General features: G+C 70.9%; 150 protein-coding genes, 1 tRNA gene, 2 rRNA genes, 2 pseudogenes and 1 riboswitch. Of the genes and pseudogenes, 48 read left to right on the forward strand and 107 right to left on the reverse strand.

Translation table 11 applies throughout. The annotated features are described in order from the left end of the window. Positions 1–218: 218 nt before the first annotated feature. From ACFYYF_RS19680 to ACFYYF_RS19710, 7 genes and pseudogenes are all read right to left on the reverse strand, one after another. Positions 219–1,565 (reverse strand): hypothetical protein, encoded by a 1,347-nt coding sequence (locus ACFYYF_RS19680; RefSeq protein WP_361681799.1) that lies wholly within the window; start codon positions 1,563–1,565, stop codon positions 219–221. A gap of 115 nt (positions 1,566–1,680) precedes the next feature. Next, positions 1,681–2,214 carry a hypothetical protein gene (locus ACFYYF_RS19685; RefSeq protein ID WP_388777329.1) on the reverse strand — a complete coding sequence of 178 codons (534 nt, stop codon included), beginning with the start codon at positions 2,212–2,214 and terminating at the stop codon, positions 1,681–1,683. A 188-nt stretch (positions 2,215–2,402) separates the two neighbouring features. Further along, positions 2,403–3,524, reverse strand: a complete 1,122-nt coding sequence (locus tag ACFYYF_RS19690; protein WP_388777587.1) for an LLM class flavin-dependent oxidoreductase — start codon at positions 3,522–3,524, stop codon at positions 2,403–2,405. Further along, positions 3,524–4,048, reverse strand: coding sequence for an SRPBCC family protein (locus tag ACFYYF_RS19695; RefSeq protein WP_388777331.1), 525 nt, complete (start codon positions 4,046–4,048; stop codon positions 3,524–3,526). Before ACFYYF_RS19695 ends, ACFYYF_RS19690 begins: the two co-directional genes overlap by 1 nt. Positions 4,049–4,221: 173 nt before the next feature. Continuing rightward, a complete protein-coding gene (locus tag ACFYYF_RS19700; protein WP_361681793.1) occupies positions 4,222–4,719 on the reverse strand; it encodes a helix-turn-helix domain-containing protein in 498 nt (165 codons plus the stop codon). Positions 4,720–4,977: 258 nt separating this feature from the next. Continuing rightward, positions 4,978–5,217 (reverse strand): annotated as a pseudogene (locus tag ACFYYF_RS19705) (DUF5994 family protein); the annotation flags it as partial. A gap of 436 nt (positions 5,218–5,653) precedes the next feature. Further along, on the reverse strand, positions 5,654–6,052 hold the full coding sequence (locus ACFYYF_RS19710; protein ID WP_388777333.1) for a DUF5994 family protein: 399 nt from the start codon (positions 6,050–6,052) through the stop codon (positions 5,654–5,656). 878 nt (positions 6,053–6,930) lie between these two features. Between ACFYYF_RS19710 and ACFYYF_RS19715 the strand changes: the two genes are divergently transcribed. After that, positions 6,931–8,676, forward strand: coding sequence for a SpoIIE family protein phosphatase (locus ACFYYF_RS19715; protein WP_388777336.1), 1,746 nt, complete (start codon positions 6,931–6,933; stop codon positions 8,674–8,676). Between the two features lie 277 nt (positions 8,677–8,953). On the opposite strand, the gene ACFYYF_RS19720 is transcribed toward ACFYYF_RS19715, so the two are convergent. Further along, entirely contained in the window at positions 8,954–10,282 is a 1,329-nt protein-coding gene (locus ACFYYF_RS19720) for a class I SAM-dependent RNA methyltransferase (protein ID WP_388777339.1), read from the reverse strand. A 129-nt stretch (positions 10,283–10,411) separates the two neighbouring features. Then, positions 10,412–12,460 (reverse strand): APC family permease, encoded by a 2,049-nt coding sequence (locus ACFYYF_RS19725; RefSeq protein ID WP_388777341.1) that lies wholly within the window; start codon positions 12,458–12,460, stop codon positions 10,412–10,414. Positions 12,461–12,893: 433 nt separating this feature from the next. On the opposite strand from ACFYYF_RS19725, the gene ACFYYF_RS19730 reads away from it, so the two are divergent. Both ACFYYF_RS19730 and ACFYYF_RS19735 read left to right on the forward strand, forming a co-directional pair. Continuing rightward, positions 12,894–13,565 carry a TrkA family potassium uptake protein gene (locus tag ACFYYF_RS19730; RefSeq protein WP_326785032.1) on the forward strand — a complete coding sequence of 224 codons (672 nt, stop codon included), beginning with the start codon at positions 12,894–12,896 and terminating at the stop codon, positions 13,563–13,565. Beyond that, on the forward strand, positions 13,565–14,245 hold the full coding sequence (locus tag ACFYYF_RS19735; protein WP_326785033.1) for a TrkA family potassium uptake protein: 681 nt from the start codon (positions 13,565–13,567) through the stop codon (positions 14,243–14,245). Before ACFYYF_RS19730 ends, ACFYYF_RS19735 begins: the two co-directional genes overlap by 1 nt. Positions 14,246–14,416: 171 nt before the next feature. Here the strand turns inward: ACFYYF_RS19735 and ACFYYF_RS19740 are convergent, their stop codons facing one another. The 8 genes from ACFYYF_RS19740 to ACFYYF_RS19775 all read right to left on the reverse strand — a co-directional run bounded on the left by ACFYYF_RS19740 (position 14,417) and on the right by ACFYYF_RS19775 (position 22,713). Beyond that, a complete protein-coding gene (locus ACFYYF_RS19740) occupies positions 14,417–15,184 on the reverse strand; it encodes a DUF3159 domain-containing protein (protein ID WP_388777344.1) in 768 nt (255 codons plus the stop codon). A 3-nt stretch (positions 15,185–15,187) separates the two neighbouring features. Beyond that, positions 15,188–15,586, reverse strand: a complete 399-nt coding sequence (locus ACFYYF_RS19745; protein ID WP_078943188.1) for an OB-fold nucleic acid binding domain-containing protein — start codon at positions 15,584–15,586, stop codon at positions 15,188–15,190. A 127-nt stretch (positions 15,587–15,713) separates the two neighbouring features. Continuing rightward, positions 15,714–16,397 carry a response regulator gene (locus tag ACFYYF_RS19750; RefSeq protein WP_361693153.1) on the reverse strand — a complete coding sequence of 228 codons (684 nt, stop codon included), beginning with the start codon at positions 16,395–16,397 and terminating at the stop codon, positions 15,714–15,716. After that, positions 16,394–18,937: an ATP-binding protein gene (locus tag ACFYYF_RS19755; protein ID WP_388777347.1), complete on the reverse strand. Its 2,544-nt coding sequence runs from the start codon at positions 18,935–18,937 to the stop codon at positions 16,394–16,396. The genes ACFYYF_RS19750 and ACFYYF_RS19755 overlap by 4 nt, the downstream gene beginning before the upstream one ends. Positions 18,938–19,216: 279 nt before the next feature. Then, positions 19,217–20,437, reverse strand: coding sequence for an alginate lyase family protein (locus tag ACFYYF_RS19760; RefSeq protein WP_388777350.1), 1,221 nt, complete (start codon positions 20,435–20,437; stop codon positions 19,217–19,219). A gap of 389 nt (positions 20,438–20,826) precedes the next feature. Beyond that, positions 20,827–21,591, reverse strand: coding sequence for a DUF3710 domain-containing protein (locus ACFYYF_RS19765; protein WP_361693147.1), 765 nt, complete (start codon positions 21,589–21,591; stop codon positions 20,827–20,829). 1 nt (position 21,592) lies between these two features. Beyond that, positions 21,593–22,084, reverse strand: coding sequence for a dUTP diphosphatase (dut, locus tag ACFYYF_RS19770; protein ID WP_361693159.1), 492 nt, complete (start codon positions 22,082–22,084; stop codon positions 21,593–21,595). Between the two features lie 44 nt (positions 22,085–22,128). Further along, the gene (locus ACFYYF_RS19775) at positions 22,129–22,713 is read right to left on the reverse strand and encodes a PaaI family thioesterase (protein WP_361693145.1); all 585 of its coding nucleotides are present in this window, start codon (positions 22,711–22,713) and stop codon (positions 22,129–22,131) included. A gap of 58 nt (positions 22,714–22,771) precedes the next feature. Here ACFYYF_RS19775 and ACFYYF_RS19780 point away from each other — a divergent pair, with 58 nt between their 5' ends. Beyond that, complete coding sequence (locus tag ACFYYF_RS19780) at positions 22,772–23,248, forward strand: DUF3093 domain-containing protein (RefSeq protein WP_388777353.1); 477 nt, start codon at positions 22,772–22,774, stop codon at positions 23,246–23,248. Between the two features lie 186 nt (positions 23,249–23,434). On the opposite strand, the gene ACFYYF_RS19785 is transcribed toward ACFYYF_RS19780, so the two are convergent. From ACFYYF_RS19785 to ACFYYF_RS19800, 4 genes are all read right to left on the reverse strand, one after another. Continuing rightward, the gene (locus ACFYYF_RS19785) at positions 23,435–24,346 is read right to left on the reverse strand and encodes a hypothetical protein (RefSeq protein ID WP_388777356.1); all 912 of its coding nucleotides are present in this window, start codon (positions 24,344–24,346) and stop codon (positions 23,435–23,437) included. 13 nt (positions 24,347–24,359) lie between these two features. After that, positions 24,360–24,656: a DUF4193 domain-containing protein gene (locus ACFYYF_RS19790; protein ID WP_003997302.1), complete on the reverse strand. Its 297-nt coding sequence runs from the start codon at positions 24,654–24,656 to the stop codon at positions 24,360–24,362. Between the two features lie 394 nt (positions 24,657–25,050). Then, positions 25,051–26,283, reverse strand: a complete 1,233-nt coding sequence (locus ACFYYF_RS19795) for a sensor histidine kinase (protein WP_388777358.1) — start codon at positions 26,281–26,283, stop codon at positions 25,051–25,053. Positions 26,284–26,289: 6 nt separating this feature from the next. Next, positions 26,290–26,943: a response regulator transcription factor gene (locus ACFYYF_RS19800; RefSeq protein WP_361693137.1), complete on the reverse strand. Its 654-nt coding sequence runs from the start codon at positions 26,941–26,943 to the stop codon at positions 26,290–26,292. Between the two features lie 415 nt (positions 26,944–27,358). Here ACFYYF_RS19800 and ACFYYF_RS19805 point away from each other — a divergent pair, with 415 nt between their 5' ends. Then, positions 27,359–27,532 (forward strand): hypothetical protein, encoded by a 174-nt coding sequence (locus tag ACFYYF_RS19805; RefSeq protein WP_361693135.1) that lies wholly within the window; start codon positions 27,359–27,361, stop codon positions 27,530–27,532. 121 nt (positions 27,533–27,653) lie between these two features. Here the strand turns inward: ACFYYF_RS19805 and ACFYYF_RS19810 are convergent, their stop codons facing one another. Both ACFYYF_RS19810 and ACFYYF_RS19815 read right to left on the reverse strand, forming a co-directional pair. Further along, positions 27,654–28,472, reverse strand: a complete 819-nt coding sequence (locus tag ACFYYF_RS19810) for an inositol monophosphatase family protein (protein ID WP_388777361.1) — start codon at positions 28,470–28,472, stop codon at positions 27,654–27,656. 8 nt (positions 28,473–28,480) lie between these two features. Then, entirely contained in the window at positions 28,481–29,608 is a 1,128-nt protein-coding gene (locus tag ACFYYF_RS19815; RefSeq protein ID WP_388777363.1) for a ferrochelatase, read from the reverse strand. Positions 29,609–29,969: 361 nt separating this feature from the next. Here ACFYYF_RS19815 and ACFYYF_RS19820 point away from each other — a divergent pair, with 361 nt between their 5' ends. After that, positions 29,970–31,208, forward strand: a complete 1,239-nt coding sequence (locus ACFYYF_RS19820; RefSeq protein WP_388777365.1) for an MFS transporter — start codon at positions 29,970–29,972, stop codon at positions 31,206–31,208. Continuing rightward, positions 31,168–32,487: a D-arabinono-1,4-lactone oxidase gene (locus ACFYYF_RS19825; RefSeq protein WP_388777368.1), complete on the forward strand. Its 1,320-nt coding sequence runs from the start codon at positions 31,168–31,170 to the stop codon at positions 32,485–32,487. The genes ACFYYF_RS19820 and ACFYYF_RS19825 overlap by 41 nt, the downstream gene beginning before the upstream one ends. Here ACFYYF_RS19825 and ACFYYF_RS19830 read toward each other — a convergent pair. Next, the gene (locus tag ACFYYF_RS19830; RefSeq protein ID WP_388777371.1) at positions 32,411–33,205 is read right to left on the reverse strand and encodes a hypothetical protein; all 795 of its coding nucleotides are present in this window, start codon (positions 33,203–33,205) and stop codon (positions 32,411–32,413) included. The two genes, ACFYYF_RS19825 and ACFYYF_RS19830, sit on opposite strands and share 77 nt — an antisense overlap. A gap of 473 nt (positions 33,206–33,678) precedes the next feature. On the opposite strand from ACFYYF_RS19830, the gene sepH reads away from it, so the two are divergent. After that, a complete protein-coding gene (gene sepH, locus ACFYYF_RS19835; RefSeq protein WP_361693123.1) occupies positions 33,679–34,731 on the forward strand; it encodes a septation protein SepH in 1,053 nt (350 codons plus the stop codon). Positions 34,732–34,971: 240 nt separating this feature from the next. Here sepH and ACFYYF_RS19840 read toward each other — a convergent pair whose 3' ends face one another. Continuing rightward, on the reverse strand, positions 34,972–35,799 hold the full coding sequence (locus ACFYYF_RS19840) for a sulfurtransferase (protein WP_361693121.1): 828 nt from the start codon (positions 35,797–35,799) through the stop codon (positions 34,972–34,974). Between the two features lie 311 nt (positions 35,800–36,110). Here ACFYYF_RS19840 and ACFYYF_RS19845 point away from each other — a divergent pair, with 311 nt between their 5' ends. After that, complete coding sequence (locus ACFYYF_RS19845) at positions 36,111–36,914, forward strand: VOC family protein (RefSeq protein ID WP_388777374.1); 804 nt, start codon at positions 36,111–36,113, stop codon at positions 36,912–36,914. A gap of 109 nt (positions 36,915–37,023) precedes the next feature. Here ACFYYF_RS19845 and ACFYYF_RS19850 read toward each other — a convergent pair whose 3' ends face one another. The 4 genes from ACFYYF_RS19850 to ACFYYF_RS19865 form a co-directional block, all read right to left on the reverse strand. Beyond that, complete coding sequence (locus tag ACFYYF_RS19850; protein WP_361693117.1) at positions 37,024–37,671, reverse strand: thymidine kinase; 648 nt, start codon at positions 37,669–37,671, stop codon at positions 37,024–37,026. A gap of 43 nt (positions 37,672–37,714) precedes the next feature. Continuing rightward, positions 37,715–38,902 carry an alkaline phosphatase family protein gene (locus tag ACFYYF_RS19855; protein ID WP_388777377.1) on the reverse strand — a complete coding sequence of 396 codons (1,188 nt, stop codon included), beginning with the start codon at positions 38,900–38,902 and terminating at the stop codon, positions 37,715–37,717. Then, complete coding sequence (locus ACFYYF_RS19860) at positions 38,902–39,489, reverse strand: DUF5998 family protein (RefSeq protein WP_192582336.1); 588 nt, start codon at positions 39,487–39,489, stop codon at positions 38,902–38,904. Before ACFYYF_RS19860 ends, ACFYYF_RS19855 begins: the two co-directional genes overlap by 1 nt. 198 nt (positions 39,490–39,687) lie before the next feature. Then, complete coding sequence (locus tag ACFYYF_RS19865; RefSeq protein ID WP_388777380.1) at positions 39,688–42,516, reverse strand: GNAT family N-acetyltransferase; 2,829 nt, start codon at positions 42,514–42,516, stop codon at positions 39,688–39,690. A 175-nt stretch (positions 42,517–42,691) separates the two neighbouring features. On the opposite strand from ACFYYF_RS19865, the gene ACFYYF_RS19870 reads away from it, so the two are divergent. Further along, positions 42,692–42,973: an HPr family phosphocarrier protein gene (locus ACFYYF_RS19870; protein ID WP_361693111.1), complete on the forward strand. Its 282-nt coding sequence runs from the start codon at positions 42,692–42,694 to the stop codon at positions 42,971–42,973. Between the two features lie 227 nt (positions 42,974–43,200). On the opposite strand, the gene ACFYYF_RS19875 is transcribed toward ACFYYF_RS19870, so the two are convergent. From ACFYYF_RS19875 to ACFYYF_RS19890, 4 genes are all read right to left on the reverse strand, one after another. After that, on the reverse strand, positions 43,201–43,893 hold the full coding sequence (locus tag ACFYYF_RS19875) for a GntR family transcriptional regulator (RefSeq protein ID WP_361693109.1): 693 nt from the start codon (positions 43,891–43,893) through the stop codon (positions 43,201–43,203). 195 nt (positions 43,894–44,088) lie between these two features. Next, positions 44,089–44,856 carry a M23 family metallopeptidase gene (locus ACFYYF_RS19880; RefSeq protein ID WP_361693107.1) on the reverse strand — a complete coding sequence of 256 codons (768 nt, stop codon included), beginning with the start codon at positions 44,854–44,856 and terminating at the stop codon, positions 44,089–44,091. A gap of 12 nt (positions 44,857–44,868) precedes the next feature. Next, positions 44,869–45,025, reverse strand: a riboswitch (cyclic di-AMP (ydaO/yuaA leader). A gap of 214 nt (positions 45,026–45,239) precedes the next feature. Beyond that, positions 45,240–46,628: a pitrilysin family protein gene (locus ACFYYF_RS19885; RefSeq protein ID WP_361693105.1), complete on the reverse strand. Its 1,389-nt coding sequence runs from the start codon at positions 46,626–46,628 to the stop codon at positions 45,240–45,242. Beyond that, a complete protein-coding gene (locus tag ACFYYF_RS19890; protein ID WP_388777590.1) occupies positions 46,625–47,989 on the reverse strand; it encodes a M16 family metallopeptidase in 1,365 nt (454 codons plus the stop codon). The genes ACFYYF_RS19885 and ACFYYF_RS19890 overlap by 4 nt, the downstream gene beginning before the upstream one ends. A gap of 388 nt (positions 47,990–48,377) precedes the next feature. Here ACFYYF_RS19890 and ACFYYF_RS19895 point away from each other — a divergent pair, with 388 nt between their 5' ends. Next, positions 48,378–50,837 carry a DNA topoisomerase IV subunit A gene (locus ACFYYF_RS19895; RefSeq protein ID WP_361693101.1) on the forward strand — a complete coding sequence of 820 codons (2,460 nt, stop codon included), beginning with the start codon at positions 48,378–48,380 and terminating at the stop codon, positions 50,835–50,837. A 73-nt stretch (positions 50,838–50,910) separates the two neighbouring features. Here ACFYYF_RS19895 and ACFYYF_RS19900 read toward each other — a convergent pair whose 3' ends face one another. Continuing rightward, a complete protein-coding gene (locus ACFYYF_RS19900) occupies positions 50,911–52,041 on the reverse strand; it encodes a CobW family GTP-binding protein (protein WP_388777383.1) in 1,131 nt (376 codons plus the stop codon). Between the two features lie 322 nt (positions 52,042–52,363). Between ACFYYF_RS19900 and ACFYYF_RS19905 the strand changes: the two genes are divergently transcribed. Both ACFYYF_RS19905 and ACFYYF_RS19910 read left to right on the forward strand, forming a co-directional pair. Beyond that, positions 52,364–52,864, forward strand: coding sequence for a DUF6082 family protein (locus tag ACFYYF_RS19905; protein ID WP_388777386.1), 501 nt, complete (start codon positions 52,364–52,366; stop codon positions 52,862–52,864). Positions 52,865–53,212: 348 nt separating this feature from the next. Continuing rightward, complete coding sequence (locus ACFYYF_RS19910; RefSeq protein ID WP_388777388.1) at positions 53,213–53,449, forward strand: hypothetical protein; 237 nt, start codon at positions 53,213–53,215, stop codon at positions 53,447–53,449. 222 nt (positions 53,450–53,671) lie between these two features. Here ACFYYF_RS19910 and ACFYYF_RS19915 read toward each other — a convergent pair whose 3' ends face one another. Further along, complete coding sequence (locus tag ACFYYF_RS19915; protein ID WP_388777391.1) at positions 53,672–54,871, reverse strand: citrate synthase; 1,200 nt, start codon at positions 54,869–54,871, stop codon at positions 53,672–53,674. A gap of 97 nt (positions 54,872–54,968) precedes the next feature. Between ACFYYF_RS19915 and ACFYYF_RS19920 the strand changes: the two genes are divergently transcribed. The 4 genes from ACFYYF_RS19920 to ACFYYF_RS19935 all read left to right on the forward strand — a co-directional run bounded on the left by ACFYYF_RS19920 (position 54,969) and on the right by ACFYYF_RS19935 (position 59,924). Beyond that, positions 54,969–56,228, forward strand: a complete 1,260-nt coding sequence (locus ACFYYF_RS19920; RefSeq protein ID WP_388777393.1) for a citrate synthase — start codon at positions 54,969–54,971, stop codon at positions 56,226–56,228. 164 nt (positions 56,229–56,392) lie between these two features. Further along, positions 56,393–57,337, forward strand: coding sequence for a sucrase ferredoxin (locus tag ACFYYF_RS19925; protein ID WP_388777396.1), 945 nt, complete (start codon positions 56,393–56,395; stop codon positions 57,335–57,337). Between the two features lie 167 nt (positions 57,338–57,504). After that, positions 57,505–59,247: an ATP-binding protein gene (locus ACFYYF_RS19930; protein ID WP_388777399.1), complete on the forward strand. Its 1,743-nt coding sequence runs from the start codon at positions 57,505–57,507 to the stop codon at positions 59,245–59,247. Beyond that, on the forward strand, positions 59,244–59,924 hold the full coding sequence (locus ACFYYF_RS19935; RefSeq protein ID WP_388777401.1) for a response regulator: 681 nt from the start codon (positions 59,244–59,246) through the stop codon (positions 59,922–59,924). The genes ACFYYF_RS19930 and ACFYYF_RS19935 overlap by 4 nt, the downstream gene beginning before the upstream one ends. A gap of 105 nt (positions 59,925–60,029) precedes the next feature. On the opposite strand, the gene ACFYYF_RS19940 is transcribed toward ACFYYF_RS19935, so the two are convergent. The 3 genes from ACFYYF_RS19940 to ACFYYF_RS19950 all read right to left on the reverse strand — a co-directional run bounded on the left by ACFYYF_RS19940 (position 60,030) and on the right by ACFYYF_RS19950 (position 62,896). After that, on the reverse strand, positions 60,030–61,091 hold the full coding sequence (locus ACFYYF_RS19940; RefSeq protein WP_361693085.1) for an ABC transporter substrate-binding protein: 1,062 nt from the start codon (positions 61,089–61,091) through the stop codon (positions 60,030–60,032). Between the two features lie 136 nt (positions 61,092–61,227). Continuing rightward, positions 61,228–62,091, reverse strand: coding sequence for an ABC transporter permease (locus ACFYYF_RS19945; RefSeq protein ID WP_361693083.1), 864 nt, complete (start codon positions 62,089–62,091; stop codon positions 61,228–61,230). Further along, complete coding sequence (locus tag ACFYYF_RS19950) at positions 62,081–62,896, reverse strand: ABC transporter ATP-binding protein (protein ID WP_361693081.1); 816 nt, start codon at positions 62,894–62,896, stop codon at positions 62,081–62,083. Before ACFYYF_RS19950 ends, ACFYYF_RS19945 begins: the two co-directional genes overlap by 11 nt. Positions 62,897–63,057: 161 nt before the next feature. Between ACFYYF_RS19950 and ACFYYF_RS19955 the strand changes: the two genes are divergently transcribed. Beyond that, positions 63,058–63,750 carry a response regulator gene (locus ACFYYF_RS19955; RefSeq protein ID WP_388777405.1) on the forward strand — a complete coding sequence of 231 codons (693 nt, stop codon included), beginning with the start codon at positions 63,058–63,060 and terminating at the stop codon, positions 63,748–63,750. A gap of 76 nt (positions 63,751–63,826) precedes the next feature. Here the strand turns inward: ACFYYF_RS19955 and ACFYYF_RS19960 are convergent, their stop codons facing one another. From ACFYYF_RS19960 to ACFYYF_RS19985, 6 genes are all read right to left on the reverse strand, one after another. After that, the gene (locus ACFYYF_RS19960) at positions 63,827–65,419 is read right to left on the reverse strand and encodes a cation acetate symporter (protein WP_388777408.1); all 1,593 of its coding nucleotides are present in this window, start codon (positions 65,417–65,419) and stop codon (positions 63,827–63,829) included. Further along, the gene (locus ACFYYF_RS19965; RefSeq protein ID WP_388777410.1) at positions 65,416–65,904 is read right to left on the reverse strand and encodes a DUF485 domain-containing protein; all 489 of its coding nucleotides are present in this window, start codon (positions 65,902–65,904) and stop codon (positions 65,416–65,418) included. Before ACFYYF_RS19965 ends, ACFYYF_RS19960 begins: the two co-directional genes overlap by 4 nt. A 105-nt stretch (positions 65,905–66,009) precedes the next feature. Next, positions 66,010–66,696 (reverse strand): response regulator, encoded by a 687-nt coding sequence (locus ACFYYF_RS19970; protein WP_388777411.1) that lies wholly within the window; start codon positions 66,694–66,696, stop codon positions 66,010–66,012. Further along, positions 66,693–67,844, reverse strand: coding sequence for a sensor histidine kinase (locus ACFYYF_RS19975; protein WP_388777414.1), 1,152 nt, complete (start codon positions 67,842–67,844; stop codon positions 66,693–66,695). Before ACFYYF_RS19975 ends, ACFYYF_RS19970 begins: the two co-directional genes overlap by 4 nt. Next, complete coding sequence (locus ACFYYF_RS19980; protein ID WP_388777416.1) at positions 67,841–68,368, reverse strand: DUF1453 domain-containing protein; 528 nt, start codon at positions 68,366–68,368, stop codon at positions 67,841–67,843. Before ACFYYF_RS19980 ends, ACFYYF_RS19975 begins: the two co-directional genes overlap by 4 nt. A 502-nt stretch (positions 68,369–68,870) precedes the next feature. Continuing rightward, positions 68,871–70,994 carry a DNA topoisomerase IV subunit B gene (locus tag ACFYYF_RS19985; protein ID WP_365489248.1) on the reverse strand — a complete coding sequence of 708 codons (2,124 nt, stop codon included), beginning with the start codon at positions 70,992–70,994 and terminating at the stop codon, positions 68,871–68,873. Between the two features lie 441 nt (positions 70,995–71,435). Between ACFYYF_RS19985 and ACFYYF_RS19990 the strand changes: the two genes are divergently transcribed. Beyond that, on the forward strand, positions 71,436–71,666 hold the full coding sequence (locus tag ACFYYF_RS19990) for a hypothetical protein (protein ID WP_103549626.1): 231 nt from the start codon (positions 71,436–71,438) through the stop codon (positions 71,664–71,666). 111 nt (positions 71,667–71,777) lie between these two features. Here the strand turns inward: ACFYYF_RS19990 and ACFYYF_RS19995 are convergent, their stop codons facing one another. Further along, positions 71,778–72,596 carry a S1 family peptidase gene (locus tag ACFYYF_RS19995; RefSeq protein ID WP_388777418.1) on the reverse strand — a complete coding sequence of 273 codons (819 nt, stop codon included), beginning with the start codon at positions 72,594–72,596 and terminating at the stop codon, positions 71,778–71,780. Positions 72,597–73,053: 457 nt separating this feature from the next. Here ACFYYF_RS19995 and ACFYYF_RS20000 point away from each other — a divergent pair, with 457 nt between their 5' ends. Continuing rightward, positions 73,054–73,209 carry a hypothetical protein gene (locus ACFYYF_RS20000; protein ID WP_388777419.1) on the forward strand — a complete coding sequence of 52 codons (156 nt, stop codon included), beginning with the start codon at positions 73,054–73,056 and terminating at the stop codon, positions 73,207–73,209. On the opposite strand, the gene ACFYYF_RS20005 is transcribed toward ACFYYF_RS20000, so the two are convergent. The 3 genes from ACFYYF_RS20005 to ACFYYF_RS20015 are packed head-to-tail and all read right to left on the reverse strand — an operon-like array spanning position 73,196 to position 74,508. Further along, the gene (locus ACFYYF_RS20005; RefSeq protein WP_381436271.1) at positions 73,196–74,020 is read right to left on the reverse strand and encodes a hypothetical protein; all 825 of its coding nucleotides are present in this window, start codon (positions 74,018–74,020) and stop codon (positions 73,196–73,198) included. The genes ACFYYF_RS20000 and ACFYYF_RS20005 overlap by 14 nt on opposite strands. Before the next feature lie 51 nt (positions 74,021–74,071). Further along, on the reverse strand, positions 74,072–74,296 hold the full coding sequence (locus ACFYYF_RS20010) for a hypothetical protein (RefSeq protein WP_388777421.1): 225 nt from the start codon (positions 74,294–74,296) through the stop codon (positions 74,072–74,074). 5 nt (positions 74,297–74,301) lie between these two features. Next, entirely contained in the window at positions 74,302–74,508 is a 207-nt protein-coding gene (locus ACFYYF_RS20015) for a hypothetical protein (protein ID WP_388777423.1), read from the reverse strand. A gap of 179 nt (positions 74,509–74,687) precedes the next feature. Here ACFYYF_RS20015 and ACFYYF_RS20020 point away from each other — a divergent pair, with 179 nt between their 5' ends. The 4 genes from ACFYYF_RS20020 to ACFYYF_RS20035 are packed head-to-tail and all read left to right on the forward strand — an operon-like array spanning position 74,688 to position 76,579. Continuing rightward, positions 74,688–74,921 (forward strand): hypothetical protein, encoded by a 234-nt coding sequence (locus ACFYYF_RS20020; protein WP_388777425.1) that lies wholly within the window; start codon positions 74,688–74,690, stop codon positions 74,919–74,921. Beyond that, complete coding sequence (locus ACFYYF_RS20025) at positions 74,902–75,426, forward strand: DUF6879 family protein (protein ID WP_359721422.1); 525 nt, start codon at positions 74,902–74,904, stop codon at positions 75,424–75,426. The genes ACFYYF_RS20020 and ACFYYF_RS20025 overlap by 20 nt, the downstream gene beginning before the upstream one ends. 11 nt (positions 75,427–75,437) lie before the next feature. Next, a complete protein-coding gene (locus tag ACFYYF_RS20030; protein WP_381436257.1) occupies positions 75,438–76,283 on the forward strand; it encodes a helix-turn-helix domain-containing protein in 846 nt (281 codons plus the stop codon). A 47-nt stretch (positions 76,284–76,330) separates the two neighbouring features. After that, on the forward strand, positions 76,331–76,579 hold the full coding sequence (locus ACFYYF_RS20035; protein WP_381436252.1) for a hypothetical protein: 249 nt from the start codon (positions 76,331–76,333) through the stop codon (positions 76,577–76,579). Between the two features lie 1,266 nt (positions 76,580–77,845). On the opposite strand, the gene ACFYYF_RS20040 is transcribed toward ACFYYF_RS20035, so the two are convergent. The 12 genes from ACFYYF_RS20040 to ACFYYF_RS20095 all read right to left on the reverse strand — a co-directional run bounded on the left by ACFYYF_RS20040 (position 77,846) and on the right by ACFYYF_RS20095 (position 93,749). Then, positions 77,846–79,015 (reverse strand): phage major capsid protein, encoded by a 1,170-nt coding sequence (locus tag ACFYYF_RS20040; RefSeq protein WP_359721416.1) that lies wholly within the window; start codon positions 79,013–79,015, stop codon positions 77,846–77,848. Between the two features lie 301 nt (positions 79,016–79,316). Next, on the reverse strand, positions 79,317–79,628 hold the full coding sequence (locus ACFYYF_RS20045) for a hypothetical protein (RefSeq protein ID WP_388777429.1): 312 nt from the start codon (positions 79,626–79,628) through the stop codon (positions 79,317–79,319). 296 nt (positions 79,629–79,924) lie between these two features. Continuing rightward, positions 79,925–80,923 carry a hypothetical protein gene (locus ACFYYF_RS20050; protein WP_388777431.1) on the reverse strand — a complete coding sequence of 333 codons (999 nt, stop codon included), beginning with the start codon at positions 80,921–80,923 and terminating at the stop codon, positions 79,925–79,927. Between the two features lie 616 nt (positions 80,924–81,539). Then, the gene (locus ACFYYF_RS20055) at positions 81,540–81,728 is read right to left on the reverse strand and encodes a hypothetical protein (protein WP_388777434.1); all 189 of its coding nucleotides are present in this window, start codon (positions 81,726–81,728) and stop codon (positions 81,540–81,542) included. Positions 81,729–81,773: 45 nt separating this feature from the next. Beyond that, positions 81,774–81,968, reverse strand: coding sequence for a helix-turn-helix domain-containing protein (locus tag ACFYYF_RS20060; protein ID WP_359721404.1), 195 nt, complete (start codon positions 81,966–81,968; stop codon positions 81,774–81,776). Between the two features lie 592 nt (positions 81,969–82,560). Beyond that, complete coding sequence (locus tag ACFYYF_RS20065; RefSeq protein WP_388777437.1) at positions 82,561–83,454, reverse strand: tyrosine-type recombinase/integrase; 894 nt, start codon at positions 83,452–83,454, stop codon at positions 82,561–82,563. 115 nt (positions 83,455–83,569) lie between these two features. Continuing rightward, on the reverse strand, positions 83,570–85,105 hold the full coding sequence (locus ACFYYF_RS20070; RefSeq protein WP_361687831.1) for an RNA polymerase sigma factor: 1,536 nt from the start codon (positions 85,103–85,105) through the stop codon (positions 83,570–83,572). A 408-nt stretch (positions 85,106–85,513) separates the two neighbouring features. Continuing rightward, complete coding sequence (locus tag ACFYYF_RS20075; protein WP_361687828.1) at positions 85,514–86,401, reverse strand: FCD domain-containing protein; 888 nt, start codon at positions 86,399–86,401, stop codon at positions 85,514–85,516. A 162-nt stretch (positions 86,402–86,563) separates the two neighbouring features. Next, the gene (locus tag ACFYYF_RS20080) at positions 86,564–88,327 is read right to left on the reverse strand and encodes an ATP-binding cassette domain-containing protein (RefSeq protein ID WP_388777440.1); all 1,764 of its coding nucleotides are present in this window, start codon (positions 88,325–88,327) and stop codon (positions 86,564–86,566) included. A 123-nt stretch (positions 88,328–88,450) separates the two neighbouring features. Beyond that, entirely contained in the window at positions 88,451–89,209 is a 759-nt protein-coding gene (locus ACFYYF_RS20085) for an NUDIX hydrolase (protein ID WP_351121542.1), read from the reverse strand. Positions 89,210–89,334: 125 nt separating this feature from the next. Further along, positions 89,335–91,296, reverse strand: a complete 1,962-nt coding sequence (locus ACFYYF_RS20090; RefSeq protein WP_388777443.1) for a glycogen debranching N-terminal domain-containing protein — start codon at positions 91,294–91,296, stop codon at positions 89,335–89,337. Between the two features lie 524 nt (positions 91,297–91,820). Continuing rightward, the gene (locus tag ACFYYF_RS20095; protein WP_388777446.1) at positions 91,821–93,749 is read right to left on the reverse strand and encodes a DUF4192 domain-containing protein; all 1,929 of its coding nucleotides are present in this window, start codon (positions 93,747–93,749) and stop codon (positions 91,821–91,823) included. Between the two features lie 132 nt (positions 93,750–93,881). Between ACFYYF_RS20095 and ACFYYF_RS20100 the strand changes: the two genes are divergently transcribed. Further along, positions 93,882–96,086: a RecQ family ATP-dependent DNA helicase gene (locus ACFYYF_RS20100; protein WP_388777448.1), complete on the forward strand. Its 2,205-nt coding sequence runs from the start codon at positions 93,882–93,884 to the stop codon at positions 96,084–96,086. Positions 96,087–96,311: 225 nt separating this feature from the next. After that, a complete protein-coding gene (locus tag ACFYYF_RS20105; RefSeq protein WP_365489265.1) occupies positions 96,312–96,938 on the forward strand; it encodes a hypothetical protein in 627 nt (208 codons plus the stop codon). Positions 96,939–97,439: 501 nt separating this feature from the next. Here the strand turns inward: ACFYYF_RS20105 and ACFYYF_RS20110 are convergent. The 3 genes from ACFYYF_RS20110 to ACFYYF_RS20120 form a co-directional block, all read right to left on the reverse strand. Next, on the reverse strand, positions 97,440–98,066 hold the full coding sequence (locus ACFYYF_RS20110; RefSeq protein ID WP_365489268.1) for a hypothetical protein: 627 nt from the start codon (positions 98,064–98,066) through the stop codon (positions 97,440–97,442). A gap of 68 nt (positions 98,067–98,134) precedes the next feature. Next, a complete protein-coding gene (locus tag ACFYYF_RS20115) occupies positions 98,135–98,836 on the reverse strand; it encodes a ribonuclease HII (RefSeq protein WP_388777452.1) in 702 nt (233 codons plus the stop codon). Between the two features lie 343 nt (positions 98,837–99,179). Next, positions 99,180–99,803: a TetR/AcrR family transcriptional regulator gene (locus ACFYYF_RS20120; RefSeq protein ID WP_361687807.1), complete on the reverse strand. Its 624-nt coding sequence runs from the start codon at positions 99,801–99,803 to the stop codon at positions 99,180–99,182. Positions 99,804–99,987: 184 nt separating this feature from the next. On the opposite strand from ACFYYF_RS20120, the gene ACFYYF_RS20125 reads away from it, so the two are divergent. Continuing rightward, positions 99,988–101,535, forward strand: coding sequence for an MFS transporter (locus tag ACFYYF_RS20125; RefSeq protein WP_388777455.1), 1,548 nt, complete (start codon positions 99,988–99,990; stop codon positions 101,533–101,535). A gap of 391 nt (positions 101,536–101,926) precedes the next feature. Here the strand turns inward: ACFYYF_RS20125 and ACFYYF_RS20130 are convergent, their stop codons facing one another. From ACFYYF_RS20130 to ACFYYF_RS20145, 4 genes are all read right to left on the reverse strand, one after another. Continuing rightward, a complete protein-coding gene (locus ACFYYF_RS20130; protein WP_388777458.1) occupies positions 101,927–103,543 on the reverse strand; it encodes a DUF4153 domain-containing protein in 1,617 nt (538 codons plus the stop codon). Between the two features lie 708 nt (positions 103,544–104,251). Continuing rightward, positions 104,252–105,166 (reverse strand): ADP-ribosylglycohydrolase family protein, encoded by a 915-nt coding sequence (locus tag ACFYYF_RS20135; protein WP_388777461.1) that lies wholly within the window; start codon positions 105,164–105,166, stop codon positions 104,252–104,254. Beyond that, entirely contained in the window at positions 105,156–105,839 is a 684-nt protein-coding gene (locus ACFYYF_RS20140) for a histidine phosphatase family protein (RefSeq protein WP_361687798.1), read from the reverse strand. Before ACFYYF_RS20140 ends, ACFYYF_RS20135 begins: the two co-directional genes overlap by 11 nt. A 127-nt stretch (positions 105,840–105,966) precedes the next feature. After that, entirely contained in the window at positions 105,967–106,572 is a 606-nt protein-coding gene (locus ACFYYF_RS20145; protein WP_361687795.1) for a YdbC family protein, read from the reverse strand. A gap of 154 nt (positions 106,573–106,726) precedes the next feature. Here ACFYYF_RS20145 and ACFYYF_RS20150 point away from each other — a divergent pair, with 154 nt between their 5' ends. After that, complete coding sequence (locus ACFYYF_RS20150) at positions 106,727–107,260, forward strand: TerD family protein (RefSeq protein WP_388777464.1); 534 nt, start codon at positions 106,727–106,729, stop codon at positions 107,258–107,260. Positions 107,261–107,282: 22 nt separating this feature from the next. Here the strand turns inward: ACFYYF_RS20150 and ACFYYF_RS20155 are convergent, their stop codons facing one another. The 3 genes from ACFYYF_RS20155 to nrdR form a co-directional block, all read right to left on the reverse strand. After that, entirely contained in the window at positions 107,283–107,960 is a 678-nt protein-coding gene (locus ACFYYF_RS20155; protein WP_388777467.1) for a DUF6215 domain-containing protein, read from the reverse strand. Between the two features lie 313 nt (positions 107,961–108,273). After that, entirely contained in the window at positions 108,274–111,180 is a 2,907-nt protein-coding gene (locus ACFYYF_RS20160) for a vitamin B12-dependent ribonucleotide reductase (protein ID WP_388777470.1), read from the reverse strand. Between the two features lie 163 nt (positions 111,181–111,343). After that, positions 111,344–111,895, reverse strand: a complete 552-nt coding sequence (gene nrdR, locus ACFYYF_RS20165; protein ID WP_361687783.1) for a transcriptional regulator NrdR — start codon at positions 111,893–111,895, stop codon at positions 111,344–111,346. 518 nt (positions 111,896–112,413) lie between these two features. On the opposite strand from nrdR, the gene lexA reads away from it, so the two are divergent. Further along, the gene (lexA, locus tag ACFYYF_RS20170; RefSeq protein WP_103549644.1) at positions 112,414–113,190 is read left to right on the forward strand and encodes a transcriptional repressor LexA; all 777 of its coding nucleotides are present in this window, start codon (positions 112,414–112,416) and stop codon (positions 113,188–113,190) included. A 471-nt stretch (positions 113,191–113,661) separates the two neighbouring features. Here the strand turns inward: lexA and ACFYYF_RS20175 are convergent, their stop codons facing one another. The 4 genes from ACFYYF_RS20175 to ACFYYF_RS20190 form a co-directional block, all read right to left on the reverse strand. After that, positions 113,662–115,680 (reverse strand): ATP-dependent DNA helicase, encoded by a 2,019-nt coding sequence (locus tag ACFYYF_RS20175; RefSeq protein WP_388777475.1) that lies wholly within the window; start codon positions 115,678–115,680, stop codon positions 113,662–113,664. A gap of 145 nt (positions 115,681–115,825) precedes the next feature. Next, positions 115,826–116,617, reverse strand: a complete 792-nt coding sequence (locus ACFYYF_RS20180; protein ID WP_388777477.1) for a GNAT family N-acetyltransferase — start codon at positions 116,615–116,617, stop codon at positions 115,826–115,828. 62 nt (positions 116,618–116,679) lie between these two features. After that, positions 116,680–118,593, reverse strand: coding sequence for an IucA/IucC family protein (locus ACFYYF_RS20185; RefSeq protein ID WP_388777593.1), 1,914 nt, complete (start codon positions 118,591–118,593; stop codon positions 116,680–116,682). Between the two features lie 361 nt (positions 118,594–118,954). Continuing rightward, entirely contained in the window at positions 118,955–120,436 is a 1,482-nt protein-coding gene (locus ACFYYF_RS20190) for a diaminobutyrate--2-oxoglutarate transaminase family protein (protein WP_388777480.1), read from the reverse strand. A 349-nt stretch (positions 120,437–120,785) separates the two neighbouring features. On the opposite strand from ACFYYF_RS20190, the gene ACFYYF_RS20195 reads away from it, so the two are divergent. Both ACFYYF_RS20195 and ACFYYF_RS20200 read left to right on the forward strand, forming a co-directional pair. After that, a complete protein-coding gene (locus tag ACFYYF_RS20195) occupies positions 120,786–122,015 on the forward strand; it encodes a trypsin-like serine peptidase (RefSeq protein ID WP_388777482.1) in 1,230 nt (409 codons plus the stop codon). A gap of 112 nt (positions 122,016–122,127) precedes the next feature. Next, a complete protein-coding gene (locus ACFYYF_RS20200; RefSeq protein ID WP_388777485.1) occupies positions 122,128–122,280 on the forward strand; it encodes a hypothetical protein in 153 nt (50 codons plus the stop codon). A gap of 215 nt (positions 122,281–122,495) precedes the next feature. On the opposite strand, the gene hflX is transcribed toward ACFYYF_RS20200, so the two are convergent. The 6 genes from hflX to miaA all read right to left on the reverse strand — a co-directional run bounded on the left by hflX (position 122,496) and on the right by miaA (position 131,153). After that, the gene (hflX, locus tag ACFYYF_RS20205) at positions 122,496–123,992 is read right to left on the reverse strand and encodes a GTPase HflX (RefSeq protein ID WP_361687768.1); all 1,497 of its coding nucleotides are present in this window, start codon (positions 123,990–123,992) and stop codon (positions 122,496–122,498) included. A 242-nt stretch (positions 123,993–124,234) separates the two neighbouring features. Next, positions 124,235–125,737 carry a M1 family metallopeptidase gene (locus tag ACFYYF_RS20210; protein ID WP_388777488.1) on the reverse strand — a complete coding sequence of 501 codons (1,503 nt, stop codon included), beginning with the start codon at positions 125,735–125,737 and terminating at the stop codon, positions 124,235–124,237. Between the two features lie 395 nt (positions 125,738–126,132). Then, entirely contained in the window at positions 126,133–128,346 is a 2,214-nt protein-coding gene (locus tag ACFYYF_RS20215; RefSeq protein WP_388777491.1) for a RelA/SpoT family protein, read from the reverse strand. Between the two features lie 268 nt (positions 128,347–128,614). Continuing rightward, positions 128,615–129,484, reverse strand: a complete 870-nt coding sequence (gene dapF / locus ACFYYF_RS20220; protein ID WP_388777494.1) for a diaminopimelate epimerase — start codon at positions 129,482–129,484, stop codon at positions 128,615–128,617. A gap of 83 nt (positions 129,485–129,567) precedes the next feature. Next, a complete protein-coding gene (locus tag ACFYYF_RS20225; RefSeq protein WP_361687846.1) occupies positions 129,568–130,107 on the reverse strand; it encodes a hypothetical protein in 540 nt (179 codons plus the stop codon). Between the two features lie 107 nt (positions 130,108–130,214). Next, positions 130,215–131,153, reverse strand: coding sequence for a tRNA (adenosine(37)-N6)-dimethylallyltransferase MiaA (gene miaA / locus ACFYYF_RS20230; protein ID WP_361687757.1), 939 nt, complete (start codon positions 131,151–131,153; stop codon positions 130,215–130,217). Positions 131,154–131,335: 182 nt separating this feature from the next. Between miaA and ACFYYF_RS20235 the strand changes: the two genes are divergently transcribed. Both ACFYYF_RS20235 and ACFYYF_RS20240 read left to right on the forward strand, forming a co-directional pair. Next, positions 131,336–131,557, forward strand: a complete 222-nt coding sequence (locus ACFYYF_RS20235; RefSeq protein ID WP_388777497.1) for a hypothetical protein — start codon at positions 131,336–131,338, stop codon at positions 131,555–131,557. Between the two features lie 23 nt (positions 131,558–131,580). After that, a complete protein-coding gene (locus ACFYYF_RS20240) occupies positions 131,581–131,844 on the forward strand; it encodes an antitoxin (protein ID WP_361687751.1) in 264 nt (87 codons plus the stop codon). Positions 131,845–132,353: 509 nt separating this feature from the next. Here the strand turns inward: ACFYYF_RS20240 and ACFYYF_RS20245 are convergent. The 4 genes from ACFYYF_RS20245 to ACFYYF_RS20260 all read right to left on the reverse strand — a co-directional run bounded on the left by ACFYYF_RS20245 (position 132,354) and on the right by ACFYYF_RS20260 (position 136,517). Further along, positions 132,354–133,103 (reverse strand): class III extradiol dioxygenase subunit B-like domain-containing protein, encoded by a 750-nt coding sequence (locus ACFYYF_RS20245; protein ID WP_388777500.1) that lies wholly within the window; start codon positions 133,101–133,103, stop codon positions 132,354–132,356. A 200-nt stretch (positions 133,104–133,303) separates the two neighbouring features. Continuing rightward, positions 133,304–134,830: a tRNA (N6-isopentenyl adenosine(37)-C2)-methylthiotransferase MiaB gene (miaB, locus tag ACFYYF_RS20250; protein WP_361687745.1), complete on the reverse strand. Its 1,527-nt coding sequence runs from the start codon at positions 134,828–134,830 to the stop codon at positions 133,304–133,306. 300 nt (positions 134,831–135,130) lie between these two features. Continuing rightward, positions 135,131–136,009, reverse strand: a complete 879-nt coding sequence (locus ACFYYF_RS20255; protein ID WP_388777503.1) for an alpha/beta fold hydrolase — start codon at positions 136,007–136,009, stop codon at positions 135,131–135,133. A 100-nt stretch (positions 136,010–136,109) separates the two neighbouring features. Beyond that, a complete protein-coding gene (locus ACFYYF_RS20260; protein WP_388777506.1) occupies positions 136,110–136,517 on the reverse strand; it encodes a MazG nucleotide pyrophosphohydrolase domain-containing protein in 408 nt (135 codons plus the stop codon). Positions 136,518–136,746: 229 nt separating this feature from the next. Between ACFYYF_RS20260 and ACFYYF_RS20265 the strand changes: the two genes are divergently transcribed. Continuing rightward, on the forward strand, positions 136,747–137,745 hold the full coding sequence (locus ACFYYF_RS20265; protein ID WP_388777509.1) for a TAXI family TRAP transporter solute-binding subunit: 999 nt from the start codon (positions 136,747–136,749) through the stop codon (positions 137,743–137,745). A gap of 37 nt (positions 137,746–137,782) precedes the next feature. On the opposite strand, the gene ACFYYF_RS20270 is transcribed toward ACFYYF_RS20265, so the two are convergent. Continuing rightward, positions 137,783–139,189 (reverse strand): sensor histidine kinase, encoded by a 1,407-nt coding sequence (locus ACFYYF_RS20270; RefSeq protein ID WP_388777511.1) that lies wholly within the window; start codon positions 139,187–139,189, stop codon positions 137,783–137,785. A gap of 9 nt (positions 139,190–139,198) precedes the next feature. Then, the gene (locus ACFYYF_RS20275; protein WP_361687730.1) at positions 139,199–139,885 is read right to left on the reverse strand and encodes a response regulator transcription factor; all 687 of its coding nucleotides are present in this window, start codon (positions 139,883–139,885) and stop codon (positions 139,199–139,201) included. A gap of 363 nt (positions 139,886–140,248) precedes the next feature. Between ACFYYF_RS20275 and ACFYYF_RS20280 the strand changes: the two genes are divergently transcribed. The 8 genes from ACFYYF_RS20280 to ACFYYF_RS20315 all read left to right on the forward strand — a co-directional run bounded on the left by ACFYYF_RS20280 (position 140,249) and on the right by ACFYYF_RS20315 (position 147,065). Continuing rightward, entirely contained in the window at positions 140,249–141,025 is a 777-nt protein-coding gene (locus ACFYYF_RS20280) for an amino acid ABC transporter ATP-binding protein (protein WP_361687727.1), read from the forward strand. 146 nt (positions 141,026–141,171) lie between these two features. Then, a complete protein-coding gene (locus tag ACFYYF_RS20285; RefSeq protein WP_388777514.1) occupies positions 141,172–142,014 on the forward strand; it encodes a glutamate ABC transporter substrate-binding protein in 843 nt (280 codons plus the stop codon). A gap of 180 nt (positions 142,015–142,194) precedes the next feature. Further along, positions 142,195–142,863 carry an amino acid ABC transporter permease gene (locus ACFYYF_RS20290; protein WP_388777596.1) on the forward strand — a complete coding sequence of 223 codons (669 nt, stop codon included), beginning with the start codon at positions 142,195–142,197 and terminating at the stop codon, positions 142,861–142,863. Then, positions 142,860–143,753, forward strand: coding sequence for an amino acid ABC transporter permease (locus ACFYYF_RS20295; protein ID WP_388777517.1), 894 nt, complete (start codon positions 142,860–142,862; stop codon positions 143,751–143,753). Before ACFYYF_RS20290 ends, ACFYYF_RS20295 begins: the two co-directional genes overlap by 4 nt. Positions 143,754–143,974: 221 nt before the next feature. Beyond that, a complete protein-coding gene (locus ACFYYF_RS20300; RefSeq protein WP_388777520.1) occupies positions 143,975–145,756 on the forward strand; it encodes an FAD-dependent monooxygenase in 1,782 nt (593 codons plus the stop codon). 121 nt (positions 145,757–145,877) lie between these two features. Further along, entirely contained in the window at positions 145,878–145,949 is a 72-nt protein-coding gene (locus ACFYYF_RS20305) for a putative leader peptide (RefSeq protein WP_318658241.1), read from the forward strand. Between the two features lie 130 nt (positions 145,950–146,079). Next, a complete protein-coding gene (locus ACFYYF_RS20310; protein WP_388777523.1) occupies positions 146,080–146,601 on the forward strand; it encodes a cysteine dioxygenase in 522 nt (173 codons plus the stop codon). Further along, entirely contained in the window at positions 146,592–147,065 is a 474-nt protein-coding gene (locus tag ACFYYF_RS20315; protein ID WP_388777599.1) for a rhodanese-like domain-containing protein, read from the forward strand. The genes ACFYYF_RS20310 and ACFYYF_RS20315 overlap by 10 nt, the downstream gene beginning before the upstream one ends. A 138-nt stretch (positions 147,066–147,203) precedes the next feature. On the opposite strand, the gene recX is transcribed toward ACFYYF_RS20315, so the two are convergent. Continuing rightward, on the reverse strand, positions 147,204–148,196 hold the full coding sequence (gene recX / locus ACFYYF_RS20320; protein ID WP_388777526.1) for a recombination regulator RecX: 993 nt from the start codon (positions 148,194–148,196) through the stop codon (positions 147,204–147,206). Between the two features lie 3 nt (positions 148,197–148,199). Next, positions 148,200–149,324 carry a recombinase RecA gene (recA, locus tag ACFYYF_RS20325; protein ID WP_388777528.1) on the reverse strand — a complete coding sequence of 375 codons (1,125 nt, stop codon included), beginning with the start codon at positions 149,322–149,324 and terminating at the stop codon, positions 148,200–148,202. A gap of 387 nt (positions 149,325–149,711) precedes the next feature. Here recA and ACFYYF_RS20330 point away from each other — a divergent pair, with 387 nt between their 5' ends. Beyond that, complete coding sequence (locus ACFYYF_RS20330) at positions 149,712–150,509, forward strand: hypothetical protein (protein ID WP_388777531.1); 798 nt, start codon at positions 149,712–149,714, stop codon at positions 150,507–150,509. Positions 150,510–150,512: 3 nt separating this feature from the next. On the opposite strand, the gene ACFYYF_RS20335 is transcribed toward ACFYYF_RS20330, so the two are convergent. Together ACFYYF_RS20335 and ACFYYF_RS20340 are read right to left on the reverse strand one after the other, a co-directional pair. Next, on the reverse strand, positions 150,513–151,724 hold the full coding sequence (locus tag ACFYYF_RS20335; RefSeq protein ID WP_388777533.1) for an AI-2E family transporter: 1,212 nt from the start codon (positions 151,722–151,724) through the stop codon (positions 150,513–150,515). 71 nt (positions 151,725–151,795) lie between these two features. Beyond that, positions 151,796–151,990: a DUF3046 domain-containing protein gene (locus tag ACFYYF_RS20340; RefSeq protein WP_361687695.1), complete on the reverse strand. Its 195-nt coding sequence runs from the start codon at positions 151,988–151,990 to the stop codon at positions 151,796–151,798. Between the two features lie 80 nt (positions 151,991–152,070). Here ACFYYF_RS20340 and ACFYYF_RS20345 point away from each other — a divergent pair, with 80 nt between their 5' ends. Beyond that, the gene (locus ACFYYF_RS20345; RefSeq protein WP_388777535.1) at positions 152,071–153,015 is read left to right on the forward strand and encodes a hypothetical protein; all 945 of its coding nucleotides are present in this window, start codon (positions 152,071–152,073) and stop codon (positions 153,013–153,015) included. Between the two features lie 24 nt (positions 153,016–153,039). Here ACFYYF_RS20345 and ACFYYF_RS20350 read toward each other — a convergent pair whose 3' ends face one another. The 3 genes and pseudogenes from ACFYYF_RS20350 to ACFYYF_RS20360 form a co-directional block, all read right to left on the reverse strand. Continuing rightward, positions 153,040–153,348: an AzlD domain-containing protein gene (locus ACFYYF_RS20350; protein ID WP_326785127.1), complete on the reverse strand. Its 309-nt coding sequence runs from the start codon at positions 153,346–153,348 to the stop codon at positions 153,040–153,042. 245 nt (positions 153,349–153,593) lie between these two features. Next, a pseudogene (locus ACFYYF_RS20355) lies at positions 153,594–154,316 on the reverse strand (AzlC family ABC transporter permease); the annotation flags it as partial. Further along, entirely contained in the window at positions 154,279–155,181 is a 903-nt protein-coding gene (locus tag ACFYYF_RS20360) for an AraC family transcriptional regulator (RefSeq protein ID WP_388777538.1), read from the reverse strand. The pseudogene ACFYYF_RS20355 and the gene ACFYYF_RS20360, both read right to left, overlap by 38 nt. Positions 155,182–155,546: 365 nt before the next feature. Between ACFYYF_RS20360 and ACFYYF_RS20365 the strand changes: the two genes are divergently transcribed. The 3 genes from ACFYYF_RS20365 to ACFYYF_RS20375 are packed head-to-tail and all read left to right on the forward strand — an operon-like array spanning position 155,547 to position 162,259. After that, positions 155,547–160,601 (forward strand): ATP-dependent helicase, encoded by a 5,055-nt coding sequence (locus tag ACFYYF_RS20365; protein ID WP_388777541.1) that lies wholly within the window; start codon positions 155,547–155,549, stop codon positions 160,599–160,601. Positions 160,602–160,631: 30 nt separating this feature from the next. Beyond that, positions 160,632–161,465, forward strand: a complete 834-nt coding sequence (locus ACFYYF_RS20370) for an Fpg/Nei family DNA glycosylase (protein ID WP_388777544.1) — start codon at positions 160,632–160,634, stop codon at positions 161,463–161,465. 32 nt (positions 161,466–161,497) lie between these two features. Then, positions 161,498–162,259, forward strand: coding sequence for an SDR family NAD(P)-dependent oxidoreductase (locus ACFYYF_RS20375; RefSeq protein WP_388777547.1), 762 nt, complete (start codon positions 161,498–161,500; stop codon positions 162,257–162,259). Here ACFYYF_RS20375 and ACFYYF_RS20380 read toward each other — a convergent pair. The 10 genes from ACFYYF_RS20380 to ACFYYF_RS20425 form a co-directional block, all read right to left on the reverse strand. After that, positions 162,207–162,500 (reverse strand): hypothetical protein, encoded by a 294-nt coding sequence (locus tag ACFYYF_RS20380; protein WP_388777549.1) that lies wholly within the window; start codon positions 162,498–162,500, stop codon positions 162,207–162,209. The genes ACFYYF_RS20375 and ACFYYF_RS20380 overlap by 53 nt on opposite strands. 100 nt (positions 162,501–162,600) lie before the next feature. Continuing rightward, positions 162,601–163,071 carry a DNA starvation/stationary phase protection protein gene (locus ACFYYF_RS20385; RefSeq protein ID WP_361687673.1) on the reverse strand — a complete coding sequence of 157 codons (471 nt, stop codon included), beginning with the start codon at positions 163,069–163,071 and terminating at the stop codon, positions 162,601–162,603. 298 nt (positions 163,072–163,369) lie between these two features. Then, positions 163,370–163,747, reverse strand: a complete 378-nt coding sequence (locus tag ACFYYF_RS20390) for a helix-turn-helix domain-containing protein (protein ID WP_037620346.1) — start codon at positions 163,745–163,747, stop codon at positions 163,370–163,372. A 109-nt stretch (positions 163,748–163,856) separates the two neighbouring features. Beyond that, the gene (locus tag ACFYYF_RS20395) at positions 163,857–164,402 is read right to left on the reverse strand and encodes a CinA family protein (protein ID WP_361687670.1); all 546 of its coding nucleotides are present in this window, start codon (positions 164,400–164,402) and stop codon (positions 163,857–163,859) included. Continuing rightward, positions 164,399–165,229, reverse strand: a complete 831-nt coding sequence (gene pgsA, locus ACFYYF_RS20400; protein ID WP_388777552.1) for a CDP-diacylglycerol--glycerol-3-phosphate 3-phosphatidyltransferase — start codon at positions 165,227–165,229, stop codon at positions 164,399–164,401. Before pgsA ends, ACFYYF_RS20395 begins: the two co-directional genes overlap by 4 nt. Further along, complete coding sequence (gene rimO / locus ACFYYF_RS20405) at positions 165,226–166,701, reverse strand: 30S ribosomal protein S12 methylthiotransferase RimO (protein WP_361687664.1); 1,476 nt, start codon at positions 166,699–166,701, stop codon at positions 165,226–165,228. Before rimO ends, pgsA begins: the two co-directional genes overlap by 4 nt. Before the next feature lie 92 nt (positions 166,702–166,793). After that, positions 166,794–167,648, reverse strand: coding sequence for a RodZ domain-containing protein (locus tag ACFYYF_RS20410; RefSeq protein WP_365489399.1), 855 nt, complete (start codon positions 167,646–167,648; stop codon positions 166,794–166,796). Between the two features lie 357 nt (positions 167,649–168,005). Beyond that, positions 168,006–170,756 (reverse strand): DNA translocase FtsK, encoded by a 2,751-nt coding sequence (locus ACFYYF_RS20415; protein ID WP_388777556.1) that lies wholly within the window; start codon positions 170,754–170,756, stop codon positions 168,006–168,008. Positions 170,757–170,960: 204 nt separating this feature from the next. Then, positions 170,961–171,644 (reverse strand): response regulator, encoded by a 684-nt coding sequence (locus tag ACFYYF_RS20420; RefSeq protein WP_361687655.1) that lies wholly within the window; start codon positions 171,642–171,644, stop codon positions 170,961–170,963. Positions 171,645–171,977: 333 nt separating this feature from the next. After that, a complete protein-coding gene (locus ACFYYF_RS20425) occupies positions 171,978–177,473 on the reverse strand; it encodes a HAMP domain-containing protein (protein WP_388777559.1) in 5,496 nt (1,831 codons plus the stop codon). Between the two features lie 387 nt (positions 177,474–177,860). On the opposite strand from ACFYYF_RS20425, the gene ACFYYF_RS20430 reads away from it, so the two are divergent. Next, the gene (locus tag ACFYYF_RS20430; protein WP_388777562.1) at positions 177,861–180,611 is read left to right on the forward strand and encodes a SpoIIE family protein phosphatase; all 2,751 of its coding nucleotides are present in this window, start codon (positions 177,861–177,863) and stop codon (positions 180,609–180,611) included. A 115-nt stretch (positions 180,612–180,726) separates the two neighbouring features. Here the strand turns inward: ACFYYF_RS20430 and ACFYYF_RS20435 are convergent. From ACFYYF_RS20435 to ACFYYF_RS20450, 4 genes are all read right to left on the reverse strand, one after another. Further along, positions 180,727–180,799, reverse strand: a tRNA-Thr gene (locus ACFYYF_RS20435). A gap of 83 nt (positions 180,800–180,882) precedes the next feature. Next, on the reverse strand, positions 180,883–181,545 hold the full coding sequence (locus ACFYYF_RS20440) for a DegT/DnrJ/EryC1/StrS family aminotransferase (protein WP_388777602.1): 663 nt from the start codon (positions 181,543–181,545) through the stop codon (positions 180,883–180,885). 113 nt (positions 181,546–181,658) lie between these two features. Further along, a 5S ribosomal RNA gene (gene rrf / locus ACFYYF_RS20445) occupies positions 181,659–181,775 on the reverse strand. Positions 181,776–181,864: 89 nt separating this feature from the next. Continuing rightward, positions 181,865–182,062 (reverse strand): 23S ribosomal RNA (locus tag ACFYYF_RS20450); the annotation flags it as partial.

The following is a 182,062-nucleotide window of genomic DNA, read 5'->3' on the forward strand; positions in this document are numbered from 1 at the left end:
GCCGGCGCGTCCCCACATTATGTTGGGGATCTTATCACTCCCCGCCGCCTCCACAACCCCCCCCCCCACGCGCCCCCGGCCCCCGCCCCCCCCCGCCGGCCCCCCCCCCCCGGCCCCGCCCCCCCCCGACGGAGGTCGACGGACGCCAGGTGATGCCGGGTGATGCGAGGTGACGCGGGGAGCGTCCGGAGAACGCGGCGGACGTGGACGCGGACGGATCAGGCGGGGCTCCGGGCTTCCGGCGCCCCCGTCACCGGCCCGTCGCCGGACCCGGTCAGGTGCGGGGTGCCGTCGTCGTCCAGGAACTCGACGATCGCCAGGGCCAGCAGGGCCAGGACGGCGATCCACACGGTGACGGCGGCCGTGGGGTAGTTCCAGACGAGCAGGATGGCGGCGGCGACCGCGACGACGGTCCAGTTCAGCCAGGTCTTGGCCCGGTGCACCCACGCCCCGACCGCGCCCAGTTCGACTCCGGTCGACGTGCGCACGGCACCGATACCGCCCTTCCAGGCGGCGAGGACCCGCGAGGCCGCCCGGCCGCTGCCGGTCAGCCAGGCCGCCAGCGCCACGATGATGCCGAGGGTGATCACCAACCGTACGGACGTCCGCAGGTAGCGCACCAGGGTGTCGTAGACCGACTCGGCGGCGGGCTGGGAGACGTCCGACGGCAGACCGTCGAGATAGATCTCCCGGAAGATCCACAGGGCGATGCCGAGGACGGCGGCCCCGGCCGCCACCAGGAGCGCCGCCGTGACGAGGGCACGGCGTCTGCGTACGGCGAGCAGCACACCGCCCGCCGCCAGCACCAGGGTCAGGACCGGGAGCCAGAACCCGACCAGCTGGAGCAGCCGGTAGATCTTCTTGGCCTTGCCGATGGACTCGGAGGTCATCACGGTGAAGTTCGTGTGCACCTGGGGGATCTTCGCCGCGATGGTGAGCCCCTGGTCGACGAGGGCCTGCTTGACCTGGTCGATGACGGGGGCGAGGTCGATGACGACCGCGTCGTTGGTGAGCTTGACCGCTCCGCCGCCCTTGCCGGTCAGCGCCTTGTCGACGGCGGCATGGGCTCTCCGGTTCAGCTGGGTCCACAGGGTGGCGAAGGCGTCGCTGCTGACGAACTTCAGGGCCACGGAGTGCACGAAGTCGGTGAGGCCGCTGGTGATCGGACCGCTGAGCGGTCCGATCGCCTTGCTCAGTTCGGGCCGGTCGGCCGGGGCGACGGACTCGAGGAGCGCCTTGACGTCGACGTGCTGCATCACCGCGTCGGTCACCCGGTTGGCGACGGCGTCCTGGATGTCCTTGTCGGAGGCGAGTGGCTCCATGGTGGCCACGTACCGGTCGGTGTTGCCGATCAGATCGCTCGACCAGGCCGCCACCGCGCTCAGCGGGGTGAGCAGGGCCGCGAGGAGGATCAGTACGACCGCGAAGGTCGACCGGACGCGGTGGTGCTCGGCTCTCGGCGGACGCTTCTCCAGCTCGGCGACCCGGGCCCGCAGTTCGGCGAGCTCGCGCGCGTCCGCGCCGGCGCCGTTCGCCCCGGCACCGCCCACGTCTCCGGTGCTCACGTCGTCTCCGGATCGTCGACGGGGCCCGCAGGGCCCCGGGCGAGCAGACCTGCTCGCGTCCGGTCTCTTACGTCATCCATGGCGTGTCTCGCTCCACTCGGCGGAGAGTTCCGCGTCAGCGCGGCTGTCGGTGGCCGGGCCGGTACGTGGCCAGCGCCCAGATGACGAAGACGTCGATGGCCAGGAGGATGACCGACCAGATCGGCGCGTACGGCAGGAACATGAACTGGAACAGCATGCTCAGCGACGCCAGCACGATGCCGGTGACCCGGGCCCAGGCCGCGTCCTTGAGGATCCCCCAGCCGGTGACGGCGGCGATCGCGCCGAGGATCAGCAGGATCCAGCCCCAGCCGGTGAGGTTGATCCGGTACACGTAGTCGTTCACGCGCGTGTAGACGTCGTCCTTCGCGATCGCGGAGATCCCCTGGAGGATGTTGAGGCCGCCGTTCACCAGCATGAGGACACCGGCGAAGGTGACTCCGCCCGCCGCCCAGCCGCTGCTGCCCGAGGGCGGCGGCCCCATGCCTCCCGCGGCGGGAGCGGCACCGGACCACTGGTCTCCCCACAGCGGCATGTCTCCGCCGCTGGGCTGGGATCCCGTGCCGCCACCGGGCGGGGGGCCCGGAGGCCTCGAAGAGTCCTGGCTCATGCTCGACCACCTCGCTGCGCTGTCGGAAGCATCGGGGAGTTCGAGCGTCCGCCCGCCATGCCTCCCCCGCCACGGGGGTTCCACCGACCGGGTGACTATCTCGACGAACACGAGGTGGACCGCCGACACACCGACGCACGAACCGGGCTCACACGACCCGGCCCCGCGCCCCCCGGTCCCCCGCCGAACTATCCGGCGATCACCGGCTCCTCCCCCGCCGTTTGTTCCAGCTCCACCCCCGCCTTCCGGTCCGGCTCCTCTTCCCCGTTCTGTTCCGCCACGAGGTCCAGCGCGCGTCCCAGTGTCGTGAGCCGTTCGTCCAGGGTCGCGCCGGCGGGGTAGAAGCGGACGGTGTCGACTCCCGCCGCGCGCCAGACACGAAGCCGCTCGCGGACCATGTCCTCGGTGCCGATCAGGGTGGTGCCGAGGACCATCTCGTCGGTCACCAGCCCCGCGGCGCCGTCCCGGTCACCGGCCTGCCAGCGCTCATGGACCTCGGCGGCGACGTCCGCCCAACCCTGCCTGCTGTAGGCGGCGTTGTAGAAGTTGGTGGTGGCGGAGCCCATTCCGCCCAGGCTGAAGGCGAGTTCCTTCTTGCGGCCCGCGACCATGGCACGCAGCGCGTCCTCGTCCTCCGCGAAGGCCACTTCGGCGCCCTGGCAGATGTCGAGGCCGGCACGGGTTCGGCCGGCCGCGGCGAGACCCGCGTCCAGGTGGTCGAAGTACGCCTCCTTGGCGCCCTCGGGCACGAAACTGGTGCCCAGCCAGCCGTCGGCGATCTCACCCGTCAGGTGCAGCATCTTCGGCGAGAGCGTGGCGAGATAAACGGGCAGGTCGTGCTCGGCCCGTATGGACATCCGCATGGGCCGCGCCTCGCCGCCCGGCAACGGGATCGTGAACTCCCGTCCCTCGTAAGAGAGTTTCTCCCCGGCGACGGCCTGTCGGACGATCTCCACGGTTTCCCGCATCCGGGACAGCGGGCGCGCGAACGGCACTCCGTGCAGCCCCTCGATCACCTGGGGCCCGGAGGGACCGAGGCCGAGGAGGAAGCGCCCCTCGGAGAGGTTGGAAAGGGTGATCGCGGCACGGGCGATGGCTGCCGGGGTGCGGGTCCCGAGCTGGATGATCCCGGAGCCGAGCAGCAGCCGGTCGGTCCGGGCCGCCAAGTAGCCCAGCGGGGACGGCGCTTCGGCGCCCCACGCCTCCGCGACCCAGCAGATGTCCATCCCCAGCTTCTCGGCCTCGACCACGAACTCGACGGTCTCCCGCCAGTCGCCAGCCGATGCCTCGATCGTCGTGGAGGTCCGCATCACGCACCCGCCCCTTCCGGGCTCTCGGCCAGCTTCCTGATCGCCGCGACGGTCTCCGTCATGCTCCGCTCGAACTCCCGCATCCGCACGAACACGATCTTCTCTTCCTTCTCCGGCATCCGGTCGATCGCGAAGGACAGCCCCGAACGGCCCGGCCCCATCCGCATCCACTGGGTCAGCTCCGTACCGCCTTCGGCCTCCTCCAGTCCGAACCGCCATACGGCACTGGGGTGTTCGAGGTCCGACACGGCCCAGGCGAAGGCGCGGCACGGGTCGCACTCCACCACGTACGAGGTGGTCTCCCACTCCCCCAGCGACTCGTGCCTGCTGCGCCCCACGAATCGGGCGCCGAGGCGCGGCGCCGTCACACCGTCGAGCCATTCGACCGACTGGAGTTCGGCGCTCAGGTCCGGCATCAGCCGGATGTCGGAGACGAGGTCCCACACCCGTCGCGGTGGAGCGTCGATCCGTGTCCGCACATCGACGGTCGGCTGGTCCGCGTAGCGGGCGCCCGTCCACTCCATGAGTCTCCGGCCTTCCTCTCGTCCCCCAGGATTCCACCTGTCCCAGGGCCCTGAGCTTGAGAGTTGCGTAGATAGACTTACCTGTCAAGGAAAACCGCCCCCGGCACACGGGCCGGGAGCGGGATCGGGAACGGGAACGGGATCGGGAACGGAACCGGACGTCGAGTCCGCGCTCAGTCGGTGAAGCGCCGCTGGATGTCCGGCCGTTCGGCGAGGTGGGGCGGATAGCCGGGGCCGAGCCGCGGGCGGGTGTCCTCGGCCGTCATCGGCTCGCCGCAGTCGGCGCACACGACGGCGGCCTCGGCCTGGTGTCCGCAGCGGTCGTGGTGGAAGACGACCGGCGGCCCCTGCTCACCGCTGAGCCAGCGGTTGCCCCAGCTGTTCATGGCGGCCAGCACCCCGAAGAAGTCCCGGCCCATCTCGGTGAGGACGTAGTCGTAGCGCACCGGGTCCGTCTGATAGGCCCGCTTCTCCATGAGCCCCTCGTCGACGAGCCGGCGGAGCCGGTCGGTCAGCGTGTTGCGGGCGATGCCGAGTTCCTGCTGGAACGCGTCGAACCGCTTGATCCCGTAGAACGCCTCCCGCAGCACCAGGGGCGTCCACCAGTCGCCGAGCAGATCCATCGTGCGCGCGATGGAACAGGGCCAGTTCGCAAAAGAAGTCCGCCTCACAGGCCCAGCATACGAAGGTCCCGGAACGCGGCTCGCCCTCCGAGGAGGGTCTGCGCCCGCTCGCGTCGAGGGCACGACCCGGGAAGCCTCGGCCCGCAGCCCGCAGGAGACGTGATCACACCGCCGTGAAGGCCGCGTCAGCCCCGCCGACCGGCCTGCAAGTCGAAGTCCCGTAGCTGTTGCCGGAGGGGTTGACCGTGACGGCGGGCGCGACGATCTCGTCGACGGCGTACGTCTTCCTCGCTGCCGCGGACCAGGCGCGGTCGAGGTGCCCAGCGGGTCCCTCGCGGCGGACATCAGCCAGGCGGCCGAGGCGGGAGTCGTCTGCGGCGGGATTATTAAGAGGTTCCAGTGACCCATGCGGTACGAGCACAGCAGCAGTTCGTGCGGGTGCTGCTCGGCCAGGAACCAGCCCACCTTCACCACGTGCCCGGCGACGGGCACGTTGCCCGGAACGACCGGCCAGTGGGTGGGGTTCACTCTCCTCGGACAGATCCGACAGACCGTACGGTCGACGGAGAAGCGGCCTCAGGAGTCCCCGCACAGGGCCTGCGCCCCCAGAGGAAACAGTCCGGGCAGGAGGGCTGATCGGCATGCCCGCGAACGGCGTCCGCCCGAGATCGGTGTGGGGTCGCGGACTCCCTCGTCCTGCTCACGCGCCGCCGGGACCTCCTGGTGATCCCCTCTCGGAGCCGGGCGCCGCCTGGGCCGCCCGGCTCATGGCCGCCGCGAGCGCGGACACCGGTCCGCCGGGGACCGCGACTGCGCTCATGACGGCGGAACGGGCCCGTCACGGACGCAGGGCGCGGAGCGGGGAGGACGGGAACGGCGGTGCCTCTCGTCACACGGCCGGAACCGGCAACGCACGGCCGGGATGTGACTGCACGCAGAACGCGCTTCCCGCCGCGGCCGGGCAGCGCCGGGGCGGGTCCCGTCACCCGTGATCGCCGGCGGCGGCTGCCATGAGAGGTTCCGCAGCCTCCTCGGTCGTGTCCGGAGGCACGACCAGCAGGTCCCAGCGTCCCTGACCGGGAGCGAGCAGGACGATCGTGTGCGGGGCGGATACCGCCACGGTCCTGCACAGTCGTACGACCTGGTTGAAGACGAGCATGCGGCCCGGCACCGCGGGCCACATCGCCCCGTGGACGGTGACGCTGGTGATGTGACCCCACGCGCTGGGCAGACCAGCGAGCAGCTGGGGGAGTTCGGCGAGCAGATCGGACGAACGGGGCCACCACGCTCCGTCGATGGGCCGGGGCATGCTGCTGCGGGATGCGAGACGCAGCCGGAGGAGGGGTCGGGAAGGAGGCGGGGACTGCAATGCGGTGGTCATGAATGGCTCCTGCCAACTGCCTTGAGAAATTGGGTGGTCGGCGTCGAACACGGCGGGCCGCGCCCCGCTCCGCAGTCGGCCGGCGCATGTCGTGCACCCGGCCGAGGCGTTCGAGGAAGCGGATGACGGCGGCGGAGGGGTCGAGCCGACCGCCGTCGACGCCGTGGCGGGCACTGGTGCGGTCGGCGTGGCGGAGGTCGTGCAGCCGGCCGGCGAGCCCGATCGACACCAGCGGCAGGACGACGATCACCGTCGCCACCGTGACGTACAGCCGCTCACCGCCGTCACGCGCGGGCGCCGGAAAGGGGGACGTCCCGTCGTGGCACTCGGGCGGTGGGGCGGGGCCCGGCGGTGTGACCGCCGCGGACGCGCTGGGACCGAATGGCATACCTGGCTCCTCGGCCTGGATGCGGATGGCGCGGCCGGGGTCACGGGCTGCCCATGTGAGGACGGTTGCGTGCGGTGGAAGGCACATGGTCCGGAAAACTGCGGAACACGAGACGGCGGTCCGGGACCGGCCGGATTTCCGGCATCGGATTTCCGGCATACGGAAAGCCTTCGTGGTGTCCACCGTACTCCCCTTTGTTCGAAACAACGGCTGCTTCGGAAGCGGCGTCGCGTTTACGGGGACAGGCCCCCGGAGGAATCCCCTGGCCGTGGGCAGGCACTCGCCCGGGACGGGTGGTGCCGCCCCTTCGGGACCCGAACGCCAGAGGGCCTGCGCGGAAGCCCCCGTTCATCGGACCGAAGGTGGGCGAGCGGGATCTCGCGTCGGCCGTGCGAGCTGGTTCCAGTCGGGGGATCATCGGTACCGATATGTCCGTTTCCCTGACGCGCCCACAGTCCTCGGTGGGAGGCTGTCGTGGCTGGAGGGCGGCGTGGTGGAGGATGCGGCACCCGGTGGGGGAGGTGAGGGGCGGCCGTGGCCGGCGGCCGAACCGGACTTCTGGCGGCAGGTCGTCGAGCAGCTGAGCACAGCCCTGATGGTGGTGGATCCGGTCGGCCGGATCCTCGACGCCAACTCGGCCGCCGAACGGCTGCTGGGCCGAGCCACCCGCGCGATACGCGGGAAGGACGCGCACGATCTGCTGCACCGGGACGCGGACGGCGGCACGCTCCTGCGCGAACGGTGCCCGCTGCTCCGGGCGCTGGCCGAGGGGGCCGCCGCGCGTGGGGAGGGCGACAGCTACATGCGCGGTGACGGTCGCCTGGTCACGATCTCGTGGTCCGCCTCTCCCCTGACGGACGGCGGCTCGTTCAAGGGCATGGCCGTGCTGTTCACCGACATCACGAACGACCGCAGCGGGCGCCGGGAGCGTGCGGCCTATACGAGTGCCCTGGAGGACCTCAACGAACGGCTGACGCTGGTCGCGGAGATCACCGACGTCCTGGGTCAGACCCTGGAGACCGACGAGGCACTCGCCCGGCTGGGCCGCCTGCTGGTTCCTCGCCTCGCCGACTGGGTGGCGGTTGACCTCCGGACCGGCTCCGGACAGGTCCACCGAGTTGCGGTGACCGGCCCCGCGGGCCGGGATGCCTCCCTGGAGGGCAGGCGCGAGCGCCTGCCCTCCAGGGAGGCGGACCGCTCGGTTCTCGTCCAGGTGCTGCGCGGAGGTGATCCCGTACTGCAGAACGAGCCGGACGAGCAGAACGCGGCGGAGACGACCACAGCGCCCGGCCCTCCCCTGGCCGTCGCCCACCGCGACTTCCTGCGGACGGTGGACGCGACGTCCGCCATCACGGTCCCGCTGGGCTCATACCAGCGGATCACCGGCGCTCTCACGGTGGTGCGCACCGATCCGGCGCATCCCTTCGACGCCGCCGACCTGGCGGTGGTGAGCGACATCGGCCGCCGGGTCGGTCTGGTCATCGACAACGCACGGCGGTTCGGCCGCCAGCGCGCCGTCGCCGAGGCCATGCAGCACAACCTGCTCGCCCCGCTGCCCCAGCCCGGCCGCCTGCGCCTGGCTGCCCGCTACCAGCCCGCCCCCGCCGGCTCCCAGGTCGGCGGCGACTGGTACGACGCGTTCGAGCTGAAGGACGGCACGCTCGCGCTGGTCATCGGCGACGTCGTCGGCCACGACCTGACCGCGGCCGCCGGAATGGCCCAACTGCACGGCATCCTGCGGTCCCTGGCCTGGGACCGCACCGGATCGCCCGGCGCTGTCGTCGACCGCCTCGACGACTCCATGCCCGCCATCACCACCGTCCCCATGGCCACCCTCGTCCTCGCACAGGTCGAGGGCCACCCGCACACCGGCCCATGGACCCTGCGGTGGACCAACGCCGGACACCCGCCGCCTCTCCTCCTGTCCCCCGGCGGACACGCGCAGTACCTCGAAGCCGGACAGGGAATCATCCTCGGCGCCCCCCTGGACACCCGCGTGGGCCGGCCGGACGCCACGCACCCCTTGCCGCCGGGTTCGACCTTGCTGCTCTACACCGACGGCCTGGTCGAGGTCCCCGGCAGCGACCTCGGCACCGGCCTGGAGCGGCTGCGCCGCCACGCCCTCGCGCTCGCCCACGCGCCGCTGGACACGCTGTGCGACCATCTGCTGGCCCGTATGCCGCCTGGCAGCACCGACGACGTGGCCCTGCTCGCCCTGCGTCTGCCGACTCTGTGACAGGGGACGCGATCAGTGAGCGGTGAGCGCCCTGGGCGTGCCCGTGGCGGATCGCCGCCGGCTCAGCGCGGCAGCCGCACCGAACCATGGGAGCACCGTCCTGTTCACCGGGGCCAGGACCCGCGCCCACCGAACCCCGGAGAACGGCCGCCGACCGCGCGTCGTCCCGACGGCCACGACCAGGCGGTGTCCAGGGACGGCGGATGCTTCCCGGATCGACGTGCCGTGTGCAGGGGAACACGTCAAGGGAAGCCGTCCGGGCCGACGAACCCGCGGGTCAGGCCCCCTTGGTCGCCGGCTCCAGGATCGCGACACACTCCACGTGGTGCGTCATCGGGAACAGGTCGAACGCCCGGAGCGTCCGCACCTTGTACCCGCCGTCGCGGAAGTACGCCAGGTCGCGGGCCAGGGCCGCCGGGTCGCAGGCCACGTAGGCGATGCGGCGGGCGCCGAGGGACGCCAGGTGCTCGACCGTCTTCTTGCCGGCGCCCGCGCGGGGCGGGTCCAGGACGATGATGTCGACCTCGGTGATGCCGGTGCGCGGCAGGACCGCCTCGACCTTGCCCTGTTCGATGCGGACGCGGTCGAAGCCGGCGAGGTTGTGCCGGGCGTCCTCCACCGCGCGCTTGCCGGACTCGATGCCGAGGACCGCGCCCTGGTCGCCCAGGCGGTCCGCGAGGGCACCCGCGAAGAGGCCGACACCGCAGTAGAGGTCCAGGGCCATCTCGCCCTTGCGGGGCAGCAGGCCCTGCATGACGGCCTTGACGAGGGTGTCGGCGGCCATCGGGTGGACCTGCCAGAAGCCGCCGCTGCCGACCCGGTGGGTGCGGCCGTCGGCGCGCTCGCGCACGAAGGCGCGGCCGTGGACGCGGTGGATGCCGCCGTCCTGTTCGGCGACCCGCATCACCGAGACCGGCTTGTCGAGTTCGACCAGGGGGAGCCTGGCGCCGGGGCGGGGCTCCAGGATCACCATGCGGTCCTGGGAACCGGTCGCGGCGATCGCCTCGACGGCCTCCATGCCGGACCAGTCGCGCTCCTCGATGCCGAGTTCGGTGACACCCGGCGCGGCGATCATGCAGCGCTCGATGGGCTCGACCTCGTGCGAGCGGTGGCGGCGCAGTCCGGCGTTGCCGTCCGGGTCGACGGCGTACTGGACGCGCGTGCGCCACTGCGGGACTTCGCCGGCGGGCAGCTTGTCGCCCTCGGCGGGCATCACCGTGCCGTCCCAGCCGGCCTCCTCGGGGGTGAGACCCGCGAGGCGCTGCAGCTGCTCGGCGATGACCTCGCCCTTGAGGCGGCGCTGCGCGCCGGGCTTGGCGTGCTGCCAGTCGCAGCCGCCGCAGCGGCCGGGTCCCGCGTACGGGCAGGGCGCCTCGACGCGGTCCTTGGAGGCGTCGATGATGCGTACGGCGTCGGCGCGCAGGAACCGCGCGCCCTCCTCGCCCTCGGTCACCCGGGCGACGACCCGCTCACCGGGCAGCGCGTGCCGGACGAAGAGGACCTGGCCCTCGTCCGTCCGGGCGATGCAGTGCCCGCCGTGCGCCACGGGGCCGATCTCGACCTCGTACTCGTCCCCCACCAGCGACTTCTTCGGTTCTGCCTGCATGGTGGGGTGACTCCAGATGAGAGGGGGAAACGGCCGGGGAACACGGCCGGACAACAGCCGTCCAGTCTACGTGCTCACGGCACCGCTTCCCGCCTCGTCCGCGAGCACTCGGCGCGCTTCCCGCCCCCGTCAGCTCTTCTGGGTGGGCTCCTTGGGCCGTACCTGGGCCGGTCCCCGGCGCACCGCGCCCGGGGCGTTCCAGTCCTGGCGCTTGCGGGCGCGCAGCTTGGCGGCCTCGGACGACTCCAGCTGGTAGGGCACGGAGGTGACCATGACGCCCGGGGTGAACAGCAGGCGGCCCTTGAGCCGCAGGGCGCTCTGGTTGTGCAGCAGGTGCTCGTACCAGTGACCGACGACGTACTCGGGGATGATCACGGAGACCGCGTCACGCGGCGACTCCTTGCGCAGGCCCTTCACGTACTCGACGACCGGACGGGTGATCTCGCGGTAGGGCGAGTCGAGGACCTTCAGCGGTACGTCGATGCCGCGCCGCTCCCACTCGTCGCGCAGGGTCTTGGTCTCGGCCGGGTCCACGTTGACGCTGAGCGCTTCCAGGGTGTCGGAGCGCAGCAGCTTGGCGTAGGCGAGGGCGCGCAGGGCCGGGCGGTGGATCTTGGAGACCAGGACGACGGAGTGGACGCGGGAGGGGCGGACGCTGTCGTCGGAGGGTCCCTCGGGTGCGGCCAGTTCCTCGGCGACGCGGTCGTAGTGCTTACGGATCGCGGTCATCGTCGCGTAGAAGATCACCATGCCGAGCAGGGCGACCCAGGCGCCGTGCGTGAACTTGGTGACGAGGACGACGACGAGAACCAGCCCGGTGAAGAAGGCGCCGAAGGCGTTGATCGCGCGGGAGCGGATCATGTGGCTGCGCTTGGCCGGGTCGGTCTCACTGGCCAGGTGGCGGTTCCAGTGGCGGACCATACCGGTCTGGCTGAGAGTGAACGAGACGAACACACCGACGATGTAGAGCTGGATCAGGCGCGTCGAGTCGGCCCCGTAGATGATGACGAGCATGCTCGCGGCGCCGGCCAGGAGCACGATGCCGTTCGAGAAGGCCAGGCGGTCGCCGCGGGTGTGGAGCTGGCGCGGCAGGTAGCGGTCCTGGGCGAGGATCGAACCGAGGAGCGGGAAGCCGTTGTACGCGGTGTTCGCGGCCAGGAACAGGACGAGGGCGGTGGCGGCGGCCAGCAGGATGAACAGGAAGCTGCCCTTGCCGAACACGGCCTCGGCGACCTGGGAGATCACCGGGTTCTGGACGTAGTCGGCGCCGACCGCCACGCCGTTGTGGATCAGGTCCGTGGCGGGGTTCTCGGCCATGCGCACGTTGGTGGCCATGGCCAGGGCGATGATGCCGCAGAACATGGTGACGGCGAGCAGGCCCATCGCCGCGAGCGTGGTCGCGGCGTTCTTCGACTTCGGCTTGCGGAAGGCGGGGACGCCGTTGGAGATCGCCTCGACGCCGGTGAGCGCCGCACAGCCGGACGAGAAGGCGCGCAGCAGCAGGAAGACGAGGGCGAAGCCCGCGAGTCCCTGGTGCTCGGCCTTGATGTGGTACTCGGCGGTCGGCGCGTGCATGGTGTCGCCGAGCACGAGCCCGCGGAAGGCACCCCAGGCGATCATGATGAAGACGCCGGCGACGAAGACGTAGGTCGGGATCGCGAAGAGCTTTCCGGACTCCTTGACCCCGCGCAGGTTCATCAGCGTGAGCAGCACGATGACGGCGACCGCGCAGAAGACCTTGTGCTCCACCACGAACGGCACCGCCGAGCCGAGGTTCTCGATGCCGGAGGCGATGGAGACGGCGACGGTGAGGACGTAGTCGACGAGCAGCGCGCTGGCGACGGTGAGGCCGGCCCGCGGACCGAGGTTGGTGGTCGCGACCTCGTAGTCGCCGCCGCCGCTCGGGTAGGCGTGCACGTTCTGGCGGTAGGAGGCGACCACCGTGAACATCAGCACGACGACCGCGACCGCGATCCAGGGGCTGAAGTGGTAGGCCGACACGCCCGCGATGGAGAGGACCAGCAGGACTTCTCCGGGCGCGTACGCCACGGAGGAGAGCGGGTCGGATGCGAAGACGGGGAGGGCGATGCGCTTCGGCAGAAGCGTTTCCCCCAGCCGGTCGCTGCGCAGTGCACGCCCGATGAGGATCCGCTTGGGCACGTCGGTCAGTTTGGACACAACAGGGAATCGTAAGGGTTCGAACTGGCAGTCGCCCACCCGCCTTCCCCGTTCTGCACGTGATCTGCTCTCCGGGTGAAAACGGGGTGGCTCCGGCTGCGGATTCCGCAGCACCGGAGATCCACGTGTCTATATGACAAAACCCCGGCCCCGACCGCCCTGGAGGACCCATGCATCTGACCGCTGAGCTCATCGGCGCGGCCGTGGCGCTGGCCGGCCTCGGAATCCTCACCCTGGCGAGTGTTCGCAGCATCACACGGCGCTGAACCCCGCGCGTTCGCCGCCGTTCACCCCCGTCCCCCGAACGCTCCGCGAAAAAGGCACAGGCGAACCTGCGCAACGAAGCCCCTGGTGGACCGTGCGTGTGTAGCTTGGGCGGCGGTCTGAGACCCTGTTTAGCCTGAGCCGTAACCATTCATGCGGAAGGACGGTCGTGCACATCGTCATCATGGGCTGCGGAAGAGTAGGTTCCGCTCTTGCCCAGAACCTGGAGCAACAGGGGCACACGGTCGCCGTGATCGACCAGGACCCCACCGCTTTTAGGCGGCTGGGCTCCGGGTTCGGCGGCCGTCGCGTCACCGGGGTCGGCTTCGACCAGGACACCCTGCGCGAGGCGGGCATCGAGGAGGCCGGGGCCTTCGCCGCGGTCTCCAGCGGTGACAACTCGAACATCATCGCCGCCCGCGTGGCCCGCGAGATGTTCGGCATCGAGAACGTCGCCGCCCGTATCTACGACCCCCGCCGCGCCGAGGTCTACCAGCGCCTGGGCATCCCGACGGTCGCCACCGTCCGCTGGACGGCGGACCAGATGCTCCGCCGGCTGCTGCCCTCGGGTGCCGAACCGCTGTGGCGGGACCCCACGGGCGGCGTGCAGCTCGCCGAGGTGCACACCTCCGTCGCCTGGGTGGGCCACAAGATCAGCCGCCTCCAGGACGAGACGGGCGTGCGCGTCGCCTTCCTCACCCGGCTGGGCGAGGCGGTCCTGCCCAGCTCGCAGACGGTGCTGCAGGAGGGCGACCTGGTGCACGTGATGATGCGGACCGACGAGGTGGACAAGGTCGAGGCGGCGTTCGCCAAGGGCCCTGAGGAAGAGGCGGGGCACTGATGAGAGTCGCCATTGCCGGTGCCGGTGCCGTGGGCCGCTCGATCGCGGGCGAACTCCTGGAGAACGGCCACGAGATCCTGCTGATCGACAAGGCGCCGACCGCCATCTCGGTCGAGCGCGTCCCGCAGGCGGAGTGGCTGCTCGCCGACGCCTGCGAGATCACCTCGCTGGACGAGGCGGCGCTGCAGCGCTGCAACGTGGTCATCGCGGCCACCGGGGACGACAAGGTCAACCTCGTGGTCTCGCTGCTCGCGAAGACCGAGTACGGCGTCCCGCGCGTCGTCGCCCGCGTGAACAATCCCAAGAACGAGTGGCTGTTCAACGAGTCCTGGGGCGTGGACGTCGCCGTCTCCACCCCGCGCCTGATGTCGGCGCTCGTGGAGGAGGCGGTGAGCGTCGGCGACCTCGTGCGGCTGCTCCGCTTCAGCCACGGCGACGCCAACCTCGTCGAGCTGACCCTGCCGCCCGAGTCCGCCCTCGCCGGCACGACCGTCGGTGACGTGGCGTGGCCGGAGGACACCTCGCTGGTGACCATCATCCGCGGCACCCGCGTCCTGACCCCCTCCCGGGAGGACTCCCTGGAGGCGGGCGACGAACTCCTCTTCGTGGCCGCCCAGGCCCGTGAGGAACAGCTCGAGGACCTGCTGTCGGTGCGCCGCGACACGAGCACGACGAAGTAGCCGTTCCGTCCCGCCGGCGGTACGACGTCCGCCGGCGGGACGCGTCTCGCGTCTCGCGCAGAGGTACGACGAAGGGGGCGCCCGGAATTCCGGGCGCCCCCTTCGTCGTACCTCTGCCTCGTACCCCGGTTCGTGCTCAGCCGGCCGGAGGCGTCCTCGGACCTGCCGGGCTCACGCCTCCCGGCGGTGCCTGGCCGGAGCCGGGGCGTCCCCGCGCTCCTGCGCGAGAGCGGCCTTGCGCTCCTTCTCCGCCTGCTCCTCGGCCTCCATCTCCGCGAACACGTCGATGGGCGGCGGCGCCTTGGCCAGGAAGACCCAGGTGAGCCAGACGGCGAGCAGGAACGGCGGGATCTTCAGGGCGATCAGGACCCAGCCGAACTGGGCCGTGTCGGCCCACCAGTAGAGCGGGAACAGCACCGCGCACTTGGCGAGCAGGATCAGGCCCCAGGCCCAACTGGCCTTCGCGTACGCCTTCTTGCGGCCGGGGTTGCGGGTGCGCCAGGAGAGGTTCTCCTTGAAGACCGGGCCGAGGATCAGACCGATCAGCGGGACGCCCGCCAGGGTGGTCACGATGTAGGCGACGGCGAGACCGAGCGTGTAGAGCATGCCCGGCAGGTAGAAGTCCTTCGCGTTGCCGGTCATCATCGCGAAGACCACGCCGAAGGCGACACCGAAGACACCGCTGAAGGCGTGCTTCACCGTGTCGCGCCGCACCAGGCGGACCACGACGAGCAGCAGGGACACCGCGAGGGCGGCGATCGCCGCCCAGTGCAGGTCCTTGTTGATCGTGAAGGTGGTGACGAAGAGCAGGCCCGGCACCACGGTCTCGACCATGCCGCGCAAGCCGCCGAACGCCTCGAAGAGTGCGGCCTCGGTCACCGCCCGTGCATCCTGCTGGGCGTCCTGGGCGTCTTCGGTCGGCTTGTCGAGCGACGTCACCGGCTACTCCCGTCCGAGGGGTCTGAGTTCGTACTTCGGATTGAACAACACCCTACGGCCCCGGCTCATCGAGATACGGCCGGAAGCGATCAGCTTGCGTCCGGGCTCGATGCCGACGATGGAACGGCGGCCGAGCCAGACCACGTCCAGAGCGGCCGAGCCGTCGAACAGCTCGGCCTCCAGGGCCGGGACACCGGCCCTCGGCCGCAGAGTGACCGTGCGCAAGGTACCAGTAACCGTGACTATCTGCCGGTCGTGGCAGTCACCGATCCGGGTGCAGCCGGCGGTCGCCGTGTCCTCCCGCAGCTCCTCCGACTCCAGGTCCTCCTGGGACGAGGAGAGCCGGTCCATCATGCGCCGGAACCGGCCCGCCGGCTTTTCGGAACGAGGAACAGCACTCATACCGAAAGCGTACCGGGGGGCACCGACAGCTTCGTACCCGCGGCACCGCCGGCCGAACCGCCCGCGGTCCGCGCCCGGTCGGGCGACCGTCGCGGCCCGCACAGACGATCGAAGGGGCATGATCGCGTCACCGTTCGAACCTGTACCCCATCCCCGGTTCGGTGATGAAGTGCTTCGGGTGCGAGGGGTCCACCTCCAGCTTGCGGCGGAGCTGCGCCATGTAGACCCGCAGATAGTTGGTCTCCGTGCCGTAGGACGGGCCCCAGACCTCCTGGAGCAGTTGCTTCTGGCTGACGAGGCGGCCGGAGTTGCGGACGAGCACGTCCAGCAGATGCCACTCCGTGGGGGTGAGCCGGACGTCCCGCCCGTCGCGGTGCACCTTCTTCGCCGCCAGGTCGACGGTGAACCCGGCGGTCTCCACGATCACGTCGTCCTCGCCGCCGCCCGTGGGCTCCGCGCGACGGACGGCGGCACGCAGCCGGGCGAGCAGTTCGTCCATGCCGAACGGCTTGGTGACGTAGTCGTCGGCGCCCGCGTCGAGGGCCTCGACCTTCTCGTCCGAGGAGTGCCGGGCCGACAGCACCAGGATCGGCACCCGCGTCCAGCCGCGCAGCCCCTTGATCACCTCGACGCCGTCCATGTCGGGCAGGCCGAGGTCGAGCACGACGACGTCGGGGTGACGGGCGGCGGCGAGCTGGAGCGCGGTGGCTCCGTCGGGGGCCGCGTCGACCTCGTACTTGCGTGCCTTGAGGTTGATCACGAGGGCTCGGGTGATCTGCGGCTCGTCGTCGACCACGAGGACCCGGGTCATGAAGCCTGCCTTTCTGCGGCTGCTGATCGGGCTGCCAGGTCGGGACGGCGGTCCACCGCCCGCACCGTCAGCACCATGGTGAGTCCGCCGCCGGGGGTGTCCTCGGCGTTGAGGGTGCCGCCCATCGCCTCGGCGAAGCCGCGCGCGACCGCGAGGCCGAGGCCCACTCCCGTGCCGCGCGGGGCGTCGCCGTAGCGCTGGAAGGGCGCGAAGATCCGGTCCTTGGCGTCGTCCGGGACACCGGGGCCGCGGTCCACCACGCGGACCTCCACGCGGTCGGCCATGGCACTCGCGGCCACCAGGACCCGTTCGCCGAAGGGGCTGTACTTGACGGCGTTCTCGACGAGGTTGGCGACGGCGCGTTCCAGGAGCCCGGCGTCGACGGCGACCATCGGCAGGCTCTCCGGTATCTCCAGGACCACGCTGTCCTCGGGGACGCCGCCGAGCGCCATCGGGACGACCTCGTCCAGGTCGATCTCCCGGATCAGCGGAGCGACCGTGCCGGTCTGGAGCCGGGACATGTCCAGCAGGTTGCCCACGAGGTGGTCGAGGCGGTCGGCACCGTCCTCGATGCCCGCGAGGAGCTCGGCCTGGTCCTCGTCCGACCAGGCCACGTCGTCGGAGCGCAGGGAGGAGACCGCCGCCTTGATGCCGGCGAGCGGGGTGCGCAGGTCGTGGCTCACCGCGGCCAGCAGGGCGGTGCGGATGCGGTTCCCCTCCGCCAGTTCCTTGGCCTGGTCCGCCTCGTGCTGCAGGCGCTGGCGGTCCAGGACCACCACGGCCTGCGCGGCGAACGCGGCCAGCACCCGGCGGTCGGAGGCGGGCAGGACCCGTCCGGACAGGGCGAGCGCCATGTGGTCTCCGACCGGCATGTCGACGTCGGCGTCCTCGGGGCGGGTCGCGGGCTTCGGTCCCGCGCTGCCCGCGCACGTCCACGGGTCGACGTCGCCCGCGCGCTCCAGCAGGGCGACGGATTCCATTCCGAAGGTCTCCCGGACGCGCTCCAGCAGCGCCTCCAGGCTGGTCTCGCCGCGCAGCACACTGCCCGCCAGGAAGGACAGGATCTCCGACTCGGCCCGGAGCCGCGCCGCCTGGTGCGTACGCCGGGCGGCCAGGTCCACCACCGACGCCACGGAGACGGCGACGCCCACGAAGATCACGATGGCGACGATGTTCTTCGGGTCGGCGACGGTCAGCCGGTGCAGGGGCGGTGTGTAGAAGTAGTTCAGCAGCAGCGAGCCGAAGGCGGCCGAGGCGAGGGCCGGGAGCAGTCCGCCGAGCAGGGCGGCCGCGACCGTGACCGCCAGGAACAGCAGCATGTCGTTGGCGAGGCCGAGGTCGATCGTGTTGAGCAGCAGGGCCATGGCCACGGGGCCGCCGATGCCGACCGCCCAGCCCCAGATGATCCGGGAGCGCCCGAGCCGTGCTCCGCGCGCCACCGGCAGACCGCGCCCCTTGGCGACCTCCTCGTGGGTGACGATGTGGACGTCCAGGTCGGGTCCCGACTCCCGGGCGACCGTGGTGCCGACGCCGGGACCGAAGACGTACTGCCAGGTCTTGCGGCGGGAGGAGCCGAGGACGATCTGGGTGGCGTTGACGCCGCGCGCGAAGTCCAGCAGGGAGGCGGGGATGTCGTCGCCGACCACGTGGTGGAAGGTGCCGCCCAGGTCCTCGACCAGGGTGCGCTGCACCGCCAGCTCCTTGGGCGAGGCGGAGGTCAGTCCGTCGCTGCGGGCGATGTACACGGCCATGACCTCTCCGCCCGCCCCCTTCTCGGCCAGTCGCGCGGCACGCCGGATCAGCGTCCGCCCCTCCGGACCGCCCGTCAGCCCGACGACGATCCGCTCCCGGGACCCCCAGATCTTGGAGACCCGGTGCTCGCTGCGGTACTCGGTCAGGTATTCGTCGACCCGGTCGGCGACCCACAGCAGCGCGAGCTCGCGCAGGGCCGTGAGATTGCCCGGACGGAAGTAGTTGGACAGCGCCGCGTCGACCTTGTCGGGCTTGTAGATGTTGCCGTGGGCCATGCGGCGGCGCAGGGCCGGCGGCGACATGTCGACCAGCTCGATCTGGTCGGCCCGTCGCACCACCTCGTCCGGAACGGTCTCGCGCTGGCGCACACCCGTTATCGACTCGACGACGTCGCCGAGTGACTCCAGGTGCTGGATGTTGACGGTGGAGACGACGTCGATGCCGGCGGCGAGCAGTTCCTCCACGTCCTGCCAGCGCTTGGCGTTGCGGGAGCCGGGCACGTTCGTGTGCGCCAGTTCGTCCACCAGGGCGACGGCGGGGGCGCGGAGCAGCACGGCGTCGACGTCCATCTCGGAGAAGACACCGCCCCGGTACTCCAGTTCCCTGCGCGGCACCTGCTCCAGGCCGTGCAGCATCACCTCGGTGCGGGGCCGGTGATGGTGCTCGACGAACGCCACCACGCAGTCCGTCCCGCGTTCGATGCGGCGATGGGCCTCGGAGAGCATCGCGTAGGTCTTGCCCACGCCCGGAGCCGCACCGAGGTAGATCCGAAGCTTGCCGCGTCCCATGAGCCCATTGTCTTCCTGTCACCACTGTGTACGCAGCGTCGACCTTACGGCCAGGAATCCCGGCGAAGGGGACGAGCGGCCCGCCGGGGAGCGTCCTTGACGCAACCCTGATGCCCCGCGGGCCGCGGTGGTGGTGACGGCGGTGATGCTGGTGACGGCCTTGCTCATGTTCTCTCCCCGTGATCCTCGTGACCGGCGGTGGACCGGGCGCCGGTGTCCCGGCCGGACGCCCGGTCCCTCATCCCTCATCCACTCATCGCACGGGACCCCCGGTTCGGTTCACGCGGGATTGTCACCGTGCGTCAGCGTCTCCCACGCCACGAACAGGTTGTTGCTGCCGGCCGGCCGGTTCTGCTGGGTGAGCGTCTGGGTGTTGGTCATCGCGATGCCCAGGCGGTTGTGCAGGGCGTTGTAGCCGACCTCGGTGACCGGGCCGAGCCCGAGGTTGAGCGAGCCGCCGCACAGCCAGCTCGGCACGGCCGTACCGAGCTGGTACTTGGACTGGAAGCCGAGCGCCTGGCGCAGCCGCTCACCCACGTCGGTGCCGTACAGGTCCTGCCCCTGGATGCGGCTGGTCTCGGCGACGTGCGAGATGGCCGAGATGCCGTATCCGGTGTGGGTGAGGTCGCGGCAGGTCTCCTGGGTGAGTCCGGTGACGAAGGTGGACTGCCCCTGCCAGTAGCCGACGATCTTCGCGGTGGTGTCGAGGTTCTGGCTCGGCACGGTCTTCGGCACGGCGCCGTCGGTGGAGAGGTAGACGTACGCCGCGGTGCGCGTCCGGAACTTCGCCATGGCCTTGTCGTACGACGTCTTGTCCTCCAGGAAGACGGAGATGCCGACCGCGGCCTCCATCATCGACAGCTCCCAGTTCCCGTTGGAGTTGGAGCCGTTGATGATCTGGGGCAGGTAGACGTCGCGCAGCATGCTCGCGAAGCGGCCGGAGTTGGCCCAGGATCCGGTGTACGTGTACTTGATGATCTCGGCGGCCTTCGGCCAGGAGGAGCCCGCCCAGCCGGTCTGCAGGGGCGCGTTGCTGTTGGTGTGGGACTTGATCACCGCGGACCAGGCGTCCATCAGCTCGATGGCCTTCCTGGCGTACCGGTCGTCGCGTGTGACGTACCAGGCGAGCGCGTCGGTGTAGGCGGCGATCGCGTCCTCGCGCTCGTCCGTGCAGCCGTAGTTGGGGTTGGAGTACGAGCCGCACTCGACGGTCGCGCGGGGCGTGGGGGTGCGCGTGAGCGAGGCGTACTTGCTCGCCATCATCTGGTCGTAGGCGCCCTTCCAGGGCTGGGCGCCGGCCAGGACCTGGGTGCGGGCGAAGTCGAGCTGCCCCCGGGAGACGGTGACTCCGGGGTGGACGAAGGCAGCGGGCGCCGCCTCGGCCCGGTGTGCGCCGGGCCAGGACAGGAGGGTGCCGACCAGTGCGGCGGTCGCGGCGGCGACGGTGACGAGGAAGGCCGGACGCCGTCGGCGGCGATGCCGAGTGGGGGTGTCGGACATGCAGAGTCATCCATTCTTGTATGTGAACTACACACGGGATGCTGAACATGGTGCGCTGGCCGGTGACCATAGGTATGGACCAGGCTTCCGTCAAGACCTGAAGAAAGAGCCGCTGCTCAACCACTGTTCACATACGAGAATGAGTGAGGCCGGGGCGTACGCCGATGCCGCCGGAGATCCGCACACGGGAGCCGGGCGAGCCCCCTGCACCCGGGTCGGGCGGGCCTGCGCACCAGGTCTGGACGGGCCCGCGCACCGCGGTCGGGCGACCCGGCGCACGGAAGCCCCGGGTGAACCCGCGCACGGGAAAGGGCCGCATCCCCGGGGGATGCGGCCCTTCTGTCTGCCCGATTTTTCGTACGGTGTACGGCCCTCGCGGGCCCTTGTCCCTAGCGGACCTCGGTGATCTCCGGTCCGCGCTGGAGCTGCCCCATGCCGCCGGAGAAGCGGGAGCCGCCCTGGTCCTCCTGCTGGACACCCTCGGGGACCATCTGCGCGTCGTTCGGCAGCTTCAGGACGATCGGGTCGCGGGGGGCCATCGGACCCTCACCGCGGACGACGACCGTGTCCCGGAAGATCTGCTCCAGCAGACCCGCGGCCTGCGGCTGCACCGCGCCCTGCCCGGAGATCACTCCGCGCAGGAACCAGCGGGGACCGTCCACACCGACGAACCGCACGACCTGGAAACCACCCGTGCCGTCCGGGAGCTGGACCGGAACCTGCGCCCGCAGCTCCCAGCCGAGCGGGCCCTCGACCTCGTCGATGACACCGCCCTGCTGGGTGATCCCGGAGGCGATCTCCTCGCGCACCTCGCCCCAGATTCCCTCGCGCTTGGGAGCGGCGAAGGCCTGGAGCTGTACGGCGCTGTCGTTGACGACGACGGTCGCCGCGACGATCGCGTCGCCCGCGACCTCGACCCGCAGCTCCATGCCGTCGACTCCGGGCACGAAGAGGCCACCGAGATCCACCCGGCCCTCGGCCGGGTCACGGACCTCCGCACTGTCCCAGGGCCCGTCGGGGCGCGGCTCGGGTTCGAGCCTCACACGCTCGCGCTCCACGTCCTCGTCCGCCTCAGTGTCGACGCTGTCGACGACCTGCTCGGCCTCGCCCGCCGCGTCCTCGGCGGCACTGCCCTTCTTGCGACGTCCGAACACGTCACTGTCCTTCCCGGTCGGATACGACCGAAGCGTATCGATTCCCACCCGTTGTGCTGTCCACAGCGGCATGGCCGCCGGTGGACCCGAAGCCCCCTGCGGCCCGCGCCGAGCCGGGAAGTTCCGCGACCTCCTGGAAGCGAACCTTCTCGACCTGCTGGACGACCAGTTGAGCAATCCGGTCGAAGCGCTCGAACCGCACCGACTCGCGCGGATCGAGATTCACCACGATCACCTTGATCTCCCCACGGTACCCGGCATCAACCGTCCCCGGGGCATTCACGAGAGCGACGCCGCAGCGGGCGGCCAGGCCCGAGCGCGGGTGCACGAAGGCCGCGTACCCCTCGGGCAGCGCGATGGCCACTCCCGTCGGCAGCACGGCCCGTTCACCGGGCTGCAGCTCGCGGCTCTCGGTGGTGCGCAGATCGGCTCCGGCGTCACCGGGGTGCGCGTACTCGGGAAGGGGAACTTCCGGATCGACGCGCGTGATCATCACGGGGACTTCCGGGCGGGGCTCGTCGGCCCCGGGGCTACGGGTCACGGGTTCACCTCGAAGGCACGGGCTCGCCGGATCTGGTCCGGGTCGTTCATCGCCGCGCGGATCTCCTCCGGGCGGCCGTTGTCGATGAAGTGGTCGACCTTCACCTCGACGAAGAGGGCGTCCGCGCGGACGGCGACGGGTCCGTCGGGGCCGCCGATCCGCCCGGTGGCGGTGCAGTAGATCTTCCGGCCGGCCACCGCGGTGACCTCGGCCTCCAGATGCAGCACGGTGTCGACGGGGACGGGGCGGAGGAAGTCGGTCTCCAGACGTCCCGTCACGGCGATCGTCCGCAGCAGCCAGTTCAGCGAGCCGAGCGTCTCGTCGAGCGCGGTGGCGAGGACACCACCGTGCGCGAGGCCCGGGGCGCCCTGGTGGACGGGGCGCACGGTGAACTCCGCCGTGATCGTGACGCCCTCCCCCGCGCGGGCCTCCAGATGGAGTCCGTGGGGCTGCGCACCACCGCACCCGAAACAGTGTTCGTAGTGTGCTCCGAGGAGCTCTCCGGGGGCGGGCGCGTCAGGGTGCCGCACCGGCGCGACGGCGTCGGCGGGAGGCGTCAGAGCTGCGGAAGTACCACTCACAGGCGCAGACCTTACCCGCGCGTCCACCAAGTCTTCGCACCGTGCCAAGCTTGGCGTCATGCAGCTCTCCGCCTCCCCGTACGAAGAACGCCTCACCGCACCCCGGTCGTGGTGGGTGATCAGCTTCCTGGTCGGGCTCGCGCTGGCCTTGATCTTCCTCCCGTTCGGCACCCTGCCGACCCTCGGGGCGCTCGTCGGCGGCACCGCCGTCGCGGCGGTCGCGGCCAGTGCGTACGGCTCGATCCGCATCCGTGTGGTGGGGGACGCGCTGATCGCCGGGGACGCCCGGATCCCCGTCTCCGCCCTCGGCGACGCGGAGATCATGGACCCGGAGGAGGCGCGCGCCTGGCGCACCCACAAGGCCGACACCCGTGCCTTCATGCTCCTGCGCTCGTACATCCCCACGGCGCTGCGCGTCCAGGTCACGGACCCGGCGGACCCGACGCCGTACCTGTACCTGTCGACCCGGGAGCCGGAGCGTCTGGCGGCCGCCCTGGAGACGGCACGCGCGTCGGTCCGTCCCGCGGAGAGCTGAGACGGCCGACGGCCGATCCCTTGAGGCGATCCACCGGCGAAGGGAGCGGGGCACCGGTGACGGGACGCGGGGACGGGACGGTCCATCCGCGCGCGTGGGCGTCCGCCTGAAGCGCGCGAACGGCCGCGGGCACGGACCCGCGCACGCAGGGACCCGCCCGCGGGCGGGCGGCGCCCGCGAAGGCGTTCAGTCCCCGAGGTCCGTGGGAATCTCTCCGATCCGCACCGGATCCAGCGGCTTCTCCAGCGGCGGCAGCTGCGGGAGCGCGTCCCAGGGCACCTGCATCTTGCGCAGGTCCTTGCGGATGTGGCCGGCCACGCGCTTGGTGTCGCGGCGGTTCATCACGGCGCCCACGGCCGCTCCGACCATGAACGGCATGAGGTTGGGCAGGTCCCGGACCGTGCGCTTCATGATCTGCTGGCGCAGTTCGCGCTTCATCTGGCCGCCCAGCGCGGCGTTGATCGTCATGGGTTTGGCCACGTCGATGCCGCGCTCGCCCGACCAGGAGTGCAGATAGGCCGTGCTGCGCTGCTTGAGGTTGCCCTGCGGACGCAGGCCGTAGACCTCGTGGAGTTCGGCGATCAGCTTCAGCTCGATCGCGGCGACGGCGGTGATCTCGGCGGCCAGCTCCGTGGGCATGGCCGGCGGCACCGGCAGCATCGCGGCGGCGCCGATGCCGGCGCCGACGGTGGACGTCGCGGCGGCGGCGCCCGCGACGAGTTTGTCCGCGAGCTCCTCGGGGCCGAGGCCCGGGAACTGTCTGCGGAGGGTGGCCAGGTCCCGTACGGGAACCCGGGGGGCGATCTCGATGATGCGGTCGGTGACATACGCGAGGCCCGCCCTGGCGCGGACGCCGCTCCTCGTGACGCCCCGCCTGACCCCGTTCCTGACAGCCTCCACGCGACGCCGCGCGACGGGCGAGGCAGTGTCCGCGGGGGCCGTCAGGCCGTCTGTGGCGGCCGCTCGGTCGAGCGAGGCTGATCCCTGTTCGGAAGAGCCCCGCTCGTCGTCACGCACGCCTTCAGGGCCCTTGGCGGGCCCTTCGTCCGCCGCCCTGGAGGGGAGGCGGCGCTTCCAAGGTGGGGTCGAGCCGTTCACGGCCGACCCTGCCTCAGTCGCAGTCGCGGCAGATCGGCTGACCGTTCTTCTCGCGGGCCAGCTGGCTGCGGTGGTGCACCAGGAAGCAGCTCATGCAGGTGAACTCGTCCTGCTGCTTCGGCAGCACCCGGACGGCCAGCTCCTCGTTCGAGAGGTCCGCACCGGGCAGCTCCAGGCCTTCCGCGGCCTCGAACTCATCTACGTCGACGGACGAGGTCGACTTGTCGTTCCGGCGAGCCTTCAGTTCTTCAAGGCTGTCCGAGTCGACGTCGTCGTCGGTCTTGCGCGGGGTGTCGTAATCCGTTGCCATTGTCGCTCTCCCCCTCTGGGTGTCTGCGGTGTCTCCAGCGCACGTAACGCGTGAGAGGCCGGACTTGTGCCCGACCTGAGGCGGAGATTTTGCCTCACATCAAGGTCTGTTACTCAATCGACACCCAACCGGACTCATCAAGAGTGATCGGCTTGGATGGCGATGCGGACCGTACACGGTCCCGAGGCCGCACTTCAAAGGCGCCCCACCGTGTACTTCCCGTGATGAGGACCCCAGAAAACCCGGATTTTCCCGGCTTTCCGGCAGTCCACATGATCACGGAGAGTGGATGGACGGAAAATCGCCCTTGTGATCGATCACACACGGGTCACTCGGGCGGGTGGCCCGAAAATTCCGCGCAAAGCGAACATCGCCGCGTGTGCGCGACATGCTCTCAGATGGGAAGGGTGACGCGCATCACGAGCCCACCCCCTTCTCGGGGCCGGGCGGCGATGTGACCCCCGTGCGCCCGGGCAACCGACCGGACGATCGACAGGCCAAGGCCCACGCCCTTGTCGCTGCCCGTGCGCTCCGTGCGCAGCCGCCGGAAGGGTTCGAAAAGATTGTCGACCTCGTACGCGGGAACGACCGGTCCCGTGTTCGACACCTCCAGGACCGCCCTGCCGTGCTCCGTGGCGGTCGTGACCTCGACCCAGCCGTCCTGCGGCACGTTGTACCGGACGGCGTTCTGGACGAGGTTCAGGGCGATCCGCTCCAGGAGGACGCCATTGCCCTGGACGACCACCGGGGCGCGCACCCCGCGGATCTCCACGCCCTTGGCCTCCGCCTCGGCGTGCACCTGGTCGACGGCCTGCGAGGCGACCTCGGCGAGGTCCACCGGCTTGCGCTCGACGATCTGGTTGTCGCTGCGGGCGAGCAGCAGCAGGCCCTCGACGAGCTGTTCGCTGCGCTCGTTCGTGGCGAGGAGCGTCTTGCCGAGCTGCTGCATCTCCGTCGGCACCCCGGGTCCCGAGAGGTGCACCTCCAGGAGCGTGCGGTTGATCGCGAGGGGGGTGCGCAGTTCGTGGGAGGCGTTCCCGACGAACCGCTGCTGGGCGGTGAAGGCCCGCTGCAGCCGCTCCAGCATGTCGTCGAAGGTGTCCGCGAGCTCCTTCAGCTCGTCGTCCGGGCCGTCCAGCTCGATGCGCCGGGACAGGTCGGAGCCGGCCACCGCGCGCGCGGTACGGGTGATGTGGCCGAGCGGTGACAGGACGCGGCCCGCCATCGCGTAGCCGAAGGCGAACGCGATGACCGCGAGGCCGAGCAGGGCCAGGAGCGACCGGCTGAGCAGGTCGTCGAGGGCGTGCTGGCGCTGCTGGTTCACGCAGCCGGCCATCGCGCGGTTGAGCTCGTCCGCCGAGGGCGCCGCCGGGAGGTTGCAGGTGCTGCTGCCGACCTGACCGGAAATGATCTTGAAGGGGAGTTCGCTGCCGACGTTCAGCGCCTGGGCCGCGAGCAGGTAGATGATCGACAGCAGCATGATGCCGGCGATCAGGAACATGCCGCCGTACAGCAGCGTGAGACGTATGCGGATCGTGGGGCGCAGCCAGGGGAAGGGCGGTTCCGTCCTTCTGGGGTCCCAGGTGGGCTTCGGAGGCGCCGCGGGCGGCGCGGGTGTGGTGGCCACGGTGGATCAGATCCTGTACCCGGAGCCGGGCACGGTGACGATCACGGCGGGCTCGCCGAGCTTGCGCCGCAGCGTCATGACGGTCACGCGCACGACGTTGGTGAACGGGTCCGTGTTCTCGTCCCAGGCCTTCTCCAGGAGCTGCTCCGCGGAGACGACGGCGCCCTCGCTGCGCAGCAGCACCTCCAGGACGGCGAACTCCTTGGGGGCGAGCTGGACCTCCCTGCCGTCGCGGAAGACCTCGCGGCGGTTGGGGTCGAGCTTGATCCCGGCACGCTCCAGGACGGGCGGCAGCGGCACGCTCGTACGGCGGCCGAGGGCACGCACGCGTGCGGTCAGCTCGCTGAACGCGAACGGCTTGGGGAGGTAGTCGTCGGCTCCGATCTCCAGGCCCTCGACACGGTCGCTGACATCGCCGGACGCGGTCAGCATCAGCACCCGGGTGGGGATGCCGAGCTCGACGATCTTCCGGCAGACGTCGTCCCCGTGCACCAGCGGGAGGTCGCGGTCCAGCACGACCACGTCGTAGTCGTTGACCCCGATGCGCTCCAGCGCGGCCGCGCCGTCGTACACGACGTCGACGGCCATGGCCTCCCGGCGCAGTCCGGTGGCCACCGCATCGGCGAGCAGCTGCTCGTCCTCGACGACGAGTACACGCACGTCGCTAGTCCTTCCTCTGTCCACCGGCGGGGCACGTTCCAGCGCACCACGCGGGCAGGTCCGTCACGGGATGAGAGCTCCATCCTGCCCGTTTCGGCCATAAACCGGCTGTAAGACGGGGGAGGCACCGGAGAAGCGCGCCCGGCGGACCGGGAATGCGGGATTTTCTCGCCGGGTTGAGGTTTCCGTGGAAGAGAGCGGGGGGAGGACGGCTTTACACCCCGCGATCACGCTCTGCATGTGGCAAGCCACATTGTGGTACGTCCAACCGCTTCCGCAGAGCGGGCGTGGGTGTCCGGCACCGTCGCCGCCCAGAGCGGGCAGCGCTGGGCACCCCATTCGGAGACGTGATCGCCCCTTCCCACCGGCACACCCCCGTGCCACCGACCCACGACCCAGGACGAGGGGGCGCAGCATGGACGCATTCACCACAGGACTTCTGCAGCGCATAAGGACGACCGAGTCCGACCTGACCCGCGCTCGCGAGACGGGCGACGACTTCCTCGCGGAGGTCGAGCAGGCCGAGCTGGACGACCTTCACCGCCTTGCCGCCGAGCACGGCGTGGAGGTCGGCGCCGCACGCGTCTGATCAGCACGTACGAGAGCGGGGCCCCGGTATCGATCCAGTACCGGGGCCCCGCTCTCGTTCCCGTGCCCGGCCGCTGCCTGCCGCGGCCGGGCCTCCGTCGGTCGCCCGGTCGGGCGCGCGGTCAGTCGTGCCAGGCCCCGAAGTCCTCCAGGAGCCGCTGGAGGGGCTCGAAGACGCCCGGGGAGGCCGCGACCGCGAGATCGCCCGTGGGGCCCTCTCCGGGGCGTCCACCGGTCACCGCGCCCGCTTCCCGGGCGATCAGGTCCCCCGCCGCGAGATCCCAGGGGTGCAGACCGCGTTCGTAGTAGCCGTCGAGGCGGCCGGCCGCGACGTCGCACAGGTCGACCGCCGCCGAGCCCGAGCGGCGGATGTCGCGCACCAGCGGGATCAGCCGCTGGGCCACGTCGGCCTGGTGGGTCTTGACCTCGGTCACGTAGTTGAAGCCCGTCGAGACGAGGGCCTGGTCGAGCGGCGGGGACGGGCGGCAGGCCAGCCGCCGTTCGCCCACCCAGGCACCGGAGGAGGCCCGGGCGCCCCGGCCGCGGACCGCGTGGTAGGTCTCGCCGCGCATGGGCGCGGCCACGACGCCGACGACGGTCTCGCCGTCCTGCTCGGCCGCGACGGACACCGCCCAGGTCGGCAGTCCGTACAGGTAGTTGACCGTGCCGTCGAGCGGGTCGACGATCCAGCGGATGCCGCTGGTGCCCTCGGTGGCGGCGCCCTCCTCGCCGAGGAAGCCGTCCTGCGGGCGGTGCTCGGCGATCAGCGCGGTGATCAGCTTCTCGGCGGCGATGTCCATCTCGGTGACGACGTCGATCGGGCTGGACTTCGTGGCGGCGACCGCCAGGTCCGCCGGGCGGCCGTCGCGCAGCAGCTCACCCGCGCGGCGGGCGGCCTCGTGCGCGAGCTGGAGGAGTTCGGCGTGCAGGGGGTCGGTCACGTGGCTCCTCATGCGTAAGGGCTGTCGGCGCCCGCGGCGGCGGGCTTGGGCGTGCGGGCCGGACAGCAGCCCACCGGGCACAGGTCGTGACTCGCGCCCAGCGCGCCCAGGGCACACCGTGTCACCTGGCGGCCGCTCTCGGCCGCGGCGCGCTCCAGCACCAGTTCACGGACGGCCGCGGCGAACCGGGGGTCGGAGCCCACCGTGGGCGAACGGCGCACCGGCAGCCCCAGCTCCCCAGCCTTCGCCCGTGCCTCGGTGTCCAGGTCGTACAGGACCTCCATGTGGTCCGAGACGAATCCGATCGGCACCATCACCGCCGCCTCGGCTCCCGCTCCGTGCAGCTCCTCCAGGTGGTCGCAGATGTCCGGCTCCAGCCACGGGATGTGCGGGGCCCCGGAGCGCGACTGGTACACGAGCTTCCACGGGTGGTCGGTCCCGGTCTGCTCGCGCACCGCCTCCGCGATCAGCCGGGCGACGTCCAGGTGCTGCCGGACGTAGGCGCCGCCGTCCCCGTGCCCCTCGGCCGGGCCGGAGGTGTCCGCCGCGGCGACCGGGATCGAATGCGTGGTGAACACCAGGTGCGCGCCCGCCCGGACGTCCTCGGGCAGCTCGGCGAGCGACCTGAGGACACCCTCGGTCATCGGCTCCACGAACCCGGGATGGTTGAAGTAGTGCCGCAGCTTGTCGACCTTCGGCGGCTTAAGACCCTCCCCTTCCAGGACGGCCAGCGCGCCCGCCAGATCCTCGCGGTACTGCCGGCAGCCCGAGTACGAGGCGTACGCGCTGGTGGCCAGCACCAGGATCCGGCGCCGCCCGTCCGCGGCCATCTCGCGCAGCGTGTCGGTCAGGTACGGCGCCCAGTTGCGGTTGCCCCAGTAGACCGGCAGGTCCAGACCGTGCTCCGCGAAGTCCTTGCGCAGCGTGTCGAGCAGCGCGCGGTTCTGGTCGTTGATGGGGCTGATCCCGTCGAACAGGAAGTAGTGCTGCCCGACCTCCTTGAGGCGTTCCTTCGGGATGCCTCTGCCCCGCGTCACGTTCTCCAGGAACGGGACCACGTCGTCCGGGCCCTCCGGACCGCCGAACGAGAGCAGGAGGAGGGCGTCGTAGGGGGTGGCATCGAGCACGTCTGGCATGCGTCCGATCCTGCCACCCGTCACTGACAGGCGATAACCGGCGGGGTGGCGTGAGGGGAACGGCGACGGGGCGGGCGGATGCGGTACCGGGCGAGCAGCCGACCGGCGGGCCGGGCGCCGGGCCCGGCGGCGGGCCCCGCGACGGCAGCGGGGCGAACCGTCGGACGGCGAGCTGGCGGCAACGCTCCCGGCAGCGGGGCGCGCGCCCGGCCGGGCGGCGCTCGGACAAACGGTCGAACGGGTAGGCGAGGCTGCGTTAGGGTTGCCTAACCAGTAAGCTGTATCGGCCATCTTCACGCCTTACCGAGTTCGGTCCGCCCGTGGTGACCGGGAGAGCCGAGCCGAGCCGACGGAGACCTTCGTGCCCAGCCCGTACCGTGCCCTGTTCGCCGCCCCCGGCTCCAAGAGCTTCTCCGCCGCGGGCCTGCTCGGCCGGATGCCGCTGTCCATGATGGGCATCGGCGTCGTCACGATGATCTCCCAGCTCACCGGGCGCTACGGTCTCGCGGGCGCCCTCTCGGCGACCATCGCGCTGGCGGCCGCGGCGATGGGTCCGCAGGTCTCGCGCATGGTGGACCTGCACGGCCAGCGGCGGGTCCTGCGCCCGGTGACGCTCGTCGCGCTGGCGGCGGCCGGGGGGCTGCTGGTCGCCGCGCACTACGGGTGGCCCGACTGGGTCCTGTTCGTGTGCGCGGCCGGCATCGGCTGCGTCCCGAGCATCGGCGCGATGATCCGGGCCCGCTGGGCGGCGCTGTACGGAGGCACCCCGCAACTGCACACCGCGTACTCCCTGGAGTCCGTGGTGGACGAGATCTGCTTCATCTTCGGGCCGATCATCTCCATCGGCCTGTCCACGGTGTGGTTCCCGGAGGCCGGACCGCTGCTCGCCGCCTGTTTCCTTTCGGCCGGGGTCTTCTGGCTGACCTCCCAGCGCGCCACCGAGCCCCAGCCGCATCCGCGCGGACAGCACAGCGGCGGCTCGGCGCTCCGCTCGGCCGGACTCCAGGTCCTCGTGGCCACGTTCGTGGCGACCGGGACGATCTTCGGAGCGGTCGACGTGGTCACCGTCGCCTTCGCCGAGGAGCAGGGTCACAAGGGCGCCGCGAGCATCGTCCTTGCCCTCTACGCGGCGGGCTCCTGCCTCGCGGGAGCCGTCTTCGGACTGCTGCACTTCAAGGGGGCGGCGGAAGGCAGGTGGCTGCTGGGCATATGCGCGATGGCCGTGAGTATGATCCCCCTCCTACTGGTCGGAAACTTGCCGTTCCTGGCCGTGGCGCTGTTCGTTGCGGGCCTGTCCATCGCTCCCACGATGATCACGACGATGTCCCTCATCGAGCAGCACGTACCTCGCGCGAAACTGACCGAAGGCATGACCTGGGTGAGTACCGGGCTCGCCGTCGGGGTCGCGCTCGGTTCCTCCGTGGCCGGCTGGGTGATCGACTCCGCCGGCGCGAAAGCCGGGTACGGGGTTCCGGCGGTGTCCGGGGCCGTCGCGGTCGCGGTCGGTTTCCTCGGGTACCGCCGGCTCAGCAGGCCGGTTCCGGAGCGGGGAGGGCACCATGAGCACCGCAGTGAGCGAGAAGAGCGGCACGTGGCGTAACTGGGCGGGGAACGTCACCGCCCTTCCCGTGCGGGAGGTAACCCCCGCCTCGGTGGAGGAACTCTCCGCCGCCGTGCGGAAGGCGGCCGAGGACGGTCTCACGGTGAAGGCCGTCGGGACCGGGCACTCCTTCACGGCCGCCGCCGCGACCGACGGCGTATTGATCCGCCCTCAACTGTTGACCGGGATCCGCAAGATCGACCGCACGGCCATGACGGTCACGGTCGAGGCGGGCACCCCGCTCAAGAGACTCAACATGGCGCTGGCGCGCGAGGGTCTGTCGCTCACCAACATGGGCGACATCATGGAGCAGACGGTGTCGGGGGCGACCAGCACCGGCACGCACGGCACCGGGCGCGACTCGGCCTCGATCGCCGCCCAGATCACGGGCCTGGAGCTGGTGACGGCGGACGGCTCGGTGCTGACCTGCTCCGCGAGCGAGAACCCGGAGATCTTCGCGTCGGCCCGCATCGGCATCGGCGCCCTGGGAATCGTCACCGCGATCACCTTCGCCGTGGAGCCCGTCTTCCTGCTCACGGCCCGCGAGGAGCCGATGACCTTCGACAAGGTCACCGCGGACTTCGACGAACTCTTCGCCGAGAACGAGCACTTCGAGTTCTACTGGTTCCCGCACACCGGCAACTGCAACACCAAGCGCAACAACCGCAGCGCGGGTCCCGAGAACCCCGTCGGCCCCGTCCGCGGCTGGATCGAGGACGAGTTCCTCTCCAACGGCGCCTTCCAGGTGGCGAACCTGCTCGGCCGGGCCGTACCCGCGGCGATACCGTCGATCGCCGGATTCTCCAGCCGCGCGCTGTCCGCGCGGACCTACACCGACATCCCGTACAAGGTCTTCACCTCTCCGCGCCGCGTGCGGTTCGTGGAGATGGAGTACGCGGTGCCCCGCGAGGCGCTGGTCGAGACACTGCGCGAACTGAAGGCGATGGTCGACGGATCGGACCTGCGGGTGAGCTTCCCCGTGGAGGTGCGCACCGCTCCCGCCGACGACATCACGCTCTCCACGGCGTCCGGCCGGGACAGCGCGTACATCGCCGTCCACATGTTCAGGGGCACCCCATACCAGGCTTACTTCACCGCGGCCGAGCGGATCTTCACCGCCCACGAGGGCCGGCCCCACTGGGGCAAGGTGCACACCCGCGACGCCGAGTACTTCTCCCGGGCCTACCCGCGCTTCGGCGAGTTCACCGCGCTGCGGGACCGTCTCGATCCGGACCGGCGCTTTGCGAACGACTACTTGCGGAGGGTTCTGGGGTCGTAGCGGTCGCGCTGGGCCCGGGAGTCGGGGTGCCGTCCCCGGTCTCCGGTTCCGCCGACGCGCCGTCACCCGGGGTCGGCGCCGCGGACGTGTCACCGCCGTCGCCGCCCGTGTCACCCGATCCGGCACTGTTCCCGGACGGCGCCGGCGCCTCCTGGGAGGCCGCCGGGGAGGACTGCGGGGACGTCGAGGACCCGGTCGAAGGTGCCGTGTCCGGCGCGCCGTTCCCCGAGCCGGACGTGTGCCCCTTGAAGGCGTCGCCGACCGTCGTACTGGTGCCCGCGCCGCTGAAGCTCCGCCCCGAGACCATCTCGTACGAGGTGATTCCGGCCATCGTGACGCCGAAGACGAGAGCGGTCGCGACGAGCGGCCTCTTCCAGCTCGTGACCCGCGCGCGGTAGACGGTCCCCTCGGTGAACTCGCCGGAGGGACCGGGCAGCGGCCGGGGCCTCGGTTTCGGCTGCACCTTCGCGTCGCGGATCTGTTCGCCGGTGCGCTTGAAGAAGTGCTGGAAGACCGTTCCTCCGCAGGTGGCGACGACACTGACGAGTCCGGCGCCCAGGATCGTCCCGTAGACACCGAAGTACGACGCGAGCTTCGCGGCCACCACCGCGGCGACCGCGCTCCCCGCCACCTGGGGGACGCTCAGGTCCAGCCGCCTCTTCCTCGGTTCCCCGTCGGCACCCGGCTGCTCGCCGCCGACTTCCGGCTTCTCACGCATTCCCGGACCTTGCCTGCCTTTCCCGTACTTGATCGACCGACCGCACGAGAAAGGGACGTACGGGCGAAACGATAAGTTCCGTTTCTGCCGATTACGTGAAGTGCGCCACGTCCGCCGGCCGCCGGACGGGCGCCGGGATCGGCCAACTAGCACCCCCCGCTCGAAGTTGGGCGGCGTGCCGATCCACGCAAGTGGCCCGAATGGAGTACTGTTGCGAGCCCTGGGTCCGGACTCCCGCCAGGGTGTCCGGGGCCTTGCAGGACCACCGGGAGGGGGCTCGTTGCACAGGGTGATGGAGTTCGTCACTTAGCGTTGCAAAACAGGTAACCGTGCCATAACGGCGACCCCGGGCCCGTGCCCGACACGCCGGGCAACTCGGCAAGGTTGTGGCAGGCTGCACCCGGGCAGGCCACACTCGACTAGCGGAAGCAGCGACGCACGTGACGTCGGCAGGCACCACCCGGGAGGTCCCCATGCCCGAACTGCGTGTCGTGGCCGTCTCTAACGACGGCACACGGCTGGTGCTGAAGGCTGCGGACAGTACGGAATACACGCTTCCGATTGACGAGCGGCTGCGTGCCGCCGTACGCGGCGACCGTCCCCGCCTCGGCCAGATCGAGATCGAGGTGGAGAGCCATCTCCGCCCCCGCGACATCCAGGCGCGTATACGCGCCGGCGCCTCCGCGGAGGAAGTCGCCCAGCTCGCCGGCATCCCCGTCGATCGCGTACGCCGCTTCGAGGGTCCCGTGCTGGCCGAGCGCGCCTTCATGGCCGAGCGCGCCCGGAAGACCCCCGTCCGCCGCCCCGGCGAGAACGCCGGTCCCCAGCTCGGCGAGGCCGTCCAGGAGCGGCTGCTGATCCGGGGTGCCGAGAAGGACTCCGTCCAGTGGGACTCCTGGCGCCGCGACGACGGCACCTGGGAAGTCATGCTCGTGTACCGCGTCGCGGGCGAACCACACGCCGCTTCCTGGACCTACGACCCGCCCCGGCGGCTCGTCCAAGCCGTCGACGACGAGGCGCGCTCGCTGATCGGCGAGTCGGACGACCTCGCGGCGCCCGAGCCGAGCTTCCCGTTCGTGCCGCGGATCGCCCGGCTGCCGCGGGACCGTCCGCTGGACCGTGCCCTGGAACGGCAGACGGAGCGCCCGAGCCTGCCCCCGGCCTCCCCGGAACCCGCCGAGGAGACCGAGGACCGGGACTCGCTGACCAGCCTTCTGGAAGCGGTGCCCAGCTTCCGGGGCGACATGGTCGTGCCCGAGCGGCCCGCCCCCGCCGAGCGCCCCGCCGCCGAGGAGCCCGCCCCCGAGCCCGAGGAGGAGGAGCCCCCGGCTCCCGCCGCCTCGGCCGGTGCCGGTTCCGCGTACGCGGACGTCCTCATGCCGCGCTCGGTGGGCAGCCACCGTGACCGGCTCGTCGGCGCGACGGACCGTCAGGCCGAGGCGGACGGCGTCCGCCCCGGCCGCAGAGCGGCAGTCCCGAGCTGGGACGAGATCGTCTTCGGCACGCGCCGCAAGAAGCAGGAGTAGCCGGCCACGTCCGGACCACGACGGCGGGGCCCGCACCGATCCGGTGCGGGCCCCGCCGTCGTCGTGCGGGCCCCGCCCTCCACGTGCGGGAGCGGCCGGGCCGGACGTGCGCGCCCGCGGCACGGGAGCGGCGCGACCGACGGGCCACGCCTCGCGCGACGGGCGGCCCCGCACGTCTGCGAGGAGAGCACCCGCCTCGCCGGGGTGGTACCGCGAGCGCCGGACCCGGCGACGCGGGTGTCACTGGGGGTCGGGGCCCACCGCGACGGGGCGGTTCACGTCCTGGGACCACTCCGACCACGAACCCACGTACAGCGCCGCCGGAACGCCGGCCACGGCGAGGGCCAGCACCTCGTGGGCGCCCGAGACCCCGGAGCCGCAGTAGACGCCGACCTCGGACTCCGGCGTCACGCCGAACGACTTGAAACGGTCCGCGAGTTCGGCCGCCGGCAGGAACCGTCCGTCCTCCGTCACGTTCTCGGAGGTGGGCGCGGAGACGGCACCCGGGATGTGGCCGCCGACCCGGTCGATCGGCTCGACCTCGCCCCGGTACCGCTCCCCCGCGCGCGCGTCCAGCAGCAGCCCGGTGCGGGCGAGCGCGGCCGCACCGTCCGCGTCGAGCGCCGCCCGGGCGCCGGCCTTCGGCAGGAACGTTCCGGGCGCCGGCGAGGGGACGTCCGAGGACACCGGTCCGCTCCAGGCGGCGAACCCTCCGTCAAGCACGCGTACCGACGGGTGACCCGAATAGCCCAGCAGCCACCAGGCGCGCGCGGCGGCCCAGCCCTGCCCGCCGTCGTACACGACGACATCGCGGTCCTCGGACACTCCCGCAGCCCGCATCGCCGCGCCGAAGGCCTCGGGGTCGGGGAGCGGATGCCGGCCCGCCGCACCGGCCGGACCAGCGAGTTCGGAATCCAGGTCGACGAAGACCGCACCGGGGATGTGTGCGCTCTCGTACTCCGGGCGCTGATGGGGACCGCCCAACTGCCAGCGGACGTCCAGGAGGACCGGCGGGTTCGGCCCCGCCAGGTCACTCGCGAGTTCGGGTGCCGTGATGATGGCGTTCATGGTCCCCATCCTTGCGCACGGGGTGGCCGCTTCGTCCATGTGCCGCTACTCTGCTCCGCCGGGCAGGTCCGATCACCGGGCGTACGGGATCGGGCACATGCTGTACAACCGATGGGCACCACACGGCATGGCGCGGCGGCGGACGGATCGGGTGTCCCCCGCTCCCGCGCGGCCCGGCGGCGGCGCGGGAGGACGTCCGGCGCGACCGGTGGTGCGAACATCGGCACGGGGCGTGCACGCACGCGACTGGGTACGCGTGTTCGCAAGCGGAAGGTGACCGGCCACCGCGAGGGGCCGAGAAGAGAGTGACGATGACCGAGGCACGGGAATCGGCCGGCGCGAACGGCACCACGCACGCTCGGAACGCGTCCGGGACGCCCTGCTGGGTAAGCCTGATGGCGCACGAGACGGCCGCGACCCAGGACTTCTACGGAGCGCTGTTCGGCTGGGAGTTCCAGCCCGGCCCCCCGCAGCTCGGCCCCTACGCGCGGGCACTGCTCGACGGCCAGGAGGTGGCCGGGATCGGCCAGTTGCCGCCCGACCGGCACCTGCCGGTCGCCTGGACGCCCTATTTCGCCTCGGTCGACGTGGACCACACCGCCGAGACCGTGCGGCTCAGTGGCGGAACCGTGGGCGTGGGCCCGCTGGACGCCGCCGAGGCCGGCCGGCTGGCGATCGCCTCCGACCCGTCGGGCGCCGTCTTCGGGATCTGGCAGAGGGTCGCCCACCTCGGTACGGAGATCACCGGAGTGCCGGGCACTCCGGCGTGGAACGAACTCGTGACGCGCGACACCGAGAGCGTCGTGAAGTTCTACAAGGGGGTCTTCGGCTACGAGCTGCGGCCGGGCGGCTCGGCCGACTTCGACTACGTGACCCTGCACATCGACGGACGGCCGGTGGCCGGCATCCACGGCGTCGGGAACGCCCTGCCGCGCGACCGGGGCCCGCACTGGCTGACGTACTTCGAGGCCGCCGAACTGGACGACACCGTCAACCTCGTCACGGAACTCGGCGGGCGCCTCCTGGAGGAGGCCCACGACTCCCCGTACGGCCGCGTGGCGACGGTGGCGGATCCGGAGGGAGCGGTCTTCTCCCTGATCCACGCCGTCACCTGACCCGGCGGGTCCCCGGAAGGAAGACCTGCGAAGACGGATCTACCGAGGCGGATCGACGGATGCGCATCGGCGGAGCCGGCTTTCCGGTGACCGATCTCCGGAGCGGGCCTCAGACCGGTGCGATCGGCAGGACGTCGGGGGACAGGGCGCTCGCGCGGGCCGTCGCGGCGGTCATACGACGTCGGTGGTGCCGGCGGCACAGGACCTCGTAGCCGATGCTCTCGTGCTGGTTGACGTCGCCGACGACGACCTGGGCGCCCTCGACGACCATCTCGCCGCCCACGGTGCGGGCGTTGTGCGTGGCGCGGGCGCCGCACCAGCACAGGGCCTCGACCTGGAGGACCTCGACCCGGTCGGCCAGTTCGACGAGCCGCTGGGAGCCGGGGAAGAGCTTGGAGCGGAAGTCGGTGGTGATCCCGAAGGCGAAGACGTCGACGTCCAGGTCGTCCACCACGCGGGCCAGTTGATCGATCTGCGCGGGTGCCAGGAACTGGGCCTCGTCCGCGATCACGTAGTCGGCCCGGCCGCCCTGCGAGAGGTGGTCCACCAGATACGCGTACAGGTCCTGGTCGTCGGCCACCTCGACGGCGTCGGTGACCAGCCCGAGGCGCGAGGAGAGCTTGCCCTCGCCCGCGCGGTCGTCACGGGTGAAGATCATGCCCTGCAGACCCCGCGTCGAGCGGTTGTGCTCGATCTGGAGAGCCAGCGTGGACTTCCCGCAGTCCATCGTTCCGGAGAAGAACACCAGCTCGGGCATGGGGAGTTGAGCACCTTTCGGCAACAGGGAAGAGGGAAGGACGTCAGGAGCGTACTTGGAGGAGGGGTACCAGCTGCTCGGCCGGGGTCATCGAGCCGTGGTTGCCGACCATCAGCGACTCCTTCGGCTCCCGTTCGGACGCGGTGATCAGGACGTCGTCCCTGGCGGCGGCGACGACGTCACCGAGCCGGGCGTAGACGCGCTCGTCGACCCGGGGGCCGAACCAGCCGGCCTCGATCGCCTCGTCACGGGATGCCACCCAGAACTGCTCGCCCAGGACCTCTCGCCAGCAGGTCAGCACGTCCGCCTCGGCGCCCGGAACCGCGTACACGTGGCGGGCGCGGCCCTCGCCGCCCAGCAGGGCGACCCCGGCGCGCAGCTCCCAGTCCTCGTCGAAGTCGATGCGGTGCTGCTCGTCGAACGGGATGTCGATCATGCCGTGGTCGGCGGTGACGTACAGCGCCGAGCGCGGCGGCAGCTGCTCCGCGAGACGCTGGACCAGCCGGTCGACGTACATGAGCTGACCGCGCCAGGGGTCGGAGTCGACGCCGAAGCGGTGACCCTTGCCGTCCACCTCCGCGTAGTACGTGTAGACCAGGGAGCGGTCACCGGCGGACAGTTGCTCGGCGGCGAAGTCCATGCGTTCCTCGCCGGACAGCCGGCCGTGGAACGTCCCCCCGCTGAGCGCGATCTTCGTCAGGGGCGTGTTCTGGAAGGTCGGCGAGGAGACCTGGGCGGTGTGCACGCCGGCCGCGTCGGCCTGCTGGAAGATCGTGGGGTAGGGCTGCCAGGCGCGCGGCTCGGTCCACGGGTTCCAGCGGAGCTGGTTCATCAGCTCGCCGGTGGCCGGGTTGCGCGCGGTGTAGCCGGGCAGACCGTGCGCGCCCGGGGGCAGGCCGGTGCCCACGGAGGCGAGGGAGGTCGCGGTGGTGGCCGGGTATCCGGCGGTGATCGGACGTCCGGTGCCGCCGCGCGAGGACGCCAGCAGCGACGTCATGAACGGTGCCTCGTCCGGGTGGGCCTTGAGCTGCTCCCAGCCCAGACCGTCGATCAGGAACACGCAGTTCCGGTCGGCCGGGGCCAGCTCGGGTATGGCGGCGGTCACGCCGGGCACGGCCATGCCGGCGGCCAGCGTGGGGAGCAGATCGGCCAGCGAACCCGCGCCGTACTCGGGGACGGGCGCGGAGGCGACGGCGAGCGGCTCCGGGTGGTCCCAGGTGGGCAGGGCCATCAGCGGGCGACGTCCGCGGTCGCCTCGGACAGGGACTGTGCGAAGGCGAGGGCCTGGCGGACGGTCTCCGGACCGTCCCCCGCCTCGCTGACCCGCAGGCTCAGGTCGTCCGCCGTCGAGTTGCCGGTGTAGCCGTGATCGGCCTCGCAGTTGGGGTCACCGCAGGCGGCCGGCTCCAGGTCGATGCGGGAGACGGCGCCCCAGCCGATGGTGAGGACCACTTCGCGGGGCAGCGTGCCGGGCGTGTACGACTCGGGGTTCGCGACGACGCGGCTGACGACGACCGAGGAGATCCGGCCGAGCTTGACCGATTCCGTCGAGGTCGTGGCGTACGGCGTCGGGGAGGTGGTGTCCGCGTTCTGCTCGTCGGTGTGGCTCACGATGAAACGGTTGCCGGTGAGGACCAGCACGGTCACGTGCCGGCGCACCTCGTTCGCGTCGAACGTCGTCTCCTGGTGGACCAGGTACGACCGGATGGTCTCGCCGCCGATCGCGGCCTCCACCGCCTCGGCCACGAGGGCCGGGTAGTAGCCGCTGCGCTCGATCGCCGCTCGCAGCCCCTGGGTCGTCGTACTGGTCTTGGCCATGCCGTCCATCCTACGGGGGCCCGCTGACTGCGAGGCACCGCTCGCGTGGGTCTGTCGTGGACCGATCAGACCGAATCGCGCAGGGTGACCGGTGGGACGCGGGCACGGCAGGTATCCCGGCGGGGTGCCCCTCGTCACAGAGGCATCCCCTCCCGGCGCCCCGGAGGACCTGGCCGGGGCGGGCACGGCCCGGGCGGCTCAGACGACGGGCAGTGTGCGGGGGCCGAGGTCGTCCCGGAGCGGGGCGCGGGCCAGCCGTACCGTCGCGCCGAGGACGCTCAGACCGGCCGGGGCGACCACCACCGGCTCCAGCGAGACCGCGACGACCTCCGGGTGGTCGTCGACCAGCCGGGAGACCCGCAGCATGAGCTCTTCGAGGGCGGCCGTGTCGACCGGCGCGGAGCCCCGCCAGCCGAACAGGAGCGGTGCCGTCCGGATCGACCGGACCAGCGAGGCCGCGTCCCGGTCGGTGACCGGAACCAGCCGGTGCGCGGTGTCGCCGAGCAGTTCGGAGGCGGCTCCGGCGAGCCCGAAGGAGAGCACCGCACCGGCCGCCGGGTCGATCACCGCGCGGACGACCGCGTCGACACCGCGCGGCGCCATCCCCTGCACGACCGGGCGCAGCACCGTCGGCGGCCCGAACACCTCGGTCAGCTCCGCGTACGCCCGGCGCAGCTGCTCCTCGTCGGCCACGTCCAGGCGTACGCCGCCGAGGTCCGCGCGATGCCTCAGGTGCGGGGCGGTGGTCTTGAGGGCCACGGGGTAGCCGATGGCGCGCGCGGCCTCCGCGGCCTCGTCCGGGGTGGGGGCGGGCAGGGCCCGGTGCACGTCGATGCCGTAGAGCCCGAGCAGCGCCGCCGTCCGTTCGCCTCCCAGGGTCAGGCCCTCCCCGCGCGCGAGGAGGTCGTCGATCAGCCGGGCGGCCCCCTTCTCGTCGATGTCCTCGTACTCGGGCACCTTGCCGGGCTCATGGGCGTCCGTGCGCCACTGGGCGTACTTGACGGCTTCGGCGAGGGCGCGGACGGCCCGTTCGGCGGCGGGGTAGGCGGGGATGAGCCGGGAGTCCGGCGCGGCCTCGGCGCGCGGCGCCGCGGGCGACCGGTCCGAGGGGTGGAAGCGGGCGCCGGACGCCGCGCCGGGTGCTCCCTCCGGGGCCTGCGGGGCGGTGCTCGCGGCGGCGGACAGGGCTTCGGCGAGTCCGCCCAGTTCGACGTGGACCACGAGCACGGGTTTCGCCGGGGCCTCCAGGGCGGAGGACCGCAGCGCCTCGGCGAGCGCCGCGTCGGCGGCCTGGGTCTCCCCCACGGCCGGTATGGCGGTCACGACGACGGCGTCGCAGCCGTCGTCGGCGAGTGCCTGCGACAGGGCCTTGTGGAAGTCCTCCGCCGAGGCCGCCGTGGTCAGGTCCCGGGGCGGCAGCGGCCTGAGCCCTTCGGCGAGACAGGCGTCGTACGTCAGCAGTCCCAGGGACTCGGAGTTCCCGAGGATCGCCACGCGGGGTCCCCGGGGAAGCGGCTGGCGGGCCAGCAGCAGGCCGGCGTCGACGAGTTCGGTGATCGTGTCCACCCGGATGACCCCGGCCTGGCGGAGCAGCGCGGACACGGTGGCGTGCGGCAGTCGCGTGGCCCGGACGGCGTGCCCCTGGGGAGCGGCCCCGCCGTGCCGTGCTCCCTGGACGACGACCAGGGGTTTCGCGGCCGCCGTCCGCCGCGCGAGGCGGGTGAACTTGCGCGGGTTGCCGATGGATTCGAGGTACATCAGGGCGACGTCGGTGTCCGGGTCCTCGTACCAGTACTGCAGGACGTCGTTGCCGGAGACGTCCGCGCGGTTCCCCGAGGAGACGAAGGTCGACACCCCGGTCACGCCGGTGACGCCGCCGCCGCGCCGGTGCAGCCGGGACAGCAGGGCGATGCCGATGGCGCCGGACTGCGCGAACAGGCCGATGCGTCCGGGGCGGGGCATCTGGGGGGCGAGCGAGGCGTTCAGCCGCACGTCCGGCGCCGTGTTGATGACGCCGAAGGCGTTGGGTCCGATGATGCGCATCCCGTACGTGCGCGCGTGCCGTACGAGTTCGCGCTGGCGTTCGCGTCCCTCGGGGCCGCTCTCGGCGTACCCGGCGGAGACCACCACGAGTCCCTGCACGCCGTGTTCGCCGCATTCGGTCACGACCTCGGGGACGTGGGCGGCGGGCACGGCGACGACGGCGAGGTCGACTGGGTCGGCGATGTCCCTGATGGAGCGGTGGGCGGGGACTCCGTCGAGTTCCTTGTCCTGGAGTGCCGCGTTCACCGCGTACAGGCGTCCGGTGAACCCGGCCTGGCGGAGGTTGTCGAGGACGCTGCGGCCGACCCCGCCGGGCGTGCGCCCGGCGCCGATGACGGCGACCGAGCCGGGGGCGAGCAGCCGCTGGACGGAGCGGGCCTCGGCGCGCTGTTCCCGGGCGCGCTGCACGGCGAGCGACCGGTCGGTGGGTTCGAGGTCGAACTCCAGGCGTACGACACCGTCCTCGAAGCTGCGCTTCTGGGTGTAACCGGCGTCCGTGAAGACCTTGATCATCTTGTTGTTGGCGGGCAGCACCTCGGCGGCGAAGCGGCGGATGTCACGCTCGCGGGCCACCGCTCCGATGTGTTCGAGCAGCGCGGAGGCGACGCCCCGGCCCTGGTGGGCGTCCTGCACGAGGAAGGCGACCTCGGCCTCGTCGGCGGGCGCGGAGGCGGGCATGCCGTCCGCGTTGATCCGGTCGTAGCGCACGGTGGCGATGAACTCGCCGCCCACCGTGGCCGCGAGGCCGACCCGGTCCACGAAGTCGTGGTGGGTGAAGCGGCGGACGTCCTTGGCGGACAGGCGCGGGTAGGGCGCGAAGAAGCGGTAGTACTTCGACTCGTCCGACACCTGCTCGTAGAAGCTGACCAGGCGTTCGGCGTCGTCGACGGTGATGGGCCTGATGCGCGCGGTGCCGCCGTCGCGCAGCACCACGTCGGCCTCCCAGTGGGCTGGGTACTCGTGCCGGTCCGACGAGGTCTGCATGGGGCCCAGAGTACGGCTCGCGTACGACAACGGCGCGAGGCAGTCTGAGGGTGACGGGCGTCGGAGCGGGTCTTCGACCGACACCGCGGCGGGTGATGCCCGGGACCGTCCGGGCACTCCTCGCGATATGGAACAATGGTCTAGACAACCCTGAACACCCGAAGGGCAGCATCTCATGGCTGAGCGCCGCGTCAACGTCGGCTGGACCGAGGGCCTCCACGCCCGCCCCGCCTCCATCTTCGTCCGGGCCGCCACGGCGTCCGGCATCCCCGTGACGATCGCCAAGACCGACGGCACCCCCGTCAACGCGGCCTCCATGCTCGCGGTCCTCGGCCTGGGCGCCCAGGGTGGCGAGGAGATCGTTCTCGCCTCGGACGCCGACGGCGCGGACGTCGCCCTCGACCGTCTGGCGAAGCTGGTCGCCGAGGGGCTCGACGAGCTCCCCGAGACCGTCTGAGCCTGCCCGCGAGGCAGTCGGACCCACACGGCCGAGCCGCGGCACCCTTTCTCCGGGTGGCGCGGCTCGGCCGTTTTCCGTGGACCCGTCCGCGAATTCCCCACGTGTCACGCAGGCCTCGGGCCGCGGTCGCGGTAATGCCGCTCACCGGAATTCCGGACAAACGAATAAAAGGGCATCAGAAATGAGCCCCCGCAGAATATCCCTCTTTGTATACGGTGCCTGTGTTAAAGACGCGGGCCCGTCATGTTTACGGGATGTTGCGAACTTCTCACACGGTCCGGCCGGTCGCCGCCGGGAAATCGGAGCCGGTGCGCGGCCGTGGCGCGCTCGGTGTGCAGGGCCGTGATCGCGCGGGCCCGCTCGCTGTCCCCGCGGGCCACCGCGTCCACGATGCCGCCGTGCTCCGCCCAGGACTCCGCGGGGTCGGCCGGCGCCTCGACCGAGTACATCCAGGCGATCTTGTGACGAAGCTGGGCGAGCGTCGAGGTCAGCGCCGGGCTGCCGGACGCCTGGGCCAGCGTCTCGTGGAACCAGCCGCCCAGCGAGCGCAGATCCTCGCTGTGGCCTCGCCTGGAGCGCTCCTGCCCCAGCCTGACCAGTCCCCGCAGCACCTTGAGGTGGGCCTCCGTGCGCCGCTGCGCCGCCCTCGCGGCCCCCAGCGGCTCCAGCAGCATGCGCATCTCCAGGAGGTCCGCCGCCTCCAGCTCGGTGGGCTCGGCGACACAGGCGCCCGCGTGCCGGCGGGTGACCACGAAGCCCTCGGCCTCCAGCGTGCGCAGGGCCTCGCGCACGGGGACGCGAGAGACGCCGTAGCGGCGCGCGAGCAGTTCCTCGGTGAGCCGGCCGCCGCGCTCGTAGACACCCGCGACGATGTCGTCACGGATCGCCGTGCACACCGAGTGCGCCGGAATACGCATGACCGACCTCCGCTTTAATCCCCGTGAAACGCCGTCGATTGACGCTTGTTCAGTGACTCTATTGCAGGAAGCCTGAATTTCCGATGGCGGGCCTGAATCCATGGATATTTTTTGGACAGACGGCGTCCGGAAACGACGATGCCCCGGCTCGGTGAGCCGGGGCATCAAAAGCGGTGGGAAGCCGCGAAGCGGTCGTCAGACGTTGACGCCGTGCGAGCGCAGGTACGCGACCGGGTCGATGTCCGAGCCGTACTCCGCGGTCGTGCGGGCCTCGAAGTGGAGGTGCGGTCCCGTGGTGTTGCCGGTGTCGCCGGAGAGGCCGATCTGCTGGCCCGGGGTGACGGTCTGCCCCACGGACACCCCGATGGACGACAGGTGGCCGTACATGGTGTACGTGCCGTCGTGCATCTTGATCACGACTTGATTGCCGTAGGCGCCGCCCCAGCCGGCCGTGACGACCGTGCCCGAGCCGACGGCGTGGACCGAGGTGCCGGTGCCCGCGTGGAAGTCGACACCGGTGTGGCTGCCGGAGGACCACAGGGCGCTGCTGGCCTGGTAGCCGGTGGAGACGTACGAGCCGGTGATCGGCATGACGAACGTGTTCAGCCGCTTGCGCTCGGCCTCGCGGGCGGCGCGCTCCTTGGCCGCGCGGAGCTTCGAGGCCTGCTCGGCGGCCTCCTTGCGCGCGGTCTGCTCGGCCTGCTTGCGCGCGGCGGCCTCGTCGGCGGCGCGCTGCTGGGCGAAGGCCTGGGCGTCGATCTGGTCGGCGACCGTGTCGTTGAGGGTGACGGTCTGGGTGAGCCCGGTCTGCTCGACGGAGGCTTCCGCGGCGAACGCGGGGGCGGCCAGGGTTCCGATCACACCGGTGGTGGTGAGCGCCGCGACCCCGACGGCGGTCGTGGTGGTGCTGTGCACCCGGCTGCTCGTACGACGATGCTTGCCGGTGCCACAGGTGAACGCCATGTAGGGGCTGATCCTTTCCTTCCCTCTCGCCTACCGGGTTAGCTGACGGGTTCGGAGCAGGAAGGTCTCCTACGGGCCCCCTCCGAGGAGGGCGTCCGATTCACCCCAGGGACTGAGTGGGTCCCCGGCTCCCCTGACTCGCGTCTCGGGGACTCGGCGATGACTGTCCGGTGCCGCGGGCGCGGCGCACTGCGTGACGAACAGCCGGACCGACGCTAAACGGGGTGACTTTCGAACAACAAACGGATCACGATTTTTGTTACGCATGCCACAGGGCAGAAGGGCAACCGCCGTACGAATGCGGACATCTTGGGAACGGCACCTGTAAAGGAAAGGCCCTGACGGCTCTTCAGCCGTCAGGGCCCTCTCGTGTCGCACGGGTTCTACTCGGCGGCCACCACGGTGACTTCACCGATTCCGAGGGCCCTCACCGGGTCCGCGATCTGCGCCGCGTCGCCGACCAGGACGGTCACCAGACGGTCCGTCGGGAAGGCGCTCACGGCCGCCGCGGTGGCCTCCACGGTGCCGGTGGCGGCCAGTTGCCGGTAGAGCGTCGCCTGGTAGTCGTCCGGCAGGTACTGCTCGACCTGGTCCGCGAGCGTGCTCGCGACGGCCGCGGCCGTCTCGAACTTGAGGGGCGCGACGCCCACCAGGTTCTGCACGGCCACGTCCCGCTCGGTGTCGGTCAGGCCCTCGGCCGCGAGGGTGCGCAGCACCGTCCACAGGTCGTCGAGCGCCGGCCCGGTGTTGGGGGTGTCGACGGAGCCGCTGATGGCGAGCATCGCGGCGCCCGTGCCGTCCGGCGCGGAGCGCAGGACCTGCCCGAACGCCCGCACGCCGTAGGTGTAGCCCTTCTCCTCGCGCAGGACGCGGTCCAGGCGCGAGGTGAGGGTGCCGCCGAGGCAGTAGGTGCCGAGGACCTGTGCGGGCCACACACGGTCGTGCCGGTCGGCTCCGACGCGGCCGATGAGGAGCTGTGTCTGGACGGCTCCGGGGCGGTCGACGATGATCACGCGGCCGGTGTCGTCGGCGCTCACCGGCGGCACGGGACGCGGCTCGGCGGACGAGCCGGTCCAGGAGCCGAGCGTGTCGGCGAGCAGCTCGTCGAGATCGACACCCGTCAGGTCGCCGACGACGACCGCGGTGGCCGTGGCGGGGCGCACGTGCTTCTCGTAGAAGGCGCGCACACCCGACGCGTCGATGCTCCGGACCGTCTCCTCGGTGCCCTGACGGGGGCGCGACATGCGCGCGCTCGCCGGGAACAGCTCCTTGGAGAGCTCCTTGGCCGCACGACGGGCCGGGTTCGCCGTCTCGTGCGGGATCTCGTCCAGCCGGTTGGTCACCAGCCGCTCGACCTCGCTGTCCGCGAACGCGGGGGCCCGCAGCGCGTCCCCGAGCAGGCCGAGCGCCTTGGCCAGGCGCGAGACGGGCACTTCGAGCGACAGCCGTACGCCGGGGTGGTCGGCGTGCGCGTCGAGCGTGGCGCCGCAGCGTTCCAGCTCGGCGGCGAAGTCCTCGGCCGAGTGCTTGTCGGTGCCCTCGGAGAAGGCGCGCGCCATGATCGTGGCGATGCCGTCCAGGCCCGCCGGCTCGGCGTCCAGCGGCGCGTCGAGGATCACCTCGACGGCGACGACCTGCTGGCCGGGGCGGTGGCAGCGCAGCACGGTCAGACCGTTGTCCAGGGTGCCGCGCTCGGGAGCGGGGAACGCCCACGGCTTCGGCTGGCCGGCCTGGGGCTGCGGGTGGAAGTCCATGGTGGCGAGCTCGGTCACTTCGCCGCCTCCTCGTCGGTCTCGTCTGTCTCGTCGGCGGAGCCGGCCGCGTCCGCGGCCTCGGCGGTGGTCGGTTCGTAGACGAGCACCGCGCGGTTGTCGGGGCGCAGGCGGGCCTTGGCGGCCTCCTGGACCTCCTCCGCCGTGACGTCGAGGACGCGCTGCACGGCGGTCAGGGCGAGCTGCGGGTCGCCGAACAGGACGGCGTAGCGGCACAGTTCGTCGGCGCGGCCGGCGACGGTGCCGAGCCGGTCGAGCCATTCGCGCTCCAACTGGGCCTGCGCGCGCTCCATTTCTTCGGCCGTGGGGCCCTCCTCGGCGAACCGGGCGAGCTCCTCGTCGACCGCGGCCTCGATGACCGGGACCTCGACGTCGCCGGACGTCTTCACGTCCAGCCAGCCCAGGGAGGGCGCTCCGGCGAGGCGCAGCAGGCCGAACCCGGCCGCGACGGCGGTGCGGTCACGGCGGACGAGCCGGTTGTAGAGCCGGGAGGACTCGCCGCCGCCGAGGACGGTGAGCGCGAGGTCGGCCGCGTCGCACGCGCGCGTGCCGTCCTCCGGGAGGCGGTAGGCGGCCATCAGGGCGCGCGCCGGGACGTCCTCCTCGACGACCTCGCGGATCTGCTCACCGATGATCTCGGGCAGCGAGCCGTCCCGCGGGGCCGGCTTGCCGTCGTGCCCGGGGATGGAGCCGAAGTACTTCTCGACCCAGGCGAGCGTCTGCTCCGGATCGATGTCGCCGACGACCGACAGGACCGCGTTGTTGGGCGCGTAGTTGGTGCGGAAGAACGCGCGGGCGTCCTCCAGGGTGGCCGCGTCCAGGTCCGCCATCGACCCGATCGGGGTGTGGTGGTACGGGTGCCCCTCGGGGTACGAGAGCGCGGTGAGCTTCTCGAAGGCGGTGCCGTACGGGACGTTGTCGTACCGCTGGCGGCGCTCGTTCTTCACGACGTCGCGCTGGTTCTCCATGGACTCGTCGTCCAGCGCCGCGAGCAGCGATCCCATGCGGTCGGCCTCCAGCCAGAGGGCGAGCTCCAGCTGGTGGGCGGGCATGGTCTCGAAGTAGTTGGTGCGCTCGAAACTCGTCGTGCCGTTGAGCGAGCCGCCGGCGCCCTGGACGAGTTCGAAGTGGCCGTTGCCGTGGACCTGCTTGGACCCCTGGAACATCAGGTGCTCGAAGAGGTGGGCGAGTCCGGTCCGGCCCTTGACCTCGTGGCGCGAGCCGACGTCGTACCAGAGGCACACCGCCGCGACCGGGGTCAGATGGTCCTCGGAGAGCACCACGCGCAGGCCGTTGGCCAGGCGGTGCTCGGTCGCTGTCAGGCCGCCGGAGCCTGCCTCAGCTGTGGCCGTGTGACCCATGGGCATGTACGTCCCTTCGATCGCGGAACTACGTCATTCCTGTCGGTCCTGCCACTGTATGCAAGCGCGCGGACGCCTGGCGAAGTTCCCGCACCTCGTACGCCGAGAGCGAGACTCGTGCGTGTACCCGGCGCGCCCGGGGAAGCCCTCCGGGTACCGCCGCGAACCCCCCTCGGGGGCCGCCGGGCACCGGCCGGACCCGCTCGGGGACCGCCCGCGCGTCCGGCCCGGACGGCCGCCCGGAAGCCGCTGCGCAGACGCCCGCGGAGCCTGCCGCGGGGGCGCAATGGACGGGTCGCGGTCGGGGTTGTCAGTGGGGCGGTCCACAATGGTGCGCGTCAGCACCCGTTCATGCCCCGGCAGAGACTGTGAAGGAGCCGCAGCAGCGATGGCCCGCCGCAGCACGAAGACCCCGCCGCCCGACGACTCGTACGAGGAGAAGATCCTCGACATCGACGTCGTGGACGAGATGCAGGGCTCCTTCCTCGAATACGCGTACTCGGTCATCTACTCGCGAGCCCTGCCGGACGCCCGGGACGGCCTGAAGCCGGTCCACCGCCGCATCGTGTACCAGATGAACGAGATGGGCCTGCGCCCCGAGCGCGGCTATGTGAAGTGCGCCCGTGTCGTCGGCGAGGTCATGGGTAAGCTGCACCCGCACGGCGACGCATCGATCTACGACGCCCTGGTGCGTCTGGCGCAGCCCTTCTCCATGCGTCTGCCCCTGGTCGACGGCCACGGGAACTTCGGCTCCCTCGGCAACGACGACCCGCCGGCCGCCATGCGGTACACCGAAGCCCGCATGGCCGACGCGACGTCGCTGATGACGGAGTCGATCGACGAGGACACCGTCGACTTCACGCCCAACTACGACGGCCAGGAGCAGGAGCCGGTGGCCCTCCCGGCCGCCTTCCCGAACCTCCTGGTCAACGGCTCGTCGGGCATCGCCGTCGGCATGGCCACGAACATGCCGCCGCACAACCTCGGCGAGGTCATCGCCGCCGCCCGGCACCTCATCCGCTACCCGGGCGCCGACCTCGAGACGCTGATGAAGCACGTCCCGGGACCCGACCTGCCCACCGGCGGCCGGATCGTCGGCCTCTCCGGGATCAGGGACGCCTACGAGTCGGGCCGCGGCACGTTCAAGATCCGCGCCACGGTCTCGGTGGAGGACGTCACCGCGCGCCGCAAGGGCCTCGTCGTCACCGAACTGCCCTTCACCGTCGGTCCGGAGAAGGTGATCTCCAAGATCAAGGACCTGGTCGGCTCGAAGAAGCTCCAGGGCATCGCCGACGTCAAGGACCTCACCGACCGCGCGCACGGCCTGCGTCTGGTCATCGAGATCAAGAACGGCTTCGTGCCGGAGGCGGTCCTCGAACAGCTCTACAAGCTGACGCCGATGGAGGAGTCCTTCGGCATCAACAACGTGGCCCTGGTGGACGGCCAGCCGCTCACCCTGGGCCTCAAGGAGCTGCTGGAGGTCTATCTCGACCACCGCTTCGACGTCGTGCGCCGCCGCAGCGAGTTCCGCCGCGGCAAGAAGCGCGACCGGCTGCACCTGGTCGAGGGTCTCCTCGTCGCCCTCCTGGACATCGACGAGGTCATCCGCCTCATCCGCTCCAGCGACAACTCGGCGCAGGCCAAGGAGCGGCTGATCGAGCGCTTCTCCCTCTCCGAGATCCAGACCCAGTACATCCTCGACACGCCGCTGCGCCGCCTGACCCGGTTCGACCGGATCGAGCTGGAGTCGGAGCGCGACCGCCTCAACGGCGAGATCGACGAGCTGACCGGCATCCTGGAGTCGGACGCCGAGCTGCGCAAGCTGGTCTCCGGCGAACTGGCCGCGGTGGCCAAGAAGTTCGGCACGGACCGGCGCACGGTGCTCCTGGAGTCCGCGGGCGCCCCCGCCGCGACCGTCTCGCTCCAGGTCGCCGACGACCCGTGCCGCGTCCTGCTGTCCTCCACGGGGCTGCTGGCGCGCACGGTGACCGCCGAGGCCTTCGGGCAGGACCCGGACGCCAAGCGCACCAAGCACGACGTGATCGTCTCCGCGGTGCCGGCGACGGCGCGCGGCGAGATCGGCGCGGTCACGTCCCTGGGCCGCCTCCTGCGCCTGAACGTGATCGACCTCCCGCAGCTCCCCGAGACGGCGTCCGCGCCGAACCTCTCGGGGGGTGCCCCGGTCTCGGAGTTCCTGTCCTCCCTCGAACCGGACGAGACCGTGGTCTGCCTGACGACGCTCGACGAGACGTCGCCCGGCCTGGCCATCGGCACGGAGCAGGGTGTCGTCAAGCGTGTGGTGCCCGACTACCCCTCGAACAAGGAGGAGTTGGAGGTCATCACACTCAAGGACGGCGACCGGATCGTCGGCGCCGTCGAGCTGCGCACCGGCGAGGAGGACCTGGTCTTCATCACGGACGACGCCCAGCTCCTGCGCTACCAGGCGTCCCAGGTGCGCCCGCAGGGCCGCGCCGCGGGCGGCATGGCGGGCATCAAGCTGACCGACGGCGCGAAGGTGATCTCGTTCACCGCGGTCGACCCGGCGGTCGACGCGGTGGTCTTCACGGTCGCGGGTTCACGCGGGACGCTGGACGACTCCGTCCAGACCACGGCCAAGCTCACGCCGTTCGACCAGTATCCGCGCAAGGGCCGGGCCACGGGCGGTGTGCGCTGCCAGCGGTTCCTGAAGGGCGAGGACTGCCTGTCGCTGGCCTGGGCCGGTCCGGTTCCGGGGCGGGCGGCACAGAAGACCGGCATGCCGGTCGACCTGCCGGAGATCGACCCGCGCCGTGACGGCTCGGGCGTGTCGCTGGGCAAGCCGGTGTCGGTGGTGGCCGGACCGGTGTAGCCCGCGGTCAGCCCTCCGGGCCGGGTGCGGGCTGCAGGCCGGGTGCGGGCTGCGGGCCGGGTGCGGCCCGCGGTCAGCCCTCCGGGCTGGGCTCCGGCTCCTGTACGTAGCGGAGGACGCCCCACATGCTGTGTTCGTCGGCGTGCGGGGCGTCCTCTTTGCATGCCTCCAGCTCCTTGGCCAGCGCCACCGTGTCGATGCCGGAGCCGATGAGGACGAGCTGGGTGAGCCTGTCGTCCGCGTCGGGCCAGGGCTCCGGATAGAAGCGCAGGAACCGGCCGACGGCATGCACCGCGTACCGGTTGCGGAGGTCCTGGACGCCGAAGTCGACGTATCCCTTGATCCGGTAGAGCCCTTCGGGCCTGCTGTCGAGGAAGGCCATCAACTGCCGTGGCCCGAGGGGCACTTCGGAGGTGAAGGAGAGGGAGTCGTAGGCGGAGTGCAGGTGGCCGAGGTGGTCGTGATCCGTGCGGCCCCGCTCTTGGTCGCCCTCTCCCGGATACCCGTCACCGCTGTGGCCGCCGTTGCCTCCATCCCCGTCGCCATCGCCGTCGTACCGATGGAGATCGTCGAAGGACAGTTGCCCGATGCGTTCCTCGCTGGGCCGGCAGTCGAAGAGGAACTCCGGATCGACACGGCCGTAGGTGGCGGGGACGACCGCGGCCGCGTCGGCGAGGTCCCGGACGACACTCAGGACGCATCCGGCGTCCTCGGCCCGGTCGATCTTGTTGACGACCACGAGATCGGCGAGGGCGAGGTGCCGGTCGATCTCGGGATGCTTCTCGCGCGTGCCGGCGAACTCGGCCGCGTCGACGACCTCGACGAGGCCTCCGTACACGATGCCCGGGTGCTCACTGGCGAGCACCATGCGCACGAGTTCCTGGGGTTCGGCGAGCCCGCTCGCCTCGATGACGATGACATCGATCCTGGCGGAGGGTTGAGCGAGCCGGTCCAGATATTGATCAAGTTCACTGACGTCGACCACACAGCACAGGCATCCGTTGCCCAGCGAGACCGTGGAGTCGCCGAGTGCTCCGGCCACCGCCATGGCGTCGATCTCGATCGCGCCGAAGTCGTTGACGACGGCTCCGATGCGGCTGCCACCACTGCGGTGCAGGAGGTGGTTGAGCAGTGTGGTCTTGCCGGAGCCGAGGAAGCCGGCGAGAACGATGACCGGGATCTGGCGGCTACTCGACCGACTCACCACGCGCCCTCTCTGAACCAGTGCGCACACCGGCTCACGGGACCGGCGCTCACGCGGAGACTGAATGCCAACACAGCATACGAGGGGGGAAACACCCCCGAAGTGAACGATTGTTAGCGGCGCTCGCGGGGCACACGTTGGACATGGCGCCGGTGAATGTGACCCGCACATCCCTCCGTGCGCCTCCTCTCCGCCTCCCTGCCGATCAGAGCCGCTCGGCAACACTGGGAGACGGCAAGCGCGCCGCCCACCGCTCGCCGGTCCGCTCCCTGTCGCCCCACAACCGACGACCGGCGGACGGTCGCCTGATTCGGGGGTTGACATGGCCACACAGATTTCCGCGATACGGAGGCTCGGCTCAGCCGCGCGGGCAGGGCTCGGGGCCGCGGCGACCGCCATCGCGGAACGAAGCACACGTCAGCGCCGACGCGCCGTGCTGACCGAGCAGCACCGCCTCCATTTCGATCTTCTGTGCAAGGCCATGGACGATCCCGCCCTCGCCGCGGTCCTCAACACCTACGAAACCGAGATCGGCCCCGAGAAGCAGCGCCAGTACCTCTTCGCGAACGCCCTTTACATCAACGCCCTGTACTTCCATCGGATCGGGGCACTTACGCGCGCGGAGCTCCACGGGCACTTCCGGATCATGTGCCAGAACCCGGTTTTCCGTGAGTACTGGGAGGCGACGGAGCACCACCGCAAGAGCCTGCCCGAATCCTCCGATGAGGCCCAACTAGGCCGAATGATGGACACTCTGATTCAGGATCAGGCGGATGCCGACGCCGATGAGTGGTGGGTCGTGGGGGAGCCGGACGAGGGATAGCCCTGACACGCCTGGATCGCACCGGTAGCCTCGCACGCGGGGGCCGAGCCTCGCACGCCCCTCCCACACTCTTGTACGCCAAATACCACGTACCACCCACATACCACCCCTGGTCCAGCAAGCCTGTCCAGATTCACTCGACCGCTTGCCTAGCTTCACACCCAGGAGACAGCAGAAACCGCTAGCGTTAACGCCTGCTCAGACCTCTGAGCGCTCCGGTCGATCACCCCTGCCCGGAGTTCTGCCTCCGACATTCACCAGTGCTCGGAGTGCCTCACTCCGAGGGAACCGGCGCTCGGAATATGGTCATTTTTCTACGATTTCCGAGCCATAGATTGGTACAACTCCGTGAAGATCGTGCGACGTGTCGGGGCTACTCCACGCGAGCGCGGCAGCGCTACGGGCCAGTCCTGCCCCGACATCTTCGAGCTCAGTGACGGCAGCTTCGCCGTCATCGGGCGCGAGGCCACCAAGGAGCTCGACCCCGAGCTCCCGCCCGACGCCGCACGGGCAGACTACGAGCGAATCGTCGTCATCACGCGCGAAACCCTATTGCGCGCCAAGAAGGACATCCCGGACGCCTGACGCCCGGAGCACGGCTCATTCACGGAGCGGCGAGAATCTGACGGCCCGACAGTGAACCGACCGATACACGCTTTCAGCCCTCTTTGATTGCCTTCATACTCTTCGTTTTCACCTCGACACTATCCTTCCGACCACGGGGCCGAGCCCGGCATCATCGCGGTGCCGGGCCCTTGACGTGCGGCCCAGCGACCTGGTCGCCCGCACAGTCACCGTCGGCCGGCGTCAGGCAGCGGACGGCACCGCCACCGGTGCAGACGGGCCCACATAGCGAGCCGCCGGGCGGATGATTTTCGAGTCCTGGGACTGTTCCATGATGTTCGCGCTCCAGCCGACCACGCGGGCGGCGGCGAACGTGGGGGTGAACATCTCCCGGGGCAGTCCGCAGAGTTCCATGACCACGCCGGCGTAGAACTCCACGTTGGTGTGCAGCTCCCGGCCCGGCTTGAGTTCGGCCAGGATCGCCTCCACCTGTCGTTCCACTTCGACCGCGAACTCCACGAGCGGGCCGCCGAACCCCTGAGCCATCTCGCGGAGCATCCGCGAGCGCGGGTCCTCGGTGCGGTAGACGGGGTGCCCGAAACCCATGATGCGTTCCCCTGCGAGGACGCGTTCGCGGATCCAGGGGTCGATGCGGTCGGGGGTCCCGATGGCGTCGAGGGTGTCCAGGGCACGGCTGGGAGCGCCTCCGTGGAGCGGCCCGGAGAGAGCCCCGACCGCCCCCACGAGGCAGGCCGCCACATCCGCACCGGTGGAAGCGATCACCCGCGCCGTGAACGTTGATGCATTGAACCCGTGGTCAATGGTTGAGATGAGGTATTGCTCGACTGCACGGGCGCGGGCGGCGCCCGGCTCCGAACCCGTCAACATGTACAGGTAGTTGGCGGCGTACCCCAGGTCCTCACGCGGCTCGACAGGATCCAGCCCCTGCCCGATCCGGTACAGCGCGGTGAGCAGGGTCGGCACCGCCGCCGTCGCCGCAAGGCCGTCGTCACGGCGGCGCCCGGCGTCGATGTCGTACACCGGACGGAACCCCAGCGAGGCTCCGAGCAGCGACAAGGCGGTGCGCAGTCCGGCCAGGGGTCCTGACGCCCCGGTCGCCGCCGCGATGGCGGGCAGTGCGGCTCGTACGTCGTCCGGCAGCCGGCGCAGCCGCGCGGTCCGCTCGGTGAAGGCGGCGCGGCGGGCCTCGTCGGGCAGCTCGCCGTGGGCCAGCAGATGCCAGACCTCCTCGAAGCCGCAGGACCGCGCGAGGTCGACGGCCGAGTACTGGCGGTAGTGGTAGAAGCCCTCCAGCCCCCTGACGTCACCCAGCTCGGTGTCGGTGACGACGACGCCGGCGAGACCGCGCGGGACATCGGCAGGCACTTGTGCAGCCGCATGGGCAGCACTGGACGCAGTGGACGCGGCTTGGTTGATCGGCATGTTTCCTCCCTGGACTTGATTCGACTGTCCATGCTTGACTCTAAGACTGTCAATATTGATTCGATCAATATGCTGATCCATAGATACGGTGGCGCTCATGAGGGATCGAGAAGCGGCAGGACCTGCACACGAGGGCCGACGGCTCAGCACCAAGGAGACCGCCGAACTGCTCGGCGTGAAGCCCGAGACCGTGTACGCGTATGTGAGCCGCGGTCAGCTCAGCAGCAGGCGGGAGCCGGGAGGGCGTGGCAGCACGTTCGACCCGAAGGAGGTCGAGGCCCTCGCCCGGCGCAACCGGCGTGAGGGCGGCGGCAGTTCGGGCGGTGGCGGCGAGCTCTCCGTCCGCACCAGCATCACGTTGATCGACAAGGACCGGTACTACTTCCGTGGCGTCGACGCGACGGAACTGGCCGCGCGGTACTCCTTCGAGGAGATCGCCGAATGGCTGTGGACCGGCGAACTGCGCCCCGGCGTCACGTTCACCGCCCCCGAGGCAGCCGTGGCGGCCGCCCGGCGCAGTGTCGACGCGCTGCCCGAGCACAGCGGCCCGACCGACCGGCTGCGCGTCGCGGCGATCGCCGCGGCGGCCTCCGACCCGCTGCGCTTCGACCTCTCCGAGAGCGCCGTACTCGGCACCGGGCGCACCCTCATCCCCACCCTCGTCGCCGCGCTTCCGACCGTGCGGCACGATCACCGTGACGTAGGCCCACTGGCCCACCGGCTGTGGGCACGGCTCAGCGGACGCACTCCCGACGATCCGTCACTGCGCGTGCTGGACACGGCACTCGGGCTGCTCGTCGACCACGACCTGGCCGCCTCGACACTGGCGGTCCGGGTGGCGGCGTCGGCCCGCGCCCACGCCTACGCGGCCGTGTCGGCGGGCCTCGGCGTCCTCGAAGGGCCTCTGCACGGGGCTGCCAGCGGGCTCGCGCACCGGCTGCTGCTGGACGTTCTGGACCAGGGCACCGCCGCCCCCGTGGTCGCCGACGAACTGCGCGCCGGGCGCCGTGTCCCCGGGCTCGGTCATCGGCTCTACCCGGGCGAGGACCCACGCGCGCGTGCCCTGTTCGCCCTCCTGGAGGACGTTCCCGGCGCGGAGCCCGCCCTGGCCGCCGCCCGCGACGTGGTCACCACCACCGCCCGGCACACCCCGCTGCACGCCAATGTCGATCTCGCGCTGGCCGTTCTCACCGTCTCGTCCAAGATGCCGGCCTCGGCGGGAGAGACGATCTTCGCCGTCGCCCGGACGGCGGGCTGGATCGCCCACACCCTGGAGGAGTACGCGGAACGCCCCTTGCGGATGCGGCCGAGCGGCCACTACGTGGGCGAACGGCCGCCCCGGCCGGTCCCCCGGTAACCGGCGCGCGCCGGGCGCAGGAAATGGGCCCGTGCGCGCCCTCCAGGCGACCCTTTCCCCATCCGCGCTTCCACCCGCCCGGCTACGCGCCGGGATACCCCCTGGCGCGCCCCCTACGGACGGCGGGAAGTCGCCCCGGGCGAAGTCAGGTTAGGCTCACCTCTGTGAGTACGTGCACGACTGTGTCGCGGCAGCTCGACGAGCCGTTTTCCGGAACCGCGGCCACTGCGAGGACATGGCTGCTCATCGAGCAGCCCGGACCCTGGGGTGCCAAGGCGCTCACTTCGAGCCACCTGGATCCCGCGGTCGGCCGTGCCCTCGAAAGGGCGGCGGAGGCCACAGGGGTGCGGATCGCGCTCATCCGGCGCCCCGGCCGCCATGCGGACTGCGACGTGCTCGCCGAACGGCAGGTGTACGTGGCCCACACCACCCCGGGAAACGCCTGGGTGCACAGCGCCATGACGCGTGATCCCGGAGAGTTGCTCGACCTCGACTTCCCGGCCCTCGGCGCGGGTGATCCGCGCTCCTTCGACGAGGTTCTCGGGGGACGGCCGCACACCGGCGATCCGCTGGCCCTCGTGTGCACCAACGGCAAGCGCGACCGCTGCTGCGCCCTGCTCGGACGCCCCCTGGCCGCGGAACTGGCCGCCTCCGGCGTCGGAGGCATCTGGGAGGTCACTCATCTGGGTGGTCACCGGTTCTCTCCCACGGTGCTGGTCCTGCCGTACGGGTACGCGTACGGTCGTGCCGAGGCCCATGCCGTCAAGGAGATCCTCCAGGGCGTCCGGGAGGGCCGGGTCGTCACCGAGGGGTGTCGCGGGAACTCCGCCTGGGAACGTCCCGGCCAGGCCGCCGAGCTGGCCGTACGGACGGCTTCGGGCGAGCAGGCCGCCGATGTGCTGACGGTGATCCGCACCGACGGCGCCGCGCCGCGCTGGGACGTCACCGTCGCCCACTCCGACGGCCGGCTGTGGCGGGTCGTCGTCGCGCGGGGTGCCTCGCTGCCGCCCCGCCCGGAGAGCTGCGGTTCGGCACTCGGTTCACCCGCGCGGATGGACGTGGTGGCCGTCCGGCAGCTCGAGGAGACGGCTGTCGCCGTGGCCTGCTGACACCCGGCCCCAGGTTCGACCGGGCCGGAACACGGCAAACAGCACGATCAGGTACCCGCCGCGCATCCGGGCGGTGCGCTCGTCTCACGGCCGTCTCATCCATTGATCAAGAGATCCACACCACACTCTCTGTGGAGGGACACGGACGCCGCCGTACGGTCGTGGGCATGAGCCCCACTCCCCTCGCACGACGACTGCGCCTCGGTCTGCCGCGGCGGGTGTTCGCCCAAGTGATGTTGATGCAGATCGCGATCGCGGCGGGAGTGGCGGTCCTGGCCACTGGGCTGTTCCTGGCACCACTGAGCGCGCAGTTGGACGACGAGGCCATGCGGCGCGCTCTCGCGATCGCCCAGACCACGGCCGCCCAGCCGCAGATCGCCGTGGACGTCCTCGGGACGGCCCCCTCCAGGACCGGCCCCGTGCAGGCCGAGGCCGAGCGGATACGGAAGGCGAGTGACGCCGAGTACGTCGTCGTGATGGACACGCGAGGCATCCGCTGGTCGCACACGCAGCCCGCGCGGATCGGCGAACCGGTCTCGACGAGCCCGCAGCAGGCCCTGGCCGGCAGGGACGTCATGGAGATCGACACCGGAACCCTCGGGCGCTCCGCACGGGGCAAGGTGCCACTGCGTGACGCCACGGGCCGGATCGTCGGCGCGGTGTCCGTCGGGATCAAGTACGACAGTGTGCGGGCCCGGCTGATCGACGCGATCCCGGGGCTGCTCGCGTACGCGGGCGGGGCCATGGCCGTCGGTGCGCTGGCTGCCTATCTCATCTCCCGCAGGGTCCAGCGACAGACCCGTGACCTGGCCTTCTCCGACATCTCTGCGCTGCTGGAAGAGCGTGAGGCGATGCTGCACGGCATCCGGGAGGGTGTGGTCGCCCTGGACCGCGGCGGTCGCGTACGCCTGCTGAACGACGAGGCGCAGCGGCTGCTCGGCGTGGGCGCCGAGGCCGTCGGACGGCCCCTCGACGACGCGCTCGGCCCGGGTCGCACGACGGACGTGCTGGCAGGCCGCGTCACCGGCACGGACCTGCTCACCGTCCGCGGCCAGCGGGTCCTGGTCGCCAACCGGATGCCCACCGAGGACGGGGGCGCTGTCGCCACCTTGCGCGACAGGACCGAGCTGGAGCAGCTAGGCCGCGAGCTCGACTCCACGCACGGCCTGATCGACGCCCTGCGCGCACAGGACCACGAGCACGCCAACCGGATGCACACGCTCCTGGGGTTGCTCGAACTGGAGATGTACGACGACGCCATGGAGTTTGTCGGGGAGGTGGTTGGCGACCACAGGGTCACCGCGGAACAGGTCACCGAGAAGATCCACGATCCGCTGCTCGCCGCGCTCCTCGTCGGCAAGGCGACGGTTGCGGCCGAGCGGGGTGTGGCGCTGTGGATCTCGGACCGGACACTGCTGCCGGACCGGCTGGTCGACCCGCGGGGGCTCGTCACCGTCGTAGGCAACCTCGTCGACAACGCGCTGGACGCCGTCGCGGGCACGCCGCACGCGCGCGTGGAGGTCGAATTGCGCGCCGAGGGACGCACCGCCGTACTGCGGGTACGGGACACCGGGCCCGGCGTCCCCGAGGAGCGGCGGGAGCTGGTCTTCACGGACGGCTGGAGTACGAAGCAGCCGCCGGCTCACGGCAAGCGCGGCATCGGGCTCTCCTTGGTGCGGCGCCTCGCCGAGCGGCAAGGAGGCAGCGCGGAGGTGACCGACGCTGAAGGCGGCGGCGCGGAGTTCACGGTCGTCCTGCCGGAGGCGCTGACGGACCCGTCGTTGGCCTCGGAGGACGCCATCGGAGAATCCCGGTACACGGAAGGCACAGGCGCCGCCAGGAACACCTGGAATGCCGAGAACACCGGGGACGGCCGGCACGCCGGAGACCGCGACGGGGAGTCGGAATGATCGACGTCCTGGTCGTGGACGACGACACGCGGGTCGCGCGCGTCAACGCCGCCTATGTGGAGAGGGTGCCGGGCTTCCGTGTCGCGGGGCAGGCGCACAGCGCGGCCGAGGCGCTGCTCCGGATCGAGGAACTGCCGCATCCGGACCTGGTCCTCATGGACCACCATCTGCCGGACGATTCCGGTCTCGCGGTCGTCCAGGAGATGCGTCGGCGGGGTCATCAGATCGACGTGATCATGGTGACCGCCGCGCGAGACCTCGCGACCGTCCGGGCGGCGTTGCGGCAGGGCGTACTTCACTACCTGGTCAAGCCGTTCTCGTACGCCGGACTGCGGGACAAACTGGAGGCGTACGCCGATCTGCGACGCGCGCTCGACCGCGGCGGCATGGCCGAGCAGTCGGATGTGGACCTGATCTTCGGGACGCTCGCGGCGGGTGCGGTGCCCGACCTGCCCACGGGGCACTCCCCCGCGACGGCCGAACTCGTACGGCGCGCGCTGCTGAACGCCGAGGGCTCGCTGTCGGCCCAGGAGGTAGCGGCGGAGACCGGACTGAGCCGGCAGACCGCGCAGCGCTATCTGAAGCTCCTGGAGCGTACGGGGCAGGCGTGTCTGACCCTCCGCTACGGCGACGCGGGGCGCCCGGAGCACCGCTATGTACGGTCAACCCGCGGCTGAGGTTCTGGCCGGAGCCGCAACGGCCGCCCCGTCGCGTGGACGACCGGCGGGGGAGCACGGTCGTACACGCGGCGGGGCGGCTCTGTGCCTTCTCGGCGGGGAGGGTCAGCCGGCCGCCTTCTTCACGAACTCCGTGGTGTACGTCTTGCTCAGGTCCACATCGGCGTTCTTGATGTTCGGGTTGAACGCCTTGAGGACCTTCTCGACGGTCTCGGGGCCGTTCTCGGGCATCACGCCGTCCTCGGTGAACATGGGCAGCGTGCTCCCGATCGCCCCCGCGTACAGCGTCTGGTTTCCCTGGGAGTAGTCGGCGGGCATCTTGGCGGCGATCTCCGAGGCGCTGTGATCCGCCATCCATCGGAGGGTCTTCACGAAGGCGTTGGCCAGCTTCTGGACCGTCTCCTTGTGACCGTTGACCCAGTCCGTCTGCATGTACAGACTTGACGACGGGTACGGCCCGCCGAGCGCCTTCTGTGAGCCCTCGGGCGTGCGCATGTCGATGAGAACCTTGCCGAGGTTCTTCTCCATGACCGTGGCGACGGTGGGGTCCGTCGTCATGCCGCCGTCGATGGCGCCCTTCTCGAGGGCGGAGACGAACGTCGGTCCCGCGCCGACGGCGACCGGAGTGAACTCGCTGACCTTCACGCCGTTCTTGACGGCGAGGTACTTCGTCAGGAAGTCGGTCGAGGAGCCGAGCCCGGTGACGCCGAGCTTCCTGCCCTTGAAGTCCTTGGGTGAGGTGATCTCACCCGCACGCTTGTCGGAGACGATCTCGACCTCGCCCGGCGCGTGGGAGAACTGCACGACGGACTCGACCGCCTTGCCCTTGGTCTGGAGGTCGAGTGTGTGGTCGTAGAAGCCGACGGCTCCCTGGACCTGTCCCGAGACGAGTGCCGTCTCGGCCTGGACACCGGCGGGTTCACTGAGGAGTTCGACGTTCAGACCCTCGTCCTCGAAGTAGCCGAGCCGCTGGGTGAGCATCGCCGGCAGGTAGATGACCTTGTCGAGCCCACCGACCATGATCTTGACGTGCTCCCCCTTGCCGCCACCCCCGCCGCTGCCGGAGTCGGCCGTGGTGCTCGCCGCGTCGTTGGCGCAGGCGGTGAGCGAGGAGAGGGCGAGCAGACCGGCGGCTGCCAGCGCGGAGTATCTGGCGGTCTTGCGCATGGTGGTTCACGTCCTTGTGAAGGGAGGGAGGGAGGCCGTGCGTACGGCGGGATGGTGCGTACGGGCGAGATGGTGCGTACGGGCGGCTCGTACGTGGGTCAGAGAGAGGGCCTGCGTTGCTTGCGGGCGCGCGGGGTCAGCGGTCGGAGTCCGACGGCTTCCAGCGGAAGATGCGGCGTTCGCCGAACGTCAGCAGTCCCTCGGCGAGCAGGGCGACGACGGCGAGGATGACCATCGCCGCGTACACCCCCGCCGCGTTGAAGGTGCCCTGCGACTGCGCGACGAGCAGGCCGATGCCCTTGGTGGCCCCGATGTACTCGCCGACGATCGCGCCGATGAGCGCGAACCCGAAACTGACATGGAGGCTCGTGAAAATCCACGAGGTGGCGGACGGGATGACGACCTGCAGCGTCACCCTGCGGTCGCTCGCGCCGAGGATCCGGGCGTTGGCCACCAGGTTCCGGTCGACCTCCCGGGCGCCCTGGAAGGCGTTGAAGAACACCGGGAAGAAGACGAGCACCACGGCCGAGGCGACCTTGGACGCCGGTCCGAGCCCGAACCAGATCACGAAGATCGGTGCGAGGACGATCCTCGGTATGGAGTTGAGGACCTTGATGTATGGACCAAGGATGTCCGCGAGCAAGGTGATGCGCCCCAGCGCGATTCCGAAGAGCACGCCGGCGACCACACCGATGATCCAGCCGAGCAGCGCCTCGTGAAGCGTGTACCAGATCTGCTCGCCGAGTGAACCGAGCGCGGTCCCGTGCATCACCCAGGTCTGGATCTGCTCCCAGATCTTCGAAGGCATCGAGAAGTTGAACGGGTCGATGACCTTGGCCCGCGAGAGCACCTCCCACAGTCCGAGCACGGCGACCAGGAGCAGTACCCGGGCGGCGGCGACCACGATCTTGCGTCTGCGGGCGGCACGGGCACGGGAGTGCGCGCGGCCCGGCGTCTTGGCCGTGTCGACGACCGGAGCGCTGAGAACCTCAGGCGACATGAGCGGCACCCCTTTCGCGGGTGATGCGGACCTCTTCGCCGAGGGACTCCCAGATCTCGCGGTAGATCTCGATGAACCGCGGCTCGAGGCGCACCGATTCGACCTTGCGCGGCCGCGGCAGATCGATGTCGAAGACCTGCTTCACGGTGGCGGGGCCGGCGGTCATCACGACGACCCTGTCGGCGAGGGCGATGGACTCCTCCAGGTCGTGGGTGACGAAGACGACCGAGGCGCCCGTGCCTTCCCACAGTTCGAGCAGTTCGTCGGACATCAGCGCCCTGGTCTGCACGTCGAGCGCCGAGAAGGGCTCGTCCATCAGCAGGATCTCGGGGTCGTTGACGAAGGTGGCGGCGAGAGCGACACGCTTGCGCTGCCCACCGGAGAGCTGGTGCGGGTACCGGTCCTCGAAGGCGGCGAGCCCGACCCGGGCGAGCCATTCCCGGGCCCGTTCCTTCGCCTCGGCCTTGGGCACACCACGGAACCGGGGCCCCGCCATCACGTTGGACAGCACCGTGCGCCAGGGGAAGGTGGCGTCCTGCTGGAAGACGAAGCCGACCTTGTCTCCGACGCCGGCGACGGGCTCCCCGGCGACCAGGACCTCGCCCTCGGTGGGCTCCTCAAGACCGCTGACCAGAGTCAGCGTGGTGGACTTCCCGCAGCCGGTCGGGCCGACGACGGCCACGAACTCACCGCGGCCTACGGTCAGGTCAAGCTCCCTGACGGCTGTGTGCAAACCCCCCGACGGGGTCTTGAAGATCTTGCTCGCGCCCCGCAGCTCGATGGCGGGGCTGGTGTCTGTGCTCATGGCCGGGACCGTAGATGTGATGCGGGCCACGGCATCAGTCTTGTGGGCGCAAGGCGTTCTTCTGCTCGCAAGGGTCTGTTGTGCTCATTTTGCTCGCGCTACAACAGCGGAGCCGAAACACGGGCGCAACATACGCCCAGGCCTTGAGAGAAAGAGGCCCGATGATTGACGTCCTGGTCGTGGACGACGACTTCCGCGTCGCCGAGATCAACGCGAGGTACGTGAGCAAGGTTCCCGGATTCCGGGTGACCGCCCGCGCGCACAGTGCCGCCCAGGCTCTGGCGGCGATCGAGCGCACTCCCGTCGATCTGGTGCTGCTCGACCACTACCTGCCGGACCGGACGGGGCTCGAACTCGTCCACCGGATGCGGGAGAACGGTCAAGGCACCGACGTCATCATGATCACCGCGGCCGCCGACGTGGCCACCGTACGGGCGGCGATGCGTCTGGGTGCCCTGCACTACCTGATCAAACCGTTCACGTTCACGGCCTTGCGCACCCGCCTCGACTCGTACGCCGCGCTGCGCCGTACCGTCGAACGGGTGGGCGGCCGCGATGTGACGGGCCAGGAGCAGGTCGACCGGATCTTCGGGGCCCTGCGCACGGCCCCCGCGCCGTCCTCTCCCGGGCTGCCCAGCGGTCACTCGGAGCCGACCACGGACCTGATCTGCGATGTGCTGCACCAGGCGAGCCAGCCGTTGTCGGCCCATGAGGTGGCTTCCGAGACCGGCCTGAGCCGATCCACCGCCCAGCGCTATCTGCGGCATCTGGAACAAGCGGGACGGTTGCGCCTCTCCCTCAAGTACGGCGACACGGGGCGCCCGGAACACCGCTACGCGTGGGTGGCGCCCTGAGCCGGCACTCTCCCGACCACGGATCGCCGGAGTCGTGCCCCCTCAGGGCCGGTCGTGCGCGACGCTCGTGACCCCGTCAGACGGCCCCGGCGCCCGTGAGCGCGCGGACCTCGATCTCCGCGTGCTTGGCCTCGTCGGGCGGCTCGGCCGAGATGACGCTGCCGAGCCAGCCGGCGACGAAGCCCAGCGGAATCGACACGAGGCCCGGGTTCTGCAGCGGGAAGTACTGGAAGTCCACACCCGGGAAGAGCGATTCGGGACTGCCCGACACCACGGGCGACAGCAGCACGAGCACGATCGCCGGCACCAGGCCGCCGTACACGGCCCACACGGCTCCGCGCGTCGTGAAGGACCGCCAGAACAGGGAGTAGAGCAGCACCGGCAGGTTCGCCGAGGCGGCCACGGCGAAGGCGAGCCCGACCAGGAAGGCTACGTTGAGGTCGCGGGCGAGCAGACTGAGGCCGATGGCGATCACGCCGATGCCGACCGACGCGGCGCGCGCCACCGTGACCTCGCCGCGTGGCTTCGCGCGGCGGCGCCGCAACGAGCCGTACAGGTCGTGGGCCACGGCCGCGGAGGACGCCAGGGTGACTCCGGCGACGACCGCGAGAATGGTGGCGAAGGCGATGGCGGCGACGATCGCGAACAGGACCGTCCCTCCTGTGGAGTTGACCCCGCCGCCCAGATCCAGGGCCAGCAGCGGAACGGCGGTGTTCCCCGCGGCGTTCGATCCGCGTACCGCCTCGGGACCGACGACGGCGGCCGCGCCGAAGCCCAGCACGATCGTCATCAGGTAGAAGCCGCCGATGAGCCCGATCGACCACAGCACGGATCGCCGGGCGGCTCGCGCGGTCGGCACGGTGTAGAAGCGCGACAGGATGTGCGGCAACCCGGCGGTACCGAGCACGAGCGCGAGTCCGAGGCTCATGAAGTCGAAGCGTGCCGTCCAGTCGGCGCCGTACTTGAGCCCGGGTGCGAGAAAGTCCTTGCCGTGGCCACTGCGCCCCGCGGCGGCACGCAGCAGTTCGTTGATGTCGCCGTGGAACCGGATCAGGACCAGCACGGTGAGCGCGATGGCCCCGCCGATGAGCAGAACCGCCTTGACGATCTGGATCCAGGTGGTCGCCCGCATCCCTCCCATCGACACGTAGATCACCATGAGCGCGCCGACACCGATCACCGTCCAGTTGCGCGCCGCCTCGCTCGTGCCTCCCAGCAGCAGCGAGACGAGGCTGCCCGCGCCGACCATCTGCGCCACCAGGTACAGCACGGACACCACCACCGAGGACGTCCCGGCGGCGATCCGCACCGGCCGCTCGTCCATCCGGGCCGCGACGACGTCGGCGAGCGTGAACCGTCCGCAGTTGCGCACCAGTTCGGCGACGAGGAAGAGAACGACCAGCCAGGCCACCAGGAAGCCCACGACGTACAGCAGACCGTCGTAGCCGTACAAGGAGATAAGTCCCGTGACACCGAGGAAGGAAGCCGCCGACATGTAGTCGCCGGAGAGGGCAAAACCATTCTCCATCGGCGAGAACAACCGCCCGCCCGCGTAGAACTCCTCCGCCGAACCGTGCCGGTTGCGGCTCACCCACGTCGTGATGGCCAGCGTCACCGCGACGAACGCGCTGAACAGCAGAAGCGCCAGGGTCTGATGGTGGCCGCTCACCGCTCACCACCCCTGGCGTTCCGCGTCATCTCCTGGGTGTCCCAGCGCAGTTCGAGCGCGGCCCGGTCCCGGCGCAGCCGCGCATGGCGTGCGTACGCCCAGGCGAGCAGGAACGTCGTGAGGAACTGTCCGAGTCCCGCGAGCAGGGCCACGTTCACCGCACCGGCGACAGGACGGGCCATGAACCCCGGCGCGGTGGTCGCGGCCACCACATAACCCACATACCAGGGGAAGAAGACGGCGACGGCCGGAATCACGAACCGGCGGTACCGGCCGCGTACCTCCTGGAAGGCGGCGCTGCGCTGCACCTCCAGGTAGACGAGGGCGGCCTCGCTCGTGCCGCCTTCGTGCTCCGAGCGGGCGGCCGGCACGGTGGGAGCGAGCGCACCCGTGCCGTCCAGCTCGCCCCAGCCGGAAGCGAGCGCGTCGTACCAGGGGTCGTCGAACCGGACCTCCCCCGTGTCGCCGCCGTCGTGCTTGTCCACCGAACTCTCCTTGTCCGCGACCCGTTTCTGCCGCGTGCCCAAGGATGTGCAGATCGGAGGACTCCCCGACTCCTGTCTTCGCGCTCTTCACCCCATCAGGTGACTTCAACCCGCGGGCGGCCGTACGAGACCTTTCCCATAGGCATAACGGACCGCTTGTGCACGGTCTTTGAGACCCGCCTTCGCGAAGAGATTGTTGATGTGGGTCTTCACCGTGGCCGTGGACACATGGAGCTTGCGAGCGATCTCATGATTGCTGAAGCCCTCGGCGATCAGCACGAGAACCTCCGCCTCGCGGGAGGTGAGCCCGTCCGGGGCCTCCGGGGGCGGTGCGGGCTCCGGTTCCGGGGCCGACAGCCGCTCCAGCAGCCGTCGCTGGACGCTCGGCGAGAGCCCCGCGTCCCCGGAGAGCACGCTCTCCACGGCCCGCACGATCTCGTCGCCTCCCGCGTCCTTGGTCAGATAGCCGCGGGCGCCGGCACGCAGCGCGGGGAACAGCGACTCGTCGTCCGCGAACGTCGTGAGCACGACGACCTGGGTGCCGGGGTGCTCGGCACGGATACGCCGGGTCGCTTCGACCCCGTCACAGCGGGGCATCCGCAGATCCATCAGCACGACGTCCGGGGCGAGTTCGGCCACCAACTTCACCGCCTCGGCGCCGTCACCGGCCGCTCCGACGACCTCGATCCCGGGCAGCAGCCCCAGCAGCATCACGATGCCCTCGCGCACGACCGTCTGGTCGTCCGCGACCACGACCCGCGCCGGTCCCCTGCGCTCCTCCCGCTCGGTCATGCCGGCACCTTCAACGTCACCACGAACCCCTCCTCGTCCGGTCCGGCATCCAGCGATCCGCCGAGCAGTTCCGCCCGCTCCCGCATGCCCAGCAGACCGTACCCGGCTCCCGAACCGCCGAGTTCGCCCGGTTTTCCACCCGAATCCCGTACATCCAGCGTCACTTCGCCCTCGCCGTAGTCCAGCAGGATCTGCACCGCGGCCCCCGGAGCGTGTTTGCGTACGTTCGTCAGCGCCTCCTGCGCGACGCGGCGCACCGCCTGGGAGGCCTCCGCCGGCAGCGACCGGCGCTCACCGGTCACCGTCACACCGGCGCGGTCGGCGGTGGCCACCAGTTCGCCGAGGAAGTCCTCCAGCGGAGTCATCTCGCCCCGGAGCGCGGAGAGTGCCTGCCGGGTCTCCGCAAGCCCCTCGCGGGCCATCCCCCGTGCCGCCACCACCCGTTCGAGGACGGCCTCCCGGTCCGCTCCTCTCTCGATGAGCAGTCGGGCCGCCTCCAGATGCACGAGCTGTGCCGACAGGCTGTGGGCCAGGACGTCATGGATCTCTCTGGCTATCCGCGCTCGCTCCGCGAGGGCCGCCGACTCCGCCTCGGCCGCGCGAGCAGCGCGCTCCTGGGCCAGCAGTCGCTGCGCGCCCGCCCGTGCCTCCGCATCGAGGCGCAGCACGTATCCCGCGAGCGCCAGGCCCACGGCGGTGGCCGCGGTGGTCAGCCAGGCGTCGTCGTCGAACGCCGCGTAGGCGCCCAGCGCCACCGCCGTGACCGGCAGGGCCGCCGCGAGGGGCAGCCTTTCGATGGCGGAGACGGCGCACCCGCACAGCAGGACGAGCGCCGGGACCCGGAAGCCCGCGTGGTGCCCCGCGGCCGCGACCGCGAGGAGCAGCGCGAGCAGCACCAGGGACGGCAGCAGCCGATGCTCCAATGTCGTCCGCCAGAGTCCCCAGGCGAGGATCCCGCACAGGACGATCCCGGTGATGCCCCCGGCAAGAGCCCAGCCGTCGAGGTCCGGGTTCGTGAGTGTCGTCGCGATGAGCAGGGCCAGGACGATGACGCGGGTGACCCGGGCGAGCGTGCGGCGGGCTTTGTGCACGCCCTCGCGCGAGAGTGCTTCTCGAGAGGGCCAGCGCATCCAGGCGTTGTCCGTCACAGGCGCTCCTTCCGCAGGACGCGGCCGACACCGTCACCGTACGTCGGGCTCTGCCTCGTCACCGTCGGTCGCAGGGACTGCGCCCGACGGTTCAGGAGCCCGGAGCGGACCAGCAGGGTGGCCGCCAGGCCGAGCATCAGGGCCGAGGAGTTCTGGTGGACACCGAGCAAGGCGCCTATGCCGAACAGGCCCAGGCGCAGACAGATGCCTGCGGCCCAGACCGCCGCTCCGGCCTTGGTGGTCCTGCTCCACACGGCGCCGTCCGGCTCCGCCCATATGCGGGTCGTCCACGCCCATCCGGCTCCTATGGCCACCGCCGTCACCATTTCCGCGCCCAGGAGGAGGGACGCCTCGATCTGGTGGTGCGGGTCGATCACGCCGGGCTCGCGCAGAGCCAGGACGGCTAGGACGGCGGGCACGAGCCACCAGCGGCGGTCGGAGGCGATGCGCTGTGCGGTGAACTGGCGGGTGATCACGACTGCGGCGACGGCGAGGATCACCACGGTGTTCATGAGCCCGGGCATGCGGGGCCTCCGTGTGCGAGAGACGGGTGTCCGCAGCGAGCGCTGCCGACCCCATCGACGCTACGGACATCGCGCTCTCGGCAGATCGGCGCCGGGGTGGACCCCGGGTGGATCCTCCGTCCCCCCGCCTCTCCACCCACGGGTGGACCCATCCCGCACACCCAGCCCAGGCGCGGCGCCCGAAGGACTTGATTCGCCCCCTCCGCCCCTACCCAACCCGTACCTGGGGCTCCGCCCCAGACCCCGCTCCTCAAACGCCGGAGGGGCTGAAACTTTCCCCGGCCAGGGCTGACATTCACGACCGCGGACCCGCAGTCGTCCAGAAGGGCGGGCCACCACGACGCATCCGCACCCGGCGACGCACGCGAGGGGACGTGCCGGTACATCGATGGCCGTCGCCACTAACGGTCACTTCTCCGCCCGACAGCGACGGGCTGATGCACCGGCACGGCCTCGACCCACCCACCGGGGCGGCACCGCACCCCGGTGGCACCCCGGAGGGCTACGCGTCGATGCGTGACCGGTCCAGCGTCGCGGCCGAGCTGGAGATGAACTCCTTGCGCGGTGCCACGTCGTTCCCCATCAGCAGGTCGAACACCTGCTCGGACGCTTCCAGGTCGGAGATGTTGATCCGGCGCAGCGTCCGGAACCGCGGGTCCATCGTCGTCTCGGCGAGCTGATCGGCGTCCATCTCACCGAGACCCTTGTACCGCTGGATCGAGTCCTTGTAGCGCACGCCCTTGCGCTGCAGCTCCAGCACCGTCTCACGCAGCTCACGGTCCGAGTACGTGTACACGTACTTGTCCTGCCCCTTCTTGGGCTGACTGAGCTCGATCCGGTGCAGCGGCGGGACCGCGGCGAACACCCGGCCCGCCTCGACCATGGGCCGCATGTAGCGCTGGAACAGCGTCAGCAGCAGGATCCGGATGTGCGCGCCGTCGACATCGGCGTCGACGAGGAGAATGATCTTCCCGTAGCGCGCGGCGTCGATGTCGAAGGTCCGCCCGGAGCCGGCCCCTATGACCTGGATGATCGCTCCGCACTCGGCGTTCTTCAGCATGTCCGTCACGGACGCCTTCTGAACGTTGAGGATCTTGCCCCGGATCGGCAGCAGCGCCTGGAACTCGGAGTTCCGGGCCAGCTTCGCCGTACCCAGCGCGGAGTCTCCCTCGACGATGAACAGTTCGCTGCGCTCGACGTCGTCGCTGCGGCAGTCGGCGAGCTTGGCGGGCAGCGAGGAGGACTCCAGAGCCGTCTTCCGGCGCTGCGCGTCCTTGTGCTGCCGGGCGGCGATCCTCGTGCGCGCGGCGGCGACGGCCTTCTCCATGACGACCCGCGCCTGCGCGGCCTCGTCCCGCTTGGTGGAGGTCAGGAACGCCTTGAGTTCCTTGGTCACCACGTTCGTCACGATGCGGCGGGCGGCCGAGGTCCCGAGGACCTCCTTCGTCTGCCCCTCGAACTGCGGCTCGGCGAGACGCACGGTGACGACGGCCGTGAGGCCCTCCAGCGCGTCGTCCTTGACGATGTCGTCCTCGGCGACCCGGAGCATCTTCTTGGTCCGCAGGACCTCGTTCATCGTCTTGGCGACGGCCTGTTCGTAGCCGGCGACGTGGGTGCCGCCCTTGGGCGTGGCGATGATGTTCACGAACGACTTCAGGGTCGTGTCGTATCCGGTGCCCCAGCGCATGGCGACGTCGACGCCCAGCTCACGGGTGACCTCGGTCGGTGTCATCTGGCCGTGCTCGTCCAGGACCGGGACGGTCTCCTTGAAGGTCCCCTGCCCGGTGAAGCGGAGGACGTCGCAGACCGGCTTGTCGGTGGCCAGGAACTCGCAGAACTCGCTGATCCCGCCGTCGAAGCGGAAGGATTCCTCACCCTTGCTGCCGCCTTCGCCGAGCCCGAATTCGTCGCGGACGACGATGGTCAGGCCCGGCACCAGGAAGGCGGTCTGGCGGGCACGCTGGTGGAGGTGCTCCAGGGAGAGCCGGGCGTCCTTGAGGAAGATCTGGCGGTCGGCCCAGTAGCGCACGCGGGTGCCGGTGCGGGTCTTCGGGATCCGCTTGAGCTTGCGCAGCCCGCCGCTGGCGTCGAAGGCGGCGTCGGGGCCGTCGGCCTTGAAGGCTCCCGGGGTGCCGCGGCGGAAGCTGACGGCGTGGGTCTGGCCGTTGCGGTCGACCTCGACGTCAAGGCGGGCGGAGAGCGCGTTCACCACGGAGGCGCCCACGCCGTGCAGACCGCCGGAGGCCGCGTACGAGCCGCCGCCGAACTTGCCGCCGGCGTGCAGCTTGGTCATGACGACCTCGACGCCGGAGAGGCCGGTCTTGGGCTCCACGTCGACGGGGATGCCGCGGCCGTTGTCCCGCACCTCGACGGAGGCGTCGTCGTGCAGGATGACCTCGATGTGGTCGCAGAAGCCCCCGAGGGCCTCGTCCACGGAGTTGTCGATGATCTCCCAGAGGCAGTGCATCAGGCCACGGCTGTCGGTCGACCCGATATACATGCCCGGGCGCTTCCGCACTGCCTCGAGCCCCTCAAGGACGAGCAGGTGCCGCGCGGTGTAGTTGGAACCGTCCCGGTCTGCTCCGGTCAGCAGCGCTGTGGACGGCACGGACGTATCGGCGGTCACGCGGTTCGCTCCTCGCTGAATTTCATGGGAGACCCTTTTGGGTAAGGGCCCGGCTTCGGTCGCCGCTCAGAGGGTACCGAGGCCTGGTAGAGCCGTTGTAGCACCACCCTCGCACGAACTCACCCTAGTCCAGGATCGTATGAGTGTTCGATCCCTCGAAGGAGTGAAGTACATATCACGTTCCCTTCGAGGCATGAACCATTTAGGCTCCGGGCACGTCCTCATGAACAACCGGCAATCCAGCCGGGAGGACCGACACCTGACAGACAGCGCGAACCCGTACAGACACAAAGACACGCAATACGGCTCATTCGCCGCCACCCGGCAGCAGACAGCCGCCCCGAAAGAAAATTTCGAGGAAAAGCCGCGAGCGGGAACGTTTTCGGCCTGGTTGGATGTTGACCCTGGTACGACAGCTCGTCGAGCTAGAGAAGAGGCGACGTGACTACTGTTCTGACCCCCGCGAGCCCGCTGACGGCCGCTGACCGCTGCGACCGTTGCGGCGCCCAGGCATATCTGCGCGTCGTCCTCCTGAGCGGCGGAGAACTGCTCTTCTGCGCCCACCACGGTCGCAAGTTCGAGCCGGAACTCAAGAAGATCGCCGCTGAGATACAGGACGAGACGGAGCGGCTCACGTCCGTTCCCGAGAGCGTCAACGACGAAGATCGCTGACCCTTCGCATCAACGACGAGCGGGTACCGGCGACAGGCCGGTGAGTGGGCGGTCACACCCTGGACACAGGGTGTGACCGCCCACACTCGTATCGCATCGGGGCGAGAGCCCTCAGCGGCTCTTCTCCAGAGCGTGGACCGCCTCCGAGACCCGCGTGTAGACACCAGGGCTCTCCGCGCGCCCACAGCCGCTCCCCCAGGACACCAGGCCGATGAGGCGGCCCTGGGCGACCAGCGGCCCGCCGCTGTCCCCCTGGCAGGCGTCACGGCCTCCTGTGGGCTCTCCGGCGCAGACCATGGACGCGGCGTCGTAGGTGCCGGAGTCGTCGCCGGGATAGGCCCGCTCGCAGGCCTTGTCGGAAAGCACGTGTACGTCCGCGGCCCGCAGGCTGCTCGCGTAGTCGCCGCCGCCCGTCAGGTCACCCCAGCCGTAGACCGTGGCGACGGTCCCCGGCTGGTACGCCGGGTCTCCCGCGGGGGCCATACGGATCACGGAGGCGGCCGGCAGCGGCTCGGCGAGGGTCAGTACGCCGAAGTCCCCGGCGTTCGTCTCACTGTCGTAGTGCGGGTTGACCCAGATGTCGCGTACGGAGACCTCCTTGCCGTCGCGGGCCATCAGGTCCCCGCGCCCCGCGATGACCTTCAGATCGCTCCCGTCGCGCGACGGCTCCCCCAGCACGTCCTCGCCGAGGCAGTGGGCCGCGGTCAGGACCGTGGTCGGACCGACGACCACTCCTCCGCAGAACTGCCCCGCGCGCGTACCCCCGAACCGGTCACGGCTGGACAGCGCGACCGTCCACGGACTGTCGGAGATCTTGACCGGACGGCTTCCTATGACAACGCTGTCGGAGGATGCCAGAGCGGGGGTCGTCAGTGATATGACCGCTGTGGCGGCCGCAAGGGCCAGCGTCGGGGCGTAGGGACGGCGCATGCGCGCTCCTCACACTGGGAGGGTCGTGGAACACCCAGAGTGATCCAGTAGTCGGGCGCACGCACTCCGCGCACACGACGAGGGCCCGGCCTCCAGAAGGAGGCCGGGCCCTCGTCGACGTGCGGCCGAGGCCTAGTCGAGGTAGTCGCGAAGTATGAGCCACTGAGCGGTGTGCCCACCTGCGAAAACACTGGCCAGCGTCGAGCGCTGTGCCCTGCACTACCTTCTACTACTGGTCACGTCGGCCGGTCAAACCTCAGTACCGCCACACATCTGACGGTCCCGATCCCTTCCCGGTCACGCAAGCCCGGACAGCCCTTGCGGCGGCGCAAGCTACCCGCGAGGTTTGCGCCAAAACCCCTGGTCAGAGGGGGTATGGAGGCGTAGCGTCGAGAGGCAAAGCCCAACCAAGAGGGTGATCAAAATGGCGCTCGACCTCTCCGCATCCATTGCCAAAATGGATCAAGACGACCTGGCCGCCCTGGCCGACATCCTGCCCTCCATGAAGTGGCAGGCCCCCGAAGGAAGCAAGCGGCGCACCTGGGCGGACGCCCTCATGCGGCGCGTCATCGACGCCCAGGAAGCACGCGAGCGAACGGCTAGCGCCGGGTGAGGCGTGCCAGGAAGTTGCTGACGAACCTCTCCACCTCAGCCTTCTGCGTCGTGTCGCGCACGTCCAGACGAGCTACCCACTCGACCCCGGCGTTGATCAGCAGATCAGTTCGGCTGTGATCGTTGGAGGCTCGCTTGGGGCCCTCGTGGTGGGGGCCGTCCACTTCGATCACCCCCGCGCGGCCCTTGTAGGTGATCAGGAAGTCGGGTTCGAAGGTGTGCCGGGGCACTCGCACCGCCGCAAGGGGCATGATCCCGATGGTTTCGTGCTCCGGGAGTCGCGCCTGATGCTCCTTCAGGACTTGGTACACGTTGTGCTCCCACTTATTCGTGAAGTGGAGCCCGTCCTCTACAGGATGCTGTGGCTCTACACGCACACGTCGCGCCTGATTCGTGGGACGTGGACCGTTGGCCGCCTTGAGCTGCTGTCTCCAGTCGAGGCCCACGCTCGGAAGGATCGGGCGCACGTTGAGATCCTTGATCTCAAACGCATCCTTGCGCGTCGCAGCTCGCATAGCTCCCTCGATCCGGTCGAGGTTTTCCTGCGTGAACTGCGGTACGAGGTGAGGCTCCACTTCCAGGTGAGCCTCGTAGTAGTCCACGTTCCAGTCCGTTTCGCTGTACTCCAAGTCCAGCGTCACAAGTTCAGCGAGCATGACGGCCAGTTCGACGGCCTTGGCGTCCCCATCCTGATGAAGAAGGACCGCAGTGGTGCCAAGCACCTTCTCGCAGCGAAGACGATGAACCTCGTCAGCTGACATACCGTCGGAGTTGGCCAGCATGTCGGCCAGTGAGTGCAGCGCATCGGGCATGCGAATGATTGTCGCACCGCGCACTGACAACCGGGAGGCACAGCAGGCGAGTTACGGCTCGCAGGGAGCGCCGGCTCGGATGGCCTCAGCGATCCGCTCGGCGGCGTCGGCGCGCACCATGCCGAGGTGCACGTACGGCTTCCCGCTGTGCGTCACCATCGGCCGTACGCTGCCCCACACGCGTTCCGGCAGGCCCAGCCCGGCCAGGGCGGCCCGGATGGCCTCCGCCGCGTCCGTGGCCGCCTTGCGCCCGTCCCGGTAGGTCTGCATGTCCATCGGCATCAGCGGTGCCCCCCGGAGTGATCGCGGATCTGCGTGGCGTGCTTGGCGGCCTGACCGATGTCCCCGGCCCCCTCGGCGGCCTTGAGGCTCTGCCATTGGGTCTGACATGTCCCGCAGCCCGGCACGGGGGCGCAGTCCAGCAGCCAGGCGTTGAAGCCCACGGGGAGGTCGATGGGCGGTTCCTGCGTGGTCTTGTGTGTCGGCATCGCGTTCTGCTCCCCGGGAGATGTGGGCAACCGCCCCCGACGGTAGAGAGCGCAAAAGGCACGGGTCTACGAAGTTGCACGCGGTTGCACGTCGGCCCTGAGCAGCCTTGACGCCCCAGCCTGGACGGCGTGAGGCTGCGTGCAACCAACTGCAACCCGGCTCGACTTGAGGAGGGGCTATGCGTCTACGGTTCGTCGGGAAAGACCCGGAGTCCGGAGATCACGGCTGCCCGGCCGTGTGGGTGGACGAGGAAACGCAGGATCTCATCATTCAGGGCGTGACGGCCGACGCCGACACGACTGCCCGGACCGTCCACGACAGTCCGCTTCCGGCTCACGAGAGCGTTGTACGGCTGCCGCAGCGCATGATTCCGCTGCTGAGGGAGGCACTTGATGGCGCAAAGCCTGAGTAGCTTTGCCGACTTGATCCGGTCGGCTGAGCGGTCCGCCGTCCATCTGGAGATGCGCGACGTGTACGCCGTCGACAACGAGGACGAGGGCTTCGCGGCATGGCGGCAGGGCCATCGGCTCGACCCGGACGACCGCGAGTCGTGGTGGCGGCCCTGGCTCGACCTCGTACGGGAAGTCACCGCCAAGGGGGTGCGGGTGCGCCGGGCCCGCATCGTGAGCGAGCCGCCCAGCGAGTACATCCGCTACGAGCACTCTTTCACCTTCACCAACATCGCAGCGGGTGAGGAGATCCGTTGGCTTCCCCGCCGGTTGGCGTCCGGTCTCGCGCTGCCCGGGAACGACTTCTGGCTGTTCGACGGGAAGATCGTTCAGTTCAACGTGTTCGACGGTGACGGACGCTGGGTCCACACCGACCAGACCGAAGATCAGGCGACAGCCGGCCTGTGCTCCGACGCCTTCGAGGCCGTCTGGGATCTGGCCACGCCGCACGATAAGTACGCCATCTGAGAAGTCAGTTCATGCCCACGTCTCCGCTCTCCACTGCCCAGGCTGCCCGTGCGGCCATAGCTGCCCGTCTGGACGAGATGCGGCGGGACGCCGGGCTTACCGGGCATGAACTGGCCCTCCGGTGTGGCTGGCACAAGTCGAAAGCCTCCCGCATCGCGCGGGCCAAGACGGCCCCCTCGGACGCCGACATTCGGTCCTGGTGCCGGGCCTGCGGGGCCGAGGAACTGGCGGCCGACCTGATCGCCGCGTCCCGTACCGCCGAGTCCATGTACGTCCACTGGCGGCAGATCCACCGGGACGGGATGCGGAGGGTCCACGAGAAGACCGTCCCGCTGTACGAGCGAACGGCCCACTTCCGCGTGTACGCCTCCAACGTGGTGCCGGGGATGCTCCAGACCGCCGACTACGCGACAGGACTTCTGCGGTCCATCACGGCCTTCCAGGGCACCCCTGACGACGTAGCCGACGCCGTACAGGCACGCCTCAACCGGTCCCGCGTCGTCCACGAGGGAAACCACCGGTTCGGGCTGCTGCTCGAAGAGGCCGTTCTCTACTACCAGGTATGCGACGGGCCCGAGCTGGCCGCCCAGCTCCGGTACCTGCAAGAGGTCATGAGCCGCCCGAACGTGTCCCTCGGGATCATCCCGTTCGGGGCGAGGCGTACGGTCTGGCCGCTGGAAGCCTTCTACGCGTTCGATGACGCCCAGGTAGCCGTGGAAACACTCACGGCGGAGGTGAACATCACCGCCCCGGGCGAAGTGCACACCTATCTACGGGCCTTCGCGGAACTGGCACAGGTCGCTGTTTACGGGGCAGCGGCACGCGACCGCATAGATGCAGCCCTGGCGGCTTTGTAAGCCACTCTCGGCGTGCCGATGGGTAATTCAGGACGCATCATGGACCCATGACCGAGAATCGACCGACCATCACAGTGGAACAGTTCGCTGAGCTGTGCCGGATGGTTCATAAGATCGCCGATGAGCGCCCGGTGAGCAACTACATTGAGGAAAAGGAGTGGCCGACCGAAGCTGGGCCGAAGAGGATGCACAGGGAGTGGGCTCTCTACATCCTCGGCCAGCTCGGATTGGGCATCCAGCCCGGGGAAAACTCTGGCGAATTCCTCAAAGCTATGGGGATTTCGACATACCCCTAAGCATCCTTTCGGCCCCGGCAGCCCCTGCAACGCCTCTGCCCTTCCGGAAGGCTCCCCTTTCCGCCCATGCAGGGCTTTCCGCAGCCTACACACGGAACGACTCCAGTTTTCCGGGGCGGCATTCCATTGGCGCGAGCATTCGCGTACCACTCGCGGTAGATCCGGGCGCGGCGGGCCCGCACGCATTCCGGCTCACGGCAGTATTTCTGGCCCTTTCGCCCAGAGAAGGGATTCCGGCACTCGGCGCATCGCATAACGGCACCTCCAGTATGCAGTGAATATGCAGCATCGCATGAATATGCGGCAAATATGCAGCCTGCTGGACCCCTGCCGGGCGGTCGGACCCCCCTGCCCTGTCGAGCAAGGTTGATCACGCCTCTGAACTGCACTTTTAGCTCGTTCGCGTCAGTCTGACGAATAGGGAGAGAAACGGTTCACAGGGGCGGGGGTCGTCCGGGCCTGCATATACGCCGCATACCCACCCCCCTGGATCTCGCATACCTATACACGGATTATGCATGGGGGTGGGGTTGTCGGTTCCGTGTGCCGGTATGCCTTGCGTGTGCAGTCCCGGCCGTCGGCCGTGGTGGTGGATTCGGCGGTTATCCATGCCGCCGTAAGGGGATTCCTTGCGCTTGGCCATTTCTGTTCACCCCTTTCCCTGATGCGGGTGTCCTGTCGGCCCGTGCTAACAGCGTCAGCCACTGTGAAGCCTTGTCTCGACGCGCCTGTTCGCTCGGATGAATCGAAGTTCTTTCACTTTGATTCACTAATTGCATGAAATCCTTAATGTTCGCAGTTCGGTTCCTAGCGACTGGATGATGGAGGTCGAAAGGGTTGAGTGCTTGGGTTCGGAGCTGCATTCGAGTCGAGGTGAGGCACACACGCAAACGGTGAGCAGGTGCAGCCGTTCAGTACACCTACTCACCGCGCTGGGCCAGGGGCGGGCCGGGACCCTGGCATCCCACCGCCCACGCGAGCCTGGTCTTCTGTTCACGCTGTGCGTCGGCAGGCGTCCAGTTCGGCTGGACTAGGAAGGCGAGGCAGCAGCTTGCGTCGCAGCGTTACCTCGGCTTCGAGCTGCCTGTGTGTCGTTGAGCCCGGATACAGGGCTGCGTAGTGATCCCGGTCCATGCACGCGTATCCCAGTTGGAGTTCGGCTTGGGTAACACCCACAGTTTTCATGGCGGTTCGCCAATCTGCGGGTCATACGGAAGCCGGGGGCCCTTTGAGGGGAGCCCCCGGCTATTTCGGGGCGTTACCCGGTCACGGAGTCAGGTCGATGACCCGGAAGGCGGCCGGACGGTTCACCGCGAACCCGAACCGGCCCTCTGCGCGGAGCTTGACCCGGTTGGTGTCGAACAGGGCCCCGGAGTGGTCGGCGTCGATCGTGGTGCCCTGCCGGACGATCAGCCGGCACTGGGACCAGTCGGCCAGAAGTGCCGTACCGGCGGGGACACTTGTCGAGATGACCTTGGGGATGTCGCCGAAGATGTTCGCGTAGGCCGTCGAGTCGACCAGGTACTCGCCGTCGGCCGTCGTGAGGAGGTCCAGCCCCTCGGCGTCGGTCGGGTTGAGCACCCAGGCCGTGGGGGCCTCGTTGGCGTTCTCCATCGCGGTCCGGGCCTTGCGGAGGGTGACCGGCACGCTGGCCGTGTACGCGGTCGCCCCGACGCCCGAGGTGTTGAGGATGCCGACGACGTTCTCTCCCGCCACGGCACCGCTCACGATGTCCGCTTCGAGCTTGTCGAGTACGCCCCGGGACATCTCCGACTCCAGGAACCCGGACAGGTCCTTGTGGTCGGCGAAGAGGCGCAGCGGGATCGGCTCGGACAGGTGGGCGTAGACCCTCACGCGGTCCTGGATCGAGGCCACGGTGTAGATCGACGTGGGCTTGGTGGCGGCGTCCGCGACAGCGGCGGCGTTGTCCGTGCGTACGGTCTGCCGCAGGAACTCGAACTCGTTGCCGGGGACCTGCTGCCGGTCAACGATGAGGTCGAGCAGCCGGGCCGGGTTCGACGGCATGGCGAACAGGCCGGTGCGGACCATCGTGGGGGCGTCCACGGCCCCAGAGGTGAGCGCCTTGACGCCGTGCTGCTCGGCAGCCTTGGTGAGCGTCTGGGCGGCCTCCTGGGCCCACTGGCGGGCTCCCTGGCCGATGCTGGGGGCCGTGCCCTTGGTCGAGGGGAAGCCGCGCCCCTCGGGGCGCCGTGCGCCGTCGCCCGACTGGTAGCCGCTGCTGTTGCCTGCGGCCTCGCCCACCGCCTTGAGTTCGGCGACGCGGGCGTTGAGAGCCTTGATCTTGGCGAGCTTTTCGGCGTTGGTGCCGGAAATGCTGCGGATCTTGGCGAGATCGTATCCGCCGTCCTCGGTGGTGGCCTCGTTGATCAGGCCCGTGAGTTCTTCCTGAACGGCGCGAAGTGCGGGGTAATCCATGACAGTGGTCCTTTTCTGGAGTGCGTGATGTTGATTCGCAATCCGAGGACCGCCCAGTCGTCGGCTGCGGCGTAGCCGCCCAGCTACAGGGGAAGTTGAGGAGTCGGGAACGCGGGGGTCGGCCGTCCAGCCGACGGGAGAACGTACGCCCCCTGGTCGGTCTCCGCTCCCACGGGGAAACGAGGGAAATACCCGGAGGGGGGAGAGGGGGCGTACGTCACCATGAGGAGTTCCCGTGCCTCACCTATCACGATATCCCGGAATTGGGGGATAGAGCGAGAAAAGGGAATGGTGATACGAGTCACATTCCATTCAGCTCGAATTCTCGGGCCTGCGCCTCCCAGAGAGGCCACTCGGGCGCCCCTATCTCCCGCAGCCGGCGGGCCTCGTGCGCGAATTGTTCGGACAGTGGCTTTTCCCAGACGGGAGAGATATAGACGTCACTTCCGGCCTCTTGGCGCGCTTTCAGGACCTTCCGCCAATTCTTGGTGTAGGTGTCCACGCCTCGCTGGAATCTCGCCCAGTCGTCCTCCGAAAGCGGGTAGCGATCGAACGCGGCGAGTACGATTTCACCGGGGCCGGGAACGGGAGGGAAGTCGGGAATCGTCGTCATGGTGGTTCCTTTCGGGTAGGGCGTCCAGTTCGGGACGCCCAGGGGGGTGGTTGGAACGTTGGAAGTTGGAACAAGGGGGGTGTCGATCTGGACGGAACGAATTCGTACTCAAATCCTCACTCTCAGCGACACAAGCCTCTGACCAGTAAGAATAAGAATAGAAAATTCACTCACGTAGAGGGTGAATCACTGGGCGACACCCCCCTTGTTCCAACCGTTCCAACGTTCCAACGCCTTGGGAAATGGGGCTTCCTGCGTTCCAGCCGGCGAAGTTCCAACCGGGAAAGTTCCAACATCTACGGGTGCCGGATCTGGACGTGATCACCGCTCGCCGCCACGGTCACCCAGCCGCGTTCCTGGGCGTACTCCAGCGCCTCCGGGAGCAGACCGCGTTCCTTGGCCGCCACCCGAGTCCGCAGGCCGCCGCGTCCGGCGACGCTGACGCCTTCCGGTCCCGCCTCCGCCGCGTACTTCCGGACGCGCTCGGCGAGCCGGTGCAGCCGGGCGTAGTGCCGCTCATGGTCGGCGTACACCTCCCGGTCGGCGTGGGCCTGCCTCGCTGCCTCCGCAGCGGCCCTGACCTCCGCTGCCGCCTCGCGTTCGAGGTGGGCCCTCACGGCCTCCGAGGTGGCCGTCATCTGCCCGGCCAGCTCCCAGTACGCGACCGGCACCCGGTCGGCCGCGCCGTCGAGCAGCAGCGTGAGCAGCGCCGCGACCTTGAGCCGCAGGTAGGTTCGGTGCCCGTCCGTCTGGGCGTCGCCCCGCAGGCCGGCGAGTCGGGCGGCCCGGACCTCTTGAACGACGGCGGCAGGAAAGGTGAGGACCCGGAAGCCGCAGGCGGCCGTCTGGGCGTTCGCGGTGAGCCGTCGGGCCAACTCCTCGCACGACGGAGTACGCGCCCTCTGGGCGTCCTCTCCGGTGCCGGGGAGGGTGCTCTGTACGGGAACGTCCGGGGCGTTGGGGTCGGTGGCCGACAGGAACAGCACGCGTTGCGGGGTGCCCTGCGCCTTCTCGGCCAGCAGGGGGCGGACCGTTTCGGGCTGGAACGCCATGTAGACCCCGAGGGCGTACCCGCGCACGTCGCGCGACCGTTCACGGCTGGCGTTCTTCTGGCCAAGTGCCCCGCCGGTGAAGGCAGTTCGAAGGGTGACGCCCAGGGTAAACCCGGACCGCTCTCCCAGCTTGGACAGGATTTCCCCCTCGTCGGCCTCCAGGAAGGCGGAAAAGAACTTCTGACGCCTTTCCGTGACCGGCTTCCCATTCCGGCCCACTTCGCCGGTTTCGAGGTCACCCATGTAGGTCTCCGCGATTCCCTCACCGGAGCCCACATTGCCGAGCTGCACGTACGGAAAGTGCGCGGCCGGTATGAGCTGACCGGAGAATGCGCAGCTCTCCGACTTACTGGCCCCGGGCGGGCCAACTGCCGCCGTAAGCAGATTCAGGGTTGATGCGTCAGAGACGCCGGTGTCCACGCTTACAGCTTGCGGATTCACATAGCCTGCCATCCTGGCGAGCAGTGCCCCCAGAACTGCGTCCGGGCCGAGAAAACGGGCCCGTGCCGCCGTCCGGATATCCACGAGTGTCGGGTGAGCGTTCCAGAACTCTTCGGGGAGTTGAATGGAAACGAGTTGTTCACGACGCCGCTGATTGTGGAGGCGTTCCCTTTCAGACGCCCAGTGTTCTGCTATGAGACGTTCCAATTCGCCGCTGGGGTGTTCGTCATCAGGTACGTTGGGTGACGGCTGATCGAATCGGTGAGCGCGCACGCCGGACCCGCGCGGCGGGGTTTCACTGTCGGGGCTTTCCTGTAGCATTTGGAGCTACCTCTTTCTGGTTGATGAGTAGCCGACCGCTTCGCGGGTCCGAACGGTTGGCGGTTACGGCCCCCGGTTCGCTTCCCCGGGGGCCGTTTCATTTCTTGATCAAGGCGTCGATCTCGGCGAGATCCCAACGGGCCTGTCCGTTACCGGATTTGCCGTGGTTGGTGAGTCGACCGGCCTTGCTCCGGTTGTAGATCCACCGGCGGGCCTGTTTCTCGGTCGCCCCTTCACGGACAAGGAACGCCACGGCTACGTCAGTTGGGACGATCACGGGTTTCATACCGCCTCGCTTTCTGTCTCGTCAGGTTCGTTGTCGACCAGCGACTCAGGCGGCTTGGGCACGACGGCGATGACTGCGATCGACGGTGTGGGCGTTCAGCCACGCCTCAACGTCGGCGCGGGCGTATCGGACGTGCTTGCCGAAGCGGGAGTAGCGCGGCCCCGCCCCGCTGTGGTTCCACTCGTAGACGGTCTGGACGGGCACGCCCAGGAAGGTGGCGAGTTCCTTCGGGGAGATCATTTTCTCCATGGCTCTGGCCTTTCGGTGTCGCTCGCTGGTGGTTCCGGTTGGCTGGCCCAACCGTCCCTTCCGACCCCGACACCTGAAACCCAGAAATGGCCCGTACGGGACGCGAAGAAGGGGCGGCAGCCCGTAGGCCACCGCCCCTCGCCTGCGAAGGCTCGCAGATCAACGTCAAGCTGCTCGATCTTGAGGACGTTGCTTCTCGTGTTCTCGGAAGTCGGTGCCGATGGAGATGCTGAGGGCACGAAAGAGGCCGCCCGGGTGCACCGGACGGCCTCTTGGGGATCTGCGTTACGCGGCGCGCCGTGCCATGGATGACTTGAGCGCGAGGGCTTGGAAGTACGCTTTGCGGGCCGCTTGTGCCCGCCTGGCCCTCTCTTGTGGGGCCAGCCGGCCCGTCGGGTCCACCTGATCCTCGAAGCGCTTCAGGAAGGCTTCCCGGGCCGCCGAGGTCGCCGCTGATGGATCGTCTTCTCTCGCCCATCTGGCGTAGGCGGCGGCGCGGGCTTTCGTACGGCGTTGCTCCGGAGTCACGGGCGGCCCTCTCTCTTGGGGAGGAGCACACCGTACGAGAGGGACGCCGACAGCCTCACCAGTCGCCCAGTGACAGCTTTCGCGCTTCGTCGGCGGCCCGGCGCTGGCTGGTCGCTCTGGTGTACCGATCGATCATGTCTCGGCGGCTCCACCCGGCCACGGCCATCAGGCCACCCTCGGAACCGCCCGCAGCGAGCCACCTACCGGCCGCCGTGTGCCGCAGAACGTGCGGGTGGAACCCTTCGATACCGGCGGCCTCCGCGCGGCCCCTAAGCGCGCTGTAGAGCGCCTGGTAGCTGAACCCTCGCTGGCGGTCGCCGAGCCACAGGGCGTCCAGCTCGGCCATGCGATGGCCCCGGCGAGTCCGGAGGTACCGGTCGATCGCGCGGCCGGTCTGGGGCCCGAACGGCACCGGCCTCCCCCTGCCGCCCTTGCCCCGCTGGACGATCGCCACACCGGCCTTAAGGTCCACGTCGGCGGTCGTCATGGCGACGACCTCACCGGCCCGAAGACCCGTTTCCGCCATGAGGCGGATGATCGCTTCGTCACGACGTGCCCGGAAGTCATTGCCCGAGCAGACCTTGACCAGGGCCCGAAGCTGGGCGTCGTCCAGCTCGGGGATGACCTTGTGGTCGAGCTTCGGCGGCTTGAGCGTCGACAGGGCGTCGGCCGCGATCTCGCCCTCTTCAGCCAGCCACGCCGAGAAGCGACGTACCGCGAGCTGACGGCTACGGGCGGTGGATGCCGATGCCCCGGCGTCCAGCAGCGCCGCCACGAACGCGTTCACAGTCGGCCGGTCGAGTTCCGGGGCTCGTTCCTCACACTCGGCCCACCGGATGAACGCGCGCACCCCGTCGCCGTACGTCTTGAGCGTCTGGGCGCTCTTCCGTTCGGCAGACAGGTGCAGCAACCATGAATCGAGATATGCCGCTATGTCCGTGATGTTCATGCCGCCAGACCTTACGTTCCGTGTGTCGATACCTTGACCGGGAGCGCTGTGCCCGACGACAAAGGCCCCGACCTGCGCCATAAGCGCAGGCCAGGGCCTTAATCAGTGCTTTCGACTAGTCGAGGTAGTCGCGCAGCACCTGGGAACGCGACGGGTGACGCAGCTTCGACATGGTCTTGGACTCGATCTGGCGGATCCGCTCGCGGGTCACGCCGTACACCTTGCCGATCTCGTCGAGGGTCTTCGGCTGACCGTCGGTGAGACCGAAGCGCATCGAGACGACGCCCGCCTCGCGCTCGGACAGGGTGTCGAGGACGGAGTGCAGCTGCTCCTGGAGAAGCGTGAAGCTGACCGCGTCGGCCGGGACGACGGCCTCGGAGTCCTCGATGAGGTCACCGAACTCGCTGTCGCCGTCCTCGCCCAGCGGGGTGTGCAGGGAGATGGGCTCACGGCCGTACTTCTGGACCTCGATGACCTTCTCGGGGGTCATGTCGAGTTCCTTGGCCAGCTCCTCCGGGGTGGGCTCACGGCCCAGGTCCTGGAGCATCTGGCGCTGGACGCGCGCGAGCTTGTTGATGACCTCGACCATGTGCACCGGGATACGGATGGTGCGGGCCTGGTCGGCCATGGCGCGGGTGATCGCCTGACGGATCCACCAGGTGGCGTACGTGGAGAACTTGTAGCCCTTGGTGTAGTCGAACTTCTCGACCGCGCGGATCAGACCGAGGTTGCCCTCCTGGATGAGGTCCAGGAAGAGCATGCCGCGACCGGTGTAGCGCTTGGCCAGGGAGACCACCAGACGGAGGTTGGCCTCCAGGAGGTGGTTCTTGGCGCGGCGGCCGTCCTCGGCGATGATCTCGAGCTCACGCTTGAGCTTGGGGGCGAGTTTGTCGGCGTTGGCCAGCTTGTCCTCGGCGAACAGGCCGGCCTCGATGCGCTTGGCGAGCTCGACCTCCTGCTCGGCGTTGAGCAGCGGGACCTTGCCGATCTGCTTGAGGTAGTCCTTGACCGGGTCGGCGGTGGCACCGGCGGCGGCGACCTGCTGCGCGGGCGCGTCGTCCTCGTCCTCGTCGGACAGGACGAAGCCCTGGGCGCCGTCCTCGGTGGGCTCCTCCGCACCGGGCTTGCCGGGGGTCTCCTCGACGGTCTCTTCGTCGGCGAGCTCGGCGTCGTCCTTCTTGGCGCTCGTCTTCTTGGCCGCCGTCTTCTTGGCGACCGTCTTCTTTGCGACGGCCTTCTTCGCCGTCGTCTTCTTGGCTGCGGCGGGCTTGCCTGCGGAGGCGTCCTCGGCAGGATCGTCGGCGAGGGCAGCCGGGGCCGCGGTGGCGGTGGCCTTCTTGGCGGTCACCGTCTTGGCCGCCACCGTCTTGGTGGCGGTGCGCTTGGCCGGACTCTTCGCTGCGACGCTCTTTCGGGTGCGCTTCGGCTCCGCGGCACTGACCATCAGCGTCACACCCTCTTCCTCGAGGATCTGGTTGAGGCTGCGCAGTACGTTCTTCCACTGAGTGGCCGGAATCTGGTCAGCTTCGAAGGCCCGACGCACGTCATCGCCGGCGATCTGCCCCTCAGCCTTTCCCCGCTCGATGAGCGCCATGACAGAGACGGACTCGGCGATCTCCGGCGGGAGCGTACGGGATGTGCTGGCCGACACGAACAACCTCTCGGAACGTTGGAAAACGGCTTCCGGCCCCGTCCGCTGTGGACAGGAACCGACGACCGCCGACTGGGGATGGGCCGACGGCGCGGGCGGGGACCGGGAAGATGCACAGCGCCACACACGGCGTCTGTATTCCTTCCTCGGCTATCACCTCTTAGGTCATCGCGCTGCCCCGAAGAGCGTTACGCCCAATCTGCGTGGCCCGAGTCACACCCCGTAAGTGCCCAAAAGATGACAGATCCTGTCAATCCAGGTTAGTTCATGATCCGCCGCCCGGTCGCACCGTCGGGACCTCACCTCATCCGCGAGGGATTCGGTGCGGTCCCGACGGGTGACGACTCCCGGGTCCGACGCTGCCACGGGCGCCCGCGCGCTCCGGGCCGCGTCACCCGCGCGGCGCGATCAGTGCTCGCGCGGCGCGGGCACGACACGCTCCACCTCGGGGTGGACGGTGAGAAGCTGCCGCATGGCCGTCTCGGCCGCCGCGCCGTCGGCCGCCGCGAGGGCGTCGACGATGCGCGCGTGGTGCCCCAGCGAGGCCTCGTTCGGCCGGTCACAGCCGGTGACCGGGCCGCCGGAGACCTGGAGCGCGGCCGACACGATCCCGGAGAGGTGCTCGAGCATCCTGTTGCCCGCGAGCTGAATGAGGAGCGAGTGGAACTCGGTGTCGGCCCGCGAGAAGGTGAGGGCGTCACCCTGCGACATGGCGTGGCCCATGATCTCGACCATGTCGCCGAGACGCTGCTGGACCTCCTCACGTCCATGTCCGGCCGCGAGGCGAGCGGCGAGCGGCTCGATGGTCCAGCGGAGCTCGCTCAGCTCGCGCCGCTGGTCGTCCCGCTGCGGACCGAAGGCCCGCCACTCGATGATGTCCGGGTCGAGGAGGTTCCAGTCACTGACGGGGCGCACGCGCGTGCCGACGTTCGGGCGGGCACTGACCAGCCCCTTGGCCTCCAGTACGCGAAGGGACTCGCGGACGACGGTCCGGGAGACCTCGAACCGCTGGCCGATCTCCTCGGGCACGAGCGGACGGTCCGCGCCGAGGTCTCCGGAGACGATCATCTGGCCGAGCTGCTGGACGAGTTGGCCGTGCAGTCCGCGTCCGCGGCTGCCGGCGGCACGCCGTCCGACGCGGCCGAGCTCCGGCTCGGGGCTCTCCCACACGGGGGGACCGACGCGGTCGGCACCCGGCGAGTCGGCATAGGGGTAGCGGTCGAGTTCGCCCGGTCCGGCGAGGCCGGAGTCTGAGGAACGGGCGGCGGTCATCATGGTCTGCGCAAGGGTACTCACGGGTCTTTTGTCGGCGCCGACTCCAACTGCCTTGAGGTCTTTGGTGAAAAGCACACGAAAGGGTGATCGCTCACACCGTCGCAATTGACGCCTTATCGGAAAGAAATGGGCGTTCTTCGGGGAGTTGTGCGCACAGGGGGAACGGAAGGGTGCGGACGGTCGTCATCGGACCCGGCTCCGCAGGGTCGTGAGCAGATATGTGCAGAGCAGTGCGGTCAGCGACAACAGCAGTGCCCCGCCCACGGGTTGGGCGAGCACCCGCACACCGGCCGCCAGGTAGCGCCCGCCGCCGAACGGCCACTGCATGAGCACCAGTTCCCGGAGCCGCTCCGGGAATCCGGCGGCCGACCGCACAGACGGGCCCTCGAAGACCTTTTGTACGAGCGGTACGACGACGACCGGCACTGCGAGGACCGCCGCGAGCCCGGCGGCGGTGGACCGGAAGACGCCGGCCGCCAGTACGCCCGCCCACGCGCAGCCGACCACGAGACCGAACCAACTCGCGCTCAGCGAGAGCCAGTCCGAGGGAACTCCGGTGAGCTCCCGTCCGTAGACGAGGTACAGCATTTCGAGGTCGCAGCCCACGGTGAGGAACGCCAGCAGCAGCGCGGTGGCCGAGGCGACGAGGAGCTTGGCGGCCAGCAGTCCCAGCCGGCGCGGGACGGTGCCGCGGTCCGCGGCCAGGGCGGGGTGGCGGAACTCCTCTCCGAAGGCGACGGCGCCCAGCAGCCCGGCGCCGAGCGCGGCGGGCGGGAGCGGGAGTTCCCGCGGCCAGGCGGCGAGCAGGCGCGGCTGAGGCGTGTGACCGATTCTGGCCAGCAGGACGGACAGGAGGGCCGACGTGACGAGAACGGCGGCGGCCGTGACGTAGCCGGTACCGACACCGGCCGCCCTGCGCAGTTCGTAGCGCAGGGGACGCAGCGGACTCCGGGCCGGGCGCACGGCGATGGGGGGCGGAAGGGCGGACGCGTCGTCCGTGGCCGGCGTCTCGGCGGGGCACGGCTCGTCGCCGGACCGCTCACCCTCCTCCGGCGGCGCCGGAGTCGGCGCGGGGCCCATGTCTCCTGTCTCGTCGGCGAGTTGGTGTACGAGGATGCCGTGCCGGAAGGCCGTCTCGCCGACGTCGGCGCACGTGCTGCCGTACACCGAGAGCCGGTTGCCCTCCTCGCGCACGACTTCCACCGAGCGCCGTGCCGTTCGGGCCTCCTTCGTCAGGAGGGAGCCGAGCCGGGCGGCGTGCGGGCTGCGCACGGCGACCCGCGGCCGGAGCCGGGTGCGGGCGAACTCGGCGGCCTCCTGGTCGGCGACGAGGCGTCCCCGCTCCAGCGTGACGACCCGGTCGGCGGCCCGAGCGGCCTCCTTGGGGTCGTCCGTGGTGAACAGCACCGTGCCGCCCTGATTCGCGTGGGCGCGCAGCATCCCGTGCAGCCAGCGGCCTTCCCTGACGGACAGCCCGTCCGAGGGGGCGTCGAGCACGAGGGTGTGGGGGTCGGGCAGCAGCGCGCAGGCCAGTCCGAGCCGGCGGTCCATGCCGCGGGAGAGGGTGCCCAGGTTCTCGTCCCGCAGGCTGACGAGCCCGACCACCTCGAGGACTTCGTCCGCGCGGCGGGCGGGTACTCCGGCGGCGGCGCACAGCATGCGGAGCTGACCGCGGACCGTGCGTGCCGGATGCCCCGGCACCTCGCCCAGGAGCACGCCGACCTCGCGGGAGGGATGGGCGATGCGGTGCATCGGCCTGCCCCGGAAGTAGGTGATTCCACGGCCTTGGCGGAGTTCGAGCATGAGCCTCAGGGCCGTCGTCTTGCCCGCGCCCGGGGCTCCGAGCAGCGCTGTGACATGGCCCGCGTGCGCCTCGAAGGACACGTCGTCGACGGCAGGCGGACGTGCCTTGCGGGTGTTGCTGGTCAGTCCGATGGCCTGGATCACCCACAGCAAGATAGCGCGACATTCCGGATTTTCCGGGCGCCATGCGGCTCGCCTCCGCCGGGCCGCACAGGTCCGGTGAGGGTGCGGAGGTCCCGGCACCCGGAAGCGTGTCCGCCTCCTTCGTCAGACCTCGGGGCGCAGCATCGGCGGGTTGAGCAGCGTGGCGCCGCCAGCGCGGAACAGCTGGGCGGGGCGGCCGCCCTGGCGTGTGGTCGTGCCTCCGGTGGGCACGAGGAAGCCCGGCGTACCGGTCACCTTGCGGTGGAAGTTGCGCGGGTCGAGCGCCACGCCCCACACGGCCTCGTAGACGCGCCGCAGCTCGCCGACGGTGAACTCGGTCGGGCAGAAGGCCGTCGCGAGCGACGAGTACTCGATCTTGGACCTGGCGCGCTCCACGCCGTCCGAGAGGATCTGCGCGTGATCGAAGGCGAGGGGCGCCGCCTGCTCCCCGTCCCGCCCGTACCCGCCCTGTTGCAGCAGTTCCTCGACCGGTGCCCAGCGAGCGCTGTTCGCGTCGCCGCCCGCGCGCGGAGCGGGCAGGTCGGGGGCGAGGGCCAGATGCGCGACGCTCACAACGCGCATCCTGGGGTCGCGCTTGGGGTCGCCGTAGGTCGCGAGCTGCTCGAGGTGCGCGCCGTTGTCCTGCGCGGGTACGGAGGGGTCGTGGGCGCACAGGCCCGTCTCCTCGACCAGCTCGCGCGCCGCCGCCTGGGCCAGGTCCTCGTCGGTCCGTACGAATCCGCCGGGCAGCGCCCATCGCCCCTGGAACGGCTGCTCGCCCCGCCGTACCGCCAGCGCGCACAGGGCATGGCGGCGCACGGTCAGCACGACCAGGTCCACGGTCACGGCGAAGGGCGGGAAGGCTGACGGGTCGTAGGGCATGCCGCGATCATAGTCGTCTGCCTGACGATAAACACCTCCTTCGGGAGCCCGTTCCAAGGTGATCGACTTCCGTCCCGCACGGCACCCCGCCGCCTGGGATCCGTCCGCCTAGGCGGCCCGCGGTGTCACACCCCCAACTGCAGTCCGTCGCCCGCTTCCTCGACCATGGCGAGCCCGAGTCTGCTCACCCGCACGGAGAAAGGAGCGCCCGAGACACGCAGGCCGGTCAGCACGATCTCTCCCAGGGGCGCGGCACGGAACGGGCGCAGGGTCACCGTGCCGGCGGGTGCGTCGGGGCGGATCCCGGCCAGAGAGCACAGCAGCAGTACCCCGGCCGCCGCCGAGGTGGCCGCGGGGCGGGAGGCGGCCGGATGAGAAAGCGGGGCGCTCCCCCATGTGCGCTGCTCCCCCGCGTACATCTCGGGCGGTCTGCCCTCGAAGGACCCGGCCGCCGCCAGTACGCCGCGCAGCAGCGAGCCGGCCTCCTTCTCGTGGCCCGCCGCGGCGAGCCCCGTGACGGCGACGGCCGTCTCGTGGACTCTCACCGCCCCGCTGCGATGACCGAACGGGTTGTACGCCGTCTCCTTCGCCCCGAGGCTGCGCAGCCCCCAGCCCGAGTCCATGGCCGGGCCGCCCAGCAGCCGCGCGAGCTGTTCGGTCCGCGCCTTGTCGAGCAGACCGGGGGCGTGCTCTCCGGCGCCCGCCAGACCGGTGTCGAGGAGATGGGCGGTGCCCGAACCGAGCTGGGGCACGGGGCGTCCGTCCTGGGTGCGGGCGGCGGCCGGTCGGCCACCGGCCAGGTCCTCGACCCAGAAGTCGTCCCGGAACGCTCCCCGCATCGCCCGGGCCCACTGCCGCAGCCCCGTGCCACCGGTCCTGCCGTGCGCGTCGAGCAGGTCGGCACCGAGCAGGGCCGCGCGATGCGCGTGTGCCTGCGTCTCGCAGCGGAACGGCCCGCCCGGCTGGGGGTCGGGCAGATAGGTGCCGTCGCCGACGGTGGTCCGCAGCCATTCCAGACACCGCTCGGCCGCGGGCAGCAACTCCTCCACCTCCCGCCCGGCCAGCCCCCAGCGCCATGCCTCCGCGAGAAGCACCGGGAAGAGCAGCGTCGCCTCGGTCGCCGTGCAGCCCGGTGGCAGGTGTGGCCCGCTGTCCCGGAGCGGTCCCGGGATCAGTCCGGCGTGCGGTCCCGGACCGGCGAGTTGGGTGCGGGCGAGCGTGCGCAGGGTGCCCGCGGCGAGACGGGTGCCGAGCGGCAGGGTCATCCGTGCCGCGGCCAGTGCCTCGGCCGGTGCCAGCCCGCAGCGCCAGGGCGCTCCCGCCGCGAGGTGGATGTCGGCCGGGTGCCGGGGGTCGCGGAGCAGCAGGGCGCGAAGGTCGTCCACGCAGGTGCTCAGGAGTTCTTCGACCCCGGGCTCGTCGCTCACCACCCGGGCCTCGGCGAACGGGTTCGCCGCACCCCGGCCCACCGCCTTGACCGGCCCCTGACCGTCAGGTCTGACAAGCAGTTCCACCGTGAGCGTGCCGCCCGGCGGCAGTTCGACCTCCCAGCGCAGCAGTCCCGCCGAAGCCAGGGCGTCGGTGGGCGGTGGATCCGCGCTGACGGTCACGTGGCCCGTGGGGCTTGACCATCGCAGACCGGCCGCGTGGACGCTGGCGGGCAGCTCGGCCCCGGCCCGGCCCGAGGCGACGTCACCCAGCTCCGCGAGATCCGTCCCGAGGGCGACCTCGACGGGCAGACGCAGGGCACGCAGGGCCGAGCTCCGCAGGGTGATCCGTTCGACGCCGTCCGCGTGGCGGGTTCTTTCGACGACCACGTCCGGGTCCGGGCCGGTGTCGAGGCAGGCGCGCAGCGTTCCCACGAAGCGGGCGCGGTCGGCGGCGATCATCCGGGCCTGGATCGCGATCGGCTCGCGGCCCGCGACCCGGACCAGGCAGCGGGACAGGGTCCGTCGGCCCGCCATGTAGAAGCCTTCGAGACCGCGGCCGGTGAGCTGTCCTTCCTCCGTCGAGATCACCAGTCCGGGAAGGGCGGCACAGATCAGGGTGGTGTGGGCCGGCGGCAGGTCCGTCGGCCGGCCCGGCACGGGAAGGGGCGTCCGAGGAGTGCCGGGGCCGCGCGCTGCCGGGAGGAAGGGCGCACCGGCGTCGCGGCCCGGCCGTGGGGCCGCCGGAGCGTCCCCGTGTCCGGCAGGCGGTGCGGCGGGTTCGTGCCCGGACGGACGGCCGCCGTCGGGTGCCGGGGACGGATGGGGCATGGGCATGGGGTGGCTTCCTCCGCGCTCGGTGTGCCTGGAGCGCGCGGGGCTCCGGTCAGGGGCTCCGCGGGGTCGGGGGCGTGGCGGCGGCGCAATCCGGCCACGGATTCCGCCACTCAGGTGAACGGGACAGCCCTGTTCCGCGTCACGCATATGACCAGGAATCCGACCGAATGGCGGCGGGGCCGCCTGTCGGTCGCAGAGGCACCGGCCGGACGGTTGCCAGCCGCGCGGAAGGTGGTGCCCCGGGCCGCCGGGAGACGCGCCGCCCGGCAGCGACAGGACCGGGACACGGCCCGCAGGGCGGCCGGTCCAGATTCCGGCGCACCCCTGTGGTGCCGTGCGCAGGCCGCTCACGTGTCCTCCCCGGAACCGTGCTGCTCGGTGTCGGCTCGCCCGCGTCCCTGCCCACGCCTCCGGCCGTCCACCCGGTCCGCCGCTCGTCGTGGCCGGTGGCCCGCCTCTGGGCCGTCGCCTGACGGGCCGCGATCCTGGGTGTTCGAGGTACCCGGGCCGCGACGGCCCGGCCGGCCGGCGCCCATCGCCGTCGAGCGGGACCTGCGGCGGCGTGGTGCGGCAGGCGGCGACGGTTGCACGGGCGCGGGCGCGGCGGAACGTGCGGCCGGCATCGTGGACGGGGTGGGCGGCGCGTGGGAACCGGGTGGCGCCGGCTCGGCGGGCGAGAGCGGCGTGCCGGAGTCGGTCGGCCGTTCCGGGCTGGTCTGGTCGTTGTCCGTGCGCTCTGCGCGCAGACAGCGGCGGACGGATTCCGGGTCCAGGCCCTCATTGCACGCCTGGTGGAGAAGACGGGCGAACAGGTAGTCGGGATCGGCGCCGAGCGCCATGGCGAGCGCTTCTCGTGCCTCCAGTTCGTCGCCCATCGACCAGGCGACCCAACCCGCGAGGGTGAGGGGCGCCGCGGCGTGCTCGCGGTAGGGGCCGACACAGCGCCGGGCCAGGGCCCGCCACAGGCGCAGCGCCGGGGCGGCCTCGTCCCCCTCCATCCACTGTGCGGCCCGGTCGCGGGTCGTGCGGTCCTGGAGGCCGAGAATCAGCGTGGCGGCCTCGTCGTCCTCCAGGAGTCCGTCGTCACGCAGGTCCGAAGGGCGGATGCCCGACACGGGAAAGGCCGCCGCGAACCGGTCCCTGAGCCGCCGGGCCGTGGTCAGGGTCTCCTCGGCCACCTCGGCCCTGCTGTCGTCCCCCAGGATCCTCGGTACGAGGGCCACGCTGGCCGTGTCGAGTGCCACCTCCTGGCCGAGCGCGGCGGTGGACTCCCAGGGATGGAACCTCGCTGTGATGTCCTTCAGCGATCCGCGCACCTGGAGGCCCGCGTACGTCGCGGCGGCGGCGAGGACGGACGTACCCGGCAGGCCCATGGCCGTGCCTTCCGGCGGACAGCACCCCTGCCCCGGGCAGGTGTAGGTCCAGAAACGTCCGTCGGAGATGCAGAGTGCCTCGATCACCGGAACGTCGAGGCGTCCGCAGGCCGTCCGGAGCAACTGTGCGAGCGGCCGCAGACGTTCCATCACGTCCCGCCCGGATTCACCGCGCCCGGGTTCCTGACACAGGTACGCCACCATGCTCCCGGGGCGGGCGCCTCGGCGCTCGCTCCCCTTCACCAGCCCCTGCGCGAGCTGGTCGGACGCGGCCGGCCAGTCTTCGGCGTGGGCCGGAATGCCGAGCCGGGCCCGGCCGCCGAACCGGCCCCGCCGGTCCCGGTCGTGCAGGGCGACCAGCACGATGCTGTCGTCGGGGCGGTATCCGAGAAGATAGGGCAGCGCGTCGGCCAGCTCCGCGGGGGTGCGGAGGGTCACCTGATGCTCACCGCCGGGAAGACCCAGGCCGCCCGCATGATGACCGTCGCGGGCATGCCCCGCGTCGCCGCCGTGGCGCAGCCTGCCGGGAATGGCCGCACCGGCGTGGACCACCGGGCCGGGCCGGTGCGTCGGCCGAGCTCCGTCCTCTCGCCAGGGACCTCCCGTCGGACCATCCCGGCCGTCGCCTGTCCGACCGGCCGGACTGTCCAAGCCGTCGTGGGGCCCGCCGTCCAGTCCCTCCGACCCGTCACCGGCACGCCCGCCCGGACCGTTGCACCCGTCGCCGCCTCCGTCGCCCGGTCCGCCCGGACCGCCCGGTCCGCTTCGGTCACCGTGCCCGCTTCGGCCGCCCGGGCCGCCTTCACCGCCGGATCGGTCCCGCCCGGGGTTCCAGGCGCGTCCACCGACCGCGCTGATGTTCTTGTCGCCGGACATGCCGGTCGATTCGTCGTGATTCGTCATGCGGCGACCATCTCGCGGATCGCAGGATTCCGGTTGAGCCTGTGGATAACCACAGCCATGACCACGACAGAAGTTGTCCACAGCTCGACGGCTCGTTCGCGCATTGTCGGACCCATCCGGTTGCATGGAGCCATGACCAACGAAGACCCGCGACCCACAGACCCCGACAACGCACACGACTCCTCCCGCGAAGAGCTCCGGGCGACGGCCGACGCCGTCCTGGCGCGCCTGGTCGGCGCGCCGGCGGGCGAGGCGCGGCTGCGCGAGGACCAGTGGCGTGCCATCGAGGCGCTGGTGGCCGACAAGCGCAGAGCGCTGGTCGTGCAGCGCACCGGCTGGGGCAAGTCCGCGGTGTACTTCGTCGCGACCGCACTGCTGCGCGAGCTGGGCGCCGGACCCACGGTGATCGTCTCGCCGCTTCTCGCTCTGATGCGCAACCAGGTGGAGGCGGCGGCCCGCGCCGGAATCCGGGCACGGACGATCAACTCCTCCAACACGGAGGACTGGGAGACCATCCAGGCCGAGGTGGCGGCGAGCGAGGTCGACGTCCTCCTGGTGAGTCCGGAAAGACTGAACAATCCCGACTTCCGCGACCAGGTCCTGCCCAAGCTGGCCGCGGCCACCGGCCTGCTGGTGGTCGACGAGGCGCACTGCATCTCCGACTGGGGCCACGATTTCCGGCCGGACTACCGCCGCCTGCGCACGATGCTCGCCGACCTGCCGCCCGACACCCCGGTGCTGGCCACCACCGCGACGGCCAACGCTCGCGTGACGGCCGATGTCGCCGAGCAGCTCGGCACCGGCGTGAGCACCGACGCGCTGGTGCTGCGCGGCCCCCTGGACCGGGAGAGCCTGAGCCTCGGTGTGCTGCGACTGCCGGACGCCGCGCACCGCATGGCCTGGCTCGCCGAGCACCTGAACGATCTGCCGGGCTCGGGGATCATCTACACCCTGACCGTGGCCGCGGCCGAAGAGGTCACCGCGTTCCTGCGTCAGAGCGGCTACACCGTGGCCTCTTACACCGGCAAGACGGAGAACGCCGACCGCCAGCAGGCCGAGGAAGACCTGCTCGCCAATCGCGTCAAGGCGCTGGTCGCCACCTCGGCGCTGGGGATGGGCTTCGACAAGCCCGACCTGGGTTTCGTGGTGCACCTGGGGTCGCCCTCCTCCCCGATCGCCTACTACCAGCAGGTGGGACGTGCGGGACGCGGTGTGGAGCATGCCGAGGTGCTGCTTCTGCCGGGCAAGGAGGACCAGGCGATCTGGGAGTACTTCGCCTCGATCGCCTTCCCCCCGGAGGAGCAGGTGCGGCGCACTCTGGACGTACTGGCCCGGGCCGAGCGCCCGCTCTCCCTGCCCGCGCTGGAACCGCTGGTCGAGCTGCGCAGATCCCGCCTGGAGACCATGCTCAAGGTGCTCGACGTGGACGGGGCCGTGCACCGGGTGAAGGGCGGCTGGATCTCCACGGGCATGCCCTGGATCTACGACACCGAGCGCTACGCGTGGGTCGCCAAGCAGCGGGCGGCGGAGCAGCAGGCGATGCGGGACTACGTGTCGACGACCGGCTGCCGCATGGAGTTCCTCCGGCGGCAGCTGGACGACGAGGGCGCGGCGCCGTGCGGGCGCTGCGACAACTGCGCCGGCGGGCGGTTCCAGGCGTCCGTGTCCGCCGCCGCGCTGGACGCGGCGAACGGCGAGCTGGACCGCGCGGGCGTCGAGGTCGAGCCCCGGAAGATGTGGCCGACCGGGCTGGCCGCTGTCGGGGTCGATCTGAAGGGCCGCATCCCCGCCGGTGAACAGGCCGCTCCCGGGCGCGCTCTGGGACGGCTCTCGGACATCGGCTGGGGCAACCGGCTGCGGCCGATGCTCGCCCCGCAGGCCCCGGACGGGCCCGTTCCCGACGATGTCGCCCAGGCCGTGGTCGGTGTCCTGGCCGACTGGGCGAAGGGCCCCGGCGGCTGGGCCTCAGGGCAGCCCGACGCGCAGCCCCGCCCGGTCGGCGTGGTGACCATCGCCTCGCGCTCGCGGCCGCAGCTGATCAACTCGCTCGGCGCGCGGATCGCGGAGATCGGCCGGCTGCCGCTGCTGGGGTCCGTGGAGTACGTCGGCGAGGCGGCCCAGATCTCCCGGAGCAACAGCGCGCAGCGGCTCAAGGCGCTGGACGGGGCCCTGACCGTGCCACCGCGGCTGGCCGATGTCCTGAGAGAGGCCGCGGGTCCGGTTCTGCTGGTGGACGACGCCACGGACACGGGCTGGACGCTGGCGGTGGCGTCGCGGATGCTTCGCAGAGCGGATGCCCAGGCAGTGTTGCCGCTGGTCCTCGCCGTACAGGCGTGACTCGCGTGTCGCCATTCGAAACACCGGGCAGGTATATAGGACGCTAATCGCCCGAAAACGGTCGGTGGCCCCAATTGCTCGTTGCCGCAACCCAGTTCGACAGGAAGAATTGAGCTCCGCTCCCCGCACGGTTTGCCCGTGGTCCGGTAGGGCTCTGCTGCGGCGTGCCATTCCCCCAAGTCCGACCCCCGCCCGCTGTCCGGGCACGTAGCCGAAGGGAGGACCGTGACCTTCGGATTCGCTCCGTCCTCGGCGGCAACCATGTCTCCCGACCTGTCCGCCGCTTCCACCAATCCAACGACCCGCATGCTGGAACCCGCCGAATGGGCCTCGGCCGGAATTCCGCTTCTGCGCGATCCCCGTGAGGTCGTGAGCGGCCTTCACGCCCGGCACCGGCCCAGACCGTCGACCGCGGTCGTCGCGGTGCTCGATCAGGACGAGCGGCTGATGGCGAGCGCCTCCTTCACCCGGCGTTCGGCACCCGCCGACGGCTGGATGTTCCGCAACGCGCTGCTCGCGCAGCTTCGCCGGGTCATCCCGCACGACCTGCGGCGCCGCACTCCCGCGCGCACGGCCGTCCTGCTGTACTGCCGGGACGGCGACGCGCGTTGGACGGAGGAGGACGGGGCCTGGATGTGGGGACTGCGCGACGCCTGCACGCTCCATGGGCTGCGGTGCGGCGCGTACATCACGCTGACACGTGACGGCTGGCAGGTTCTCGGCGAAGGCCGCGGCGGGCGCCGCCCCAACTCGGAATCGGCGCCGGAGTTCTACGTGGGTGAGGTGCTGCCGCCCCTGCCCCGCACGGGAGGCGTCGCCTCCGAGGTGATGCGCCGGGCGGCCGCCCGCTGAGAGGCGGGTCCGACACGGCCGATGGCCCGCCCCGGGGGAAGGCGGGCCGCACACGCCCGTCGGGGCGGACGGCAGAGCCGTACCACTCGCACGCCGGTACGGCACGAACGCGTGGCCCGATCCGGGGCACGCCCACGCTCGGCGACCGAGTGGGCACACACCGGACACCTCGCGACCGACAGACAGGCCTTGGGTGCCTCACCCCGCCCCGGGCAGACGCCAGGCACGTGCCTCGCCTCGGAGGGACCTCTGGACACCTCATCGCAGGCAGGGCCTCGCCCCCTCACCGCGGCAGGCAGGCAGGCCCCGGAGCCCTCGCTCCGGACAGGTCCTGGGCCTCGCTCCCCGCACGGACGAGTGGCGAGCCGAGCGGGCTTCGGGCGTGGGCCTTCGCACGTGTGGACGTATCCGGGTATGCCGAAGGGACCGCCGTGCAGGTGCCGCCGTGGCGGCACCCTCAGCGTCCCGCCGGGCGCGTTCCGGAGCGAGTCCGGAACGCGCTCAGACGCCTGCGGCCAGGACCGAGTTGATCTGCTGCGGGTCGCCGCAGACGATCAGCAGGGCACCGGCCCGGCCGAGGGCCACGGGCAGGGCGGTCGCGGCGACCTCGCCGGAACCACCGTTGACCGCGACCACGACCACGGGACGGGAAGCGGCACGGCGCACGGCGGCGGCGTCGGCGTAGAAGACGTCGTCGCCCGCGTCGTGCTGCGCCCAGTAGGCGGCCTCGCCGAAGGAGAGCTCGTGCGCGGCCCACGGGTGCGGATCGCCGGTGGTGATCACCAGCACCTCACCGGGGGCGCGGCCCGACTCCAGCAGCAGGTCGACGGCTTCTTCAGCGGCGTCCAGCGCACCGTCGGCCGAGGCCGGGACGAGCTGGATCTGCGGGGTGACGGCCGCGGGTGCGGCCGGCTTGGCGGACGGCCCCGGTGCGGCCACGACCGGCTCGCGCGGGGTGCGTTGGGCCGGCATCGGCCGGACAGGACCCGGACGGCCGGGACGCGGCGGAGCCGCGGGACGGGGACCGGGTACAGGGCGGGGGGTCGGCGCGGTGCGGCCACTGGCCGGAGTGACGCGGGGACCCTGGGCACTCTCGTGAATCTGAGGCTCCTCGGGAATGAGAGGCATGAGCTGATATCTATCAAACGCCGGTGCGACTCGCCCCGGCGGGTGGCACATGAGTGCGAACGGAAACGTCAGAAGTCGAAGCCGAGCTGGCCTTCGATCTCCGGAACGATTCCGTCCGTCACGCTGCGGACCTTCTTGAGGTGCCGCCACTGGGGCAGCGCATCAAGATACGCCCACGACAGCCGGTGGTACGGGGTGGGGCCCCGCTCCTCCAGCGCGGCTTTGTGGACCGGCGACGGGTACCCGGCGTTGGCCGCAAAGCCGAAGTCTGCATGGTCGACACCCAGTTCGGCCATCATTTTGTCGCGCTGCACCTTGGCGATCACCGAGGCCGCCGCGACGGCGATGCAGGACTGGTCGCCCTTGATCACCGTACGGACCTTCCAGGGGGCCCCGAGATAGTCGTGCTTCCCGTCGAGGATGACCGCGTCGGGACGGACCGGCAAGGCCTCAAGCGCACGTACGGCCGCGAGGCACAGGGCGGCCGTCATACCGAGTCGGTCGATCTCGTCCGGGGAGGCGTGGCCGAGGGCGTACGCCGTCACCCACTTCTCCAACTCCACGGCGAGCGCGGTCCGGCGCTTGACGGTCAGGAGCTTGGAATCGGTGAGCCCTTCGGGCGGGCGGCGCAGTCCGGTGACGGCGGCGCAGACGGTGACGGGACCTGCCCAGGCACCGCGCCCCACCTCGTCGACACCGGCAATGACCTTCGCTCCGGTCGTGGCGCGGAGGGAGCGCTCGACGGTATGGGTGGGGGGTTCGTACGGCATGGCGCACTCAGACTACGCCGCCCGAAGCCCCTCGCGACACCCAGGTCCCCGGCCCACCGGGAAGCCCTCCCCCGCACCGGCGGAACCCACCCGCACAAGCCGGTCGACCGACGCTCGCGCACCAGTCGGCGGCCGGCGCGATCCGGCCGCCCACGCGTACGCATCGGCCGACCCGCGCATGGGCATCTGCCTGCCCGGGCGTACGCATCGACCAGCACGCGCCCGCCTGCCAGCCGGCCGACAAGCACCGGCCGACCGGCCGTTCCGCACAGCCCGGCCAACCGTCCCGCACAGCCCGGCCAACCGTCCCGCACGGCCCGGTCAACGATCCCGCACGGCCCGGTCAGCTCACGCGCACGCACAGCAGCGGGACCATCATCTGGTCGATCATCTCCTGGAGATCCCGCTCGCTCCATTCGCTTGCGCACACCTTCGCGCGGTACATCATCATCGCCGGGACGGCATCGAAGACGTACGAGTTCGCGGCGTCGGGACGCACCTCGCCCCTGTCGATTCCACGCTGAACGACCTCACGGAGCAGCTGCAGGGTGGGTTCGACGACCCTGCCTCGGATGACTCGGTTGAAGCGTTCGGCCTGCCTCACATCGCACTCGTGAAGCACCGAGCGAAGGGCGATCCCCGGGGGCGAGAACATCGCCTCGCGCACCCGGCGGCACACCTCCAGCAGGTCCTCACGGACGCTGCCGAGGTCCGGAGCCCGCGTCAGGTCCGGCAGTCCGGCCTGGAGCGCGTCCACGACGAGGTCCGCCTTCGAGGGCCAGCGGCGGTATACGGCGGCCTTGCCGGTCTGCGCGCCGGCCGCCACCCCCTCCATGGTGAGGCCGTTCCAGCCGACCGCGCCGAGCTGTTCCAGGGCGGCTTCCAGGATCGCGCGTTCGAGCACGGCGCCGCGCCGGCGCGAGGGGGGCGCCTGAGCGGGGGCGGCCGTCCAACGCGAAGTAGCCATCAGAGTCTCTCCGTCGTGCGGGGAAGCGGTATTCGGGGACGTGCGGGTTGTCGTACGAGGGCGATCGGGCCGGTGTCGCCGGACAGCGACTTCAGTGAACGCTTGCGTTCACTGACGGGGAGTCACTACCGTTGACGGGCAAGTGAACGCTCGCGTTCACTAAGACACTTGTGGGGGCAGCATAGTGACAACCTCTCAGTTGATTAAGGACAGCAACCCAGGTGCGGCACGCCGGGAGGGGCATCCCGGCATCGCGCTCACCGTCATCGCGGCCTGCCAACTCATGGTGGTACTCGACGCGACGATTGTGAACATCGCGCTCCCGCACATTCAAGACGCACTCGACTTCAGCACGACAGACCTGACATGGGTGGTCAGTTCGTACACCCTCACCTTCGGTGGCCTGCTGCTTCTCGGCGCACGGGCCGGCGACATCCTCGGCCGGCGCCGGGTCTTCATGACCGGCATCCTGCTGTTCACCTTCGCCTCGCTGCTGGGCGGACTCGCCCAGGAACCCTGGCAGTTGCTGGCGGCGCGGGCCCTGCAGGGCGTGGGTGGCGCGATCGCCTCCCCCACCTCGCTGGCCCTGATCACGACGACCTTCCCCGAAGGTCCGGAGCGGAACCGGGCGTTCGCCGTCTTCGCGACCGTCTCGGCCGGTGGCGGTGCCATCGGTCTGCTCGCCGGAGGCATGCTCACGGAGTGGCTCGACTGGCGGTGGGTCCTCTTCGTCAACGTGCCCATCGGCGTCCTGATCGCGGTTCTGGCGCCGATGTACATCAACGAGTCCAAGCGCCATCCGGGACGCTTCGACGTCGCGGGCGCGCTCACCTCGACGGCGGGCATGGCCTCCCTGGTCTACGGCTTCATCCGCGCGGCGGAGAACGGCTGGCGGGACGGCCTCACGATCGGGTCGTTCGGCGCGGCCGCGGTGCTGCTGCTGGCCTTCGGGGTCATCGAGACGCGGGCGAAGGAACCCATCACGCCGCTCAGGATGTTCGCCGACCGGAACCGTTCGGGCACGTACCTGATCATGCTGAGCCTCGCCGCCGCGATGTTCGGCATGTTCTTCTACATCGTGCTCTTCGTGCAGAACGTGCTGGGGTACACGCCGATCTCGGCCGGTGTGGCCTTCCTGCCGGTGACGGTCGCGATCGCGGTCGGGGCGGGGCTTTCGCAGCGGTTCCTGCCGGTGCTCGGCCCCAAGCCGTTCATGGTCACCGGCTCGTCGCTCGTCGCCCTCGGACTCGGCTGGCTGACCTTCATCAGCCCCGACGACTCGTACGCGAGCGGAGTCCTCGGCCCGATGCTGCTGTTCGGCTTCGGCATGGGACTGAACTTCGTGACGCTGACGGTGACGGCGGTCTCCGGTGTCGCCCAGCACGAGGCGGGTGCGGCCTCCGGTCTGCTCAACGTCACGCAGCAGGTGGGCGGTTCGCTCGGCCTCTCCATCCTCACCACGGTCTTCGGTTCGGCCAGCCGCGACGAAGCCCAGAAGCAGATGCCGAAGTTCCTGGCGGACGGCTCGGCCGAGCAGAAGGCGGCCTTCGCCAAGACCCACCAACTGCCCGCCCCCTGGGGCCACGACGTGCTCGCCCACGGCATCTCGACCGCCTTCGTACCGGCGGTGGGCATGGCCCTGCTGGCCCTGACCACCGCGGCACTGGTGATCAAGGTCCGCAAGAGCGACCTGGACGCCCTCTCCGGCACGGCGGGACCGGCGGCGGGCTGACTCCGCTCAACCGGCACGGCCGGACCTGTCACGGACGCTGAAGACGCTTCGCCGGCACGGCCGGACCTGCCGCCCGGGCGCCGAAGACGCCCTCGTCAGAACGGCAGGACCGGCCGTGAGTTGAGGTCGGGCTCACCAGCGGAGAACCGGATCGCCCCCGGGTCGTGCAGACCCGGGGGCGACGGCGGTCCAAGCGTCCGCTGTACGGGCCTCTGCGGTCCGGGTGTTCACGGTCCGGGTGTTCACGGTACGAAGCCGGTGACGCCCAGGAACCGACGTCACTGACGTCACCGGTGGGACTGACGCCACCGGTGGCACCGACGACATCGCTGTCACCGGTGCCACGGGTGCCACCGGTGACCAGCCCCGCCGAAGCATCGGCGACCGGCGTTCAGCGGTATTCCGGGACCCCCGCCAACGAGTCGCACTCCCTCTCGTCGACGGACGCGGCGGGCGGGTGGTCGCGGAGAATGTCCCGGGCCCGGATCTCGCCCCAACTCGTCGCGTACCAGGGAGTGTCGTCGTCGCCCAGTTCGTCGGCGATCGCGGTCAGCACGCAGGAACGCATCGGTTCCTTGAGCTTGTCGAGGGCCGGTACGGCGTCCGCCGACAGATCGCGGGCGTACAGGAGGTCGAACTTGCCCGTGTCCTCGTACCGCTGGACGTTGCTCTCGGCGATCAGACCGTCGGGCGACATCAGCCCGAACGCGAGGACGCCGGCCGCCGCGGCGGCAGCGACGGCGCGGGGCAGCCAGCGGGCGCCCCACACACCGGCCGCCATGATGAGCACGATGACCAGGCCGAGCCACAGCTCCCCGGCCAGCACCGAGATCCTCAGCCGCGTCAGCCCGTAGGCATCCACGTACATGTCCATGCGTCGCACGGCGGATGCCACGACGACGAGCGTCAGCGCGCAGAGGGTTCCCAGCACGCCCCGCACCAGCTTCCGGTCGCCGCTGCCGTCCCGCGGTGCCCAGCGCAGCGCGAACACCACGACGAGCAGGGTCAGCAGCGTGACGAACAGGAGCTGCCAGAAGCCCTGGCGCGCGTACTCGGCGTACGTCTGGCCGGTCTCCTTCAGCACGGCGTCGTAACCGCCGAAGAGGACGACGAGCTGCACGGCGTTGAAGGCCGCGAAGAGCACGGTGAGCACGATCAGCGGGAGAGCCCACTCGACACGGTTGCGCGGGCGCCCGGGTCGCACCACGACGCGGTCCAGTCGTACCGGCGCGGCCGCCGTGTGAGCCACGGCCAGCGCCACGACCAGGCCCGAGGCCAGGAGCACCACGCGCACGGGTCCGCCGGAGACCGAGGCGTCCGGCACCAGGCCGCTGAGCAGATCGGCGAAGGCGGCGTCGGCTCCGGCGAACAGGGCGCCGAAGACGAGCAGCAGGAGCGCGCTCACGACGAACGCGCGCAGGCCGACACCGACTCCGCGACGGGCACCGCCGAATCGTTCCCTCAGCCCGCGCCAGCCCCACGCGGCGCCGGTGATCACCGAGTTGAGCACGCCGACGGGGCCGAACAGAACCGCGGGCCAGGTGCGGCCGCCGTTCAGCGCGAGCGAACCGAGCCCGACCGCCGTCACGACGGCCAGGAACGACGGCCAGCCCGCGTCCCGCAGAGCCGGTACGACCAGCAGACCGACGCCGCCGATGCCCCAGACCAGGCTCCACGCGCGCGTGCGGCGCCCCGCGGCCCGGCCGGCGAAGTACGCGCCGAGCGCCGCGGGGATCGCGACCAGCAGGAGGTTGATGGCGAGACCGCCGTCGAGGAGCAGCATGCTCAGCACACCGGTCGCGAGCACGGCCCACAGCGTCGGTGTGCGCACCGGGGCGGGCGAGGTGGCCCACAGCTCCGGCGACCACAGTTCGGGCGGGCCCGACGGCCCCGCCTTGCCCTTGCCGGTCCGCGCCTGCGGCGACCGTGCGGCCTGTGACCGCCCTCCGCCGACGGCCCCGGCGCCCACGGCCCCGGCCGCCCGCCCGGGCGAGGACTTACCCTCCACGCCCCTGGGCGCACCCGCGTCCCCGGACTCGCTCGCGCCCCTGGACTCGCCCGCACCCCCGGGACTGTCCGCGCCCCCCGACGCGTCCGCACCCCCTGTTGCGACGGCCTTCGCCAGGACGTCAGGACCGCTGTCCGAGCGCCGTCCCGTGGAACTCGGTGCGTCCGCGGCCGTGGTTTCCGGTGCGTCCTGATCCGCGGCGTCGGGTACGTCCTGATCCGCGGCGCCCGGCGCCTCCGGACCCGTGAAGTCCGCAGACTCCGGTACCTCCGGATCCGTCAGTTCCGCAGACCCAGCGGACCCCGTGGCCTCCGTGGCCTCCGTGGCCTCCGTGGCCTCCGTCGGCCGGGACTCGGCTCCCGGAGTCTGTCCGTCGGCTTCCGGTCTCTTCCGCTGCGCCGCTGCCCCGCCGTCGGGCTCGGGCGTGGACGGTATGTCGGACAAGGGATCCCCTCCCAGCCGGTCACCGGGCAGCCCGGATCGCGCCGCCGGGGCGGAGAGGCTGTCGACCGGTGTTTCGTCGGCACACGCCCGCCATGATCAACGGGCGGCGTGGCGCACAGGTTATCCAGGGGCAATGCGGCTCTCTACGGCGCTGCGGGGCTGTAGCAAGCCTGTGACACAGCCCGGCGCCCCCTTCACGCCCCCTGCTCACGCCCGTTCCACCGGAGCAGCCGCAAGCGTCGTACGCCTCGCACTCCCCCCGCGTCACGCCCCCGACGCGCGTCCGGGCAGCCATTCCGGCAGCGCCTCCGTGGTGTCCAGCCATGCCCCGGGGGGCGCGCCGGCCTTTCCGGAGGCGATCACGCCGCCGACGATGGAGCAGTTCGTGTCCACGTCGCCGCCGACCTGGGCGGTGGCCCAGAAGCCCCCTTCGTAGTCACCCAGGGCGCGGGCGGCGGACCACAGGGCGAAGGGAACGGTGTCGTGCGCAGACGTACGCCGTCCGCAGCCGAGCACGGCGGCCACGGTCGCGGCGTCCCCGTAGTCGAGCATGTCGCGGGCGCGCCGGAGCCCCGCGCCCACGGCGCTGCGCGGCACGAGCGCGATGACGCCGTCCAGCAGGGCCTCGGCGCTCGGCGGACCCGCCGGGTCGGCGGCCAGCGCGGCGGCCGCGGCGACGGCCATGGCGCCGACCACGGCCTCACGGTGCTGGTGCGTCGGATAGGCGGAGATCTCCGCCTGGTGGGTCGCCTGCTCCGGGTCGTCGGCGTACCAGGCGCCGAGGGGAGCGATCCGCATCGCGGCGCCGTTGCCCCAGGAGCCCTGGCCCTTGAAGAGCGCCGACGCGAGCTCGCGCCAGTCGCCGCCCTCCCGGACCAGTCTCAGGAGGCGGTTGACCGCCGGGCCGTAGCCGCGGTCGAAGTCGTGGTGGTGGGCGAAGGAGTGGGCCAGGGCGTCCTGGTCGACGCGGTGGTGGGCGGCCAGGACGGCGACCACGGAACAGGCCATCTCGGTGTCGTCGGTCCACTGCCAGGGGCCGGACGGCAGTTCCCGGCGCTTGAGCAGGGGATAGTTCACGGGCACGAAGAACTGCGAGCCCAGCGCGTCCCCCACCGCGAGTCCGCGCAGGCTGGCGAGGGCGCGCTCGAAGCGCCCGTCGGGAGAGGTGTCAGCGATCATCGCCCTGCCACTCTATCCGGTGGCTCCGAACGACTTCCGGATCGCGCCACTGCTCGAAAGGACGGTCGAGGGTGTACCGGCCGTCCTCCCCGAGAACGAGCATCCTCACCTCCGCGTTCCCCGGGTTCGACAGCGATTCGAACTCGGCGACCGTCCAGTGGAACCAGCGCATGCAGAACAGCCGCATGGCGAGACCGTGGGTCACCAGGAGGACGTTCGGCGGGTGGTCGGGGGCCTCGAAGCTGCGGTACAGGCTCTCCAGGAAGCCGCCCACCCGGTCGTACACGTCCGCGCCGGACTCGCCCTGCGCGAACCGGTAGAAGAAGTGTCCGTACGCGTCGCGATAGGCCTTCTGGAGGCGTACGTCGTCCCGGTCCTGCCAGTTGCCCCAGTCCTGCTCGCGCAGCCGGGGCTCCTCGCGGACCCGGATGAGGTCGGGGTCGAGGTGGAAGGCCCGGAGCGTCTCGTGGGTACGTCGGTAGGGGGAGACGTAAACGCTTACGCGCTCCCTTCCGAAGAGCTCGCGCAGCTGTTTGCCGGTGTCCTCCGCCTGCTGCCACCCTGTCTCCGTGAGCGCCAGAGCGTGGTCGGGCTCGCGTTCGTACACGGTGTCATCGGCATTGCCCACCGACTCGCCGTGCCGGACAAGGACGATGCGCCGTGGTCGTGCCATGCCAAAACCCTAGATCGTGCCGGAGCTGTTCGAGCGGTCGTACGGTCTCATAAGGCGCAGGTCACACCGTTCCGGCCGCACAGGTCACATCGTTCCGTACATCAGTTCGCCCCGCGGGAGGGTGCCGTCAGACGATCCAGCCGGGTTCGAGCTGTACGACGTCTCCCGCGAGAGCGGCTATGTCGGCCTCGAGCTGGGCGCGCAGCGCCAGCCTCTCCAGCCGCTCGGTGCGGTATTTGCCGTGTTCCGCGGCCGACTGCCACATGGACAGGACCAGGAACTCACTGCCGGGCGCCTCGCCGAACATGCCCCGGACCATGCCGGGCGAACCGGCCATGGCGGGGTTCCAGACCTTCTCCTGCATGAGGGCGAAGTGTTCCGCCCGCTCCTCGTGGACACGGCAGTGCGCGACCCGGACCACGTCGGAGTCCGTGAAGCGCGGCTCGAAGCCCGTCTTCACGTCGAAGCGGTAGTCGAAGAGTTTGACCTGGGAGTCCTTGAACGTGCCGGACTGCGAGGCGGCGAGCCGGTCGTGGGACCGGGCCATGAAGGAGTCGTAGAAGGCGCGGCTCTCCCAGAACGAGAAGATGTGCGCGACACCGGACCGCCCCACGCTCCACCCTCCCCCCTGTCCCCGGAATCCCGGCTCCCCCAGAAGCCCCGCCCACTTTCGCTGCCCCCGTTCGAAACCGCGGCGGTCCACCACGGTGCAGCGAATCCACTTGACCAGCACCGCGCCATCGTACGGCCCAGGAACGTGGCGCCGGTCACGCTCCGCCGGAGTGGATCCCGGCGCGCGCCCCGGCGCGCGTGGCACGATGGACAACCGGGCCTACTCTCAGGGGAGTTGGCCCGGTGACGGGCGAGGAACGGGGAGGGGACATCCGGTGAACGGTCTCAACAAGGGGATCCGCAAGGCCGAGTTGGCGATCAAGTGGGATCCCAGTCCCGTGGGCGAGCCCGCGACCGATCTCGACATCGTCGCGGCGACGTACCTGGCGTCCGCGCCACAGGGGAATCCGGACTACGTCGTCTATTTCGGCAGCCGTTCCCCGGACGGCACCATCTATCTGAACCGCGACAGCAAGGACGGCAAGGGCTTCGGCTGGGACGAGGTCATGACCCTGGAACTCGACCGCCTGGACAGCCGTTACGCGCGCGTGGTCGTCGGGGTCCTGATACAGCAGCGCACCGAGGCGCGGACCTTCGTCGGTGTCCTCAACCCCGCCTTCCGGCTGCGCGAGGGCTACACCATCCTGACGCAGGGGGACTTCGGGGACGTCCTGGGCTCGACGGCGGCGACCATCGGGGAGTTCGTCCGCGACCACTCCGGGGAGTGGACGTTCCACGCGGGCATCCAGGGCTACGACACCGACCCGGCGACCTTCGCCAGGGTCATGGGCAGCCCGCAGGAGGCGTGAGGCACGGCCCGGCGGCGGGTGTTCAGCCGCTCTTCCAGCCCGGGACCGTCGGCAGGACCAGCTCGGCGACGCGGAACAGTGCCGCGTCGTCGGGCACGACGTCGTCCTGACGCCAGATGGTGATCTCGAACGAACCGCCGCCCTCCTTGACGTCCTTGGCGACCAGCAGGCTGCGGGCGACGCCGCCGGGGCCGCTCCCGGCCTTGCCCGAGTCGAGCGTGAGGGCGGTCGTCCGGTCCGAGTAGAGGACCGCCGGGTGGCCCAGGATCTGCCGGGGCTGGGCCTGCGGCAGCAGATCGAGGCCCTGGGAGACGGAGAACCGGTCGTCCGAGGCGGACAGCTTCACGGAGTACGTCTCCAGCGTGACGTTCGCCTCCGGGCTCGCCATCCTGGTGCCGTCGACGGTCATCCAGTTGTCGTCGCCGTCGGCCGTCCGCACGGGCTCGTCGGGCGTCCCGAGGAGGACCGGCAGGTCCGAGCGGTTCAGCGCCCGGCAGAGCTGTGCCCCGGAGACGCGCTTCGGTGGCGGAGTGCCGTGCGCGTCGGAGCAGGTGACCTGTCCGCCGCTGTCCTCGCCGCCCGGAAGGATCCGCGACAGCCCCCGTATGCCCCCTGCGACGCCCGCGACCAGCACCACCGCCGCGACGGCCTGAACCCCCACGTTCAGGCCACTTCTCGATCCGGCCACCTTGTCGGCCATGTCCCCCGCCTCCCCCGTCGCGCTCCGTGCGCGCGGAGGGAGACTAGCCGCTGATCGTTTCGCGCGAAAGGCGAATTCTGCGCGGGCCCGGGACCGGGGCCGGGCCCTGCCCGGGAACACCCCGAGCCGGCCGGTGCTGCGGAGCCTTCCCAGGACGCGGCGGGGGCCGCCGGGAACGCCGAGGGCGGTGGAGCCCACTGCTCGCTCCACCGCCCTGATCAGCTGTTCACGCCCGGCGGGCGTCCGGTGTCAGCCGCGACCGTTTCGCTGGACCGGGCCCGGCGTCAGCCGCTCGCCGGACCGGCGTCCGGCGTCAGCTGCAACCGCTGGTCGAACCGCAGCCCTCGCAGATGTAGCAGGAGCCGGCCCGCTGCATCTTCGTACCGCAGGAGAAGCAGAGCGGCGCGTCGGCCTGGATGCCGAGCTGCATCTCCACCAGCTCGGCGCTGGTGCGGACCTGCTTGGGCGCGGGCTCGGCCACGACCGCCTCGGTCCTGGGGGCCGCGACGGCCTTCAGTTCCTGGGCGAGGGGCGCGGACTGGGCCAGACCCTCGACGTCGAGCTCGTCCTCGGAGGGCTCGTAGGAGCCCGTCTCCAGGTGACGCTGACGCTCCTCGGCGGAGTGGATGCCGAGCGCGGAGCGCGTCTCGAAGGGCAGGAAGTCCAGCGCCAGGCGGCGGAAGATGTAGTCGACGATCGACTGCGCCATCCGCACGTCCGGGTCGTCCGTCATGCCGGCCGGCTCGAAGCGCATGTTGGTGAACTTCGAGACGTACGTCTCCAGCGGCACGCCGTACTGCAGACCAACCGAGACGGCGATCGAGAAGGCGTCCATCATGCCCGCGAGGGTGGAACCCTGCTTCGACATCTTGAGGAAGACCTCGCCGAGACCGTCGTCGGGGTAGGAGTTGGCGGTCATGTAACCCTCGGCGCCACCGACCGTGAAGGAGGTGGTGATGCCGGGACGGCCCTTGGGCAGACGCTTGCGGACCGGGCGGTACTCGACGACCTTCTCGACCGCGGTACGGATGGTGTCCTCGGCCTTGGCCGTGACGGCGTCCGTCGCGGACTTCTCCTTCTCCTTGGTCTTGGCGGAGAGGGGCTGGCCGACCTTGCAGTTGTCGCGGTAGATCGCGAGCGCCTTGACGCCCATCTTCCACGCCTCGAAGTAGACCTCTTCGACGTCCTCGACGGTCGCCGTCTCCGGCAGGTTGACCGTCTTGGAGAGGGCGCCGGAGATCCACGGCTGGATCGCGGCCATCATGCGGACGTGGCCCATCGCGGAGATGGAGCGCTCGCCCATGGCGCAGTCGAAGACCTCGTAGTGCTCGTGCTTGAGGCCGGGGGCGTCGACCACGTTGCCGTGCTCGGCGATGTGGGCGACGATCGCCTCGATCTGCTCCTCCTGGTAGCCCAGGCGGCGCAGGGCCTGCGGGACGGTGCCGTTGACGATCTGCATCGAGCCGCCGCCGACGAGCTTCTTGAACTTGACCAGGGCGAGGTCGGGCTCGAGGCCGGTGGTGTCGCAGGACATCGCGAGACCGATGGTGCCGGTCGGGGCGATGACGGATGCCTGCGCGTTGCGGAAGCCGCTCTTCTCGCCGAGGCGGATCACGTCCTGCCATGCCTCCGTGGCGGCGGCCCAGATCGGGGTGTCCAGGTCGTCCATGCGGACGGCCGAGGTGTTGGCGTCGGCGTGCTGCTTCATGACGCGCTGGTGGGGCTGCGCGTTGCGGGCGTAGCCGTCGTACGGGCCGACGACCGCGGCGAGTTCGGCGGAACGCTTGTACGACCTGCCGGTCATCAGGGAGGTGATGGCGCCGGCGAGCGCGCGGCCGCCGTCGGAGTCGTACGCGTGGCCGGTCGCCATGAGGAGGGCGCCGAGGTTGGCGTAGCCGATGCCGAGCTGGCGGAAGGCGCGGGTGTTCTCGCCGATCTTCTCGGTCGGGAAGTCGGCGAAGCAGATGGAGATGTCCATCGCGGTGATGACCAGCTCGACGACCTGGGCGAAGCGCTCGACGTCGAAGGACTGGTGGCCCTTGCCGTCGTCCTTCAGGAACTTCATCAGGTTCAGCGAGGCGAGGTTGCAGGACGTGTTGTCCAGGTGCATGTACTCGCTGCACGGGTTCGAGCCGTTGATACGACCGGACTCCGGGCACGTGTGCCAGTGGTTGATCGTGTCGTCGTACTGGATACCCGGGTCGGCGCAGGCCCAGGCCGCCTCGGCCATCTTGCGGAAGAGCGACTTGGCGTCGACCTTCTCGATGACCTCGCCGGTCATGCGCGAGGTGAGACCGAAGGTGCCGCCCTCCTCGACCGCCTTCATGAAGGTGTCGTTGACGCGGACCGAGTTGTTGGCGTTCTGGTACTGGACGGACGTGATGTCGTCCCCGCCCAGGTCCATGTCGAAGCCCGCGTCACGCAGCGCGCGGATCTTCTCCTCTTCCTTCACCTTGGTCTCGATGAAGTCCTCGATGTCCGGGTGGTCGACGTCGAGGATGACCATCTTGGCCGCGCGGCGCGTGGCGCCGCCCGACTTGATCGTTCCTGCGGAGGCGTCGGCACCGCGCATGAAGGAGACGGGACCCGAGGCGTTGCCGCCGGAGGAGAGGAGCTCCTTGGAGGAGCGGATGCGGGAGAGGTTCAGGCCGGCGCCGGAGCCGCCCTTGAAGATCATGCCCTCTTCCTTGTACCAGTCGAGGATCGACTCCATGGAGTCGTCGACGGACAGGATGAAGCAGGCGGAGACCTGCTGGGGCTGGGGGGTCCCGACGTTGAACCAGACCGGGCTGTTGAAGCTGAAGATCTGGTGCAGGAGGGCGTACGCCAGCTCGTGCTCGAAGATCTCGGCGTCGGCGGGCGAAGCGAAGTACTTGAAGTCCTCGCCGGCCTTCCGGTACGTCTTCACGATGCGGTCGATGAGCTGCTTGAGGCTCACCTCGCGCTGCGGGGTGCCGACGGCACCGCGGAAGTACTTGCTGGTGACGATGTTGACCGCGTTCACCGACCAGAAGCCGGGGAACTCGACGCCACGCTGCTCGAAGTTGACCGAGCCGTCGCGCCAGTTGGTCATGACGACGTCACGGCGCTCCCACTCCACCTCGTCGTACGGGTGCACGCCGGGGGTGGTGTGAATGCGCTCGATGCGCAGTCCCTTGCTGGCCTTGGCTCCGCCCTTCGCGCGGGAACCTCGTGCCGGACCGCTCGCCGTCTCTGTCATGCCGCCTCCCTGTAACAGGCTAAAACGCGCTCAAGTGCCGCGAACTTCCCGTGGCACGGTCTGTGTCTGATGCCGCGCGCGCCGCCGAGGACGGCCGTGCGCTGCAAGTCTGTGGTCGCCGCCCGCGGGCGGTACCGGACGCCCCGAGGGGTCCGGTCCGCGGTCAGTCGGCGGCGGTGGCGGGCACGGGAACCTCGACGGTTCCGCCCTGCCCGTGATCGGTCTCCTGGCGCACCACGTCCGGGACGTCGTCGTCCTCGGCGGGGCGCTGATTCACCTGCCTGAGTTCCGCGATGGCGGCTTCGAAGTCGTCGAGCGAGTCGAAGGCCCGGTACACGGACGCGAACCTCATGTAGGCCACGAGGTCGAGTTCCTGCAAGGGTCCGAGTATGGCCAGTCCCACGTCGTGGGTGGTCAGTTCGGCGCTTCCGGTGGCTCGCACGGCCTCTTCGACCCGCTGGCCGAGCTGGGCGAGCGCGTCCTCGGTGACGGGACGCCCCTGGCAGGCCTTGCGCACGCCGTTGATGACCTTGATGCGGCTGAAGGGCTCGGTCACCCCGGAGCGCTTCACCACCATCAGCGAGCACGTCTCCACGGTCGTGAAACGACGGGAGCAGTCGGGGCACTGGCGGCGCCTGCGGATCGACGTGCCGTCGTCGGTCGTACGACTGTCGACGACGCGGCTGTCAGGGTGCCTGCAGAAGGGGCAGTGCATGGCTCCAACCCTCCTTCACAGCACGACTCAGGAACCTCGCGGGACCTCACGGGCCCCTCGAAGCAGCCTCAAGCATAGGCGATGCCCGAGGGTCGGGAGACCCGGGGGACCACAACTTCTGGGATGCGTCCGCAATCCAACCACTAGATGTGGGGATCGGCTTGTGAATACGCCCACGACGCGCGTGTCGTACACGTAAGGGCACGTGCCGCACAGGCATACCCATCCCGGACACACGGGGATAGCGTGGTCGGCGCACGGAAGGGGGTCGGTTCCCGACCGGTCGGCCTTCGGATGGCAGACTGGGCGACGGCCCAGGTCAGCCGGTACGGCCGCCGCCTCCGGCGCTGAAGGGTACAGCAATGGGCCCTTTTGTCCGCCAGGCGCGTCGACAGCCATACACCCAGACACATGCTCACGTCAGGCAATTCGCGGTTTTTCACTCGAACGTGTGTTTGGCGCAACCTTTCGAAAGCTACTACCGTTGTCCAGCAGGGAGACCATCGAGAGGGGCCGACGTGACCACCACCGCAGACAGCGCCACCATCACCGCCCAGGACCGCTCCCAGGGCCGACTCGAGCCGGTGCATGTGATGAACGAAGCCGCGAATCATGAGGGGCCAAAGCGCTCCCTGCCTGGCCGACCTCCAGGCATCCGGGCCGACAGCTCGGGACTCACCGACCGGCAACGCCGGGTGATCGAGGTGATCCGGGACTCCGTGCAGCGGCGCGGTTACCCGCCGTCGATGCGGGAGATCGGGCAGGCCGTCGGCCTCTCCAGCACCTCCTCCGTCGCACACCAGCTCATGGCGCTGGAGCGCAAGGGCTTCCTGCGGCGCGACCCGCACCGCCCGCGCGCCTACGAGGTGCGGGGCTCGGACCAGTCCTCGGTGCAGCCGACGGACACGGCGGGCAAGCCGGCCGCGTCGTACGTGCCGCTCGTCGGCCGTATCGCCGCCGGTGGCCCGATCCTCGCCGAGGAGTCGGTCGAGGACGTCTTCCCTCTCCCGCGACAGCTCGTGGGCGACGGAGAGCTGTTCGTCCTGAAGGTCGTCGGTGACTCGATGATCGAGGCCGCCATCTGCGACGGGGACTGGGTGACGGTCCGCCGCCAGCCGGTCGCGGAGAACGGCGACATCGTCGCCGCGATGCTCGACGGCGAGGCCACGGTGAAGCGCTTCAAGCGCGAGGACGGGCACGTGTGGCTGCTGCCGCACAACTCGGCGTACCAGCCGATCCCCGGGGACGAGGCGACCATCCTCGGAAAGGTCGTCGCCGTACTGCGCCGGGTGTGACACCGCGACGGGTGGTCCACCGCCCCCGCCCCTGACCGGGCCCCGGAACCAACTGCGCCGGTTCCGGGGTCCTGTGCGTTTTCGGGCCGGGGGCCTTGACCGGGATTCCCTGTCCCGGACCGGGATGCCCGCTCCCCCACCGGGAGCCCTGTCCCGGACCGGGAGCCCGGTCCCCCACCGGGATGCCCGGTTCCCGACCACCGGGTACAGAGCCCTGGGGCGACCGAGCAGCACCGGGGGCCGGCAGGCACCGGAGCCCCGGACCGGCAAAACAGACGTCGGCGATCCCGGTTGGCCGAACAGGCTCTGAGGCTAGGAGCGCCGGACTGACACCGGGACCCGGACGTTCCGCAGGCGCCGGGGCCGGGCGGGGCTCTGCGGCCCGGAGCGGGGGACGGACACCGGGGCCCGGAATCCCCGCAGGCGCCGGGGCCGGGCGGTGTCGGCCGTCGGTGTCGGCTCCGGGGCGGGTTACGCGTCCTCCGGCTCGGCCGGCGCGTCGGCGGGCTTCGCCGCCGCCTCCTCGGTCGCGCGGGCCTTCTCGTCGATCGCCGCCAGGGATCTGCGGACCTGGTTCGGGTCCGTGGTGTACCAGAAGTCGGGGAGCGAGGCCTTCAGATAGCTGCCGTAGCGGGCCGTGGCCAGACGCTGGTCCAGCACGGCGACCACACCCCGGTCGCCCGACGCCCGGACCAGACGGCCGGCGCCCTGGGCCATGAGGAGCGCGGCATGGGTGGCGGCGACCGCCATGAAGCCGTTGCCCCCGTTCTCCTCGACCGCTTTCTGGCGGGCGCTCATCAACGGGTCGTCGGGACGGGGGAAGGGGATCTTGTCCATGACGACGAGCTGGCAGCTGGGCCCCGGCACGTCCACGCCCTGCCACAGCGACAGGGTGCCGAACAGACAGGTCTTCGGATCGGCCGCGAAGTTCTTGATCAGCTCGCCGAGCGTCTCCTCGCCCTGGAGCAGGATCGGAAACTCGGGGATACGGGTCCGCAGCTCCTCCGCCGCGAGCTGGGCCGCGCGCATCGAGGAGAACAGACCGAGCGTACGACCGCCGGCTGCCTGGATCAGCTCGGTGAGTTCGTCGAGCATGTCGCCGCGGTCGGCGTCCCGCGCGGGGCGCGAGAGATGCCGGGCGACGTACAGGATGCCCTGCCGGGGGTAGTCGAACGGCGAGCCGACGTCGACGCCCTTCCACTGCGGGAAGTCGTCGCCCTCCGTGCCTTCGGGGGCGAGTCCCATCGACGCTCCCACGCCGTTGAAGTCCCCGCCGAGCTTCAGGGTCGCGGACGTCAGGACGACCGAGCGGTCGGCGAACAGCTTCTCCCGGAGGAGCCCGGACACGTTCATCGGGGCGACCCGGAGCGAGGCTCCGAAGCGGTCGTGACGTTCGTACCAGACGACGTCGTACTCGGAGCCGTTGGCGATTCTCTCCGCCACGGAGTGCACGGACTCGACGGACGCCAGCGCCTGCTTCCGCACGGCGTCCTCGTCCTGGACAGACTTGTCACGGGTCGAGCCGAGCGCGGTGATCACCGTGCGGGCGGCGTCGCGCAGCGCCATCAGCGCGTACCCGAGGTCCTCCGGGATCTCCTCCAGGCGGCCCGGCAGAGCCAGCTCCATCAGGCGTTCGAAGCCCTCGGCAGCGGTCTGGAGCTGGTCGGCCGCCTTCTCGTTGACGAGCTTCGCGGAGCGGCGCACGGCACGGTTGACCTGCCCCGGCGTGAGCTCGCCCGTGGCGACGCCGGTCACCCGGGAGACCAGCTCGTGGGCCTCGTCCACGATCAGCACCTCGTGCTGCGGCAGGACCGGCGCGCCCTCGATGGCGTCGATCGCGAGCAGCGCGTGGTTGGTGACGACGACCTCGGCGAGCTTGGCGCGCTCGCGGGCCATCTCGGCGAAGCACTCGGCTCCGTAGGCGCATTTCGTGGCGCCGAGGCACTCCCGGGAGGACACCGACACCTGGCCCCAGGCCCGGTCGGAGACACCCGGAGTGAGGTCGTCCCGGTCACCCGTCTCGGTCTCGTCCGACCAGTCGCGCAGCCGCAGCAGGTCCTGTCCCAGCTTGCTGGTGGGCGCGGCCGCCTCGAACGGGTCGAAGAGGCCGTCCTCCTCGTCCTGGGGCACGCCCTCGTGCAGGCGGTGCAGGCACAGGTAGTTCGACCGGCCCTTCAGCATCGCGAACTCGGGGCGGCGGCGCAGCAGCGGATGCAGCGCGTCGACCGTGCGCGGCAGGTCCCGCTCCACGAGCTGACGCTGGAGCGCCAGCGTGGCGGTCGCCACGACCACCCGCTCGCCGTGCGCGAGCGCCGGCACCAGGTAGCCGAGCGACTTTCCGGTGCCGGTGCCCGCCTGGATCAGCAGGTGGGAGCTGTCGTCGATGGCGGCCGCGACGGCTTCGGCCATCGTCACCTGGCCGGGGCGCTCCGTGCCGCCGACGGCGGCGACGGCAGCATGCAGGAGTTCGGGGAGTGAGGGCTTCGTCATAGCGCTGCCAGCCTACGGGGCTCCACTGACAACGGAGCGATCAAGGCGAGAACCGAGGGCGTGATCGGGCCGGGCGCGGGCCGGGGGATCAGGGGACGGGGCATGCGGGCTCCAGGGCAGAGGACCGGACCGGGCGATCGGCACGTCACGGGTGACGGCTCTGGAGCAGATCGCGCAGGGCCCGGTCCCGGATCATGAGGGCCGCTCGCTTACCGGGCAGATCGACCTCGGCGGAGAAGCGGAAGCCCGCGCTCAGGAACGCGGACACGGACGGGGTGTTGCGGAGGTCGGGCTCCGCGACGACCCGGGCGCACGAGGGGCGATTGTCCAGCACGTGGTCGGCGACGGCCCTGAGCAGGGTGGAGCCGAGGCCCCGCCCGCGGTCGGCGACACCGCCGACGAGGAGGTGGATCCCGGTGTCGTGGGGCCGGGCCGGGTAGTGGCGTGCCAGCGGGTCGAGGTCCGCGCGGTAGATCTCCCAGTAGCTCATCGGGGTGCCGTCGAGCACGCCGAGGCACGGGACGCTGCGGCCGTCGCCGTCGAACTGCCGGAGCACATGGTCCTCGACCACGGACGCGGGTCCCGCCAGCTCCCAGAACTCCGCGACGGCGGGGTCGTTCATCCAGCGGTGGAGGAGGGCCAGGTCGCGGCCGGGACGCACCGGGACGAGCTGGAGGACGCCGGCGGGTGTCTTGGCCGGCCCCCAGCCGCCGACGCGGTCGAGCAGATCGCCGCTGCCCGAGGTCGTGTCGCCCGTGTTCGAGGTCCTGTCCGTGGTCCCCGGCGGAAATCCGCCGGGGCCTCCTTTCCCGGCCCCTTCCCCCGATCCGGCGCCCTCCGCGAACAGGGCGATCAGTTCGTCGGAAAGGCGCAGGTCGAGCGTGTCCTCGCAGTCCGTGCCGGTGCCGGGTTCGGTGCTCTCGTCGGTGGGAGGCACGACGACGCTCCTCTCGGGAGACGGGGTGGGTCATGTTCCCCATGGATGAGGGGAGGCGGACGTCAGGAGTGGAGGGGGTTGGTGATCGTGACGTAGACGGACTGGGTGTCGACCGGACCGACCAGTTCGTCGAGGCCGTGCAGCCGGGTCAGCAGGTTGGCCTTGCAGCGCAGGACGGGCGAGTCGAGCAGCAGGGCGGGCAGCGGAGTGCGCAGCCGGGCTGGTCCGCTGAGCACGCCGGCGAGGAAGCGCCGGAACGCGGCGAGCAGCAGCGTTTCGTCGGCGAGCCGCTGGGAGCCGAAGGCCCCAATGAGGCCGAGCACGTTGTTGATGGCGAGGTAGTAGGCGAAGCGCTCGTCGGTGACCTCGTCGGAGACGAAGGTGTCGCTGTGCGCCCCGATGCCGGGCAGCCGGTGGTCGAGTTCGGCGCGCCGGGACTCGCGGAAGTAGTAGCCCTGGTTGTCGCGGTAGCGGCCGCCGGTGGGCCAGCCGTCGGCGTCCAGCAGGACCAGGGTGTTCTGCTGGTGTGCCTCCAGGGCGATGCCCGCCTCGCTGTCCAGCCAGAGCACGGGGCGGACGACCTGTTCGAGATAGCGCAGGAACCATTCGGTGGCCACGGCGCCGCGCGGGCGACCGGTCCGGCCCGCGAGCCCGGTCACGACCTCGGCGAGCCGGGAGCGCATGAAGGGCCCGCGCTCGGCCGGGCTGTGCGTGCCCAGGTGTGCGTACGGCCGGGGTGAGACCAGCCCCGCGACGCAGCCGACGTCGTCCGTCGGTGCGAACGGGTTGTGGCGGATCATCACGTCGAGCCCGGGGATCGGGTTGCCGTCCCGGTCGTCGACGGCGAGCCAGGACGGGTCCCGGACGATGTCGAATCCGGGGTGGACGGACTGCCATTGCTCGAACAGCCCGCCGCGCAGCAGACGGTGGACCTCGGCGCCGCGGTGCAGTTCCTTGCGGAGGTTCTCACGGCGGGAGTTGGTGATGCGCAGTCCCAGCGACAGTTTCAGCATCGCGGGGGCACCGGGGCGGTAGACGGTGCGGACGGAGGAGGTCGGGTGCCAGGGGGTGCCGTGCGGGCCGAGGTCGCGGAGGAGTCCGGCGTCCAGCAGGGCCGCGGTCTCGGGGCGGTGCCGGACCTCGCGCATCTGCCAGGGGTGCAGGGGCAGTACGGCGGCACAGTCTTCGGGGAGGGAGAGGCCGGGCCCGGCCAGCCGCGTCGTGAGCTGTTGCGCCGACACGGGGCGGCCGCGTTCCGTCCATGCGGAGTCGGATGCCAGGACCGAGGGGGCGACCGCCATCCAGTGCAGGGGGAAGGAGCCGCGCAACTCGGGTGAGTAGAGCCTGCCTTCCGTGTCGGAGAGGCCGTCGCGCCCCTTGGGCGTCGGGTGCAGGGGGTGGCCGAGGAGGAGCGCCTGTTCCGCGGCGAGGAAGTGGTCGGGCGGGTCGGCGGGGTGCTCCCTGCGGTCGCTGATGAAGACGGCTGTGCGCCGGACGGAGTCGGCGACGCGGCCGACGAGGTCGGCGCCCTCACCGGCCGGGCTGTCCGCGTGCCGGGGGTCGGCTTCACCCGGTGCCGCTGCCGCCGGTCCCCCGGCCGGTGCCGCCGGGTCGGCCGGGGCCGGTGTTCCGGGGGCCGTCTGGCGGGCGAAGAGGGCCGCCACGGTGACCGCGTCGACGGCCGGTGCCCGTTCGGGAGCTCCGGCGAGGACGGGTGGCCCGAAACGGTGCCAGCCGGAGCGGGACCAGTGGCGGACCGGAACGAGCAGGGTCGTGCCGCTGGCCGGCAGGGCGATGCGCAGGGTGCCGTCGTCCGGGGCGGCCAGGTCGTTCTCCCGTACCCAGCAGCGCAGCAGGTTCTCCACCGCGGCCGCCTGCGCCGCGGTCCCGGTGTCGGGGTGGTCGAGCGGGTCCACCGGGTCCAGTGCGTCGGCGGCCCGGCCCGGCCGTCGTTCGGCGGGATCGGCCGCCTCCATGGGCCGGGAAAGGGACTCCGGTGCGGGCGAGTACGGGGCCGGTACGCCGACGGTGACTCGCTCGTACGGGGCGGGAGGGCTGTCGGGTGCGGGGGTGGTGTTCACGAGGAGTTCCTTGCGGGTCGTTCGGGCTCGTGCGGCGAGGGACCGGGCCGGAACCTAGGCGGGTGGGGGCTCTCGGCGTTCCTGGTCGGTCCGTGGGGAGGGCGGTGAGGCGGGCGGCGAGGTCGGCCGTGAGGCTGGGGGGTGAGACGGGCCGTGAGGCTGGGGGTGAGACGGGCCGTGAGGCTGGGGGTGAGACGGGCCGTGAGGCTGGGGGTGAGGTCGGCCGTGAGGCTGGCCGTACCTAGGGGCCGGGCCGTCACTCGGGACCGGCGGCTCCCCGCTCCCCGTCCCTGCCGGGTCTCCGCTCCCCCGGGTTCGTCGCGCTCACCGCGCTCACCGCGTCGGCGAGGCGGTCGAGCACGGCGGACGCCTGTTCGTCGCTGATCGTCAGGGGAGGAAGGAGCCGTACGACGCTCGACCGGCGGCCCCCGAGTTCCACGATCAGGCCTCGGCGCAGGCACTCCCGCTGGACGGCGGCGGCGAGTTCGGGGGCGGCGGGGCGGGGGCCGTCGAGGGCAGGAGCATCGGAGGTGGGCTGCGGGGGCGCTTCGGGGTCGACGAGTTCGAGGCCGATCATGAGACCACGGCCGCGGACGTCACCGACGCACGGGAACTCCGTGGCGAGCGAGCGCAACCGGTCCAGCATGCGGGCCCCGACGGTCGCCGCGCGTTCGGCGAGGCCGTGCTCGCGGACGTAGGCCAGGGTGGCCGTGCCGGCGGCCATGGCCAGTTGGTTGCCGCGGAAGGTGCCGGCGTGGGTGCCGGGCTCCCAGACGTCGAGGTCGTCGCGGTACACCACGACGGCCAGGGGCAGGCTGCCGCCGATGGCCTTGGACAGCACCATCACGTCCGGGGTGATCCCGCTGTGTTCCACGGCCCAGAACGCGCCGGTCCGGCCCACCCCCGTCTGGACCTCGTCCACGATCAGCGGGATGGACCGGGCCTCGGTGATCTCGCGCATCCGCCGTGTCCAGGCGTCCGGCGCGGGGATGACCCCGCCTTCTCCCTGGACGGGTTCGAGGATCATCCCGGCGGGGAGCGGTACGCCCGACTTGGTGTCGTCGAGGAGGGATTCCGTCCAGCGCGCGGCGAGTTCGGCGCCGCGCTCACCTCCGATGCCGAACGGGCAGCGATAGTCCTGCGGATAGGGCAGGCGCGCGACCCGTACGTCGGTCGCGCCGCCGGACGCCTCCAGCGCCCCCGCGGTCATCCCGTGGTACGCGCCGGTGAACGCGAGCATGCCGGTCCGGCCGGTCGCAGCACGCACCAGCTTGAACGCCGCCTCCACGGCGTCCGTCCCGGCCGGTCCGCAGAACTGGACCCGCGCGCGCTCGGCGAAGCGCGAGGGAAGGCTGCGGAACAGCTCGGTGGTGAAGGCGTCCTTGACCGGTGTCGCGAGGTCCAGGACGTGCAGGGGTGCCCCCGAGTCGAGGACCTTTCTGACCGCTTCCAGGACGACGGGGTGGTTGTGCCCGAGGGCGAGGGTCCCGGCTCCGGAGAGACAGTCGAGATAGCGGCGCCCGTCGGCGCCCTCGATCGTCAGCCCGCGTGCCCGTACGGGCACGATCGGCAGGGCGCGCGCGTACGTACGGGCCGCCGACTCGCGTGCCGACTGGCGCCGCAGAATGCCCTCGTGCGCGGCGCGTGCCCGCTCGGCCGCGCCGGCGCCGGTCTCCCGCGCCCCCTCGGATTCCCCTGGCGCCCCCACCGGCACCATCGCTGACTCGGTCACGGCCACGACTTCAGGTCCTCCCGCTGTTCAGAGGCGAGTTGGCAGGAGGGTCCGGACGCAGGCGGCAGGCCCCCCGTACGTACCAACGACGCCGATCGCGTTGGGAAGCGGGTGGATTCGGGGTTCCTTGCCTGCTTTTTGCCGGGAAGGACCGGCCCAGGTAGCGGTGACCCTCCGTCAGAAAGCCACGGCCACCGCGGACACGCGCCCCCGTAGCTGAACCGTTGCCGTTCCGTCGGGCGTCCCGCACAGCGACCGCATAGTCTGTGATGCCGTTCGGCCCTGCCGGACGTACCGCTCAGGCGCCCGCAGACGCACCGCACAGTTCCCACACGTTCAGGGGGAGTTACCCACCATGCGATCCATACGCCCGCCCTTCGCCGCCCGTCGAGGCAGGAGCGCGCGCCGCAGAACGTCCCCCGTCCTGGCGGCCGTCGGCCTCGCAGCGGCCCTGACCCTGACGGCCACCGCCTGCGATTCGGGCAGCGACACGGCGAGCGGTGAGCCGACCGCCTCCGCGTCCCAGGACGGCGACGGCAAGATCCAGATCCCGGACGACATCAAGAACAAGCTCAAAGAGCACGGCATCGATGTCGACAAGTGGAAGGACGGCGCCTGGAGGAACTGGGACAAGGACGAATGGCTGCGCCAGGCCGACGACTTCATCAACCCGATCATCAAGGACCTGTGGAACCCGGACCGTATGCGCGGCGCCGACGACCCGGACAAGGACAAGGGTGTCGACGACGCCGACCTCACCGGTGACCAGGGCGTCACGGACCCGGAACCGGCCCCGGTGACGGCGCGGGCCGTGCAGGCGTCGTACCACGCCAACGTGCCCGTGGCGGGCAAGGTGTTCTTCGACGCCCCCGAGGGCACGATGGTCTGCTCGGCGACGGTGGTCGAGGACCCGGCGCACCCGGGCAAGTCCAACCTCGTGTGGACCGCGGGCCACTGCGTGCACGCCGGCAAGAAGGGCGGCTGGTACCGCAACATCGCCTTCGTGCCGTCCTACAACGACCAGGGCAGGACGGAGGCGCAGTTGGAGAGCGCCCCGCGCGAGGAGGTCGCTCCGTACGGTGTCTGGTGGAGCGACTGGGCGCAGACCTCGGACCAGTGGATCGAGCAGGGCGGTTCCACGGGCGGTCAGGGGGCGTCGTACGACTACGCGGTGCTGCACGTGACACCGGAGAAGGGCAGCAACGGCAAGTCCCTGGAGGAGACGGTCGGTTCGGCGCTTCCGGTGAACTTCAACGCCCCGGCCGTGCCCAAGGTGTCGAGCATCACGGCCACCGGATACCCGGCGGCGGCGCCGTTCGACGGCCAGAAGCTGTACCAGTGCACGGACCGGCCGGGCCGACTGTCGGTCGCCCAGGCCGACCCGACGATGTACCGCATCGGCTGCACGATGACCGGCGGTTCCTCGGGCGGCGGCTGGGTGGCCACGGGTTCGGACGGCCAGCCCGCGCTGGTGTCCAACACCTCGATCGGACCGGTCAAGTTCGGCTGGCTGGCGGGTCCGCGGCTCGGGGACGTGGCCAAGGGCGTGTACGACTCGGTGAGCGGGAAGTTCGCCGGGCGGTGACACGCGTGACGTGACGCGTCCGGGCGGGCGCGGCGGCTGGGTACGGGAGTTCCCCGGGAGCCGCCCGCCCGGCCGGCGCGAAAGCAGGGATTCCACCGGGGGGTACGGAACCATGGGATTCTCAGGACCGCGCCACAGGGTTCTCGCCGCCGTCGGCCTCGCGGCCGCGCTGGCGCTGACCGCGACCGCCTGCGGCAGCGGTGACGACCGGGCGGACGGCGGGGCGCTCCACCGGCGGATGAGCGAGGAGTACGGCGGCCGGTAGCGGCCGCGTCCGCCGGCACGGACCTCGCGCACGCGCGCACGGCGAAGGCCCGCCCCCTCGGAAAGGGGGCGGGCCTTCGTGCGTCCTCGGCGCGGGCCTTCGCGCGGACCCTCACCCGGACCTTCGTACTCCGGAGCGGGCACCCGCCGCTTTGCCCGCCGGACGGCCACGCGGACGCCCGGCCGGGTGTACCGGCGGACGTCCGGCAGCGTGTACTAGCGGAGCGCGGGCGCCGCCACGTACGGGGCGAGGTCCGCCGCCAGCTCCTCGTGGACCCGGACCTTGAGCAGGGTGCCCTCCGCGGTGTGCTCCTCGGAGATCACCTCGCCCTCGGTGTGGGCACGGGCGACCAGCTTGCCGTGCGTGTACGGGACGAGCGCCTCGACCTCGACCGAGGGACGCGGCAGCTCGTTGTCGATCAGCGCGAGCAGTTCGTCCATGCCCTGGCCCGTGCGCGCCGAGACCGCGATGGAACGCTTCTCGATGCGCAGCAGACGCTGGAGCACCAGCGGGTCCGCCGCGTCCGCCTTGTTGATCACCACGATCTCGGGGACCTTGGTCGCGCCGACGTCGGTGATGACCTCGCGGACCGCGGCCAGCTGCTCCTCCGGGGCCGGGTGCGAGCCGTCCACGACGTGCAGGATCAGGTCGGAGTCGCCGACCTCCTCCATGGTGGAGCGGAACGCCTCGACCAGGTGGTGCGGCAGGTGGCGTACGAATCCGACCGTGTCGGCCAGGGTGTACAGCCGTCCGCTCGGGGTCTCGGCCCGGCGCACGGTCGGGTCGAGGGTCGCGAACAGCGCGTTCTCGACGAGGACGCCCGCGCCCGTGAGGCGGTTGAGCAGGGACGACTTGCCGGCGTTGGTGTATCCGGCGATGGCGACCGAGGGCACCTTGTTGCGGCGGCGCTCCTGGCGCTTGATCTCGCGGCCGGTCTTCATGTCCGCGATCTCCCGGCGCATCTTCGCCATCTTCTCGCGGATGCGGCGCCGGTCCGTCTCGATCTTCGTCTCACCGGGACCACGGGTGGCGAGGCCGCCGCCCTTGCCGCCGCCCATCTGACGGGACAGCGACTGACCCCAGCCTCGCAGCCTCGGCAGCATGTACTGCATCTGCGCGAGCGCCACCTGCGCCTTGCCCTCACGGGACTTGGCGTGCTGGGCGAAGATGTCGAGGATCAGGGCCGTACGGTCGATGACCTTGACCTTGACGACGTCCTCGAGGTGGATGAGCTGGCCGGGGCTCAGTTCACCGTCACAGATCACGGTGTCGGCACCGGTCTCGATCACGATGTCCCGGAGTTCGTTGGCCTTGCCGGAACCGATGTACGTGGCCGCGTCGGGCTTGTCACGGCGCTGGACGACGCCGTCGAGCACGAGCGCTCCCGCGGTCTCCGCGAGCGCGGCCAGCTCGGCCAGCGAGTTGTCCGCGTCCTGGATGGTTCCCGTGGTCCAGACACCGACGAGGACGACGCGCTCCAGGCGGAGCTGTCGGTACTCGACCTCGGTGACGTCCTCGAGCTCGGTGGAGAGGCCCGCCACACGGCGCAGGGCCGCGCGCTCGGAGCGTTCGAACTGCTCGCCGTCCCGGTCTCCGTCGATCTCGTGGCTCCAGGCGACGTCCTCTTCCATCAGGGCATCGGCCCGAAGACCTTCGGGGTAGTTCTGCGCGGAAGTCTGCGCGTCCTGGGAAGGGGAAGAAGAGGAGGTCATTGGATCCTTACGTAGCTGGGATGAGCCGCGGGCCGACGCATGCCGCCCGTCACAGAGAACAACGTGCGTGGCCACCGGGAGATTCCCGGTTCCGGCCGGGCCGGTCCTCCGAAGGGGGCCGCGCCGCCGGTTCGACGATGGTCGCACGGGCGGGCACGGCGCGTCACGCGACTTATCGTGACCCGCCGGACACGCGGCGGGCACCCCACGGACACGGCTGCCCGCGGGGTGCCCGGGGACGCTCACGTGTGCTTGCGTGCCTTCGCCTTCGGGGCGTCGCTCTTCCAGTCCGGGTGTCCCGGCATCGCCGGGGTCTTCTCCGCGTACAGCCACGCCTTGAAGAAGCCGCTCAGATCACGTGCGGCGACCGCGGAGGCGAGGTCCACGAAGTCGGCCGTCGAGGCCACGCCGTCGCGGTTGAGGCTCACCCACGTGCGCTCAAGGCGCTCGAAGGCCGGCCGCCCGATCTCCTGGCGCAGCGCGTACAGGGCCAGGGCCGCGCCGTCGTAGACGTTCGGCCGGAAGATGCTGATCTTCTGGCCGGGCTTGGGTCCCTTGGGGCGCGCCGGCGGGCCGCCGGCGGCCCGCCAGGAGTCGGACAGCCGGTAGGCGGCCTTCATCCGCTTCTCCATGGGCTGGTGCGCCTTCTCCTCCGCGTACAGGGCTTCGTACCAGGTGGCGTGGCCTTCGTTCAGCCATACGTCGGACCAGGTGCGGGGGGTGACGCTGTCGCCGAACCACTGGTGGGACAGCTCGTGCACCATGATCGAGTCGACGTACCACTTCGGGTACGCGGGCTGGGTGAACAGCTCCTTCTCGAAGAGCGAGAGGGTCTGCGTCTCCAGTTCGAAGCCGGTCTGCGCCTGGGCCATCAGCAGCCCGTAGGTCTCGAAGGGGTACCGGCCGACCTTGCTCTCCATCCAGGCGATCTGGCCCGGGGTCTTGCGCAGCCACGGTTCGAGCACCGCGCGGTCGGCGCTGGGGATCACGTCCCGTACGGGCAGGCCGTGCGGCCCCTTCCGGTGCAGCACGGCGGAGCGGCCGATGGACACCTGGGTCAGCTCGGTGGCCATGGGGTGCTCGGTCCGGTACGTCCAGGTCGTGGCCCCGCGGGCGCGGCGGGTGCCCTCGGGGAGACCGTTGGCGACGACCGTGTACGGGTCGGGGGCCGTGACGTGGATGGTGAACAGGGCCTTGTCGGAGGGGTGGTCGTTGCAGGGGTAGACCAGGTGCGCGGCGTCGGCCTGGCCGGCCATCGCGAGCCCGTCCTTGGTCCGTACCCAGCCCCCGTCCTGGCCCTTGGCGCTCACCGGGTCGCTGGTGTGACGGACGGTGATGCGCACCGGGCTCCCGGCGAGGAGCGGTTCGTCCGGCGTCACCACGAGGTCCTCGCCGGCCTGGGTGAAGCGGGCGGGGCTTCCGTCGACCTGGACCGACCGGACGCTTCCGTGCGCGAAGTCGAGGTTGACGTGGTCGAGTGTCTCCGTGGTCACGGCGTCGATCGTGGTGACGGCGGTGAGCGGCTTGTCGTTGCTGCCGGGATAGGTGAAGCGCAGGTCGTACGACTCGACGTCGTACCCGGGGTTCCCGAGGGTGGGGAAGAGGCGGTCGCCGACCCCCAGGGGCCCGGCCGGGTCCGGGGCGCTCGCGGCGATCAGGCAGACGGAGACGGCCGAGGCGAGCAGGGCCGCCGTGACACGGCGGCTCCTCGGGCGTGCGGGCGTGGGGGTGGGGTTGTGCGACATGATCCACGGCTATCAGCGCGCACCTCCCGCGCGCAGCCGACTCGCGTCCGTCCCACCCGAACGGGTCGGTCCCGGGACTCTTTGGGTCCAGCAGACCTCCGCGACCCGCGATCCCCGATCTCACTCGCGGGCTCCCGTGCCACCGGACCAGGGACCACCGGGCCACCCGACCACCCGACCACCCGACCACCGGGCCACCGGGCCACCGGGCCACCGGGCCACCGGGCCACCGGGCCCACCCGACCAGTCCCCCTGTCCCCGGGTCTCCCCGTCTCCTGGGTCGCCCTCGCCCCTCCGTCCGGACGCCTTCACGTGGCTGACCGGAACACTCCGGGACGCCTCCGGAACGCCTTCCCCGGGCCCGCCGGTGAGGCCGGAGTCGCGGGACTACGGGACTACTGGGGCGTCGGGTGCTGGGGGCGGCTCACGTCGTACACGCCGGGTACGTTGCGCATCGCCCGCATGAGGGCGGAAAGGTGCGCCGCGTCCGGGAGTTGGAGCGTGTAGGTGTGGCGTACGCGCTGCTGGCTCGGGGGTTCGACGGTCGCGGAGACGATGGCGACCCCCTCCGCCGCGATCGCCTCGGTGAGGTCGGCGAGCAGATGGGGGCGTCCGAACGACTCGGCGAGCAGGGTGACGCGGCACTCGGTGGTGTCGCCCCAGCGCACTCCCACCTCGGGGCGCCCCGCGCTCTTCATGCGCGCCGCTCCGGCGCACTCGACGCGGTGCACGGTGACCACTCCCCCGCGGACGGCGAAGCCGGTCACCTCGTCGGGCGGTACGGGCGTACAGCAGCCGGCCATGCGGACGGACGCACCGGGCAGGTCGGCGACGGCGCTCGCGGGGCGGGCGGCCTGCGTCCCGGCGGGGCGGGCGCTCTGCGTCTCGGCGGGACGGGCCGGGGCGGCGGCGGGCTGCCGGGGCCCGGTGGCGGAGGCCTTGGCCGGCTCCTCGTGGCCGGGTGCGGGGTGGGTGGCCATCCAGCGCTGGATGGCGATCCGCGCGGCGGGGGTGTGCGCGTGCTCCAGCCACTCCCTGGACGGCTCGGAGGCGGGGTCCTGGCCCATGAGGAGCTGAACGGTGTCGCCGTCCCGCAGGACCGTACTCAGCGTCGCCAGGCGGCCGTTGACGCGGGCGCCGATACAGGCGTGCGCGTCCTCCCCGTACTGCGCGTACGCCGCGTCGACGCAACTGGCGCCCTCCGGAAGGCCCAGCGAGCCCCCGTCGGCGCGGAAGACGGTGATCTCCCGGTCCTGGGCGAGATCCTCGCGCAGCGTCGACCAGAACGTGTCCGGGTCGGGGGCGCCCTGCTGCCAGTCGAGCAGCCGGGAGAGCCAGCCGGGGCGGGTGGGGTCGGCGCGCTCGCCGTCGAAGGAGCGCTCGCCCGCGCCGTCGGGCTGGTCCTCCGACGGCGGCGCGTAGGGATTGCCGAGCGCGATGACTCCGGCCTCGGCGACCTTGTGCATCTGGTGGGTGCGGATGAGAACTTCGGCGACCTGGCCGTCGCCGCGGGTGACCGCCGTGTGGAGCGACTGGTACAGGTTGAACTTGGGGACGGCGATGAAGTCCTTGAACTCCGAGACCACCGGGGTGAGACAGGTGTGCAGTTCGCCGAGGACCCCGTAGCAGTCGGCGTCCTCGTTCACCAGGACGAGGAGGCGTCCGAAGTCGGCGCCGCGCATCGGGCCGCGTTTGCGCGACACCCGGTGCACGGAGACGAAGTGCCGTGGCCTTATGAGGACTTCGGCCTGGATCCCGGCGTCGCGCAGGACCGCGCGTACCTCCTCGGCGATCTCCGCGAGGGGGTCGTCGTCGCGGTTCGCGTTCTCGGAGATGAGCCCCCGGGTGTGTTCGTACTCCTCGGGATGCAGGATCGCGAAGACGAGGTCTTCCAGTTCGGTCTTGAGCGCCTGGACACCGAGGCGCTCGGCGAGCGGGATGAGCACGTCCCGGGTCACCTTGGCGATGCGCGCCTGTTTCTCGGGCCGCATGACACCGAGGGTCCGCATGTTGTGCAGCCGGTCCGCGAGTTTGATCGACATGACCCGGACGTCGTTGCCCGTGGCGACCAGCATCTTGCGGAAGGTCTCCGGTTCGGCGGCGGCGCCGTAGTCGACCTTCTCCAGCTTGGTGACGCCGTCGACCAGATAGCAGACCTCGTCGCCGAACTCCTCGCGGACCTGATCGAGCGTCACTTCCGTGTCCTCGACGGTGTCGTGGAGCAGGGAGGCGGTCAACGTCGTCGTCTCGGCGCCGAGTTCGGCGAGGATCAGGGTCACGGCGAGCGGGTGGGTGATGTACGGCTCGCCGCTCTTGCGCATCTGGCCGCGGTGCGAGGACTCCGCGAGCACCCAGGCCCGGCGCAGGGGTTCCAGCTTGGCGTCGGGGTGGTGGGCACGGTGGGCCTCGGCCACATGGCCGATCGCGTCCGGCAGCCGGTCGCGGGCCGCGGGCCCGAGCAGCGCGGCCCGTCCCAGCCGCCGCAGGTCGATCCGGGGCCGCGCCTTCCTGCGGTGCGCCGGGGGCGCCGCCGGCTCCAGGGACGCCGGGCGCTGGGCGGCGGGCGTGGCAGGGCCTGGCGTCGCGGGATTCGTCGCCTCCGCACTCATGGGCACCTCCGGCTGCGTCAGACCGGCGGACGGGTGCCCCATGGCGTACTCGGCTCAGGAGATGGTGTCGATCCCCCGTCCGGGCCGGTGCTTGATGCTACCGACCCCACCACGCCCGGCTGACCGCCTCTCGCCGAGCGTGAAACGGATCACCCATTCGAGCGAAGGTTTTGGGGTTTACGGATTCGATTTTCTGGAAGGGACGGCAAGGACGTACGACGTCCGGCCAGTTGCCGGAGCGGCGCCGGAACCCATGAGTGCGCGCGGTTCAGCGCCGCGCGCCGTCCAGCCACTCCGCGTCGATCTCGCCCTCGGCGACGATCACGGCGGGGCCCGTCATCTCGATCTCCCCGTCGGCGTGCTCGGTGATGACGAGGCGTCCGCCGGGCACGTCGACGGTGTACGTCGCCGGGGTGCCGGTCACGGCGGGGTCGGCGCCGTCGCGGCGGGCGGTGGCGACCGCCACGGCGCACGCGCCCGTACCGCAGGAGCGGGTCTCGCCGGAGCCGCGTTCGTGGACCCGCAGGGCGACATGGCGCGGCCCTCGGTCGACGACGAACTCGACGTTGACCCCGTCCGGGTAGGCGGACGCCGGAGTGAACGGCGGCGGGCTGTACAGGTCGCCGGCGTGCGCGAGGTCGTCCACGAAGGCGACCGCGTGCGGGTTGCCCATGTTCACGTTGCGCGCGGGCCAGCTGCGCCCGCCGACGCTCACCGTGACCTCTCCCTCGGGGAGGAGCGCCCTGCCCATGCCGACGGTGACGTCTCCGTCCTTGGCGATGTGGACGGGCTTCACGCCCCCGCGCGTGGCGACCGTGGTGTCGCCTTCGGCCACGAGTCCGGCGCGGTGGAGGTAGTGGGCGAACACGCGCACTCCGTTGCCGCACATCTCGGCGACCGAGCCGTCGCCGTTGCGGTAGTCCATGAACCACTCCGCCTCGGCCGCCATCCCGGCGGCCTCGGGGTGCGCGGAGGACCGCACGACGTGCAGCAGGCCGTCGCCGCCGATGCCCGCGCGGCGGTCGCACAGGGCGGCGACAGCGGCGGGAGGCAGGTCGATGACGTTCTCCGGGTCCGGGATGATCACGAAGTCGTTCTCGGTCCCGTGGCCCTTGAGGAAGGCGATCCGCGTGCTCATTCCTCGATCGTACGGGGTCGTCACGACAGCCCCGCCCGCGCGGTGCGGGACGGTGACGGCACCCGGGGCCGGTGCGGCCGGGGTCAGCGCAGCCGGGCGACGCGTCCCACGGCGAGCACGGCCACCGCGGCGACGATCACGACGTACGCGAGCACGACCCGCCAGTCGGCGCGCCGGCCGGAGCCGCGGGGCGGGAACCCGGGGAGCGTGTAGCCGACCCGGCGGGCGGCCATCATGCCCCAGCCGGCGGCGCACAGGCAGATCAGCAGCCCGAGCATGGCGACCACGGCACCGCCGTCACCGAACTCGAACGCGAGCGGGAAGGCGAACATCAGGGAGCCCGTCGCGCCGAGCGCCACGATGGGCGCGAGCTGCCAGATGCGCAGCAGGCGCTGCGGGCGCAGCTCGACCTCGACCTCGGGCTCCGGGGACATCTCGCCGGGGCCGGGGCCGTCGGCGATCACCCCGCCGGGGGTGTCCTCGGGGCCGTCGGAGCTCAGTCGCTCTCCGCCCAGCTCCGGGTCGACGCCGTGGTCGGCGTCCGGATCGATGCTCAGACGAACTCCGTCCCGATCAGCACCGTACTCGGTGCCTCGTGCAGTGTCGCGAGGGCCGGCCTCCATCGCCACGCGCCCTCCCAACTCGGACTTCACTGGTCGATCGAAGCTTGATGATGGCACGGCGCCGGAGGCCCGGATGACGGCCGGAGCGTCCCGATGCCATGACGTGATCAGGCTGTGACCGGTCGTTCGAGCAACGCCAGTGCGAGTTCCGGGAGTTCTGTGAGATCCGCCGCAGCCCCACTGAGCCAATGCACCCTGGGGTCCCGCCGGAACCATGAATCCTGACGGCGCGCGAAGCGCTTGGTGGCGCGAACGGTCTCGGCGCGGGCCTCGTCCTCGGTGCACTCCCCGGCGAGCGCCGCGAGGACCTGCTGGTATCCGAGCGCCCGGGAGGCGGTGCGCCCGGCGCGCAGGCCCTGCGCCTCCAGCGCGCGCACCTCGTCCACGAGCCCGGCCTCCCACATGCGGTCCACCCGCCGCGCGATGCGCTCGTCGAGCTCGGGGCGGGCCACGTCGACACCGATCTGGAGGGTGTCGTAGACGGAGTCGTGGCCGGGCAGGTTGGCGGTGAAGGGCTTGCCGGTGATCTCGATGACCTCCAGGGCGCGGACGATCCGGCGGCCGTTGCTCGGCAGGATCGCCTGGGCGGCCCCGGGGTCGGCCATGGCGAGCCGAGCGTGCAGGGCCCCGGGACCGCGCAGGGTGAGCTCCTCCTCCAGGCGGGCGCGCACGGCGGGGTCGGTGCCGGGGAACTCCATCTTGTCGACGGCCCCGCGGACGTAGAGTCCCGAGCCGCCCACCAGGATCGGCCAGCGCCCCTCGGCGAGCAGCGCGTCGATCCGGGCGCGGGCGAGCCGCTGGTACTCGGCGACGCTGGCGGCCACCGTCACGTCCCAGATGTCCAGGAGGTGGTGCGGGACTCCGCCGCGCTCGGCGGGCGTCAGCTTGGCCGTGCCGATGTCCATCCCGCGGTAGAGCTGCATCGAGTCGGCGTTGACGACCTCGCCGCCGAGACTCCTGGCGAGGAAAACGCCCAGATCGGACTTTCCTGCCGCGGTCGGTCCGACGACGGCGATGACCCGGGGTGCGGGGGGTGCGCTGCTCACGGTCCCAGTCTCGCAAACCCCGGGACCCGCCCGGCACCGAGCCGCGTGACGCGAGGGTTCCGGGTTCGTTCCCTCAAGCGGGGTTCCGGTCGCCGGTTCCGAGGACCGGCGGCCCGGGTGGCGCAAGGTGCCGCTCCGGGCGACGCGGAACTTCGCCCTCACGAGTAACGTAAGGAGCGGAAATGGGCTTTTTTGAGCGGCTTCTTCGGAGGTCGAAGGCCACCGAGGAGGCGCCGGCCGCCGAGGCGCGGGTGGCCGTGGCGGCCGAGGATTCGTCCGGGAGCGAGGGTGGGACGACGACGGGCGCCGGCGGGGCCGCCACCGCGGAGGGGGTCGGCATCCCCCGGCAGCAGACGCCCGAACAGGCCGCCGACCACGAGGCCGGCAAGGACTCCCGCACGTAACCGCCCGTCAGGGAAGGCGAACCATGGGTCTGATGGACAATCTGAGAGCCAAGCTGGAGCCGGCCAAGGACAAGGTCTCCGGGCTCGCGCAGCAGCACGGGCACAAGGTGGCCCACGGCCTCGACAAGGCCGCCAAGGTGGTCGACGACAAGACCAAGCACAAGTACAGCGACAAGATCAACACGGGTACCGGCAAGGCCAAGGACGCCGTGGACCGTCTCGCCCACAAGGACGGCGGCGGGGACGCGAGTCCGCCGGACACGCCGACCCCGCCCGGGGCGTCCTGAACGACCCGCGCGACGGTGGACGGCCGCGAAGCCCGGACGGCTTCCGGCCGTCCGCCGCGTCCGGACCCGCGAGGCCGACGCGTTCGACGGCCCGGGGAACTCCGCCCGGGTCCGGCGGGAACGGGTGAGCTCCGGCGGAACGGGCGGGTTCCGGCGGGAGCGGGTGGGCTCCGGCGAGATCAGGCGGGTTCCGGCGAGAACCGACGGGTTCCGGCGAGAACCGACGGGCCCCGGCGAGAACCGACGGGCCCCGGCAGAGCAGGCGGGCTCCGCCGAGATCAGGCGGGCTCCGGCGAGAGCAGGCGGGTTCCGGCGAGAGCCGACGGGCCCCGGCAGAGCAGGCGCTCCGCCGAGATCAGGCAGGCCCCGGCGAGAGCCGACGGGTTCCGGCAGAGCAGGCGCTCCGCCGAGATCAGGCAGGCCCCGGCGAGAGCCGACGGGTTCCGGTGAGAGCGGGACGACTTTGGCACTCGCTCGCTCGTCGAGGGGCTCGCGGGTCGGCTCGGGACCTACGACCAGGCCGCCACCAGGTAGCCAACTCCGTAGGGAGCGTCGTCGTAGAGCAGGGCGCCGCCGAGGCCGGCACCCTCGGCCGCGCCCGCGAGGACCTGCCAGGGTGCGCGTCCCGCGGCCTTCAGCTCGTACGCCAGCGAGGTGTCCAGCGCCTTGAGGGCCGCGACGTCGGCCGCTCCGAGCGCCCGCGCGACCAGCGCGTCGAAGTCCTTCGCCCGCTCGTCGAGATATCCGGGCGCCTTGAGGGTCCTGCAGGCGCTCGCGTCACCCATCACCAGCAGGGCCACCCGCCCGGCCCGCCCGCCGATCTGCTCCCCGGTGCGGACGCATCGCTCGGCCTCCAGCGGTTCCCCGACTCCCAGCCCCTCCACCGGGGCGTCGGACCAGCCGGTGCGTTCCAGCAGCCAGGCGGCGACGGCGAGCGAGGGCGGCAGCTCACGGTCCGGGGACGCGGGACCGGCGCCGTCCGCGCCGGGGTGCGCGCCGTCGGCCGTCGGACGGCCGAGACGCACGTCGAGGTCGACCCCGAAACCGCTGAACGAGCCGCGGGTGCCCTCCGGATGGGGCCCGCGGCCGCTCTCCGCGGCCGGGCCCACGACGACCAGCAGGTCGGGACGGGACGCGGCGAGCACGCCCAGCGCGTCCGTGCACGCGGCGCGCGCGGCGTCCAGCTCGGGGGCCGCTCCGGCGGCGACATCGGGCACGAGCAGCGGAGGACAGGGGCAGACTGAGGCGGCTACAAGCATGACCCGCAGCGTATCGCCGCAGCCCACCGGACCGCTCCGGTGCCGCCCCGGTCCCGCGCCTCGGATCTCGTCCGCCCCGGTCCCGTACGTGCTATCCGGTCCGCCCCCGGTTCCGTCCGACCGATCAGGTCCGGGGTCCACTCCGATGCCGCCCCAGTCCCGCGCCTCGGAGCGGGGGCAGGCCTTCGTGACGGTCTCGGTCAGTCGCAGCCGCAGCCGCTGCCCGTGGCGACCGGAAGCGGCTCCGGGGCGCCGATCCTCGGCAGGCCCAGCATGACGCCGGCCGGCTTGGCGGCCTCGGCGGCGTTGCGCTTCTCCCAGGCGTCTCCCGCGCGGGTGCGGCGCACGTCCAGGACGGCGCCCTCGGCGAGCAGGTGGTGCGGGGCGGCGTAGGTGATCTCGACGGTCACCACGTCACCGGGGCGGACCTCCGCGTCGGGCTTGGTGAAGTGGACCAGCCGGTTGTCGGGGGCGCGGCCCGAGAGACGGTGGGTGGCACCGTCCTTGCGGCCCTCGCCCTCGGCGACCATCAGCTCGAGGACCCGGCCGACCTGCTTCTTGTTCTCGTCCCAGGAGATCTCCTCCTGGAGGGCGACGAGACGCTCGTAGCGCGCCTGGACGACCTCCTTGGGGATCTGGCCCTCCATGGTGGCCGCCGGCGTGCCGGGGCGCTTGGAGTACTGGAACGTGAAGGCCGCGGAGAAGCGGGCCTCGCGGACGGCGTGGAGGGTCTGCTCGAAATCCTCCTCGGTCTCGCCGGGGAAGCCCACGATGATGTCGGTGGTGATCGCCGCGTGCGGGATGGCGGCCCGGACCTTCTCGATGATGCCGAGGAAGCGCTCCTGGCGGTACGAGCGGCGCATGGCCTTCAGGACGGTGTCGGAGCCGGACTGCATCGGCATGTGGAGCTGCGGCATCACGTTCGGCGTCTCGGCCATGGCGGCGATCACGTCGTCGGTGAAGTCGCGCGGGTGCGGCGAGGTGAAGCGCACGCGCTCCAGGCCCTCGATCTTGCCGCAGGCGCGCAGCAGCTTGCTGAAGGCCTCGCGGTCGCCGATGTCGCTGCCGTACGCGTTCACGTTCTGCCCGAGGAGGGTGATCTCGGAGACGCCCTCGCCGACCAGTGCCTCGATCTCCGCCAGGATGTCGCCGGTCCGGCGGTCCTTCTCCTTGCCGCGCAGGGCAGGGACGATGCAGAAGGTGCAGGTGTTGTTGCAGCCGACGGAGATCGACACCCAGGCCGCGTACGCGCTCTCGCGACGGGTCGGCAGCGTGGAGGGGAAGGCCTCCAGGGACTCGGCGATCTCGATCTGGGCCTCTTCCTGGACGCGGGCACGCTCCAGGAGGACCGGCAGCTTGCCGATGTTGTGCGTGCCGAAGACGACGTCCACCCAGGGCGCCCGCTTCACGATGGTGTCGCGGTCCTTCTGGGCGAGGCAGCCGCCGACGGCGATCTGCATGCCGGGACGCTTCGTCTTCATCGGGGCGAGGCGGCCGAGGTTGCCGTAGAGCTTGTTGTCGGCGTTCTCGCGGACGGCGCAGGTGTTGAAGACGACGACGTCCGCGTCCCCGTCCGCGCCCTCGGGAGCCCGTACGTAACCGGCGTCCTCCAGGAGCCCGGAGAGCCGCTCGGAGTCATGGACGTTCATCTGACACCCGTAGGTGCGCACTTCGTACGTCTTGGATTCCTGAACGTCCACTGCCTGACTCCGGTCGCCGCTGCTCATGGGACAAGGGTAGGCGGTGCCGGGAGTGCGTCCGGACGCCGGAGCCGTCGCCGGCCGCCTTCCGTCACAGGACGTGCGGATTCCGGCACCCGGTGTGCGGCGACGGGGCGTCCGGCGGCCCGGGAACCGGCCGGCGGCGGACGGTTCCGTACGGGCGGGCCCGCGCGGCCGGCCCGTGCGGCGGGTGAGTGCGGCGGGTGAGTGCGGCCGGCCCGTGCGGCGGGTGAGTGCGGCGGGTGAGTGCGGCCGGTCCGTGCGGCGGGTGAGTGCGGCCGGTCCGTGCGGCGGGTCCGGCGCGGGTCATCCACCCAGCGCGACGAACCGTTCGGCGACGGTCCTCGCGGCGGTGCCGAGGACGATCGTGTAGTGGTTGGTGCCCTCGATCAGCTCGGCGCGAAGACCTCCCGGGCCGCCGGTCCAGTGGTCGACGAGGGACGCCTCCAGCATCGGCGGCTCCTGGCCGAGCAGTCCGAGCGGGGCGTGCAGCAGCAGGGCCGGGACGCCCAGTCCCGTGAGGCGGGCGGCGAACAGGCCGGCGGACGTCAGCAGATCACGTCCGTCGTGCCGCACGGCCTCCTCCCGCACCTTCGACCGTCTCGCGCCCGGGGCCCCGGTGACGTCGTAGCGCACGTACGCCTCGACGTCCGCGTTCCAGTGCGGTCCGAGCCCCGGGTGCGCGCGGAAGAAGTCGACGTACGCCTCGTCGCTCTCGTACGTCCGCCCGAGGCGGGCCAGTGCGGGTCCGAGCGTGGCGCCGAGGACGGCGTCGGGGTCGGTGCCGGGCGGGACGGGCAGCGGCAGGCCGCCGTCGACGAGCAGCAGCCGGTCGAAGAGGTCGGGGCGGCGCGCGGCCGCGTCGAGCGCGGCGTAGGCGCCCATCGAGTGGCCGGCCAGGGCGGCCGGCCGGCCGTCGCCGAGGTGCCGGGCCAGGCCGCACAGGTCCGCGGCGTGCCGGTCGAGGCCGTAGGGGCCCGGGGTGTCCGCGCTTCCGCCGCGTCCGCGCAGGTCGGGCGCGAACAGGCTCCAGTCGTCGGGGAGATGGCGGGCCACGGCACGGAAGGACATCCCTGATCCGGTGATGCCGTGTGCCGCGAGGGCGGTCCGCGGCCCGTTGCCGAACCTGAGGACACGGAGGGTTCCGCCCTCGACGGGCAGATCGAGTTCGGCCGGCTCGTTCATGCGCTCTCCTGCTCGTCGCTGGTGCCCGTGCGATGGCGGCGGCCGTGCGGCCTTCCCCCCGGGACGGTGGCGCGGCCCTTGCGTGGCGGCGTCCCGGGTCCTACGCGTCCGGTGTGCTCCACCCCTGCCGCCGCAGCACCTCCGACACGTCCGGTGCCCGGTAGTGCTCGCCCTTGAGGACCTTGCCGTCGGCCCTGCGGGCGACGCGTCCGTCGGGGCCGAGCTTCGTCATGTTCGCCCGGTGGATCTCGGCGATCACCGCGTCGAGGTCGACCCCGTGGACGAGCGCGGTGCCGTACGCCACGTACACGACGTCGGCCAGCTCGTGCGCCAGCCGGTCGAGGGGGCCGCCGACCGCGACCTCGGCCACCTCGGCCGCCTCCTCCGCCAGCAGCTCGCCCCGGTGCGCGGCGAGCTTCGGGGAGACCTCGGTCGGGGTGCCGCGGACGTCGAGCCCGAAGGCGAGATGGAACTCACGGACCAGAGCGGCCGGGGAGGTCGCCGGCACGGCCTCGGAAACGGGGGATCCGGACCGGGTGTCTTGAGAGACCGGGGATCCGGGCGGCGGGACCTGCGGGCCGGGCGATCCGGGCGGCTGGTCCTGCAGGCTCGGCGATCCGGGGGGCTGGACCTGCGACGGCGGGGACGGCTGCATCCGGCGAGCCTACCCACCCGCCGGGGCCCGCTCCCGGGGCCGCCCTGGCCAGGACCGGGCCCGGGCTGGCAGGATCGCGCGCATGTTCCAGGCACTCACCCGTATCGGCCGGCGTCGCGCCCTGTTCGGCTCGGCGGCCGTCTGCGCGCTCGCCGGGCTGCTGCTGTGGTGGCTGCTGCCGCTGGGCGAGGAGTCCCCGAGCGGGACGATCACGATCAGCACGGGCACCCCGAAAGGGGTGTACCAGATGTACGGCAAGCTCCTGCAGGGCGCCATCGCCAAGGACATGCCCGACCTGAACGTGCACTTGCAGGACAGCGACGGGTCGCAGCAGAACATCGGCCGGGTGGCCACGGGCGAGGCCGACTACACCATCGCGGCGGCCGACGCCGTGGAGACGTACATCCTCCAGGACAAGCCGGGAGCGAAGCGGCTGCGCGGCTGCTCGCGGCTCTACGACGACTATGTGCACCTGGTGGTCCTGCGTTCCTCGCCCGTGCAGTCCGTGGAGGACCTGAAGGGCCTGAAGGTCGCCGTGGGACCGAGCGGTTCCGGCGTGCGGCTGATCGCGAACCATGTGCTCGATGCGGCGGGGCTCGACCCCGGCAAGGACATCGATCCGCTCGCCGTCGGCATCGCGGACATGCCCGGCCTGCTCGCCGATCACAAGATCGACGCATTCTTCTGGTCGGGCGGTCTGCCGACGAACGCCGTCCGGGAGCTCGCGAAGACCGACGACATCCGGCTGGTGCCGATCGGCAGCGACCTGATCGAGAAGCTGCACGAGCAGGGCGGCGGCTCGCGCTACTACCGCTCCGCGGTGATGCCCGCCGACGCCTACCCGAGGGCGCAGCGCGGTGTCGCCGTGCCGACGCTGGCCGTGGCCAACTTCCTGATCACCCGGGACGACGCGGACGCGAACCTCACCGAGGAGCTGACCCGCACGGTGATCGGGAGCCGCGACCGCATCGGCGGGGTGGTGCACGCGGCCCAGCTGGTGGATCTGCGCACGGCGATCTACACGGACCCGCTGCCGCTGCACGAGGGCGCGCGCCGCTACTACCGGTCGATCAAGCCGTAAAGGGAGACCCCGCGACGGGGACACCCCGCGGAATCGCTCAGGCCGTCGGCTCCGACCTGGGCACGGTCACCGTCACCCGCAGCCCGTGGGGTTCGTGGTGGCCGTACGTGATGGAGCCCCCGCCCGCGGCGAGCAGGGTCCGGGAGATGGAGAGGCCGAGGCCCGAGCCCTTGATGTTCTGATGGGCGGCGCTGCGCCAGAACCGGTCGCCGATCCGGGCCAGGTCCTCGTCGCCGAGGCCGGGGCCGCCGTCGGTGACCACGACGGTGGAGGACTCGCCGTTCGAGGCGACCCTCACCTCGACGGTCTCCCCCTCCGGCGTGAACTTGACCGCGTTGTCTATCACCGCGTCCAGGGCGCTGGACAGGGTGATGGGATCGGCCCAGGCGGTCGTGGGCGGGCAGTTGCCGGCCAGCCGTACGCCTCTGCTGTCGGCGACCGGCTGCCAGGACGCCACACGTTCGGCGGTCAGCGCGCCGATGTCGGTCAGGCGTGTGTCGGCCTCGGCGTGCTCGGCCAGTGCCAGGTCGAGCAGGTCGTCGAGCACCTGGGTCAGCCGCTTGCCCTCGGTGCGGACGGACGCGATCTCCTCGTTGCCCTCGGGGAGTTCGAGGGCCAGCAGCTCGATCCGCAGCAGCAGCGCGGAGAGCGGGTTGCGCAGTTGGTGCGAGGCGTCCGCGACGAAGGCGCGCTGCTGTTCCAGCACGCTCTCGACGTTGTCCGCCATCTCGTTGAACGACCGCGCCAGACGCTGGAGTTCGGGCGGCCCTCCGGCGGGCGCGACCCGGGACTTCAGACGGCCGGTCGCGATGTCGTGGGTGGTGGCGTCGAGAACGCGTACGGGCCTGAGGACCCAGCCGGTGAGGCGCAGCGCGGCGCCGAGCGCGAGGAGCATCGCGGCGATCTCGCCCGCGGCGATGATCAGCCAGCCGTGCAGGGTCGCCGAACGCATCTGCCCGGTGGGCGAGTCGGTGACGACGACGCCGATGACGTCGCCGTCCCTGATGACCGGGGAGGCGACGACGAGGCGGTGGTGCTGCCAGGGCCAGACCTGCCGGGGGTCGTGGCTGCGGCGGCTGACGAGGGCCTCTTTGTAGGCTTCGCGGGCCGGTCCGGTCTTGGGCAGGAGCCAGGTCTCCGGCGCGTTGGCCATCGGCTCGTCGTCGCGGTAGAAGACGCCGACCCGGATGCCGTACACCTCGTAGTAGCGGGCGAGTTCGGTGCGCAGGGTCTGGCCGCGCTCGTCCGGGAAGCCGGCCCGGGAGCGGCTCGGGGAGTCGGTGACGTACTGGGCGAGGGCCGCGAAGCGCGCGGTGTCGTCGATGCGGTCGACGACGACGCGCTGCTGCTGCTGCGCGGCGACGCTCGCTGCGAGCGGGACACCGAGCGCGAGCAGCACGGCCGCCATCAGGACGATGAGCAGCGGCAGAAGTCGGGTACGCACCCGTGCCCGCTAGGAAGCCGGGGCGACGAGCCGGTACCCGACGCCGCGTACGGTCTCGATCAGTGCCGGCATGCGCAGCTTGGAGCGCAGCGACGCCACGTGCACCTCCAGCGTGCGGCCGGTTCCCTCCCAGCTCGTGCGCCACACCTCGCTGATGATCTGCTCCCGGCGGAACACCACCCCCGGGCGCTGGGCCAGCAGCGCGAGCAGGTCGAACTCCTTGCGGGTGAGCTGGACCGCCGAACCGTCCACGGTGACCTGGCGGTTGGGGAGTTCGATGCGTACGGGTCCCAGGAGCACCAGGTTCTCGCCGGGCGCCGCCCCGTCGTCGTGGGCGCTGCGCCGGCTGACGGCGTGGATCCGGGCGAGCAGTTCGCCGGTGTCGTACGGCTTCACCACGTAGTCGTCGGCGCCGAGGTTGAGACCGTGGATGCGGGACCGGACGTCCGCGCGCGCGGTGACCATGATCACCGGCGTGGCGGTCCGCTTGCGGATCTTGCCGCAGACCTCGTAGCCGTCCTGGTCGGGCAGGCCCAGGTCGAGCAGCACGACGCCGAAGCCGTCGCTCTCCGGGACGAGGGCCTGTAGGGCCTCCTCGCCGCTGCGGGCATGGGTGACCTCGAAGCCGTGCCGCGCCAGCACGGCGGACAGGGCGGCGGCGACGTGGTTGTCGTCCTCGACGAGGAGCAGTCTCATTCCGGCCCCCTCCGGCTCATCGGTCGTACCGTTTCATCGGTCGTACGGTCTCGGGTGTTCATCGGTCGTACGGTCTCGGCCGTACGGTCTCGGGTCTCATCGGTCGTACGGTTCCTTTTCGAGAACGCGGTGCACGCGCGCGTGCACCGAAGAAGTCACGCCGATGGACAAGGACGGCGTCAAGGGGCTTCGGGTTGCCCGGGGCTTCCGTTACCCAGCCGGTACGCGCATCCGTGCGGTCGCTACGACACGTATCCGATTGCTATCAGATCGTGATGCTCAGATTCCCCTCAGATGTAATGACGCTGGTCGTGAGGGGTCACTACTGTCCTCCGAAACCGAGGAGGACGGAGCCCCAAAGCGATGACCGAAGCATCGGCGGCCAAGGACGCCATGGCCGGGACCGACGAACTGGTCGTCCTGAAGAGCGTCAACAAGCACTTCGGCGCGTTGCACGTGCTCCAGGACATCGACCTGACGATCACCCGTGGCGAGGTCGTCGTGGTCATCGGGCCCTCCGGGTCCGGGAAGTCGACCCTGTGCCGCACCATCAACCGTCTGGAGACGATCGACTCGGGAGACATCTCGATCGACGGCAAGCCGCTGCCCCAGGAGGGCAAGGCGCTCGCCCGGCTCCGGGCCGATGTGGGCATGGTCTTCCAGTCCTTCAACCTCTTCGCGCACAAGACCGTGCTCGAGAACGTGATGCTGGGGCAGATCAAGGTCCGCAAGACCGGCAAGAAGGCGGCGGAGGAGAAGGCCCGCGCCCTGCTCGACCGCGTCGGCGTGGGCACCCAGGCCGACAAGTACCCGGCGCAGCTGTCGGGCGGCCAGCAGCAGCGCGTCGCCATCGCGCGGGCGTTGGCGATGGACCCCAAGGTCATGCTCTTCGACGAGCCGACCTCGGCGCTCGACCCCGAGATGATCAACGAGGTCCTCGAGGTCATGCAGCAGCTCGCCCGGGACGGCATGACCATGATCGTCGTCACCCATGAGATGGGCTTCGCCCGTTCGGCCGCCAACCGGGTCGTCTTCATGGCCGACGGCCGCATCGTCGAAGAGGCTGTGCCGGACCAGTTCTTCAGCAATCCGCGCAGCGACCGCGCCAAGGACTTCCTCTCGAAGATCCTGCACCACTGACGTTCCCGCCCAGGAACCCGGGGGACTCGTCCGAAGGGGACGGCACCCGGGGCCCCGTCCAGAGGCACCACGCGCCCCGTCCGGGACCAGTCGCTTCACCCGCCCGTCGACGGCCGTACTCCGCTCTCACTCAAAGGATGTTCATCATGAAGCTCCGCAAGGCAGCCGCCGCCTCGGCCGCCGTACTCGCGCTCGCCGTGACCGCCACCGCGTGCGGTTCGAGCGACAACGACGACAGCGGGTCCTCGTCGTCGGGCGGCGGCAAGATCAAGGTCGGCATCAAGTACGACCAGCCCGGTCTCGGTCTCAAGCAGCCCGACGGCTCCTTCGCCGGTTTCGACGTGGACGTCGCGACCTATGTCGCGGGACAGCTCGGGTACAAGCCCAGCCAGATCGAGTTCATCGAGACCAAGAGCGCCGACCGCGAGAACGCGCTGGCCCGCGGTGACGTGAAGTTCATCGCGGCCACCTACTCGATCACCGACGAGCGCAAGCAGAAGGTCGACTTCGCCGGCCCGTACCTGCTGGCCCACCAGGACCTGCTCGTCAAGACGGACTCGGACATCGCCAAGGGCACGGACCTCAACGGCAAGAAGCTGTGCTCCGTGACCGGTTCGACCTCGGCGCAGAACGTCCACGACACCATCGCCCCGAAGGCCCAGCTCAAGCAGTACGGCGGCTATTCGGAGTGCATCGCCGCCCTGCAGAGCGGCGCCGTCGACGCGGTGACCACCGACGACTCGATCCTCGCGGGCTTCGCCGCGCAGGACAAGTACAAGGGCCAGTTCAAGCTCGCCGGCCTCAAGCTGAGCAACGAGAACTACGGCGTCGGCATCAAGAAGGGCGACGCCGAGCTGGAGAAGAAGATCAACGCCGCGCTGACGAAGATGGTCAGCGACGGCGCGTGGAAGAAGGCGGTCGAGAAGAACTTCGGCCCCGCGAACTACAAGTACGAGCAGGCCCCGAAGATCGGCGTCATCGTCCAGTAACGCGGGCACCGCCCAGCAACACGGGGATCACCGGGTAACTCGGGGGCCCTCGGGCAACGCGGGAAACCGCGGTTCACACGGGGCCTCGCAGGGGTGCCGCCGCCCGCCGCGATCACGGCGGCGGCACGCCGCGCCCACCCCGTCCGCCACGTACGCCACCACCCGGAAGCGCGGGAGATCGTGTTCGACTTTCTTCAAGGTTATGACGTCCTGGGGGCGTTCTGGATGACGGTGAAACTCACCGTCTTCTCCGCCCTCGGCTCCCTGGTCCTGGGCACACTGCTGGCCGCTATGCGGGTCAGCCCGGTCCCGCTCATGCGCGGATTCGGCACCGCCTACGTGAACATCGTCCGGAACATCCCGCTGACGGTCATCATCGTGTTCAGCTCGCTCGGACTCGCGGACATCTTCGGTGTGACCATGGGCGCGCCCGACAACTTCGACGTCCAGGGCTTCCGCCTCGCGGTGCTCAGTCTCGTCGGCTACCACGCGGCCTTCGTCTGCGAGGCGCTGCGCTCCGGCATCAACACCGTGCCGGTCGGCCAGGCAGAGGCGGCCCGCGCGATCGGGCTCGGTTTCGGGCAGACCCTGCGGCTGATCGTGCTGCCGCAGGCGTTCCGTTCCGTCATCGTCCCGCTGGCGAACGTGCTGATCGCGCTGACCAAGAACACGACCGTGGCCGCCGCCATCGGCGTGGCCGAGGCCGCGACCCTGATGAAGACGATGATCGAGAACGAGGCCCAGACGGTCCTCATCGCCGCGGTCTTCGCCTTCGGGTTCGTGGTCCTGACCCTCCCCACCGGCCTCTTCCTCGGCTGGCTGGGCAAGCGACTGGCGGTGAAGCGATGACCTCCGTCCTCTACGACGCCCCCGGCCCCCGGGCCAAGCGCCGCAATGTGCTCCTCTCGGTCCTCTTCGTCGTCCTGCTCGCGCTGCTGGTGTGGTGGATCTGGCTGGCCATGGACGACAAGGGCCAGCTCAAGTGGGCCCTGTGGGAGCCGTTCACCACGGCGGACGCCTGGAACACGTATCTGCTGCCGGGCCTCTGGGGCACCATCAAAGCCGCCGCGCTCAGCATGGTGATCGCCCTTCCCCTGGGCGCCGCCCTCGGTATCGCCCGTCTCTCCGACCACCGCTGGGTGCGCGTCCCGGTGGGCGCCGTGGTCGAGTTCTTCCGGTCGATCCCGGTCCTGCTGCTGATGCTCTTCGCCAACGAGCTCTACGCCCGGTCCGCGAACGTCGCCAGCGAGGACCGCCCGTTCTACGCGGTCGTCACCGGCCTGGTGCTCTACAACGCCTCCGTCCTCGCCGAGGTCGTCCGGGCCGGCATCCTCGCGCTCCCCAAGGGACAGACGGAAGCGGCGTACGCGATCGGTCTGCGCAAGGGCCAGACGATGACCAGCATCCTGCTGCCGCAGTCGGTCACCGTGATGCTCCCGGCGATCGTCAGCCAGCTCGTCGTCATCGTGAAGGACACCGCACTGGGCGGTGTGATGATCGGCTACCAGGAGCTGCTCACCGCGCGCAGCACCCTCGCGGCCAACTACGCGAACGTCGTCCAGAGCTTCATCGTGGTCGCCATCATCTTCATCATCGTGAACTTCGCGATCACCAGCTTCGCCTCCTGGCTGGAGGAGCGGCTGCGCCGTGGCAAGAAGTCGACCGGCGCGGTGCTCTCGCCGAACGACGCGACGATCGCCGGTACCGCGGGGACAGGGGCCGGCGGCGGCGGGGTCTAGAGCGGGGGCCTCTTCTGACGAATCGTCTTCTTCTGACGAATCGTCCGAACATCAGTCGATCGGTGTGACCGATGGGGTCAGTGACGGGACCGCCACTGACCCCGTCACTTGACGCAAGCAGCGGCAATGGGTTGCATACGTTCTGTGATCGTGCACCCTGCTCCACCTGCCTGTTCCCGTACGTCCCTCAGGACACAGCTCCGTGCAGGGGGCACCGCGCCGTGGACCCGGTGATCATCGTCGGTGCGGGCCCCGTGGGGCTCACGCTGGCCCTTGCGCTGGCCCGTCAGGAAGTCCCCTCCGTGGTCCTCGACGAGGGACCGGGCAAGGACGAACAGCGGCTCGCGCGGACCGTGGTGCTGCGCGAGGACACGGTCGCGCTCGTCGAACGGCTGACAGGTCTGCCCCTCGACGACGCCGGCTTCCGTTGGGCCGGATGGCGGTCGATGCGGCGCAGGCAGGTGATGCGCGAGATCGCGTTCGGCGACCGTACGTCCGGGAGCGCGGAGGGACCGAAGGACTCCGCCGGGCGCCCTGGCGCCGGGACGGCGTGGGGCGACGGTCCTCGGGGGGCCGACGCCGCGCGCGCCACCGGCACGTCCCGGCGGGCGGAAGACCTCGCGGACGGCGCGGAGTTCAGCGCTCCGCTGCACATCGCCCAGCACGCGCTGACCGGCGCGCTGCGCGAGGCCATCATCCACGAACGGCTCGTCAAGGTCGCCACGCACCACCGCCTCGACTCCGTCGAGCAGGACGCCTCCGGCGTCACCGCACACACCCGCGGCCCCAACGGTACCTGGTGGCGCGGAAGTTACCTGGTCGGCTGCGACGGACCGCGCTCGACGGTGCGCAAGCTCCAGGACATCCGCTTCCCCGGACGCACCGCCGTCGAGCGGCACGCCGTCGCAGCCCTGCGTACGGAACTCCCGTGGCCCGGTGAGGCGTTGCTGCACCGGTTGACGCCGTGGCGTGCCTCGGGGCCCTCGGCCGGCGAGGTGAGCGCCCGTCCGCTCGCCGAGGACGTCTGGCGGCTGGACTGGCTGCTGCCCCCGGGCAAGGACCTCGTCACCCCCGACCTGCTGGTGGCACGCATCCGGGAGACCCTCGCGGGCTGGAGCGGCGGTGCCACCCCCGCCTACGAACTCCTCGACACCGGAGTCCACGCCGTCCACCACCGGCTGGCCCGCCGCTGGCGCGTCGGCCGGGTCTTCCTCGCCGGGGACGCGGCCCACCTGCTCGGCGCCCTCGGCACCCAGGGCCTGGACGAAGGACTGCGGGACGCCGACAACCTCGCCTGGAAACTGGCACTCGGCTGGCACCACGGCCCGCACACCGCGCTCCTCGACAGCTACCAGACGGAACGCCGCGCGGTGGTCGCCGCCCGGCTGCGCGCAGCGGACCAGGCGCTGCCCCTGCTGCGAAGCGGCGGCGGCCTGCGTTCCTACGTCCCCGGGTCCGCCCGCGGACACGACGCGCTGCTCACGGACGGCCACCTGGGCCGCGGCCCGCTGGGCGCGCCGGGGGCGTACACCGGCTCCCCGCTCATGCCCCCGCCCGCCGAGTCGCACGCCGTCGTCGACACCGAGCCCGGCGCTCCGGTCGTCGACGTGCGGGTGACCGCGGAGGACGGCTCGTTCGTACGGCTGCGCGAGCGGCTCGGGCGCGGAGTCCTGCTCGTCGTGCTGATCGCTCCGGGTACCGGGGTGTGGGAGCGCAAGCACTGGGTGACGGCCGGCGTCATGCCGCGGCTCGCCGCCGCCGTGACCGCCCTGCCGCACCCCGCCGAGCTGCTCGTCGCGGAGGACTACCCGGGTGCGGCGGCGCACACCGTGCTGCTGATCCGCCCCGACGGGCACCTGGTCGGCGCGTTCGGCGGGGTCAGGCCGGCCGACCTGTACGAGGCGGCCGAGGCGGCACTCGGCGGACCGGCGTCCGCGGACACGGAGGGCGGCGCGGAGAACGGAGCGGAGAGCGGCACGGAGGCGACCGCGGGCAGGCGGTGAACGCCGGGTGACCGTCCGGCCCGGGTTTCCCGGCTCCTCGGGCCTGCATGGTCCATATAGTGACGGTGAGTTGACCGGTCTTCGCCACCATGGTCTACTCCGGATCGTGACCGACACCTGTGTGCGCCTGTGGCGGAGGGTCCATATGGACCTCGTCCGCTATGCGGGCTGCGTGTGTCGCCCGTCCTTCTGACTTCGCATCCTTCTCCCGCGCGCCGCCGCCGTGCCTCCGCGCGCCCCTCTCGCGAACCCTCAGGACGGTCCGAGTGTCTGTGCCACCCCCTGTCTCCACGTCCGCACCCGCTGTCACCCCTGCCCCCTCCGTGCCTGCCGCCGTCTCCGGTGCGTCCCGGGTCCCCACCCAGGCCGACCTGCTGGACTTCGTACGGCGTACGGCGGCCGACGCCGAGCTGATCGCCTCGCTCCCCCTCGACCCCGAGGGCCGTACCTGGGTGCGGCTCGAAGGCCCGGGCGGCAGTGAGGCCTGGCTCATCGGCTGGCCGCCCGGAACCGGGACCGGCTGGCACGACCACGCCGAATCGGTGGGGGCCTTCCTGACCGCGGCCGGCGAACTCAAGGAGAACTCCCTCGCCGCCCGGCTGCCCGCCGACGGCTGGAAGACCCTGGAACTCGCCGAAGACATCGACCGGAAGCGGAAACTGTCGGCCGGCACCGGCCGCGCGTTCGGCCGCCACCACGTGCACGAGGTGCTCAACGAGTCCACCGAGGAGCACGCGATCTCGGTCCACGCCTACTATCCGCCGCTCCCGCAGATCCGCCGGTACAGCCGTACGGGCCAGATCCTGCGTCTGGAGCACGTCGAGCGTCCGGAGGACTGGCAGTGAGCGACACCGGGCAGCCCGTGGGCATCGACGCCCTGCTGGAGCAGGTCCGCGCGGGCCTGGACCGGGTGGAGGCCGAGGAGGCGTTCGAGGCGGTGCAACGCGGTGAGGCGCTTCTGGTCGACACCCGGTACGCCGCCCTGCGGGAACGCGACGGCCTGATCCCCGGCGCTCTCGTCGTCGAGCGCAACGAACTGGAGTGGCGGCTCGACCCCACGGGCAGTCACCGCGTCCCGGAGGCCACGAGCCGCGACCTTCGGATCGTGCTGTTCTGCAACGAGGGGTACGCCTCCAGCCTGGCCGCCGAGTCCCTGCGCCGCCTGGGACTCCACCGGGCCACCGACCTGGTCGGCGGCTTCCAGGCATGGAAGAGCGCGGGCCTCCCGGTGACGGACACAGACGCTGGCCCGGACACAGACTTGGACACAGGCACGGGCACGGACTTGGGCACGGGCATACACAGCTGACCGCGTTCCGCCTCAAGGAGACCCGGTCGTCGGGACGAGCCGGGCTCTCGTACGGGAGCCCGGGCGGGTGAGCCCACGAGGGGAGGGAAGCCCTCACCAGGGAGGCTCGCGAGGGCACGGAGACGGGCGCCGCCGGGATCAGAAGCCCTCGTCGAGCCCTTCCGTGTCCTCGCCCTCTTCCTCCAGCGCCTGACGGACCACGCGCAGGGCCATGCCCTGGGAGTAGCCCTTGCGGGCGAGCATGCCGGCGAGACGTCTCAGCCGCTTGTCGCGGTCCAGTCCGCGCGTGGAGCGCAGCTTGCGGGCGACCAGCTCACGCGCGGTCGCCTCCTCCTGCTCGGAATCGAGCTGTCCGACGGCCTCGTCGATCAGTGTCGATTCCACGCCCTTGGTCCGCAGTTCCTGGACGAGCGCGCGCCTGGCCAGCCCCCGGCCGTGGTGCCGGGACTCGACCCAGGCGTCGGCGAAGGCGCTGTCGTTGATCAGCCCGACCTCCTCGAACCGTGACAGCACCTCGTCCGCCACCTCGTCCGGGATCTCGCGCTTGCGCAACGCGTCCGCCAGTTGCTTGCGCGTGCGCGGGGTCCCGGTGAGCAGGCGCAGACAGATCGCTCGCGCCCGCTCAGCCGGGTCCCCCGGGGACTCCCTCTTCTCGGCCCTCGACGAGGAGGGGGTGTCTCCGTTCCGCGGGTCGCCGGACGGTTCACCGAAACCGCCGGCCCGTCGACGACCTCTTCCGCCACGCGGTCCGCCCGCGGCGCGTGCTCCGCGCCGGGAGACCGCGTCCGGCGAACCGTGACCGCGCGGCAGGCCGTCACCATGCCGTGCGTCACCGTCCGTCGAACCGCCGCCGTCCGGATCCCCGTCGTCCGTACCGGCGCCGTGGAAACCATCGGCTCCGTAGAACCCGTCGTCGGGTCCGTAGAGCCCCCCGTCGGCTTCGTGAAACCCCCCGTCGGCTCCGTGGAACCCGTCGTCGGTGCCGTACGGCTGAGCGCCGTACCCCCCGGCACCGTCGTACGGCCTGCCACCGTCTCCGGCCGGGCCGCCGTCACCCCCGCCGTACTCCTGCCCCGGCCTCCCGGGAGTCGGGGGACGGTCGTACTCGGCCCAGTCGGTTCGTCGTGTCATGGACTAGCTCTTGGCGGCCGCGGCCCTGGACTTGGTGGCCTTGGCGGCCGGAGCGGGCACCGTCTTCGCGGCGTCGTCCGGGGCGGCCGAGACCGCGGCGTCCGCGCCTGGCTCCACGGCGGGCTGCTCGGGCCTCACACCGACGCCCAGCTTCTCCTTGATCTTCTTCTCGATCTCGTTGGCGAGATCGGGGTTGTCCTTCAGGAAGTTGCGGGCGTTCTCCTTGCCCTGGCCGAGCTGGTCGCCCTCGTACGTGTACCAGGCGCCGGCCTTGCGGACGAAGCCGTGCTCCACGCCCATGTCGATCAGACCGCCCTCGCGGCTGATGCCCTGGCCGTAGAGGATGTCGAACTCGGCCTGCTTGAAGGGCGGCGAGACCTTGTTCTTGACGACCTTGACGCGCGTGCGGTTGCCGACCGCCTCCGTGCCGTCTTTCAGCGTCTCGATGCGGCGGATGTCGAGGCGCACCGAGGCGTAGAACTTCAGCGCCCGGCCACCCGTCGTGGTCTCCGGGGAGCCGAACATCACGCCGATCTTCTCGCGGAGCTGGTTGATGAAGATCGCCGTGGTCTTCGACTGGTTGAGCGCGCTGGTGATCTTGCGCAGCGCCTGGCTCATCAGACGGGCCTGGAGACCCACGTGCGAGTCACCCATCTCGCCCTCGATCTCGGCCCGCGGCACCAGGGCGGCGACGGAGTCGATGACGATGAGGTCGAGCGCGCCGGAGCGGACCAGCATGTCCACGATCTCCAGGGCCTGCTCGCCGTTGTCCGGCTGCGACAGGATCAGGTTGTCGATGTCGACGCCGAGCTTCTTCGCGTACTCGGGGTCGAGCGCGTGCTCGGCGTCGATGAACGCCACCTGGCCGCCGGCCTTCTGCGCGTTCGCCACCGCGTGCAGGGTGAGGGTCGTCTTACCGGAGGACTCCGGGCCGTACACCTCCACCACTCGGCCGCGCGGCAGGCCGCCGACACCGAGGGCGACGTCGAGCGCGGTCGACCCGGTGGGGATGACCTCGATGGGCTCATTCGGCCGCTCGCCCAGGCGCATCACGGCGCCCTTGCCGAACTGCCGTTCAATCTGCGCGAGCGCGGCGTCGAGCGCCTTCTCGCGGTCGGTTCCTGCCATGGGTTCCACCCGGTTTGCTTGAGTCGATCGCTTCACGTCAAAGACGCTAACGCCTGCCACTGACAATGCGCCCCGACGCCCGTCCGGCCTGTGGATAACTCGGGCACATCTCCGTCGAAAACGTGCTGAATCACCCGTCGTACGCCCTGCCGGAACCTCCATAAGAATGGATGTTCGATTTTCGTGTCAAGCGCACCACGCGGCACTTCCGAGACTACGTTCGCGCTCCGACAACGCCCGAGGATCCCGCTCCTCCGGGCCCGGCACCAGCCCCGGCGCACCCCCGGAACCCGGTACCCGCCCGGACCGGGGCTACTCCCCCGGGCGCAGGGCCGTCGCCTTCGGACGTACGACGACACCGCCGGGCCCGCCCGGCAGGCTGTGCCCATGCCGACGACGACCCGTACCCCGACACCGCCCAGGCCATCGCTCCGGCCGGCCGAACGGCTCTGCCGGGCGACGGGCGCCCTGCTCGTCGTCTCGGGCCTCCTGCATCTGCTGGTCCTCGCCGTCGACGGCGGCCCGTGGGACGGTCCCGTCTCCTGGCGCAAGCCCGTCACCTTCGGACTCTCCTTCGGGCTGACCCTGATCGCGGTCACCTGGGTCACCTCGTACCTGCGGATGGAGGCGAGGGTGCGCACCGCGCTGCTCGTCGTGTTCGCCGCGGACTGCGTGCTGGAGGTCGGCGGGATCACCCTTCAGGCGTGGCGCCGGGTTCCCTCGCATCTCGACATGGAGACCGGCTTCGACACGGCGGTGTCCATGATGCTCGCGGTGGGCGGCGGGATTCTGGTCGTGGTGCTGACCGTGTTCGCGGTCGCCTCCTTCCGTAGCCGGCCCACGGGGCCCGCGGGCATGGCGCTCGCCGTGCGCTCGGGCTTCGCGATCCTGCTCGTCGCGCTGGCCTCCGGCGCCGCGATGATCGCGCGCGGGGTCGTCCTGACCAGGACCGGCCACCAGGAGGCCGCGTACCACTCGACGGCTCCGCTCAAGCCGCTGCACGGAGTGAGCCTGCACGCCGTCCTGGTGCTGCCCGCGCTGGCCTGGCTGCTCTCCCGCACCGGCTGGAGCGACGAGAACCGGCAGCGCATCGTGTGGGCCGCGGTCGCTCTCTACACGACGGCCGTCGTCCTCACCGGTGTCCAGGCCGTCCTCACCGGCGTCCAGGCCGTCCTCACCTGGTGAACGTCACCGGCCGAGCTGCCGCCGCACGCGCGTGAGGAGGCCCGCCGAGCTGCGGGTGCGGTGTCCGTGCACCCGCGGGTCGTCCGTGACGTCGTAACGCTTCACGTACGCGCCCAGGAACGCCTGGAGGGTGGCGACGGCGGGGATGGCGATCAGCGCGCCGACGGCTCCGAGGAGCGCGGTGCCCGCGATCACGGACCCGAAGGCGACCGCGGGGTGGATGTCCACCGTCCTGGAGGTCAGCTTGGGCTGGAGCACGTAGTTCTCGAACTGCTGGTAGACCACGACGAAGACGAGCACCCACAGCGCGTACCAGGGGTCGATCGTGAACGCGATCAGCATCGGCAGGGCGCCCGCGAGATAGGTGCCGATGGTGGGGATGAACTGCGAGACCAGACCGACCCACACGCCGAGCACGGGCGCGTAGGGCACGCCCAGCGCCTCCAGGAGGATGTAGTGGGCGATGCCCGAGATCAGTGCCATCAGGCCGCGTGAGTACAGGTAGCCGCCGGTCTTGTCGACGGCTATCTCCCAGGCGCGCAGCACCTCGGCCTGCCGGGCCGGCGGCAGCACGGAACACAGCGCGCGCCGCAGCCGGGGTCCGTCGGCGGCGAAGTAGAACGAGAACAGTCCGACCGTCAGGAGCTGGAAGAGACCGCCGAGGACCTGTCCGGACACGTCCAGGACGCCGGTGGCACTGTTCTGCACGTACTTCCGCAGCCAGTCGGAGTGGAGCAGGCCCTCCTGGATGTCGACCCGCCTGAGGTCGGTGTGGAAGTGCGTGTTGATCCAGTTGATGACCGAGTCGAGGTAGTCCGGGAAGCCCTCGATCATCTTGATGATCTGGCCCGCGAGCATCGAGCCGAGCAAGGTGACGAACCCGGCGATCATGATCAGCGAACCCAGGAAGACGAGGAAGGTGGCCAGCCCCCGGCGCATGCCCCGGGAGGCCATCCAGCTCACCGCGGGTTCTATCGCGAGCGCGAGGAAGAACGAGATCAATATGTTGATCAGCAGACCGGTGAGCTGGTGGAACGCCCAGCTGCCCAGCTGGAAGACCGCGACGAGCGCGAGGGCGAGCACCATGGCGCGGGGCAGCCAGCGCGGCATGCGCGCGCCCTGCCCGGTGGGGTCCGCGCCGGGCGGACCGGGCGGCGTCGTGCCGAGCGGGGATGCCTGCTGATCGACCTGCGTGTTCTCGTCTGTCGGGGCCACCCGCCAAGTCTGGCCCACGCCACCGGCGCGGGAACCACGTCCCCCTGGTCTTTCCCGGTCCTCGGTCCCGTTCAGTGGTTTTCGTACGGAACGTTCATGGTCGCGCACACCACGCGCCACACGTCCTTGGCCTCCCAGCCCGCGTCCAGCGCCTCGTGGACGGTGCGCCCGCCGAGTTCCGTCATCACGTGATCGCGCGCGAACGTCTCGGCGGACCCCGCGCCGAAGTGATCAGCCATTCGCTGCCAGAAGACCGTCAACCGCATGACATCAGTATCCCGCCCCTGAGAGTGGGCCCGAGCCGGGACCGCGTGGCGAGACCGCTTTCCGCCCTACGGTCTGACCCATGGCCGAAACCGGAGCATCCCGACTCCCCCAGACGTCCCCGGCGCACTCCGCCCTCGCCCGCGCCGAGCACTTCGTCTGGCTCACCGCGCGCGTGCTGGAACAGCGCCGTTTCGCCCATCACTTCCTCGGCGGCGGCGCCGACGCGGTGGAGACGGCGCTGTCCGCCTACCGCAACGACGACGAAGGGTACGGTCACGCGCTCGAACCGGACCTGTGCGGCCCGGTCAGCCAGCCGCTGCACACCGCGCACGCCCTGCGCGTGCTCGACTCGATCGGGCGCTGCGGCGGCCAGCGCGTGGAGCGGGTGTGCCGCTATCTGACCTCCGTGTCGACCGCGGACGGGGCGCTGCCCGCCGTCCATCCCAGCCAGCGCGGCTATCCGGCGGCCCCGTTCGTGCCGGTCGTGGACGATCCGCCGAGCGAACTCCTAGCCACCGGCCCGGTCGTGGGCCTGCTGCACCGCAACGAGGTGTGGAACGCCTGGCTGTTCCGGGCCACGGACTTCTGCTGGCAGGCGGTGGAGTCCCTGGAGAAGTCGCATCCGTACGAGATCGAGGCGGCCGTCGCCTTCCTGGACTCCGCGGCGGACCGCCCGCGCGCGGAGGCGAGCGCCGACCGGCTGGGCCGGCTCGTCCGTGAGCAGCGGCTCGCCGTGCTGGACGCCGGGCAGCTGGACGCCTACCCCGTCCCGCCCGGTTACGCGCCGGGTGAGCACCACTTCCCGCACGACTACGCGCGGACGCCGGACTCGCTCGCGCGCGCGTGGTTCACCGACGAGGAGATGGCCCGTTCGCTGGACCACCTCGCGGACGAGCAGCGGGAGGACGGCGGATGGCCGATCCGCTGGCGTCAGTGGGCACCGGGCACGGCCCTGGAGTGCCGCCCCATGGTGACCATCGAGGCACTGCGCACACTCCGGTCGTACGGCAGGGCCGTCGGCTGAGGACCATGGGACGGCGCCCGGGACTCAGCCGGTCAGCGCGCGGACCCCGGCCGTCACCACCACGGCCGCGGCGACGACCACCAGGAACGGGGCGCGCAGGATCAGGGCGACGGCCGCCGCGGCGAGCCCTGCGGCCTTCGCGTCGAGCACGAGGACCCGCCCGTCGGCGAAGGTCTGCTGGGCCGTGAGGGCGGCCAGGAGCGCGACGGGCAGCAGCGCGGCGAGGCGCTGGACGAGCGGCCGCTCCAGCACGCCCGCGGGGATCAGCAGACCGATGAGCTTGACGGCGTAGCAGCCGACGGCGGTGACGCCGATGGCGATCCAGATGTTCAACGCTCTTCTCCTGACCGGTCCGAACCGTCGTTGTCCGCGCAGGAGGACGACCCGTTCTCCCTGCGGACCCCTGCACCGCTCTCCGGGGAGGTCGGTGAACCGCTCTCCGCGCGGGCCGATGAACCGTTCTCCGTGCCTGCTTGCGAAGGGCTCTCCGCACGGGCTTGCGAACCGCGCTCCGTGCGGTCCGGTGAGCGGTTCTCCGCGTCCGCCGGTGCCCCGTCCGACGCGGCGGCGGAGGCACGGCGGGCGGTGTCCGCGCGGCGGCGACCGGTCGCCCAGAGCACGGCCGGGGCGGCCAGGGCGGCCACCAGCACCGGGACTCCGGCGGGCAGCACGGGCAGCAGACCGAGCCCGAGGAGGACCGCGATACCCGCGACGGCACGTTCCGTGGCGGTCCTCAGCATCGGCGCGAGCAGCGCGAGGAACACCGCGGGCCCGGCCGCGTCCAGGCCCCACGCGTCGGTGTCGCCGATGGCCTCGGCCCCGGCCGCGCCGAGCAGGGTGGTGAGGTTCCACAGCAGGTACAGGGAGAGGCCGGTGACGGTGAAGCCGATCCGGACGCTGCGGCGGGTGGGCTGGGCGAGCGCCACGGCCGTGGTCTCGTCGATCACCCACTGCGCGGCGAACGGGCGCACCGCGCGCGGGAGGGCCAGGAGCTGGGACAGCCGCAGCCCGTAGAACGCGTTCCGGACCCCGAGGAAGAACGCGCCGGCTGCCGCGGTGAGCGGGTTGCCCCCGGCCGCGAGAGCGCCCACGAGCGCGAACTGCGACGCCCCGGTGAACACCAGGAGGCTGAGGGCGCAGGTCTGGAGCAGGCTGAGTCCGCTGCCGGCCGAGGTCACGCCGAAGGCGAAACCGGACAGTCCGACGGCGACCCCGACGCCAAGGGCGTCGCGGACGACGGCCGCGTCGGGTTTTCCGCCTTCTTCACTGCGTATGTCTGGGAGAGCTGTCTGTTGTGCCACGCTCGCACGGTACGAGGAGTCGCGCTCCGGCGTCTTGTACGTTCTTGCGCTCCCGCTGGTAGGCGCCCGGAGGCACGCCCACGATCCGGCTGAAGTGGCGGTTGAGGTGCGGCTGGTCGGTGAAGCCGACGGCGACGGCCGCCTCGGCGGGTGTGGACCCGGCGTCCAGGAGCCGGCGTGCCCTGCGCACCCGCGCGTCGGTCAGCCAGGTGTGGGGCGGCATGCCGTAGGCGTCCCGGAAGGCGCGCAGCAACGCGAACGAGCTGGTGCCGAGGTCCGCGGCGAGCCGTTCGAGGGTCGGCGGGTCGGCCATCCGTTCGTCCAGCACGCCTCGCGCGCGTGCCGCGAGGCGGCCGCCGGCGGTGCGCACGGCCCGCTGCGGCAGCGGGCCTCCGTTCAGGCGCAGCAGCCGGGTCACGGCGACCCTCAGCAGGGTGTCGGCGGCCAGGGCGTTGCCCTCCTCCGCGGCCCGGAGCACCTGGTGGACCAGGCCTGCCGCGTAGGGGTCGTCGAGGACCGGGCGGCTGAATCCGGGGGTGCCGCGGATCGTGGTGGTCTCGGCGGCGATCTCGGCGACCGTCTCGGGCGAGGGGTACACGGCCCCGTACCTCCAGCCCTCGGGAACGGCCGCGCGCCCCGTGTGCGGGGTGTCGGGGTTGACCAGCGCCAGGGAGCCGGGGCCGGCGTACTGGTCGGCGCCGCCGTGGTGGAAGACCTCGACGCCCTCGGTGACGGCGGCGATGACGAAGTTCTCGTGGGTGTGCCGCACGAAGATCTTCTCGACGTAGCGTGCCCGCAGCAGATCGACACCGGGCAGCTCCGGGTACTGCCAGTGCCGAGCCCGCTCCTGCCCCGAACCTGCCACCTCCTCATTGTCCGCCACGGCGCCGGGACCGACCGCAGCCGTCCACCCAGCGGTCCGCCACCGCACCGCGGCCAACCGCGGCCGTCCACCCAGTGGTCCGCCACCTCGCCGGGACCGACCGCGACCGTCCACCCAGTGGTCCGCCACCGCACCGCGACCGACCGCGACCGTCCACCACCGCACCAGACCGGCCACAGCCGTCGCGTCCAGTGGTCTGGCACCGCGCCGGGACCGACCGTAACCGCCGGCCCCGCTTTGCCCTGATTCGTTCCGATACGGGCCGGAGCCGATCCTTCCCGCGACGCCCGGTCGTGGCGTTCTCGCAGGTCAGCGTGATTGTCAGTGGGCGGGTGCAGGATGGACGCATGGTCAGCTCCGCGCACCCTGCGCTCGACGGCTTCTCCCCCGCGACCCGCGGCTGGTTCACGGGGGCCTTTTCCGCGCCCACCGCGGCCCAGGCCGGGGCGTGGGCGGCCATCGGCGCGGGCTCGGACGTGCTGGTCGTCGCCCCGACCGGTTCCGGCAAGACGCTGGCCGCGTTCCTCGCCGCGCTCGACCAGCTGGCCTCGGCACCGCCCCCGGCGGACCCGCGCAAGCGCTGCCGGGTTCTGTACGTGTCACCGCTCAAGGCGCTCGCGGTCGACGTGGAGCGCAATCTACGCAGCCCGCTCACGGGCATCCGGCAGGAGTCCGTGCGGCTCGGGCTGCCGGAGCCGGAGGTGAAGGTCGGCATCCGTTCCGGCGACACCCCGCCCGCCGAGCGCCGGGCGCTGGCCACCCGCCCGCCGGACATCCTGATCACGACCCCCGAGTCGCTGTTCCTGATGCTGACCTCGGCCACACGTGACGCGCTGACCGGCATCGAGACGGTGATCCTGGACGAGGTGCACGCGGTCGCGGGCACCAAGCGCGGCGCCCACCTCGCGCTCACCCTGGAACGCCTCGACGAACTGCTGCCCAGGCCGGCCCGGCGTATCGGCCTCTCCGCGACGGTGCGTCCGGTGGACGAGGTGGCGCGCTATCTTTCGCCCCGCCGCAAGGTGGAGATCGTCCAGCCGCCGTCCGGCAAGGAGTTCGACCTGTCCGTGGTCGTCCCGGTGGAGGACCTGGGCGAGCTGGGCGGATCCCCGGCCTCCGAGGGCAAGGAGGGCGCGGAGAAGCCCTCCATCTGGCCGCACGTCGAGGAGCGGATCGCCGACCTCGTCCAGTCCCACCGCTCGACGATCGTGTTCGCCAACTCGCGGCGGCTGGCCGAACGGCTGTGCAACCGGCTGAACGAGATCGCGTACGAGAGGGCGACGGGCGAGCCCCTGGAGGAGGCCCACGCGCCGGCCGAGCTGATGGGCGGGTCGGGCGCGGCGCAGGGGGCGCCGCCGGTCATCGCCCGCGCCCACCACGGTTCGGTCTCCAAGGAGCAGCGGGCGCAGGTCGAGGAGGATCTGAAGGCCGGGCGTCTGCCCGCCGTCGTCGCCACCTCCAGCCTCGAACTGGGCATCGACATGGGCGCGGTCGATCTCGTGGTCCAGGTGGAGTCGCCGCCGTCCGTGGCCTCGGGGCTCCAGCGGGTGGGGCGCGCGGGTCACCAGGTGGGCGCGGTCTCCACCGGTGTCGTCTTCCCGAAGTACCGGGGCGACCTGGTGCAGGCGGCGGTGGTCACCGAACGGATGCGCACCGGCTCGATCGAGTCCCTGCGGGTCCCCTCCAATCCGCTGGACGTACTGGCCCAGCAGCTGGTCGCGATGACGGCGCTCGACACCTGGCAGGTCGACGATCTGCTGACCACGGTCCGCCGGGCGGCCCCCTTCGGCTCGCTCCCCGAGTCGGCGTTCACCGCCGTGCTGGACATGCTCGCGGGTCGCTATCCCTCGGACGCCTTCGCCGAGCTGCGACCCCGTGTGGTGTGGGACCGTGTCGCGGGCACGGTGACCGGCCGCCCCGGCGCCCAGCGTCTGGCCGTCACCTCCGGGGGCACGATCCCCGACCGGGGACTCTTCGGCGTGTTCCTCGCGGGGTCCGACCCGAAGAAGGGCGGCGGCCGGGTCGGCGAGCTCGACGAGGAGATGGTCTACGAATCCCGGGTGGGTGACGTCTTCACCCTCGGCACCAGCTCCTGGCGCATCGAGGACATCACCAGGGACCGGGTCCTGGTCTCCCCGGCGCCCGGCGTCCCGGGCAGGCTGCCCTTCTGGAAGGGCGACCAGCTCGGACGGCCGCTCGAACTGGGCCGCGCGGTCGGCGCGTTCCTCCGTGAGGTCGGCTCGCTCCCCGAGAGTGACGCCCGGCTGCGGCTGCTGGCGGCGGGCCTGGACGCCTGGGCCGCCGACAACGTCATCGCGTACCTCGCCGAACAGCGCGAGGCGTGCGGGCATGTCCCGGACGACCGGACGATCGTCGTGGAGCGCTTCCGCGACGAGCTGGGCGACTGGCGTGTGGTCGTGCACTCCCCCTTCGGCGCCCAGGTGCACGCTCCCTGGGCCCTCGCCCTGGGCGCCAAGCTCTCCGAGCGCTACGGCATGGACGCCCAGGTCATGCACGCGGACGACGGCATCGTGCTGCGGCTGCCGGACGCCGACCTGATGGGCCTGGACCTGCTCGACCAGGCACCCGCGAAGGCGGGCACGGAGTACGACGCGGAGCAGGCGCCGGTCGGCGCGGCGGACGTCGCCTTCGACAAGGGCGAGGTGGACCAGATCGTCACGGACCAGGTCGGCGGTTCGGCCCTGTTCGCCGCCCGCTTCCGCGAATGCGCCGCCCGCGCCCTGCTCCTGCCGCGCCGCAACCCCGGCAAGCGCACCCCGTTGTGGCAGCAGCGGCAGCGTGCCGCTCAGCTGCTCCAGGTGGCGAGCGAGTTCGGTTCGTTCCCGATCGTCCTGGAAGCGGTGCGCGAATGCCTCCAGGACGTCTTCGACGTGCCGGGGCTGACGGAACTGATGGGCGACATCGAGTCCCGCAAGGTCCGGCTCGTCGAGGTCACCACCCCCGAGCCCTCCCCCTTCGCCCGCTCCCTGCTCTTCGGATACGTCGCCCAGTTCCTGTACGAGGGCGACTCGCCTCTCGCGGAACGGCGGGCCGCCGCGCTGTCACTGGACTCGCGTCTGCTGGCCGAACTGCTGGGCCAGGCCGAACTGCGCGAGCTGCTGGACGCGGACGTCCTGGCCGAGCTGGAGCGCGAGCTCCAGTGGCTCACCGAGGACCGCCGCATCAAGGACGTGGAGGGTGTCGCCGACCTGCTGCGTCTGCTGGGACCGCTCACGGACGCCGAGTTGACCGAGCGGGGCGCGGAGCCGCAGTGGGCGAAGGAGCTGGCGTCCGCCCGCCGCTCCATCCGGGTCCGGATCGCCGGAGCCGACCACTGGGCGGCCATCGAGGACGCGGGCCGGCTGCGCGACGCACTCGGCACCGCCCTGCCGGTCGGTGTCCCGGAGGCCTTCACCGAGCCGGTCAAGGACCCGCTCGGCGATCTCCTCGCCCGGTACGCCCGCACCCACGGCCCGTTCACCTCGGCGACGGCCGCCGCCCGCTTCGGCCTCGGCACGGCCGTCACCGACGGCGCGCTGCATCGCCTCGCCGCGAGCGGCCGGGTCGTCCAGGGAGAGTTCCATCCGGCGGGCATCGGCCAGGAGTGGTGCGACGCGGCGGTGCTGCGCAGGCTGCGCCGCCGTTCGCTCGCGGCGCTGCGCCATGAGCTCGAGCCGGTGCCGCCCGCCGCGCTCGCCCAGTTCCTGCCGCAGTGGCAGCACGTGGGCAGCGGTCACGGACTGCGCGGCATCGACGGGCTGGTGCGCGCCGTCGAGCAGTTGCAGGGCGCGTCGGTGCCCGCGTCCGCGCTGGAGAAGCTCGTGCTGCCGTCCCGGGTCGCCGGTTACACCCCCGCGCTGCTCGACGAGCTCACGGCCGCCGGTGAGGTGGTCTGGGCCGGGGCCGGTTCGCTGCCCGGCAAGGACGGCTGGGTGTCGCTCTATCTCGCGGACGCCGCCCCCCTGCTCCTTCCGGCCGCGCACCCGCTGGAGCCGACGGCGCTGCACCAGTCGGTCCTCGACGCCCTGTCGGGGGGCTACGGCCTGTTCTTCCGGCAGATCGCCGACCAGGTCCGTGCCACCACGCACCCCGACGCGACGGATCCCCAGCTCGCCGACACGATCTGGGAGCTGGCGTGGTCCGGGCGCCTGACGAACGACACGCTCGCGCCGATGCGCTCCCTTCTGGGTTCGGGCCGCACCGCGGGCTCGACGGCCCACCGCGCCAAGCGCTCGGTCCCCCGCGGGCGCTACGGCTCCCTGACGGCAGGGGCGCGCCCCCAGTCGCGGACGGGTCCCCCCACCGTGGCGGGGCGCTGGTCGCTGCTGCCCGAGCGTGAGCCGGACGCCACCGTCCGCGCCCACGCCCTGGCCCGCACCCTGCTCGACCGGCACGGTGTGGTGACCCGGGGAGCCGTCGCGGCGGAGGGCGTCGAGGGAGGCTTCTCGGCGGTGTACCGCATCCTGTCGGCCTTCGAGGACAGCGGTCAGGCACGGCGGGGTTATGTGGTCGAGGGGCTCGGCGCGGCGCAGTTCGCCATGGACGGCGCGGTGGACCGGCTGCGGGCCGCGGCGAACGCGCGCGACCGGGGCGCCGCCCTCTTCGACCCCGCCGCTGCGGACAACTCCCCCGCTGCCCACGGCTTCCCGGACATCCCTGTCTTCCCGCCCTCCGGCGCGGGCTTCGGCGGCAAGGGGCAGGGCGAGACCCACGCGGACGGGGCCGGCATCGCGGACGGTCCGGATTCCCTGAACGACCTCGGCCGCGACCTCGGTGCCGACTCCCCGTTCGGCTCCGGCTCCGAGCTCGACTTCGATTTCGGCGACGACCACATGTTCACCGCCGACTCCGCGCTCGCGGCCGGGTCCCCCCTCCCCGACGCACCCCACCCGGACGCGCCCCACGGCCGGAGCACCCGGTCGGGCCGTGGCGGCACGGGGTACGCGGGGAACGGCTCCGGATATCCCGGCGGCGCCGGGTTCCCGGGCGCCCGCCCCCGTGCCCGTACGGCCTCCCCGGCCGTCGTGCTCGCCGCCGCCGACCCCGCCAACGCCTACGGCGCGGCCCTGCCCTGGCCCGAGTCCCCGACCGAAGCGGGCCACAAGCCGGGCCGCAAGGCGGGTTCCCTGGTCGTCCTGGTCGACGGCGAACTGGCCCTGTACATGGAACGCGGCGGCAAGACCCTGCTGGCCTGGCCGGCCGACCCGGATGCCTCCCTCGCGCAGGACACCCGCCTGGGCGCCGCGGCCGAGGCCCTCGCCGCCGCGGCCCGCGCGGGCTCCCTCGGCACCGTCACCGTCGAGCGGATCAACGGCACCTCGGCCCTCACCTCACCCCTCGGCACTCTCCTGGAAGGAGCGGGCTTCATCGCCACCCCGCGCGGACTGCGCCTTCGCGCCTGACCGGCCGCCCCACCGTGCCACCCTGGAGTCATGCCCGAAGGAGACACCGTCTGGCAGGCCGCGAGGCGCCTGCACGTCGCCCTCGCGGGCAAGGTGCTGACCCGTTCCGACCTGCGGGTGCCCCGGTACGCCACGGCCGACCTCACCGGTCGTGCCGTCCTGGACGTCACCCCGCGCGGCAAGCACCTCCTCACCCGGATCGAGGGCGGCCTGACCCTGCACTCGCACCTGCGGATGGACGGTTCGTGGAAGGTGTACGAGCCCGGCCGCCGCTGGAGCGGAGGTCCCGCCCACCAGATCCGGGCCATCCTCGGCACCGCGGACCGCACGGCGGTCGGCTACCGCCTGCCCGTGCTGGAGCTGCTCCGCACCACCGACGAGGCCCGCGCCGTCGGCCACCTCGGCCCCGACCTCCTGGGTCCTGACTGGGACCCGGACGCAGCCCTGCAAAACCTCCTCCGTGACCCCGAACGCCCCCTCGGCGAGGCCCTCCTCGACCAGCGCAATCTCGCCGGCATCGGGAACGTCTACAAGAGCGAGCTGTGCTTCCTGCTCGGCGTCACGCCCTGGCTCCCCGTCGGCGCGCTGCCCGCCGAGCGGGCCGGCCAACTGCCGGTCCTCGCCAGGAAGCTGCTGGAGTTCAACCGCGACCGTCCGATCCGTGTCACCACCGGACGCCGCGAACAGAACCTGTTCGTGTACGGCCGCGCGCCCCGCCCCTGTCTGCGCTGCGGGACGCCGGTCCGCTCGGGGAACCAGGGCGACGGATCCCGCGAGCGCCCCACGTACTGGTGCCCCCGCTGCCAGAGCGGCCCCACCCCGTCACCCGCCCGTCCGCACGGCAACTTGCGCACCACCAATTGACGACCCGTCAGATTTCCTCGTACCGTCCCCTCATGGGCCTCCCCGCGTACGACCTCACCGGACGCACCGCTTTCGTCACCGGCGCGGCCGGAGGCATCGGCCGCGCGACGGCTGTCCTGCTCGCGGAGGCGGGCGCCACCGTGCACTGCGCGGACCTCGACGAGCCGGGCCTGCACGAGACCGCGACACTGATCAAGGACCAGGGCGGCTCCGCCCTCGGCCACCCGCTGGACGTCACGGACCGGGCCGGCCTCCAGCGGGCCGTGGCCTCGTGCGGCCGCGTCGACGTCATGGCGTCGATCGCCGGGATCATGCACAGCAGCCCGGTCCTGGAGACCCTGGACGAGGATCTGGACCGCGTGCTGGACGTCAACTTCAAGGGGGTTCTGTACGCCTGCCAGGAGGCCGCCCGTTCCATGATCGCGAACGGTGTCCGCGGCAGCGTCATCACCATGGCGTCGGGAGCCATCGACTCCGGCGGTCCGGGCCTGCTGTGCTACAGCGCGGCCAAGGCGGCCGTCGTGCAGCTCACGAAGACACTGGCGACCGAGGTCGGTCCGCACGGCATTCGCGTCAACGCCGTGGCGCCGGGCTGGATTCGCACCCCCATGACCGACCGTCACGGAGGGCGCCAGGCTCACACCGAGGCGTTCATGGCACGCCTGTCACCGCTCGGCCGCGTCGGGGAACCCGAGGACATCGCCCACGCCGTCCTGTACCTGGCCTCGGACGCCTCGGTCTTCACCACGGGCCAGATCCTCCGCCCCAACGGCGGTGTCGCGATGCCCTGGTAGCCCGCCCGCCGCGGCGCCGGATCTCCCGCCATCGCCGCCGCCAGCGGCCCGACCCCACGGCTCCTGCGGCCGCGGACTTCGGCACACAGTGCACCGGCAGCAGACTCAGCCCCCAGCCGCCCGCGGCTATCGCCCCTTCGAGGACCCCGGCGCCGGGTGCCAGCGCGAGCCGAAGCGCGCTGAACCACCACAGCGCACCGAGCAGCAGGCACGCCCCCCTGCGCACTGTCCGCCCCGCCATGGCACCTCCTCCGGCGCGGCCCGGGGCCGCCGATCTCACGCGCGAGCACGTCACGCCGACGGGACACGGCACCGGCCGGGACGAAGCGGCTCCCGGGCGCTCACCCGTTCTCCGCCTGGAACATCCAGTGATGCTTCTCCAGGTCGGCCGTGATGGCGATGAGGACGTCCTGGCTCACCGGATCCGGGTCCGCGGTCGCGGCCACCCGCTCCCGCATCCGCGCGATCACCGCGCCGAGCCCTTCCACGAGCGTCCGTACGGCGTCGGTGTCCTTGATCCAGCCGTCGGGCGTGTGCCCGACGGCGCTGGTCGACGCCACGGTGGCGGCCCGTCCGTCCGGAGGGACGCCCAGGGTCGAGGCGCGCTCCGCCACGGTGTCCGCATGCAGGCGCGCGATGTCCACGACCTCGTCGAGCTGGAGGTGGACCGACCGGAAGCGGGGCCCCACCACGTTCCAGTGGACCTGCTTGGCCACCAGGGAGAGGTCCACGAGATCGACCAGTGCGCCCTGGAGCGCCTCGGAGACGGTCTTCAGGTCCGCGTCGGACAGGGAGCTCTTCACGACGTACATCCGCATCCTCCGATTGACGACGACGCCGGCGTCCGGCCCGACGGCCGCCCGGGCACAACGGCCGCACCGGGCACGACGGCCGCACCGGGCACGACGGCCGGCATGAGGCATGACGGCCGGCATCGGCTGCGCCGGATCTCTCCACCATGGAGGCCACGCCGGATACCGGCAAACGGGCCCAGGTCGGACTTCGGGGAACGCGAAAGCCCCGGCCCGGCTTCTCCGGGTCTCCCCGGGGAAACCCCGGCCGGGGCTTCGGTGGTACGTCTCTCAGCTCGGGAACGGGAGCCGGTGAGCCTCAGGCCGCGACGACGTCGACAGCTTCGGCAGGCGCCTTGATCGTGACCCGTTCCGGTGGCACACCGGTCACCGACACGGAATTGAGCATCGGGCGACGAACCGGTGCGGGCACCGGTTCGGTGGCCGCAGCCGACTGTGCCAGCTCCGCGAGGGCGAGCTCGTCGCTCACTTCCCGCATGAGCTCGGACATCCGTACGTCCAGCGCGTCGCAGATCGCGGAGAGCAGTTCGGAGGATGCCTCCTTCTGCCCCCGCTCCACCTCGGAGAGATAGCCGAGTGAGACTCGGGCGGACGAGGAGACTTCGCGCAGAGTACGGCCCTGGCGCTGGCGCTGCCGACGCAGCACGTCACCCAGCAGGCGACGGAGCAGAATCATCGGTGGCTCCCTCCTCGGACCGCGTAGCCGCATCCTTCACGCCCCACCGTACCGCCTTGCGCCGCGGCCGTGCGGGGAGCGATGTCGTGTTCACTCAGGGCTGCAAACATCAAAACCCCCCGTTCTGTTCCGTATCCTGTGCCCGCTCATTCCCGGTCTGTTCGCCCGCGAGCTCCTGAAGAAGCGCCGCGAGTACGCTGCGTACACTCTCCATACGGATTTCCGCCCGGTCGCCGTTCAACCGCAACGGCACCACTTTCCCGCCGCGAAGGGTGCCGGAGGGGCCTTCACGGGGCCCGTCGACGGCCACGTAGACCGTGCCGACCGGCTGTCCGTCCTGCGGATCGGGACCGGCGACGCCGGTGGTCGCGATCCCCCAGTCGGCTCCGAGCGCCGAGCGCACCCCGGCCGCCATCTGCGCCGCGACCTGCGCGTCCACGGCGCCACGTTCGGCCAGAAGAGTGACGTCGACGCCCAGCAGTTCGTGCTTCAGTTCGGTGGCGTACGCGGTCACGGAGCCGCGGAACGCCTTCGAGGCACCCGGCACCGCGGTGATCTCCGCGGCCACCAGGCCGCCGGTGAGCGACTCGGCGACGGCGAGGGTCTCGCCCCTCACCGTGAGTAGTCGCACCACGTCGGCGGCCGTGGGACTCACCGCTCGGCCTCCGCCGCGGCCGCCCGCCGTTCGGCGATCCCCCGGCGCCGCAGCACGACCGCCTGCCGCACGTAGTCGAGTCCGGTGACCACGGTCAGGACGATCGCGACGCCCATCACCCAGAACCTGAGGCTCGCCAGCGCCCCGGTCAGCGGCAGGATGTACATGCCGACCGCGGTGCCCTGGGCCAGTGTCTTCAGCTTGCCGCCCCGGCTCGCCGGGATGACGCCGTAGCGGATCACGACGAAGCGCAGCAGGGTGACGCCGAGTTCCCGGCCCAGGATCACGAAGGTGACCCACCAGGGAAGGTCGTCGAGGGCGGACAGACACACCAGCGCCGCGCCCATGATCGCCTTGTCGGCGATGGGGTCGGCGATCTTGCCGAAGTCCGTGACGAGGTTGTACGTGCGCGCCAGGTGACCGTCGAAGATGTCGGTGATCATGGCGACGGCGAAGGCCGCCCAGGCCCAGGCCCGCATCGCGGGGTCGTAGCCGCCGTCGGCCAGCATCAGCGCCACGAAGCCCGGCACGAGGACGAGCCGGATCATGGTCAGGATGTTGGCGATGTTCCAGAGGCTGGCCTGGTTGACGGCCGCGGCGCCCAGTTTCCCGCCGCGAGGCGTCTTCGGGCCTCCCGGCGCACCGGCCGCGCCCGGACCGTCGGGAGCACCGGCCACGCCCGGACCGTCCGGGGAACCGGCCCCGCCCGGAACGCCGGACGCGCCCGGACCACTGGATGCGCCCGGAGCACCGGATGCGCCGGGAGCGCCCGTCGCGCCTTTGGCGCCCGGGGAGCCGCCTGCCGCGGATGCCGGGGCTCCGGTCATCTGGCCGCCTCCTCAGCGCTCACGAGCGAGCCCGGGAGCGGCTCGGCCACCAGGTCGACACCTTCCGTACCGACCACCTTGGCCTCGACGATACGGCCGACGGTCAGACCCTCGCCGCTCGTGAACAGGACCTGGCCGTCCGTCTCGGGCGCCTGGTGCGCGGCGCGGCCGTACGCGCCGTCCTCGTCGTCGATGCCCTCGACCAGCACGCGCACGGTCTCGCCCACGCGCTCCTCCGCGCGCTGGGCGACCAGTTCCTCGGCGAGCCGGGACACGCGCGCCAGGCGCTCGGCGACGACGTCCTCGTCCAGCTTGTTCTCGTACGTCGCCGCTTCGGTGCCCTCCTCGTCGGAGTACCCGAAGACGCCGATCGCGTCGAGGCGGGCTCCGGTGAGGAAACGCTCCAGCTCCGCGAGGTCGGCCTCGCTCTCGCCGGGGAAGCCCACGATGAAGTTCGAGCGCACGCCGGCCTGCGGGGCCTTGGCGCGGATGGTGTCGAGCAGTTCCAGGAACCGGTCGGTGTCACCGAAGCGCCGCATGGAGCGCAGCACGTCGGGCGCGGAGTGCTGGAAGGACAGGTCGAAGTACGGCGCGACGTTCGGGGTCGAGGTCAGCACGTCGATGAGCCCGGGGCGCATCTCGGCGGGCTGGAGGTAGCTCACGCGCACCCGCTCGATGCCCTCGATCTCGGCCAGCTCGGGGAGCATCGTCTCCAGGAGACGGATGTCACCCAGGTCCTTGCCGTACGAGGTGTTGTTCTCGGAGACGAGCATCACCTCCTTGACGCCCTGTTCGGCGAGCCAGCGGGCCTCGTTCAGGACGTCGCTGGGGCGGCGCGAGATGAACGAACCGCGGAAGGAGGGGATGGCGCAGAACGTGCAGCGGCGGTCGCAGCCGGAGGCCAGCTTCACCGAGGCGACCGGGGATCCGTCCAGCCTGCGGCGCAGGGGCGCGCGGGGGCCGGAGACCGGGGCGACGCCCTCGGGGAGGTCGGAGGGGGCGCCGTGGCCGGGAAGGGCCACTTCCTCGCCGGCGCTCTGCCGCTCGGCCGGGCTGATCGGCAGCAGCTTGCGCCGGTCGCGCGGGGTGTGGGAGGCGTGGATGCCGCCGTTCAGGATGGTCTGGAGGCGGTCGGAGATGTCGGCGTAGTCGTCGAAGCCGAGCACGCCGTCGGCTTCGGGGAGCGCCTCGGCGAGTTCCTTGCCGTAGCGCTCGGCCATGCAGCCCACCGCGACCACGGCCTGGGTTCTGCCGTGCCCCTTGAGGTCATTGGCTTCGAGGAGGGCGTCGACGGAGTCCTTCTTGGCGGCTTCGACGAACCCGCAGGTGTTGACGACGGCGACGTCCGCTTCCTCGGCGTCCTCCACGAGTTGCCAGCCGTCCGCCTCCAAGCGGCCTGCGAGCTCCTCCGAGTCCACCTCGTTACGGGCGCAGCCAAGGGTGACGAGTGCGACGGTACGGCGTTCAGGCATGGGCTCAAGACTACTTTGTCTGGCCGACAGCCCACGTCGACGGGGTTGGCCGATCTTGACCGACCCCGTCGACGGTGTGCTGCTGGGGACCCTTATCCGACCTGCGGGTCGCCCTTGGTGTACGTCAGACGCTCCACGGCGCCCGGCTGGAACTGATCCTCGATCTTCTTGCCGTTGACGAAGAGCTGGATGGCTCCGGCGTCACCGAGGATGAGGTTGATCTTGGAGCTGTCCTGGAAGGTCTTCGACTCGCCCTGCTTGAGCAGCCCGTCGAAGAGCATCCGCCCGTTGTGGTCCTTGGCGGAGATCCAGCTGCGTCCGTCCGCGGCGCTGACCTGGACGGTCACCTTGTCCTGCGGAGCGGCCGCGATGGCACTGTCGGACGGCTCGGGCTTCGGGTCGGCGGGCTTGGTGGCGGTCGGCGACGGGGTGGCCTTCTTCACCGTGGGCGTGGACCCCTCGGCGACCTGGGTCTTCGAGTCGTCGTCGGCGCCGCCGCCCTTGACCATGGTGAACCCGACGAAGCCGATCACCGCGACGATCGCGGCGACCATGGCGGCCGTCCAGTTCGGTCCGCGGCGCTCGGGGCGGATGCGTTCCGCCTCGAACAGCGGGGCGGCGGGCGTCGGCGCGGGACGTCCGCCGTGCTCGGCGTCGTACTGCGCGAGCAGCGGAGCCGGATCGAGCCGGACGGCGCGGGCCAGGGTCCGGATGTGCCCGCGCGCGTAGACGTCGCCGCCGCAGGGCGCGAAGTCGTTCTGTTCGATGGCGTGGATGATCGTGATACGGACGCGGGTGGCGTTGCTGACGTCGTCGACGGTCAGATGGGCCTCGATGCGTGCCTTCTGCAGGGCACGCCCGATCGAGGGCCGATCGGCCGCAAGGTCGTCTTCGAACGGACGCTCGTCTTCGGGGGAGTTGCCGTCAGGTGAGTTGACGATGGACACGGGGGCGCCTTTCGAGCGTGTAGCCACCTGTGCTGGAAGTTCAGTCTAGGGGGGGTACGAAAGGGTGGGGCAACCGGGCGGTGGGACTTTGTACGCCATCAGAATGGCCGGTCATCCTGATATAGGGACATGGTGACGCCCCTTCGCACAACTTGACGTGCGACAAGGCGAAACGGTTGCCCACCGACTCCTTACGGGTGAGTCACATTCACATATCAGCCGGGTGCGGAACATGACGTTCCGCCATCCGCCCGACACCACGCCCGCTCCGTGAACGACCGCCACGCTCTCACCGCACCGTTGCCGGTTTTCCCGTCCCCCCTCGCCGGGGGCTCCAGGCGGTCCGAACGACACCGCCTACGCTTCTGCTTCCCCGCGCATCACGGCCAACACCCCGTCCAGCTCGTCGGCCTTCACGAGGACGTCACGGGCCTTGGAGCCCTCGCTGGGCCCGACGATCCCGCGCGACTCCATGAGGTCCATGAGCCGGCCGGCCTTGGCGAAGCCGACGCGCAGTTTGCGCTGGAGCATCGAGGTGGACCCAAACTGTGTGGACACGACCAGCTCGGCGGCCGCGCACAGCAGATCGAGGTCGTCGCCGATGTCCTCGTCGATCTCCTTCTTCTGCTTGGTTTCCACGGTGACGTCGTCCCGGAAGACGGGCGCCATCTGATCCTTGCAGTGCTGCACGATCGCCGCGACCTCGTCCTCGGTGACGAAGGCCCCCTGCATACGCGTGGGCTTGTTGGCCCCCATCGGCAGGAAGAGTCCGTCGCCCTTGCCGATGAGCTTCTCGGCTCCGGGCTGGTCGAGGATGACCCGCGAGTCCGCGAGGGACGAGGTGGCGAAGGCCAGCCGGGAGGGCACGTTGGCCTTGATCAGACCGGTGACCACGTCGACCGACGGCCGCTGGGTGGCGAGCACGAGATGGATGCCGGCCGCGCGCGCGAGCTGGGTGATGCGCACGATCGAGTCCTCGACGTCACGCGGCGCGACCATCATCAGGTCGGCGAGCTCGTCGACGATCACCAGGAGGTACGGGTACGGGGTCAGCTCGCGCTCACTGCCCTCGGGCAGCTTGACCTTGCCGTTCCTGATGGCCTCGTTGAAGTCGTCGATGTGCCGGAACCCGAACGCCGCCAGGTCGTCGTAGCGGAGGTCCATCTCCCGTACGACCCACTGCAGCGCCTCGGCGGCCCGCTTCGGGTTGGTGATGATCGGCGTGATCAGGTGCGGGATGCCCTCGTACGCGGTCAGCTCGACGCGCTTGGGGTCCACGAGGACCATCCGCACGTCCTCGGGGGTCGCGCGGACCATGATCGAGGTGATCAGGCAGTTGATGCAGGACGACTTGCCGGAACCGGTGGCTCCGGCGACCAGGACGTGCGGCATCTTCGCCAGGTTGGCCATCACGTAGCCGCCCTCGACGTCCTTGCCGAGCGCGACCAGCATCGGGTGGTCGTCCTCCGCCGCGTCCGCGAGACGCAGCACGTCACCGAGGTTGACCATCTCGCGGTCGGTGTTGGGGATCTCGATGCCGACCGCGGACTTGCCGGGGATCGGGCTGATGATCCGCACGTCGGGGCTGGCGACCGCGTACGCGATGTTCTTGGTGAGCGCGGTGATCCGCTCGACCTTCACGGCGGGGCCGAGCGTGACCTCGTACCGCGTGACCGTCGGGCCGCGGGTGAAGCCCGTGACGTCGGCGTCCACCTTGAACTCGGCGAAGACCTGACGCAGGGAGTCGACGACCGCGTCGTTGGCGGCGCTGCGGGTCTTGCCGGGGCCCCCGCGCTCCAGCAGGTCGAGGGAGGGCAGCGAGTACGTGATGTCCCCGGAGAGCTGCAGCTGCTCCGCGCGCGGGGGCAGCTCGCGCGGGGCCTCGGGCGCTGCCTTGGTGAGGTCGGGGACGGCCGTCTCGACCGGCAGGGCCTCCTGCTTGGGCCGCTTGGCGCCCGGGACCACCTTGGCGCGGGCGGCCGGCACCGGCGTCGTCTCCTCGTACCCGTCACGTTCGACACTGACGCCCTGCGTCAGATCGGCGACCAGAGGCGAGGGCGGCATCCCGTGCAGCACGGCACCGTCCAGCGCCGCCGCGGCGGCCGCCGCGACGTCCACGGCATCCATCGGACGGTTCATGTCGGGCTGCTGCGCGCCGGGCCGCCGGGGGCGGCTCCTGCGCCGGGTGAGCGCCTCCTGCTCGGCGTTGTCGGGGTCGTACGCCTCGGGGGCGCGCGAGCGTCCGCCGGGGCGCCCCGCGATCCCCTCGCGCCACTGCTCGTCGTAGCGCTCGTCGTCGCCGAGCAGGTCCTCGTCGAGGTCGGCCTGGACGATGCCGAGCTTCTGGCCGAGCAGCCGCAGCCGCTGCGGGATCGCGTTGACCGGGGTCGCCGTGACGACGAGGAGCCCGAAGATCGTGAGCAGCACCAGCAGCGGTACGGCCAGGACGTCACCCATCGTGTACGACAGGGGGGTTGCCGCCCCCCAGCCGATGAGCCCGCCGGCGTCCCTTATGGCCTGCATCCCGTCGCCGCGCGCGGGCGAACCGCACGCGATGTGCACCTGCCCGAGGACGCCGATCACGAGCGCCGACAGACCGATCACGATCCGGCCGTTCGCGTCGGGCTGCTCGGGGTGGCGGATGAGCCGTGCCGCGATCACGGCGAGGAGTATCGGCACGAGGAGGTCGAGACGGCCGAAGGCGCCGGTCACCAGCATCTCGACGAGGTCGCCGACGGGACCGCGCAGATTGGACCACGTGCCCGCCGCGACGATCAGCCCGAGGCCGATGAGCAGGAGCGCGACTCCGTCCTTGCGGTGCGCCGGGTCGAGCCCCTTGGCGCCGCGCCCTATGCCTCGGAAGGTGGCTCCGACGGCATGGGCGATGCCCAGCCACAGGGCGCGTACGAGTCTGTACACGCCCGCGGTCGGGTTGGGCGCCGGCGCGGGGGCGGGCTTCTTCACGGCGGCCCTCTTGGCGGGCGCCCTGCCGGCGGCCGCCTTCTTCGCGGGGGCCTTTTTCACCGGGGCCTTCTTTGCCGGAGCCTTCGTCGGAGAGGCCGCCTTCTTCGCGGGCGGCTTCTTGGCTGCGGACTGACGTGAGGCCATGTGTGTGAGGTTACCGGTGGAGACGACAGCGGACACGTGTGCCCAGTGCTTCACCCGATCGTGTCGCCCTTGCGGAAAGCGGAACTGACGCTTCCTCAAGGTGTCCGCGGGCGCTTCCTCAAGGAGTTGCGAGCGCTTCCTCGAATGTGACGCGCCGTCCGGCCCGCGGAGGTGACGCGCCGTCCGGGCACGCCCGCGCGGGCCTCAGCCCTGCGAAGGCACCGAGGGCGCCCCGCTCCCGGTTCCCGGCTCCAGAGCGTCCAGCGCCCTGCGCAGTCCGGTGAGTTTGCGTTCGAGATGGGCCGCGGTCGCCACGGCCGCGGCGTCCGCGGAGTCGTCGTCCAGCTGCTTGGACAGCGCCTCGGCCTGCTCCTCGACGGCCGCGAGCCGCGCGGAGAGTTCGGCGAGAAGTCCGGCGGGCTCCTTGGCCTCGCCGAGCGACGCCTTGCCGCCGCCCTCGAGCTGGAGCCGCAACAGCGCCGCCTGCTCACGGAGTTGGCAGTTCTTCATGTACAGCTCGACGAACACCGAGACCTTCGCGCGCAGCACCCACGGGTCGAACGGCTTGGAGATGTAGTCCACGGCACCGGCCGCGTACCCGCGGAAGGTGTGGTGGGGGCCGTGGTTGATGGCGGTGAGGAAGATGATCGGGATGTCCCGGGTCCGCTCCCGCCGCTTGATGTGCGCGGCGGTCTCGAATCCGTCCATGCCGGGCATCTGAACGTCCAGCAGAATGACCGCGAAGTCGTCCGTGAGCAGCGCCTTGAGCGCTTCCTCCCCGGACGATGCCCGTACCAGTGTCTGATCGAGCGCGGAGAGGATCGCCTCCAGCGCCAACAGATTCTCCGGCCGGTCATCGACCAGGAGGATCTTGGCCTTCTGAACCATGGCCCGCCCTCCTCGCCCCGGCATGGGGCCTCCCCTGTCCGCAGGACTAGGGGAAGCGCCGGGCGCCGCCCCTGGGGACGACTCCCTTGCGCCGTCCGTCCTTGTGCCGGTCATGCTAGCCGCACCCCGCCCGTCGCCACACCCTGTCACCGTGATGTCACTGTGCACGTAGCAGAAACGCGGCAGGGGACCAGAAGGTTCCCCGTATCCCGTGCTTCTACACGGCTTCGGGCACAGTCAGTCATCCGACGCGGGACCGCCCGGGGGCGAGGTCCGCACGGTGTGCCGACGCCCGGACACACCGTGACGACCCGCGTCGCTCCCCCGAGTGTGTCACCCCTCACGCATCCACTGCGCCATCACCGACAGCAGGTGATCGGGATCGACCGGCTTGGTCACGTAGTCGGACGCGCCCGACTCGATCGCCTTCTCCCGGTCGCCCTTCATCGCCTTCGCCGTCAGCGCGATGATCGGCAGCCCCGCGAACTGCGGCATCCGCCGGATCGCGGTGGTCGTCGCATAGCCGTCCATCTCGGGCATCATGATGTCCATCAGAACGACCGTCACATCGTCGTGCTGCTCCAGGACCTCGATGCCCTCTCGGCCGTTCTCCGCGTACAGCACCGAGAGTCCGTGCTGCTCGAGGACGCTGGTCAGCGCGAACACGTTGCGGATGTCGTCGTCGACGATCAGCACCTTCTCGCCCTCGAAGCGGATGCCGCGGCCCCGCTGCGGCCCCGCGTCCTGCTGCGCCGCGGCCGCCCACGGGTCCTGAGCGGCGCTCGCGGCATCGTCCGGCTGCCCGGAGACGTCCGCGCGCTGCTCGGCCGTGGGCAGCGCCCTGCGGCGCCTCCTGAACAGCGCGGCGGGCCCGTTCTGGGCGTCCTGGTACGACTTCACCTCGGCCGGCATCCCGATGCTGTGCAGTTCACCCTCGGACGCCAGCAGCTCCCCCGCCTCCAGCGCCGGCGCGAGCTGCCCGTAGCCCTGGGGCGGCAGTTCGCTCGGGTGCAGCGGCAGGTACAGCGTGAAGGTGGAGCCGCGGCCCGGCTCGCTCTGGGCGTAGATCTCGCCGCCCAGCAGCCTCGCGATCTCCCGCGAGATGGAGAGCCCGAGCCCCGTACCCCCGTACTTGCGGCTCGTCGTGCCGTCCGCCTGCTTGAAGGCCTCGAAGATCACCCGCATCTTGCTCGCCGCGATCCCGATACCGGTGTCGGTCACGGAGAACGCGATGAGGTCGGCGTCCGCGTCCCGCAGCGACCCCGACTCCAGGAGCTGCTCCCTGATGGCCACCGGCACGTCCGCGCCGGCCGGCCGGATCACCAGCTCGACCGCCCCGGAGTCGGTGAACTTCACCGCGTTGGAGAGCAGGTTGCGCAGCACCTGGAGAAGCCGCTGCTCGTCGGTGTGCAGCGTGGCGGGCAGCTCGGGCGAGACCCGTACGGAGAAGTCGAGCCCCTTCTCCGCGGTCAGCGGGCGGAAGGTCGCCTCCACGTAGTCGACGAGCTGGACGAGTGCGATACGGGTCGGCGACACGTCCATCTTGCCCGCCTCGACCTTCGACAGGTCGAGGATGTCGTTGATGAGCTGGAGCAGGTCGGATCCCGCCCCGTGGATCGTCTCGGCGAACTCGACCTGCTTCGGGGTGAGGTTCGTGTCCGCGTTGTCGGCGAGCAGCTTCGCGAGGATCAGCAGCGAGTTGAGCGGCGTCCGCAGCTCGTGCGACATGTTCGCCAGGAACTCGCTCTTGTAGCGCATGGAGACGGCGAGTTGTTCGGCGCGCTCCTCCAGGACCTGCCGCGCCTCCTCGATCTCCGTGTTCTTGACCTCGATGTCGCGGTTCTGCTGGGCCAGCAGCTCGGCCTTGTCCTCCAGCTCCGCGTTCGAGTCCTGGAGCGCCTTCTGCCGGTTCTCCAGCTCCGCGGAACGTTCCCGCAGTTGCTCGGTGAGCTCCTGCGACTGCCGCAGCAGCACCTCCGTCTTGGTGTTGACGGAGATGGTGTTGACGCTCGTCGCGATCATCTCCGCGATCTGGTTCAGGAAGTCCTTCTGGATCTGCGTGAAGGGGGTGAACGACGCCAGCTCGATGACACCGAGCACGGTCCCCTCGAAGAGCACCGGCAGCACGATGACCTGCGCCGGAGGCGCCTCGCCGAGCCCGGAGGAGATCTTCAGGTAGCCGCTCGGCGCGTTCTCCACGAGGATCGTGCGCTTCTCCTGCGCGGCCGTCCCGATCAGTGCCTCGCCGGGCCGGAACGACGTCGGCATGGAGCCCATCGAGTAGCCGTACGACCCGAGCATGCGCAGCTCGTACGCCTCCTCGTCCTCGGTGCCCGCGTCCTTGCCGTCGACCAGCGGCATCGACAGGAAGAACGCGCCGTGCTGGGCCGAGACGACCGGCGTCAGCTCGCTCATGATCAGCGAGGCCACGTCGTCGAGGTCGCGGCGGCCCTGCATCAGGGCGGAGATACGGGCGAGGTTGCCCTTCAGCCAGTCCTGCTCCTTGTTGGCGATCGTGGTGTCGCGCAGGTTGGCGATCATCTTGTTGATGTAGTCCTGGAGTTCCTGGATCTCGCCGGAGGCGTCCACGTCGATCTTCAGGTTCAGGTCGCCGCGGGTCACCGCGGTCGCCACGCGCGCGATGGCACGCACCTGCCGGGTCAGGTTCCCGGCCATCTCGTTCACCGACTCGGTGAGGTCGCGCCAGGTGCCGTCGACGTCACGGACGCGCGCCTGGCCGCCCAGCTGCCCCTCGGTGCCCACCTCGCGGGCGACCCGGGTGACCTCCTCCGCGAACGAGGAGAGCTGGTCGACCATCGTGTTGATGGTGGTCTTGAGCTCCAGGATCTCGCCGCGCGCGTCGATGTCGATCTTCTTGGTCAGATCGCCCTTGGCGATGGCCGTGGTGACCATCGCGATGTTGCGCACCTGGCCGGTCAGGTTGGAGGCCATCCCGTTCACCGACTCGGTGAGGTCCTTCCAGGTCCCCGCGACTCCCGGGACGTGCGCCTGGCCGCCGAGGATGCCGTCCGTACCCACCTCGCGGGCCACCTTGGTGACCTGCTCGGCGAACGAACTCAGCGTCTTCACCATCGTGTTGAAGGTGTCGGCGAGCTGCGCGACCTCGCCGCGCGCCTCGATCGTCACCGTGCGGGTCAGGTCGCCGTTGGCGACGGCCGCCGCGACCTGCGAGATGTTCCGCACCTGCATGGTCAGGTTGTAGGCCATCAGGTTGACGTTGTCGCTCAGGTCCTTCCAGATGCCCGTGACACCCGGCACCCGCGCCTGACCGCCCAACTGGCCCTCGGTGCCCACCTCGCGGGCCACCCGGGTCACCTGCTCGGCGAACGACGACAACTGGTCGACCATCGTGTTGACGGTGGTGACCAGTTCGAGGATCTCGCCCTTGGCGTCGACGGTGATCTTCTTGGACAGGTCTCCCATGGCGACCGCGGTCGTGACCTCGGCGATGTTGCGCACCTGGATGGTCAGGTTGTTGGCCATGAAGTTCACCGACTGGGTGAGGTCCTTCCAGGTGCCGGAGACACCCTGCACCTCGGCCTGTCCGCCGAGGATGCCCTCCGTGCCCACCTCGCGGGCCACCCGCGTCACCTGCTCGGCGAAGTTCGAGAGCTGGTCCACCATCGTGTTGAGGGTGTTCTTCAGCTCCAGGATCTCGCCGCGCGCGTCCACGTCGATCTTCTGCGACAGGTCACCCCGGGCCACCGCCGTCGCGACCTGGGCGATGTTGCGCACCTGGGCGGTGAGGTTGCCGGCCATGCCGTTCACCGAGTCGGTCAGGTCGCGCCACACGCCGGCGACGCCGGGCACCTGCGCCTGACCGCCGAGCCGGCCCTCCGTACCCACGTCACGGGCCACCCGCGTCACCTGGTCGGCGAACGCGGAGAGCTGGTCGACCATCGTGTTGATGGTGTTCTTCAGCTCCAGGATCTCGCCGCGCGCGTCCACGTCGATCTTCTGCGACAGGTCACCCCGGGCCACCGCCGTGGTCACCTGCGCGATCTGCCGCACCTGCGAAGTCAGGTTCCCCGCCATGAAGTTGACGGAGTCCGTGAGTTCCTTCCACGTACCCGAAACGCCGTCCACCCGGGCCTGACCGCCGAGCCGGCCCTCCGTACCCACGTCACGGGCCATCCGGGTCACCTGGTCGGCGAAGCTCGACAGCTGGTCCACCATGGTGTTCACGGTGACCTTCAGCTCCAGCATCTCGCCGGCGACCTCGACGGTGACCTTCTGCGACAGATCGCCGTTCGCCACCGCCGTCGTCACCTGGGCGATGTTGCGCACCTGGCCGGTCAGGTTCTGGAACGCCGTGTTGACGGAGTCCGTCAGGTCCTTCCAGGTGCCGGCCACGCCCGGGACCTGGGCCTGACCGCCCAGCTCACCCTCGACGCCGACCTCGCGCGCCACGCGCGTGACCTCGACACCGAACGACGAGAGCTGGTCGACCATCGTGTTGACGGTGTTCTTCAGCTCCAGCATCTCGCCGGCGACCTGGACGCTGACCTTCTGCGACAGATCGCCGTTGGCCACGGCGGTCGTCACCGCGGCGATGTCCCGTACCTGGGTCGTGAGGTTCCGGAAGACCGTGTTGACCGAGTCCGTGAGGTCCTTCCACGTTCCCGCCGCCCCCGGCACGTTCGCCTGACCGCCGAGACGGCCCTCGCCGCCGACCTCGTTGGCGACACGGGTGACCTCGTCGGCGAACGTGCGCAGCGTCTCGGTCATCTGGTTGATCGTCAAGGCGAGCTGCGCGACCTCACCGCGTGCGGAGACGGTCACCTTCTGCGACAGGTCACCGCTCGCGACCGCCGTGGTCACCTGCGCGATCCCGCGCACCTGGGCCGTCAGGTTGCCGGCCATGAGGTTCACCGAATCGGTGAGGTCCTTCCACACACCGTCCACACCGGGCACCTGCGCCTGACCGCCCAGCTCACCCTCCGTGCCCACCTCGCGCGCGACGCGTGTCACCTCGGAGGAGAAGGAGGACAGCTGGTCCACCATCGTATTGACGGTGTTCTTCAGCTCCAGCATCTCGCCGGCGACATGGACGGTGACCTTCCGCGACAGGTCACCCTTGGCGACCGCCGTGGTCACGAGAGCGATGTCCCGCACCTGGGCGGTGAGCCGGTACGCCATCGTGTTGACCGAGTCCGTGAGGTCCTTCCACGAACCGGACATGCCGCGGACCCGGGCCTGCCCGCCCAGCTTGCCCTCGGTGCCCACCTCGCTGGCCACGCGGGTGACCTCGTCGGTGAACGTGGAGAGCTGGTCCACCAGATTGTTGACGGTCCGGCCGACCTTCAGGAACTCTCCGCGCAGGGGATGCCCGTTGCCGTCCGCGGCCTGCGCGCGCAGGTCCATGCGCGGCGACAGATCACCCTCCGCGACGGCGGACAGCACCCGGCCGACCTCGGAGACGGGCCGTACGAGATCGTCCACGAGCGCGTTCGACGCGTCGATGGCGGCCGCCCAGGCGCCGTCGCCCGCGCCCGCCTCCAGCCGCTCCGTGAGTTTGCCCTCACGGCCCACCACGCGCCGTACCCGCGACAGCTCACCCGTCAGGTGCAGATTCCGGTCGGCGACCTCGTTGAAGACCGCCGAGATCTCGGACATCACGCCGTCACCGGAAACAGTGAGCCGCTTGCGGAAGTTGCCGTCCCTCATCGACACCAGGGCGGCGAGCAGCCGGTTCAGGGCCGCCGTGTCCACCTCGGTGGTGCCGGTGCGCGGTGTGCGCCCGCTCTTCAGGGACTGTCCGCCTTTCGCGCGCGTCCTACCGCCCCGCGTCGCTGCGCCAGACTCCACTGTGTCCCTCCCGCAAGGGTCGACCAATACTGCTCGGCGTACTCGGGTACTTCTTCTCGTGGTGCGCGGGAGGCATGCGACCTGCCCGGACCTTCTCCTGGAGCCTGCCCAGTGTTTCACCCCGGCCGAACCAGGCCATAACAGTTCGGCAGCTTCGCACATCGTCCGCACACCCGCAGGACAATCCTCCGGCCCCGGCCGGAGGCAATCACACGCACCTGTCCGAACGGAACACCGCACTCTTCAAGACGGAAACACCCGTGACCGGCATCCGCACGGGCCGCGGAGGTAAGTAACCTTGCAAGCGGCTGTCCAGCCGTGCCGGTCCCGTCCGGCCTGGGCGGTGGCACGAGTACGAGCGGGCAGGCATCGGAGGGGCACCGCACCATGACCACCGGACTGCATCCCGGGGAGACACCCCAGGATCCCCGGCCGACAGGGCACGACGCTCTGCCCACGCAGGAGCGGGCAGGCCACGGAACCCCGCGCGCCGCCGACGACCGGACGAGGAGTTCTGTGATCACCGCGCGCGCGGCCGCCAGTTTCGACCCCGTGGGACGCTCCGTCGCGACCGCCCGCTCGTTCGTCCGCGACACCCTCCAGGGCTGGGGCTTCGCCGACATCGTCGACGACGCCGTCGTCCTGACCAGCGAGCTGGTCACCAACGCCGTCGTGCACGCGGGCACCTCCGCCGACGTCCTGTGTCTGCGCAGCGACGACGGCGTACGCATCGAGGTGGCCGACCGCTACCCGGAACGTGAGATTCCACTCCAGGCCGCGGCCATCAACATGGGCAGCCCCGACCGCGAGGGCGGACGCGGCCTCCAGCTCTGCGCGGCCCTCGCCCGCCGCTGGGGCGTCGACTACACGCCCACCCACAAGCGGGTCTGGTTCCAGCTCGACCTCCCCGACCGCCCGGTCGGCACCCGGGCCGCCGGCCCCTCCCTCCCCGCCGACCTGCTCCCGCTCGCCGACAGCCGCGTCCGCGTCGCGGTCGTCCAGATCGACCGCGCCGGCGCCATCAACGCCTGGAACGAGGACGCCGAGGAACTCTTCGGCTACGCGGCCAAGCAGGTCACCGGCAAACCGCTCACCGACTTCGCGGCCTGGCCGCACACCCCCGGCACCGGCACCGGCATCGTCGAAGCCCTCCAACTCTCCCGCTGGGAAGGCAGTTACGGCGTCCGCTGCGCCGACGGCCGCGTCACACCCGTGTACGCCTCACACCTGCGGGTCCGCGACACGACCGGCGAACCCTCCACCGTCTGCCTCCTCGTACGCGACCACGAACGCGCCGTCCTGCAGACCCCGTTGCGCGGACCCGCCTCCGACGCGGGCACCCACACCGAGGGCCAGGCCACCGATCCGTTCGAGGTCTTCATCGGATCGCCCGCGCCCGACGACCTCGACGGCCTCCTCCAGCGCACGGTCGAACGGGCCCGCGACATGCTCGACGGCGACTCCGCCTTCCTGCTCCTCGCGACCGACGACGAGACGGAGTTGGAGGTCCGCGCCTCCACGGGCCTGCCCTCCGCCCGCCAGCGCTTCGCCCGCGTCCCCGTCGAGGCGGGCCCCGGCCGCTACGGCTCGGCCCGGATGCCCGCCGTCCACGAGGACCTGACCCTCGTCCCCGGCGCCGTACCCCTCCTCGGCGGCACCGGCATGCGCTCGGTCGTCACCGTCCCGCTGAAGGTCGAGGGCCGCCTCACCGGCTCCCTCGGCGTCGCCGCCGAAGCGCCGGGACGCTACTCCAACGAAGAGGCCCTGCGCCTCCAGTTCGCCGCGGACCGCATCGCCCTGGCGGTGGAATCGGCCCGCCTCGGCGAGCTGGAACGCCTGCGCCGCGGCTCGCTGTCCTTCCTCGTCGAGGCCTCCGACCTGCTCGCCGGCACCCTGGACCGCGACCAGACGCTCGCCCTCATGGCCCAGATGACGGTCCCGACCCTGGCCACCTGGTGCGCGGTGTACACGATCGCCGACCAGGCCTCCGACCCGTACCTCTCGTACGTCCTGCACGAGGACGAGGAACTCATCGACGGCCTCAAGGCGTTGCTCTCGAAAATCGCCCCACCGGACCCGGTGACCACCCCGGGCGCCCGTGTCTGGTCGGCTCCGGCCGCGGCCGCCCACGACGCCGCCCTGCGGACCTCGATGCGCAGTCTGGGCCTCGGCGGACAGACGTCGATCACCTCCGGCATCGGCCCGACCTTGGCGACGGCCGCGGCCGTCGGCGGCGAGACCGTCGTCCTCCCCCTGGTCGCCCGCAACCGCGTCATCGGCATGCTGACCCTCGGCAAGCCGTCGGACGAGCATTTCCGCCAGGAGATCCTGGAGTTGGCCGAGGACCTCTCCCGCCGAGCGGCCCTCGCCCTGGACAACGCCCGGCTGTACTCGGAGCGCACGGCCATCAGCCAGTCCCTCCAGCGCAGCCTCCTGCCCCCGGAACTCCCCCAGATCGAGGGCGTCGAGGTCGAGGTCATCTACCGCGCGGCCGGCGAGGGCAACGAAGTCGGCGGCGACTTCTACGACCTCTTCCCGATCCGTGACGGCGCGTACGGCTTCGCCATCGGCGACGTCTGCGGTACGGGCCCGGAGGCGGCGGCGGTCACGGGCCTGGCCCGGCACGCCCTGCGCCTGCTGGCGCGCGAGGGTTACGGCGGCCCCGCGGTCCTGGAGCGGCTCAACTCCGCGATCCTCGACGAGGGCGCCCGCAGCCGCTTCCTGACCCTCCTCTACGGCGAGTTGTGGCCCCAGGAGGACGGCAGCGCCGTCCTGAAGGTCGTCTGCGCCGGCCATCCGCTCCCGCTGCGCCTGCGCCAGGACGGAACGGTCGAGCCGGCCGCCGAGCCCCAGCCGCTCCTCGGTGTCATGGAGGACCTGGAGCTGTACGAGCAGACGGTCACACTCGATCCGGGCGATGTCCTGCTGTGTGTGACGGACGGCGTCACGGAACGGCGCGAGGGCACCCGCATGCTCGGCGACGACGGCCTCGCGGACGTCCTCACGACCTGCACGGGGCTGACGGCCGGCGCGGTCGCCGCACGCATCATGCGCGCGGTCGAGCGCTTCGCCTCCGACGCCCCGTCGGACGACATGGCGATCCTCGCCATGCGTGTCCCCGGCCTCCACACCGACTGAGAACCGTAGGACCGACGCCCCTGGGACCCGGACCCGGGGGCCGAGGTCCATCGGCCCGGAAACACGGGAAATGCGAAAGGCCCCCGCCCACAAGGGCGGAGGCCTTTTCTGCTTGAGCCCCCCAACGGAATCGAACCGTTGACCTTCTCCTTACCATGGAGACGCTCTGCCGACTGAGCTAGGGGGGCCTGTCGCTTTTGAGGTTTCCCTCGCGGCAACAAGAGAGATCATACCCTGAATTGGGCCGTGCTCCCAACCAGTCCGGCCCTGATCAGAAGGCAGGTTGCAGCAGTCCGCCGAGCGCGTTGCACGCGGAGACGATCCGCTGCATCTCCCGCTTCGTCAGCGCCCCGTCCACAGGCAGCGAGAGGGTCTCGTCGGCGGCCCGCTCCGTCTCGGGAAGGTGTACGTCCCGCCGGAACCCGGGCAGGCGGTGCACCGGTGTCTTCACCGGCACCCGGCACTCGACTCCCCTGGCCCGTACGGCCGCTGCGAAGGCGTCACGGTCCGGACGCCCGTTGCCCGGAACCCGCACCACGTACTGCTGGTAGGTGTGTCCGTCGCCGCTGACCGGTGTGCGCACGCCCGTCAGCCGGCCGTCGAGATACGCTGCCCGCTCCCGGCGCTGCGCGATCTCGTCGTACGGCAGCTCGGACTCGCCCTGCTCCAGCAGCAGCACCTCGTGCCGTTGCCCCAGTTCCCGCAGCCGCGCCATGTCGGCGGTCCGCCCGAAGCGGTGCACGACGACGAGCGCCTTGGTCTGCGGGGTCATGACCGTCTCCACCGCGTCGGGGTCGAGGCAGTACGTCACCGGGTCTATGTCGGCGAAGACGACGGTGGCGCCGGCCTGGGTGACGGCCTCGGCGAGCTCCACGTTCCCGAAAGCCGGAACGACGACCTCGTCACCGGCTCCGACACCCGCGGCGGTGAGCATGGCAGCAGTACTCATGATGGGGATATTGGTCGCGCAACGTGAACTTCAAGTGACACCAAACAAAAAAGAGCTGGTCCCCGAACCGAAGTTCGGGGACCAGCTCTCTAAAATTTGTTCGGCGGCGTCCTACTCTCCCACAGGGTCCCCCCTGCAGTACCATCGGCGCTGTGAGGCTTAGCTTCCGGGTTCGGAATGTAACCGGGCGTTTCCCTCACGCTATGACCACCGAAACTCTATGAAACTGTCAACCGCACCACGCTCTGTGACAAACGTGGGGTTGTTCGTGGTTTCAGAACCAACACAGTGGACGCGAGCAACTGAGGACAAGCCCTCGGCCTATTAGTACCAGTCACCTCCACCCGTTACCGGGCTTCCAGATCTGGCCTATCAACCCAGTCGTCTACTGGGAGCCTTAACCCCTCAAGGGGGTGGGAATACTCATCTTGAAGCAGGCTTCCCGCTTAGATGCTTTCAGCGGTTATCCCTCCCGAACGTAGCCAACCAGCCATGCCCTTGG

Origin of the sequence: Streptomyces sp. NPDC001914 (assembly GCF_042891215.1) — a bacterium.
Lineage (GTDB): Bacteria > Actinomycetota > Actinomycetes > Streptomycetales > Streptomycetaceae > Streptomyces.

Coding starts and splice junctions, on each gene's coding strand:
- ACFYYF_RS19905 (WP_388777386.1), top strand. CDS start 52,364: ATGGCCACACAGATTTCCGCGATACGGAGGCTCGGCTCAGCCGCGCGG.
- miaB (WP_361687745.1), bottom strand. CDS start 134,830: ATGAGCAGCGGCGACCGGAGTCAGGCAGTGGACGTTCAGGAATCCAAG.
- ACFYYF_RS20175 (WP_388777475.1), bottom strand. CDS start 115,680: ATGACGAAGCCCTCACTCCCCGAACTCCTGCATGCTGCCGTCGCCGCC.
- ACFYYF_RS20140 (WP_361687798.1), bottom strand. CDS start 105,839: ATGGCACGACCACGGCGCATCGTCCTTGTCCGGCACGGCGAGTCGGTG.
- ACFYYF_RS19830 (WP_388777371.1), bottom strand. CDS start 33,205: ATGCGTGAGAAGCCGGAAGTCGGCGGCGAGCAGCCGGGTGCCGACGGG.
- ACFYYF_RS19750 (WP_361693153.1), bottom strand. CDS start 16,397: ATGACCCGGGTCCTCGTGGTCGACGACGAGCCGCAGATCACCCGAGCC.
- ACFYYF_RS20035 (WP_381436252.1), top strand. CDS start 76,331: ATGACCGAGAATCGACCGACCATCACAGTGGAACAGTTCGCTGAGCTG.
- ACFYYF_RS20065 (WP_388777437.1), bottom strand. CDS start 83,454: ATGAACATCACGGACATAGCGGCATATCTCGATTCATGGTTGCTGCAC.
- ACFYYF_RS20380 (WP_388777549.1), bottom strand. CDS start 162,500: ATGGCGGGGCGGACAGTGCGCAGGGGGGCGTGCCTGCTGCTCGGTGCG.
- ACFYYF_RS20235 (WP_388777497.1), top strand. CDS start 131,336: ATGGGCTTTTTTGAGCGGCTTCTTCGGAGGTCGAAGGCCACCGAGGAG.
- dapF (WP_388777494.1), bottom strand. CDS start 129,484: ATGAGCACGCGGATCGCCTTCCTCAAGGGCCACGGGACCGAGAACGAC.
- ACFYYF_RS20365 (WP_388777541.1), top strand. CDS start 155,547: ATGGTCAGCTCCGCGCACCCTGCGCTCGACGGCTTCTCCCCCGCGACC.
- ACFYYF_RS19855 (WP_388777377.1), bottom strand. CDS start 38,902: ATGGCCCTGCCCACCTGGGACCACCCGGAGCCGCTCGCCGTCGCCTCC.
- ACFYYF_RS19880 (WP_361693107.1), bottom strand. CDS start 44,856: ATGGCGTTCACCTGTGGCACCGGCAAGCATCGTCGTACGAGCAGCCGG.
- ACFYYF_RS20245 (WP_388777500.1), bottom strand. CDS start 133,103: ATGCTTGTAGCCGCCTCAGTCTGCCCCTGTCCTCCGCTGCTCGTGCCC.
- ACFYYF_RS20115 (WP_388777452.1), bottom strand. CDS start 98,836: ATGCCGTACGAACCCCCCACCCATACCGTCGAGCGCTCCCTCCGCGCC.
- ACFYYF_RS20060 (WP_359721404.1), bottom strand. CDS start 81,968: ATGATCTCCCCGAAGGAACTCGCCACCTTCCTGGGCGTGCCCGTCCAG.
- ACFYYF_RS19980 (WP_388777416.1), bottom strand. CDS start 68,368: ATGCCCGGGCTCATGAACACCGTGGTGATCCTCGCCGTCGCCGCAGTC.
- ACFYYF_RS19805 (WP_361693135.1), top strand. CDS start 27,359: ATGGACGCATTCACCACAGGACTTCTGCAGCGCATAAGGACGACCGAG.
- ACFYYF_RS20210 (WP_388777488.1), bottom strand. CDS start 125,737: ATGTCGCACAACCCCACCCCCACGCCCGCACGCCCGAGGAGCCGCCGT.
- ACFYYF_RS19825 (WP_388777368.1), top strand. CDS start 31,168: ATGAGCACCGCAGTGAGCGAGAAGAGCGGCACGTGGCGTAACTGGGCG.
- ACFYYF_RS20055 (WP_388777434.1), bottom strand. CDS start 81,728: ATGAAACCCGTGATCGTCCCAACTGACGTAGCCGTGGCGTTCCTTGTC.
- ACFYYF_RS19895 (WP_361693101.1), top strand. CDS start 48,378: ATGGCCCGCCGCAGCACGAAGACCCCGCCGCCCGACGACTCGTACGAG.
- ACFYYF_RS20390 (WP_037620346.1), bottom strand. CDS start 163,747: ATGATTCTGCTCCGTCGCCTGCTGGGTGACGTGCTGCGTCGGCAGCGC.
- ACFYYF_RS20375 (WP_388777547.1), top strand. CDS start 161,498: ATGGGCCTCCCCGCGTACGACCTCACCGGACGCACCGCTTTCGTCACC.
- ACFYYF_RS19710 (WP_388777333.1), bottom strand. CDS start 6,052: ATGACCACCGCATTGCAGTCCCCGCCTCCTTCCCGACCCCTCCTCCGG.
- ACFYYF_RS20440 (WP_388777602.1), bottom strand. CDS start 181,545: ATGCTCACCGCCGCGGGTGTCGGAGCCGGTGACGAGGTCGTCGTTCCG.
- rimO (WP_361687664.1), bottom strand. CDS start 166,701: ATGCCTGAACGCCGTACCGTCGCACTCGTCACCCTTGGCTGCGCCCGT.
- ACFYYF_RS20345 (WP_388777535.1), top strand. CDS start 152,071: ATGGCCGAAACCGGAGCATCCCGACTCCCCCAGACGTCCCCGGCGCAC.
- ACFYYF_RS19915 (WP_388777391.1), bottom strand. CDS start 54,871: ATGCCGATCAACCAAGCCGCGTCCACTGCGTCCAGTGCTGCCCATGCG.
- ACFYYF_RS20240 (WP_361687751.1), top strand. CDS start 131,581: ATGGGTCTGATGGACAATCTGAGAGCCAAGCTGGAGCCGGCCAAGGAC.
- ACFYYF_RS19955 (WP_388777405.1), top strand. CDS start 63,058: ATGATTGACGTCCTGGTCGTGGACGACGACTTCCGCGTCGCCGAGATC.
- ACFYYF_RS20040 (WP_359721416.1), bottom strand. CDS start 79,015: ATGGATTACCCCGCACTTCGCGCCGTTCAGGAAGAACTCACGGGCCTG.
- recA (WP_388777528.1), bottom strand. CDS start 149,324: ATGGCAGGAACCGACCGCGAGAAGGCGCTCGACGCCGCGCTCGCGCAG.
- ACFYYF_RS20415 (WP_388777556.1), bottom strand. CDS start 170,756: ATGGCCTCACGTCAGTCCGCAGCCAAGAAGCCGCCCGCGAAGAAGGCG.
- ACFYYF_RS20120 (WP_361687807.1), bottom strand. CDS start 99,803: ATGGCTACTTCGCGTTGGACGGCCGCCCCCGCTCAGGCGCCCCCCTCG.
- ACFYYF_RS20030 (WP_381436257.1), top strand. CDS start 75,438: ATGCCCACGTCTCCGCTCTCCACTGCCCAGGCTGCCCGTGCGGCCATA.
- recX (WP_388777526.1), bottom strand. CDS start 148,196: ATGACACGACGAACCGACTGGGCCGAGTACGACCGTCCCCCGACTCCC.
- ACFYYF_RS20225 (WP_361687846.1), bottom strand. CDS start 130,107: ATGGAGGCCGGCCCTCGCGACACTGCACGAGGCACCGAGTACGGTGCT.
- dut (WP_361693159.1), bottom strand. CDS start 22,084: ATGATCACGCGCGTCGATCCGGAAGTTCCCCTTCCCGAGTACGCGCAC.
- ACFYYF_RS19850 (WP_361693117.1), bottom strand. CDS start 37,671: ATGCCCGAGCTGGTGTTCTTCTCCGGAACGATGGACTGCGGGAAGTCC.
- nrdR (WP_361687783.1), bottom strand. CDS start 111,895: ATGCACTGCCCCTTCTGCAGGCACCCTGACAGCCGCGTCGTCGACAGT.
- ACFYYF_RS20005 (WP_381436271.1), bottom strand. CDS start 74,020: ATGCCCGATGCGCTGCACTCACTGGCCGACATGCTGGCCAACTCCGAC.
- ACFYYF_RS20110 (WP_365489268.1), bottom strand. CDS start 98,066: ATGCCTCTCATTCCCGAGGAGCCTCAGATTCACGAGAGTGCCCAGGGT.
- ACFYYF_RS19690 (WP_388777587.1), bottom strand. CDS start 3,524: ATGCGGACCTCCACGACGATCGAGGCATCGGCTGGCGACTGGCGGGAG.
- ACFYYF_RS20265 (WP_388777509.1), top strand. CDS start 136,747: ATGTTCCAGGCACTCACCCGTATCGGCCGGCGTCGCGCCCTGTTCGGC.
- ACFYYF_RS19755 (WP_388777347.1), bottom strand. CDS start 18,937: ATGGGACGCGGCAAGCTTCGGATCTACCTCGGTGCGGCTCCGGGCGTG.
- ACFYYF_RS19860 (WP_192582336.1), bottom strand. CDS start 39,489: ATGGCCAAGACCAGTACGACGACCCAGGGGCTGCGAGCGGCGATCGAG.
- ACFYYF_RS19745 (WP_078943188.1), bottom strand. CDS start 15,586: ATGAGTGCTGTTCCTCGTTCCGAAAAGCCGGCGGGCCGGTTCCGGCGC.
- ACFYYF_RS20280 (WP_361687727.1), top strand. CDS start 140,249: ATGACCGAAGCATCGGCGGCCAAGGACGCCATGGCCGGGACCGACGAA.
- ACFYYF_RS20430 (WP_388777562.1), top strand. CDS start 177,861: ATGACCACCGGACTGCATCCCGGGGAGACACCCCAGGATCCCCGGCCG.
- ACFYYF_RS20330 (WP_388777531.1), top strand. CDS start 149,712: ATGCCGACGACGACCCGTACCCCGACACCGCCCAGGCCATCGCTCCGG.
- ACFYYF_RS20100 (WP_388777448.1), top strand. CDS start 93,882: ATGACCAACGAAGACCCGCGACCCACAGACCCCGACAACGCACACGAC.
- ACFYYF_RS19845 (WP_388777374.1), top strand. CDS start 36,111: ATGACCGAGGCACGGGAATCGGCCGGCGCGAACGGCACCACGCACGCT.
- ACFYYF_RS20015 (WP_388777423.1), bottom strand. CDS start 74,508: ATGCCGACACACAAGACCACGCAGGAACCGCCCATCGACCTCCCCGTG.
- ACFYYF_RS20255 (WP_388777503.1), bottom strand. CDS start 136,009: ATGAACGAGCCGGCCGAACTCGATCTGCCCGTCGAGGGCGGAACCCTC.
- ACFYYF_RS20185 (WP_388777593.1), bottom strand. CDS start 118,593: ATGGAGGCGGCCGATCCCGCCGAACGACGGCCGGGCCGGGCCGCCGAC.
- ACFYYF_RS19865 (WP_388777380.1), bottom strand. CDS start 42,516: ATGCAGACCTCGTCGGACCGGCACGAGTACCCAGCCCACTGGGAGGCC.
- sepH (WP_361693123.1), top strand. CDS start 33,679: ATGCCCGAACTGCGTGTCGTGGCCGTCTCTAACGACGGCACACGGCTG.
- ACFYYF_RS19920 (WP_388777393.1), top strand. CDS start 54,969: ATGAGGGATCGAGAAGCGGCAGGACCTGCACACGAGGGCCGACGGCTC.
- ACFYYF_RS20045 (WP_388777429.1), bottom strand. CDS start 79,628: ATGACGACGATTCCCGACTTCCCTCCCGTTCCCGGCCCCGGTGAAATC.
- ACFYYF_RS19890 (WP_388777590.1), bottom strand. CDS start 47,989: ATGGGTCACACGGCCACAGCTGAGGCAGGCTCCGGCGGCCTGACAGCG.
- ACFYYF_RS20085 (WP_351121542.1), bottom strand. CDS start 89,209: ATGCCCTACGACCCGTCAGCCTTCCCGCCCTTCGCCGTGACCGTGGAC.
- ACFYYF_RS19875 (WP_361693109.1), bottom strand. CDS start 43,893: ATGCGTATTCCGGCGCACTCGGTGTGCACGGCGATCCGTGACGACATC.
- ACFYYF_RS20420 (WP_361687655.1), bottom strand. CDS start 171,644: ATGGTTCAGAAGGCCAAGATCCTCCTGGTCGATGACCGGCCGGAGAAT.
- ACFYYF_RS20340 (WP_361687695.1), bottom strand. CDS start 151,990: ATGCGGTTGACGGTCTTCTGGCAGCGAATGGCTGATCACTTCGGCGCG.
- ACFYYF_RS19840 (WP_361693121.1), bottom strand. CDS start 35,799: ATGAACGCCATCATCACGGCACCCGAACTCGCGAGTGACCTGGCGGGG.
- ACFYYF_RS20385 (WP_361687673.1), bottom strand. CDS start 163,071: ATGTACGTCGTGAAGAGCTCCCTGTCCGACGCGGACCTGAAGACCGTC.
- ACFYYF_RS19815 (WP_388777363.1), bottom strand. CDS start 29,608: ATGCCAGACGTGCTCGATGCCACCCCCTACGACGCCCTCCTCCTGCTC.
- ACFYYF_RS19735 (WP_326785033.1), top strand. CDS start 13,565: ATGAGAGTCGCCATTGCCGGTGCCGGTGCCGTGGGCCGCTCGATCGCG.
- ACFYYF_RS19970 (WP_388777411.1), bottom strand. CDS start 66,696: ATGACCGAGCGGGAGGAGCGCAGGGGACCGGCGCGGGTCGTGGTCGCG.
- ACFYYF_RS19790 (WP_003997302.1), bottom strand. CDS start 24,656: ATGGCAACGGATTACGACACCCCGCGCAAGACCGACGACGACGTCGAC.
- ACFYYF_RS20370 (WP_388777544.1), top strand. CDS start 160,632: ATGCCCGAAGGAGACACCGTCTGGCAGGCCGCGAGGCGCCTGCACGTC.
- ACFYYF_RS19685 (WP_388777329.1), bottom strand. CDS start 2,214: ATGAGCCAGGACTCTTCGAGGCCTCCGGGCCCCCCGCCCGGTGGCGGC.
- ACFYYF_RS20160 (WP_388777470.1), bottom strand. CDS start 111,180: ATGACAGAGACGGCGAGCGGTCCGGCACGAGGTTCCCGCGCGAAGGGC.
- ACFYYF_RS19780 (WP_388777353.1), top strand. CDS start 22,772: ATGCAGCTCTCCGCCTCCCCGTACGAAGAACGCCTCACCGCACCCCGG.
- ACFYYF_RS20000 (WP_388777419.1), top strand. CDS start 73,054: ATGGATCAAGACGACCTGGCCGCCCTGGCCGACATCCTGCCCTCCATG.
- ACFYYF_RS19930 (WP_388777399.1), top strand. CDS start 57,505: ATGAGCCCCACTCCCCTCGCACGACGACTGCGCCTCGGTCTGCCGCGG.
- ACFYYF_RS19760 (WP_388777350.1), bottom strand. CDS start 20,437: ATGTCCGACACCCCCACTCGGCATCGCCGCCGACGGCGTCCGGCCTTC.
- ACFYYF_RS19995 (WP_388777418.1), bottom strand. CDS start 72,596: ATGCGCCGTCCCTACGCCCCGACGCTGGCCCTTGCGGCCGCCACAGCG.
- ACFYYF_RS20285 (WP_388777514.1), top strand. CDS start 141,172: ATGAAGCTCCGCAAGGCAGCCGCCGCCTCGGCCGCCGTACTCGCGCTC.
- ACFYYF_RS20095 (WP_388777446.1), bottom strand. CDS start 93,749: ATGACGAATCACGACGAATCGACCGGCATGTCCGGCGACAAGAACATC.
- ACFYYF_RS20010 (WP_388777421.1), bottom strand. CDS start 74,296: ATGGACATGCAGACCTACCGGGACGGGCGCAAGGCGGCCACGGACGCG.
- ACFYYF_RS20135 (WP_388777461.1), bottom strand. CDS start 105,166: ATGATCGCTGACACCTCTCCCGACGGGCGCTTCGAGCGCGCCCTCGCC.
- ACFYYF_RS20200 (WP_388777485.1), top strand. CDS start 122,128: ATGGGATTCTCAGGACCGCGCCACAGGGTTCTCGCCGCCGTCGGCCTC.
- ACFYYF_RS19935 (WP_388777401.1), top strand. CDS start 59,244: ATGATCGACGTCCTGGTCGTGGACGACGACACGCGGGTCGCGCGCGTC.
- ACFYYF_RS20025 (WP_359721422.1), top strand. CDS start 74,902: ATGGCGCAAAGCCTGAGTAGCTTTGCCGACTTGATCCGGTCGGCTGAG.
- ACFYYF_RS19950 (WP_361693081.1), bottom strand. CDS start 62,896: ATGAGCACAGACACCAGCCCCGCCATCGAGCTGCGGGGCGCGAGCAAG.
- ACFYYF_RS19870 (WP_361693111.1), top strand. CDS start 42,692: ATGGCTGAGCGCCGCGTCAACGTCGGCTGGACCGAGGGCCTCCACGCC.
- ACFYYF_RS20050 (WP_388777431.1), bottom strand. CDS start 80,923: ATGGGTGACCTCGAAACCGGCGAAGTGGGCCGGAATGGGAAGCCGGTC.
- ACFYYF_RS20020 (WP_388777425.1), top strand. CDS start 74,688: ATGCGTCTACGGTTCGTCGGGAAAGACCCGGAGTCCGGAGATCACGGC.
- ACFYYF_RS20295 (WP_388777517.1), top strand. CDS start 142,860: ATGACCTCCGTCCTCTACGACGCCCCCGGCCCCCGGGCCAAGCGCCGC.
- pgsA (WP_388777552.1), bottom strand. CDS start 165,229: ATGACCGGAGCCCCGGCATCCGCGGCAGGCGGCTCCCCGGGCGCCAAA.
- hflX (WP_361687768.1), bottom strand. CDS start 123,992: ATGACCTCCTCTTCTTCCCCTTCCCAGGACGCGCAGACTTCCGCGCAG.
- ACFYYF_RS19945 (WP_361693083.1), bottom strand. CDS start 62,091: ATGTCGCCTGAGGTTCTCAGCGCTCCGGTCGTCGACACGGCCAAGACG.
- ACFYYF_RS20215 (WP_388777491.1), bottom strand. CDS start 128,346: ATGAGTGCGGAGGCGACGAATCCCGCGACGCCAGGCCCTGCCACGCCC.
- ACFYYF_RS20155 (WP_388777467.1), bottom strand. CDS start 107,960: ATGGCCGACAAGGTGGCCGGATCGAGAAGTGGCCTGAACGTGGGGGTT.
- ACFYYF_RS19940 (WP_361693085.1), bottom strand. CDS start 61,091: ATGCGCAAGACCGCCAGATACTCCGCGCTGGCAGCCGCCGGTCTGCTC.
- ACFYYF_RS19695 (WP_388777331.1), bottom strand. CDS start 4,048: ATGGAGTGGACGGGCGCCCGCTACGCGGACCAGCCGACCGTCGATGTG.
- ACFYYF_RS20275 (WP_361687730.1), bottom strand. CDS start 139,885: ATGAGACTGCTCCTCGTCGAGGACGACAACCACGTCGCCGCCGCCCTG.
- ACFYYF_RS19720 (WP_388777339.1), bottom strand. CDS start 10,282: ATGCAGGCAGAACCGAAGAAGTCGCTGGTGGGGGACGAGTACGAGGTC.
- ACFYYF_RS20195 (WP_388777482.1), top strand. CDS start 120,786: ATGCGATCCATACGCCCGCCCTTCGCCGCCCGTCGAGGCAGGAGCGCG.